This is a genomic window from Thioalkalivibrio sp. ALE9 (assembly GCF_000377445.1).
In the GTDB taxonomy this organism is placed as follows: domain Bacteria; phylum Pseudomonadota; class Gammaproteobacteria; order Ectothiorhodospirales; family Ectothiorhodospiraceae; genus Thioalkalivibrio.
This window is the reverse complement of sequence record NZ_KB898122.1, coordinates 112,411-339,557: the sequence shown is the minus strand read 5'-3', so window position 1 is coordinate 339,557 and position 227,147 is coordinate 112,411. Positions and strand designations below refer to the sequence as shown.

210 protein-coding genes, 4 tRNA genes, 3 pseudogenes and 1 riboswitch (2 of these 218 only partly in view) are annotated in these 227,147 nt (G+C 67.2%); of the genes and pseudogenes, 97 read left to right on the top strand and 120 right to left on the bottom strand.

From position 1 onward, the window contains the following. The 3 genes in view from egtC to D106_RS0101605 are tightly spaced (at most 15 nt apart) and all read left to right on the top strand, a layout consistent with a single transcriptional unit that may run on beyond the window. On the top strand, positions 1-700 hold the 3' portion of the coding sequence (gene egtC, locus D106_RS0101615; protein WP_018867345.1) for an ergothioneine biosynthesis protein EgtC. It extends 83 nt beyond the left edge of the window; 700 of the gene's 783 nt are visible here — the last part of the coding sequence; its start codon lies beyond the left edge, outside the window; the stop codon is at positions 698-700. Between the two features lie 15 nt (positions 701-715). Further along, positions 716-1,900 (top strand): SUMF1/EgtB/PvdO family nonheme iron enzyme, encoded by a 1,185-nt coding sequence (locus tag D106_RS0101610; protein WP_018878988.1) that lies wholly within the window; start codon positions 716-718, stop codon positions 1,898-1,900. A gap of 10 nt (positions 1,901-1,910) precedes the next feature. Further along, entirely contained in the window at positions 1,911-2,663 is a 753-nt protein-coding gene (locus D106_RS0101605; RefSeq protein ID WP_018878987.1) for an SIMPL domain-containing protein, read from the top strand. A gap of 132 nt (positions 2,664-2,795) precedes the next feature. Here the strand turns inward: D106_RS0101605 and D106_RS0101600 are convergent, their stop codons facing one another. From D106_RS0101600 to D106_RS0101535, 14 genes are all read right to left on the bottom strand, one after another. Continuing rightward, positions 2,796-3,485 carry a hypothetical protein gene (locus D106_RS0101600; protein WP_018878986.1) on the bottom strand — a complete coding sequence of 230 codons (690 nt, stop codon included), beginning with the start codon at positions 3,483-3,485 and terminating at the stop codon, positions 2,796-2,798. 76 nt (positions 3,486-3,561) lie between these two features. Beyond that, on the bottom strand, positions 3,562-4,782 hold the full coding sequence (flgL, locus tag D106_RS0101595) for a flagellar hook-associated protein FlgL (RefSeq protein ID WP_018878985.1): 1,221 nt from the start codon (positions 4,780-4,782) through the stop codon (positions 3,562-3,564). 21 nt (positions 4,783-4,803) lie between these two features. Then, positions 4,804-6,690, bottom strand: coding sequence for a flagellar hook-associated protein FlgK (gene flgK, locus D106_RS0101590; protein WP_018878984.1), 1,887 nt, complete (start codon positions 6,688-6,690; stop codon positions 4,804-4,806). 62 nt (positions 6,691-6,752) lie between these two features. Then, the gene (gene flgJ, locus D106_RS0101585; protein ID WP_018878983.1) at positions 6,753-7,787 is read right to left on the bottom strand and encodes a flagellar assembly peptidoglycan hydrolase FlgJ; all 1,035 of its coding nucleotides are present in this window, start codon (positions 7,785-7,787) and stop codon (positions 6,753-6,755) included. Next, entirely contained in the window at positions 7,787-9,004 is a 1,218-nt protein-coding gene (locus D106_RS0101580) for a flagellar basal body P-ring protein FlgI (RefSeq protein ID WP_018867338.1), read from the bottom strand. Before D106_RS0101580 ends, flgJ begins: the two co-directional genes overlap by 1 nt. Before the next feature lie 27 nt (positions 9,005-9,031). After that, on the bottom strand, positions 9,032-9,730 hold the full coding sequence (gene flgH / locus D106_RS0101575) for a flagellar basal body L-ring protein FlgH (RefSeq protein WP_018867337.1): 699 nt from the start codon (positions 9,728-9,730) through the stop codon (positions 9,032-9,034). 4 nt (positions 9,731-9,734) lie between these two features. Next, positions 9,735-10,523, bottom strand: a complete 789-nt coding sequence (gene flgG, locus D106_RS0101570) for a flagellar basal-body rod protein FlgG (RefSeq protein ID WP_018873722.1) — start codon at positions 10,521-10,523, stop codon at positions 9,735-9,737. 45 nt (positions 10,524-10,568) lie between these two features. Then, a complete protein-coding gene (gene flgF / locus D106_RS0101565; RefSeq protein ID WP_018877826.1) occupies positions 10,569-11,309 on the bottom strand; it encodes a flagellar basal-body rod protein FlgF in 741 nt (246 codons plus the stop codon). 32 nt (positions 11,310-11,341) lie between these two features. Next, positions 11,342-12,574: a flagellar hook protein FlgE gene (gene flgE, locus D106_RS0101560; RefSeq protein WP_018878982.1), complete on the bottom strand. Its 1,233-nt coding sequence runs from the start codon at positions 12,572-12,574 to the stop codon at positions 11,342-11,344. 37 nt (positions 12,575-12,611) lie between these two features. Next, on the bottom strand, positions 12,612-13,286 hold the full coding sequence (locus D106_RS0101555; RefSeq protein ID WP_018878981.1) for a flagellar hook assembly protein FlgD: 675 nt from the start codon (positions 13,284-13,286) through the stop codon (positions 12,612-12,614). An 11-nt stretch (positions 13,287-13,297) separates the two neighbouring features. Further along, on the bottom strand, positions 13,298-13,717 hold the full coding sequence (flgC, locus tag D106_RS0101550; RefSeq protein WP_018878980.1) for a flagellar basal body rod protein FlgC: 420 nt from the start codon (positions 13,715-13,717) through the stop codon (positions 13,298-13,300). Positions 13,718-13,744: 27 nt separating this feature from the next. Then, positions 13,745-14,152, bottom strand: a complete 408-nt coding sequence (gene flgB / locus D106_RS0101545) for a flagellar basal body rod protein FlgB (RefSeq protein WP_038028802.1) — start codon at positions 14,150-14,152, stop codon at positions 13,745-13,747. 218 nt (positions 14,153-14,370) lie between these two features. Continuing rightward, positions 14,371-15,186: a protein-glutamate O-methyltransferase CheR gene (locus D106_RS0101540; protein ID WP_026280534.1), complete on the bottom strand. Its 816-nt coding sequence runs from the start codon at positions 15,184-15,186 to the stop codon at positions 14,371-14,373. Between the two features lie 205 nt (positions 15,187-15,391). Continuing rightward, positions 15,392-16,330, bottom strand: a complete 939-nt coding sequence (locus D106_RS0101535; RefSeq protein WP_018878978.1) for a chemotaxis protein CheV — start codon at positions 16,328-16,330, stop codon at positions 15,392-15,394. 295 nt (positions 16,331-16,625) lie between these two features. Here D106_RS0101535 and flgA point away from each other — a divergent pair, with 295 nt between their 5' ends. The 4 genes from flgA (at position 16,626) to D106_RS0101515 (ending at position 19,037) form a co-directional block, all read left to right on the top strand. Next, on the top strand, positions 16,626-17,315 hold the full coding sequence (flgA, locus tag D106_RS0101530; RefSeq protein WP_018878977.1) for a flagellar basal body P-ring formation chaperone FlgA: 690 nt from the start codon (positions 16,626-16,628) through the stop codon (positions 17,313-17,315). 106 nt (positions 17,316-17,421) lie between these two features. Continuing rightward, positions 17,422-17,736, top strand: a complete 315-nt coding sequence (flgM, locus tag D106_RS0101525; RefSeq protein WP_018877831.1) for a flagellar biosynthesis anti-sigma factor FlgM — start codon at positions 17,422-17,424, stop codon at positions 17,734-17,736. 15 nt (positions 17,737-17,751) lie between these two features. Next, entirely contained in the window at positions 17,752-18,237 is a 486-nt protein-coding gene (locus D106_RS0101520) for a flagella synthesis protein FlgN (RefSeq protein WP_018867326.1), read from the top strand. Positions 18,238-18,320: 83 nt separating this feature from the next. After that, entirely contained in the window at positions 18,321-19,037 is a 717-nt protein-coding gene (locus D106_RS0101515; RefSeq protein ID WP_018867325.1) for a flagellar brake protein, read from the top strand. 72 nt (positions 19,038-19,109) lie between these two features. Here D106_RS0101515 and D106_RS0101510 read toward each other — a convergent pair. The 11 genes from D106_RS0101510 to D106_RS0101460 form a co-directional block, all read right to left on the bottom strand. Continuing rightward, positions 19,110-19,186, bottom strand: a tRNA-Pro gene (locus tag D106_RS0101510). Positions 19,187-19,473: 287 nt separating this feature from the next. Then, positions 19,474-19,830, bottom strand: a complete 357-nt coding sequence (locus tag D106_RS0101505) for a MerR family transcriptional regulator (protein WP_018867324.1) — start codon at positions 19,828-19,830, stop codon at positions 19,474-19,476. Next, positions 19,814-20,113: an integration host factor subunit alpha gene (locus D106_RS0101500; protein ID WP_018867323.1), complete on the bottom strand. Its 300-nt coding sequence runs from the start codon at positions 20,111-20,113 to the stop codon at positions 19,814-19,816. Before D106_RS0101500 ends, D106_RS0101505 begins: the two co-directional genes overlap by 17 nt. A 4-nt stretch (positions 20,114-20,117) precedes the next feature. Next, positions 20,118-22,478 (bottom strand): phenylalanine--tRNA ligase subunit beta, encoded by a 2,361-nt coding sequence (gene pheT / locus D106_RS0101495; RefSeq protein ID WP_018878976.1) that lies wholly within the window; start codon positions 22,476-22,478, stop codon positions 20,118-20,120. Next, positions 22,478-23,506 carry a phenylalanine--tRNA ligase subunit alpha gene (gene pheS / locus D106_RS0101490; RefSeq protein ID WP_018878975.1) on the bottom strand — a complete coding sequence of 343 codons (1,029 nt, stop codon included), beginning with the start codon at positions 23,504-23,506 and terminating at the stop codon, positions 22,478-22,480. The genes pheT and pheS overlap by 1 nt, the downstream gene beginning before the upstream one ends. Before the next feature lie 143 nt (positions 23,507-23,649). Then, a complete protein-coding gene (gene rplT / locus D106_RS0101485; RefSeq protein ID WP_017925358.1) occupies positions 23,650-24,009 on the bottom strand; it encodes a 50S ribosomal protein L20 in 360 nt (119 codons plus the stop codon). A 20-nt stretch (positions 24,010-24,029) separates the two neighbouring features. Then, complete coding sequence (gene rpmI / locus D106_RS0101480; protein ID WP_017942014.1) at positions 24,030-24,227, bottom strand: 50S ribosomal protein L35; 198 nt, start codon at positions 24,225-24,227, stop codon at positions 24,030-24,032. A gap of 102 nt (positions 24,228-24,329) precedes the next feature. Next, a complete protein-coding gene (infC, locus tag D106_RS0101475; RefSeq protein ID WP_081618407.1) occupies positions 24,330-24,848 on the bottom strand; it encodes a translation initiation factor IF-3 in 519 nt (172 codons plus the stop codon). Between the two features lie 22 nt (positions 24,849-24,870). Next, positions 24,871-26,787: a threonine--tRNA ligase gene (gene thrS / locus D106_RS0101470; protein WP_018867319.1), complete on the bottom strand. Its 1,917-nt coding sequence runs from the start codon at positions 26,785-26,787 to the stop codon at positions 24,871-24,873. A 150-nt stretch (positions 26,788-26,937) separates the two neighbouring features. Further along, positions 26,938-27,921: an MBL fold metallo-hydrolase gene (locus D106_RS0101465; protein ID WP_018876828.1), complete on the bottom strand. Its 984-nt coding sequence runs from the start codon at positions 27,919-27,921 to the stop codon at positions 26,938-26,940. 152 nt (positions 27,922-28,073) lie between these two features. Then, the gene (locus D106_RS0101460; RefSeq protein WP_018878974.1) at positions 28,074-28,769 is read right to left on the bottom strand and encodes a TVP38/TMEM64 family protein; all 696 of its coding nucleotides are present in this window, start codon (positions 28,767-28,769) and stop codon (positions 28,074-28,076) included. Between the two features lie 60 nt (positions 28,770-28,829). Here D106_RS0101460 and D106_RS0101455 point away from each other — a divergent pair, with 60 nt between their 5' ends. After that, entirely contained in the window at positions 28,830-29,825 is a 996-nt protein-coding gene (locus tag D106_RS0101455; RefSeq protein WP_018878973.1) for a serine/threonine protein kinase, read from the top strand. A 16-nt stretch (positions 29,826-29,841) separates the two neighbouring features. On the opposite strand, the gene D106_RS0101450 is transcribed toward D106_RS0101455, so the two are convergent. From D106_RS0101450 to D106_RS0101430, 5 genes are all read right to left on the bottom strand, one after another. Continuing rightward, positions 29,842-30,264 (bottom strand): hypothetical protein, encoded by a 423-nt coding sequence (locus tag D106_RS0101450; RefSeq protein WP_018867315.1) that lies wholly within the window; start codon positions 30,262-30,264, stop codon positions 29,842-29,844. Positions 30,265-30,536: 272 nt separating this feature from the next. After that, complete coding sequence (locus D106_RS0101445) at positions 30,537-31,307, bottom strand: DUF2063 domain-containing protein (protein ID WP_018878972.1); 771 nt, start codon at positions 31,305-31,307, stop codon at positions 30,537-30,539. Next, entirely contained in the window at positions 31,300-32,184 is an 885-nt protein-coding gene (locus D106_RS0101440; protein ID WP_026279281.1) for a DUF692 domain-containing protein, read from the bottom strand. The genes D106_RS0101445 and D106_RS0101440 overlap by 8 nt, the downstream gene beginning before the upstream one ends. Further along, positions 32,174-32,467 (bottom strand): hypothetical protein, encoded by a 294-nt coding sequence (locus D106_RS0101435; protein ID WP_018878971.1) that lies wholly within the window; start codon positions 32,465-32,467, stop codon positions 32,174-32,176. Before D106_RS0101435 ends, D106_RS0101440 begins: the two co-directional genes overlap by 11 nt. Before the next feature lie 117 nt (positions 32,468-32,584). Continuing rightward, on the bottom strand, positions 32,585-33,220 hold the full coding sequence (locus D106_RS0101430) for a DoxX family protein (RefSeq protein ID WP_018878970.1): 636 nt from the start codon (positions 33,218-33,220) through the stop codon (positions 32,585-32,587). 173 nt (positions 33,221-33,393) lie between these two features. Here D106_RS0101430 and D106_RS0101425 point away from each other — a divergent pair, with 173 nt between their 5' ends. Beyond that, entirely contained in the window at positions 33,394-34,326 is a 933-nt protein-coding gene (locus D106_RS0101425; RefSeq protein ID WP_018867310.1) for an AraC family transcriptional regulator, read from the top strand. Between the two features lie 9 nt (positions 34,327-34,335). On the opposite strand, the gene D106_RS0101420 is transcribed toward D106_RS0101425, so the two are convergent. From D106_RS0101420 to sdhC, 6 genes are all read right to left on the bottom strand, one after another. After that, positions 34,336-35,292 (bottom strand): NifU family protein, encoded by a 957-nt coding sequence (locus D106_RS0101420; protein ID WP_081620042.1) that lies wholly within the window; start codon positions 35,290-35,292, stop codon positions 34,336-34,338. Beyond that, entirely contained in the window at positions 35,246-35,500 is a 255-nt protein-coding gene (locus D106_RS0101415) for a succinate dehydrogenase assembly factor 2 (RefSeq protein WP_019583600.1), read from the bottom strand. The genes D106_RS0101420 and D106_RS0101415 overlap by 47 nt, the downstream gene beginning before the upstream one ends. A gap of 136 nt (positions 35,501-35,636) precedes the next feature. After that, positions 35,637-36,338 carry a succinate dehydrogenase iron-sulfur subunit gene (locus D106_RS0101410; protein WP_018878968.1) on the bottom strand — a complete coding sequence of 234 codons (702 nt, stop codon included), beginning with the start codon at positions 36,336-36,338 and terminating at the stop codon, positions 35,637-35,639. An 80-nt stretch (positions 36,339-36,418) separates the two neighbouring features. Next, positions 36,419-38,194, bottom strand: coding sequence for a succinate dehydrogenase flavoprotein subunit (gene sdhA / locus D106_RS0101405; protein WP_018878967.1), 1,776 nt, complete (start codon positions 38,192-38,194; stop codon positions 36,419-36,421). A 10-nt stretch (positions 38,195-38,204) separates the two neighbouring features. Then, positions 38,205-38,543, bottom strand: coding sequence for a succinate dehydrogenase, hydrophobic membrane anchor protein (gene sdhD / locus D106_RS0101400; protein WP_018878966.1), 339 nt, complete (start codon positions 38,541-38,543; stop codon positions 38,205-38,207). After that, on the bottom strand, positions 38,540-38,920 hold the full coding sequence (gene sdhC / locus D106_RS0101395; RefSeq protein WP_018867304.1) for a succinate dehydrogenase, cytochrome b556 subunit: 381 nt from the start codon (positions 38,918-38,920) through the stop codon (positions 38,540-38,542). The genes sdhD and sdhC overlap by 4 nt, the downstream gene beginning before the upstream one ends. Before the next feature lie 188 nt (positions 38,921-39,108). On the opposite strand from sdhC, the gene D106_RS0101390 reads away from it, so the two are divergent. Together D106_RS0101390 and D106_RS15160 are read left to right on the top strand one after the other, a co-directional pair. Further along, positions 39,109-40,155, top strand: coding sequence for a folate-binding protein YgfZ (locus D106_RS0101390; RefSeq protein WP_018878965.1), 1,047 nt, complete (start codon positions 39,109-39,111; stop codon positions 40,153-40,155). A gap of 3 nt (positions 40,156-40,158) precedes the next feature. Continuing rightward, on the top strand, positions 40,159-40,323 hold the full coding sequence (locus D106_RS15160; protein ID WP_012983248.1) for a hypothetical protein: 165 nt from the start codon (positions 40,159-40,161) through the stop codon (positions 40,321-40,323). Between the two features lie 37 nt (positions 40,324-40,360). Here the strand turns inward: D106_RS15160 and D106_RS0101380 are convergent, their stop codons facing one another. Genes D106_RS0101380 through D106_RS0101365 form a run of 4 tightly spaced genes read right to left on the bottom strand, consistent with a single transcriptional unit; the run spans position 40,361 to position 43,951 of the window. Then, complete coding sequence (locus tag D106_RS0101380) at positions 40,361-41,794, bottom strand: FAD-dependent oxidoreductase (protein WP_018878964.1); 1,434 nt, start codon at positions 41,792-41,794, stop codon at positions 40,361-40,363. Beyond that, positions 41,794-42,174: a DUF302 domain-containing protein gene (locus D106_RS0101375; RefSeq protein ID WP_018876837.1), complete on the bottom strand. Its 381-nt coding sequence runs from the start codon at positions 42,172-42,174 to the stop codon at positions 41,794-41,796. The genes D106_RS0101380 and D106_RS0101375 overlap by 1 nt, the downstream gene beginning before the upstream one ends. Before the next feature lie 54 nt (positions 42,175-42,228). Further along, positions 42,229-43,368, bottom strand: coding sequence for an acyl-CoA dehydrogenase family protein (locus D106_RS0101370; protein ID WP_018878963.1), 1,140 nt, complete (start codon positions 43,366-43,368; stop codon positions 42,229-42,231). A gap of 34 nt (positions 43,369-43,402) precedes the next feature. After that, a complete protein-coding gene (locus D106_RS0101365) occupies positions 43,403-43,951 on the bottom strand; it encodes an OsmC family protein (protein WP_018878962.1) in 549 nt (182 codons plus the stop codon). A 415-nt stretch (positions 43,952-44,366) separates the two neighbouring features. Between D106_RS0101365 and D106_RS0101360 the strand changes: the two genes are divergently transcribed. The 19 genes from D106_RS0101360 (at position 44,367) to D106_RS0101270 (ending at position 63,061) form a co-directional block, all read left to right on the top strand. Then, positions 44,367-45,227 (top strand): ABC transporter ATP-binding protein, encoded by an 861-nt coding sequence (locus tag D106_RS0101360; RefSeq protein WP_018867298.1) that lies wholly within the window; start codon positions 44,367-44,369, stop codon positions 45,225-45,227. A gap of 43 nt (positions 45,228-45,270) precedes the next feature. After that, the gene (locus tag D106_RS0101355) at positions 45,271-46,554 is read left to right on the top strand and encodes an ABC transporter substrate-binding protein (protein ID WP_018878961.1); all 1,284 of its coding nucleotides are present in this window, start codon (positions 45,271-45,273) and stop codon (positions 46,552-46,554) included. Next, a complete protein-coding gene (locus tag D106_RS0101350) occupies positions 46,551-47,390 on the top strand; it encodes an ABC transporter permease (protein WP_018867296.1) in 840 nt (279 codons plus the stop codon). The genes D106_RS0101355 and D106_RS0101350 overlap by 4 nt, the downstream gene beginning before the upstream one ends. Positions 47,391-47,589: 199 nt before the next feature. Beyond that, complete coding sequence (locus D106_RS0101345) at positions 47,590-49,233, top strand: sigma-54-dependent Fis family transcriptional regulator (protein WP_018867295.1); 1,644 nt, start codon at positions 47,590-47,592, stop codon at positions 49,231-49,233. A 186-nt stretch (positions 49,234-49,419) separates the two neighbouring features. After that, positions 49,420-50,874: an ABC transporter substrate-binding protein gene (locus D106_RS0101340; RefSeq protein WP_018878960.1), complete on the top strand. Its 1,455-nt coding sequence runs from the start codon at positions 49,420-49,422 to the stop codon at positions 50,872-50,874. A gap of 3 nt (positions 50,875-50,877) precedes the next feature. Further along, positions 50,878-51,726, top strand: coding sequence for a nitrate ABC transporter permease (gene ntrB, locus D106_RS0101335; RefSeq protein WP_018878959.1), 849 nt, complete (start codon positions 50,878-50,880; stop codon positions 51,724-51,726). Positions 51,727-51,755: 29 nt separating this feature from the next. Then, positions 51,756-52,667 (top strand): ABC transporter ATP-binding protein, encoded by a 912-nt coding sequence (locus D106_RS0101330; RefSeq protein WP_018867292.1) that lies wholly within the window; start codon positions 51,756-51,758, stop codon positions 52,665-52,667. Between the two features lie 33 nt (positions 52,668-52,700). Then, positions 52,701-53,147: a cyanase gene (cynS, locus tag D106_RS0101325; protein ID WP_018867291.1), complete on the top strand. Its 447-nt coding sequence runs from the start codon at positions 52,701-52,703 to the stop codon at positions 53,145-53,147. Between the two features lie 130 nt (positions 53,148-53,277). After that, entirely contained in the window at positions 53,278-55,743 is a 2,466-nt protein-coding gene (locus tag D106_RS0101320; protein ID WP_018878958.1) for an EAL domain-containing protein, read from the top strand. Positions 55,744-55,952: 209 nt separating this feature from the next. Continuing rightward, positions 55,953-57,242, top strand: a complete 1,290-nt coding sequence (locus tag D106_RS0101315; protein WP_018878957.1) for an integrase arm-type DNA-binding domain-containing protein — start codon at positions 55,953-55,955, stop codon at positions 57,240-57,242. Next, complete coding sequence (locus D106_RS0101310; RefSeq protein WP_155986294.1) at positions 57,239-57,751, top strand: hypothetical protein; 513 nt, start codon at positions 57,239-57,241, stop codon at positions 57,749-57,751. Before D106_RS0101315 ends, D106_RS0101310 begins: the two co-directional genes overlap by 4 nt. An 84-nt stretch (positions 57,752-57,835) precedes the next feature. Next, a complete protein-coding gene (locus D106_RS14500; RefSeq protein ID WP_081620041.1) occupies positions 57,836-58,033 on the top strand; it encodes an AlpA family transcriptional regulator in 198 nt (65 codons plus the stop codon). Further along, positions 58,026-58,550, top strand: coding sequence for a hypothetical protein (locus D106_RS15215; RefSeq protein WP_018878955.1), 525 nt, complete (start codon positions 58,026-58,028; stop codon positions 58,548-58,550). The genes D106_RS14500 and D106_RS15215 overlap by 8 nt, the downstream gene beginning before the upstream one ends. After that, a complete protein-coding gene (locus tag D106_RS0101295) occupies positions 58,543-59,511 on the top strand; it encodes an AAA family ATPase (protein ID WP_018878954.1) in 969 nt (322 codons plus the stop codon). Before D106_RS15215 ends, D106_RS0101295 begins: the two co-directional genes overlap by 8 nt. A 182-nt stretch (positions 59,512-59,693) precedes the next feature. Next, positions 59,694-60,173: a hypothetical protein gene (locus tag D106_RS0101290; RefSeq protein ID WP_231372842.1), complete on the top strand. Its 480-nt coding sequence runs from the start codon at positions 59,694-59,696 to the stop codon at positions 60,171-60,173. Beyond that, on the top strand, positions 60,163-60,390 hold the full coding sequence (locus tag D106_RS0101285) for a hypothetical protein (protein ID WP_018878952.1): 228 nt from the start codon (positions 60,163-60,165) through the stop codon (positions 60,388-60,390). Before D106_RS0101290 ends, D106_RS0101285 begins: the two co-directional genes overlap by 11 nt. A gap of 201 nt (positions 60,391-60,591) precedes the next feature. Beyond that, positions 60,592-60,957, top strand: coding sequence for a hypothetical protein (locus D106_RS0101280; RefSeq protein WP_018878951.1), 366 nt, complete (start codon positions 60,592-60,594; stop codon positions 60,955-60,957). After that, positions 60,954-62,354, top strand: coding sequence for a hypothetical protein (locus D106_RS0101275; protein WP_018878950.1), 1,401 nt, complete (start codon positions 60,954-60,956; stop codon positions 62,352-62,354). The genes D106_RS0101280 and D106_RS0101275 overlap by 4 nt, the downstream gene beginning before the upstream one ends. A 17-nt stretch (positions 62,355-62,371) precedes the next feature. Next, positions 62,372-63,061, top strand: a complete 690-nt coding sequence (locus D106_RS0101270; RefSeq protein WP_018878949.1) for a hypothetical protein — start codon at positions 62,372-62,374, stop codon at positions 63,059-63,061. Between the two features lie 121 nt (positions 63,062-63,182). On the opposite strand, the gene D106_RS15155 is transcribed toward D106_RS0101270, so the two are convergent. Further along, positions 63,183-63,530 carry a zinc ribbon domain-containing protein gene (locus tag D106_RS15155; RefSeq protein ID WP_018878948.1) on the bottom strand — a complete coding sequence of 116 codons (348 nt, stop codon included), beginning with the start codon at positions 63,528-63,530 and terminating at the stop codon, positions 63,183-63,185. A 191-nt stretch (positions 63,531-63,721) separates the two neighbouring features. Beyond that, positions 63,722-63,797, bottom strand: a tRNA-Ala gene (locus D106_RS0101255). A gap of 548 nt (positions 63,798-64,345) precedes the next feature. On the opposite strand from D106_RS0101255, the gene D106_RS0101250 reads away from it, so the two are divergent. The 11 genes from D106_RS0101250 (at position 64,346) to D106_RS0101200 (ending at position 77,179) form a co-directional block, all read left to right on the top strand. Further along, complete coding sequence (locus tag D106_RS0101250; protein WP_018878947.1) at positions 64,346-65,125, top strand: 3',5'-cyclic-nucleotide phosphodiesterase; 780 nt, start codon at positions 64,346-64,348, stop codon at positions 65,123-65,125. 132 nt (positions 65,126-65,257) lie between these two features. Then, positions 65,258-65,947 carry a phosphate regulon transcriptional regulator PhoB gene (gene phoB, locus D106_RS0101245; RefSeq protein ID WP_018867288.1) on the top strand — a complete coding sequence of 230 codons (690 nt, stop codon included), beginning with the start codon at positions 65,258-65,260 and terminating at the stop codon, positions 65,945-65,947. 15 nt (positions 65,948-65,962) lie between these two features. Continuing rightward, positions 65,963-67,306, top strand: coding sequence for a phosphate regulon sensor histidine kinase PhoR (gene phoR, locus D106_RS0101240; protein WP_018867287.1), 1,344 nt, complete (start codon positions 65,963-65,965; stop codon positions 67,304-67,306). Between the two features lie 301 nt (positions 67,307-67,607). Next, positions 67,608-68,576, top strand: coding sequence for a PstS family phosphate ABC transporter substrate-binding protein (locus D106_RS0101235; protein WP_018867286.1), 969 nt, complete (start codon positions 67,608-67,610; stop codon positions 68,574-68,576). Between the two features lie 238 nt (positions 68,577-68,814). After that, a complete protein-coding gene (locus D106_RS0101230; protein ID WP_018878946.1) occupies positions 68,815-71,085 on the top strand; it encodes an ABC transporter permease subunit in 2,271 nt (756 codons plus the stop codon). Positions 71,086-71,112: 27 nt separating this feature from the next. Next, on the top strand, positions 71,113-72,780 hold the full coding sequence (gene pstA, locus D106_RS0101225; protein WP_018878945.1) for a phosphate ABC transporter permease PstA: 1,668 nt from the start codon (positions 71,113-71,115) through the stop codon (positions 72,778-72,780). A gap of 420 nt (positions 72,781-73,200) precedes the next feature. Beyond that, the gene (gene pstB / locus D106_RS0101220) at positions 73,201-74,031 is read left to right on the top strand and encodes a phosphate ABC transporter ATP-binding protein PstB (RefSeq protein WP_018878944.1); all 831 of its coding nucleotides are present in this window, start codon (positions 73,201-73,203) and stop codon (positions 74,029-74,031) included. Between the two features lie 26 nt (positions 74,032-74,057). After that, on the top strand, positions 74,058-74,780 hold the full coding sequence (gene phoU / locus D106_RS0101215) for a phosphate signaling complex protein PhoU (RefSeq protein ID WP_018867282.1): 723 nt from the start codon (positions 74,058-74,060) through the stop codon (positions 74,778-74,780). A 67-nt stretch (positions 74,781-74,847) separates the two neighbouring features. Continuing rightward, on the top strand, positions 74,848-75,453 hold the full coding sequence (locus tag D106_RS0101210; protein ID WP_018878943.1) for a DsrE family protein: 606 nt from the start codon (positions 74,848-74,850) through the stop codon (positions 75,451-75,453). Between the two features lie 441 nt (positions 75,454-75,894). Then, a complete protein-coding gene (locus D106_RS0101205) occupies positions 75,895-76,329 on the top strand; it encodes a glutathione S-transferase N-terminal domain-containing protein (RefSeq protein ID WP_018867280.1) in 435 nt (144 codons plus the stop codon). 22 nt (positions 76,330-76,351) lie between these two features. Next, entirely contained in the window at positions 76,352-77,179 is an 828-nt protein-coding gene (locus D106_RS0101200) for an amidohydrolase family protein (RefSeq protein WP_018878942.1), read from the top strand. 418 nt (positions 77,180-77,597) lie between these two features. On the opposite strand, the gene D106_RS0101195 is transcribed toward D106_RS0101200, so the two are convergent. After that, positions 77,598-79,508 carry a methyl-accepting chemotaxis protein gene (locus tag D106_RS0101195; protein WP_018878941.1) on the bottom strand — a complete coding sequence of 637 codons (1,911 nt, stop codon included), beginning with the start codon at positions 79,506-79,508 and terminating at the stop codon, positions 77,598-77,600. Between the two features lie 179 nt (positions 79,509-79,687). Continuing rightward, complete coding sequence (locus tag D106_RS0101190; protein ID WP_018878940.1) at positions 79,688-81,190, bottom strand: DASS family sodium-coupled anion symporter; 1,503 nt, start codon at positions 81,188-81,190, stop codon at positions 79,688-79,690. Positions 81,191-81,362: 172 nt separating this feature from the next. On the opposite strand from D106_RS0101190, the gene D106_RS0101185 reads away from it, so the two are divergent. The 3 genes from D106_RS0101185 to argF all read left to right on the top strand — a co-directional run bounded on the left by D106_RS0101185 (position 81,363) and on the right by argF (position 84,169). Further along, on the top strand, positions 81,363-81,944 hold the full coding sequence (locus D106_RS0101185; RefSeq protein WP_018876850.1) for a superoxide dismutase: 582 nt from the start codon (positions 81,363-81,365) through the stop codon (positions 81,942-81,944). Positions 81,945-82,046: 102 nt separating this feature from the next. Next, entirely contained in the window at positions 82,047-83,243 is a 1,197-nt protein-coding gene (locus tag D106_RS0101180) for an acetylornithine transaminase (RefSeq protein ID WP_018867275.1), read from the top strand. After that, positions 83,240-84,169 carry an ornithine carbamoyltransferase gene (argF, locus tag D106_RS0101175; RefSeq protein ID WP_018878939.1) on the top strand — a complete coding sequence of 310 codons (930 nt, stop codon included), beginning with the start codon at positions 83,240-83,242 and terminating at the stop codon, positions 84,167-84,169. Before D106_RS0101180 ends, argF begins: the two co-directional genes overlap by 4 nt. A gap of 164 nt (positions 84,170-84,333) precedes the next feature. Here the strand turns inward: argF and D106_RS0101170 are convergent, their stop codons facing one another. Further along, entirely contained in the window at positions 84,334-84,981 is a 648-nt protein-coding gene (locus D106_RS0101170) for a sulfite oxidase heme-binding subunit YedZ (protein ID WP_026280529.1), read from the bottom strand. A gap of 12 nt (positions 84,982-84,993) precedes the next feature. Then, on the bottom strand, positions 84,994-85,971 hold the full coding sequence (gene msrP / locus D106_RS0101165; RefSeq protein ID WP_026280528.1) for a protein-methionine-sulfoxide reductase catalytic subunit MsrP: 978 nt from the start codon (positions 85,969-85,971) through the stop codon (positions 84,994-84,996). 214 nt (positions 85,972-86,185) lie between these two features. Here msrP and D106_RS0101160 point away from each other — a divergent pair, with 214 nt between their 5' ends. Further along, positions 86,186-86,386: a PA3496 family putative envelope integrity protein gene (locus D106_RS0101160; protein ID WP_018867271.1), complete on the top strand. Its 201-nt coding sequence runs from the start codon at positions 86,186-86,188 to the stop codon at positions 86,384-86,386. A 285-nt stretch (positions 86,387-86,671) separates the two neighbouring features. Here D106_RS0101160 and D106_RS0101155 read toward each other — a convergent pair whose 3' ends face one another. The 3 genes from D106_RS0101155 to D106_RS0101145 form a co-directional block, all read right to left on the bottom strand. Then, positions 86,672-87,814 carry a lipocalin-like domain-containing protein gene (locus D106_RS0101155; protein ID WP_018878936.1) on the bottom strand — a complete coding sequence of 381 codons (1,143 nt, stop codon included), beginning with the start codon at positions 87,812-87,814 and terminating at the stop codon, positions 86,672-86,674. Between the two features lie 131 nt (positions 87,815-87,945). Beyond that, positions 87,946-90,477 carry an ABC transporter permease gene (locus D106_RS0101150; protein ID WP_018877862.1) on the bottom strand — a complete coding sequence of 844 codons (2,532 nt, stop codon included), beginning with the start codon at positions 90,475-90,477 and terminating at the stop codon, positions 87,946-87,948. Next, on the bottom strand, positions 90,474-91,190 hold the full coding sequence (locus D106_RS0101145; protein ID WP_018877863.1) for an ABC transporter ATP-binding protein: 717 nt from the start codon (positions 91,188-91,190) through the stop codon (positions 90,474-90,476). The genes D106_RS0101150 and D106_RS0101145 overlap by 4 nt, the downstream gene beginning before the upstream one ends. A 451-nt stretch (positions 91,191-91,641) precedes the next feature. Between D106_RS0101145 and mgtE (D106_RS0101140) the strand changes: the two genes are divergently transcribed. The 8 genes and pseudogenes from mgtE (D106_RS0101140) to D106_RS14160 all read left to right on the top strand — a co-directional run. Further along, positions 91,642-93,000 (top strand): magnesium transporter, encoded by a 1,359-nt coding sequence (mgtE, locus tag D106_RS0101140; protein ID WP_018878935.1) that lies wholly within the window; start codon positions 91,642-91,644, stop codon positions 92,998-93,000. A 12-nt stretch (positions 93,001-93,012) separates the two neighbouring features. Continuing rightward, the gene (mgtE, locus tag D106_RS0101135) at positions 93,013-94,371 is read left to right on the top strand and encodes a magnesium transporter (protein ID WP_018876860.1); all 1,359 of its coding nucleotides are present in this window, start codon (positions 93,013-93,015) and stop codon (positions 94,369-94,371) included. A 453-nt stretch (positions 94,372-94,824) separates the two neighbouring features. Next, a complete protein-coding gene (locus tag D106_RS0101130) occupies positions 94,825-95,073 on the top strand; it encodes a type II toxin-antitoxin system Phd/YefM family antitoxin (RefSeq protein WP_017926719.1) in 249 nt (82 codons plus the stop codon). Continuing rightward, on the top strand, positions 95,066-95,488 hold the full coding sequence (locus tag D106_RS0101125) for a putative toxin-antitoxin system toxin component, PIN family (protein ID WP_018878934.1): 423 nt from the start codon (positions 95,066-95,068) through the stop codon (positions 95,486-95,488). Before D106_RS0101130 ends, D106_RS0101125 begins: the two co-directional genes overlap by 8 nt. Before the next feature lie 385 nt (positions 95,489-95,873). After that, the gene (locus D106_RS0101120) at positions 95,874-96,314 is read left to right on the top strand and encodes a pilin (protein WP_018878933.1); all 441 of its coding nucleotides are present in this window, start codon (positions 95,874-95,876) and stop codon (positions 96,312-96,314) included. Positions 96,315-96,682: 368 nt separating this feature from the next. Beyond that, positions 96,683-96,958, top strand: a pseudogene (locus D106_RS14490) (BrnT family toxin); the annotation flags it as partial. A gap of 16 nt (positions 96,959-96,974) precedes the next feature. Beyond that, positions 96,975-97,241, top strand: coding sequence for a BrnA antitoxin family protein (locus D106_RS14485; protein ID WP_231372845.1), 267 nt, complete (start codon positions 96,975-96,977; stop codon positions 97,239-97,241). 245 nt (positions 97,242-97,486) lie between these two features. After that, positions 97,487-98,173, top strand: a pseudogene (locus D106_RS14160) (hypothetical protein); the annotation flags it as partial. Between the two features lie 189 nt (positions 98,174-98,362). Here the strand turns inward: D106_RS14160 and D106_RS0101110 are convergent. From D106_RS0101110 to smc, 5 genes are all read right to left on the bottom strand, one after another. Beyond that, positions 98,363-99,529 (bottom strand): nucleotide sugar dehydrogenase, encoded by a 1,167-nt coding sequence (locus D106_RS0101110; RefSeq protein ID WP_018878931.1) that lies wholly within the window; start codon positions 99,527-99,529, stop codon positions 98,363-98,365. 232 nt (positions 99,530-99,761) lie between these two features. Continuing rightward, a complete protein-coding gene (locus tag D106_RS0101105; protein WP_018878930.1) occupies positions 99,762-101,663 on the bottom strand; it encodes a nucleoside-diphosphate sugar epimerase/dehydratase in 1,902 nt (633 codons plus the stop codon). 352 nt (positions 101,664-102,015) lie between these two features. Then, a complete protein-coding gene (ligA, locus tag D106_RS0101100; RefSeq protein ID WP_018878929.1) occupies positions 102,016-104,100 on the bottom strand; it encodes an NAD-dependent DNA ligase LigA in 2,085 nt (694 codons plus the stop codon). After that, positions 104,097-105,311, bottom strand: coding sequence for a cell division protein ZipA C-terminal FtsZ-binding domain-containing protein (locus D106_RS0101095; RefSeq protein ID WP_018878928.1), 1,215 nt, complete (start codon positions 105,309-105,311; stop codon positions 104,097-104,099). Before D106_RS0101095 ends, ligA begins: the two co-directional genes overlap by 4 nt. Positions 105,312-105,440: 129 nt before the next feature. Continuing rightward, entirely contained in the window at positions 105,441-108,935 is a 3,495-nt protein-coding gene (gene smc, locus D106_RS0101090) for a chromosome segregation protein SMC (protein ID WP_018878927.1), read from the bottom strand. A gap of 223 nt (positions 108,936-109,158) precedes the next feature. Between smc and queF the strand changes: the two genes are divergently transcribed. From queF to cysZ, 4 genes are all read left to right on the top strand, one after another. After that, a complete protein-coding gene (gene queF / locus D106_RS0101085) occupies positions 109,159-109,581 on the top strand; it encodes a preQ(1) synthase (protein ID WP_018878344.1) in 423 nt (140 codons plus the stop codon). Between the two features lie 11 nt (positions 109,582-109,592). After that, positions 109,593-110,888 (top strand): FGGY-family carbohydrate kinase, encoded by a 1,296-nt coding sequence (locus D106_RS0101080; RefSeq protein WP_018878926.1) that lies wholly within the window; start codon positions 109,593-109,595, stop codon positions 110,886-110,888. A gap of 175 nt (positions 110,889-111,063) precedes the next feature. Continuing rightward, positions 111,064-111,273, top strand: coding sequence for a DUF3185 family protein (locus D106_RS0101075; RefSeq protein ID WP_018875710.1), 210 nt, complete (start codon positions 111,064-111,066; stop codon positions 111,271-111,273). Positions 111,274-111,280: 7 nt separating this feature from the next. Further along, positions 111,281-112,021 (top strand): sulfate transporter CysZ, encoded by a 741-nt coding sequence (gene cysZ, locus D106_RS0101070; RefSeq protein WP_018875711.1) that lies wholly within the window; start codon positions 111,281-111,283, stop codon positions 112,019-112,021. Between the two features lie 614 nt (positions 112,022-112,635). On the opposite strand, the gene D106_RS0101065 is transcribed toward cysZ, so the two are convergent. The 4 genes from D106_RS0101065 to D106_RS0101050 all read right to left on the bottom strand — a co-directional run bounded on the left by D106_RS0101065 (position 112,636) and on the right by D106_RS0101050 (position 116,531). Further along, positions 112,636-114,606 (bottom strand): DUF1631 family protein, encoded by a 1,971-nt coding sequence (locus D106_RS0101065; protein ID WP_018878924.1) that lies wholly within the window; start codon positions 114,604-114,606, stop codon positions 112,636-112,638. A 368-nt stretch (positions 114,607-114,974) separates the two neighbouring features. Further along, positions 114,975-115,301 (bottom strand): non-heme iron oxygenase ferredoxin subunit, encoded by a 327-nt coding sequence (locus tag D106_RS0101060; protein ID WP_018875713.1) that lies wholly within the window; start codon positions 115,299-115,301, stop codon positions 114,975-114,977. 44 nt (positions 115,302-115,345) lie between these two features. Then, a complete protein-coding gene (locus tag D106_RS0101055) occupies positions 115,346-115,690 on the bottom strand; it encodes a hypothetical protein (protein WP_018878348.1) in 345 nt (114 codons plus the stop codon). 391 nt (positions 115,691-116,081) lie between these two features. Beyond that, entirely contained in the window at positions 116,082-116,531 is a 450-nt protein-coding gene (locus tag D106_RS0101050) for a YaiI/YqxD family protein (RefSeq protein WP_018866806.1), read from the bottom strand. Positions 116,532-116,729: 198 nt separating this feature from the next. Here D106_RS0101050 and D106_RS14475 point away from each other — a divergent pair, with 198 nt between their 5' ends. After that, on the top strand, positions 116,730-116,906 hold the full coding sequence (locus tag D106_RS14475; RefSeq protein WP_018878923.1) for a PLDc N-terminal domain-containing protein: 177 nt from the start codon (positions 116,730-116,732) through the stop codon (positions 116,904-116,906). 16 nt (positions 116,907-116,922) lie between these two features. Here the strand turns inward: D106_RS14475 and D106_RS0101040 are convergent, their stop codons facing one another. Then, the gene (locus tag D106_RS0101040; RefSeq protein ID WP_018878922.1) at positions 116,923-118,371 is read right to left on the bottom strand and encodes a MinD/ParA family protein; all 1,449 of its coding nucleotides are present in this window, start codon (positions 118,369-118,371) and stop codon (positions 116,923-116,925) included. A 231-nt stretch (positions 118,372-118,602) separates the two neighbouring features. Here D106_RS0101040 and D106_RS0101035 point away from each other — a divergent pair, with 231 nt between their 5' ends. Both D106_RS0101035 and D106_RS0101030 read left to right on the top strand, forming a co-directional pair. Then, positions 118,603-120,735: an HDOD domain-containing protein gene (locus D106_RS0101035; RefSeq protein WP_018878921.1), complete on the top strand. Its 2,133-nt coding sequence runs from the start codon at positions 118,603-118,605 to the stop codon at positions 120,733-120,735. A gap of 15 nt (positions 120,736-120,750) precedes the next feature. After that, positions 120,751-122,892: an EAL domain-containing protein gene (locus tag D106_RS0101030; protein WP_018878920.1), complete on the top strand. Its 2,142-nt coding sequence runs from the start codon at positions 120,751-120,753 to the stop codon at positions 122,890-122,892. Between the two features lie 26 nt (positions 122,893-122,918). Here the strand turns inward: D106_RS0101030 and D106_RS0101025 are convergent, their stop codons facing one another. Beyond that, positions 122,919-123,401 (bottom strand): DUF1249 domain-containing protein, encoded by a 483-nt coding sequence (locus D106_RS0101025; RefSeq protein WP_018878919.1) that lies wholly within the window; start codon positions 123,399-123,401, stop codon positions 122,919-122,921. Positions 123,402-123,515: 114 nt separating this feature from the next. Here D106_RS0101025 and D106_RS0101020 point away from each other — a divergent pair, with 114 nt between their 5' ends. Together D106_RS0101020 and D106_RS0101015 are read left to right on the top strand one after the other, a co-directional pair. Further along, positions 123,516-125,153 (top strand): alpha-D-glucose phosphate-specific phosphoglucomutase, encoded by a 1,638-nt coding sequence (locus tag D106_RS0101020; protein WP_018878918.1) that lies wholly within the window; start codon positions 123,516-123,518, stop codon positions 125,151-125,153. 15 nt (positions 125,154-125,168) lie between these two features. Next, positions 125,169-126,560, top strand: a complete 1,392-nt coding sequence (locus D106_RS0101015; RefSeq protein ID WP_018878917.1) for a sodium-dependent transporter — start codon at positions 125,169-125,171, stop codon at positions 126,558-126,560. Positions 126,561-126,576: 16 nt separating this feature from the next. Here D106_RS0101015 and D106_RS0101010 read toward each other — a convergent pair whose 3' ends face one another. The 19 genes from D106_RS0101010 to D106_RS0100920 form a co-directional block, all read right to left on the bottom strand. Then, positions 126,577-127,767, bottom strand: coding sequence for an aminotransferase class I/II-fold pyridoxal phosphate-dependent enzyme (locus D106_RS0101010; protein ID WP_018878916.1), 1,191 nt, complete (start codon positions 127,765-127,767; stop codon positions 126,577-126,579). A 7-nt stretch (positions 127,768-127,774) separates the two neighbouring features. Beyond that, positions 127,775-129,235 (bottom strand): ribosome biogenesis GTPase Der, encoded by a 1,461-nt coding sequence (der, locus tag D106_RS0101005; protein WP_018878915.1) that lies wholly within the window; start codon positions 129,233-129,235, stop codon positions 127,775-127,777. A 49-nt stretch (positions 129,236-129,284) separates the two neighbouring features. Next, positions 129,285-130,445, bottom strand: a complete 1,161-nt coding sequence (bamB, locus tag D106_RS0101000) for an outer membrane protein assembly factor BamB (RefSeq protein ID WP_018878914.1) — start codon at positions 130,443-130,445, stop codon at positions 129,285-129,287. 289 nt (positions 130,446-130,734) lie between these two features. Then, entirely contained in the window at positions 130,735-131,349 is a 615-nt protein-coding gene (locus D106_RS0100995; protein WP_018866817.1) for a tetratricopeptide repeat protein, read from the bottom strand. Positions 131,350-131,386: 37 nt separating this feature from the next. Continuing rightward, positions 131,387-132,667 carry a histidine--tRNA ligase gene (gene hisS, locus D106_RS0100990; protein WP_018878360.1) on the bottom strand — a complete coding sequence of 427 codons (1,281 nt, stop codon included), beginning with the start codon at positions 132,665-132,667 and terminating at the stop codon, positions 131,387-131,389. A gap of 44 nt (positions 132,668-132,711) precedes the next feature. Beyond that, positions 132,712-133,893: a helix-turn-helix domain-containing protein gene (locus tag D106_RS0100985; RefSeq protein ID WP_018878913.1), complete on the bottom strand. Its 1,182-nt coding sequence runs from the start codon at positions 133,891-133,893 to the stop codon at positions 132,712-132,714. Then, positions 133,890-134,660, bottom strand: coding sequence for a type IV pilus biogenesis/stability protein PilW (gene pilW / locus D106_RS0100980; RefSeq protein ID WP_026280527.1), 771 nt, complete (start codon positions 134,658-134,660; stop codon positions 133,890-133,892). Before pilW ends, D106_RS0100985 begins: the two co-directional genes overlap by 4 nt. Beyond that, positions 134,657-135,790: a bifunctional tRNA (adenosine(37)-C2)-methyltransferase TrmG/ribosomal RNA large subunit methyltransferase RlmN gene (locus D106_RS0100975; RefSeq protein WP_018866821.1), complete on the bottom strand. Its 1,134-nt coding sequence runs from the start codon at positions 135,788-135,790 to the stop codon at positions 134,657-134,659. The genes pilW and D106_RS0100975 overlap by 4 nt, the downstream gene beginning before the upstream one ends. 113 nt (positions 135,791-135,903) lie before the next feature. Further along, a complete protein-coding gene (gene ndk / locus D106_RS0100970; RefSeq protein WP_017942415.1) occupies positions 135,904-136,335 on the bottom strand; it encodes a nucleoside-diphosphate kinase in 432 nt (143 codons plus the stop codon). Positions 136,336-136,769: 434 nt separating this feature from the next. Continuing rightward, positions 136,770-136,973, bottom strand: coding sequence for a Fe-S cluster assembly protein IscX (iscX, locus tag D106_RS0100965; protein WP_018878911.1), 204 nt, complete (start codon positions 136,971-136,973; stop codon positions 136,770-136,772). Positions 136,974-136,987: 14 nt separating this feature from the next. Then, positions 136,988-137,326 (bottom strand): ISC system 2Fe-2S type ferredoxin, encoded by a 339-nt coding sequence (gene fdx / locus D106_RS0100960; RefSeq protein WP_018866823.1) that lies wholly within the window; start codon positions 137,324-137,326, stop codon positions 136,988-136,990. Between the two features lie 4 nt (positions 137,327-137,330). Next, positions 137,331-139,214: a Fe-S protein assembly chaperone HscA gene (gene hscA, locus D106_RS0100955; protein ID WP_018878910.1), complete on the bottom strand. Its 1,884-nt coding sequence runs from the start codon at positions 139,212-139,214 to the stop codon at positions 137,331-137,333. A 36-nt stretch (positions 139,215-139,250) separates the two neighbouring features. Next, the gene (hscB, locus tag D106_RS0100950; protein WP_018878363.1) at positions 139,251-139,778 is read right to left on the bottom strand and encodes a Fe-S protein assembly co-chaperone HscB; all 528 of its coding nucleotides are present in this window, start codon (positions 139,776-139,778) and stop codon (positions 139,251-139,253) included. A gap of 104 nt (positions 139,779-139,882) precedes the next feature. After that, entirely contained in the window at positions 139,883-140,206 is a 324-nt protein-coding gene (gene iscA, locus D106_RS0100945) for an iron-sulfur cluster assembly protein IscA (RefSeq protein ID WP_018875726.1), read from the bottom strand. Positions 140,207-140,213: 7 nt separating this feature from the next. Then, positions 140,214-140,624 (bottom strand): Fe-S cluster assembly scaffold IscU, encoded by a 411-nt coding sequence (iscU, locus tag D106_RS0100940; RefSeq protein ID WP_018866826.1) that lies wholly within the window; start codon positions 140,622-140,624, stop codon positions 140,214-140,216. A gap of 54 nt (positions 140,625-140,678) precedes the next feature. Then, a complete protein-coding gene (locus D106_RS0100935; protein WP_018878909.1) occupies positions 140,679-141,902 on the bottom strand; it encodes an IscS subfamily cysteine desulfurase in 1,224 nt (407 codons plus the stop codon). Positions 141,903-141,908: 6 nt separating this feature from the next. After that, complete coding sequence (locus tag D106_RS0100930) at positions 141,909-142,421, bottom strand: Rrf2 family transcriptional regulator (RefSeq protein WP_018866828.1); 513 nt, start codon at positions 142,419-142,421, stop codon at positions 141,909-141,911. A gap of 58 nt (positions 142,422-142,479) precedes the next feature. Then, the gene (gene cysE / locus D106_RS0100925) at positions 142,480-143,307 is read right to left on the bottom strand and encodes a serine O-acetyltransferase (RefSeq protein WP_196799349.1); all 828 of its coding nucleotides are present in this window, start codon (positions 143,305-143,307) and stop codon (positions 142,480-142,482) included. A gap of 56 nt (positions 143,308-143,363) precedes the next feature. Beyond that, positions 143,364-144,107, bottom strand: a complete 744-nt coding sequence (locus D106_RS0100920) for an RNA methyltransferase (RefSeq protein WP_018878908.1) — start codon at positions 144,105-144,107, stop codon at positions 143,364-143,366. Between the two features lie 147 nt (positions 144,108-144,254). On the opposite strand from D106_RS0100920, the gene D106_RS0100915 reads away from it, so the two are divergent. After that, positions 144,255-145,067 (top strand): inositol monophosphatase family protein, encoded by an 813-nt coding sequence (locus D106_RS0100915; protein ID WP_018875729.1) that lies wholly within the window; start codon positions 144,255-144,257, stop codon positions 145,065-145,067. Positions 145,068-145,359: 292 nt separating this feature from the next. On the opposite strand, the gene D106_RS0100910 is transcribed toward D106_RS0100915, so the two are convergent. Further along, on the bottom strand, positions 145,360-147,270 hold the full coding sequence (locus D106_RS0100910; protein ID WP_026280526.1) for a thioredoxin domain-containing protein: 1,911 nt from the start codon (positions 147,268-147,270) through the stop codon (positions 145,360-145,362). Between the two features lie 113 nt (positions 147,271-147,383). Here D106_RS0100910 and D106_RS0100905 point away from each other — a divergent pair, with 113 nt between their 5' ends. From D106_RS0100905 to D106_RS0100860, 10 genes are all read left to right on the top strand, one after another. Then, complete coding sequence (locus D106_RS0100905) at positions 147,384-148,394, top strand: MerR family transcriptional regulator (RefSeq protein ID WP_018878906.1); 1,011 nt, start codon at positions 147,384-147,386, stop codon at positions 148,392-148,394. Between the two features lie 24 nt (positions 148,395-148,418). Further along, positions 148,419-149,981 carry a cryptochrome/photolyase family protein gene (locus tag D106_RS0100900; protein ID WP_018878905.1) on the top strand — a complete coding sequence of 521 codons (1,563 nt, stop codon included), beginning with the start codon at positions 148,419-148,421 and terminating at the stop codon, positions 149,979-149,981. Beyond that, the gene (locus D106_RS0100895) at positions 149,981-151,387 is read left to right on the top strand and encodes a deoxyribodipyrimidine photo-lyase (protein WP_018878904.1); all 1,407 of its coding nucleotides are present in this window, start codon (positions 149,981-149,983) and stop codon (positions 151,385-151,387) included. The genes D106_RS0100900 and D106_RS0100895 overlap by 1 nt, the downstream gene beginning before the upstream one ends. A gap of 18 nt (positions 151,388-151,405) precedes the next feature. Then, a complete protein-coding gene (locus D106_RS0100890) occupies positions 151,406-151,669 on the top strand; it encodes a hypothetical protein (RefSeq protein WP_018866836.1) in 264 nt (87 codons plus the stop codon). A 130-nt stretch (positions 151,670-151,799) separates the two neighbouring features. Beyond that, positions 151,800-152,291: a hypothetical protein gene (locus D106_RS0100885; RefSeq protein ID WP_018866837.1), complete on the top strand. Its 492-nt coding sequence runs from the start codon at positions 151,800-151,802 to the stop codon at positions 152,289-152,291. Positions 152,292-152,450: 159 nt separating this feature from the next. Continuing rightward, positions 152,451-156,266, top strand: coding sequence for an AAA family ATPase (locus D106_RS0100880; RefSeq protein ID WP_018878903.1), 3,816 nt, complete (start codon positions 152,451-152,453; stop codon positions 156,264-156,266). A 126-nt stretch (positions 156,267-156,392) separates the two neighbouring features. Further along, positions 156,393-157,475, top strand: coding sequence for an ABC transporter ATP-binding protein (locus D106_RS0100875; protein WP_018878367.1), 1,083 nt, complete (start codon positions 156,393-156,395; stop codon positions 157,473-157,475). Continuing rightward, entirely contained in the window at positions 157,475-158,518 is a 1,044-nt protein-coding gene (locus D106_RS0100870) for an extracellular solute-binding protein (RefSeq protein WP_026280525.1), read from the top strand. The genes D106_RS0100875 and D106_RS0100870 overlap by 1 nt, the downstream gene beginning before the upstream one ends. Then, positions 158,515-160,218, top strand: coding sequence for an iron ABC transporter permease (locus D106_RS0100865; RefSeq protein ID WP_018878902.1), 1,704 nt, complete (start codon positions 158,515-158,517; stop codon positions 160,216-160,218). The genes D106_RS0100870 and D106_RS0100865 overlap by 4 nt, the downstream gene beginning before the upstream one ends. A gap of 85 nt (positions 160,219-160,303) precedes the next feature. Further along, positions 160,304-161,770 (top strand): OprO/OprP family phosphate-selective porin, encoded by a 1,467-nt coding sequence (locus D106_RS0100860; protein ID WP_018878901.1) that lies wholly within the window; start codon positions 160,304-160,306, stop codon positions 161,768-161,770. Between the two features lie 107 nt (positions 161,771-161,877). On the opposite strand, the gene D106_RS0100855 is transcribed toward D106_RS0100860, so the two are convergent. The 4 genes from D106_RS0100855 to gltX form a co-directional block, all read right to left on the bottom strand. Next, positions 161,878-161,953, bottom strand: a tRNA-Glu gene (locus D106_RS0100855). 20 nt (positions 161,954-161,973) lie between these two features. Continuing rightward, the gene (locus D106_RS0100850) at positions 161,974-162,198 is read right to left on the bottom strand and encodes a hypothetical protein (protein WP_026279239.1); all 225 of its coding nucleotides are present in this window, start codon (positions 162,196-162,198) and stop codon (positions 161,974-161,976) included. Positions 162,199-162,222: 24 nt separating this feature from the next. Continuing rightward, positions 162,223-162,298 (bottom strand) — tRNA-Ala (locus D106_RS0100845). 42 nt (positions 162,299-162,340) lie between these two features. Continuing rightward, positions 162,341-163,747 carry a glutamate--tRNA ligase gene (gene gltX, locus D106_RS0100840; protein ID WP_018878900.1) on the bottom strand — a complete coding sequence of 469 codons (1,407 nt, stop codon included), beginning with the start codon at positions 163,745-163,747 and terminating at the stop codon, positions 162,341-162,343. 138 nt (positions 163,748-163,885) lie between these two features. On the opposite strand from gltX, the gene D106_RS0100835 reads away from it, so the two are divergent. Then, positions 163,886-164,329: a DUF4399 domain-containing protein gene (locus tag D106_RS0100835; RefSeq protein ID WP_026280243.1), complete on the top strand. Its 444-nt coding sequence runs from the start codon at positions 163,886-163,888 to the stop codon at positions 164,327-164,329. Between the two features lie 75 nt (positions 164,330-164,404). Here D106_RS0100835 and D106_RS0100830 read toward each other — a convergent pair whose 3' ends face one another. From D106_RS0100830 to D106_RS0100780, 11 genes are all read right to left on the bottom strand, one after another. Further along, positions 164,405-165,385 (bottom strand): cytochrome-c peroxidase, encoded by a 981-nt coding sequence (locus tag D106_RS0100830; RefSeq protein ID WP_026280524.1) that lies wholly within the window; start codon positions 165,383-165,385, stop codon positions 164,405-164,407. 190 nt (positions 165,386-165,575) lie between these two features. After that, the gene (locus D106_RS0100825; protein ID WP_018878898.1) at positions 165,576-166,874 is read right to left on the bottom strand and encodes a cobyrinate a,c-diamide synthase; all 1,299 of its coding nucleotides are present in this window, start codon (positions 166,872-166,874) and stop codon (positions 165,576-165,578) included. Between the two features lie 31 nt (positions 166,875-166,905). Then, positions 166,906-167,496, bottom strand: coding sequence for a Uma2 family endonuclease (locus D106_RS0100820; protein WP_026280523.1), 591 nt, complete (start codon positions 167,494-167,496; stop codon positions 166,906-166,908). Positions 167,497-167,574: 78 nt separating this feature from the next. After that, positions 167,575-168,189, bottom strand: a complete 615-nt coding sequence (gene cobO, locus D106_RS0100815; protein WP_018878896.1) for a cob(I)yrinic acid a,c-diamide adenosyltransferase — start codon at positions 168,187-168,189, stop codon at positions 167,575-167,577. A 52-nt stretch (positions 168,190-168,241) separates the two neighbouring features. Then, entirely contained in the window at positions 168,242-168,532 is a 291-nt protein-coding gene (locus D106_RS0100810; protein WP_018878895.1) for a DUF2149 domain-containing protein, read from the bottom strand. Continuing rightward, a complete protein-coding gene (locus tag D106_RS0100805) occupies positions 168,529-168,972 on the bottom strand; it encodes a MotA/TolQ/ExbB proton channel family protein (protein ID WP_018878894.1) in 444 nt (147 codons plus the stop codon). Before D106_RS0100805 ends, D106_RS0100810 begins: the two co-directional genes overlap by 4 nt. Before the next feature lie 137 nt (positions 168,973-169,109). After that, positions 169,110-173,660, bottom strand: a complete 4,551-nt coding sequence (locus D106_RS0100800; RefSeq protein ID WP_026280522.1) for a cobaltochelatase subunit CobN — start codon at positions 173,658-173,660, stop codon at positions 169,110-169,112. Between the two features lie 111 nt (positions 173,661-173,771). Beyond that, a complete protein-coding gene (locus tag D106_RS0100795) occupies positions 173,772-174,326 on the bottom strand; it encodes a cob(I)yrinic acid a,c-diamide adenosyltransferase (protein ID WP_018878892.1) in 555 nt (184 codons plus the stop codon). A 3-nt stretch (positions 174,327-174,329) separates the two neighbouring features. Then, positions 174,330-176,144 (bottom strand): TonB-dependent receptor domain-containing protein, encoded by a 1,815-nt coding sequence (locus D106_RS0100790; protein WP_018878891.1) that lies wholly within the window; start codon positions 176,142-176,144, stop codon positions 174,330-174,332. Between the two features lie 141 nt (positions 176,145-176,285). Continuing rightward, a riboswitch (cobalamin riboswitch) is annotated at positions 176,286-176,533 on the bottom strand. Positions 176,534-176,620: 87 nt separating this feature from the next. Beyond that, entirely contained in the window at positions 176,621-178,519 is a 1,899-nt protein-coding gene (locus D106_RS0100785) for a hypothetical protein (RefSeq protein WP_018878890.1), read from the bottom strand. 131 nt (positions 178,520-178,650) lie between these two features. After that, positions 178,651-179,889, bottom strand: a complete 1,239-nt coding sequence (locus tag D106_RS0100780; protein WP_018878889.1) for a cyclopropane-fatty-acyl-phospholipid synthase family protein — start codon at positions 179,887-179,889, stop codon at positions 178,651-178,653. Between the two features lie 279 nt (positions 179,890-180,168). Between D106_RS0100780 and fnr the strand changes: the two genes are divergently transcribed. The 3 genes from fnr (at position 180,169) to D106_RS0100765 (ending at position 182,054) form a co-directional block, all read left to right on the top strand. Continuing rightward, on the top strand, positions 180,169-180,903 hold the full coding sequence (gene fnr / locus D106_RS0100775; RefSeq protein WP_018866869.1) for a fumarate/nitrate reduction transcriptional regulator Fnr: 735 nt from the start codon (positions 180,169-180,171) through the stop codon (positions 180,901-180,903). Further along, a complete protein-coding gene (locus D106_RS0100770; RefSeq protein WP_018878888.1) occupies positions 180,896-181,387 on the top strand; it encodes a DUF2390 domain-containing protein in 492 nt (163 codons plus the stop codon). The genes fnr and D106_RS0100770 overlap by 8 nt, the downstream gene beginning before the upstream one ends. A gap of 97 nt (positions 181,388-181,484) precedes the next feature. Then, positions 181,485-182,054, top strand: a complete 570-nt coding sequence (locus tag D106_RS0100765) for a DUF2058 domain-containing protein (RefSeq protein WP_018875756.1) — start codon at positions 181,485-181,487, stop codon at positions 182,052-182,054. 40 nt (positions 182,055-182,094) lie between these two features. On the opposite strand, the gene D106_RS0100760 is transcribed toward D106_RS0100765, so the two are convergent. The 4 genes from D106_RS0100760 to apbC form a co-directional block, all read right to left on the bottom strand. After that, positions 182,095-182,316 carry a hypothetical protein gene (locus D106_RS0100760; RefSeq protein ID WP_018866872.1) on the bottom strand — a complete coding sequence of 74 codons (222 nt, stop codon included), beginning with the start codon at positions 182,314-182,316 and terminating at the stop codon, positions 182,095-182,097. Between the two features lie 124 nt (positions 182,317-182,440). Further along, positions 182,441-183,346, bottom strand: a complete 906-nt coding sequence (locus D106_RS0100755) for a carbamate kinase (protein WP_018875757.1) — start codon at positions 183,344-183,346, stop codon at positions 182,441-182,443. A 28-nt stretch (positions 183,347-183,374) separates the two neighbouring features. Then, the gene (dcd, locus tag D106_RS0100750) at positions 183,375-183,941 is read right to left on the bottom strand and encodes a dCTP deaminase (protein WP_018866874.1); all 567 of its coding nucleotides are present in this window, start codon (positions 183,939-183,941) and stop codon (positions 183,375-183,377) included. A gap of 31 nt (positions 183,942-183,972) precedes the next feature. Then, positions 183,973-185,064: an iron-sulfur cluster carrier protein ApbC gene (apbC, locus tag D106_RS0100745; RefSeq protein ID WP_018866875.1), complete on the bottom strand. Its 1,092-nt coding sequence runs from the start codon at positions 185,062-185,064 to the stop codon at positions 183,973-183,975. Positions 185,065-185,523: 459 nt separating this feature from the next. Here apbC and metG point away from each other — a divergent pair, with 459 nt between their 5' ends. From metG to D106_RS0100685, 12 genes are all read left to right on the top strand, one after another. Beyond that, the gene (metG, locus tag D106_RS0100740; protein WP_018878887.1) at positions 185,524-187,572 is read left to right on the top strand and encodes a methionine--tRNA ligase; all 2,049 of its coding nucleotides are present in this window, start codon (positions 185,524-185,526) and stop codon (positions 187,570-187,572) included. 101 nt (positions 187,573-187,673) lie between these two features. Continuing rightward, positions 187,674-188,294 carry a methylthioribulose 1-phosphate dehydratase gene (gene mtnB / locus D106_RS0100735; protein ID WP_018866877.1) on the top strand — a complete coding sequence of 207 codons (621 nt, stop codon included), beginning with the start codon at positions 187,674-187,676 and terminating at the stop codon, positions 188,292-188,294. Then, the gene (locus tag D106_RS0100730) at positions 188,291-188,998 is read left to right on the top strand and encodes a hypothetical protein (RefSeq protein ID WP_018878386.1); all 708 of its coding nucleotides are present in this window, start codon (positions 188,291-188,293) and stop codon (positions 188,996-188,998) included. The genes mtnB and D106_RS0100730 overlap by 4 nt, the downstream gene beginning before the upstream one ends. 426 nt (positions 188,999-189,424) lie before the next feature. Beyond that, positions 189,425-190,003 carry an electron transport complex subunit RsxA gene (gene rsxA, locus D106_RS0100725; protein ID WP_018866879.1) on the top strand — a complete coding sequence of 193 codons (579 nt, stop codon included), beginning with the start codon at positions 189,425-189,427 and terminating at the stop codon, positions 190,001-190,003. Next, positions 190,000-190,596 carry an electron transport complex subunit RsxB gene (gene rsxB / locus D106_RS0100720; protein WP_018878886.1) on the top strand — a complete coding sequence of 199 codons (597 nt, stop codon included), beginning with the start codon at positions 190,000-190,002 and terminating at the stop codon, positions 190,594-190,596. Before rsxA ends, rsxB begins: the two co-directional genes overlap by 4 nt. 32 nt (positions 190,597-190,628) lie before the next feature. Then, positions 190,629-192,278, top strand: a complete 1,650-nt coding sequence (rsxC, locus tag D106_RS0100715; protein ID WP_018878885.1) for an electron transport complex subunit RsxC — start codon at positions 190,629-190,631, stop codon at positions 192,276-192,278. Next, a complete protein-coding gene (rsxD, locus tag D106_RS0100710; protein ID WP_018866882.1) occupies positions 192,278-193,339 on the top strand; it encodes an electron transport complex subunit RsxD in 1,062 nt (353 codons plus the stop codon). Before rsxC ends, rsxD begins: the two co-directional genes overlap by 1 nt. Then, on the top strand, positions 193,332-194,027 hold the full coding sequence (gene rsxG, locus D106_RS0100705) for an electron transport complex subunit RsxG (RefSeq protein ID WP_018878884.1): 696 nt from the start codon (positions 193,332-193,334) through the stop codon (positions 194,025-194,027). The genes rsxD and rsxG overlap by 8 nt, the downstream gene beginning before the upstream one ends. Further along, entirely contained in the window at positions 194,024-194,725 is a 702-nt protein-coding gene (locus D106_RS0100700; RefSeq protein WP_018866884.1) for an electron transport complex subunit E, read from the top strand. The genes rsxG and D106_RS0100700 overlap by 4 nt, the downstream gene beginning before the upstream one ends. A gap of 108 nt (positions 194,726-194,833) precedes the next feature. Then, complete coding sequence (locus D106_RS0100695; RefSeq protein WP_018866885.1) at positions 194,834-195,271, top strand: hypothetical protein; 438 nt, start codon at positions 194,834-194,836, stop codon at positions 195,269-195,271. A gap of 66 nt (positions 195,272-195,337) precedes the next feature. Next, the gene (gene nth, locus D106_RS0100690; RefSeq protein ID WP_018878554.1) at positions 195,338-195,985 is read left to right on the top strand and encodes an endonuclease III; all 648 of its coding nucleotides are present in this window, start codon (positions 195,338-195,340) and stop codon (positions 195,983-195,985) included. A gap of 26 nt (positions 195,986-196,011) precedes the next feature. Then, positions 196,012-196,437 carry a DUF1841 family protein gene (locus D106_RS0100685; protein ID WP_018866887.1) on the top strand — a complete coding sequence of 142 codons (426 nt, stop codon included), beginning with the start codon at positions 196,012-196,014 and terminating at the stop codon, positions 196,435-196,437. Here the strand turns inward: D106_RS0100685 and D106_RS14155 are convergent. From D106_RS14155 to D106_RS0100670, 3 genes and pseudogenes are all read right to left on the bottom strand, one after another. Continuing rightward, a pseudogene (locus D106_RS14155) lies at positions 196,415-199,571 on the bottom strand (efflux RND transporter permease subunit). The gene D106_RS0100685 and the pseudogene D106_RS14155 overlap by 23 nt on opposite strands. Next, the gene (locus D106_RS0100675) at positions 199,568-200,695 is read right to left on the bottom strand and encodes an efflux RND transporter periplasmic adaptor subunit (protein ID WP_018878883.1); all 1,128 of its coding nucleotides are present in this window, start codon (positions 200,693-200,695) and stop codon (positions 199,568-199,570) included. Before D106_RS0100675 ends, D106_RS14155 begins: the two are co-directional and overlap by 4 nt. A gap of 30 nt (positions 200,696-200,725) precedes the next feature. After that, entirely contained in the window at positions 200,726-201,184 is a 459-nt protein-coding gene (locus D106_RS0100670) for a hypothetical protein (RefSeq protein ID WP_026280247.1), read from the bottom strand. 462 nt (positions 201,185-201,646) lie between these two features. Here D106_RS0100670 and D106_RS0100665 point away from each other — a divergent pair, with 462 nt between their 5' ends. Beyond that, positions 201,647-202,078: an SRPBCC family protein gene (locus D106_RS0100665; RefSeq protein WP_018866891.1), complete on the top strand. Its 432-nt coding sequence runs from the start codon at positions 201,647-201,649 to the stop codon at positions 202,076-202,078. A gap of 30 nt (positions 202,079-202,108) precedes the next feature. On the opposite strand, the gene D106_RS0100660 is transcribed toward D106_RS0100665, so the two are convergent. The 5 genes from D106_RS0100660 to D106_RS0100640 all read right to left on the bottom strand — a co-directional run bounded on the left by D106_RS0100660 (position 202,109) and on the right by D106_RS0100640 (position 207,604). Beyond that, positions 202,109-203,473 carry a YihY/virulence factor BrkB family protein gene (locus tag D106_RS0100660; protein ID WP_018878882.1) on the bottom strand — a complete coding sequence of 455 codons (1,365 nt, stop codon included), beginning with the start codon at positions 203,471-203,473 and terminating at the stop codon, positions 202,109-202,111. A gap of 38 nt (positions 203,474-203,511) precedes the next feature. Continuing rightward, on the bottom strand, positions 203,512-204,141 hold the full coding sequence (locus D106_RS0100655) for a YdbL family protein (protein ID WP_018866893.1): 630 nt from the start codon (positions 204,139-204,141) through the stop codon (positions 203,512-203,514). An 89-nt stretch (positions 204,142-204,230) separates the two neighbouring features. Then, on the bottom strand, positions 204,231-206,306 hold the full coding sequence (locus D106_RS0100650; protein WP_018878881.1) for a hypothetical protein: 2,076 nt from the start codon (positions 206,304-206,306) through the stop codon (positions 204,231-204,233). Next, complete coding sequence (locus D106_RS0100645) at positions 206,306-207,097, bottom strand: YdcF family protein (RefSeq protein WP_018878880.1); 792 nt, start codon at positions 207,095-207,097, stop codon at positions 206,306-206,308. Before D106_RS0100645 ends, D106_RS0100650 begins: the two co-directional genes overlap by 1 nt. Before the next feature lie 24 nt (positions 207,098-207,121). Continuing rightward, on the bottom strand, positions 207,122-207,604 hold the full coding sequence (locus D106_RS0100640) for a Crp/Fnr family transcriptional regulator (RefSeq protein ID WP_018866896.1): 483 nt from the start codon (positions 207,602-207,604) through the stop codon (positions 207,122-207,124). Positions 207,605-207,715: 111 nt separating this feature from the next. On the opposite strand from D106_RS0100640, the gene D106_RS0100635 reads away from it, so the two are divergent. Then, positions 207,716-208,174 (top strand): DUF6231 family protein, encoded by a 459-nt coding sequence (locus D106_RS0100635; protein WP_018866897.1) that lies wholly within the window; start codon positions 207,716-207,718, stop codon positions 208,172-208,174. Positions 208,175-208,204: 30 nt separating this feature from the next. On the opposite strand, the gene D106_RS0100630 is transcribed toward D106_RS0100635, so the two are convergent. Both D106_RS0100630 and D106_RS0100625 read right to left on the bottom strand, forming a co-directional pair. Then, positions 208,205-209,524 carry an MFS transporter gene (locus D106_RS0100630; protein WP_018875772.1) on the bottom strand — a complete coding sequence of 440 codons (1,320 nt, stop codon included), beginning with the start codon at positions 209,522-209,524 and terminating at the stop codon, positions 208,205-208,207. Beyond that, positions 209,521-210,219: a metalloregulator ArsR/SmtB family transcription factor gene (locus tag D106_RS0100625; protein ID WP_018878879.1), complete on the bottom strand. Its 699-nt coding sequence runs from the start codon at positions 210,217-210,219 to the stop codon at positions 209,521-209,523. The genes D106_RS0100630 and D106_RS0100625 overlap by 4 nt, the downstream gene beginning before the upstream one ends. A gap of 217 nt (positions 210,220-210,436) precedes the next feature. On the opposite strand from D106_RS0100625, the gene D106_RS0100620 reads away from it, so the two are divergent. Beyond that, entirely contained in the window at positions 210,437-210,886 is a 450-nt protein-coding gene (locus D106_RS0100620) for a hypothetical protein (protein WP_017942339.1), read from the top strand. Between the two features lie 415 nt (positions 210,887-211,301). Here the strand turns inward: D106_RS0100620 and mnhG are convergent, their stop codons facing one another. From mnhG to D106_RS0100575, 9 genes are all read right to left on the bottom strand, one after another. After that, on the bottom strand, positions 211,302-211,697 hold the full coding sequence (gene mnhG, locus D106_RS0100615) for a monovalent cation/H(+) antiporter subunit G (protein WP_018878878.1): 396 nt from the start codon (positions 211,695-211,697) through the stop codon (positions 211,302-211,304). Continuing rightward, entirely contained in the window at positions 211,690-211,965 is a 276-nt protein-coding gene (locus D106_RS0100610) for a monovalent cation/H+ antiporter complex subunit F (RefSeq protein ID WP_026279247.1), read from the bottom strand. The genes mnhG and D106_RS0100610 overlap by 8 nt, the downstream gene beginning before the upstream one ends. A 15-nt stretch (positions 211,966-211,980) precedes the next feature. Then, the gene (locus D106_RS0100605) at positions 211,981-212,454 is read right to left on the bottom strand and encodes a Na+/H+ antiporter subunit E (protein ID WP_018878877.1); all 474 of its coding nucleotides are present in this window, start codon (positions 212,452-212,454) and stop codon (positions 211,981-211,983) included. Further along, on the bottom strand, positions 212,451-213,947 hold the full coding sequence (locus D106_RS0100600) for a Na+/H+ antiporter subunit D (protein ID WP_018866905.1): 1,497 nt from the start codon (positions 213,945-213,947) through the stop codon (positions 212,451-212,453). The genes D106_RS0100605 and D106_RS0100600 overlap by 4 nt, the downstream gene beginning before the upstream one ends. Further along, on the bottom strand, positions 213,944-214,291 hold the full coding sequence (locus D106_RS0100595) for a Na+/H+ antiporter subunit C (RefSeq protein WP_018866906.1): 348 nt from the start codon (positions 214,289-214,291) through the stop codon (positions 213,944-213,946). Before D106_RS0100595 ends, D106_RS0100600 begins: the two co-directional genes overlap by 4 nt. Further along, a complete protein-coding gene (locus D106_RS0100590) occupies positions 214,291-214,716 on the bottom strand; it encodes a Na+/H+ antiporter subunit B (RefSeq protein WP_017942333.1) in 426 nt (141 codons plus the stop codon). Before D106_RS0100590 ends, D106_RS0100595 begins: the two co-directional genes overlap by 1 nt. Beyond that, positions 214,713-217,013, bottom strand: coding sequence for a putative monovalent cation/H+ antiporter subunit A (locus D106_RS0100585; RefSeq protein ID WP_018878876.1), 2,301 nt, complete (start codon positions 217,011-217,013; stop codon positions 214,713-214,715). Before D106_RS0100585 ends, D106_RS0100590 begins: the two co-directional genes overlap by 4 nt. A 203-nt stretch (positions 217,014-217,216) precedes the next feature. Beyond that, complete coding sequence (locus D106_RS0100580; RefSeq protein WP_018875777.1) at positions 217,217-217,885, bottom strand: TIGR04211 family SH3 domain-containing protein; 669 nt, start codon at positions 217,883-217,885, stop codon at positions 217,217-217,219. 142 nt (positions 217,886-218,027) lie between these two features. Continuing rightward, positions 218,028-219,362 (bottom strand): hypothetical protein, encoded by a 1,335-nt coding sequence (locus D106_RS0100575; RefSeq protein ID WP_018878874.1) that lies wholly within the window; start codon positions 219,360-219,362, stop codon positions 218,028-218,030. A gap of 204 nt (positions 219,363-219,566) precedes the next feature. Here D106_RS0100575 and D106_RS0100570 point away from each other — a divergent pair, with 204 nt between their 5' ends. Next, positions 219,567-219,881 (top strand): hypothetical protein, encoded by a 315-nt coding sequence (locus tag D106_RS0100570; RefSeq protein ID WP_018878873.1) that lies wholly within the window; start codon positions 219,567-219,569, stop codon positions 219,879-219,881. Between the two features lie 162 nt (positions 219,882-220,043). Beyond that, positions 220,044-220,556 carry a 3-hydroxyacyl-[acyl-carrier-protein] dehydratase FabA gene (gene fabA, locus D106_RS0100565; protein ID WP_018866911.1) on the top strand — a complete coding sequence of 171 codons (513 nt, stop codon included), beginning with the start codon at positions 220,044-220,046 and terminating at the stop codon, positions 220,554-220,556. 963 nt (positions 220,557-221,519) lie between these two features. On the opposite strand, the gene D106_RS0100560 is transcribed toward fabA, so the two are convergent. Beyond that, positions 221,520-223,118 (bottom strand): hypothetical protein, encoded by a 1,599-nt coding sequence (locus tag D106_RS0100560; RefSeq protein ID WP_018878872.1) that lies wholly within the window; start codon positions 223,116-223,118, stop codon positions 221,520-221,522. 13 nt (positions 223,119-223,131) lie between these two features. Then, entirely contained in the window at positions 223,132-223,716 is a 585-nt protein-coding gene (locus D106_RS0100555; protein WP_018866913.1) for a cytochrome b, read from the bottom strand. Positions 223,717-223,846: 130 nt separating this feature from the next. Here D106_RS0100555 and D106_RS0100550 point away from each other — a divergent pair, with 130 nt between their 5' ends. From D106_RS0100550 to D106_RS0100540, 3 genes are all read left to right on the top strand, one after another. Next, entirely contained in the window at positions 223,847-224,593 is a 747-nt protein-coding gene (locus D106_RS0100550; protein WP_018878871.1) for an HAD family hydrolase, read from the top strand. 192 nt (positions 224,594-224,785) lie between these two features. Continuing rightward, positions 224,786-226,066: a metallophosphoesterase gene (locus D106_RS0100545; RefSeq protein ID WP_018878870.1), complete on the top strand. Its 1,281-nt coding sequence runs from the start codon at positions 224,786-224,788 to the stop codon at positions 226,064-226,066. Further along, positions 226,063-227,147, top strand: partial view of an AAA family ATPase gene (locus D106_RS0100540; RefSeq protein WP_018878869.1) — the start only. The gene runs 2,368 nt beyond the window's last position; only the first 1,085 of its 3,453 coding nucleotides appear in the window; it begins with the start codon at positions 226,063-226,065; the stop codon falls past the right edge of the window. Before D106_RS0100545 ends, D106_RS0100540 begins: the two co-directional genes overlap by 4 nt.

Below are 227,147 nucleotides of genomic sequence, written 5' to 3'. Positions count from 1 at the left end.
GGCCATGGCGCCCCAGGAACTGGTGTACGCGCGGGTCAATGCCGATGGCTTCGGCTTCGGCTGGTTCGGGGCCGGGGGCATGGCGCGCCATTACCGCCGAGCCGACCCGCTCTGGCAGGATCCCAATCTGGAAGATCTGGCCAGCGACATGACCCAGCCCCTCTGGATTGCGGCCATCCGCAGCGCAACCCCCGGCTTCGGGGGCGACTCGGTTAATGCCCAGCCGTTCGCCCGGGACGGCCTGCTGTACAGCCACAACGGCCTGATCAGCCGCTTCCGGCCGGATGTGCGGCGCCAGATCCAGAACATCCTCAGCCACGAGATCGAAGCCAGCATCGAGGGCACAACCGACTCGGAACACCTGTTCGCGCTGGTGCGGCAGTACCTGGCCGATGACGAGAACGCCACGCTGGAAGGCGCCCTCGGCGAGGCGTTCTCGACCATCGAGGCCTGGCTGGGCACGGATACCGCCCTGCTGAACGTGATCCTGTCCGACGGGCGCCGCATCATCGCCAGCCGCCACGCGATCAACGCGCCCTGCCCCAGCCTCTACTACACCACCGATGACGAGACATTCCCCGAGGACAGCGTAGTCGTGGCATCGGAACCGCTGACGGATCGCGAGCGCTGGCGCCCGGTGCCATCCGGCCACCTGCTGATCCTGGATCCCGACGAACCGCCGGAACTCCTGGCCTTGTAACGCGCTCCACCGGATATGAACGCCGTCCATCCGCTGTCGAACGCCTCCGAACCGGGCCTCATGGAGCGCCTGTCCGTCCAGCACGACCGCCTGAACGCGGCGCTTCTCGCCACCCCGGAACACGAGTGGCGCAATCAGTACCACCCGGACCTCAGCCCCATGGGATGGCATTACGCCCATTGCCATTTCATCGAGGCAGTCTGGCTGCACGAACGGATTTTGGGTGAGCCGCCGCCCGCACGGCGGGATTGGCACGACCTGTATTTCCCCGAGCAAAGCCCGAAATGGCGCCGCGGCGGGCGCCTCCCACCCCGCCACTCGCTGCTCGAGTGGGGCCGGGCGTGTCAGCAGCACCACCTGGAGCTTTTGCGCGCCCACCCGGAGGTACGCCGCCATCCCCTGCTTGAAAACGACTACCTGACCGGTTTCCTCGCGCAGCACCACGCGATGCATCTGGAGAGTCTCGAACAGGTGCGCTGGTTTGCCCGCCTGCAACACCCCGAAGCCGGCCCTGTCCAAACCTCCGAAACCGCGCACCGGCCTTGCAACGACTGGATCGAGTGCCCGGGGGGCGAACACATCGCCGGCAGCGATTCCATCACCGCCTTCGACAACGAGCGCGGCCGACACACCGTGCGGCTCGCGCCCCACGCCATCCGTGCACACCCCGTCACCAACGCCGAGGTCGCGGCCTTCATCGAGGCCGACGGGTATCACCCCGGCCCTCACTGGGACGAATCCGGCCGGGCGTGGCTGGAACAGACGGGGGTCACCGCCCCGCTGGGCTGGGGGCGCCGGTCCGACGGCACACGAGTCCAGACCCTGCCGGGCGGCACCCAGCGGCTCGAGCCCCGGGCACCCGCCGTCGGCCTCTCCTGGTTCGAGGCCACGGCCTACGCGCGCTGGGTTGGCGCCCGCCTGCCCCACGAACACGAGTGGGAGCATGCCGCGCAGGCCGGTTGCCTAGCCGGTACAGGGCAGGTCTGGGAATGGTGTGCGAACCCCTTTCAACCCTACCCGGGTTTCCGGCCCTACCCCTATGATGAATACTCCCTGCCCTGGTTCGACGGGAAGCACTACGTCCTGCGCGGCGGCAGTGCCTGGAGCGACCCGCTGCTCACCCGGACGACCCTGCGCAATTTCTTCACTCCCGACAAACGCCACGTATTCGCCGGCATCCGCCTGGCCCGAGACCTCTAAGGAAACACCCATGCGACCGAACCACATCCCGCTTGCCCACCGGACATCCTGGCTCGTCGCCGGCCTCGCCGTACTTGCACTGGCGATCCCCGGGGCCGCTGTTGGCGGCGATGGCGCCACGACGCTTTCCCTGACCGGCAAGACCGAACGCCAGGTCGCGAACGATCACATGACCGTGCACATGCAGACCGAGGCGCGCGCCCCGGAGGCTGCCACAGCCGCGGCTACCGTCAACCGGAACATGGAGGCGGCCCTGGAACGCGCGGGCGAACACGATGCCGTCGAGGCCCGCACCATTGGCTATTCGACCCGCCCCATCTACGACGCCGACGACCGCAGCCGCATCAACGCCTGGCAGGTCCAGCAGAACCTGGAACTGACCAGCGGCGACTTCGACCGCCTGGGCGAACTGGTGGGAACCCTCCAGCGGCACGACCTCACGGTGAGTCAGATCCGTTTTTCCCTGAGCCCCGAGGCCCGCGAGGAACACCGCGAGGCCATGATCGAAGAGGCCATGGACGACCTGAAGGCTCAGGCGCGCGTCATCGCCCGCTCACTGGGCGCCACACACCTGCGTGTTCTGGAAGTGGAACTGCCGGATGATTCCCACGGCGGCCCACAGCCGATGATGGCCATGCGGGCGATGGACGAATCCGCCAGCCAGCCGGCGCTGGAGGCCGGGCACTCCACCCTGACCCTCAGCATACGCGGCCGCCTGCAGGCTCTGGGCGCCGAAACCCTGCGCGTCGGCCCCGCCCGGTAACCCACCGCATCAGGGAAGCCTCCTCCCCCCAGAACATCATCCCGGCCGAAGCGCAGCGCAGAGCCGGGATCTGCAACCGTGGCGGGGCGGTCTCGTGGCACAGGTGCCACAAGTGGCACCAAGCGCCCTGCCTCAGCGGGCGAGTTCCAGGGCCAGCTCGCCGTCGCGCACCTCGATGGACTCGATACCGGCGCGCAATTGCTGGAAGGGCTCCAGCCCCAGCAGATCCTCGTCCTTGAGCCCGCCAAGCCAAGCATCCGGCAGCGGGATCCCGGCAACGCTGACGCCCACCAGGCGCGCGTGCACCTGGCCCTCTTCCGTACCAAAGCGAACGCCCGAGCGCACATTCAGGACGCGTCCGCCCAGAAGGGGGATATCCGGCGGCACATCGATGCGCACCCGCGTGCTCACCTGTCCCGGCGTCAGGCGGATCGCCACCCGCCCGGCCAGGTCCGGGTCCTGCGCGATCAGCGCATTCAGCTCGCGTTCGCTGAATTGCACCACCCGGGCCTCGGCGCGTTCCTCGTAGAGTTCGGGGACCAGCGGCTCGGCTTCGGCGTCCAGATCGATGATCGGATCGCCTGGTGCGCTATCGGGGCGGGGCTCCGCATCGCGCGGACCCAACGCCCGCAGCTTGGCTTCCAGCTCCGCCTGCTCCTCGACATTCAGGGTCACCGGCTCGGGCTCGCCCGACTGCAGGTGGATTACGCCCCAGAACCCCGCCCACAGCGCGGCCAGGATCAGCAGGACGATCAGATAGCGCGGGGGCCGCCCGGTGGAACGGTACTGGATGGGCGCGGAGGGTTCGTTGTTCTTGGCCATGCCGGAGTCTCGCAGATCACAATGGCGTCATGGTCGCACAAAGGCGCGCCCACGATCCGCACGGCCGGGGCATGGATCAGAGGAAGTCGAACAGCGACAGGCGATTAACCTGGGTATAGGTCTGCTGCGCGGCCTGCAGGGCCACCTGCTGCTGGTTGAAGCGGCTGATGGCCTCGGCATAGTCCAGATCGCGGATCTCGGAGACCGCGCTGTTCAGGTCCACCAGGCGGTCCTCGTTCAGGTCCTTTTGCTGATCGAAGCTCTTCAGGCGCGAACCGACCTCGGCCCGGATGTCGCTGAAGTTGCCCAGCACCGCATCCAGGTCGGCCAGTGCGGTGTTGCTGGCCGTCGCCAGGTTGGCCCGGCTGGTGCCGCTGGCACCGCCCTCTTCCAGCGCCGCGATGATCGCGTCCAGCGTCTCGAACACGCTCTTGTTCTGCGCCGGACGCGAGACCACCTCGTCCCCGATCTCGGGCGCTCCGCTCAGCGTAATCGAGCGTCCGTCAAACACGATCGCCTCACCGGACACGTAGGGTCCCGAGGCAACCGCCGCGCCGCCTTCATCCTCGATCACGTAACCGATTTCGCCACCCCCCAGATCCTCGAAAGAGATGGTGTAGGTCTGATCCGTCAGCGCCGCCGAGTCATTGACCCCGGTCTGCTCGACCACGAGACGGCTGCCGGGTTCGCGATTTGTGACCTCGGCCCCGACCCGCCCGTCGTTCTCCGGAATGTCCATGAACACCCGCGCACCGGTATCGCCCACCGGCACCTTGCGGTTGGCCGAGATTGCGACTTCGCGGACGCTGCCCGTACCCTCGGCCCCCTCATAGCGCACCGCGCCCGTGCCATCCTGCTGGAAGGGCTGCTGCAAGGACTTGGTCCCGGCGAAGAGGTATTCGCCGTTGGGATCCTTGGTGTTGGCGATGTCGAACAGGCCCTCACGCAACTGACGCAGTTCGCCGGCCAGATAGCTGCGGGTTTCGTTGGTCTGGGAATCGTTGTTGCCGGCCACCACCAGTTCGCGCGCCCGCTGCAGCAGATCCGTCCCGCTTTGCAGGGCCGATTCCTCCTGCTGCAGGCGTGGTTGGGTGTTGTCGATATTGCGCTGGTACTGTTTGGTGGCCTGGATGATGCGTTCGAACTGGTTGACCTGGGTGGCCCCGCTCGGGTCATCGGAGGGGCTCAGGATGCGCTCGCCGCGACCCATCTGCAGCGAGGTCCGGTTCAGCTCCGTCTGGCCCCGCTGGATCTGGTCGATCCCGGTCTGGAAGATCTGGGTGGTCGAGATGCGCATGTCCGTGTCTCCCGGTGGGCGCTAGCGGCGGAAGGCGCCGAGCAGTGAGTCGAACAGCGAGTTGCTGACCGAGATGACCTGGGCCGCCGCCTGATAGGCCTGCTGGTAGCGGATCAGATCCGCCGCCTCTTCGTCCAGATTGACGCCGGACACTGCCTCACGCTGCGCCCGCGCCTGTGCCAGCTGCGCATCGGCGGACTCCTGCGCGACCTGGGCCTGCCGGGTGCGCGTGCCGACATTCGCCAGCAGGCTGTTGTAGCCGTCCCCGAAGGTCCGGTCACCGCCCACCAGGCGCTCGTCCGACAGCTCGTTCATCGCCAGCATGTTGCGGTTGTCGCCGGGATACCCCTCGTTGCTACTGACCTCGAAGGTATCGCCATCGGCAGGCGTGCCACGGATCTCCATTTCCCAGCCGTTGGCGGTAATCGTTGTTACCCCATCGGGATCCAGTGCGAATGTTTCCCCATTCACCGAGAATTCCTGGTTCGCCTCGTCGTAGGTCACCACCGCATCGGCCAGCAAATCCGGATCAGTGGCGTCCACCGCCTGGACCGAACCGATGCTTGCATCTCCGGCGTTGTCTCCACCCACATCGGCCCGCACCGCAGCGGCGGCTGCGATGCCGCCCGGATCGCTCATCTCGACCGACAGGTCACGGGCACCATTCCGGGTCGGCTGGATCAGCCATTCGTCACCATCCACGGCGCCACCGAGACCGTCGACATCGATCACCAGTCCGTCAACCGGATCCGCCACGTTGTCGCCATCCAGATTCAGCGTGGTCGTTTCACCATCCGAAAGGCGTGTGAGCTGGTAGTCCGACCCGTCGTAACTCAGGCGATAATCCGATGTGGTCAAGTCACGGGTATCACCAAAGGTCACGCCCGGCACCGCGTTCAGACTGTTCCCCGGAAAACTGCGCACCGCCGGATCCCCGATCCCGAAGATATCCGCACCCAGCTCGTCGTTCAGATCCAGCCCCAGGTTGTTCTGCTGGTTGTATTCCGCCCCGATGCTGATCGCGAGCCGGCCCAGGGTGTTCTGGGCCTCGTCGATGATCCCGGTGCGCGTCTCCAGCAACGCACCCAGCTCGCCGCCCTGGATGAAGCGGGAGATGTTCACCGGGTCGCCACTGGTGGCCAGCCCGATGTCCGGGGAGCGCGGGTCGCCTGTGAGCGACTCGGCGACCAGCTCGCGGTTGTTGCCGCCCAGCACCAGGGCCTGGCCGTTGCCGACGAAGACGTTGACCGCTCCGTCATCCTGCTCGGTGATGCGGACGTTGACCTTCTCCGCCAGCTGGTTCAGCACACGGTCGCGCTGGTCCAGCAGGTCGTTCGGGGTGCCCTGCGTGGACTTGGACACGATCTCGCGGTTGAGCCCGGCGATCGCATCGGTCAGGGAGTTGATCTCCTCGACGTTGGTGCGGATCTGGCCATTAATGATGTCGCGCTGCTCCTCGATGCGCCGGTCGATGGAGGCAAAACGCTCAGCCAGGGATTCCGCCTCGGTCAGGAAGACCGTGCGCGCGGCACTGGACGTCGGGTCGTTGGCCAGATCCTGGCCGGCGTCGAAAAAGTCCTGCAGTACCGGCGTCAGACCGGAACTGGAGCTGCCCAGCAGGTCGTCGATGCGCCCGGCCAGCGAGGCCTTCAGCTCGGCATTCGACTGATCGGAGATCGAATTGCGCAGCTGGGTGTTCACGAAGTCGTCGGAGATGCGCCGGATCGTGTCCACCTGCACGCCCTGTCCCTGGAAGCTGCCCCCCAGGAACTGCGGCGTCAGGTTGGACAACTCGGTGCGTTGCCGGCTGTAGCCCTCGGTCGCGGAGTTCGCGATGTTGTTGCTGGTCGTCCCGATCGCGCGCTGGAAGGCCAGCAGGGCCGAGGTGCCGATCCCGGACGCGCTCATGCCCGCGCCTCCCGCGAAACCGCTCGTTCAACCACCGGATTGGGCCATTTCTGCTTCATGCTCTACCCCTCGGTACGGGTAACGGCCGCATCGGCCGCGACTTGAGTCGATCCACTGCCCTGGTGCGCGGCTAACTGATCGCGCAGGCGCAAGACCTTGTCCGCATAGGCCGGATCGGTCGCGTAACCGGCATCCTGCAGTTCGCGGATGTACTGCGCGTCATCTCCAGCCTGCAGAGCCCGGTGGTAACGCGGATTGTTGCGAATGAAGTCGACGTAATCGGAGAACGACTCCGACGGATCGGCGTAGGCACGGAAGCGCGCCTGCTCCCGTTGCGCAACCCCCTCCCGGAATTCGAGGGTGCCCACGGAGACCTGATCCCCGTTCCATCGGCTGTCCGCCTTGATCCCGAACAGGTTGAAGCTCGGCTGGCCGTCGGCACGCGACGGCACGTGCTGCCCCCAGCCGGTCTCCAGGGCACTCTGCGCCAGCAGGATGCCGGGTTCGACCCCGAGCTCCGCGGCCGCATCCCGCGCCAGGGGCTCCAGGCTCTGCACAAAGTCGGCGGCATCCCGTGGTGGCCAGGCGATGGGGGGCGGCGTCGGCGCCTCGCCCGCATGCGGGGTCACGGCCTCGGGCCGCTGCGGCCCCACGGGCTGCAGTTCGGGGCGCGCATCCCCCTGTAGGGCCCGCAGGGTGTCGAGCTCCGACCGACGTCGCGGCAGCTCGAGCGCGGCCTGGCGATCGGGGTCGTTCAGGACCTCGGGATCCGCGGGCTGCTGCGCGGAGAGCTGGCGCATCAGGGCATCGCGCAGACCGATGCCATCACCCTGGCTCATGGCCTTGGCGAATTCCTGGTCCTGCATCTCCAGGTACATCTTGCTCTGGTCGTTGTCGAACAGGCCATCGCCCAACGAGGCCTCGCGCATCTGCTTGAGCATCTGGCCGATCAGCATCGCCTCGAACTCGCGGGCGACGGCCTCCAGGCCCTTCTGATCGCCCGAACGCGCTCCCCGGGCCAGATCCTGCAGGCCGCTGGGGTCCGAGGCCAGGGCCGCGCGGGCCTGCATCTGGGTATCGACGCCCGGGGTAATCATCAGATGACCACCAGCTCCGCGCGTAACGCGCCGGCCTCGCGAAGGGCCTCCAGGATCGCGACCAGATCACCGGGGGCGGCCCCCACGTTATTCACCGCGCGCACGATCTCGTCCAGCGAGGTGCCCGGATCGAACAGGAACATGGTGTTGTCGCCCTCCTCGATCGCGATGTCGGTATCCGGCTGGATCGCCGTTTCGCCCGCGCCGAAGGGCGCCGGCTGGACGACCTGAGGGGCCTCACTGATCGTCACCGTCAGGCTGCCGTGCGAGACGGCGGCCGGGGTCACCTGCACGCTGGAGCCGATCACCACCGTCCCGGTGCGCGAGTTGACGATCACCCGCGCCGGTGGCGCACCACGTTCAATCGGCAGGCGCTCCAGCTCCGCGACAAAGCCGACCCGGTGATCCGGGTTGGACGGCGCGCGCACGCGCACCGACGATCCATCCAGGGCATGGGCGACCCCCTGGCCGAAGGTATCGTTCACCGTCTGTACCAGGCGGTTGGCCGTAGTGAAGTCCGGGCGGTGCAGATTCAGGGTGACATGATCCCCCTGGGCAAACGCGGTCGGGACCTCGCGTTCCACTGTGGCACCATTGGGGATCCGGCCGACACTCGGCACGTTCACGGTGATGCGCGAACCATCGGTCCCCTCGGCCCCGAAGCCCCCGACCACCAGATTGCCCTGGGCGATGCTGTAGGTCTGCCCGTCCGCCCCCTTGAGCGGCGTCATCAGCAGCGTGCCACCGCGCAGGCTGGTCGCGTTGCCCATCGACGAGACGGTCACGTCGATGCGCTGGCCGGACTTGGCGAATGGCGGCAGTTCGGCCGTCACCATCACGGCGGCGACGTTGCGCAGCTGCGGGTTGCCGGCATCCGGCGTCAGCCCGAGCTGGCCGAGCATATTGTTCAGGCTCTGCACGGTGAACGGCGTCTGGGTGGTCTGGTCCCCCGTGCCGTCCAGGCCCACCACCAGGCCGTACCCGACCAGCTGGTTCTCGCGCACGCCGGAGACACTGGCCACGTCCTTGACTCGCTCCATGTAGCTGCGCTCCTGCATCGCCGCCTGCTGCTGGATGGCGGTCTGCGCCGCCACCGAAGCGCTCCCCGGACCGGCCACCAGCAGCGCTACCAGAACCAGCAGGGCCAAGCGCCGCCAGTCGCCGAGCGCCACGATCCGGCGGTCGTTCGCGGGTTGTTTGAGGGATATCGAGTCCATGTCGTACCTCGCCGCGCGCACGCTGCGTCAGAAGGGCCAGATCGGGCTGTTAAAGAAGCGCGTGATCCAGCCGGGGGTGTTGCTGTCCGCCAGCACGCCGGAACCGCCGTAATAGACACGAGCGTTGGCGACCTGCGTGGAGAGCACGGTGTTGTTGGTGGTCACGTCCACCGGGCGCACGATGCCGCGAAAGCGCACGTATTCTTCGCCCTGGTTGATCCCCAGCCACTTCTCGCCCTGCACGACCAGGTTGCCGTTGGGCAGGACCTCGGCCACGGTCACGGTAATCTCGCCGTCGAGCTGGTTGCTCTGCGAGGAATCCCCCGAGCCGTCGAAGTCACGCGAGCTCGAATTGCTCGCGCCAAAAAGGGGGCGCCCGTTGAAGGTGGCATCGCGGCCGAAGGCCGACAGGTTCCCCAGGTCGAGATTGGAATCCTTGCCCGTGGAGGTCGACGCCGACTTCTGCGCGTTGGTGCTCTCCGCCAGGATCACGGTGAGGATGTCGCCCACGTTGCGCGCCTTGTAGTCCTCGAAGAGGCCCTGGGAATGCGCCGCCTGGTAGATCCCGCCATTGTTCTGCGACTGCGGGACCGGCTGGGCAGGCATCACCGGGCGATATTCCGGGTTGTCGTCCGGCTTGGTTGTTTGCGTGGCGGCGCAGGCGGACAGCAGCAGTGCGGCGGTCACGGCCAGGGCCGGGCGGAGAACGGTTCCGAGGCGCGTCATCACATCACCCGATGGTCTGGTTGACGAACTGCAGCGATTGGTCAGCCGCGGAGATCGCCTTGGAGTTCACCTCGTAGGCGCGCTGGGTCTCGATCATGTTCACCAGCTCCTCGGCGATGTTCACGTTCGAGGTCTCCAGCGAGCCCTGCACCACGGTGCCGGTCCCGTTCAGGCCCGGCAGGGACTGCTGTGCCACGCCGGACGCGGCGGTCTCGCGGAACAGGTTCTCGCCCACCGCCTGCAGGCCCGCCGGGTTCACGAAGTCCGCCAGCTGGATGTTGCCCAGCTCCACCGGCGCCGCCTGACCCGGGATCTGCGCGGTCACCGTGCCATCCTTGCCGATGGCCAGGGACTGCGTGTCCTCCGGTACGAACAGACCCGGCTGCAGCGGGTAGCCGTTGGACATCACGACCTGGCCGTCCGAATTCAGCTGGAAGCTGCCGTCGCGGGTATAGCCGACGTTGCCGTCGGGCAGCAGGATCTGGAAGAAGCCGCGCCCCTCGATGGCGATGTCCAGCGAGTTGTCCGTCTGCTGCAGGTTGCCCTGCTGGAACATCTTCTCGGTGGAGACGGCGCGCACGCCGGTGCCGATCTGCAGGCCCGAAGGCAGCTGCTGATCCTGGGTGGCCTGGGCGCCCGGCTGGCGCACCGTCTGGTATATCAGATCCTCGAATACCGCCCGGTCCTTCTTGAAGCCCGTGGTATTCACGTTGGCCAGGTTGTTCGAGACCGTCGACATGCGCGTGTGCTGCGCGTCGAGGCCGGTCTTGGCGATCCACAGTGCCTGGTTCATGGTGTTCTCCTGTTTTCTCTCAAGTGCCGCGCGAGTCCCGGGAAATTACCCGAGGCCCAGCAAGCGGTTACTGCTCTGTTCCAGCGTGTTGGCGCTGTCCATCATCTTCACCTGCATCTCGAAGTGACGGGACAGCTCGATCATTCGGGTCAGGGCCTCCACCGTGTTCACGTTGCTGCCCTCCAGCATCCCGGAGACGACGCGCACCTCGGCATCCGCCGGCGCCTCGCCGCCATCCGCCAGGCGGAACAGACCGTCATCACCCCGCTGGAGCTCGTCCGTATCCGGGTTGACCAGGCGGATGCGTTCCACCGCCGCCAGGGCCTCCGGACCCACGCCCAGCGGGCGCACGCTGATCGTCCCGTCGGTGCCGATCTCGATCTGCTCCGCCGGCGGGATGGCAATCGGCCCGCCATCCCCCAGGACCTGGTGACCCTGCGCGGTGCGCAGCAGGCCGAAGGCATCCACATGCAGCGAACCGGCCCGGGTATAGCCCTCCTCCCCTTCCGGTCCCTGCACCGCGATGAACCCCTCGCCCTCGATGGCGATGTCCAGATCACGGCCGGTGCTCTGCATCTTGCCCTTGCTGAAATCCACCGCCTCGTTACCCACCTGGGTGTAGTCCCGCGAGGCATAGCCCGGGCCGCGTACCGGCACCGTATCCGCGGTGGCCAGGGCCTGGCGGAAGCCGTCGGTATTGGCGTTGGCGAGGTTGTGATTGTTGATGGCCTGTGCGTGCATCGTCTCCTTCGCACCGGACATCGCGATGTACAGAAATCGATCCATGCTCAAGCCCTCTTTACCAACTTATCCGATACTTAGCGGATATTGATGATCGTCTGGGTGACCTGGTCGGCCGTGGAGATCGTCTGCGCATTCGCCTGGAAGTTGCGCTGCGCGGTGATCAGGTTCACCAGCTCCTGGGCGATATCCACGTTCGAGGCCTCCAGCGCCCCGGCCTGAATGGTGCCGAGGTTGCCGGTCCCGGGCGCGGCAAAGACCGGCTCACCCGCGGCAAAGGTCTCCGCCCAGTTGTTGTTCCCGAGCTGCTCCAGCCCCTGCGGGTTGGTGAAGTTGGCCATCGCCACCTGGCCCAACACCGTGGACTGGCCATTGGTAAAGCGCGCGAACACCACCCCGGAGTCATCGATGTCCACCCCGGTCAGACGCCCCGAGGCAAATCCGTCCTGATTGAGGTCATTGACCGCGAAGTCCCCGCCATACTGCGTGGTGCCGCCAAAATCCATCTCGAACACCAGATCCTCGGCACCGTTGCCAAGATCGGCGCTCGGGACCGTCACCTGCGCGGGGTCCGGCTGAACATCGGCCAACGCTCCACTGCCATCAAACGTCAGGTCGAAAGACTCGTATTCCTGGCCGTCCACGCCGACATGGGCGGTCCATTCAAGGTCATTGGCCCCCTTGACGAAGTAAATGCTCGCGTCGCGCGAGGTTCCGAGCGAGTCATACAGCGTCAGGGATGTGGAGAAGTTGTACGTTTCCGGGTCCGTGAGATCGAACGGGGCCACTGGTGGTTCTTCGGCATCGGACCGCAGATTAAGCAGGGCTTCCACCGAGGTGGTGGCCCTGGGCGGCGCAGCACCCGTCTGCAGACGGATGTCTTCCAGCTGCCCGGTGTTGAAGTTCGGGTCGGCGGTATTGGGATCCTGCGGCGGATATCCCTGCAGCTGCTGGCCCTGATTGTTCACCAGGAAGCCGTCACGGTTGACCTGGAACTCGCCCGCCCGGGTGTAGACCGTGCTGCCCTGGTCATTAAGGACGAAGAAACCCTCTCCGTTGATCGCCAGGTCCAGGCCGTTCTCGGTGAACTCGGTCCGTCCCTGCGAGAACTGCTGGGTGACCGCCTGCAGTCGTGTGCCGGAGCCGATGGCTGTCTGGCTGATCCCGCCGAAGCTCTGGGCGAACACATCGCCGAACTCGGCACGGGAACGTTTAAACCCCGTGGTCCCCGAGTTGGACACATTGTTACCGGTGGTCTGCAGATCGGCCTGGGCCGCGTTGAGTCCGCTCAATCCGATATTGAAGGGCATGGGGTGTTTCCTCCGTCAGGGTTCTTGTTGCGGGGCGTCAGCCGCCAATCCGCCGTACATCCGAAAAGCTGATCTCGCCCAGGCCCTGCACGGTCAGTGCCAGCCCGGAGTCACTGCCCACCGCGACGCTTTCCACGCGGGCATCCAGAAAGGTATCCACGGCCTCCGACTGGGTCCCGGAGCGGGCCGTGGCCTTGAATTCGTAGACGCCCGGTGGCGCGAAGGTGCCGTCGTCGCGCATGCCGTCCCAGGTGAACTCCTGCAGGCCGCTGCCGGCAGCGCCCATATTCATGCGGCGAATGCGCTCGCCATTAGGGCTGTACACGTCGATCTGCAGCTCTTCGGTGGCGCGCTCCAGATCGACCGCGCCGTTCACCCCCCCGTCGGGCCCCAGCTCGCCAAACTCGACGGGCACCAGTACATCCTTGCCAACCAGCGAAGCCGCCTGCAGCGTCTGGTTCTGCCCCAGGGACTGCGCCAGCTTCTCGAAGGACTTGGACAGCTGCTCGATGCCGGTCACGGTGGAGAACTGCGCCATCTGGCCGAGGAAATCACCGTTATCCATCGGCTCCATCGGGTCCTGGTTCTCCAGCTGGGTGGTCATCAGCTTGAGGAAGTCGGACTGCCCGAGGCGGTCCATCTCGCCTTCCGGCTTCTTCTCCGGGCGCGACAGGCCGAGGCGATCCAGCAATTCGGGGGAAATCTGTGTCATGGCGGGCTCCTCTAGCCTTGGCCGATCTGCAATGTGCGCTGGAGCAGCTGACGCGAGGTCTCCATCACCTCGACGTTCGCTTCGTAGTTGCGCGAGGCGGACATCATGTTGGCCATCTCCTCGACCACGCTGATCGCCGGGCGGAAGATGTAGCCCTCCTCGTTCGCCTGCGGATGGTGCGGCTCGTAGTGGGCATTCGGCGCCGCCTGCGATTCGGTGACACCGGCGACCCGCACGGCCGTCGCCGAGCCGTTGGGACTGGCCTGGTCCATCACGCTCTGGAACAGCACCTGCTTGGCGCGGTAGGCCTCGTCCGGGTTGGTCGCCGCCGTGTTCGCGTTGGCCAGATTCGAGGCGACGGTATTCAGGCGCACCGACTGCGCCGACAGCGCCGAAGCCGAGGTATTGAACAGACTGAACATGTTGCTCACGACATCGATCTCCCGATCAGGCCCGCGTTAACGGTCGCCCCTCAGGGCTTCGCGGATGCCGGAGACCCGGCGGTTAAGGAATTCCAGACTGCTCTGGTACTGGATCGCGTTCTCGGCAAAGGCGGCACGTTCCATCTGCGGATCCACCGTGTTGCCATCCAGGGACGCCTGCGACGGGACGCGATAAAGCGCCTCGGCCTGCCCGTTCATCGCCCCGGCATTGGGGTCGATATGCGCCGCCTGGCTACGCGCCATGGGCAAGTGATTGCCGCTCCCCGCCGCGGACTCGAGCACCGCGCGAAAGTCGATATCGCGCGCCTTGTAGTTCGGGGTGTCCGCATTGGCGATGTTGGAGGCCAGCAGCTCCATGCGCTGGGCGCGCACGTTGACCGCCTGCGGCAGGATGCCCATCGCCTTGTCGAGAGAGAGACTCATCGTTTCCGTCCTGTCCGCCCGTGGCGGACCCTCGCTACCAGAACCGGGACGCAGCCATTGCGGCCCTTTGCGAGGAGACCGATGCAATCGCTATGCCAGCGAGGGGAATCCGTCTCGGCTGGGGACGCCCTTAGCGGGGAACGTGGGAAGGGAGCAATTCGAGTCGCGGCCGCATTGCGCGGGCGTTTCGGACCTGGCGCCCCTGCGACGGAGAGGCGTCAGGATTTGAGCCGGAGGACCGAGCCGTAGTCGGTGCGAACCGTCTCGAAGGCCTTGGTGTACGGGCCGGCCGTCTCCGAAGCGCCAAGAAACAGATAGCCGCCCGGATTCATCTGCCGCGCAATACCGTCAAGAACCTGTCGCTTGGTCTCGCCGGAGAAATAGATCAGCACGTTGCGGCAGAACACCAGGTCGAACTTGCCCAGTGCCGCGTAGCTGTCGATCAGGTTGAGCTTCTGAAAACGACAGCGCCGCTGTACCTCGGGAACGACCTTGTGGCCGTCCGTCACGGTCTCGAAGAAGCGCGCGCGGCGGCTCTCGCTCAACCCGCGCACAATGCTCAGGCCGTCGTAGACCGCCCGCCGGGCGTCATCCAGAATCTTCTCCGACAGGTCCGTCCCCAGGATGGATACCGGCACCTTGCGCGAGGGGCGGGATTCCTCCCACTCGGAGACGACCATGGAGATGCTGTAGGCCTCCTGGCCACTGGAACAGCCGGAAGACCAGACCTTGATGCTGCTTCCCTTCGCAGCCAGCTCCGGCAACAACACATGCCGGAGGATCTCGAACGGAAAGCCATCGCGAAACCACGAGGTTTCGTTGGTCGTCATCGCGTCGATCACACGGGTGCGCAGCCGCGGATTCGGGGCTTGCCGCATCGCGTGCAGGAGCTCCGGCACGCTCTTGAAGTCGAACTCGTCGAGCAGCCGGGACAGTCGGCTCGACACCAGATACTGACGGCTGTCACCCAGCACCAGGCCGCAGCAGTCCTGCAGGAAGCGGGAAAACTCCTCGTAATCGCGGGAATCGATCACCGGTTCATCCCCGAGCACAGTCCATGGTGATTAGCATCCTGATGACGAGTCCTTGACAGCGGCGCTCGCGCCACGAAACGCAGGGGGAATCCCCGGTAGCGGGTTTCAGTATACGGTGTCGCAGGCGGGACACGACACTGGGCCCTTGTCGGCCATGTGACGCCGCCCCGACCTTGCCGGGCGGCAACCCCGTTCCCCTCGGCCGTCATTCGACCTGCTGGCCCTCGCGCCCGGTCTGGTCGAGCACCGCGTTGGCCAGTTCGTCGGGGTTGAACTTCGAGAGAAAGGCATCGGCCCCGGCACGCTTGACCATGTCGGTATTGAACTCGCCGCTCAACGAGGAATGCAGTAGTACCTTCAGATCTTTCAGGGCGGGATTGTCCCGGATCCGCGCCGTCAGGGTATAGCCGTCCATGCGTGGCATCTCGATGTCCGAGATCACCAGCTCGATCTGGTCGCGAACCGGGCCCTCCCCGGCCTTCTGCTCCAGGAAGTCGAGCGCCTCCTGACCATCCTTGAAGACCTCGTATTCGAACCCGAGACCGCGGATCGCGCCTTCGATCTGCTTGCGCGCCACGACCGAGTCGTCAACGATCACGACCTTGCGCCCCCCCGCTGGCGTGGCGTCCGCACGAATCGATTCGGACACCTCCGACGGCAGCGGATTGACGATCGAAAGCACCCGTTCCACGTCGATGATCTCGACCAGCTTGTTGTCGATCTCCGTGACCGCAACCAGGAAGGACTCGCGCCCCGTACCACGCGGAGGGGACTTCACGTCCTGCCAGTTCACATTCACGATCCGGTCCACGGCCGATACCCAGAAGCCCTGCACCGACCGGTTGAACTCGGTGACCACCACCTTCTGTTCACCACTGTCACCCGTACCGGCCGCGCTGCGCAGGCCCATGGCCCGCGCCAGATCGATAATCGGCACCGTGCCGCCCCGCAGGGTAGCCACACCGCGCACCACACTCATCGACCCCGGGATCTGGCGCAGCGGCGGCGACGGGATAACCTCGCGCACCTTGAACACGTTGATTCCGAAGGTCTGTGATCCACCCAGGTGGAACAGCAGCAGTTCCATCCGGTTCTGACCCACCAGCTGCGTTCGCTGGTTCACATCGTCAATGAATTGACTCATGGTGCTGCTCTCCTTGTCCCGCGCCCATCTGCCGCGAGCCGCTCCCGGGAGGTCAGTGTGCACCGCGCACCCCCGGGCTGTCATTTGCAATCGCCTGTATGCGCCTTCTGGCGCCGCTTCCCAGGGATAACGGCATTGAACGCCGGGCCTTGAGTCGGGCACCGCCCGGACAACTGGCATCAAACCTGCATAGCTTCGGGTCCGCGAACGGACGCGGCAGACCCGGGGTATTCCCTCGGGCGGCGAGGACCGGCATATGCATCCACATACAACCTGTACATCACGCTGCATCCCCATGGGGCTCATGGCTCTCGTGGCGTGGTTCGCGCTCTCCGTGCCGGCCCACGCCGAGATCCACCCAGTTGCGGAGATCCGCGCGGCCGCGGAACAGTTTCTGTTGCAGGAGCTGGACGCCGAACATAGCGACGACATCAATATCGAGATCGGCCAGCTCGACAACCGGCTCCGGCTGGCCTACTGCCATGACGGACTCAACGCCCGTTTCCCGCCCGGCGGCCGCCGCGACGGCAATACCGCGATCCACCTTCAGTGTGCGGGCCCGGTCACCTGGCAGCTGTATGTCCCGGCCACGGTGGAACGTTACGCTCAGGTGCTGGTGGCCAGTCGCAACCTCCCTCGCCAGCACACGCTGACCAGCGGCGATCTGCGCTTCCAGCGCATCGAGACGTCACGCCACGCGGGCAGTTATCATGAAGACAAGTCGGCCCTCATCGGTCAGCAGACCCGGCGCAGCATTCGTCCGGGCCAGATCATCGGCACACAGCACGTCACCCAGCGCGAGATCGTCAGCCGCGGCCAGCGGGTCACGATCCTTGCCGAAAACGGCTCGATCGCCATCCGCATGCAGGGCGAGGCCCTGGAAAACGGCACCCTCGGGGACCGCATCCGGGTCAAGAACACCTCGTCCGGGCGCGTGGTCGAGGGCGAAATCCAGCCCTCCGGGCACGTCCGGGTGACACTTTGATGCCGACTCTGTGATCGGTGTTACAAAAACCACCGCCACAGGGCTACAGTTTCAGCACACGCGGCCGTAAACACTTGCAGCACAGTTACAACGACAGGACGGCACAATGGATATCAAGGGCCTCAATACGAACAGTCTGCGCCCCGACGGCCAGAGCTCCACGGTCAAGGGCCGCGAGGACTCCAGCGGCGCGCCCAACCGGGCGCAAGGGTCGGATAGCGCCGCGACCACCGGTAACGATTCGCTTACCCTGACCGGCGCCGCCCAGGCGATGAGTTCGGCCGCCAGCGCCGGCGAGAACGCCCCGTTCGACGCGGCGCGTGTGGCCGAGCTGCGCGAGGCGATCGCCAGCGGCAACTACCCGGTGGACAACGAACAGCTGGCCGACCGCATGATCGACCTCGAGCGCCTGCTGCGCTAATCACGGACCTCACCGATGAACACCGACACGCGCCATCGCCTGCTGCGCTCCCTGGAAACCTCGATCCGGCTGGCCCACCAACTGGAAGAGGCCCTGATCCAGGAGACCCGCGCGGTCGAGGCGCGCACCCCGGAGACCCTGCAGGAGGTCGTGGCGACCAAGCAGGGGCTGCTGCAGGAACTCGAGACCGAGACCCGCCAGCAGCGCGCTATCGCCGAGGCCGCGAGCGAGTCATTCACACCCGAGGGCATGGCCCGCCTGCTCTCGCGCATGGACGACGGTGCCGTCCTCAACGATCACTGGCAGGCCCTGCGCCAGTCCATCGAGCGCTGCAACACCCTCAACCAGGGCAACGCACGCCTGATCGATCGCGATCGCCAGCGCGTGGAGCTCTCCATGCAGATCCTGCGCGGCGAAGAGGCCGGCCCGGCGGCGACCTACGACCCCTACGGGCGCACCCGCCCCAACACCCGTGGCGGACGCCGTATCACACAAGCCTGATGCAGCTTATTCGCACCGATGCTGGCATTTCGGATGCTCGACCAGTACCTTGCGTCCTCACACCCAGCTAACGTCACGGACGCATGGACGAAACCGACTACACGGTCGACAAGCCGGACCGGATCGCCGGCATTCTCAAGGACCTGGACCACAAGCTCACCCTGGTCAGCGTCCGGCTCGACGCCGACGGCCCGCTGTACACTTCGGCCCTGGTCCGGCTGGACCCCGCCGCGAAGGAACTCTTTCTCGACGAACTGAATCCGCCGCGCGCGCACCAGCATGTCACCTCCGGTATGCCCCTGCGGGTATTCGCCGCGCTGCGCGGCGTGGCCGTACGCTTCTCCACCACCGTGGCCCGGATCGAACATGAAGAAGGCGGCGCCCTGTACGCCTGCCCCTACCCCGAAACACTGGAGCATCTCCAGCGCCGCGAAACCTTCCGCGTTCACATCCCCATGGCCCAGCGCCCGCAGATCGAACTGCGCGCGCCCGGCTGGAAGGACCCGGTCATCGGCGAGCTCGTCGATCTCTCGGGCCAGGGCATGTGCATCGAGCTGGCCACGGCCACGCTCGACACGCTGGAGACCGGCACCACCCTCGCGTTCACCAATCTGCTGCTCCCCGACGTCAGTGAGCGGCTCTCGGGCGACCTGCGCCTGGCCAACCGGCGGCGCAGTACGCGGGAGGGCTACGAATACGCCGGCTTCGAGATTGTCGGGATGACCCAGTGGCTGGAGCGCCAGACCAACCTCGCCTTGCTGCATTACCAGCGCGAGGCGCGTCGCCGCTCGATGGAATAGACCCGCCCGGACAAACTCGGACGTCAGACACAAAAAAGGCCGCTACAAGCGGCCTTTTTGATGCTTCCCGTTTGGTCGGGACGGCAGGATTTGAACCTGCGACCCTCTGCACCCCATGCAGATGCGCTACCAGACTGCGCCACGCCCCGAAGCCGCGAACTATATCCGATTCCCCGCCGTCACGAAAGCACCCAACACCGTCAAAGCGAACCGAGCGCCCATCACGGCACACGGCTGTTTAGTTCACCACAGAGTGCACGGAGGACACAGAGAACCGCGAGGGAACGGAAGGCATCGATGGCTCGCGGATTCGGAGACGGGATGCGCCCCAATGGATGCGGCCCTTTAACCCGCGACCAGACCCGAAAGACCTTCTCCGTGAACTCTGTGCCCTCGGTGGTTCAAAAGGCCTTTCTGAACACGGGTGCCGGGAAGATCAGGCGCGGAGCGTGCGCAGTACGGACTCGAGCTCGGAGATGGTGTCCTGGATGATCTGCTGGGCCTGCTGGCGATCGCCCTTCGCCTCGTCACCGGAGAGCTTCTGGCGGGCCCCATTGATCGTGTAGCCCTCCTCGTACAGCAGAGCCCGGATCTGGCGGATCAGGATCACGTCCTGGCGCTGATAGTAGCGGCGGTTCCCGCGGCGCTTCACCGGCGCCAGCATCGGGAATTCCTGCTCCCAGTAGCGCAGCACGTGCGGCTTGACCTGGCACAGCTCCGCCACCTCGCCGATCGTGAAGTAGCGCTTGCCCGGGATCGCGGGCAGTTCCTGGTGGTTACTCGCCTCCAGCATAGCTCTCTACCCGCTCGCGCAGTTTTTGCCCCGGGCGGAAGGTAACCACACGTCGCGCGGATACCGGGATCTCCTCGCCCGTCTTCGGATTGCGTCCCGGACGCTGGTTCTTGTCGCGCAGGATGAAGTTGCCGAAGCCCGAGAGTTTTACGCCCTCGCCTGCTTCCAGCGACTGGCGCATTTCCTCGAAGAACATCTCGACGAATTCCTTGGCCTCCCGCTTGTTGAGACCCAGTTCCTCGTTTAGCACGGCGGCAAGATCCGCCTTGGTAACAGCTGCCATCGCCTTATTGTCTCAGGGTTGCGTTGAACCGGGCCTGGAGATGCTGCATCACCGCGTCGGTGACGCCAGCCACATCCTGTTCGCCTAGGGTGCGATCAAAAGCCCGTAAAATCAAGCCCAAAGCCAGGCTCTTCTCGTCCGGATTCAAGCCCTTGCCCTGGTACAGATCAAACAGGCGGACATCCTGCACCAGCTCCAGGTCCAGCTCCCGGATGGCCGCCAGCACGTCGCCGGCGGCGACCGATTCGCCGACGACCACCGCCAGATCGCGCCGGATCGACGGATAGGGCGACAGCGGCCTGAACTGGGCCACCGGCGCACGGGCCACGGCGACCGCGTCCAGGTCGAACAAGTAGACGGGCTCCACGTCGAATCGCTCGCACAGGGAGGGGTGCAACCGCCCGACCCAGCCAATCGCCTGGCCATCCACCAGGACGCGCGCCGACTGACCATCATGCAGCGCCGGGTGCCGTTCCATACGGAAGCCCAGCTCCCCGGAGAGCCGCTCGCAGAGGGTCTCCACCACCCCCTTCGCGTCAAAGAAATCGATCTTCCTCGGGGCCCCTTCCCAGTGCTCCGGTGCCGCCCGGCCGCCGAGCAGACCGGCCAGGCGTGCCTCCTGGCGCAAGCCCGAGGCATCCGGGACAAACCGCAGACCATGCTCGAACAGCCGCAGATCCGGTTGCTGGCGGGCCTGGTTGTACGCCGCGGTGGTTACCAGTCCCGGCCACAGCCCGGGGCGCATCACCGCCAGGTCGGACGAGATGGGATTGGCCAGGGCCAGGGGTTCGACGTCCGGATAGAACGCCCGGGCCGTGTCCGCCGCAACAAAGCTGAAGCTGATGATCTCGTGAAACCCGCGGCGCGCGAGACCGTCGCGCAGTGACCGCAGGGCATTGTCCGGGGTCACCGGCGCCACGGGCGTCGGCAGGGTCTGCGGCAGGGCATCGTAGCCGTGCACCCGCGCCAGCTCCTCGATCAGGTCCTCTTCGCGTTCCAGATCGAACCGCGCGCGCGGCGCCCGCACCGACCAGCCATTACCGACCGTCTCGACCTCGCAGTCCAGCGCCCGCAGGATGCGTTCGATCTCGGCGCCATCGAGTGTGATCCCCAGCAGCCGCTGGACCCGCTCCGGGCGCAGGGTGATCGCGCTCTCCCGGTGCGGAGCCGGCGTCTCGCCGGTCTGCTCGATCGGGCCGCACTGCCCTCCGCAGATCGCAAGAAGAAGCTCTGTGGCGCGCTCCATGGCCCGGGGGACCAGGGTGGGATCGACCCCGCGCTCGAAGCGGTGCGAGGCATCGGTGTGCAACCCGTGGGCCCGGGCGCGGCCGGCCAGGGCACGCGGGGTAAAATGAGCGCACTCGAGGATTACCCGCGTGGTGGCGTCGTCGACCGCACTGGCGGCCCCGCCCATCACGCCGGCGAGCGCCAGCGGCCCATCCTCTCCAGCAATCACCACGTCCCTGGGCGACAGCTTCACCGTCTGCTCCCCACCCAGCAGGGTCAGGGATTCACCCCCTTCCCCGCGGCGCACGATGATCCGTTCACCGGCGCGCCCGGCATCAAAGGCATGCAGGGGCTGGCCCAGCTCCAGCATGACGTAGTTGGTCACATCCACGATGGCGCTTAGCGGACGCACCCCGGCACGCCGCAGGCGTTCCGTCATCCAGACCGGTGTGGCAGCCTTCGCGTCCAGCCCCTCCAGCACCCGCGCCGCATACAGCGGGCAGGCCTCCGCATCGCGGACCTCAATGGCCACACGGGCTTCGCTGGGCACCTGCACGCCCGGCATGTCCGGGGCGTGCAGCGGGCGATCGAGCAAGGCCGAACATTCGCGGGCAATACCCCGCATCCCCAGGCAATCCGCCCGATTCGGGGTCAGGTCCACCTCGAGGATGGTGTCGTCCAGCCCGAGGGCCTCGCGCAGGTCCAGGCCGGCCTCCAGGTCCGATGGCAGCGCCATCAGTCCCGCCGCATCCTCGGACAGGCCCAGCTCGCGGGCCGAGCAGAGCATTCCCTCGGAGGCCACCCCGCGCAGCTTCGAGCGCTTGATCCGGAAATCGCCGGGCAAAACCGCCCCCACCACGGCCACAGGCGCACGCATGCCCTCGTGCACATTGGGCGCCCCGCACACGATGGTCAGCGGCTCCGCCGCGCCAGCCGCGACGCGGCACACGCGCAGGCGATCGGCATCCGGATGCGGCTCCACCGAAAGGACATGCCCCACCCGCACGCCGCTGAAATCCGGGGCCGCGGGTTCCAGGGCGTCCAGCTCCAGCCCTGCCATGGTCAGGCGATGCCCCAGCGCCTCCGGGGTTTCGTCGATCTGCAGCCATTCCTGCAGCCACTGCACACTGATACGCATTAGCCTGTCTGCCCGAATTGCCCGATAAAGCGGATATCGTTGTCGAAAAACAGCCGGAGATCATTCACGCCGTGGCGCAACATCGCCATGCGCTCCACCCCCAGCCCGAAGGCAAAGCCCGTGTACTGCTCGGCGTCGATCCCGACGTGCCCCAGCACGTTCGGATGCACCATCCCGCAGCCCATCACCTCCAGCCAGCCGGTATGGCTGCACACCCGACACCCCTCACCGCCGCAGTGCACGCACTGGATGTCGACCTCCGCCGAGGGTTCGGTGAACGGGAAGTAGGAGGGCCGAAACCGGGTGGCCAGATCATCACGGTCGAAAAAGGCCTGCAGGAAGGCGCTCAGCACACCGCGCAGATCCGCGAAGGTGATATCCGTATCCACGCACAGCCCTTCCACCTGATGGAACATCGGGCTGTGGGTCAGATCGGAATCACAGCGATACACCCTCCCGGGCGCGATGACCCGCAGCGGCGGCTTCTGCTGCTCCATGGTCCGGATCTGCACCGGCGAGGTATGCGTACGCAGCACCCGGTGGGCGTCGAAGTAGAACGTGTCGTGCATCGCCCGCGCGGGGTGATGCTCGGGGATATTCAGGGCCTCGAAGTTGTGGAAGTCGTCCTCCACCTCCGGTCCCTCGGCCACGCGGAACCCGAGACCGGCAAAGAAGGTCTCGATTCGTTGAAGCGTCTGCGTGATCGGGTGCAGGGCACCCGGCCCCGGCCGGCGCCCCGGCAGCGTCACGTCCACCCGCTCGCTGGCCAGCTGATCCGCCAGGGCCGCCTGCGCCAGCGCTTCCTTGCGCGCCTCGATCAGACCGGCGACCTCGGCCTTGGCTTCGTTCACCTTCTGGCCCGCGGCGGGGCGTTCCTCCGCCGTCAGCTTGCCGAGTTCCTTCAACTGGGCGGTAATCGACCCCTTCTTGCCCAGGTACTGCACCCGGACCTCATCCAGCGCCTTCAGGTCGGTGGCCGCCTCGATGCGGTCGCGCGCCTCGGCGACGAGCTGTTGCAGTTGCTCCACGTGCGTTCCCCGAAAATGATGGGCGACGGCTTACCCGCCGTCCCGGTGTTCCCTGTTCCCGAAACAAAAAAGGGAGGGCGTCGACCCTCCCCTTTCCGGGACCCGCCAGGCAGTGCCCGGCGGGTAATCCTGCAGGATCCTGCTCAGGCCGGCAGTGCGGCCTTGGCCTTTTCGGCGATCTTGCCGAAGGCGGTCAGGTCGTGCACGGCCAGATCGGCCAGGCTCTTGCGGTCGATCTCGATCTCGGCCTTCTTCAGACCCGCCATCAGGCGGCTGTAGGAGAGATCGAACTGACGGGCCGCCGCATTGATGCGGACGATCCACAGCGACCGGAACTGGCGCTTCTTCTGGCGACGGTCACGGTAGGCGTACTGGCCGGCCTTGATGACGGCCTGGTTGGCAACGCGGAAGACGTTCTTCCGGGCGCCGTAGTAGCCCTTGGCCTGCTTCAGGACCTTCTTGTGACGGGCGTGAGCGGTTACACCGCGCTTGACTCGTGGCATGTCTCGATTCCTCGGTCAGTTCAACGGTACGGCAGCAGCTTGCGCACGGCCGGGGCATCCGACTCGTGCACCATCGCCGGACTGCGCAGGTGACGCTTACGCTTGGTAGGCTTCTTGGTCAGGATGTGGCTGCGGTGCGACTGGAACCGCTTGAACTTCCCCGACCCGGTACGGGTGAAGCGCTTGGCCGCACCCCGATTGGTCTTGATCTTCGGCATTACTCTCTCCGGCATTTGGGGCCGTACCCGATTCGGGCCGGCCGTTTGTGAAAAGGCGATACGGGTATGCGGAGACCCGACCGCCCTTGTTGTCTGACCGGCCTACTTCTTCTTGCCGGTCAGCACCATGATCATCTGGCGCCCTTCCATCTTCGGGCGCTGTTCCACGACCGCAATATCGGCCATGTCCTGCTCGATCTTGTCGAGCAGCTCGCCACCGAGTTCCTGGTGGCGCATCTCGCGCCCGCGAAAGCGGATGGTGACCTTACCCTTGTCGCCGGCCTCGATGAAGCGGCGCAGGTTGCGAAGCTTGACGTTGTAGTCGCCCTCGTCCGTACCCGGACGAAACTTCACTTCCTTGATCTGGATCTGCTTCTGCTTCTTCTTGGCTTCCTGCGCCTTCTTCGCCTGCTCGAACTTGTACTTGCCGTAGTCCATGATCCGGGCCACGGGCGGCTCGGCATTCGGCGAGATTTCGACCAGGTCCAGACCGCTTTCCGCGGCCATTTCCAGGGCCTCTGCAGTACTGCAGACGCCGCGATTCTCGCCCTCGGCGTCGATCAGTCGGATTTGCGGGCTGGTGATCTGATCGTTCAGGCGGACCGTTTTCGCTGCGCTAATAGCCTTCTCTCCAGTTCAAGGTTCAGTGTTGGCGACTCGCGACCTCCTCCCGGAGGCGCTCGCCGAAGGCCTCGAGACTCATCACGCCGAGGTCTTCTCCGCTTCGCGTGCGTACCGCGACCTGCCCGTTTTCCATTTCCTTGTCTCCAAGGACCAGCAGATACGGCACGCGCTTGAGCGTGTGCTCGCGAATCTTAAAGCCGATCTTCTCGTTTCTCAAGTCGGACTCGACCCGGAAACCCTTGTCCCGCAGCGTCTTGGTGACCTCGCGGGCGTAGTCGTCCTGGCGCTCGGTAATGGTCAGCACCTCGGCCTGCACCGGCGCCAGCCAGGTCGGGAAGTGCCCGGCGTAGTGCTCGATCAGCACGCCGAAGAAGCGCTCCACCGACCCCAGCAGCGCGCGGTGGATCATGATCGGGCGACGGCGCTCGTTGTCCTCGGCCACGTACTCCATGTCGAAGCGCTCGGGCAGGTTGAAGTCCAGCTGTACCGTGGAGCACTGCCATTCGCGGCCGATCGCGTCGTGGATCTTGATGTCGATCTTCGGTCCGTAGAACGCACCGCCGCCCTCGTCCACCGAATACTTCAGCCCCTTCTTCTCGATCGCCGAGCGCAGCGAAGCGGTCGCGTGCTCCCAGATCGCGTCGGAGCCGACCGCGTCCTCGGGCTTGGTCGAGAGGTTCACGTCGAACTTCTCGAAGCCGAAGGTCTGCAGGACCTCCAGCGTCAGGTCGATCACCGCCATCACCTCGGCCTCGATCTGGTCCTCGCGGCAGAAGATATGGGCGTCGTCCTGGGTGAAACCGCGCACACGCATCAGCCCATGCAGCGCACCGGACATCTCGCGGCGGTACACCGTGCCCATCTCCGCCCAGCGCAGCGGCAGGTCGCGGTAGGAGTGCAGCCGGTCCTTGTACATCAGCACATGGAACGGGCAGTTCATCGGCTTGAGCTGGAAGGCCTGATGCTCGTCCTCCATCGGCTCGTACATGGACTCAGCGTAGAAGTCCGCGTGGCCGGAGGTCTTCCACAGCTCCAGGTTCGCGATGTGCGGCGACACGACGAAGTCGTAACCCGCCTTCTCGTGCATGTCGTACCAGTACTTCTCGATCTCGCGACGAATGCGCGCGCCCTTCGGGTGCCAGAACACCAGGCCGCCGCCGGCCTCGTCCTGGATCGAGAACAGATCCAGCTCCTGGCCGATCTTGCGGTGGTCGCGGCGCTCGGCCTCTTTCAGGCGTTCCAGGTATTCCTTCAGCTGGTCCTTGTTCGGCCAGGCGGTGCCGTAGATGCGCTGCAGCATCTCGTTGTCAGAGTCGCCGCGCCAGTAGGCGCCGGCCACCTTGGTCAGCTTGAAGGCCTTCAGCTTGCCGGTGGACGGGATATGCGGGCCGCGGCAGAGGTCGACGAAGTCGCCCTGCTTGTACAGCGAGATGTTCTCGCCCTGCGGGATGCTGGCAATGATTTCGGCCTTGTACTCCTCGCCCATGTCGCGGAAGTACTTCACCGCCTCGTCGCGATCCATCAGCGAGCGCTCCACCGGCAGGTCCTGCTTGGCCAGCTCCTTCATCCGCTTCTCGATCTTCTCCAGATCCTCCGGCGTGAAGCCGCGGTCATAGGCAAAGTCGTAGTAGAAGCCGTTCTCGATGGTCGGGCCGATGGTGACCTGGGCCTCGGGAAAGAGCTGCTTGACCGCCTGCGCCATTAGGTGCGCGGTCGAATGCCGGATGATCTCCACCCCCTCGGGGTCGCGGTCGGTCACGATCGCGAGTTCGGCGTCATCGTCGATCTCGTGGCGGGCATCGACCAGCTGGCCATTCACCTTGCCGGCCAGGGTCGCCTTGGCGAGGCCCGGACCGATGTCCTTGGCCACATCCAGCACGGTGACCGGATGATCGAACTCGCGGCGGCTGCCGTCGGGGAGGGTTACTGCGGGCATTGCGAGGCTCCTTCGCCGACCCATACGCGGGGTCGAACGTCGCGTGTAAAAGATTGGAATTGCCGGAAACGACAACGGCGCGAAGCGTATCACACGCCCCGCGCCGTCGGCAGGTTTCCCGGCCGGCTGCCGGGATTCCCGAAGGCCGACTTACATGTTGCCTTCGATAAACAGGTAGGTCCGGTTCACGTTCGGGCGGTGCCAGTCATCGTAATGACGCAGATGCTTGAACTCTTCCAGATCCGCGAGTCGGTCCACCACCTCGCTCAGGGATTCCCAGTCTTCGATCCCCGCGCGCACTTCGCGCACCAGCAACTCAAGGTAATCACCGGTATCCTGGCGCGCCTCGGCCATATCCGTCGCGCGGCCATGACCCGGCACCACAATCTCCGGGTCAATGGACTCCAGGTGCCGGAAGGCCTCCAGCTTTTCCACCGGGTTGCTGAACGGATGAATCCCCAGCATGCGCTCGGTATAGACGATATCGCCGGTAAAGACGACGTCCTCGCCCGGCAGATGGACCATGATGTCACCCGGGAAATGGGCATCCCCGGCATAGATCAGCTCGAAGTCCACGCCGCCCACGCTCAGGGTGTACTCATCGGCATCCACGGGGTTCGGTGCCGGAACGGGCTCGGTGCCCTCCATCGCCTCCTCACCCACGGAGTTGGCCAGCGAGGCGATTTGCCCCTCGCCCCGTTCGGCCTGGGTACTCGCGGTCCGCTGGAGTGCCACCAGTTCCGCGCCCTGCTCGTGGAAGTACCCGTTCCCCAGCCAGCGATGGTCCTGCGAGCCTACGGAGATCACGTGCGTGATCGGCTTGTCGGTCACGCCGGCAATCGCCTTTTCCATGCGCTGGGCTACCTTGTAGCTCGGGCCCGAATCGATCAGCACCACGCCCTCGTCCGTGACCACAAAACCGGTGTTGTTGGTGAACCCCAGATTGACCGGCGTGCGGTTCTCGAGCGAGCCATAGAAGTAGTAGACCCGGTCGGTCAGCTGGATCGGCTCCAGCACCTTTTCGATCGGTCGATCCAGCGGCTCGTCTTCCGCCTGCACCGCCATGGCGAGCCCCAGCAGACCCAGCGCGAGAAGTGCCGCCTGACCCTGGCGCAGAAGAATATTCAATGTCATGTAATTAACTCTCCTTGGGCCTGGCAGTGCACTCGGCGGACAGGCAAATCGATCCCGAAAGCCTTGAGACTGCAATCCCGCGCCTCTCGTTCCAAAGTCACAGCTTACCGCGCATCCGCATTACATGCGCACATGCAGATACGGTACCCGAATCAGCCCCTGCCGGCGTGCCGGCGCCGGGAGCGAACCGCGGTCACGCCCCAGCGCGCCAGGAGCGGAAACACACCCGTCGCAACCAGGGACAGCAGCAGCACCGGCGACAGCAGCCCGTCCAGCCCCTGCAACTGCCCCAACTGCGTACCGGCATTGGCGAAAACGACCGTGGCCGGCAGCATCCCCACCAGCGACACCCAGAAATAGGTCCAGGTCCGGATCGGCAGGAGCCCCATCCCGGCATTCACCAGCAGGAACGGAAACACCGGAATCATCCGTAACGCGAAAAGATAGAACGCGCCCTCGCGGACGAAGCCTTCATTGATCCGCCCCAGCTGCCGGCCGTAACGCCGCTGCACCGCATCGCGCGCCAGCGCGCGGGCTGCCAGGAAGGTCAGCGTTGCGCCCAGCGTGGAGGCCAGTGACGACAGCAACGTCCCCCAGACCACCCCGAACAGGGCACCGCCCGCCAGGGTCATCACCACGATGCCCGGCACGGAAAACGCGGCGACCACCGCATACACCACAAAGAACAACACGGCCGTGGACAGGGGCCGTGCATCCCGCCACACCTCGATCTCCCCGCGTGCGGCCTTCAGGCTCTCGACGTCCAGCCCCGTCCCTACTCCAGCCAGCAGCCAGACGCCGACCAGAGCTGTCAGTGCGGCCAGCAGCCCCCAGTAGTAACGGTTCAAGCGCGGTTCCTCGCGTGCATCTCGGCGAAACCATGCGCGGCAAACCCGTACACTGCAAGGATGAGCACATCGCAACCGCATCCGTACGATGCACTGAAGCCCGGGGTCATCCTCGACGCGGTCGAGACCACCGGTCTGCGCTGCGACGGGCGCCTGCTGGCGCTGAACAGCTACGAGAACCGGGTCTACCAGGTCGGCATCGAGGACGCCACGCCGGTAATCGCCAAGTTCTACCGGCCCGGGCGCTGGTCGCCGGATGCCATCCGCGAGGAACATGCCTTCAGCCAGGAACTCGCCGCGCGCGAGGTCCCGGTGGTTGCCCCGCTGGCGGACGACCGGGGCGAAACGCTGCACGAACACGCGGGCTTCCTGTTCGCCGTCTACCCGCGCTGCGGTGGCCGCGCGCCGGATCTGGAGCAGCGCGAGACGCTGGTGCGCATTGGCCGCTTCATCGCGCGTATCCACGAGGTCGGGCGCGCCGACCGTTTTCGCGAGCGTCCGGTACTGGATCCCGTGCCACGTGGCGAGGAAGCGCGCCGGGCCGTGCTCGCCTCCGGCTATCTGCCACTGGAACTGGAATCGGTCTACCGCGACCTCAGCGCCGACCTGCTGCAGCGCATCCAGCGCACACTCGACAGCATTGGCCCGGTCCAGCAGCTGCGCCTGCATGGCGACACCCATCCCGGCAACATCCTGTGGACCGACGACGGGCCGCACTTCGTGGATCTGGACGATGCCTGCACCGGTCCGGCGATGCAGGATCTGTGGATGTTCCTGTCCGGCGAGCCCCCGGAGATGGCGTGGCAGATGCAGGCCCTGCTGGAGGGCTACGAGACCTTCGTGCCGCTGGATCGGCGCGAGCTTGGGCTGATCGCCCCGCTGCGCACGCTGCGCATCCTGCGGCATGCCGCCTGGCTGGCCCGCCGCGCCGACGACCCGGCCTTCATCGATGGCTTCCCGGTCTTCTACACCCCGCGCTACTGGGAAGACCACATCCTCACCCTGCGCGAGCAGGCCGCCGCCCTCGACGAGTCCGCGCTCGAGCTGGGTTACTGAACCACCGGCCCCGGCCTCACCGCAGATTCCGGATGAGCTCCAGAACCGAGTCGCGGGTGTCGTCCAGAGCCGTCAGCAGCGCCTCCTCCGCCTCGCGGGCCAATTCGTCGTCCCCGTGCAGGTGCCGCGCATGCTGCGCCCAGGTAGTGTGCAGATGGAGCCCATGCGCCGGCAGTGGATCCGGTAGGACGGAGGTCAGATCCCGTACGCTGGCCGCGCGGCCCCAGCCCCGTATCCAGGTTTCCGCATCGCCAATCCCGGCTGGCACATCGCTCTCGACCGGATGGAAATAACGCCGGTAAAGAACTACCTGCTGGAGTTCGTTGATCTCGCGCGTCAGTTCGAAGGACGCCTGGCGCCAGTTGCGGTGCAGTTCCGATGTCTCGTTGCGCCAGGTGTTGTAGCCGAGGGAGGAGATCGCGATCATCAGCGAGATCATGGCGACGCTGTGCCGGCGCAGTTGGGCCCGTATCCGGTGCCGCCGAGGAACCCGGAGGACATCAGCCCTCGGCACTCGACGCCCGACTCCGTCTACCAGATACCTGAACCAGCCCCTCAGCTTGCCGCCCATTGACGCTCGCCTCACTGAAACCGGGGAAACGCTGATCAATGTTTCCCCAAGGCTTTCTGTTTCAGTATCTAGCGTCTTTCACCGGCCTTTCCCATGCCCGGGCGTCCGGGTCTGCGGTGCCGGCGTCCAGTCCCTCTCCCTCAGCCGGAAACGCCTTCCGGCCGCGTCCCCACAATGGCGCCCAGGCCACGGTAGTGCTCCAGGAGCTGGCGGCCACTGGCGACCAGGTCATCGGTGACCTCCAGTTCGAAATCGCCAGCCACCCGACGGATCTGTTCGGCGCCCGTCGCCGGCGCCTCGAGCACACGCCACAGCAGGCGGGCACCGAGCGGATTCAGCTCGGCGAAGCGCACCCGCTCCTCGCCCGAGCGATAGGCCAGCAGATAGGTCGGGACCTCACCCGGCTGTTCCGGCTGGAACTCCGCCCCGATGCGATGCACCGGATACTCGTAGGCGAGCAGACGCGCGGTGGCGGAGAACACCGGGACCCCGGTCATCAGGTCGCCCGTGCGGTCGAGGTCCGCAGGGCGCGTATCCTCGGCGTAGACCAGTTCCGTCTCGACCCGCTCGTAATGGGCCAGCTCCGCCAGAAACGGCGGATCACCGGGCTGCCCCGAACGCTCGTCCGCCAGGTAGCGCACAAACTCCGCCGCCAGTTGCGGGAAGTACGGCGTCTCGCTGCCATGATCACGGTAGAAATCGCGTACCAGCTGTTCCCATGCGGCGGCTTCCAGCAACCCGCGCAAGACCGGAAACCCCCTGGCCAGCAGGTTCGCCACGTTGTTGAAGAACAGCCGCCGGTAGATCGCCAGGCGCCGGCTCTCGATGCCTTCCGGCGCCGGGTAGCGTTCGGGGTCGCGCAGATGCCGCGCGAATGACGCCTGGATCTGCTGGAAGTCGGTCTCAGGCATGCAGGATACGCTCTTCCTGCCCTGCCCGCGCCTGGAGCTGCATATCGCGGATGCGGTTGGTCTCCGCCAGGAGCTCCTCCAGCGGCGGGAAATTGAAATCACGCTCGAGCAGCGTCGGCACCGGGCCGATGCGCGCGTAGGTCTCGCCCAGCAGATCCCAGACATCGCTGCAGATCGGCTGGCCATGGGTATCGACGCGCAGATCCGGCGCCTCGGCCTCGTGCCCCGCGATATGCAGATAGCGCACCCGCTCCAGGGGCATCGCGTCGAGAAACTCGGTCGGCGCGTAGCCGTGGTTGATGCTGTTGACGACCACGTTGTTCACGTCCAGCAGCAGGTCGCAGTCGGCCTCCTCCAGCACCGCGCGAACAAACGTGATCTCGTCGAGTTCGGCCCCCACCGGGGTGTAATACGAGACGTTCTCCAGGGCCATCCGGCGCCCGAGGATGTCCTGTACCTGACGTACGCGGTCGGCCACGTAGTGCACCGCCGCCTCGGTAAACGGGATCGGCATCAGATCATACAGATGCCCCTGGCCATCGCCACAGGCCGAGAGATGCTCGCTGTAATCCTCGATCCCGTGAGTATCCAGGAAGGTCCGCAGGTCCTGCAGGAAGGTTCGGTCCAGCGGGCGCGGCCCGCCGATGTCGAGGGACAGCCCGTGGCAGACAAAGGGCTGGGCCTCGGTATATTCGCGAAAGATGCGCCCCAGGCGTCCGCCCAGGTGCATCCAGTTCTCCGGCGCCGCCTCGAAGAAGCCCAGGCGTTCCGTCGCCTCCGGGGCCTCGGCCAGCGGGCCCAGAAGGGCCCGCCGCAAACCGAGCCCGGCACCGCTGACGCGGGCCGGGTTGACGGGCCTGACGCTCCTAGCCGCCACAGGTCCCCTCGCCACAGGCCCCTTCGGAATCCTTGTCGTCGCCGGATCCGCCGCAGGTGCCTTCGCCACAGCTACCTTCGCTGTCCTTGGGTTCTCCGGCACCGCCGCAGGTACCTTCTCCGCAGGCCCCTTCGGCCAGCATCAGCGGCGACTGGCCACCCTGCTGATAGCCGTGGTTCAGGTCGGCCGATGCGAACACCGGGCTGGTGGCCATGGCCATACCGATCGCCGCGCTGCCGACGGCCCCGGCGAGGGTCTTGGTGGAAAACAGATCGGTCTTCATGATGTCACTCCTCGTCTTGCGATTATGGACCCTTGGCTTATAGATCCTTGGGTTATAGACCCTTGAGCTATAGAACCCGGCCCCGTTCAGTAATGGCTGCTCGCACAGCTCTTGGTGTTATCCCCTGCCCATCATCCTCCGACGGATGTAGTAGTCGATGCTGACATAGCGCCCCGCCCCCCAGAAGAACAGGACCAGCAGCATCACGAAAAAGGTCGCGGCCATCTCGATCCCGTTGTTGACGATGGCAAAGTTCCCGGTCTCGGTCAGCCAGTTATAGTTGCCGTGTTCCTGCAGGATGGACTTGGCCCGGTCCAGGCGCATCTGCGCCTGCTCGATCCCGGAACAGTTGAACAGACACATCATCGGGTCGGAGATGCGCTGCCAGCCGTGTTCGAGATGCACGGTGACCGCCGCCACGACCATCGTGATCATCAGCGGGATGGAGAACCAGCGCGTGGCCAGCCCAAGCAGCAGCGCGATCGCGCCCAGCACCTCGGCATAGGCCGACAACAACACCATCAGATACGGGAACGGCATGCCCAGGCCCCAGTCCGCGTTGCCGAACCACATCACCACGCTTTCCTTCGGCAGCAGCCCGTCCAGCTTGTTGGTCCCCGCCATCCAGAAGATGGGGGCGAGGTAAAGCCGCAACAGCAAGGGCGCCAGGAAATCCGCGCCGCGCGTCCAGTCAAGCCAGCCCTGTATCCGTACCATCAAGTTTCCCGTCGCGCCCATGATGCCCTTCTCCATTTCGTCTGCTACTGGATGAAAGCCTAGACCGACCGCGTCGCCAGTACGCGGGGTCAGACGCCGGCGTTTATGTTCGAGCGTCCAGATCCCCCCCCCTTATGACCACAAAACGGCGGAAACCCGGGGCGCAACGGTCTAAGGTGAGTCCCAACCACAAGGGAAAAGGACGTTCAATGGATATCAGCCCGCACGAAGATGTGCTGTCGACGGTACTGGCGGCCTACAACCTGCGCGCGCGCATCGACACCAACCCGCGGCTGTGCGGGGAATGGCAGCTCAGCACCGCGGGTTCGGGGAATGCCAGCTTTCACCTGGTCGGCGAAGGCGGCTGCTATCTGCACATGGAGGATATGGCCCCGGTCTGGATGGAGGCCGGCGATCTGCTGTTGCTGCCCCACGACGACTGGCACCTGATGGCCAGCCGCGACACCGTGCCCGATCGGGACAACCACCTGACGCTGGTGGAGGGTGCGGATCCGCCGGACACCCCGGTCACGCAGCTCCTGTGCGGGCACTTCGAGTTCGATTCCGGCCGGCGCAACCCGATCCTGGCCGCTCTCCCCGACCACATCATCATCCGCCGTCGCGAATCGGGCGAACGCCTGGCGCATCTGGCGGATCTCATGAACATCGAACTCGCGGAGCGTTCCTCGGGCTACCGGCCGGTGCTGGATCGTCTGGCGGATACGCTGTTCGTGATGGCCGTGCGCCATCACATCTGCACCCAGCGCGAGCACTCGGAGGGATCCCTGATCGCGGCCCTGGCGGATGACCGCATCCGTCGCGCGCTGGATGCCCTGCACGCCCGGCCCGAGGCGAGCTGGACCCTGGAAGGCCTCGCCAGCGAGGCGGCCATGTCGCGCAGCAGCTTCGCCGAGCGCTTCCACACCCTGGTCGGGCAGACCCCCATCGACTACCTGACGCAGTGGCGCATGGTCCTGGCCGAGCGGCTGCTGCGCGATGGCCGCGAGTCGGTCGCCAGCGTGATGGACGCGGTGGGCTATACCTCGGAGGCTGCCTTTCGCAAGGCCTTCAAGCGGGTACACGGGTTCGGGCCGGGACGCCTCCGGCAACTGCTGCGCCGTCTGGGCTCCGGCCCGGCCTGAAGGCAGCCGTCAGAAGGTATTCGCGACGCTGGCCACGCCCGGTGCCCGCGAGCGGACCAGGCGTTCGACGACATTCTTGAGATCCAGCGTGGAACGCGGGCAGCCGACACAGGCTCCCTTCAACCGAACCCGCACGGTGCGCCCATCGAGTTCGACGAACTCGATATCGCCCCCGTCCTGCATCAGGATTCGCCGCGCCTCCTCGATCGCGGCGCGCACGGCGTCCTCGTCGATCGGACCGTCGGCGGGCACGTCCGCCGCCTCGCGCTGCGCATGGGTCTGGGCACGGTCCAGACGCAGCGCGAGTTCCGGGTCCAGCTCCTCGATCGCGTCGAGTTCTTCTTCACTGTAGACGTGATCGGGCTCGTCGCTCAGCAGATGCGAGACGTCCACCATCACCTGCGCATTGTCGGGTCCAGCCATGCTCGGGCCTCCGGGTACTCGGCTTTTGGCCAGTATAGCAACGCCCCGCTCCAGCCCAGCGCGAAGCCGCACCCGCCAGCCGGGATCCGCTTCATCGCGCCCCGGAGGCCAGCGCAGGCGCATGCGCAAGCGGCGCAGGTCCTCCGGGTGCAACCGGCCCGCGTGCAGCCAGAGACGCCGGACCCGACCGGTCTCCGGGAGCCGGACCACCAGGATCACCATCCCGCGCAGCACCCGGGTATCGGGCAGGATCTCCACCCAGTCCACCCGCTCCTGGCGCAGTCCTTCGGCCGTGGCCAGCCACGTCGCGCCATCGGGCGTCTGGCCCAGCCAGTCCCAGGGCGGCGGCCGTGTCCGTCCTTGCCATACCCACCCGGCAACCGCCAGCCCGAACACGGGCATCAATGTCCACAACGGACTGTATGCGAGCACGTACCCCACGACCGCCAGCAGCAGAAGGATCTGGCCCGCGAGCGCGAGCCGGGGAAGAACCAGGTCAGGCCGAAGGTGCAGCCGCAGCGGCGGCGCGGATCGCCGGGACAAGCCGGGCTATCCCGTCGTCCACCGTGGTCTGGCGACCCATGACCACGTCCAGCAGCACATTGTCGGGGTAGTCGAGCAGGCGCTCGAAGGCATCGCGACCCTCCTGGTCCAGTTGCGCATATCCCTGCGCGAGAAACTGCCCGAGCAGCCAGTCGTTCTCCAGCATCCCGCGGCGGCAGCGCCAGCGAGTACGGCTGTCGGGTTCCATCACCAAAACGCCCGTCCAGCCCCCCCGTAGGAGCCTGCTTGCAGGCGAAGCCCCTGCCCGCGTCTGGCTTTGGCAGGGGCATTCGCCTGCAAGCAGGCTCCCACGGGGGCTAAACCACCTTTGGGCATCCATCCACTCACAGCGACTTTTTCAGCATGGTGCGGCGGATGTCGCTGATGGCCCGGCTCGGGTTCAGGCCCTTCGGGCAGACCTGGGTGCAGTTCATGATGGTGTGGCAGCGGTAGAGTTTCCAGGCATCGTCCAGCTCGGCCAGGCGGTGATCGGTGGCCTCGTCGCGGCTGTCCTGGATAAAACGCGCGGCCTGCAGCAATGCGGCCGGGCCGAGGAACTTGTCCGGATTCCACCAGTACGACGGACAGGCGGCGGAACAGCAGCCGCACAGGATGCATTCGTACAGACCATCCAGCTGGTCACGATCCTCCGGGCTCTGCTCGCGCTCGACCTCGGGCTCCGGGCTGTCGTTGACCAGCCAGGGCTCGGCCTTGCGGTACTGGTCCCAGAAGTTGCCCATGTCCACGATCAGGTCGCGGATCACCGGCATCCCCGGGAACGGGCGCAGCGTGACCGGCGCCTCCAGATCCGCCAGCGGCGTGATGCAAGCCAGACCGTTCATTCCGTTGATGTTCATGCCGTCGGAGCCGCAGACCCCGTGCTGACAGGAGCGGCGAAAGCCCAGGGAATCGTCCTGCTCCTTCAGCAACAGCAGCGCATCCAGCAGCATCATCCCCGGCTCGACCTGGTCGTCGGGCAGGGTGAAGCGCTGCATCTTCGGCAGCGTATCCGTCTCAGGATTGAAGCGGTAGATCGAGAATTCCATCCGTACCTTCCTTCAGCGCCTGCTGATGCGGTTCGCGGCGCGAACCGCATCCCGCAGAGCGTTGCATTCCCGACAGGCCATCAGTACACGCGCTCCTTCGGCGGGAACGAGGCCACGGTGTTCGGCTGGGTGCGCACCGGCTTGTAGTCGAGGCTGTCGTCCGCCAGCGAGTACAGGCTGTGCTTGAGCCAGTGCTGGTCGTCGCGCTCGGGGAAGTCGATGCGCGAATGCGCACCGCGGCTCTCCTCGCGCCCCAGCGCGGAGCGGATGGTCGCGATCGCGCAGTCCATCAGGTTCTCCAGCTCCATCGCCTCCACCCGTGCGGTGTTGAAGGTGGCGGAGTGGTCCGCGATCACTGCATGGTTCAGGCGCTCGCGCAGCGCGCGGACCTTCTCCACCCCCTCGCGCATCACCTGGTCGCTGCGGAATACCGAGCAGTGGTCCTCCATCACCTTGCGCAGTTCGCGCTTGAGCGGTTCGACCTGCTCGGAGGAGCCGTCGCCCGGGTCCTTGCGGTCCCAGCGCGTCAGTCGTGCCATCGCCTGCTCCACCGCCGTTTCGTCCAGCGGCCGGTGGTAGTGGTTCTCGCGCAGGTATTCGAGGATATGGTTGGCCGCCGCACGTCCGAATACCAGGATGTCCAGCAGCGAGTTGCCGCCCAGGCGGTTGGCCCCGTGTACGGAGACACAGGCGGCCTCCCCGGCCGCGTACAGCCCCGGCACCGGGTCCTCCGGGGTGTCCTTGACCGGCGCCACCACCTGGCCGAAGCGATTGGTCGGGATCCCGCCCATGCTGTAGTGGCAGGTCGGGAACACCGGGATCGGGGCCTCGATCGGGTCCACGCCGAGGAAGGTCATGCTCGCCTCGCGAATACCCGGCAACCGATGGCGAATCGCATCCGCGCCAAGGTGGCGCAGGTCCAGCAACACGTGATCGCGGTTACGCCCGCAGCCACGACCTTCGCGCACCTCGGTGGCAATGGAGCGGCTGACCACGTCGCGCGAGGCCAGGTCCTTTGCCCTTGGGGCATAGCGCTCCATGAAACGCTCGCCGTCGGCGTTGACCAGGAAGCCGCCCTCGCCGCGCGCGCCCTCGGTAATCAGCATCCCGCGTCCGGCGATGCCGGTCGGGTGGAACTGCACGAACTCCATGTCCTCCAGCGGCACCCCGGCGCGCAGGGCCATCGCCATGCCGTCGCCGGTATTGATCAGGGCGTTGGTGGTGGTGCGGAACAACTGCCCCGCCCCGCCGGTGGCGATCAGCGTGGTCTTCGCCTCGATCACGATCGGCTCGCCGGTCAGGATCTCGAAGGCCAGCACGCCCAGCACGAAGCCCTGCTCGTCGCGCAGCAGGTCCACCGCGAAGTACTCGTCGAAAAAGTGCGTACGCGCGCGCAGGTTCTGCTGGTACAGCGAGTGCAGAATGGCGTGCCCGGTGCGGTCAGCTGCCGCACAGGTGCGCGCCGCCTGGTCCTGGCCGAAGTTCTGGCTCTGCCCGCCGAATGCGCGCTGGTAGATATTGCCGTTGTCCAGGCGCGAGAACGGCACGCCGAAGTGGTCCAGCTCGTAGACCACCTTGGGCGCGGCGCGGCACATGTATTCGATTGCGTCCTGATCGCCCAGATAGTCCGATCCCTTCACGGTGTCGAACATGTGCCAGTGCCAGGAGTCCGGCAGCACGTTGGCCAGCGCGGCGTTCACCCCGCCCTGCGCGGCCACCGTGTGCGAGCGCGTGGGAAACACCTTGGAGACCACCGCGACCTGGGCATCGCCGTTGGACAGCTGCAGCGCGGCGCGCAGGCCCGCGCCGCCGGCGCCGATGATCAGCGCGTCGAATTTGCGCCGTGCCACGTTCATGCCAGTCCCTTCATGCAAGCCCCGCTCGAATCAGTATGAATAACGCCCACAGGCCCGTCAGGAGCAACCCGCCGCCACCGAGCACGAACACCACAAGCCGTGAACCGGGGGCGTGCACGTAGTCCATCACCACATCGCGCAGGCCGATCCACGCATGCAGCCAGAGCAGCAACACGAACACGGCTGTCAGCAGCCCCACCACCGGGTGTCCCATCACCGCCAGCCAGGCCGCATGGTCCGCCGGCGCGGCCAGCACGAAGAACCCCAGGGCGAGGATCACGTACACGCCCACATAGACCGCCGTGATGCGTTGCAGCAGCCAGGCGCGCTGTCCGCTCAACAACTTCACAGCACCAGCCCCAGCCAAACCAGCGCGGTGGCCAGAAGGCCGGCGTACAGCGCATCACGCGCCGTGCGCAGCGAGCCCTCGCGATCCTCCCCGATACCGAATTCCATCAGCAGGTAGCGAATGCCGGCGAACAGGTGATGCAGCAGCCACCACAGCCCGAGCGCCAGCGCCGCCAGGCCGAGCGGATGGTGGATGATCGCGATCACCTGTGCGAAGCCCGCGGGGCTGGCCAGGGAGCGGTCCAGCAGCCAAAGCAGCACGGGAATCGACAGAATCAGGAAGACGCCGGTAATCCGGTGCAGAATGGAGACCACGGCATTCAGCGGCAGTCGGATCTTGCGCAAATCCAGAAAGACGGGACGTCCCTGCCGAGTCATGCCACCCCCTTGAACAAAGATAAAGAATCCAGGGCTGACACCCTGTGAAAGGTTCGTCTACTATCGAGCCGCTTGGTTCAGCTTACCACCTCAATCCAGTGCAGCGCTGCCTTTCCGGGCGTCCCGGCCACCGATGGCGAATCGGTCCGGCGGCGCGCGGCGACGAGCACTGCCACAGGAGAATCCCGATGCGCGAAGACTGGAAACACCACTTGATCGACGCCGGCGCCGAGTTCGAGGAGGACGACCTCCTGCACTACGGCAACCCGGAGCGCGAGCGCCGCATGGCCGTCAACGGCGAGGTGATCTGCGACCTCTCCCACCGCGGTCTGCTGGAGGTGCGCGGCGACGACGCCACCGACTTCCTGCAGGGGCAGTTCGGCAACGACATCCACGCGGTGGACGCGCAGCACAGCCAGCTCTCCAGCTACTCCAGCCCCAAGGGGCGGGCCTATGCCGTGTTCCGCGTGCTGCGCACGGCGGACGGCTACCTGCTCGAGATGCCGGCGGACCGGATCGAGCCGGTCGCCAAGCGCCTGCAGATGTTCGTGCTGCGCGCGAACGTGATCATCGAGCACGCCGGGGACTCCCGCATCCACTTCGGCTTTTCCGGACCGGATGCCGAGAAGGAGCTGACCAACGCTCTGGGCGTGTGTCCCGGCGCGCCGGAAGAGGTGGTCGAGAAGAATGGCGTGACCGTCGTCCGGGTACCCGGAATGCACCCGCGCTTCGAACTGTTCGGCGAGATCGACGCCATGCGCCGCGCCTGGGACAGCCTGAACGTCCACGCGGCCCCGGTGGGCCCGCGTGACTGGGCACTGCTGGACATCCTTGCCGGCGTCCCGACGGTGGTGGAGGAAACCACCGAGATGTTCGTCCCGCAGATGCTGAACCTGCACGCCCTCGGCGCGATCAGTTTCGAGAAGGGCTGCTACCCGGGGCAGGAGGTGGTGGCGCGCATGCACTACCTCGGCAAGCTCAAGCGGCGCATGTTCCGCCTGGCCATCCATACCCAGACCCCGCCGCAACCCGGCTCGCCGGTCTTTCGCGCGGACGGCAAGCCGGAGCAGTCGGATGGCGAGATCGTCGCGGCCGAACTCCACCCGGACGGGCTCTACTCCGCCCTTGCGGTCGTGCAGGTGGCCGCCGCGGAAGGCGAGCTGCGCTGGGGTGCCCCGGATGGCGCAACGGCCGAGGTGGTCGATCTCCCCTACGCCGTCCCGGAAGGAGCCTGACGCATGCGCTTCCTGTTCTTCTTTTTCGTCCTCATCCTGCTGGCGCTGTGGGCGGCCTTCTTCAGCCGCCCCAACAACCCCACGCTGTCCAACTGGCTCTACGTGCTGGCCGGTGTGCTGGCCGTGCTGTTCCTGATCGGCTACCTGCGGCTCGACGGGGTCATATGAGTCCGCTCCGGGCCGGCCACGCCGGCCCGGTAGCGCATCACGACGCCAGGCGCGCCCGGGGATCCGCCACTGATTTGCCCAGGCAGGTCCCCAGTTCGCGCGCCCGCCGCGCGTGCCGCCCCGACAGGGCGAAGCCGGCGAGCCGTCCGTCGGCGTGATATTCCAGGTGGCGCCCGGCCCCATCGGCGCTGATCTCCACCCATTCCCCGGTATCCACCGGCGGCGGGCAGACATTCAACGGCAGGCTCCCCGTCTTGACCTGTACGACACCGGCATCCGGTCGGTAGACCGTCGCTTCGCCCGACAGGGTCCGCGCCAGCGCCGCCGCCTGGCCACGCAGGGACTCCACGTACGGGCGCAGCCGCCCCTCGAACTCGCAGCCATCGCCCAGGGCGAAGATCGCCGGATCGGTCGTGCGCAACAGCGCATCCACCTCGATCCCGCGGTCGCAGGACAGGCCCACGCGCTCCGCCAGCTCGCGCTGGGGCTCCAGGCCCAGGGCGCTGATCACGACCTCGGCCTCGAGGGTCTCGCCGCCCGCCAGCACCAGGCGCTGCGTCGCCTCCGTTACCGGTTCAATGCGCTCGACGGTGGCCTCGGTGTGCCACTGCACGCCATGATTCGCGAGTGCCTGCTGCAGGTCATCGCCCAGCGACCGGGGCAACAGCCCGGCCAGCGGCTGCGACGCACATTCGACGAGGTGCACGGGGTGGCCACCGGCCGCCAGGTCGTCCGCCAGTTCGCAGCCCACCAGACCTGCCCCGATGATGGCCACCCGGGTATGGGCAGGCGCGCCGCCACCGGCCTCCAGCGCCCCGCGCAGGGCCCGATAGTCCTCCAGCGTGTTCACGGCCAGGGGGGGCGTGGCGCCGCCGGGGAACGCCATCCTGCGCGGCCGGGCGCCAGTGGCCAGCACCAGCTGGCCGTACGGCACACCCCCGCGCGCTGTGATAAGGCGCTGCTGCGCACGGTGAATATCCAGCACCCGCACGAAGGGCATCAGGTCGATCCCGAGCCGCGCCGCCCGCGCCGATCCGGTCTCTTCGACCAGGTCCTCGACCGTGGTACCGTGCGCGAAGGCGTTGGAGATCCGCGGCTTGGTGTAGTAATCGCCCGAGTCGGCCGTCAGCAGGCGGATGGTCCGCCGCGGATCCCGCTCGCGCAGGGCCTCGGCCAGGGCCCAGCCGGCCATGCCGCCACCGACGATCACCACCGCATCCGGGTCGGCCATACCGCTCCCGGCACTCCAGGCCATCGCGGCGGCGCCCGCGTCCGCCGTTTCGGCGCGCGGTTCCAGCGCGGTGAAGTCGGCCTTGGTCACGTTGCAGTCGGGGCAGTACCAGTCGTCGGGGATATCCTCGAAGCGGGTCCCCGGCGCCAGGCCGGAATCCGGATCGCCCTTGGCCTCGTCGTAGATATAGCCGCAGACCTTGCAGATATAGCGCTTGAATGCGTCGGTTTCGGTACTCATCACGCGGCCTCCACGGCGTCGAGAATGGCCTGCAGTTTCGGGTCCAGTTCGGATCCGATGGCCTCCAGGTCGGGGTTGGCCCACGGCGCGAACACCTCCCGCGCGGAACGCGTGCTGATACGCAGGATGTCGCCATCACCGGACACATGGATACGCAACGGGATGTCGATGCCCGCAGGCTTGCAGGCCTCCCAGACACGCACCGCGTAGCTCGGGTGAAAGACCTCGAGGATCTGATCCGTCGGCACCTCGACCCCGATCTTCGCGGCGTTGGCCTGACCATTGATATGCGAGACCAGCTTCAGGCCCTGGGCATCGATCGCCGCCTTCAGGGTGTCGACGGCCGCCTCGGGATCCATTCGGGTAGTGATTTCCAGCATGGCGATTCCTTGATTCGGCCCGGGGCCCGGGGGCCCCGACCGTGGGTGGTGGTTTCAGTGCGCGTGGATGCGCGCAAGCTCCTTGCGCAGGTGCTTGATGGCCGGTGTCACGATGGCCACAAAGTACGACTCGCGCAGCTTGCGCTGGGCCGACGCATCCGCCTTGTAGCCGCGCGCCCCGCAGTGCAGCAGGGCCGACTGCGACGCGCGCAGGGACAGCTCGGACCCGGTCAGGCGCATCTGCAGCACGTCCGCGAAGAACCGCTCGGATTCGTCGAACGGCGTCTCGGCCAGCGCATAACAGGCCGCGCGCCCGTCCTCCAGGGCCTCTTCCAGTTCGCCGACCTGGTCGTCGAGATAGCCGTTTACGTGCGCCAGGGTCTCGTTGGCCTCGCGCATCGTGCGCAGGCAGCCGTCGATGAGCCCCAGCCCCATGCCCATCTGCAGCAGCACGAAGCCCGGACGGATCCGGCGGATGTACTCGGGGAGCGAGTCGGCCAGCACGTGGGCATCGGGCACGAATACGCGGTCGAAGTGGCAACCGAAGGTGCGCGACCCCTCCAGGGCCGTGAACTCGGGGCAGGCCGTCAGGCTGAAGCCGGGGTCGGCGCAGTTGATCAGCGCCATCACCGGGCGCGGGTTCGCGTCGGTGGTCCGGAAGATCGCGCCGAAGTAGTGATCCTCGCCCAGGTTGGACACCCAGGGCAGCGACCCGGAGACCACATAGCCCCCGTCCACGCGTTCGGCGGAGAGTTTCAGGTCCTCGATGTTGGCGAACCATTTCATCGGGTTGGACAGCGCGGTGGCGCCCAGCGCCTCGGCATTGGCCAGCTTCGGCAGCGCCTCGCGCTTGAGTGTGTCCGAGCTGCTGTTCTCCACGTACCAGGCGCAGGCGTTCTGGCACCAGGCCACGAACCCGGTGGTCATGCATTCGGCCGAGATCACCTCGGTGGCGCGGATCGCGCTGGCAATGTCGGTGGTGCCACTGGCGTTCTGGCTGGCAAGATGGCGATTGAAGGCGCCGAGGCGGCCAGCCTCGCGCAGAAAATCCTCGGGGTATAGGCCTTCGCGGTCGATACGGGCGGTCAGTGGCGCGAGGTCGCGTTCCACCAGCGCCTGCAGCGCGGCGTCGGCATCCGCCGGCCCTGCGGCCGGCGACACCCCCGTCACGTCTTGAGTGCGGGTTTCGAGCATTGGGTTTTACTCCCGTAAAGATCCAGTAACCGGTTCAGGCCAGCTCGACGCTGACGTTGACCGGGTTGCGCATGGTGTTGGCGACCGGCGACCAGAAGTCGGCATGCGCCACCAGGTCCTTGAGCTGCTCCTCGCTGGCATCGCCTTCCAGGTGCGCCTTCACGCGGATGTCGGAGAAACCGAGGTGCTTGTTGACGTCGGTGTCGCCCACGCCCCATACGGCGGTCACGTTGATATCCCCTTCCAGAGTGAGTTCGAGCTTGGTCAGCGTGATGCCGCGGTCGATCGCGTTGGCGTGCATGCCCACCGACAGGCAGGCGCCCAGGCTGGCGAGAACGGCCTCGGAGGGATTCGGCGCGGTGTCGTCACCGAGCAGGTGCGGCGGCTCGTCGATCACGTGGGCATCCAGATCGCGCACGTAGGTCAGGTTGCGGAACTTGCCCTCGCAGACCGTGGTGGCCTTCAGGGTCACGATGCTTTCGGGATTGGCCTTGCCCTTGGCGGCCAGGCCGTTCAGGCCGTCCTGATCGATCGGCTCCAGGCCGTTGACGGACAGGGAGGTGGTGGCTTCGGCTACGGACATGGTGGTACTCCTCGCGGTTGAGATTCGTGGATCCCCGGCGTTCGACCGGGTCGACCACCCCGGTGCAGAAGCCGTGCCAACACCGTGCATGCCGCAGCACAAAGCCATCTCCGGGCATTCAACCCGGAATCGTCGCTTCCCACGGCGGCCAATCCGTCCACTTTGTCCACCCGGAATCGGCCGCTTTGTCCGGATTGTCCACTCTCCATTCCCGGCGCCGAATCGGTCCGTCTTGCATGCGCACCCTGCGTGCCGCCCGGTATTTCGCATCAGCGCGCCGTTTCCAACCCCCGGTGGATGAAAGCCCCGGGGATCGGGACGGGTTTGGCACGCCCCTTGTAAGGAACCTTCCTGAACGCGCCGCCGAAGCGATCCGCCCGGCGGCTCATGAACGAAGGATCAAGAGGGACACGCCATGGGCGCCGCCATCTCCATCGACTACATCACCCATCACTATCCCGGGCAGGAAGCCCCCACGCTGAAGGACATCCAGGTCAACATCGCGCCGGGCGAGACCGTGGCCCTGATCGGCCAGAGTGGCTGCGGCAAGTCCACCCTGCTGCACATGCTCGCGGGGTTGCTGATGCCCAGCGATGGCTGCGTGCGCATCAACGGCCACCAGGTGATCAAGCCGAGTCCGCGCTGGAACATGATGTTTCAGAAGCCCTCGCTCTACCCCTGGATGACCGTGCGCAAGAACGCCTCGCTGGGCCTGATCTTCCAGGGCCGCAAGCGCGACATGCGCGAGCGCATCGACCAACTGCTGGAGACCGTCGGCCTGACCGACAAGGCCGAGGTCAACGTGCAGTCGCTCTCCGGCGGCCAGCAACAGCGTGTCGCCCTGGCGCGCAGCCTGGCCACCGACCCCGAGCTGCTGCTGCTCGATGAACCGTTCTCGGCTCTGGATGCCTTCACCCGGGTCGCCCTGCAGGACGAGGTCACCCGCCTGGCCCGCGAGCGCGGCATCTCCGTGGTGTTCGTCACCCACGACATCGAGGAGGCCGTGGCCATGGCCGACCGCGTGCTGGTCATGGGCTCCAACCCCGGCACGATCACCGCCGAGCTGAGCATCGAAATCGACCACCCCCGCGACCGCAACAGCCAGGCCTTCGTCGACCGCAAGGCCGAACTGATGGGCTACTTCGGAGCCACTCGAAGCCCCAGCACCGCTCCGGAAGCCGCCGAGTCCGAGACCGCTTCGCCTGACACGGAAGACGAAAGCCAGGCGACCGAACCGACCACATCCGAATCCCGGGCACGCGTACGCGCTGCCTGATCCACCGCCGCCACTGCCCGACCCTGACCGAGGAACCACCACCATGTGCAACTGCGACAATCACCATGACATCGACCGCGAGCTGGACAGCCTGCTGGACCGCAGCTTTTCCCGTCGCAACTTCCTGCGCACCGCCGCCGTCGGCGGCCTGGCCGGCACCGGGCTGGCCCTGCCCGGCTCGCTGTTCGGTGCCGAACCGGGCAGCCTGGAGGAACCCGAGGGCGTCGTCAGTGACTTCGACGGCGTCGTGCGTATCGGTTACATCCCGATCACCGATGCCGCCGCGCTGCTGGTCGCCCACTCCGAGGGCTATTTCGAGGACGAAGGCCTGGAGGTCGCCGACCCGACCCTGATCCGCGGCTGGTCGCCGCTGATCGAGTCCTTCGCCGCCAACCGTTTCAACCTGGTGCATCTGCTCAAGCCGATCCCGCTGTGGATGCGCTACCAGAACGACTTTCCGGTCAAGATCATGTCCTGGGCCCACACCAACGGCTCTGCCGTGGTCACCGGGCGCCACGTCGACGTGCAGTCGTTCTCCGACCTGGGCGGCAAGAGCGTGGCCGTCCCCTACTGGTATTCGATGCACAACGTGGTCATGCAGATGGCCTTGCGCGACGCCGGCCTGACGCCGGTGATCCGCGACCAGGGCTCGGCGCTGGAGGCGCACGAGGTCAACCTGATGATCATGCCGCCGCCGGACATGCCGCCGGCCCTCGCCGCGCGCTCCATCGATGCCTACATCGTCGCCGAGCCGTTCAACGCGGCCGGCGAGCTGCTGGCCCGCGGCAACGTGCTGCGCTTTACCGGCGATATCTGGAAGAACCATCCCTGCTGCGTGGTCTGCATGAACGAGCGCCTGACCGACCGCGAGCCGGAGTGGACGCAGAAGGTGATGAACGCCGTGGTCCGCGCCCAGGGCACCATCCAGGAGGACAAGAAGAGCATCGCCACAATGCTCTCGCGTGACGGCAAGGGCTACCTGCCTATGCCCGCCAACGTGGTGGAACGCGCGATGACGAACTACCACGACGACAGCACCTACGCCGACAGCGGCGCGATCCGTCACCCCGAATGGGAGAACGGCCGCATCGACTTCTCGCCCTGGCCCTACCCGTCCGCGACGAAAATGCTGGTGGGCGCGATGAACGAGACCCTGGTCGGTGGCGACACCACCTTCCTTGAAGGCCTGGACCCGGACTTCGTGAAGGATGATCTGGTGAACTACGACTTCGTGCGCAAGGCGATGGAGACCCACACCGCGTGGCAGGGTGCCCCGGGTGTGGACATGGATTCGCCGTTCGCCCGCGAGGAGGTGGTGGTCCTATGAACCGCGAAGCCACGCTCTCCGTCGACCCCACAACCGTGGAGCGGCTGATGCCGCTTCTGCGGTTCGCCGACCGCGCCCGCCGGGCGCTGCAATACCCGGCACTGGGGATCGCCGGCCTGTTCGCCCTGTGGTACTGGGGCGGCTGGGCCATCGCCAACAACGAGGACACGATGGCCTTTGCCAGCTTCGCCCCCGGGCCGACGCTGGCCGCATTCTGGGACCTGGTCGTCTCCGGCAACGTCTGGAAGCCGATCGAGTCCAGCCTGTACCGCGTGGGCTGGGGTCTGGCCTATGCGATCGCCATCGGCGTCCCGCTGGGGGTGATGATCGGCTACTTCCTGACCCTGAAGCAGGTCACCCATGTGCCGTTCCAGTTCCTGCGCATGATCTCGCCGCTGGCCTGGATGCCGATCGCGGTGCTGGCCTTCGCCACCTGGGACGCGGCCATCATCTTCCTGATCGCCATTGCCGCCGTCTGGCCCATCACCTATGCCACCGCGCACGGGGTACAGCGCATCGACCCGATGTGGCTGAAGGTGGGCAACAACCTGGGGGCCAACCCGTACCACACCCTGCGCTACATCGTGATGCCCGCGATCGCGCAGGATGTGTTTGCCGGGATCCGCCTGGCCGTGGGGGTCGCCTGGATCGTGCTGGTCCCGGCGGAATACCTCGGCGTCACCTCGGGGCTGGGCTACGCGATCAACGATGCCCGCGATACCCTGGAGTACGACAAACTGGCCGCCTTCGTGCTGGTGATCGGCATCATCGGCTACATGCTGGACGCCATCTGCGTGCGCCTGATCAAGCGCAGCAGCTACCACGCCGAGGGATAATCCCCACAAGCGGGACCCCATGGGCCCGGCCACCCCGGCCGGGCCTCTTTCCCTCACCCGGCAAGGCGCGTGCAAGCCAACGGTGCGCCGCCCCGCCCCATCACGAGGCACCAGCACCAAAACGGACCGCGCCGCTGCTGCGCCAGACCTGTACAAACCGCCTTGGGCGCACTGGCAGGGTTTCTGCATATCCCCACCCATGGCCTCGCAACACGCATCCGATTCGACCCCGCCCGACCTCGCCACGCGGGAGCAGGAGATCACCCTGCTGCTGGAGGTCGCCAAGCTCATGGGCCGCTCCGGCGACCCGGACGCCGCCATCTATCGCATCCTCGGGATGATGTCGCAGCTGCTGGGCCTCAACCGCGGCCGCGTCCTGCTGCCGGACCCGAACAGCGGACAGCTACGCATCCGCCACGCCTACGGCCTGACCGACGCCGAGCGCGACCGCGGCAGCTACAGCCTGGGCGAAGGCGTCACCGGGCGCGTGATGAAGACCGGCCAGATCGCCCTGATCCAGGACATCGACAACGAGCCCGAATATCTCGCGCGCGCCATCGACCGCTCCACCCTGCCGCAGGAGACCGTCGCCTATATCGCCGTCCCCATCGTGCAGGACGAACACGCCATCGGCGTCCTCGGAGTGCATCGCCTGCGCCGCCGCTCGCGCCAGTTCCAGGACGACCTGAACCTGTTGCGGGTGGTCGCCAGCATGATCGGCCAGGTCTTGCGCATTCACCAGCTGATCGCCGAACGCACCGCCGAACTGGTCTCGGAGAATCGCTATCTGAAGAGCGCCCTGGACACCCAGGGCGGGCAATACGGCATCCTCGGCGAGAGCCCGGCCCTGCGCCATGTCCTGAAGCAGGTCCACCGCATCGCGGACACCCAGGCCACCGTCCTCGTCACCGGGGCCTCCGGCACCGGGAAGGAAAAGATCGCGCGCATGATCCACCGGATCAGCCAGCGCAGCGCCAAGCCGTTCATCTCCATCAACTGCGCCGCGATCCCGGCCGATCTGCTGGAATCCGAACTGTTCGGCCACGAAAAGGGCGCCTTCACCGGTGCCTCCAGCGCCAAGACCGGCAAGATCGCCCTGGCCGACGGCGGCACGCTGTTCCTGGACGAGATCGGCGACATGCCGGAGGCGTTGCAATCGAAGATCCTGCGCGTGCTGCAGGAGCGCGTGGTCCAGCCGATCGGCGGTTCGCGCGATATTCCGGTGGACGTGCGCATCATCGCCGCGACCCACCAGAACCTGCAGGCCGCGGTGAATGCCGGGGAGTTCCGGCTCGACCTGTTCTACCGCCTGAACGTGATCCCGCTGCACATGCCGGCGTTGCGCGACCGCGCCAGCGACATCCGCCTGCTCACCCGTCATTTCCTCGACCGCTACACCCACCTGCACGGCTGGAACGTGGTCGTGGATGACGGCGTCCTGGAGCGCCTGGAGGCCTTCGACTGGCCGGGCAATATCCGGCAACTGGAAAACGTACTCGAGCGGGCCGTGCTGCTGTCCACCGACGGCCGCATCGGCACACCGCTGATTGACGAGATCCTACACGAGGAGTCCCGCATCAGTCCGTTCGAGCGTGAGCCCCTGGGCTCGCACACCGAGCCCTCGTCGGCAGCGCCCCGCGAAGCCGCGCCGGCGCCCCCTTACGGCGCAGACTGCACCAGCGCGGTGCGCCCCTACCAGCGTGTGCACGCCTCCGAGGCAGAGCGCCTGGCGCGGGCGATCGAGCGGGCGCGCGGGAACAAGACCCGCGCCGCCCTGGAACTCGGGCTGACCCCGCGCCAGCTGCGCTACCGCCTGAAAAAGCTCGGCATCGAAACGACTTAGCGCCGCCCCCGGCGCGAAGGGACGATTCGTCCGCATTGCCCGAAATGACGTCAAAGTGTCGGCCGGCCGTGGCCCTGTGGGGGCCCCGGTGCAACCGTTTCCACCCGTTGGCATGGCACCTGCAAAGACTCTCGACATGCGCGGCAAAGATGCCCGCATCGATTCGAGCCACGAGGAGAGCCGACCATGCCGACCAAGAGTCTTCACGATCCCTTTGACGCCAATGCCGACCTGCGCCATGGCTCCAGCTGCCGCCACGGCCATACCGGCCCCGGGAGCTGCAGTTGCTTCGACACCGCGTCCCCGGACCTGGAAGAAAAACTGGAGCACCGCGCCACCCATGACCCCGTGCAGGCCGACGCCCACCAGACCGGCGAGGACCTGAGCGACGAGGGCATGATCGACCGCGCCGTGGAAAGCGCCATCGTCCGCGGCATGTTCGGCCACAACGAGATCAACCGTCGCCGCTTCCTGCAGATGCTGGGCGGCGGCACCTTGGCCGCGGCTCTGGGTTCCATACTGCCGCTCGACAAGGTGAAGGCCGCGATCAAGGACGGCGGGCCGCTGGAGAAGACCAAGCTGCGCGTCGGCTTCGTGCCGATCACCTGCGCCACCCCCATCATCATGGCCCACCCGATGGGCTTCTACGAGCGCCACGGCCTCGACGTGGACGTGATCAAGACCGCCGGCTGGGCCGTCGCCCGCGACATGTCGCTGTCGGGTGAATACGACGCCTCGCACATGCTCTCGCCGATGCCGCTGTCCATGACCCTGGGCTCGGGCTCCTCGCGCGAGCACTACATCATGCCGGCGGTCGAGAACATCAACGGCCAGGCCATCACCCTGCACAACAAGCACCAGGACAAGCGTGACCCGAAGGACTGGAAGGGCTTCACCTTCGCCGTGCCCTTCGAGTACTCCATGCACAACTTCCTGCTGCGCTACCTGGTCGCCGAACACGGGCTGGACCCGGATCGCGATATCAGCATCCGCGTCGTCCCGCCGCCGGAGATGGTGGCCAACCTGCGCGCCGAGAACGTCGACGGCTACCTGGCCCCCGACCCGTTCAACCAGCGCGCGGTCTGGGACGGCATCGGCTTCATTCACATGCTGACCAAGGATATCTGGGACGGGCACCCGTGCTGCGCCTTCGCCTGCTCCGCGGCCTGGGCCGACGAGCATCCCAACACGTTCGGGGCCCTGTTCCGCTCGCTGATCGAGGCCACGCAGTACAGCTCGGACATCAACAACCGCGCCGAGATCGCCGAGGCCATCTCCCCGCGCGCCTACCTCAACCAGCCGCAGTCGGTGGTGGAGCAGGTGCTCACCGGTCGCTACGCCGACGGCCTGGGCAACGTGCAGAACGACCCGCACCGGATCGACTTCGACCCCTTCCCCTGGCACTCGATGGCAACCTGGATCCTCACGCAGATGAAGCGCTGGGGGTACGTGGATCGAGACTTCGACTACAACCGCCTGGCCGAAGACGTCTTCCTGGCCAGCGAATGTGCCGAGGTGATGACCGAGCTGGGCTACGAGGCCCCCAGCGACACGTACAAGAACTTCGAGATCATGGGCAAGGTGTTCGACTACACCGACCCGGAAGGCTATCTCGACAGCTTCGAAATCCGCAGGAGCTAAGCCATGTTGAGCAATCTCAACTTCCGGGCGACCGTCCTCTCGCTGGTAATGCTCGTGGTCTTCCTGGGTGTGTGGCAACTCGCCACCGCCCCGGAGGTCCTCGCGCCCCAGCAGGGCGAGCTGAGCGAATACGAACAACTGATGGGAGCTGGCACGGACCGCAGTTCCAGCAGCGGCATCCCCGCCCCGACACAGGTGTTCAGCCATGCATTCAGCGAACTGAGCAACCCGTTCTACGACGCGGGGCCGAACGACAAGGGCATCGGCATCCAGCTGGCCTACTCGATCTACCGCGTCCTGCTGGGCTTTGCGCTGGCCGCGCTGATCGCCATCCCGCTCGGCTTCGTGATCGGCATGTCGCCGCTGCTGAACAAGGCGTTCGATCCCTACATCCAGATCCTCAAGCCAATCTCGCCGCTGGCCTGGATGCCGCTCGCCCTGTTCGTGATCCGCGATTCGAACATCTCGGCGATCTTCGTGATCTTCATCTGTTCGATCTGGCCGATGCTGGTGAACACGGCCTACGGCGTCGCCTCGGTGCGCAATGACTGGCTGAACGTGGCCAAGACCCATGAGCTGTCCAAAGTGCGCACGGCATTCACCGTGATCCTGCCCGCCGCGGCCCCGACCATCCTGACCGGCATGCGCATCTCCATCGGCATTGCCTGGCTGGTCATCGTCGCCGCCGAGATGCTCGTGGGCGGTACCGGCATCGGCTACTACATCTGGAACGAGTGGAACAACCTCGATCTCGCCAGCGTGATCTTCGCGATCATCATGATCGGCATTGTCGGCTTCCTGCTGGATGCCTCCCTCGCCCAGGCCACCAAACTCGTGCGCTACGCCGACTGAGTCGGCGCAGCCCAACCAGGAGTACAACCATGAGCAAGGGATTCCTCGAAATCGAGAACCTGAGCCAGCGTTTCCCGCAACCCGATTCGAACGACCTCATGACGGTGTTCGAGGGGGTCGACCTGGACATCGAAAAGGGCGAATTCGTCTGCCTGATCGGTCACTCCGGCTGCGGCAAGTCCACCATCCTCAACGTGCTCGCCGGCCTGGCCACGCCCACCGACGGCAACGTGATCATGGACAACAAGGAGATCAAGGGCCCGAGCCTCGACCAGGGCGTGATCTTCCAGAACCACAGCCTGCTGCCCTGGCTGTCGGCCCGCGACAACGTGATGTTCGCGGTACGCGCCCGCTGGCCGCACTGGAGCAAGGCCAAGCGCCGCGAACACGCGGAGAAGTATCTGCACATGGTGGGCCTGGATCATGCGATGGACCGCAAGCCCGCTCAGCTCTCCGGGGGCATGCGCCAGCGCGTGGGGATTGCCCGCGCCTTTGCCATCGAACCCAAACTGCTGCTGATGGACGAGCCGTTCGGGGCCCTGGACGCCCTGACCCGCGGCGTCATCCAGGAAGAACTCCTGAAGATCTGGTCGGAGACCCACCAGACCGTGTTCATGATCACCCACGACGTGGACGAGGCGATCCTGCTGGCCGACCGCGTGCTGCTGATGACCAACGGTCCGCATGCCCAGGTCGCCGAGTCGGTCAAGATCGACATCCCGCGCCCGCGGAAACGGGCCACCCTGCATCAGGAGGAGGCCTACTACCCGATCCGCAACCACCTGGTGGACTTCCTGGTTGACGGCGCCAAGGCGATGTCCGCGAAGGCTCAGGAGGCGGCCGCCCGCGGCGAAAATCCGCGCCACCGTCCGCGCATCGTCAACCCGGCCCGGCCCGAGGCCGATCCCGAACCCGGCCCGCGCATGGTCCGCGCGGTCTGAACCCTTCCCTCTATCCCTTTCAAGGAGCACACGATGAGTCTCAGCAAGAGCGCCATGACCACCACCATCCTCGAGGCGAAAGAGAACCGCGGCACCACCTGGGCCGCGATCGCCGAGGCCACCGGGTTGCACGAGGTCTATGTGACCTCCGCCTGCTACGGCATGAATCACCTGGAGAGCGACCAGGCCGACAAACTGGCCACTTTCCTGGGGCTTGGCCCGGAGGTCGCCCAGGCCCTGCAGGTCTTCCCGCACAAGGACTGGGACAAGACCATCCCGACCGACCCGGTGCTCTACCGCTTCTACGAGGCCATCAACGTCTACGGCGACACCATGAAGGCCCTGATCCACGAGAAGTTCGGCGACGGCATCATGAGCGCGATCGACTTCACCATGGACATCGACAAGGTCGAGGACCCCAAGGGCGACCGTGTGAAGATCACCTGGAACGGCAAGTTCCTGCCCTACAAGAGCTGGTAGTCCACCCCTCCGGTCACGCGGCGGCGACCTTGCTTGCCGCGTGATCGCCCCTCATCCACAGGCCGGTCAAGTACGGCCCTCCAGCCGGGAGCGTGTACGGCAAGTCCCTTCTCATAGTAGGCTCTTGCCGATGCGCCTCCGGTCCCCCCTCTCCCGTCTGCTGACCCTGCTCTCCGCGCTGTACGGCGCCGCGCCGGCGATGGCCGGAGATCATGACGGTGCCGAGGTGTACACCATTGGTGTGCTGGCCTTCCTCGACGCCGGCCAGACCGCTGCCCAGTGGCAGCCCACCGCCGACTACCTGAGCGCGCAGATCGACTCGGCCGAATTCCGTATCCAGGCCCTGAACTACCCGGAGCTGAATCGGGCCGTCGCCGCGCGCGACATCGATTTCGTCCTGACCAACACCGGACATTACGTACGCCTGGAGGCCGGACAGGGCATTACCCGCCTGGCCACCCTGATCGCCGAGGAACAGGGCCAGCCTATCCGCCAGTTCGGCGGGACCATCCTGGTGCGTGACGACCGCGCGGATCTTCAGTCCCTGGACGACCTGAGAGGCCAGCGACTGCTCGCCGTGGACGCGGACTCGCTGGGCGGCTGGCTGGCGGGCCACGAGGCGCTGCGTAACGCGGGCGTGGAGCCACAGGACGATCTCGCCGCCCTTGAATTCACCGGCATGCCACACCACCGCGTGATCGAGGGGCTGCTCGCCGGAGACGCCGATGCCGGCATCGTGCGCACCGGCGTACTGGAGGGCCAGCTCCGGGCCGACACCCTCGCCCCGGGGGCACTGCGCGTCCTGGAACCCCGGGAGACCGCGGAGTTCCCGTTCGCCCACTCCACCCGCCTGTATCCGGAATGGCCCTTCTCGCGCCTGGAACACACGCCGGATCCGCTAGCGGAGGCGGTGAGCATCGCCCTGCTGAGCCTGCCGTCCGACCATCCCGCGGTGCGCGCCGGCGGCTACCACGGCTGGTCGGCGCCGTTGTCCTATGCCTCGGTTCACACCCTGCTGGAAGAACTCGGCCGTCCGCCCTACGACCGTCCGGTGGTGGTCGACCTGCGCGCCTACTGGGAGGCCCGACCCGAGGTCCTGCTGGGGTTCCTGGCGGGCCTGTTGCTGCTGAGCGGCCTCGCCGCGCTTTATTACCGGCGTCTCACCACCCGGCTGTCGCTGGAGGTCGAGCAGCGCCGGGCGGCCGAGGCCCGCCTGCGCACACACGAGGCCGAACTGGCCTACCAGGCCGGCCACGACCCGCTTACCGGCCTGCCCAACCGCACGCTGCTGCAGGAGTGCCTGCACGATGCCATGCAGCAGGCCCGTGACGCGAACGGATGCCTGGCCATCCTGTTCGTCGATCTCGACCGCTTCAAGACCGTCAACGACAGCCTGGGTCACCGGGTCGGCGATGACCTGCTGCAAATCCTCGGCGAGCGCCTGAAGACGCGTTTCGAGGCGCGCACCATCGCGCGCATCGGCGGCGACGAGTTCGTTGTGATCATCGAAGACGCGGCCGATCACCGGAAACTCGAGGCGCGCGCCCGCCAGTTGCTGGCGCTGATCGCGGAACCCTTCGCCGTCGGGGGCTGGAGCGACCTCCAGGTGGGCGCCAGCATCGGCATTGCCCTGTTTCCGGACAATGCCACCGAGGCCGGCGACCTGATCACCCAGGCCGATGCCGCGATGTACGAGGCCAAGGACGCCGGGCGCAACACCTTCTGCTTTTACCGCACCGCACTGACCGCTGCGGCCAGCCAGCGCCTGGAGATCGAGAACCGCCTGCGCCGCGCGCTGGTACAGGGCGAACTGGAGGTGTTCTACCAGCCCCAGCTGAAGACCGCCTCGGGCGCGATCACAGGTGTCGAGGCCCTGGTACGCTGGCGCGATCCGGAACGAGGTCTGATCGCACCGGATACCTTCATCCCGCTAGCCGAGGAGACCGGGCTGATCGTGGATGTCGGCGCGTTCGTCCTGCGCGAGGCCTGTCGTCAGGTCGTTGACTGGGACCGGGCCGGACTGCCGCCGCTGGAGATCTCGGTCAACCTGTCGGCCCGCCAGGTCGCCGCACCGGGCCTGCTTCACCAGGTCCGACAGGTCCTGCAGGAAACCGGTCTCCCGGCCCGACGCCTGACCCTCGAGCTGACCGAAAGCACGCTGATGGAACAGGCCGAGACGACCCGCGGCACCCTGCAACAGCTCAAGCAACTGGGCGTGGCACTGGCCATCGACGATTTCGGCACGGGCTATTCGTCGCTGGCCTACCTGAAGGAATTCGCCATCGACATCCTGAAGATCGACCAGACCTTTGTGCGCGACCTGCCCGAGGATCGCAGCGACGCCGAGCTGGCCGTCACCATCATCGGCATGGCGCACAACCTCGGGCTGGATGTTCTCGCCGAGGGGGTGGAAAACGCCGCGCAACTCGGCTTTCTCGCCACCCAGGGCTGCGATGCCTGGCAGGGCTACCTGTGCAGCCACCCCCTGCCGGCCGATGCCCTCGCCGCACTCGTGCGCCAGCACGAGCCCGAGCCCTTCGCCCGCCGGACCGCACCGCGCAGACGAACATTGCCCCGGCGCCACGCGGGCCCATAACCCGCCCAAAAAGAAAAAGGCCTGCACGAGGCAGGCCTTTTTCAGGTGTTTGGTGGAGCGGAGGACACCCGCCGCCCGGAAACGATTAGTAGCAATTCGGCGCTAAACGACTGCCCTGCCTGTTTTTTCCCCGTTACCCTTGTTTCATGGGGTCGCGGCTAGTAGCATCCAATTACACCCTTTTTGTTGGGTCGGTTGTGAGGTGCTGCATGCCAAAGAAAGCGAAGGAACTGACGGCCACCGAGGTGCGCCGCCTGGAGAACAAGCCGGGGCTTCACCCGGTGGGCGGAGTGTCGGGCCTGCTGCTACAGGTGACGAAGACCGGGGCCACGTCCTGGGTGCTGCGCTACTCCACGGGCGAGCGGCGCGTTTCGTCCACGGGCAAGGAATACGCGGTGCGGCACGATATGGGGCTTGGACCGTTCCCCGAGGTGACGCTTGCACAAGCACGTGACGCGGCGCGTGAGGCCAAGCAACAAATCCGAGAGGGCATCGACCCCGTGGCCGAACGGAAGGCCGCGAGAGACGCCGCACGGGCCGCGCAGGCCAAGCGCAAGACATTTGCGGACGTGGCCCGGGAATGCCACCAGGTGAAAGCGCAGGAGTTCCGAAACGAGAAACACCGGGCCGACTGGATACGGTCGCTGGAACACTACGCTTTCCCGTCCATCGGTTCCCTGCCGGTGGAGTCCATCGAAGTGCCCCACGTTAAGGCCGTGCTTGATCCGATCTGGACCGAGAAGAACGAAACGGCCAGCCGCCTGCGCCAGCGGATCGAGTCGGTGCTCAAGTACGCCAAGGTGTCCGGCTATCGCGACGGGGAGAACCCGGCCCGGTGGTCCGAGAACCTGGAGGAGATCATGCCCCGGATCTCCAAGAAACGGCGCATCCAGCATTACCCCGCCCTGCCGTGGGAGCAGGCCAGCGAGTTCATGCAGGTCCTGCGGGGGCGCAGCGGCGTGAGCGCGCGGGCGCTCGAGTTCCTGATTCTGACCGCGACCCGCTCCGGCGAGGTGCGCAAGGCGACATGGGATGAAATCGACCTGACCGCCGGGGTCTGGACGATCCCCGCCGAACGGATGAAAGCGGGCAAGGCCCACCGCGTGCCCCTGTCGGATGATGCCGTGGCCCTGCTGGAGTCCCTGCCCCGCAGCGCCAGCGGCCACGTGTTCACGGCCCCGCGCGGCGGCGAGCTTTCCGACATGAGTATCAGCGCCCTATGCAAGCGCATGGGCTACACCGAGCCCAGCACCGGGCGTGTGGTGGTGCCCCACGGGTTCCGGTCCACCTTCAAAGACTGGGCCCGGAACCGCACCGCGTACCCGGACGAAGTGTCCGAGCTGGCCCTTGCCCACGTGAACAGCGACGCCACCCGAGCGGCCTACGCCCGCGACGAACTGTTGCCGCAGCGCACGCGGATGATGGCGGACTGGGCGCGGTTCCTGAACGAACCCACCACCACGGGCGACGTGGTGCCGATGCGGGAGGCGCAGGCGTGACCCGGGACGAATGGCAACAAATGGTCGAAGGCTTTGAGTTTGCGGCAGCCCAGCGGAAGCACAAGAAAAACGTAGCCGCCCGCTCACCCTTGCCGGAAGCCCCGGAGCAATGGATCGCGGACCACAGAGATTATGCCGAGAAGCTACCGGAGCATCTGCCGCAGAGGCCCGTAATGCTTCGCCATGCCGAGATCGCGGCGGCGCGCCTGGCCGAGGGCGATATTGATGAAGCGAAGTTCTACATGCTTCAGCTAGCCGAGAACTGGAACAACGCGGAGCATGACCGCTGGGTTGACGGCGTCGAAAGGCAATATGCCCATGCCGCAGAGAAGCGCAACCAGGAGCTGAAGCCGATTCGTGAAGCGCAGTGGGAACGCTGGCGGCAGGAGGCCAAACGGATCGCTCAAGAAATCCCTAAGTTTGCAGGCAACAGGTCCGAGCTGGCGCGCCGGGTCAAGCGGAACCTGAACCTGGCCGAATCGGAGGACACGATCCGCAAACGCTTGTAGAAAGTTGGCAAGCATCCAAGGCTTGCCAGGTTCCGCCTTGGAATCCTGCACCCGTCGCTACTGCAAACGACGGAGTGCAGACAAATGAACCAAACAAAACCGACCCACCTTTCCGATAAGCAACTCGCTGCCCGGCTCGGCGTTCACCCTAAAACGCCGTGGCGCTGGGCGCGTGAAGGCACTTTCCCGAAACCGATAAAGCTGACCCCCGGCGTGACGCGCTGGCGCGTGGCCGACATTGAGAAATGGGAAGCAGAGCGCGGAGGGGGTGCCGATGCTTAATACACATGGAAACGCCCCGGCCGCTGGGACGGCGCGGGGCGCGGGGGAAGGGCGCGGCGAAGCACCCGACAGGGAGTATAGCACCGAGCCGCCGGCCGAACGTCTGCTGGCACGCCTGGAGAAGGTGAAGCGCACCGGCGCCGGCCGGTGGCTGGCCTGTTGCCCGGCACATGGAGACCGCAGCCCGAGCCTGTCCATTCGCGAGACCGATGACGGCACTGTCCTGGTCCATTGCTTCGCCGGCTGCGGCGCTGCCGAGGTCATGCAGGCGGTAGGGCTCGAGCTGCGCGACCTGTTCCCGCCGAAAGCCCCCGACGCGCGCAGTCCGCTGCGGCCAGGGCAACGCTGGGTGCCACGCGATGCGCTCGAGGCCGTGGCGCATGAAGCCCTGCTGGTCGTGGTCGTGGCGGACGATGTACACCAGGGGCGCACCCCCACCGAACAGGATATGCATCGTCTCGCACAGGCCGCAGGCCGGATTCGGGCGGCGGCCCGGGAGGTGGGCGCCAATGTCTGATCGTGGACTGGCCTACCTGGACGAACGCGCGGCCGAACTCGAATCGGGTCCCAAACTGCACCCGGTGGCATTGGGCGACTTCCTGGCAATGCCATTCCCTCCGCGCGAGAACCTGCTGTCTCCCTGGCTGCCCCGGCAAGGGCTGGCGATGCTGTTTGCGCCGCGTGGAGTCGGCAAGACCTTTGTCGCGCTGCACGTCGCCTACGCCGTCGCCAGCGGTGGAAGTCTGTTCGGTCGCTGGCATGCGACGGCACCGGCCACTGTGGTGTACCTGGACGGCGAAATGCCAGCCGCAGCAATGCAGGAGCGCCTTGCCGGGATCGTGGCCGCCAGCGATGCGGAGGCAACCGCTGATGCATTCCACCTGCTGACACCCGACCTGCACCGAGACGGCATGCCGAATCTGGCAAGCCAGGAAGGCCAGGCTGCGGTGGACGCCGCCCTGCCCGATGACACCAGCCTGATCGTAGTGGACAACCTCAGCACCCTTGCCCATGGCGGCAAGGAGAACGAGGCGGAATCCTGGCTGCCGGTTCAGACCTGGGCACTACGACACCGCGCCGCCGGCCGGTCTGTGCTGTTCATCCACCATGCGGGCAAAGGCGGTGCGCAGAGAGGCACCAGCCGCCGCGAGGACGTGCTGGATACGGTAATCAATCTGCGCCGGCCTGCCGAGTACTCGCCCGACCAGGGGGCCGCGTTCGAGGTTCACTTCGAGAAAGCGCGCGGCATCCATGGCGAGGACGTGGAGCCGTTCGAGGCCCGCCTGGAACAGCGAGGCGACCGCCTGGAATGGAGCTGCCGCACGGTCGAAGACTCCACCCGCGAGCGCATCCAGGATCTGCACGAGACCGGGCTCAGGCCGGTGGACATCGCCAGCGAGCTGGATATCAACCGCTCCACCGTCTCCCGACACCTGAAAGCCCTGGGGCTGACCCCGAACAAAGGGGGTGCGAAATGAGCCGGGGCAGCGTTCGTTGCACGGTTGCACACCCCGGGGGCGCAACAATGCAACGAGAGACCCCCGAAGACGCAACAAGCCATGCAACGAGTCCGCAACGGGGTTGCCTGAAAGGCGCAGCACAGCGCGTTTTGAGCCGCAACAACGAGCGCAACGAGTCCGCAACGAAGGGGGCGCAACGCGTGCAACGAGAGGGGGTTTCTGGAGGCCGCTTCGTTGCACGGGTCGGAGCGCTGAACCAGGCCGCCGAAGCTGCCGACCTGGCCCCCGACACCCTGGCGAACCTGCTGAGTGACGAGGACCGCGAAGCGCTGGATTCCGGAGCGATGATCCCGGACGAGCTCACAGCGTTCGCGCGGTCCGTCGCCAGGCGCTGGCGGGAGGGCCGCATCATGGAAGACGAAGCCGAGCTTGCGGCTGCTGAGCGCATCCGTCGCGACCCGCTGAACGGTCTCCCCCTGCTGCGCGAAGACCGGATGTTCATCGAACGGTGCGTGGTCGGGCGGGCGGATCGCCACGACCTGCTGGCGGGGTATCGTCGCGAGTGGCTGGCGGCTGCTGATGCGGAGCCGTCCGAGATCCGGCGGGACAACGCGGCGCGACGGGCGGCGAATGCCTGGCTTCGGAAGGGCACCGGGAAAGGAGGGCGCCATGGGCGTTGAGGCGAAGCTGGAACGCGTCTGCGCGGATCTGCGGGTTCTACGCCCGGATCTGCTGGAGGCCTTGCTGTCGCCAGATGACCGCCAGGACCTGGAAGCCGGCCTGATGACCCTGGAAGAGCTGCGCGCCTATGCGTGGTCGGTGGATCGGCGCTGGCTGAAGGGGGCGATCCTGCACGACGAGATCGAGGCGATGGCAAAAGCAGGCGTGGATGTCTGAGGCTGTTCCCCTGGAGATTGTCCGCACTTAAATCAGGGCCTTTCCGACCCCCGGGAGGGCCTTGAATCCCTCGCACCGCCGCCAATGGTCGAAAAAATCGAGTTCGATTCCCAATTGCTCCGCCCCGCTCCATTGCTGTGATGCGCCTGAGCCATAGAATGGAAGCCGTACCCAACAAACTAGCCCACCAAAAGGCGCGCGATGAACACAAAACAGGCAGAGATACCCGCGCGGTATTCATCCGACTGGATCGAATCGCTGGACGGGCGCACCCGGCTGGCACAGGCCGCCCGCGCTCGCCTGGACGCATTGCAGGCCGATCTAGGCGGTTCGGATGCCCTGAGCTATCAGCGCCGCAGCCTTGCCAAGCGGATCGTTTGGCTTGAGGTGCAAATCGAGCAACGGGAGGCGGCGCTTGCCCGTGGCGAGGAAATCGACGAAGCGCGGCACACGAACAACGTGAACACGCTGGTGGGCCTGCTGAAATCGGTGGGGCTGGACCGCAAGGCAAAGGACGTGCCCGACCTGGCGACGTACCTGCAACAGCGCAGCGAGGCCGCGCAGTGACCGTCACTATCCGCGAGGCCATGACCGATCCCGCCCTGTTCGGCGACCAGTTCGGCGGAGATAGCTGGGAAGCCTGGAGGGCGCTGCTGGCGGCCTTCTACGGGCTGCCCCTGACCGATGCCGAGGCCGAACACTGGAACGCCCTGACAGGCCGCGAGAGCGCGCCACAGACGCCCCATGACGAACTCTGGCTAGTGGTGGGCCGCCGTGGCGGAAAATCGCAGGCAGCGGCGCTGCTGGCGGTGTTCGAGGCGGCGTTCCGGGACTATCGCGACCGGCTGGCACCGGGCGAAGTCGCGACCATCATGGTCCTGGCTGCCGACCGGAAACAGGCGCGCAGCGTGTTTCGCTACATAAGCGGCCTGTTCGAGTCCAATCCGATGCTTGCCCGCATGGTGGTGCGTGAAGATCGCGAGGCCATCGAACTGAACAACCGGACGGCTATCGAGGTGCATACGGCGAGCTTCCGGGCGGTGCGTGGCTACTCGGTGGCGTGTTGCATCTCGGACGAAATCGCCTTTTGGCGCAGCGAGGACAGCGCGAACCCCGATCACGAGATCATCGCCGCCATCCGGCCCGCAATGGCGACGCTGGACGGCAAGCTGGTTGCCCTGTCGAGCCCTTACGCCCGCCGGGGCGCGTTGTGGGATGCCTACCGCCGCAACTACGGCGCTGACTCGCCGGTGCTGGTGGCACAGGCCGCCAGCCGGACGATGAACCCGACCTTGCCTGAGCGGGTGGTGTCCGACGCCATGGAGCGCGATCCGGAAGCCGCCCGCGCGGAATACGGCGCGGAGTTCCGCAGTGACCTGGAAGCGTTCCTGACCCGCGAGACCGTGGAGGCCGTGACCCGCAGCGAGCCGCTGGTGCTGCCGCCGATGCGCAACACCCGTTACTTCGCGTTCGTGGACCCCGCTGGTGGTGGGCAGGATGAATATTGCCTCGCCATCGGCCACATGGACGGGGAACGCACGGTGATGGACGCGATCCACGCCCGCCGTGGTGTTCCGGCCGAGATCACCAAGGAGTACGCGGGCATTCTGCGCGACTACGGAATCAAACACGCCCTGTCAGACCGCTATGCCGGTTCCTGGCCATCCGATGAATTCGCCAAGCACGGCATCACCCTGGAGCCATCACCGCGCAACAAGTCCGAGCTCTATGTGGACGCCCTGCCGAGCCTGCACAGCGGCGCGGTGGAGCTGCCGCCCGATGACCGCCTGGCCAGCCAACTGACCGCCCTGGTGCGGCGTACAAGCCGCGCAGGACGCGACACGGTGGACCACCCGCCCGGTGGCCACGATGACCGCGCCAACGCCGCCGCTGGCGTTCTGGCATCCATCCGCTTTGAGCCGGCTGAATTCGTGATCGCGACCGGCATTCCCTCCGCCATGTAAACCGAGAGAGGTATACGATGAAGTACAGCGAACCCCTGCAAGCAATGACCGACCGCCTGGCCGAAGTGCCGGACGACACGCACCACGATTCGCACCGCTGGATCGCCGGGCGGCTGAAAGTACTGTCCGCCGCCACCGAGCAACTGGAAGTCATGTCCCAGCGCAACGACCCCACCGAGACCGAAGCCCGGCACGCGGAGCGGCTGGCCGAGGCCGGGCGCAAACTGGCGAGCCGCGTGGAGAGCGTGACCGCCGACATCGAGCGCGAGGTACGGGAGGCGACCCGCCGCCTGTCCGCGCAGGCCGAGGAAACCGCCGGGCTCCGGGAATCCCCGTATGCCAGCGAGATCCGCCAGGCGGTGCGGGAGATGCCCGCGAAGTCGCGACACGGGGTGCTGAACAAGGCCCTGGAGGACGGAGACGGCGCGACCGTGGCCGCCCTGACCGCCGCACCGACCGTGGTCACGGGTCTGGATGCCGAGGCGCGGGACCGCTTCCGGCACCAGTTCCTCGCGAAGCACGCCCCGCAGGAGACGCAGGCCCTGGAAACGCTGATGGGGCACTACAGCACCGCCGCCATTGCCGCCAACCAGGCCAAGGGCGCCGCCAACGCAGCGCAGAACCCGGCTTTCGTTTCCGAGATCGAGAAGGCCAAGGCGCAAGCCGACGAAGCCCGCCAGGCGTTCGAGACTGTCGTTCAGAGCTAGGCCCGCGCCTCTCGGGCCGGTTGCGGCGCCGGTGGCCACAAGCCCGCACCCCGCTTCGGCGGGGTTTTTTGTGCGTGGGCATGAGAGGTCCGACCGCAGGGGCCGGACTCTAAGGGTTCCTTTAGTCTTCTTTCAGCTTGTAACCGCAGTGCTTACACACCTTAGCTTCAGCCTTGATGTCCTCTGCGCACGCAGGACAGCGGATCTCTTCGCGTTTCGCCTTAGACTCCGAGGGTGGAGCCGCTGCGGTTCTAGATTTGCGCGTGGTTCCCAAGACGCCCTGCAAACTGCCGCATTTGGAGCACTGAGCCTGCGAAGCGTTGTTCATGCCTATAAGCACCCACACGATCAGCCAGACACCGAAGGTGACGATGCTCAGGAGCAAGTGGAGGACGTGAGACGTCGAGGGTTGAAAATGAACGGTATCCTGCCGGCAAACCTTGCAGTATTTGACGAACTGATTGCTCATGATGCCCTCCCGTGCTTAGCCGTAGTTCCAGTCATAGCAGATTCCACAGCCATAGACGTTAGCGGCAATTCGCCACAAGCATAGTTTGCCGAAGACCGCCCCGCAGCCGTTCTACCCTGTTTTTCCGTTGTTGGGTAGGTGATGGGGCACAAGAAAAAGGCACCCGCAGGTGCCTGCTTCTAAAGGGATATTGGTGGAGCGGAGGAGGATCGAACTCCCGACCTTCGCATTGCGAACGCGACGCTCTCCCAGCTGAGCTACCGCCCCAAACAGGACGCGCATTCTAGCAACTCCACCGGGTGGCGGGAAGACCCGTCGGTGCAACTTTCGTTTGCGCATATCGCCCGCGAAATCGCCTTTTCGAGCGACACGTCACGGAAGCCGGGGCTGGACTGGGTCTAGCATTGAGGCATGTCCGTCAGCCACCTCCAGCACCCAGGGAAACACGGATCCATGTACACGCTCGCGTCGGCACCCCAGGTTTTCCGAGACAAGGCGCGGTGCGCAGCCGGTAGAGGTTCTACCGGCCCGTTTTTGATGGATGCGGGCCGCAACGCAGGATCGGGGAACCTGGGGTGCCACCCCCGAAGGGGCTCGGCCGCCCGTAGTGACCAAAAACGGGCGCGCGCACGGCGTTGCGGCTCCCTTGTGCAGAATGACTGCACCGCAGTCACCGCGCCTTGTTCGCACGCAAAAGCGACTCGAGCGCGAGCGTGTACATGGATCCGTGTTTCCCTAGGGGCGTCCGGCCTCGGCTCGCGCTCCCCCAATCCAGCCGCGGGACGGCCCGCCGCCGGCTGGATATACTACCCCGCATGAGCTTGACCGTTCGCATCCTGGGCGCCAGTGGCGGGATCGGCCCGGGCCGGCGCACCACGTCGATCCTTATCGATGACGATGTCCTGATCGATGCCGGCAGCGGCGTCGGGGACCTGAGCCTGGACGAACTCCGCCGCATTCGCCACGTTTTCCTGACCCACTCGCATCTGGACCACATCGCCTTCCTCCCGATGCTGGCCGACATGGTCTACGGCCCGGATGCCGCACCCATTCATGTGCATGGACTGCCCGCCACGCTGAAGGCCCTGTGCGACCACGTGTTCAACTGGGTGATCTGGCCGGACTTCACCCGACTGCCCCGGCCCGACCAGCCCCTGATCCGGCTGGAGACCGTGCAGCCGGGGCAAACCGTCGCGGTGGAACAGCGCGAGATTTGCGTGCTGCCGGCGCGTCACACCGTTCCCGCGGTTGGCTACAGCGTCACCAATCACGACGGCGCGGCCTTCGCCTTCAGCGGCGACACCACCTCCTCGCATCAGCTATGGCCGGCGCTCAACGCCCTGCCCAACCTCGACCTGCTGATGATCGAGACCGGTCTCCCGGACGAGATGGAGGGCATGGCCGACCTGGCCAAGCACTACACCCCGCAGCATCTGGGCGAGGATCTGGCCATGCTGGAACACCGCCCGCGTATCGCCATCACCCACCTCAAGCCCGGCCATGAGCAGGCGATCCGCCAGCAACTGGCCCGCTCCCCTCACCACGACGGCATGATCTTCCTGCACGGCGACGAGCGCTTCGTACTCGGCACCTGAAAGCGTGGCCGCCAGCGCGCAGGCCAACGGGCCTCCAAACCTGCACCTTCGGGACCATTCACGATCCGCAGGTTCACATGTCTGTAACATGGCTGTTATCTAATGCCGACCAGGCAATCACGAGACGGGGCCATGGCCACTCGAATCCTGCTGGTGGAGGATGACACCGCCATTCGCGAAATGCTGCAGCTGCCGTTCCAGAAGGCGGGCTACGAGGTACGCGAGGCCGGCGACGTGCGCAGCGCCAAGTCCCTGCTGCTGGAGGACCCGCCGGACCTGATCCTGCTGGACTGGATGCTGCCCGACATCAGCGGCATCGACTGGGCACGCACCCTGAAGGCAAGCCCGGTCACCAAGGACATCCCGCTGATCATGCTGACCGCGCGCGGCGAAGAGGAAGACCGCGTGCGCGGCCTGGATGTCGGCGCCGACGACTACGTGACCAAGCCGTTCTCGCCGCGCGAGCTGGTCGCGCGCATGAAGGCGGTGCTGCGACGCACCTCGCCCACTACCAGCGAGGAACCGGTCGAGATCGAGGGCCTGCGCCTGGATCCGGTCTCGCACCGCATCACCGGCAATGGCGAACCCATCAGCATGGGCCCCACGGAATACAACCTTCTGCACTTCTTCATGACCCACCAGGACCGCGTGTTCAGCCGCGAACAGCTTCTGGACAAGGTCTGGGGCACCAACGTGTACGTCGAGGAACGCACGGTAGACGTACACATCCGCCGCCTGCGCAAGGCGCTGGCCGACACCGGCCATGATCACCTGGTGCAGACCGTGCGCGGTTCGGGGTACCGTTTCTCGCAACACCCCTGACCTTCGGCGGTCCCCGTGCAGCCCCGCAAGACCTGGCCCGACATCCTCATTACCAGCCTGCTGATCGCGCTGCCGATCCTGGCGCTTGGCTGGGCAACCGGCCAGTTCTGGCCCACGGTGGCCTTCCTGCTGGGCGCGGCCCTGGCCTGGAATATCGCCAACCTGCTGTGGCTGGAGACCTGGCTGCGCCGTGGCGGGCGCGCCGAGCCCCCCGATGTGCGTGGGCTCTGGGGCGTGATCTTCGATCAGCTCTACCGCCGCCGCAAACGCCACGAGAATCGGGTGCATCGGCTGCGCCAGCTCCTGGAACGCTACCGCGACTCGGCCCGCGCGATGCCCGACGCGGTCGTGGTGCTCAACGACGACCTGCGCATCGAGTGGATCAACGACATGGCCTGCCAGCTGCTCGGGCTCGAGTGGCCGCGTGACGAGGGCCAGCGCATCACCCACCTGCTGCGCCACCCGGAATTCCTCACCTTTATGGAACGCGCCCGCGAGTCGCTGGCGCGGGTCACCGTACCGTCGCCGCTGGATGACGAGCGCCAGCTGGAGATGCGCATGCTCCCCTACGGCGATGCGCAGTACCTCCTGCTGGCGCGCGACACCACTCACCTGCACCGGCTGGAGGTAATGCGCCGCGACTTCATCGCGAATGTCTCGCACGAGCTGCGCACGCCGCTGACCGTGCTCTACGGCGTTACCGAGACACTGGAAGACGCGCTGGAGGACCAGCCCGAACTGACCCGCTCGGTGCAGATGCTGCGCGAACAGTCGGAACGCATGAAGCTGCTGGTGGACGACCTGCTACTGCTCTCGCGCCTGGAAACCGGCGAAACCACCGGCCCGCAGGACTGGTTCAACCCGCTACCGATGCTGCAGAAACTGACCGAGGAGGCGCGGCTGCTGTCGGGCACGGAGGCCCATCGGATCGTCCTTGACGCCGACCCCACGCTGGAATTTCGGGGGAATTCGGACGAGCTGCGTTCCGCCTGCGCGAACCTGATGTTCAATGCGGTCAAGTACACCCCCGGCGGGACCACAATCACCCTGAAATGGCGAGCCGATCCTGACGGTGCGCGCCTGATCGTCGACGACACCGGCCCCGGCATTGCCAGCCATCACCTCGGTCGGCTGACCGAACGCTTCTACCGGGTCGACGCCGGACGCACTCAGTCCCGCGGCGGCACCGGACTGGGGCTTGCCATCGTCAAGCACGTCCTTGCCCGCCACGACGGCCACCTCGCGATCGAGAGCCAGGTCGGCCAGGGCAGCCGCTTCACCTGCCTGTTCCCCCTGAGCCGCATTCGCCACGCCGAAGCCGCCGACCGATCCAGCCAGGAAGACCCGGCGGGGGCCTGAAGAGCATCCACAAGGTTCCCGGTCCCGGGCCATCCGGACCGATTGCCGCGTCGCTGCGCTCCTCGCAATGACCGATACAGCGACCCGTCATTGCGTGCGCAGCGAAGCAATCTGCCGGGCATAGCCCGGGTCTGGCCGAACCCCTGTCCCGGATCGCTGCGCAGCCGCGCCGTCCGCCACATGTCACACCGCTGTCATGTGGCCGTCACGCAACTGCAAGCAAGCCTCCCGATAATCCCGCATCAAGGACCGACCGATCGGCTCCGAACAAACCTCAAAGCAAGCACCAGGGAGTACACCCATGCTGTTCAAGCGCACGATTCTCGCCGCCGCCGCGGCCGCCGCCCTCGCCATCACCCCGGCGATGGCCGATGTCGACCCCAACCTGCCGGCCTATCAGGCTGTCAGCGGGATCTCCGGCAACCTGTCCAGCGAAGGCTCGGACACCCTGAACAACCTGATGGCGCTGTGGGCCGAGGAGTTCCAGGACTTCTACCCGAACGTCAACATCCAGATCCAGGGCGCCGGCACCTCCACCGCCCCGCCCGCCCTGACCGAAGGCACCGCAGACTTCGGCCCGATGTCCCGCCAGCCGCGCGACAGCGAGCAGGCCGCGTTCGAAGAGCGTCACGGCTACGAGATGACCCTGGTGCCGGTCGCCATCGACTCCATCGCGGTCTACGTCAACCGTGACAACCCGATCGAGGGCATGTCCATCGCCGACGTGGATGCGGTGTTCTCCTCGACTCGCCGCTGCGGCGGTGCCGAGGACATCACCCGCTGGGGCCAGCTGGGTCTGGAAGGCTCCTGGGCCAACCGCGACATCACCATCTACGGTCGTAACGCGGTCTCCGGTACCTACGGCTACTTCCGTCAGCACGCCCTGTGTGACGGCGACTTCAAGAACGCCGTGAACGAGCAGCCCGGTTCCGCCTCCGTGGTCCAGGGGGTCGCCGAGTCCCTGAACGGCATCGGCTACTCCGGCATCGGCTACCTGACCTCCGGCGTGCGCACCGTTGCCCTGGGCGAGAACGAAGGCGAATACTTCGAGCCGACCGCCGAGAACGCCGCGTCTGGCGACTACCCGCTGTCCCGCTTCCTGTACGTCGCGGTCAACAAGCACCCGGAAGACGGTCTCGCCCCGCGCCAGGCCGAGTTCCTGAAGATGGTGCTGTCCAAGGAAGGCCAGGAAGTGGTCGTGCGTGACGGCTTCGTGCCGCTGCCCGAGACCGTCGCCCAGCGCCAGCGCGAAGCACTCGGCCTCGAGTAAACACTGCCACAGGAGTCTGCCGGCGGGGCTTCACCCCCATGGCCGCTCCAACGCGATCATCGGCCGCGGCCGAGACCGCACAAGGCCCGGACACCGTCCGGGCCTTTTTTTGTGCTGCCAAGCTTTCCCATTGGCGTTCAAACGGCTGTCACGCAGCTGTCACCGTTCTGTCACGAAGCGCCCGTAGCATGCACGCCATCTCAAGCCTTCCGCCTGCCGACCCTCAGGGGAATCCCGAATGTCCGGACCTCATGCGATCTCCACCCTTGGCCGCTTCCAGCGCTGGCGCCGCGCCAAGGACACCTCGGCGCGCTACCTGATCGGCTTTTTCGGCGTCGCGGTGGTCGGTGCGCTGACCCTGATGTTCGTCTACCTGCTGAGCGAGACGCTGCCCATGTTCCTGGGCGCGGAGCTCGAGGAACAGACCCAGTACAGCGCCCCCGGCGGCGCCGACACGGGGACCGTCCACCTGGCCGTCAACCGCCACCGGGAGATGGCCGTGCGCCTGACCGACGACCGGCGGGCCATCTTCTTCCGCCCGGAAAGCGGCGAGATCGTGCAGGAGCAGTCACTGCCGATCCCCGACGATGCCCGGGTCACCAGCTTCACCGCCGCCGAACCGCGCACCCGTCTGGTCGCGATCGGACTGGACAACGGTCAGGTCCTCGCCATCGAGTACGAATACAACGAACGCTTCACGCCCGAAGGCCGCGCCTATGATCCCGGCCTGGTCTACCCGCTGGGGGACGAGAGTTCCTCCCTGCTCGATGTCGATGGCGAAGGCCAGGCCATCGAGGTCGTCGGCATTCAGCGCGGCTCCAGCGGCGTCCGCGTCGCCGCGGCCACAGCCGATGGCCTCCTGCGCCTGGTGAACTTCGAGGAACGCACCTCGATGATGACCGGCGAGGTCGAAGTTCGCCGCTCCGCCCACGACCTGCCGTCCCTGCCGGATGGCGCCACCCCGTCGCGCATCCTGCTGGACATCACCGGGCGCAACATGCTGGTGGGTGACAATCAGGGCCGACTCCACTACTACGACATCTCCAACCCCCGCAATGCCCAGCGTATCGATACCCGTCGCGTGGTCGAGGGCGAGGACGCCGAGGTCACCTCGCTGGAGTATCTGCTGGGTACGGTCTCGGTGATGGTTGGCGGGTCGGACGGCTCCGTGACGCAGTACATGCTGGTGCGCGACGACGACAACGTGAACCGGATTACCCGGGTACGCGAGTTTCCCCGTCACGCGGCTGCCGTGACCAACACCCAGCCGGAATATATCCGCAAGGGCTTTGCCACCGCGGACGCCAGTGGCGCCCTGGCCGTGCACTACCCCACCTCGCAGCGCACGCTGGTCCAGTATCAGGTCGGCAACACGCCCCTGCACCGGGTGTACATGGACCCGCGCAACCGGCTCCTGATCGCGATCGACACCGACGAGACCTGGACCCTGCACCGCCTGTCGAACCCGCACCCGGAGGTCTCGCTCCACGTGCTGTGGCAGAAGGTCTGGTACGAGGGCCGCTCCAGCGGTGACTACGTCTGGCAGTCGTCCTCCGCAACCGACGAGTTCGAACCGAAGTTCTCGCTGGTGCCGCTGACCCTGGGCACGGTCAAGGCCGCCTTCTACGCGATGCTGTTCGCCACCCCGCTGGCGATCATGGGGGCGATCTACAGCGCCTACTTCATGTCCAGCCGCATGCGCAGCCTGACCAAGCCCAGCATCGAGCTGATGGAGGCCCTGCCGACCGTCATCCTCGGCTTCCTCGCCGGGCTCTGGCTGGCCCCGTACATCGAATCCAACCTGCCGGCGGTCGCCAGCATCCTGATCCTGATGCCCCTGATGATGCTGGTGGTCGCCTTCGTCTGGACGCAGCTGCTGCCGGAGGGCGTGCGCCGCGTGATCCCGGCCGGCTGGGAGGCCGCCGTGCTGATCCCGGTGGTGATCCTGGTGGGCTGGTTCTCCGCGTCGATGAGCCCCCTGATCGAGGTCTGGCTGTTCAACGGCGACGCCCGCCAGTGGCTGACCGATGCTGGCTACACCTACGACCAGCGCAACGCCCTGGTCATCGGTATCGCCATGGGCTTCGCAGTGATCCCGACCATCTACTCGATCTCCGAGGACGCGGTCTTCAACGTGCCCAAGCACCTGACCCAGGGCTCGCTGGCGCTGGGGGCGACCCCGTGGCAGACGGTGGTACGCGTGGTGCTGCTGACCGCCAGCCCGGGGATCTTCTCGGCGGTGATGATCGGCTTCGGCCGCGCCGTGGGCGAGACCATGATCGTGCTGATGGCCACCGGCAACTCGCCGGTCGTGAACTTCAACATCTTCGAGGGCATGCGCACGCTCTCCGCCAACATCGCGGTAGAGATGCCCGAGACCGCGGTGGGCGGCACGCACTACCGCATCCTGTTCCTCGCCGCCCTGGTGCTGTTCGCGCTGACCTTCTTCGTGAACACGGTCGCCGAGATCGTGCGCCAGCGCCTGCGCAACAAGTACAGCTCCCTCTAAACCGCACCGACGACAGGCTCCGATCCGATGAATAAATGGTTCAAAACGGGCACCCCCTGGATCTGGCTCAACGCGGGCGCCGTGGCGGTGTCGCTGACGATGGTCTTCGGGCTGATCATGATGATCGCGGTCAACGGCCTGTCGTTCTTCTGGCCCTCGAATATCATCGAGTTCGAGTACCAGACCACCGAACAGAGCGAGTCCGTCCGGGTGATGGGCGAGCTTTCACGCTCCGAGACCATGACCGCCCAGGCCATGCGCGAGACCGGCTTCGATGTCCCGGAAGGCCAGGAGATCGTGGTCCGCCACCTGATCAAGCGCGGCAACCGCGACCTCGATTCGCGCGACTTCCGCTGGTACATCGAAGACTTCATGTCCGAATGGGAACGCCCGCGCGATGCCGTGGCCCTGGAACGCCTGCAATGGGGCAACTTCTACGGCTACATCCGCGAGTTCCGAGTGGACGACGAGGTGGTGGCCGAGGGCAGCGCGGCCCGCGAGGCCTTCGAGGCGCGCATCCCGGAAACCCGCTCCCTGGTGCAGCAGATCGAGCGCATCGAGCGCATCGAGATCGGCCGTATCAACCACGCGCTGGAACAGGTCCGCCTGGCCGAACGCGGCCTGGAGCGCGACACCGCGCTTTCCGACGCGGAACGTTCCGAACGCCATGAGGCACTCAAGGCCGAGCGCGAGGCACTGGATGCGGAGTACAGCGAACTTGAGGCCGAGCGCAACCGCCTACGCCAGGAGGTCGCCCGCTACGCGCTCACCCTGCAGACCGCCGATGGCCAGCGTTCCAGCATCAGCCTGTCCCAGATCGTGAACGCCTGGTGGCCGAACGACATGGGCACCGTGCAGAAGCTCGGCCACTACGTGGTCAACTTCTGGGACTTCATGACCGGCTTCCCGCGCGAGGCCAACACCGAGGGCGGCATCCTGCCGGCGATCTTCGGCACCGTGCTGATGGTGCTGCTGATGTCCATCGTGGTGACCCCGTTCGGCGTGCTGGCCGCCATCTACCTGCGCGAATACGCCAAGCAGGGGCCGCTGGTGCGCACCATCCGCATCTCGGTGAACAACCTCGCCGGGGTCCCCTCCATCGTGTTCGGCGTGTTTGGCCTGGGCTTCTTCGTCTACCTGATCGGCGGCAACATCGACCAGGTCTTCTTCCAGGACGCCCTGCCCTCGCCGACCTTCGGCTCGCCGGCGATCATCTGGGCCTCGCTGACCCTCGCCCTGCTGACCTTGCCCGTGGTGATCGTGTCCACCGAGGAAGGCCTGACCCGCATCGGCAGCAGCATTCGCCATGGCTCGCTGGCCCTCGGGGCCACCAAGGCCGAGACGCTATGGCGGTTGATCGTGCCGCTGTCCGCCCCGGCCATGATGACCGGCCTGATCCTGGCGGTGGCGCGCGCAGCCGGCGAGGTGGCCCCCCTGATGCTGGTTGGCGTGGTCAAGCTGGCGCCCAACCTCCCGGTGGACGGCAACTTCCCGTATCTCCACCTGGACCGCGCCTTCATGCACCTCGGCTACCACATCTACGACGTCGGCTTCAAAAGTCCGAATGTCGAGGCCGGCCGGCCGCTGGTCTACGCGACCGCGCTGGTCCTGGTGCTGCTGATCATCGTTCTCAACCTCACGGCGATCTCCATCCGCAACCACCTGCGCGAAAAGTACCGCGCCGACAGCGACTGAGACGCGCCATGCACAACGTCTCTCTCAGGCACGGTCATTGCGAGGCCCCGCAGGGGCCGCGGCAACCTCGCGACGCAACCCCGACGTTCGCTCCAGTCGCCTGCGGCGTCCGTCACAGAGATCGCCACGGCGCTGCGCGCCTCCCCATGACGCCTGGCTTCTCCCGTCATTGCGAGGGTCCGCAGGACCCGTGGCACAAAAGCGCGAAGCGCGTTGAACGGCCGCAGGCCGGCCCGAAGGGCGAGCGCAGCGAGTTATCTCCCGACGTAACCCCGATGCCTGCCCCGGGCCGCGTCGGCGCCGACCACGCCGATCGCCACGCGCCTGCGGCGCTCGCGACGACGGTGCTTTTCCGGACCGGCGCCACACGCTTCGCGCCGACGCGATGTGTCGAACCCTATTCCCCACGGAGTACCCGAAATGAGTGACGCCCAGACCCACGCCGTCAACGTGGCCCAGAACAACCAGGCCCCGCGCGGCCTGAACCTCGACCGCGAGGACATCTGCCTGACCGCGGAGGACCTCAGTCTCTATTACGGCGAGGACCAGGCACTCAAGGGCCTCGACATCCGCATCCCGAAGAACCACATCACCGCGTTCATCGGGCCGTCCGGCTGCGGCAAGTCCACGTTCCTGCGCTGCTTCAACCGCATGAACGACCTGATCGATTCCGTGCGCATCGAGGGCACCATCCGGCTCGACGGCGCGGACATCTACGACAAGACCGTGGACATCCCCGAGCTGCGCCGGCGCGTTGGCATGGTGTTCCAGAAGCCGAACCCGTTCCCCAAGTCGATCTACGAGAACGTGGCCTACGGCCTGCGCCTGCAGGGGGTCAAGAACCGGCGCCGGCTGGACGAGGTAGTCGAGAAATCGCTCAAGCGCGCGGCGCTGTGGGACGAGGTCAAGGATCGCCTGCACGAGAACGCCTTCGGCCTGTCCGGCGGCCAGCAGCAGCGCCTGGTGATCGCCCGCGCGATCGCGATCGACCCCGAGGTTCTGCTGCTGGACGAGCCCTGCTCCGCGCTGGACCCGCTGGCCACGCTGAAGATCGAGGAGCTGATGATCGAGCTGAAGAAGGACTACACGCTGGTCATCGTCACCCACAACATGCAGCAGGCCGCGCGCGTATCCGACTACACCGCCTTCATGTATATGGGCGAGCTGATCGAATACGCTGACACCGACACCCTGTTCACCTCGCCCGCGAAAAAGCAGACCGAGGACTACATCACCGGCCGCTTCGGCTGACGTCGCGACCGCAAGGGGATACCACAATGGACAAGAGCTTCTTCAAACAGCACATCTCGCAGCAGTTCAACGCCGAGCTGGAGGACATCATCAAGCAGGTGATGGCCATGGGCGGCCTGGTCGAACAGCAGCTCGCCGATGCTGTCCACGCGATGGTCGAGGGGGATGTCGAACTCGCCGAAAAGGTGATGACCTCGGACTACCAGATCAACGCCAAGGAGGTCGAGATCGACGAGGAATGCACCCACATCCTCGCGCGGCGCCAGCCGACCGCCTCGGACCTGCGCCTGGTGATCGCGGTGATCAAGACCATCACCGACCTGGAACGCATGGGCGACGAGGCCGAGCGCGTCGGCCGCATGGGCCTGCACCTGCTGGACGCGGACCGCAACAGCGCCCCGATGGCGGACATCGCCAGCATGGGCGAACACGCCCGCGAGATGACGCGCGGCGCTCTCGATGCCTTCGCCCGTATGGATGTTGAACAGGCCGTGCGTGTGGCGCAGCAGGACATCCAGATCGACAGCCTGTACGAGATCATCACCCAGAAGCTGATGAAACAGATGACCGCCTCGCCGGACTCGGTCCCGCGCCTGATGGACATCATCTGGGCCACCCGCTCGCTGGAACGCATCGGCGACCGCGCCCGCAACATCTGCGAATACGTCGTCTATTTCGTGAAGGGCAAGGACGTGCGCCACACCAGCTACGACCAGATGGCCGAAGAGGCCACCGGCGACCGCCACTGAGCCAGGTCCCCTCGCACCCGGGACACGGTCGTTTGCGTCCCGGTCCGGTGCCCGCTTCAATGGGGGCATGCGCAGCTACAGCCTCCTCAAGTCGTTCGCGCCCCGCTCCGGGGGGCTTGTCGCCCTGTGCCTGTGCATCCTGAGCGCGATGCCGGCGCTGGCCGCGAACCCGCCCGGCGCACCCGAAGTGGCGCCCGCGGGAGAACCCTCGGCCGCCGTACTCGAGCTGCTGGAGCGCGACGAACGCCCCGCCGGCGTGGTCTTCGAGATCATCGAGAATGACCGCGCAGCACTCGCCGCGCTGCTTCCCGAGATCCGCGCGAACATCGCCCGGCTGCGCGAAGACGACCCGGATTTCCCGGTGGCCATCGTCGCCCACGGCGCGGAGCAGTTCACCCTCACCCGCCGCGAGGCCGGCCAGCACCCCGGCCTGCACGCCGAGGTCGAGGCACTGGTGCGCGACGAAGACGTAAGCGTCGCCGTCTGTGGCACCTTCGCAGACTGGCGCGGCATCGAGGCCGACGCCTTCGCCGACTTCGTGGAGGTCGCCGATCTGGCCCCGGATCGCCTCGACGACTACCGCGCGCTCGGCTTCGAAGTCATCCGCCTGCGCCCCTCCCTGCTCGACGCCCCCGAACAGGACCCCTGGCAGTTCGACTTCGGCAATCCCTGACCTACTGATTGAAAGACCTTTTTCACCACGAAGCGCACGAAGGCACGAAGAAGGGCCAGGTCAAAGTCAAAGGCAGTTCACAGGAAGGCTGGAAGATGCGAAGGATGGATCGGCCAGAACCGGCCGGAACCCGGCAAACGCACCGGGCAACCCCCTGTGGCAGCGGGCTTGCCCGCGAAGCCCCCGCCCGCGCCCACTCAGCCACCGGCCTTCAAAACACCCCTCCCCGCCGGGCCCTGCCAGACCCATTACCCGATCCATATCTCTTCCAATCTTCCCCTCTTCCTGTAAATCGATTCTCCGCCCTTGACCCGCCCCTTCTTCGTGCCTTCGTGCGCTTCGTGGTGAATCCGCCCTTAAACCGCCCTTGCAGCAGCATGACTAACACTCTGGCCGTCGGGATGCTGTAACGCCGTCGGGCTCCTGTGGCATGCTTTCCGCATGCGATTCCTGATCCGAACCTTCTTCCGTGGCGTGCGCCTGATCCTGACCCCGTTCATGCTGATCGGGGAGCGCGTCTCGCGCCCGCGCGGCATCGAGCGCGACCCGGCCGAACAGGCCCGGGTCGACGAGCAAACCCGCCATCTGGCCCTCTATCACTTCCCGGCCTGCCCGTTCTGCATCAAGGCCCGACGCGCCATGCAGCGGCTTTCGCTGGACATCGAACTGCGCAACGCCCAGGCCGCCGGGCCCTGGCGCGAGGAGCTGCAGAACGAGGGCGGGCGCCTTCAGGTACCCTGCCTGCGCATCGAGGAAGACGACCACTCGGTGCGCTGGCTGTACGAATCCGACGCGATCATCCGTTACCTGCGCGAGCGCTTCGATCCGCAACAGGCCGCGCCGGCCGCCGCCACCGACGCCCCGCCGCGTTCCTGACCCGGAGCGACAGCCGAAGACCATGTATCACTCCATCCGTCGTTCCCTGCTCGCGCTCCTGCTGACCCTGCCATTCGCGGCGGCCAGCGCCGCTTCGCCGATCTTTGACGCCCACCTGCACTACCGGCCGGCCGAGGCCGCACACTTCGGCATTAGCGACGTCGCGCGCACCCTGGCCGCCAACGAGGTGCGCAGCGCCATCGTCATGGCCCCCGAAGACGATCTGATCCGCCGCCTCAAGGCCGGGTCCGATACGCGCATCGTGCCGTTCCTGGAGGTTTCGCAGCGGCTGGGCAAGAAGATGGACTGGATGCATGTCAAGGATCTCGGCGACCGCGTCGCCCGCATGCTCGATGAATCCGACGTGAAATGGCGCGGCCTGGGCGAGTTCCATATCCTGGCGGATGACCGCTTCGCCCCCGGTTTCGAGCAGCTGCTGGACCTGGCCGTGGCGCGCGACCTCACCATCATGATCCACGGCGACCCCGCCGTAATCGACCACGCCTACGCGACCCATCCCGAGGTCCGCATCCTCTGGGCCCATGCCGGCAGCTACGCGTACCCGCCGCTGGTGCAGGACTACCTCGAACGCCACCCGCGCATGAACATGGACCTGTCCATGCGCAACCCGCGCATCAATCCCGGCGGCCAGATCGACGACGCCTGGTTCGAGCTCTTCCTGGCCCACCCCGACCGCTTCATGATCGGCGTGGACACCTTCACGCGCACCCGCTGGGAACAGTACACGCGCCTAAAGGACGAGACCCGCGCCTGGCTGGAACAACTCCCCGAGGACGTCGCCCGCGCGATCGCCTTCGAAAACGGCGAACGGCTCTTCCCCGCTCCGTAAAGCCCTGGATTCACCACGAAGCGCACGAAGGCACGAAGAAAGGCCAGGACAAGGGCGGTTCACAGGAAGGCCGAAAGATTCGAAGGATGAATCGGCTAAAACCGCCCGGGGCCTGGCCGACGCCGTGACCCGTCCAGCCCGCCGGCCGAGCCCCCTGTGGGAGCGGGCTCGCCCGCGAAGCCCCCGCCCGCGTCCGCTCGAGCACCAGCCCTCCCCGTCAGACCGTGCCCGATCCACTACCCCATCAACCTCTCTTCCAATCTTCCCCGCTTCCTGTAGACCGGTTTTCGCCATCGAACCAGCCCTTCTTCGTGCCTTCGTGCACTTCGTGGTGAATCAAGCCGTTCAACCACACACGCATGAAAAAGCCCGCCACCCCAAAAGGATGGCGGGCTCGGCTCCCGGCACCTGATCGTGATCAGACCTTGAACTGACCCACGCGTTGCTGCTGCTCGGAGGCCAGCTTGGACAGCTCCTCGGACGCATTGCGGATCTGCTCCGAACCCGACGCGGTCTGATCCAGCACCTCGGTGATGTTGGCCACGTTGCGGTTGATCTCCTCGGCCACCGTGGACTGCTCCTCGGCGGCGCTGGCGATCTGCGTGTTCATGTCGCTGATGCGGGTGACGGATTGCGTGATCGCGACCAGCGACTCGCCGGCCAGGTTCACCTGCTCCACGCTCTCGTGGGCCTTGGCACGACCGTCTTCCATCGCCTGCACCGCCTCGCGCGTGCCGGTCTGGACCCGCTCGATCATCTGCTGGATCTCGTGGGTCGAGTCCTGAGTGCGGCTGGCCAGCGTGCGCACCTCGTCCGCGACCACCGCGAAGCCGCGGCCCTGCTCGCCGGCGCGGGCGGCCTCGATCGCCGCGTTCAGCGCCAGCAGGTTGGTCTGATCGGCAATGTCGCCGATCACCTCTAGGACCTTGTTGATCTCCTCGGCGTCCTGCGACAGACGACTGACCACCTCGGCGGCGCTGTCCACCTGAGTGGACAGGCCATTGATCGCGGTGACCGTCTTCTGCACCACCTGCTGGCCGGCGTTCGCATCCTGATCGGTGGTCTGCGCGGCGGCGGCGGCGTCCGCCGCATTCCGGGCCACTTCCTGCACGGTGGCCGTCATCTCGTTCATCGCGGTGGCGACCTGGTCGGTCTCCGCCTTCTGGCGGCGGACCTGCTCGTTGGTCTCCTCGCTGGTCGCGGACAGCTCGTTGGCCGCGGCCGCTACCTGGTCGGAACCGGCCGCCACCTGCTGGATCAGCACCCGGATCTTCTCCACGAAGTTATTGAAAGCGATGGAGAGATCCCCCAGCTCGTTCTTGCCGGATACCTTCAGCTGACGCGTCAGGTCCCCTTCGCCACTAGCGATGTCGTTCAGACGGTCCACGGTCTGGCACAACGGCCGCACGATGCTGCGCGTCAGGAACCAGGCCAGCAGCGCGCCCAGGACCACAGCAATCACGCCGACCATCACCACGGTACCTGTGGCATTGCGCGCCATGTCGACATAGGCACTGCGATCGACCATCAGCTCGAGGACGCCCACCGCGTCCCCGGAGAAGTCCATCACCGGCCGCGCGATCACCGCCATCGGCTTGCCCTGGTAGGTCACGTTGCGCACGTGTCGCTCGCCACCGAGCACCTCGCGCATCTCGGCGGCGCTGAAGGTGGCCTCGCCATCGATGGTGCCGCCAAAGCGGCTGAAACGTCCGTCGTCCCGCAGGTACAGCGCGACCGGCGCCCCCAGCTCCTCGGTAAACTGCTCGAAGAAGGGATCACCGAAGGACAGGCCAAACTCCACCGAGCCCACGTGCTCACCGTTACGGGCGATCGGCACGACACCTCGAATCCCGAGGCCCGCCACACCCTCTTCCAGACCGGAGATCGGCGCCTGGTTATTGTTGGTATCGACCACGGTCTGGCGGAATCCGGACAGGTCGTCATCGAAGCGGTCCGGACGATGCACGCGCAGGAAGGACGTCGCCGGCGGCGTATGGAACTGGTACTGGCGCACCCCGTAGTCCGTGCTCAGCGACTCGAAGGTCGGCACCGTCATCGCGGCCAGCCGCTCGCGATCGCCCGTGGCCATTGCCTCCTGGATATCCGGGATGCGGGCGACCGTCTCGGCCATCGCCGTGGCTCGCGCCGCCTCCTGGTCGAGCCGATCCAGCAACTGTCCGGCCAGGTCGTTCAGCTCGCGCTGTTCGGCGCGATCCGCCATCGTGCCCAGGGCGTTCATCACCACCACCAGCGTCAGCACCACGGCAAGTACGACCACGCCGATGATGCCCACCATGAGCCGCACGCCAATCCGGATATTGTCAAACATGTCTGCGCGTCCTTTCCTGCACCGGTCACGGCCGGCTTCAGAATCAAGATTCAGGTCAGTCGTCCTACCTAGCGGCGGCGAATCCTAAAACTTGAATACGAAGGTACTTTCTTCCCCACAGGTTCTCAGGGGACAAGATTGCTTCGGTGGGCCGCTTCCGAGCTCCGCGCTCAGACGGGCTACAACAACAGAATCTCGGCAAACGCGTAGACCACCAGGCTGATCAGCACCAGCGCCAGCACCGAGAGCAATGCCCCGCCACGCACCATGTCCAGCACCCGCAGCCGGTTGCTGGCGAACACGATGGCGTTGGGTGGCGTCGCCACCGGCAGCATGAAGGCCACCGATGCCGCAAACGCCACCGGCAGGGCCAACAGCAGTACGGGCACCTCCATGCTCAGCGCGAACGCGGTCACCAGCGGCAACAGCGTGGCCGCCGTGGCGGTATTGCTCGTCACATGACTCAGGGTCATGGTCAGGAGCGCCACCCCGGCCATGATCAGGATCAGCGGCCAGGCCTGGGCGATCACCAGGGCATCCGCCGCCAGCTCCGCCAGCCCGCTGGACTCTATCGCCGCACCCAGGCTCAAGCCCCCGCCTACCAGCAACAGCACGCCCCAGGGGAGCTCGCGCGTATTGTCCCAGCTCAGCAGCCGGCGCTGTTCGCGCGACCCCGACGGCACCAGGAACAGCAACCCGGCCCCGAGGATCGCGATGCCGGCATCGGTCAGCGAGATCGGTAGCCAGCCCTCGAGCAGCGGCCGTGTCAGCCAGGCCAGCGCAACCAGCAGAAACACCCCGGCCACCCGCTTTTCCGCGACCGACCAGGGGCCCACGGTCGCGCGCTGTTCGTCCAGCAGCGCGCGCAGACCGTTCAGCTCCACCCGGTGCACCGGAAACACCCAGCGAGTCAGCGACCACCACGCAAGGGCCAGCAGCACCGCCGCCAGCGGCAGCCCCAGGGTCATCCATTCCAGGAACCCGATCTCCATCCCGTGGCGATCCCCGAGGTACGCGGCCGTCAGGGCATTCGGCGGCGAACCGATGATGGTCGCCATGCCCCCGATGTTCGCGGCGAACGCGATGCCCAGCAGGAGCGCCAGGGCCGGGCGTCGCGATTCCATGTCCGGCCCCTGTGGAGACGCGCCGCGCTCGATCAGTCCAAGCACCGAGAGCGCGATCGGCAGCATCAGGGCCGCCGTCGCGGTATTGCTGACCCACATGGACAACCCCGCCGTGGCCAGCATGAAGGCCCCCACGAGCACATGCAGGCGATTGCCGGCGCGCGCCACGATCGCCAGCGCCATGCGCCGGTGGAGATCCCAGCGCTGCACGGCCAGGGCAATGGCGAAGCCGCCCATGAACAGGAAAATGATCGGATTCGCGTACGGCGCGGTGGCCTCGTCCATGGGCACGATGTCGAGCACCGGCAGGACCGCGATCGGCAGCAGCGCCGTCACCGGCAGCGGCAGGGCCTCGCTGATCCACCAGGTCGCCATGAACAACGTCAGGCCCAGCACCCGCCAGGCCGCCGGATCGAACCCCGCCGGGGCCGGTACCAGCAGGAAGATGGCGAAGATCGCCGGCCCCAGCAACAGACCGATGCGCCCGCGCCAGTTCACCGGAGGGGTCTTTTCCGGTTGGGTGTCGCGTTGCCCTGCCGTGTCCTCGGTCGCTGCCATGGGCCTCTTTCGTCGGTCAAACATCAGGGTATACGGCCCGGGCCAAAACCAACCCGTACCATCGGAAATTGCATCGTCCGGGCAACGTGACTATCGTTGTCCCGTTATGCGGCGTGCCCGTTTCGGGACGCTGCCACAGCAGTTTCTCACGACACTGTCCAAGGAGTCTTTCATGGCCTACGAACTGCCCGATCTGCCCTACGCCAAGAACGCGCTGGAGCCGCACATCTCCGCCGAGACGCTGGAATACCATCACGACAAGCACCACGCGACCTACGTGACCAAGCTGAACGGCCTGCTGCCGGGCTCCGAGTTCGAAAACGCCACGCTGGAAGACATCATCAAGAAGGCCCCGGCCGGCGGCATCTTCAACAACGGCGCCCAGGTCTGGAACCACACCTTCTACTTCAACTGCATGGCCCCGAACGCCGGCGGCGAGCCCTCGGGCAAGCTGGCCGATGCCATCAACAGCGCCTTCGGCTCCTTCGACGCCTTCAAGGAGAAGTTCAACGAGTCCGCCGTTGGCAACTTCGGCTCCGGCTGGACCTGGCTGGTGCAGAACAGTGATGGCTCGGTGGAGATCGTCAACACCTCCAACGCCGCGAACCCGCTGCGCGACGGCAAGACCCCGCTGCTGACCTGCGACGTCTGGGAACACGCCTACTACATCGACTACCGCAACGCCCGCCCGAAGTACCTCGAGAACTTCTGGGCCGTGGTGAACTGGGACTTTGTGGCCCAGCAGATGAAGTAAAGTCCCAAGCGGACTAAACTAGGCGCCTTTGGCCGCATGACGCGGCCGCGCCTTTCATCGAGCCGGCGGCCCTCCGCCGGCTCTTTGGTTTCGGAGAACCCCATGAGCGACGCCCTGCAGAACACCTACAAGCGCCTGCCCGTTGCCTTCGAGCGCGGCGAAGGCGCCTGGCTGTGGGATACCGACGGCAAGCGCTATCTCGACGCCCTGTCGGGGATCGCGGTGTGTGGCCTTGGCCACGCCCATCCCAAGGTCGCCCAGGCCGTCTGCGACCAGGCCAGCACCCTGGTGCACACCTCCAACCTCTACCGCATCCCGCTGCAGGAACAGCTGGCGCGGCGCCTGTGCGCGCTGTCCGGCATGGATCGCGCCTTCTTCTGCAACTCGGGGGCCGAGGCCAACGAGGCGGCGATCAAGCTCGCCCGCCTGCATGGCCGTGCCCGCGGGATCGCCGAGCCGAAGATCGTGGTGATGGAGGGCAGCTTCCATGGCCGCACCATGGCCACCCTGTCCGCCACCGGCAACGCGAAGGTCCGGGCCGGATTCGAGCCGCTGGTATCGGGCTTTGTGCATGTGCCCCACGGCGACGCCGAGGCCGTCGAAGCCCTGGCGGCCGACCCGGACGTCGTCGCGATCCTGGTGGAGCCGGTCACCGGCGAGGGCGGCATCCATGTCCCGCCGCCCGGCTACCTGCGCCGCCTGCGCGAACTGGCCGACCAGCACGGCTGGCTGCTGATGCTGGACGAGATCCAGGCCGGCATCGGCCGTACCGGGCACTGGTTCGCCTTCCAGCACGAGGGCATCACCCCGGATGTGGTCAGCCTGGCCAAGGGTCTCGGCAACGGCATCCCCATTGGCGCCAATCTGGTGGCCGGTGCCGCCCGCGAGCTCTTCAGCCCGGGCATGCACGGCACCACGTTTGGCGGCAACCCGCTGGTGTGCCGGGCGGCGCTGGCCGTACTCGATGTGATGCAGGACGAGGCCCTGTGCGAACAGGCGTCCCGTCAGGGCGAGCTCCTGCTGAACCGACTGCGCGACCGCCTCGCGGACCATGCGGGCGTCGTCGCCGTGCGTGGCCGCGGTCTGATGATCGGGGTCGAACTGGACCGCCCGGCCGGCGAGCTGGTCATGGCGGCGCTGGAGCGGGGGCTGATCCTGAACGTGACCGCGGATCGGGTCATTCGCCTGTTGCCGCCGCTGATCATCGACGACGACCAGGTGGAACAGATCGCCGTAACCGTAGCCGACCTGGTGGACGCGTTCCTGGCGTCGCCCCAAGCCAACGAGGTCTCCGCATGAACCCACGCCACTACCTCTCGTTCCTGGATCTCTCCGGCGACGAAACCCGGGCCCTGCTGCAGCGCGCCATCGAGCTCAAGCAGCAACTGAAGGCCGGCGAGCACCACGATGACCTGCTGCGCGGCAAGACGCTCGGCATGATCTTCGAGAAGTCCTCCACCCGCACCCGCGTGTCGTTCGAAGTGGGCATGCAGCAGCTGGGCGGCAACGCCCTGTTCCTGTCCCCGCGCGACACCCAGCTGGGGCGCGGCGAGCCGATCGAGGACACCGCCCGCGTGCTCTCGCGCATGGTCGACTGCGTGATGATCCGCACCTACGAACACGAAAAGATCGAGCTGTTCGCCAAGCACGCCACGGTGCCGGTGATCAACGGCCTGACCGATCTCGAGCATCCGGCCCAGCTGCTGGCCGACCTGCAGACCTACTTCGAGCATCGCGGCGACATCCGCGGCAAGCGCGTCGCCTGGATCGGCGACGGCAACAACATGTGCCACAGCTACATGTACGCCGCGCGCCTGCTGGGCTTCCAGCTGGTGGCCGCCTGCCCCGAGGGCTACGACCCGGAGCCCAGTGTGGTCGATACCACGCGCGAACACTTCGAGCTGACCCGCGATGCCCGCGCCGCCGCCGAGGGTGCGGATCTGGTCGTCACCGACGTCTGGGCCAGCATGGGGCAGGAACAGGAAAAGAGCGCCCGCCGCCGGGCCTTCTCCGGATTCTTCGTCGATGCCGACCTGATGCGGCTCGCCAACGACGACGCCCTGTTCATGCACTGTCTCCCCGCCCACCGCGAGGAAGAGGTCTCCACCGAGGTCCTGGAAGGCCCGCAGAGCGTCGTCTGGGACGAGGCCGAAAACCGCCTCCACGCCCAGAAGGCCCTGCTCGAATTCCTCATCACCCTCAACGCCGACCAGCGCACGTCGTAAGGGCGAAAAGCGTTAACAGGAAGATGGGAAGTTAGGAAGGGTTATTGGTGAGGTGGCATCCCCGGCGCGGCGGCTAGCATCGCGCGGTGGGCGAAATCTCGGCCCCCACAATCAAAACCTTCCTGTCTTCCCATCTTCCTGTGAAACGCCCTTGACCTGAACCTTCAGGCGGGCGCGCGGCGGCGGGCATGGAGACGCCGGCGGGTCTGCCAGCGGTAGACGGCGCGCCAGCCGAGCAGGAAGGCCAGGATGGCCGCGTACAGGGCCACCTCGGCGTAGTCAGCCCGCGCGAGCCACAGGAAATGCAGGATAGCCAGTACGCCGGCCACGTACACCCCGCGGTGCAGCCAGACCCACCCTTTCTTGAGCCAGCGCTGGGCACCATCGGTGGAGGTGACCGCCAGCGCCAGCAGGATCACCCAGGCGGCGAAGCCGACCATCACGAACGGGCGCTCGGTCAGGTCGTAGAGCACCAGTTCCCAGTCGAAGAACAGATCCACCCCAAGCCAGATCAGGGCGTGCGCGGTCACGTAACCGAACGCGACCAGCCCCAGCATCCGCCGCAACCGGGCGAGCCACGCCAGCCCGGTCATCTGCCGCAGCGGGGTCACCGCCAGCGCCACCAGCAGCGCGATCATCGCGTGCGTGCCGGATAGCTCCAGCAGCTTCTCGATCGGGTTCACACCCAACCCGCCGAACCAGCCAAGCGTACGCAAGCCGATCCACATCGCCGGCAGAAGCGCCACCAGCAGGACGGCCCACCACACCCCGGTGGGCGGACGGGACCGGGCTCGACGGGTTGTGGCGGTCATGCCCCCATCCCGTCAGAAGTGCTCGCGCAGGTCCATGCCCTCGTACAGCGACGCCACCTCGTCCCCGTAACCGTTGAACATCTCCGTGCGCCGGCGCCGGAACTCGCCGATGCGGCGCTCGGTGCGCTGCGACCAGCGCGGATGATCCACGTCCGGATTCACGTTGCTGTAAAAGCCGTACTCGTCAGGCTGCGCCTGGTTCCACAGGGTCGGTGGCTGGTCCTCGACGAAGCGGATGTGCTGAATGGACTTGATGCTCTTGAAGCCGTACTTCCACGGTACCACCAGCCGGATCGGCGCCCCGTTCTGGTTGGGCAGCACCTCGTCGTACAGACCCACAGCGAGGATGGTCAGCGGGTGCATCGCCTCGTCCAGGCGCAGGCCCTCGGTATAGGGCCACTGCAGCCCACCGGAACTGGCCCGGCGCCGGGGCCGCTGCCCCCGCAGGTTTTCGGGGTCGTGAATACTCTCGAACGCCACGTAGCGCGCACCCCCGCGCGGCTGCGCCTGCTCGATGATGCGGTTCAACTCGAAGCCGATCCAGGGGATCACCATCGACCAGCCTTCCACACAGCGCATGCGATAGATGCGCTCCTCCAGCGACCAGGGGCTGATGAAGTCCTCCACCGCGTACTCACCCGGGTTGTCGCACAGCCCGTCCACCGTGATCGTCCAGGGATCGGTCTTCAGCTGATCGGCGTAGGTCTTCGGATCCCCCTTCCCCGGGCCCATCTCGAAGAAGTTGTTGTAACTGGTGATCTCGTCGTACGAGGTCTTCGACTCGTCGGTGGAGAAATCGCTGGATTCGAATTCCAGCGGATACCCCCGCAGAGCGGCGGATGCCGGCAGCGCCGCGCCCAACCCACCGAGCGCCAGACCGGCGCCCAGCCCGATTCCCTTTCGCAGGAAATCGCGCCGCCGCGCGTAGATCTCCGGCGGCGTAATTTCGCTACGGGAACACTCGGAACGACGTCGGGTGCGGATCAGCATGGCCTGCCCTCGCAACTGTTCGGCGGCGACGGGAAACGCCGCCACTCGTGCACCATGGACCAGCAGCGCCCGCTCGAGTTCGGATCGCGTACTCCATAAGGGAAAACGAGGAACAATAAGAATTTTCTGCTTGCGGGCCGGCCGAAACGATATATAAGGCTTTTCTGATACCGCAGTCCGGGGTGGCCCGGCCGGCTTGTCAGGAGACCCGACAATGGACCCGACGATCGATGATGCGGCCGATGGCGCCGACGAGATCGCCAGCCTGTTCGACACTCAGCTCGTGAACGACCGCGGCCCGGCGCGTCACGCCGCCCGCCGCACCCTGGAACGCCTGATGGAGGAACGCGCCCTGCGCGCCCATCTTCAGGACGACTTCGACCTCGACATCCCGCACGAGGCGATGGACTGGTAACCCCCCGGGGTGGCTCGCGCCACCCCTCTCCTGCAGGCAGCCCTGTTGCACCACAGAGGGCACAGAGAACACGGAGAACAGCCAGGTCAAAAGCGATTTAACAGGAAGATTGGAAGGTAGGAAGGGTTGTTGTGGGGCGCCCGGGCGCCCCCAGCGCGCGAGGGCTGATCCTGCCTCCGACGCAGCACTGCCGGACCCAAAAAACCTTCCGATCTTCCAATCTTCCTGTGAAAGCTTTTCGCTTTTGACCTGGCTGTTCTCCGTGCCCTCTGTGGTGAAAACGCCTTAATCGTCCTCGTACCCCGTCAGCTCCACAAAGCCTCGCCCGATCGCCTCTCCGTCCGGATCGAGGATATCCACGGCGCCCTCCCAGTAGCGGATCACGGTATCCATCTCCTGTTCGTCGCGGATGGCGCGCACGGTGAATTCGCGTGACGCCGCGCCATCCTGCGGCGCGATGCGCATAGCCCACTCCACCGGATAGCGGTTACCGGAGGGCTGCGTGGCCCAGCGCCGGGGCTTCAGTTCGACCTGGTCGGGCTCCAGCAGCCGGTCGTCGCCATCCGCCGGCATCCAGCTGCCCTTGGACAGCGGATGCGGCTCCCCGTCCTCCTTGCGCAGCTGGTAGTACATGACGTCCAGCCCGTCGTCGAACTGCAGCGCGAACCAGTCCCAGCCCACCTGATCCTCGGACAGCGCACTGGTGCTCCACTCGCGGTCCATCCACGCCTGACCGGTCACCGCCAGGGGCCCGCGCTCCGCGCGCTCGACCTCCCCGCGCACCGCGATGCGTGGCATGGAGTAGTAGTAGGAGGCATTGCCCGGCTCCGGGCCCTTCTGGCTGAGCCCCGCCTCGCCCTGGAGCACCGGGCCACGCCGGGGCTCCAGTTCCAGCGCCAGCCGGTAGTCGTCCACGCTGAAGTCGAGCGTCCAGCGGTCCTGGTCCAGATCCGCGAGCTGCCAGTCCTCGGCCCAAACCCGTCCGACCGGATCGGACGCCCCCGCCAGCCCCGCCCCGTCGCGCACGAAGCGCTCCTCGGAGGCATGGTGCCCGGCCTCGCGGTCGATCACCGCCGTATGCGCCATCCAGATATCCGGGCTGGCCCAGGCCGAGTCGTGCCAGCGCGCATCCCCCGCCAGCTCCGGCGCCAGCCCGACGCGGAAGAAGGTGATGTGAAAGCCCAGCCGCTCGCCCTCCGGCCCGTCGAGATTGCCGGTCACATACCACCACTCGTTGCGAAACCCCGGGTGTGGCCCGTGATCACGCGGAAACTCGAACACCCGCGGCGCATCCGCACGCCGGAACCCGTCCGTCTCCTCCCCGCCCAGGGCCTCGCCCACCCGCAATCCGGTCACCCCCGGAGCATCGGCCTCGGGCGGATCCACACCCCCGCAGGCGCCCAACACCCCCACCATCATCAGCACCATAACCACCCGCAGGCGCAGCCCCAGTGGGAGCCTGCTTGCAGGCGAAGCCCCTGCCCGCGCTGGACCCTGCCAAACCCCATTCGCGGGCAAGCCCGCTCCCACATGTCCCAACCAACGCCTCATCCAGTCCATCACGGCACCTCTCTAAGGGCCGGCACCAGCCGCATGCGCGCCATCCGCCACGCCGGGATGGCCGAGGCCAGCAATGCCGCTCCGATCCCCAGCAGCACGGTCTCGACCACCTCGTCCCAGGGCAGACGCAGGTCCATCCCCCAGCCGAAGGCCTCGCGGTTGATCACCTCGATCAGCAGCCAGCCCATGCCCAGCCCCAGCGGGATCGCCGCCAGCGCGGCAAACGTGCCGAGTACCCCGCCCTGCAGCACGACAAGACTACGCACGCCCCCGGGCAACAGCCCGAGGCTGCGCAGCGTGGCGAACTCGCGCGCCCGCTCCATCTGCAATGCCATGAGCGCGCCCAGGATCGCGATGAAGGCCACCACCAGCGTGATCACCCGCAGCAAATGGGTAATGGCAAACGTCCGGTCGAAGATCGCCATCGACTCCTGCTCGATATCGCCCGGGCGCGTCACCAGGGCTGGGCGGTCCTGCTCTGCCAGCCAGGCCTCCAGCCGTTCCACGACCGCTTCCACATCCACTCCCGCCGGCAGCCGCAGCCCGAACGACCCCACTCCGTCGGGTGGCATGCCCGCCCGGACAAAGGCCGCCTGGGTCATCAGCACAGTACCGCTCGGATTGCCGTAATCACGGTAGATCCCGAGGACTTCGAAGGGGCGCTGGCCGCCGGGCACCGCCAGCGACAGCCGATCCCCCGGCCGAACGTCGTGGTGCGCCGCAAACGGCTCGGTCACCAGCACCGCATCCTCCGTCGCGAGCCGCTCCCCCAGCGCTTCGCGCGCCACCGTGCTCTCCAAAAGCGGCAGATAATCCAGCCAGTCGGCATGCGGTCGCACCACAAAGAGATCCACCAGGCCGCGCTCGCTGACGACCTCCTGACTGGACCCGGTACTGACCGACACGGCCCCCGAGCGCGCCACCAGGTCGGCCATCCAGTCCTCGGGCAGACGCGCACCACCGCGCGCCGAAGCCGGCGCCGCGGGCACCACGTAAAGATCCGACGTCAGCGCCTGGCCCAGCCACTGCTCCACGCTGCCGCGAAAGCTGCCGACCATCACCGCCACGCCGATCGCTGCCGCCAGCGCCAGGGTCAGCGCCGACGTAGCAGGCGCGCTGCGCGACAGGCTGCGCTCCAGGCTGCGCACCGCAATGCGCGGCAGGGTCACCCCGCGAACCAGCGCCGCCAGCCCGCGCAGCGTCCACACCAGTACCCAGGGCAGCAGCAACACCACTCCGGCAATCAACAGGAACAACGCCACGAAGCCGCCCACCAGCGCTCCCGCGCCAGTGACGATCAACCCCCCCCCCGCGAGCAGCAGCGCGATGGACAGCACAGCCAGCCATGCCGCCCAGCGACGGGCGAGGCCCTCCAGACCCCCGCGCCCCGTGCCGCCCGCACGCGCTGCCTCCCAGGCAGGGGCCAGCGCCGCCAACAGCGAGAGCCCCACTCCCAGCAGGAATACCGCCCCCAGGGCCAACGGGCGTGGCGTCACCCCGGTAACCGCCACCGCGAAGAAGTGATCCGTGACGGTCTGCGCCACCTGCGCGACCAGCACCTGCGCCAGCGCAATGCCCAGTAGCGCGCCCAGCAGCGTCCCGATCACGCCGACCAGCAACGCCTCCAGCAACACCACGCCGAAGATCGCCCGCCGGCCCACACCGACCAGGCGCAGACTCGCGATCACCTCGCGGCGCCGGAGCACGGCAAAGGTCTGCGTGTTGTAGATCAAGAACGCCGCGATCAGCAGTGCCAGCAGGCTCATCGCCGTCAGGTTGGTGCGAAATGCCTGGGCCAGCTCGCGCGCGGCCTGCCCACGGCTCTCTACCGGCACCAGCTCCAGTTCGGCGGGCAGAGCCTCGGCCAGCACATCGACCTCGGCATCCGTCAGCCGCACATCGATCCGGTCCAGACGCCCCAGCCGGTCGAGCAGCCCCTGCGCCGTGGCGATATCCGTCACCCACAGCGAGCCACCACCCTCATCGGTCGCGGCGTCCGCCTGGTCGCGCTCGGCCGCGCGATCAATGACCGTCACCTCGCGCGCACCCCCCGCCGCCTCCAGCGTCACACGCGACTCGTGAGCCCGGCCCGAATCGCGGAACCAGCCCACCGGCGGCAGAATCGTCCCCGGCTCGGTCACCAGCCGCTGCACCGGGGCATCCCCGATGTCGGAAGCCGCGCCGCGAAACGGCCCCTCGGCCAGAGGATCGACACCCAGCACATAGATCGTGCTGCCGTCCGGCAGACGGGCCGGCCCCTCCACGATCGGAGCGGTATCACGCCATCCGGCCACACGAAGCTCGCGGTAGAAGGCCTCGTCGAACCCGCTGGCCGGCCCGAGTACCTGGTGCGTCGCAGCGCCTGCAACCTCGTCCATCGAGCGGTCAAACGCCCGCTGGGCCGACTGGTTCGCCAGGTCCACCGCGAGCACCACGGCCACGCCAATGATCACCCCCACCAGCGTCAGCAACCGCTGTAGCGGCCGCCGGCGCCAGTCGCGCAGCCAGGCTCGCAGGACCAGAAGGCTCATGCGGGAGCGGCTTCCGTGGAACCGGCCGACTGCAGGAGCCCGTCGCGCATGGTCAGGATCCGGTCCAGCCGACCCGCCAGCTCATGACTGTGGGTCACCAGCAGCAACGAACAACCGGTGGCCCGAACCTGCTCCAGCAACAGGGCAAACACCGTCTCGCCAGTGCGCGAGTCGAGGTTGCCGGTGGGCTCGTCCGCCAGGATCAGCGCGGGTTCGTGCACCAGCGCCCGCGCGATCGCGACGCGTTGTTGCTCGCCCCCGGACAGGGTCTCCGGATACCGCCCGCTCTTGTCACCCAGCCCCACCGCCTCCAGCTGCACCGCGGCGCGCTCGCGGCGTTCGCCGGCAGACAAGTCTGTCGCCAGCTCCAGTGGCAGCATCACATTCTCCAGCACGGTCAGCGTCGGAATCAGGTGAAACGACTGGAACACGATCCCCACGCGGCCCCGCCGCAGGCGCGTGCGCGCCGCCTCGTCCAGCCCCGCCAGCGCCTGCCCCGTCAGGTACACCTGGCCGCGCGCCGCCGCCTCCAGCCCGGCCGCGAGATGCAGCAGGGTGGACTTGCCGCTGCCGCTTTCGCCGACGATCGCCACCCGCTCCCCGGCGCGAAGCGCGAAATCCACCCCATGCAGCACCTCCCCCTCGCCGGGGTAGGCAAACGCCACATCGGTCAGCGACAGCACCGCGCCTTCTACCGAGCCTTGTTGCTCCATCGCACACCTTCTCAATCACACGAATCTTCGCCTGCGAGCAGGCTCCTACCCGGCAGGGGAAGCCCCCCGTAGGAGCCTGCTCGCAGGCGAACAATCCTCATTGAACACCCCACACCCTCTGCCCCCCTGCAGACCATGAAGAGTAGATGAATGTTTCAAAACCCCGCACAAGCGGTTGATTGAGGCCCGTCATCCGTTAGAATAAGCAGCATCTCCACACGCGGGAACACGCCTTGAAACGTCGATCACGAAGTCGATCTATCCGCGCCTAGCGGCAAGCGCCCGTTCCCCGACCGGTCGCTTCCGTCAGGCCTCTTTGATCAAAGAGCCGGGAGCGGCCGGGCCCAGCCCGACCCGAACCTGGACCATCCACCGCATCCGTGCGGCGCCTCGCCGGTCTGTGCCCGAGCACAGTCCAGTCCGAGCGCCCCGATGCCGCCGGGAGAAGGGCATGGAGCTTCACCTCGAACAGTCCATCATCGAGCTGAAGGAGTTGTTGCGTCTGGACGACCGCGACGGGCTCCACGAGTTGCTCGACTACATGCGCGTGCAGGATATCGCCCACGCGCTGATGGAGCTGGGCGATGACGACCTCTGCGCCGTGTTCAACCTGCTCCCGCCCGGGCGCAAGGCGGATGTCTTCGCCTACCTCGACACCGCGCACCAGATCCGCCTGCTGGAGGCCTCCCCGCGCGAGGATGCCCGCTTCATCCTCTCCGAGATGGAGGCGGACGACCTCACCGCCCTGCTGCAGACCCTGGACCCGGACACCCTGCGCGGCTACCTGCGCCTGCTGCCGTTCCGCGCCATCCGCCGGGCGCTCAAGCAGCTCAACTACCCGGAAGACTCGGTCGGCCGCGTGATGTCGCCGGACGTGGTCGCGGTGGACCCCGACTGGACCCTCAAGCGCGCCCTGGCGTTCATCCGCCGCAACGCCGACGAGCACTCCAACAACGTGATCTTCGTGGTCGACCAGGACCGCGTCCTCCTGGCCGCCGTGCCCATCCGCCACTTCCTGCGCGCCGGTGCCGACAGCCCGGTGCGCGACCTGCTGGGCGAGGGCGAGCCGATCACCATCGCCGTGTCCGAGGACGCGGTGGAGGCCGCCCGCCGCATCCAGCACTACGACCTGGAGACCCTTCCCGTCGTCGGCGAGACCGGCGAGCTGCTGGGCGTGGTCACGGTGGACGACGTAATGGACCTGATCGAGGCCGAATCCACCGAGGACTTCCACAAGCTGGGCTCGGTGGGCACCCTGCCCCTGTCGCCGCAGGAGGCGAGCCCGTTCCTGCTCTATCGCAAGCGGATCGGCTGGCTGCTGGGCCTGGTGGCCTTCAATACCATCGGCGCCATGATGATCTCCCAGTACGAAGAGATCATCGAAGCGGTGGTGGTACTCGTGTTCTTCCTCCCGCTGCTGATCGCCTCCGGTGGTAACGCAGGCGCGCAAAGCTCCACGCTGATGGTGCGTGCCATGGCCACTGGCGAGGTCACCGCCCGCGACTGGCTCAAGCTGTGGGCCAAGGAGATGGGCGTCTCCGTGACCCTGGGCGTCAGCATGGGCGTGGCGGTCTCGCTGGTCGGCCTGTGGCGCGGCGGTCCGGAGATCGCACTGCTGGTCGCCCTGGCCATGACCGTCATCGTCACCGTGGCCAGCATCCTCGGCATGCTCCTGCCGGTGGTCCTGAACAAGCTCCGCCTCGATCCGGCCACGGCCAGCGTCCCGCTGGTCACCTCGCTCGCCGACATCGGCGGTATCCTGATCTACTTCTCGCTGGCCGTAGCCCTGCTCGGCCTGGCGACTCCGTAAGAGACCTCGCGCATGAGCGCCACCGAACCCGATCTCGAGACCCTGCCGCAGGTGATCGCCGACGCCCTGGACGAACCGGAGGCGGACGTCCTGCAGGCGATCTGCGGCTCCTACGCCGCGCCGGACCTCTCCGACGCGCTTGAGGCCCTGCCGGCCGAGCAGATGGAGACCTTCTTCCAGCGCCTGGACGTCGAGTGCACGGCGGATATCTACGCCCACCTGGAACCGGACCACCAGTCCCGGGTGTTCCAGGCACTGGACGACGAGCACGCCAGCCGCCTGGTCGCCGCGCTGTCCTACGACGACGCGGTCTCCGTCATCGACGGCCTGGAGGACGACCAGGCCGAATCCCTGCTCGAGACCCTCCCGGACGACGACCAGGAGGCCCTGGAGACCCTGCTCGGCTACCCGGAGGAGAGCGCCGGGCGCCTGATGACGCCCGAGTTCGCCACCGTCCAGCCGGACTGGTCCGTGGCCGAGGCCATGGATCACCTGCGGGAACACAGCGATCTGGCCGAGACCGTCAACACCATCTTCGTGATCACACCCAACGGCGAACTGCTCGGTTGGGTGCGCCTGAAGGAACTGCTGCTTTCGCGCCCCTCCACCAGCGTGCGCGAACGCATGCACACGGATGTCGTCAGCATCGCGGCGGAGGAAGACCGCGAAGAGGCCGCCCACCGCATCTCCCACTACGACCTGGACGTGCTCCCGGTCGTGGACGACGACGGACACCTGCTCGGCATCATCACCGTCGACGACGTAATGGACGTGCTGCGCGCGGAGACCACCGAGGACTTCCACCGCATGGCCGCGGTCGGCGACGTCGTGCTCTCTCTGCGCGACGCCAGCATGCAGCTCCTCTACCGCAAGCGCATCGGCTGGCTGGTGATCCTCGTTGCCGTGAACATCCTCTCCGGCATGGCCATCGCCCACTTCGAGGCCGCCATCGAAACCGTCGTCGCGCTGATCTTCTTCCTGCCCATGGTAATCGCCACCGGGGGCAACGCCGGCGCCCAGGCCTCCACGCTCGTGGTGCGCTCACTCGCCACCAACGACATCAAGCTCCAGGACTGGTGGCGCCTGGGCGGCAAGGAAATCCTCGTCTCCTCCGCCCTGGGTGCCACCCTCGCCGGCGCCATCTGGCTCTCCGGCAACTGGCTCGGCAGCCTCGAGGTCGCCAACGCCATCGCGCTGGGCATGTTCCTGGTCGTCCTGTTCGGCTCCATGTTCGGCCTGCTACTCCCCTTCACCCTCACCCGCTTCGGCGTCGACCCGGCCGTCGCCAGCGCCCCGCTGATCACCTCCGTCGTCGACGTCGTCGGCATCACCATCTACTTCGCCACCGCCGTCGCCATCCTCGGCCTCTAGCTCCGCAGCCCCCGTCCTCCCTGTAGGAGCGTGCTCGCACGCGAAGCCCCTGCCAACGCCAGGCCGGCACCGAAACACCACCCTCCCCGCGGGCGCCCCCCTTCTGGCAGCGTCCTTCGTGGGAGCGGGCTTGCCCGCGAAACCCCTGCCAAAAGAAACCCGTCATTGCGAGGAGCAGAGCGACGAAGCAATCGGCCTGAGATCCCGGAGCGCTTCTCGTAGACCCGCGCCCAGTAACCCGAAGAGCCGGGATCTCCACCGATGAGCGAAACCCACCACATCCCGGACGACCACCGAGGACCACCCGGAACAACGACGAAATCGGCAACAGCCCCCTTGGCAAACATCACCGGTCCAATCCACGAGCCGACCGCCTGAACCCGATACGCCGGCGATAGCGCCACCCCTAGCTATTTTGTACAATCTGTACCTAATAGACAGAAGGGAACCGACATGCGTACCGTCAGCGCAAGCGAAGCCAAGCAGGGCCTGGCAGCCGTCATCGAATCCGCGCGCAAGGAGCCCGTCATCATCCAGCGCCAGAAACGCGATGTGGCCGTGGTCCTTTCGCCCGAAGAATACGAGCGCCTGGTCCACCTGAACGTGAATGAGTTCCGCCGGTTCTGCGACCAGATCGGCGGCAAGGCCGAAGCAGCCGGCCTGACCCAGGAAAAGCTCGACCAACTGCTCGCGGATGACTGAGTCCAAGCGGCAGGGCCGATGGGTACTGGACACCAACCTGCTCGTCAGTCGCCTCCTGGTTCCATCCGGCCCCGCGGCCCGGGCCGTTGACCACGCACTCGACCGGGGCATCCTCCTGGTCTCGGAGGCCACCCTCGACGAGCTCGTCCAGGTTCTCTCGCGCCCCAAATTCGATCCCTACATCAGCCAGGCGGAGCGACAGCAGTTCATCCGCCTGCTGGGTGGCATTGCACGGTTCGTTACGATCACCACCCCGATCACGGCCTGTCGTGACCCGAAAGACGACAAGTTCCTCGAAGTCGCCGTCCACGGCGAGGCCCATGCCATCGTTACCGGAGACGGCGACCTGCTCGAGCTCGATCCCTTCCACGGCATCCGCATCCTCCGCCCCGCCGATCTCCTCACCCAGCGCTGAACCGCACCCGCACCAAATCCTCTTGTCGGGCAGAGCGTTGCCCACGCTGTAGGAGCCGCCTTGGCGGCGAAGCCCCCGCCAGCGCGTAATCCACCCCGTCGCACCCCCGGCCCACCGGCCACCGCGCTGCGAAGAGCCGGGGTCGCCTCCAGTGACAAAACCCCCAAAGAAACTGACCACCCGCGTCACTTGGGGTGACCATTTTTGTCACGTGACACATCTGGACCGCCGTATGTCATGACCCAAACCCAAAACCGAATGGCCACACAGCGCCGTTTATCCGGGTTCTGATGTTCCTGGCACACCCATTGCTTCTACTCAGACAGCTGCCCACGGGGTGGCCGGGCCTCCGGCCCAGCTTTCATCACATCAAGGGAGTACGAACATGCAGAAGAAAACCGCCCAGCAGGGCTTTACGCTTATCGAACTGATGATCGTTGTGGCGATCATCGGGATTCTGGCGGCGATTGCGTTGCCTGCTTATCAGGATTACACCGCGCGGGCGCAGGCTTCTGAGGGCTTGAGCGCAACGGCAGGCATCCGCTCTGAAGTCGCTGTTTACGTGTCTGAAGAGGCTGCACTTCCAGACGATGCCGACATCGATAATGCTGCGGCTGCGCTGGCGGGCAACTACTTCGCTGCCGGCGACGTTGATCTCGCCGCTGGCGTCATCTCCGTTGACTTCACCTCTGGTGTCCACAGCGGTGAAACCATGACGCTTACCCCAGACGTGGAAAACAACGCTGCTGGCAACCCGGCTCAAATTTCAGGTTGGACTTGCGCTGGCCTCGAAGACAAGTACTTGCCATCGGCATGCCGTCCGTAACGTGTCGCGGGTGTAGGGTAAGCCCCCCACGTAACAACGGGTAAGGAAGTACCAACGGGTAAGGACGCCCACCTAGTACTGGAGCCCCGGCCATCGTGCCGGGGCTTTTTCGTTAAAGCAATTCTCTAGGACACCCAATTCTCTAGGACACCCACTTTGTCATAAGCCGCATTCGCCGAAGCCGCCTGGCTCAGACTCCGCTGCTACATCCCGCACTCCCTCACCCCCCCCAAATCGACCAGGATTCACCTGGGTCGCCGCCGTGGCGTGTCCAGGACCGACCGCCAGGAGACACGAATTCCGTTCCCTTCCGAGTGGATCCGGCTCTCCCGATTGCGCGCACCGATTCTTGTGCATACAATAAATCAGTGGAGATCGAGTTTGACGCAGACAAGGACGCTGCGAACCTCGCGAAACACAGGGTCTCACTTGGCGATGCCCTGAGCCTCGAATGGGATACGCTCCTGGCCATGGAAGACCGTCGGAGGAGCTACGGCGAGTGCCGAATGCTCGGATATGCATTGATGGGCAACCGCTTGTATTGCGTCGTATTCACCGGTCGATCGTCCGTGCGGAGAATCATCAGCCTGCGCAAAGCCAACAACCGGGAGATTGCGCGTTATGTCGAAATCACTAACGCTACGCAGCGGTCGTCGGGTCATCTTGAACGACTCCGACGAGGAATCGTCCATTCAGGCCGGAATCGATGCCGATTCAGAGACCCGGGAGCCTTCCGAAGACGAGACGAAAGCCCTGCGACGCGTCGGTCGCCCACCTCTGCCTGTGACTAAAGAGCGCATCACGATCCGTCTGTCGCCAGATGTCGTGGAAGCATTCCGCGCCACCGGAAAGGGTTGGCAGACGCGAATGGACTCGGCTTTGAAAGACTGGCTCAAGGACCATAGCCCGACTTCTAATAATCGTTAGTGCTCGGCTCTGCGGCAGGGGCCGGGCCTTCTGGAGCCGGGCCTTCTGGAACGGGCCTTCTGGGACACCCACTTTCCTCGGCCGCCCAACTTCCTCGGCCGGTCCCTGCGAGGGCATACCGGAACCGCAGGCACACCCAGATTGCTTGCCGTGCTCCTGAAAACCTTCAGGACAATGGCTATGCTATCGGCAGGAGCGCAACGGACATGCGTTCAGGCAGGCCTACTCCACGGAAGGAGTCCATCATGACCCAACCCCGCTCGACCCTCGTCTCTCTGGACGATACGCCCTGGTACCACGTGGTCTCGCGCTGCGTGCGGCGCGCCTTTCTGTGCGGCCACGATGCGCACACCGGCCGCTCCTTCGAACACCGGCGAGGCTGGATCGCCGACCGCATCAAGCAACTCGCTTCGGTATTCGCCATCGACATCGCGGCCTACGCGGTGATGAGCAACCACTTTCACATCGTCGTCCGGGTGGACGACACGCGGGCCCAGGGCCTGGGGCGGGACGAAGTCCTGAGTCGATGGACTCAACTCTTTGCCGGACCGACCCTGGTGCAGCGGTATCTGGCGGATGCGGAACGGCTCGGTCAAGCGGAACTCGAGCTCGTGGACGCCTGGGCGGAGACATATCGCTCGCGTCTGGCTGATCTTTCGTGGTTCATGCGCGTACTGAACGAGTCGATCGCACGGCAAGCCAACGCCGAGGACGGGGTGACAGGACGTTTTTCGGAAGACCGCTTCAAGAGCCAAGCCCTGTTCGATCAACAAGCCGTCTTGACCGCCATGACATATGTCGACCTCAAACCGATTCGGTCCGGCATCGCGGAAACGTCCGAGGGTTCCAAGTACACCTCGGACGCGGAAAGGATGGCACTTCTCCGCGAGTCGGTCGTGAACTACACACCGCAGCCCTTGGGGTCACCACGAGCCGGCAGGTGGGATCCCTCCAATGCAGGCCCACGACACCCACCTTGTTCTGCTCCGCAGGCATTTGACCCTGAACTTGCTGCCGCCCGACACCCACGAGCAGAATGGACTGCCGAAACGCCTGTCAATATGTCCGAGATCACTTGACCACCACGAAATCGCTCCGCTATTTCGAAACGCACCTTTCGTTCAATCGCTGTTGAAAAGGTCGCGCGTGTAGATCTTGTCGGTGTGGTCGCGGATGTCATCGGTGATGCGGTTGGCGACGATGACGTCGCTGATGCGTTTGAACTCGTCGAGGTCGCGGATGACGCGGGAGCGGTAGAAGTCGTCGTCCGGGAGTTCCGGCTCGTAGACGACGACCTCGATACCCTTGGCCTTGATGCGCTTCATCACGCCCTGGACGGCCGAGGCACGGAAGTTGTCGGAGCCGCTCTTCATCACCAGACGGTAGACCCCGACCACCCGGGGCTGGCGCTTGATGATCGCATCCGCGATGAAGTCCTTGCGCGTCCGGTTGGCGTCCACAATGGCCTTGATGATGTTGTTGGGCACCTCGTCGTAGTTGGCCAGAAGCTGCTTTGTATCCTTCGGCAGGCAGTAGCCGCCAAACCCGAACGACGGGTTGTTGTAGTGGCTTCCTATGCGCGGGTCCAGACAAACGCCATCGATGATCTGGCGGGTGTCCAGACCGTTGGCCTCGGCGTAGCTATCCAGCTCGTTGAAATACGCGACACGCATGGCCAGATAGGTGTTGGCGAACAGCTTGATCGCCTCGGCCTCGGTGGAGTCGGTGAAGACCATGGGGATAGCGTCGTCGACCGCGCCTTCCGCCAGGAGGTTGGCGAATGCCTGGGCCCGGTCGGACCGCTCGCCGACGATGATGCGGGAAGGGTGCAGGTTGTCGTACAGTGCCCGGCCCTCGCGCAGGAACTCCGGCGAGAACAAAATGTTGTCGTTCTCCATCTGCGCGCGGATCTCGCGCGTGTAGCCCACCGGCACGGTAGACTTGATGACCATCGTGGCGTGCGGGTTGATCGCCAGCACGTCTCGGATGACGGATTCGACGGTGCTGGTATTGAAGTAGTTGGTCTGCGGGTCGTAGTCCGTAGGCGTGGCGATGATGATGAAGTCCGCGCCTGCGTAGGCCTCCTGCTTGTCCAGCGTCGCCTTGAGGTTCAGCGCGCGGTTCTCGAGGAAGTCCTGGATCTCGGCGTCGATGATTGGCGACTGCCGGCGGTTGATCTGTTCGACCTTCTCCGGCACCACGTCCAGCGCGACCACCTCGTGGTGCTGCGCGAGCAGGACGGCGTTGGAAAGTCCGACGTACCCGGTTCCGGCGACTGCGATTTTCATCCCTTGCTTCCTTTCTGTCTTGATCTGTGTGTCCGCGTTTGCGGTCGCCCCGAACCCGTAGGAGCCGCCTTGGCGGCGAAGCCCCTGCCAGGTTCCGGGTTTGGCAGGGGCTTCGCCTGCGAGCGGGCTCCTACGGGGGGCTGGCCCACCGACCGCGATTATTCAGAGACCGAGGATACTGGGGCGCCATGAACAATGATGCGATCGGAGGCACGAAAGGCTAACGCTGCCCTTACCCCGCGAACCGTTCTTGCGGCGGGTGGTCGGCTGGGGCGTATTCGTGCACCACTGCGCGGATCGTGTGGCAGGCGCGCTCGGTATCCATCTCGCGGTCGGCCTGGTCCAGCTGGCTCAGGGCCGCCTGCAGATCCTGTGGCGCGACGCAGTCCTCGCGTGCGCGCATGATCCGGGCATGCGCGGTGGGCTCGACGTTGTCGCCAATCAGCAGTTCCTCGTAGAGCTTCTCGCCCGGGCGCAGGCCGGTGAAGACGACCTCGACCCCGTCCTCGAGCATGCCGTCTTCCTTCACCTGGCGCCCGTGCAGGCGGATCATGCGCCGCGCGAGGTCGATGATCCTGATCGGCTCGCCCATATCCAGCACGTAGACCTCGCCACCTTCCGCCATGGCACCGGCCTGGATGACCAGCTCGGCCGCCTCGGGGATCGACATGAAATAGCGCGTGATCTCCGGGTGGGTCACCGTGACCGGCCCGCCATCGCGGATCTGCTGGTGGAACAACGGCACCACGGAACCGGACGATCCCAGCACATTGCCAAAGCGCACCATGCTGAAGATCGTACCGCGCCGCTCGCGGGCGCGATCCTGCAGGACCATCTCGGCCAGGCGCTTGGTGGCCCCCATCACGTTGGTGGGACGCACGGCCTTGTCGGTGGAGATCAGGATGAAGCGTTCCACACCCGCGTTCAGCGCGGCTTCCGCCAGAACGGCGGTGCCAAAGACGTTGTTGCGCACGCCCTCGATCAGGTTGGACTCGACGATCGGCACGTGCTTGTAGGCCGCCGCGTGATAGAGCGTCTGCACGCCGTGTTCTTCCAGCACCGCGGCCACGCGCCGCGCATTGGCCACGGAGCCCAGGACGGCGTGGATCGCCGGGTACTGTTCCAGCTGTGCCGCAACCTCCTGCATCTCGCGCTCGATGCTGTAGAGCGCGAACTCGTTGCGCTCGAACAGGATCAGCGCGGCCGGCTCCAGGCGGATAATGCGCCGGCAAAGCTCCGACCCGATGGAGCCGCCCGCCCCCGTCACCATCACCACCCGGCCGCGCACGCTGCGAGTGAGCAGCTCCGGATCCGGCGGAACCGGATCGCGGCCCAGCAGATCGGCGATGTCGACGTCCTCCAGCTGCTCGAGGCTCGCGTGTCCGGAGACCACCGCCTCCATCGACGGCACGGTCTGCACGTACACCGGCAGCGGTTCCAGCTGCTCGAGGATGCGGCGGCGCTCATGGCGCGTGGCAGACGGGATGGCCAGCAGCACGCGTCCGACCCGAAAGCGATCGATCAGGCGCGCGAGCTGGGCCGGCTTATGAACCGGAATCCCGTCGATCGAGCTGCCCTGCAGGCTGCGGTCCTCGTCCACGAACGCGACCACACGGAAGCGCCCCCCGGCCTTGAGCCCGGACAGCAACTGCACACCGGCCTCGCCGGCCCCGAACACGATCACCGGCTCGGCACCCGCGGCCGCCTCGATGATGGAGCGATACCAGGTGCGCACCAGGAACCGGCTGCCACCGACGTATAGGAAGGCCACGATCGCGAAGTTGATCGGGACCGAACGCGGAAAGCTGTCTACGCGACCGATTGCCACTGCAGCCCAGAGCACGAGCGCGAGCACGGCTACGCCGGATCCTACCGCCCAGATCGTCCGCGATCCCATGAATCGGATAACAGCCCGGTAAAGACCCAATCGTGCGAATACCGGGATGCCCACCAGCACCACCAGCGGGAACAGCCACCAGGTCTCCAGCATGATCGGCGGGAACGGCTCCGCCAGGCGGATGGCGAAGCCGGACCACAGCGCCAGCGGCAGCATCACGACATCCGCCAGCACCATCAGCCAGCGCTTCCGCGAGCGCGGCAGATTGAGCAGCCTTTCCAGGCTCCGGCTCAGCATGAGCTGCAACACCCTTTACGCATTGGCCGCCCGAGTTCGATGTCCACCAAAACCACCCGGATACAGTACATCAAGCGCACAACCCGAGGGCCACCGCGATCCGTCACGGCCCGCGAAGCATAAGCAACCCCTGATAAAAATACACCCCGACTGCGTGATACACACTGTGGGAGCCTGCTCGCAGGCGAAGCCCCCGCCCACGCTGGAACTTACCTCCGGGCAAAAGCTTCGCCGCCAAGGCGGCTCCTACAGAAGCTGCCCAAGCGCGCGATAACCCTCGCTGGCAGGGGCTTCGCGGGCAAGCCCGCTCCCACAAAACCGCGCGTCAAACCCAACCCCACACGAGATCTCATCAAGCGAGGAGCTGGGCGAGGTCGTCGGGGCCGAGGATGGGGATGTCGAGGGATTCGGCCTTGGTGACCTTGGAGCCGGGGTCGGCGCCGGCGATGACGGCGGTGGTCTTTTTGGAGACGGAGCCGGTGACCTTGGCGCCGCGGGCCTCGAGGGCGGCCTTGGCTTCGTCGCGGGTCATGGTGTCGAAGCTGCCGGTGAGGACGTAGGTGTTGCCGGCCAGCGGGGCCGCGTCGCCCGACTCTGCCGCTTGTGGCCGGGGCGGATCGGGCCAGTGGACGCCGGCGTCGCGCAGGGCCTGGATCACGTCGCGGTTGTGCGGCTCGGCGAAGAAGTTGGCGATGTGCTCGGCGACGATGGGGCCGACGTCCGGGACCTCCTGCAGGGCCTCGGCATCGGCCTGCTTGAGGGCGTCGAGATTGCCGTAGTACGTGGCCAGGTTGCGGGCGGTGACCTCGCCCACCTCGCGGATGCCGAGGGCGAAGATGAAGCGCGCAAGCGTCGTCTCGCGCGCCTGTTCCAGGGCGTTGACGAGGTTGGCCGCGAGCTTGGGCCCTACCCGCTCCAGCGCCTCCAAGCGCTCGGCATCCAGCGCGAACAGATCCGCCGGGCTTTGCACGATGCCGCCGTCGGCAAGTTGCTCGATGATCTTTTCGCCGAAGCCTTCGATGTCCATCGCGCGGCGCGAGACGAAGTGCTTCAGCGCCTCGCGCCGCTGTGCGGGGCAGACCAGCCCGCCGGTGCAGCGGGCCACGGCCTCGCCCTCCGGGCGTTCGATGTGCGAGTCGCACTCCGGGCAGGTTGCCGGCATCTCGATCGCGCGTGTGTCCGCCGGCCGTTCGCCGCCGGCGCGGCCGACCACCTCGGGGATCACGTCGCCGGCGCGGCGCACGATCACGCGGTCGCCGATACGCACATCCTTGCGCGCGATCTCGTCCATGTTGTGCAGGGTGGCGTTACTGACCATCACGCCGCCCACCAGCACCGGCTCCAGGCGCGCCACCGGCGTCAGCGCGCCGGTGCGACCCACGCGGAACTCGACATTGCGCAGCGTGGTGGTGCGTTCCTCCGCCGGGAACTTGTGGGCGATGGCCCAGCGCGGCGCGCGCGAGACGAAGCCCAGCGCCTGCTGGTCGGCCAGGGCATCCACCTTGTACACGATGCCGTCAATCTCGTAGTCCAGCCCCGCGCGCCGGGCGGCGAGCCGTTCGTAGTAGTCGAGACAGGCCTCCACACCCTCCAGCACCTCCCGCTCCGGGCAGGCCGGGAAGCCGAGCTCCCGCAGCCAGTCCAGCGTGCCGGACTGGGTGTCCGGCAGGGTCCCGCCCTCGACGAATCCCACGGAGTAGGCGAAAAAGCTGAGCGGCCGGCGCGCGGTCACCTGCGGGTCCAGCTGGCGCAGGCTGCCGGCGGCGGCGTTACGCGGGTTCATGAATCCGCGCTGGCCGTCGGCCTCCAGGCCGGCGTTCAGGCGTTCGAAGTCGGCGCGGCGCATGAACACCTCGCCGCGCACCTCCAGCACCTGCGGGGCGTCGTCGGTGAAGCGGTCGCCCAGGTGCAGCGGGATCGGACGAACGGTGCGCACGTTGGCGGTCACGTCCTCGCCGGTCTCGCCGTCTCCGCGGGTGGCGGCCTGGACCAGACGCCCATTCTCGTAGATCAGGCTGATGGCGAGCCCGTCCAGTTTGGGCTCGGCCATATAGGTGACGGCGGCCTCAAGGCGTGCCGGGTCGCCGGTCTGCTTTGCCAGGCGTTCGCGCACGCGGCGGTCGAAGTCGCGGATCTCTTCCGCCTCGAAGCCATTGGCCAGCGACAGCATCGGCAGACGGTGCCGCACCGTGGCGAAGCCCTCGGCCGGCGCGGCCCCGACGCGCTGGGTAGGCGAGTCGGGGGTCACGAGCTCGGGGTGCTCCGCCTCGAGCTGCTCGAGTTCGCGCATCAGCGTGTCGAACTCGGCGTCCGAGACTTCGGGATCGTCGAGTACGTAGTAGCGGTAGTTGTGGTGCTCGATCTGCCGGCGCAGCGCGTCCACGCGCGCCGCGGCAGCCGCCGAATTCTGCCCGGCCGGCGTACCCGACGGGCTCATCGCGTGCTGCGCCGGCGCAGCACGTCCGGGCGATGGCGGCGCAACCAGTCGTTCAGGTCCTCGCGCATGTAGGCCAGGGTCTGGTTGGTCGCGGTGGACTGCTGCGCGTCCAGGATGCTGCCGCCCAGGTCGCGCGCCAGCACGTGGGCATGCTCCAGCAGCGCCTCGAAGGCCCGCTGCGGCTCGGCACTGCGATGCACCTGGGTGAACAGCGTGACGCCGGGTGTCATCATGTCCGCCAGGTCCTCCTCGCGCAGGGTGCCCGGCGGCACCATATTGGCGGCGGAGAACAGCGGCACACGGTTGTCCGTCTCCGGTTCCTGGAAGTGGTAGATGTCCATCTCGCCGGGGGTCATGCCGGCGCGCTGCATGGCCGCGCCCAGGGCCACGCCGGTGAACGGCTTGTTGCGCGGGGCCACCACGTGCAGCAGCAGGATCTTCTCGTCGGTCGCGCGGCGCTCGGCCTTCGGATTGCGCCCGACCACGCGCGGCTCGGAGACATACTCGCCCAGGGTCTCCATATCCGGTGCCGGCTTCTCGATCAGGTCCGGGTCCACCTCGTGGTCCGGGTGCAGGTGCTCGCCCAGGGTGTCGTCGGCGCGTGCGGGCTTGAGCCGTTCCGGCCGCACACGCTCCATGCCGGCGCGCAGGCGGGCGCCCATGCCGCCGAGCGCCGCCCGCACACGCTCCACCGGCGCGCTCGCGCGGCCCTTGCGCCGGGTGTGCAACGGGCGGTCCTCCGGCGACGGCTCGAAGGCACCGTGCGGCGGGGGCGGCGTGGGCTCCTCGTCGCTGTCCAGCACGCCGTAGATATCCTGGGCGCGGTCGCCCCGGCGTCCGTAATCGGGCTCCAGGTCGGGTTCGTCGTCGCTGGCGGTCACGCCCAGGTGGGGCTCGTGGCGATCCTCGCGGGACGCGCCGGGGATGCGCGGTTCCTCGAATGCGGGCTCGCGCGCCCCGCCGGTGCGAACGCTGCCGGTATCCAACGGATCCCCCCAGCCCGCCTCCGGCTCGGAAACGCCGCCGGGCTCAGCCGGCTCGAACCAGCGCTTCTGCCCCGGCTGCTCACTGGCGCGGATATGCACGGCCTCGTCGCCCCAGTCTGCGGCATCGTCCTCCTCGTCGCGCGCTGCCGCGCGCGTGCGCAGGCGATGGCCAAGCCAGATCCCCGCGATCAGGACAATCCCCAGTATGACCAGACTGATGCGCATCCAATCCACGCAGTACCTCGTTGTGTTGCTGTTTTGTGCCGTGGGCTACCGGGGCCCAAAGCCCGCTAGAACACGCTGCGAAGCCCCCGGAGATTGCTTCGCTTCGCTCGCAATGACGGGGCGGTTCGTTCAGGCCTCCGCCAGCTCCACGGCCTCGTCGATATCGACGCTGACCAGGCGCGACACGCCCGGCTCGTGCATGGTAACGCCAATCAGCTGCTCGGCCATGGCCATGGTCGCCTTGTTGTGCGTGATGAAGATGAACTGGATCTGCTCCGACATCTCGCGCAGCAGATCACAGAACCGACCGACGTTGGCCTCGTCCAGCGGGGCGTCCACCTCGTCCAGCATGCAGAAGGGCGCCGGATTCAGCTCGAAAATCGCGAACACCAATGCCGAAGCCGTGAGCGCCTTCTCACCTCCGGACATCAGATGGATAGTGGACAGCCGCTTGCCAGGCGGGCGCGCCATGATGGTCACGCCGGTATCCAGCAGGTCGTCCCCGGTCATCTCCAGGCGCGCCTCGCCGCCGCCGAACAGGCGCTGGAACTTGTGCCCCAACCCGGCATTCACCTGGTCGAAGGTCTGCTTGAACAGCGCGCGCGTCTCGCGGTCGATGCGGTGCATCGCCGCCTCCAGGGTCTCCAGTGCCTCGATCAGGTCGGCGTGCTGTTCTTCCAGGTAGCGCGAGCGTTCCTCCAGGCTGCGTGCCTCGTCGATGGCTGCCAGGTTGATCGGCCCCAGCTTTTCGATCTTGCGGTCCAGTTCGCCAATCGCCTGCTCCCAGGCCGGGACGGTGGCGTCCTCCGGTAGCTCGGGCGCAAGGGCCTCGGCGGCAAAGCCGGATTCCTGGAACTGGGTCTTCAGTTGCTCGATCTGCACCGAGCGCTCGCGCAGGTCCAGGCGCAGTTCCTCGCAGGTCGAGCGCTGCGCCTCCACGCGATTGCCGAGCTCGGTGCTGGCACCGGCCAGTTCGCGCAGCCGCGCGTCGCAGGCCTCCAGGTCGGCGCGCGCCCGGGTCAGGCGTGCCTCGGCCTCCTGGCGCTGCTCCGCGGCGGTCTGCAGGTCCGCGCGCCACTGCTCCAGCGGGCCCTGGCGCTCGTGCAGCCCCTGTGCGAGGCGCTCGCGGCGCTGGGCATCGTCCTCGCGCTGGCGCTCCAGGCGGTCGCGCTCGTTGTGTTCGCGCTCCAGGCGGTGGCGCGCCTCCTGTTCGGACATGCGCGCCTGGTTGGCCGCGTCGCGCGCCGCGCGCAGCGCATCCCGGGCCTCGGACTGTGCGCCGCGGGCGGCCTCGACGCGTGCCTCCAGCGCGGCGCGGTCGGCCTCCAGGGTCTCGATGCGCGCCAGCGCCTCGTTGCGCTCGGCCTCCGCGGCCGTGAACTGCTCGCGGGCACGCGCGGCCTCCTCGTCCAGCTCGCCCGCCTCGCGGTCGATGCGTTCCTGCTGCTGCTCGAGCTGCCGGGCCTGGTCGCGCAGGCGCTGCACGCGGCGCTCGCGGTCGTCGATCTGGGCCTGCTGCTCGCGGATCTGCCCGTCCAGCGCCTCGCGCCGGGCGCGGGTGGTTGTGATGGTCTCGTTGCGCTCTTCCAGCGCAGCCTGCAGGCGGTTCACATCGGTCGCGAGCTCCTCCTGACGCTCCTGCAGCTCGCGCGCCAGACGCACCCGCGCGACCGCGCCGCTGGCCCCGCCCTCCAGCGTGCGATGCGCGACCCAGCCCGGCCCCAGCCAGGTTCCATCCGGGGTGATCACGCTCTCGCCCGGACCCAGCGTCGCCACCCGGGCGCGGGCGGTTGCGAGATCGTCCGCGCAGTGCACCGCGGCCAGCCAGGCGGTGACCACCGGCGAGCCCTGCACGCGGGCGGCCAGGCTGCCGGCCGGCGCCTGCGCGCCCTGCGGCACGTCGGTACCGACCAGGCGCAGCATGGCGTCGGGCAGGTCCGGCGCGGCTTCCGGAGTGGCGGTCACGGCGGCCTCCAGCCAGGCCCCCAGGACCATCTCCACGGCTGTATCCCAGCCCTCGGCCACCTCCAGCTGCCGCACCAGCGGGCGCGACAGATCCAGCCCGTGTTCGCGCGCCCAGGCGTCGCGCCGGGCGCGGGTCTCCTGCGGGTCGTCCTCGCCGGCAAAGTGCTCCAGCCCCGCCAGACGCCCGGCGACCTCGCGCGCCTCGCGTTCGGTGGCGTGCAGGCGGTCCTGCTCCTCGCGCTGGGCCTGTTCCAGTTCGGTCAGCGCACTCTGCTGCTGTTCGCGATCGCCCTGCAGGGCCTGCAGCCGCTCGCGCAGGCCGCCCAGTTCCGTATCCAGGCGATCGGCCTCGGTACCCGGGTGGGTTTGTGGCAGGGCCGAACGCTCTGCCTCAAGGCGTTCCCGCCGCTGGGCGACGCGCTTGAGCAGGTGCTCGGCGTTGTCCATGCGCGAACGCGCGAGCTGCGCGTTCTGGCGCGGCTCCGCCAGCGAGCGTTCCCATTCGGTGAGGGCCTCGCGCGCGGCCTGGTATTCGGTCTCGGCCTGTTCCGCGGCCGCCTCCAGACGCTCGCGCTCGGCCTCGGCGCTGGCGGTAGCCGCCTGGCGTTGCGCGCTCTCCTGCTCGGCCTGCGCGATGCGCGCCTGCACCGCCTGATGCTCGCCGGCGGCGGCCTCGATGCGGCTGTCCAGCTGGCGCAGCTCGGCCTGTTCGCGCGCTAGTTCGTCCTCGGCATGGCGAATGGACTGCTCCAGCCGCGAGACCTCGGCGGCGCGATCGTAGTAGGCACTCTGCGCCTGGGTGGTGGCGGCCTCCAGCTCGAGGCGCTCCTGGCGCGCCTGTTCGGTGCCGGTCTGCGCCTTCTGAGCCTCGGCCTGGGCCTGGGCCAGTGCGGTCTCGGCATCGTTGAGCCGGGTGCGGCTGGCCTCCATCTCGCGTTCCTGCGCCTGCAGGCGCAGGAGGATGGCCTCGGCGCGCTTTTGCCGGCGTTCGGCCGCCAGGGCCTGGTAGCGCTCGGCGGTGGCGGCCTGGCGATTCAGGCGCTCGGCCTGCTTGGCCACCTCGTCGCGCACGTCGTCCAGGCGCTCGAGGTTCTCGCGGGTGTGGCGTACGCGGTTCTCGGTCTCGCGCCGGCGCTCCTTGTATTTGGAGATGCCGGCCGCCTCCTCCAGGTACACGCGCAGCTCCTCCGGCCGCGCCTCGATCAGGCGCGCGATCATGCCCTGCTCGATGATGGCGTAGCTGCGCGGCCCCAGGCCCGTGCCTAGGAACAGGTCTACCACGTCGCGCTTGCGCGCACGCTGGCCGTTGAGGAAGTACTTGGACTGGCCGTCGCGGGTCAGCGCGCGTTTGACGGCGATCTCGCCATAGCCGCTGTACTCGCCGCCCAGGCGGCCGTCGGAGTTGTCGAAGACGAGCTCGATGGAGGCCTGCCCCACCGGCTTGCGGCTGGAGGAGCCGTTGAAGATCACGTCCTCGCTGGAGTCCCCGCGCAGGTGCTTGGCCGAGGATTCTCCCATCACCCAGCGCACCGCGTCGATGGTGTTGGACTTGCCACAGCCGTTCGGCCCGACCACGCCCACCCGATTGCCGGGCAGGACGAGGGTGGTCGGGTCCACGAACGACTTGAAGCCGGCCAGCTTGATTCGGGCGAGTCGCACGTTCGGCGCTATCCGCGGTCAGGGAACTCGGGGTTAGAATGGTACACGCTTACACCCTCAGAGTGACCCGCCCCCGAGCACCTGGCACCTGTCCCGCTGTAGGAGCCTGCTTGCAGGCGAAGCCCTGCACGTGCCCGGCTTTGGCAGGGGCTTCGCCTGCGAGCAGGCTCCCACAGGGGGCTGTCACACGCAGGGGCCATCCATTCAACGACGAGAGACGTAGATGCCCAGCCAGCCGAGCAAGACCCTGGAGACCTTCGACAATCCGGCGCCGGAGAACGACTTTGCGATCTATATCCGCGTACCGGAATTCACCTGCCTGTGCCCCGCGACCGGACAACCGGACTTCGCCGAGCTGCACATCCAGTATGTGGCGGACCAGAAATGCGTGGAGCTGAAGTCGCTGAAGAACTACATGTGGTCCTACCGGGATGAGGGGGCCTTCCACGAGGCCGTGACCAACCGCATCCTGGCCGATCTGGTGGCGGCGACCGACCCGCGCTACATGCGCCTGACCTCGTACTTCAACGTGCGCGGTGGCGTCTATACCACCGTGGTGGCGGAACACCGCAAGCCCGGCTGGACCCCGCCGGAGCCGGTGCAACTGCCCTCGCCCACGCGCAGCCCGCTCGACATGAACGGCTGAGCTCGCGCGCGATGCACGCCATCGGCATCGACCTCGGCACCTCCGGGATCCGGCTCGTGCTGCTGGACCCGGCGGGCGAGCGGATCCATGCCGCGCAGCGGGCGCTGCCGGCCTCGGTCGGTGGCGAGGAGCAGCGGGCGGAGCAGAACCCGGCCCTTTGGTGGTCCCATGTGCGCGAGCTGCTGCGCGAGGCCGCTACGCATCTGAACGGCCAGCCGGCGGCGATCGCGGTGGACGGGACCTCGGCGACCCTGCTGCGCCTGGACGCCGATGGACGCCCGACCCACCCGGCTCTTATGTACAACGATGCCCGGGCCACCGACATGCTGCCCGTGCTGGCCGGGGTGGCCCCGGCCGCTTCCGCCGTGCACAGCCCCAGTTCCTCGGCCGCGAAGCTGCTGTGGTTGCGTCGCCACGAGGGGCTCTCGGGCGTGCGCCGCGTCCTGCATCAGGCCGACTGGATCGCCGGGCGCCTGCGCGGGCGCTTCGACCACATGGACGAAAACAACGCCCTGAAACTGGGCTACGACGCCCTGTGGGGGGGATGGCCGAACTGGCTGCAGGAGACCCTCGGGACCGACGCCACCCTGCTGCCGGAGGTGGTCCCCGCCGGCACCGTGCTGGGCCCAGTGGACCCGCAGGTGGCGGAGGCACTGCACCTGAACCCGGCCTGCCGGGTGGTGGCCGGCACCACCGACAGCATCGCCGGATTTCTCGCCTCCGGTGTCGCCGATGACACCACCGGGGTCACCAGCCTGGGCTCTACGCTGGTGCTCAAGCAGTTGGCGCCGGAGCCGATCTACGCCCCGGAACTGGGCATCTACAGCCACCGCTTGCTGGGACGCTGGCTGGTCGGCGGCGCCTCCAACAGCGGCGGCGCCGTACTGCGCCAGTACTTCGACGACGCGGCGCTGGGCCGACTGAGCGATACCATCGACCCGGAGAGCGACAGCGGGCTGGACTACCGGCCCCTGCCCCGAACCGGCGAGCGCTTCCCGGTCAACGATCCCGAACTGGAGCCGCGTCTCGCCCCCCGCCCCGATGACGACGCGCGCTTCTTGCAAGGGCTGTTCGAGGGGATCGCCCGCATCGAGCGCGACGGCTACCGCCGCCTGACCGAACTGGGCGCCCCGCGCGTGGAGCACGTGGTCTCGCTCGGCGGCGGCGCCCGAAACCCCGTATGGACCCGCATCCGCAACCGCATCCTCGAATGCCCGGTCACCCCGGCCGCGGATGACGACGCGGCGCGCGGAGCCGCCCGCCTCGCGCGCATCGGCGTGGGTCTGGAGCCCGGCTTCACGGACTGACCGTCTCCTGTGCCGACAAGACCCATGTAGGAGGCCAGCCCTCTGGCCGATGGGGGGCATCACCAGCATCCCATCGGCCAGAGGGCTGGCCTCCTACAGGAAATCCAGGGGCAGGGCCTAATGGTGGTGATCGATGCTACATTCCGAAGGGAACACCACAACAAAGGGATACGACATGCACTGGACGCGAGTTCTCGGGATTGCCTTGCTGGTGGGCGGGATCATTCTGCTGGTGATGGGCTATAACGCGACCGAAAGCCTGGGCGAGGAGCTGCACCAGGAATTCATGGGTCGCTACACGGACGAGACGCGCTGGTACCTGATCGCGGGCGGCGTGATGTCCGTCGTTGGGCTGGTGCTGGCGATCTTCGGGGTGCGCCGCTGAGCCCACCGTGCCGGCCCGTTCGCTCCGCCTGACCCCGCTGTTCGCGTTCCTGGCACCCTTTCGCGGGCTTTCGCGCGTATTCGAGCCGGGCCTGCGGGGCCTGGTGATCGGGCCCCTGATCATCAACATCGTGGTGGTGATCGGGCTTGCGGCGGCGGCCGCACTTGGCTTCGAGGCGCTGCTGGCCGCGTGGCTCCCGAGTGGCTGGGACTGGCTGGCCTGGCTGCTATGGCCGTTGTTCGCCCTGGCGCTGCTGGTGGCCTTTGCGGTATCGGCAGTAGCCCTGGCCGCGATCATCGCCAGCCCGTTCTCCGGCCCGCTGGCCTACCGTACCGCCCGCGGCCTGGGCCACGAACCGCGCCAGCCGGCGCGCTCGTTTCTCGGCGAGATGGGTCACGCGAGCATCACCGCGCTGCGCAAAACCGGGTACTACGCCCTGCTGTTCATCCCGGTCCTGGTGATCACGGTGATCCCCGGGCTGAACCTGCTGGCCGGACTGGCGTGGTTCCTGTTCGGCAGCTGGGTCCTGGCCGTCGAATTCATGGAAGCCCCGCTGGCGAACGACGGCCTGGAGTTTGCGGCGGTCCGCCAGACCCTGCGCGCCCACCGGCTGGAGACGCTCAGCTTCGGGGCCGGCACCACGCTGCTGGCGATGGTGCCGGTGGTGAACCTGCTGCTGGTCCCGGCCGCCGTAATCGGCGCAACCCACCTGCGCGTGCGCCTGCCCGACCCCCGGGGCAACGCCTAAGGAGACGCTGATTGAATCGCACGTCCGCGCTCGAGTCGCTTTTGCGTGCGAACAAGGCGCGGTGACTGCCGTGCAGTCATTCTGCACAAGGGAACCGCAACGCTGTGCGCGCGCCCGTTTTTGATAACAACGGGCGGCCGAGCCCCTGCTTTCAATGGCTTGTGGGGTTGGTGCCCCCTGTTCCCCGATCCTGCGTTGCGCCGCTTGCGGGTAGAACCACTACCCGCTGCACGACGCGCCTTGTCTCGGAACGTTTGTCTCGAACAACTGGGGGGCACCAACGCGGACGTGCGATTCAATCAGTGTCTCCTAAGGCATTTTTCACCACAGAGAGCGCGGAGGGCACAGAGAACTGCAAAAGCCGGGTTACAGGAAGTAGGGAAGGACGCTGGAAGGAATAACAACGGCCGGATCGATTCTTCCGGCATCACTCATCTCGGAGGCAAGCCTTCCGGGGCAAGGCGACTCGCCGAAACCCTGCGAGCCCCAGGCCCTCCAGCCCATCATCCCTTCCAACCTTCAAACCTTCCTGTAAACCGCCCTTGCCCTTCTTCGTGCCTTCGTGCGCTTCGTGGTGCCAAACGCCCTTGACCTCGTGAGAGGCGGGATCCGAATCAGCCCAGTAGCGCATCCAGCGGGTTGTCGGTCGGCAGCGGGCGCATGCGGCCCTCGCGCAGCTCCTGCGCGACGCCCTGCAGGGAATGGCGGCGGCTGGCGCCCTGGTCGAGCGACAGGAAGAGATAGCCGCGCGTGGCCTCGCCGCGCCACACGAGGCCCATGCGGTGCAGCTGCCCGCTGGCCTTGTCGACCAGTTCGAACCACTCGCCGGTGCGCATCCGGCTGGCATCGAAGACCCAGGGGTCGTCGAGATCGGTCAGCAGATCCGGGTCGTCGTCCTCCAGGCGCGTGGCGCGACGCGCCTGGATGCGTGCCTGCGGGTCGAAGCGCGGCTCGTCGGCCGCGGCACGGATACGCTGCAGGTGCGCCTGCCCGAGGTGCTGCACCACCGCCTTGATGCGCGCCTCGTCGGCGCCATGCTCGCGGGCGGTGGCGACGATCTTCTGCACCAGCGGATTGACTTCCTGCGGGGTGACCCCGTTGCAGATCGCCCGCACCACCTCCTGAACCTCGGCGTCCAGGACCTGCACGGCCGCCTCGTCCACGGCCAGGAGGTCTTCCCAGGCCTCGGCGATCTGCTCGGCGGCGCGCTCCGGCAGCTCGGCACCGGTTTCCAGCACGCATACAGTCAGGGTGCGTCGGGCGCGGGCGGCGCGTTCCTTCTCGCACATCGGCTCGGCAAGTGCGTCCGCCTGCGCCTGCCAGTGCGCGTCCTGCTCCGCCCGGGCCGTATCCCATTCCTCGCGCAGGGCCTGTGCGCCGGCGCGATCGAGGACATCGACCTCCTTTTCCAGGCGTTCGACGCTCTGGCGCATCGCGTCGAGATAGCCTTTGACCAGCGCGGCATCCTCCGCGCCGTTGTCGGGGCTGATGCGCACACCGGTGTTGATCAGGCTGCCCACCCATTCACGCAGCGGGTGGGCGGAGTCGTGGAAGAATTCGAGATCGCGGCTGACCACGCGCGCGAGCAGCGGTTGCAGCTTCAGCATGATCGCGCGGAACTCGGGATGGCACTCGAGCTGGCGCGACACCTCGGCGAACACGCCCGCCAGCACACCCGTGATGACGTCCTCCAGGGGGGCCTCGACCGCCGAGCCACCGGCGCCCGCCGCCGGGCCCATACCCGCCCCGCCGGCGGCCAGCAGCCAGCCGGAGGACGCCGCCCATTGCTGCCAGGCCTCCGGGGCCGCATCCGCCGCGGGCATCGGCGCGCGGGCCGCCACGCCCACGCCAGCGCCGGCTTCCGAAGTGGCCGCCTCGTCCGCCTCGGTCGCGGGCGCCGCCGCGCCGTCGGGGGCCGGTTCGGCGCTGGCGGCGCCCCAGCTCGCGCGAGCCGCCGGCCGGTCCAGATCGCCATCCGGTTCCTCGGAAACCGGCTCGCGGACCAGCCCACAGGACTCCACCGTCTCGACCACGAAGGCCAGGGTCGGCGCGGCGGTGCTGCCCAGGCAGCGCACATACCCGCGCATCAGATCGAGGGTCATGTCGGTACGGCCGAACTGGGCCTCGGCGGTCTCGATCAGGCGCTCGTACCAGTTCAGCGGCGACCACGGCGCCCAGCCGGGGTGCTCGAAGCGATCCTCCTCGCGCGCCGCCTGCAGGAAGACGAACCAGGAATAGCGATTGTGCTCGCGGACAAGCCCTTCCAGCTTGTGCCGCAGGGAGCGGCGGGTGGACTGGTAATCGTCCAGGATCTGCAACCCGGAGTTGTCGCCCGCGTAGCTGGAACCGGAGAATTCGTACTTCGGGGGATAGGTCGTGGCCAGGAAGTCCCGTTCCAGGGCCTCCTCGAACTGGCGGCGCAGCACGAACTGATAGCCCTGAAGCTGGTTGGCCCACTCGCTGCTTTCGGAATCCTTGCCGCCGGCGGTCCAGTCCCGGGCGATCGCCTCCAGGAAGCGGTCGAGGTGGTCCGCCACTCGTGGAACGATGCCACGCGCCAGTTGCTGGCGCTGCGCATCCGACAATCCAGCCAGTCCCGACCAAAGCTTCGCTGGATCGGCCCCCGGGCCTTCCCGGCCTTTCTGCTCCGTGCCTGCCATTGCTTGGGTGCCCTCGTCTAGCCGCGCGATTGCCCCCGTAAGTTCAACGTGAGGCACCCAATAGTGTACAGGCGCGGCAAAAGCAGAGCATCCGGGGCAGCTTCCGACTCAACCCGAGGGGAAACACTGATCAATGTGCACGCTCGCGCTCGAGTCGCTTTTGCCTGCGTTTAAAGCGCGGTGACTGCCGTGCAGTCACTCTGCACAAGGGAACCGCAACGCCGCGCCTTGTCTCGGAAAACCTGGGGTACCAACGCGAGTGTGTACATTGATCAGTGTTCCCCTAGCCCGATTCAGTCGTCCAGTGGCTGCGCGCCCACCTGGACCATGTCGCCTTCGATGCGCACGGGGAACCGGGTCAGCGGCTCTTCCGCCGGCGGCTCCATGACCTCGCCGGTGCGCAGACAGAACTGGGCATCGTGCATCGGACAGGTAATGCAGTCGTCGGGGTCGATCTCGCCGTCGGCGATGGGTACATCCTCGTGGGTACAGAGATTCTCCACCGCGAAATACTCGCCGCCGAGGTTGAAGATGGCGACCTCGGTATCCGCCGTCTCCACCAGGCGATGGTCTCCATCCTCGATCGTCCCGACCGGGGCTACATCAATCCAATGTGTCATTGCGTCTCCCTTGGCAAAACCCGGGGTTCAGGCAGCAGATTCGTTCAACGGGCGGATGCACGCAGGGCCGCAGTGGCGGCCGGGTCAATCTCGATCCGCCGCCCTTCTTCCGGGTGATAGGAAAAGCGCCCGACTACGCGCAGGTTCTCGCCCAGGTGGTCGCGGACCGCCGAACCGGGGGTGACCGCCACCCGGTTGATGGCGTCGTCCTCGAGCCAGTAATGCTCGGGATCGTCGAAGCGGTTCACCACTCCCTCGGTTTCCACCAGCTCGCCGTCGAACGCCGGAGCCGACGCCGCCAGCTGCTCCAGCGTTACCGGCGCCACGCGCTCGCCACCGCAGGCTACCAACAAGGCTGACGCTACCAACCCCAGAATCAGGGCCTTCATCCCCTTCCACACGATCGTTTCTCCCGGCTCCACTCGCAGCGCGTATTGCGTCCCGACCCGCACAGCCTAACCAAAGGGGCATCCTCCGTGCCGATTCACCCGCGAATAACAGGCTCAAGCGAGACGGTTGGCTGCCGTTACCAACGAATGACGACCCACACACGCACCCGACAGGGACGCTCAAACGCATGAATCCGGCATATCAGAACCGCTCCCGCTCGCCCTCGCGAATGGCCCGGTCCCGGCCGAGCGCCGGCCCTGAGACCACAGGGTCACTGGACTCGCGCGAACGGCGACACCTCGCTCCACCGGAAGACTGGGTGGAGCTGGCGGAGGAGACCCTCAGACTGATCCGGCAACTGCGGGTTTAGGCCCTGCGGCGCGCCGGGCGTTAGCGGGCGTGCTGGGCGAGCCAGCGGTCCAGGGCGTTGCCGAAGGCCTGGCGGTCGCGCGGGCCCAGGGCCGCGGGACCGCCGGTATCCACGCCGCTCCCGCGCAGGGTGTCCATGAAATCGCGCATGCTGAGGCGCTCGCGGATGTTGTCGCGGGTATAGAGCTCGCCGCGTGGATTGAGCGCCTGGCCGCCCTTCTCGATCACCTCCGCGGCCAGCGGGATGTCGGCGGTGATCACCAGGTCGCCCGCCGCGAGGCGCCGGACAATCTCGTTGTCGGCCACGTCGAACCCGGCACCCACCTGGATGGAGTCGATCAGCTTGGACGGCGGCGTACGCATCGGCTGGTTGGCCACCAGGGTCATCGGTGTCCCGGTCCGCTTCGCCGCGCGAAACAGGATTTCCTTGATCACAGCGGGACAGGCGTCCGCATCCACCCAGATCTTCATGGGCCTCCTTCCGGGGCGTTCAATGACGGTTGCGGCACAGGGTATCGGTTCGCGGCGCCCGGCACATTTTTCGCCGCCCGAGTTGGCACCCGCACAAGCCCGTGTTATCAGGGACCCGAACAGGAGAGACCTGCTCCTGCCTTCAAACAGGGCGTGCGTTCCGGTCGGGCCACGCATCCAACCCGCAAGGAGCATCCCATGGGCATCGAAGTTACCGGCATTCTGGGCCTCGTCTGGCTGCTGATCGTCATCTGGGCGATCGTGCGCACCGCGCAAAGCCCCGCCGGCCCGGTCGTCAAGTTGCTGTGGATCCTGATCCTGCTGTTCCTGCCGCTTCTGGGGCTGATCGCCTGGCTGCTGCTGGGCCCCCGATAGGCGCCCGTCGCGCCCTTCACAGGCGGCGCAGAAACGCCGCCAGGTCTACGTCCCGGCCCTCCAGTTCGCGTAGCCGCGCAAGCAGCGCTTCCTGGGATCCGAACCGCTCGTGATCAAAGCCCGGGGCACGGGATGTCCGCTGCCGCCCCGGGATACCCGGGTCCGGGTCCGCAGCACGCCAGCCGAAGTCCGGTGGCGGGTCGGACGTCCGCGTATCGGCAGCCGGAACGGCATCCCGCTCCGCAGGGGCCGCCGGCCTCGGCGGATCGGCGGGGCCCAGCGCCTCACCCAGCGCGACATCCTCCGCAACCTCGGGGCTGGCCGCCTCTTCCGACGGCGCATCGACCGAAGGCGCACCCCCCTTGATGGCCGGTCGCCCCGTGCGCGCCCGGTACTGCTCGTGCAGGGTGTTCAGGACCTCGGCCAGGGCTTCCGGGTCCGCCACCTCCAGCGCGTTCTCGAAGGCCCGGCGTAACGGGGCCAGGCCCTGGTCGGCATCCACCTCCGGCGGGGGCGTCTCGCCGGCCGGGGAATCCACAGGTTCCTGGACCGCCGTTGCCGGCGGGGCCGTGGCTTCGAATCCGTGATCCCCGGCGGAACCGGCAGTGGATCGGGGAGCGGGTGGAGACCCCTCGAGCCGCCCGCGCCAGAAGCGGCTGAAGGCCGCGTCGGGCCCCTGCGGCGGGTCGTCGTCCAGCGCGTTGGCCAAGCGCTGAAACGGGCGGAACGACGGATCGCCCTCGGCAAACAGCGCGACCGGGTGCTGCAGGGTGACCGCCGTACGCAGACTCTCGTCGCGCTGGACGAAACCCAGGAAATCGACCCGCGTATGCAGGTATTTTTCCACCGCGTTGCCGAAGCGCTGGAACACGCTGCGCGCCTCGGCAACGTCCGCGACCATGTTGACGACCACCCGTACATCCAGCGCCTGCCGGCGCAAGGCGAGTTTCAGCAGGGAGAAGGCGTCCGTCAGGGAGGTCGGCTCCGGGGTGAGCACCAGCAGGACCTGATGGCTGGCCGCGAGGAAGTCCAGCGTGGTGTCGCCGATGCCGGCGGCGGTGTCCAGCAACAGGTCGTCGAAATCCGATTCGATGCGCGCCAGCTCCGTGACCAGGCGCTGCTGGTGGGCCTCGGAGAGCTCGGCGTACTCGCGGATGCCACTGGCGCCCGGGATGATCCGCAGGCCATGGGGCCCTTCCAGGAGGATCTCCTCGATGCCGCATTCCCCGGCCAGCACCTCGGGCAGCCCCCGTTGCGGACGCAGCCCCAGCAGGATGTTGACGTTGGCCAGCCCGGTGTCGCCGTCGAGGATGCACACCCGCCGCCCCCGGCGCGCCAGGGTAATCCCGAGGTTCACCGCGAGGCTGGACTTGCCCACGCCACCCTTGCCACTGGCCACGGCCAGGACCCGTGGCCGCGCCACCGCTGCGGATCGGGAATCCGCCGAGGCACTGCGATCGGACATTGCGGCTCCCTGCATGGCACTCATCGGCATGGATTGAGGAAACCCTGATCGGTAAAGGATGACGGCGAACTCACGGCCGGTCTACCCCGTCCGGTAGCGTGTCCGAATACCGCACAGTATAGTCGGTTATCAAGAGCGGCCCGGCGCGCAGGCGCCACACGGTGCCAACACCGGGTTCGCGGTTCGGGCAACTGAGACGGCGGGTCGGCTACAGCGTCTCCGGGGAACAGCATGGCGAGGGTCAACACGGCAACGGACGCATTACCCAGCCTGCCCCAGGCGCTGATCCCCGTTCTCGATGCCACCCAGGCAGATGAAGCCGATTTCCAGTCCCTCGCCCGCGCCATCCTGCAGGACGCCGGGATGTCCGGCCGCCTGCTGCAGGCCGCCAACTCCCCCTTCTACTACCGCGGCTCGCCCTGCCGCACCATCGACCGCGCCCTGTTCAGCCTGGGCCTGGACACGGTGCGCAGCCTGGCCCTCACCGCGGCGATCCAGCAGCTGTTCGGCGAATTCGCACCCCGGCATCGCGGCTACCTGCGCGTAGTCTGGCGCCGCGCCCTGACCACCGCCAGCCTCGCCCAGGTCCTCGCGACCCTGACCCGCTACCCCCGCCCGGAAGAGGCCTACCTGGCCGGGTTGCTGATCGACATCGGCCGCCTGATCCGGCTGGCCGGAGACGAGGGCCACTACTGGCCCCTGCTGCAGGCGGCGGAGGATGACCCGCACCTGGTGGCCCTCGAACGCGACAGCTTCGGGTGCCACTACGGCGAGCTGGGCGGCGACTGCCTGGAGACCTGGGGCCTCGGCCGTTTCGTGGCCGATGCCGTGCGCTACCACCTGGAGCCGGCCGAACGCGTGCGTGATGCCCACCACCTGGTGAAGCTGGTGAACCTGGCACATGCCATGGCCTGCCTTCCGGCCACCCTCGCGGCCAGCACCGAGGCCACCTGCAACGAAACGGCGCTGGCCGCCGCCGACACGCTGTTCGGCCTGAACGAGGGTCTGGCACGGGCGCTGCGCGAACGGGTGGCCGAAGATGTCCGGCGCATCGCCGGCTCGCTGGAGATTGATCTTGACGCCCCCGTGCCGGGTCCCGAGGCAGCAGACGCGGCGGAATCGGCCGACCGGGCGGCCGAACGCGCCCTCGGCTCACGGGTCCGGGACCTCACCGAACTGGAACGGATCAACGCAGAGATGGCCCGCGCGACCCGGTTGCAGGACCGCTGCCTGGCCGCACGGCGCACCCTGTTTCTGACCCTGGGCGTGAGCCAGAGCCTGCTGTTCCTGGTCGACGAAGACCAGCAGTCGGTCTCCGCCTGGGTGGAGGATGACGAGACACCCGATTTCACCCTGCCGCTGCTGCCCGGGCGCAGCCTGGTCACCGACACCCTGCTGGACCGCGAGATCCTGCGTCACGAGGAGGAAAACGCCGCCGGCCTCCCGGTGATCGACCAGCAGCTGTTCCGCCTGTGCGAGGCGGAACGCCTGTGGAGCTTTCCGCTGCTGGCCGAGGGTCAGCAGCCCGCCGGCGTGCTGATCCTCGGGCTGACGCACGGCCAGGCGGAGGGCCTGGAACCCCGCAGCGACTTCATCCGCTCCCTGACCCGCGAGATCGCGCGCGCCCTGACGCAGCCCCGCCCCGAGCCCCGAGACACCGACGATACCGAACAGCGCATCCGCGAGACCGTGCACGAGGCCGGCAACCCGCTCAGCATCATCCAGAACTACCTGGGCGTGCTGCACCACAAGCTGGGCGCGGAGCACGAGGCCCGCCACGAGCTGGGCCTCATCAAGGACGAGATCGACCGGGTCGGGCGCATCCTGCTGCGCCTGCGCGATCCGGAGGCCGCCGCGACCGGAGAGACCGGACCGGGCTCGCTGAACGCACTGGTGCGCCAGGTCGCGGACATCGTCGACGGATCCCTGTGCCGGACCCGGGGCATCCAGCTCCATCTGGACCTCAGCCCCTCGGACCCGCCGCTGTCCGTGTCGGCGGATCACCTGCGCCAGATCCTGACGAACCTGCTGAAGAACGCCGCGGAGGCGCAGGAGAACGGTGGCGAGATCAGTATCGCCACCCGCGCCCCGACCACGGTCAACGGCCGCCGCGTAGTGCCCTTGTCGGTCACCGACAAGGGACCCGGCCTGCCACCGGCGGTCCAGGCCGCCGCGTTTGCGCCGGTGGCGTCCAGCAAGGGGCCGGGGCATGCCGGCCTGGGGCTCAGCATCGTCAAGCGCCTGACCGAGGAGATCGGTGCGGGCTTCACCTTTACCAGCACAAGCGCCGGGACGCGCTTCGAAATCACCCTGCCCCTGGTCACACAGGGGACAGCGGACGCATCAGGGATGACGCAACCATGACGCCCTGAGGCCTTGATGAGCGACCGCGACACGCCGATCGACCCGCAGTCCGTCCGCATCCTGATCGCCGATGACGATCCCGGCCTGCTCGAAAGCCTGCGGGGCCTGCTGAGTCTGGAAGGCTATCCCGTACGCACCGCCCCGGGTGGCGGCGCCGCCATCGAGGCCCTGCGCGAAAAGCACTATGACCTGCTGCTGCTCGATCTCGCCATGCCGGAACTCGACGGTCTCGATGTTCTGCGCTTCATGCAGGCCGCCGGCCTGGAAACCCTGACCGTGGTGGTAAGTGGCAACAGCACCGTGGAGGACGTCGCCGGGGCCCTGCGCGAGGGCGCGCACGACTATCTGAAAAAACCCTACGAACCGGCCGAACTGCTGGCGACCGTACGCAACGCGCTGCAGCACAAGGCGCTGGAAGACGCCAACCGCGCCATGCGCGCGCGTCTGGAGAAATCCGAGCGCCTGCACCGCATGATCGTGAACAATTCACCCGACATCGTGTTCGTGCTGGATGCGGAACACCGCTTCCGTTTCGTGAACTCGCGCGTCCACGAACTGCTGGGCTATGCCCGTCAGGACCTGCTCGAGTCCTCCATCCTGGACCTGGTCGAACCCGAGGACCGCGACAAGGCCGCGTATTTCTTCGAACAGGCCACCCGCCGCCAGGCCCATATCCGCTCCGTCGAACTCGCCCTGAAACCGGCGCGCCCGTCCCACACCCGGCACTTCTTCGAGGTCGCGGTGTGGCCCAACGGGGCCGGGGACGAAAACGCCGATGGCCGGCATGAGGCGCTGACCTACGGCACCGCCCGCGACATCACCGAGCGCAAGGAATCCGAGGCCTTCATCAACTTCCAGGCCTACCACGACCTGCTCACCCGCCTGCCCAACCGCGCACTGTTCCGCGACCGCGTGGATGTGGCTATTTCCCACGCCCATCGCTCCGGCACGCAACTGGCCGTGCTGTTTATCGACCTGAACCGCTTCAAGGTGATCAACGACTCGCTCGGGCACACGGTCGGCGACCGCCTGCTGCAGGGCGTGGCGCAGCGCCTGCAGGGCTGCATCCGCAAGGGGGACACGCTGTCGCGCTTCGGCGGCGACGAGTTCACCCTGCTGATCCCGGGCCTGGCCAGCAGCGAGGCCGCGATCCAGGTGGCCGAGAAGATCCTGGAGAGCCTGCAGGCCCCGTTCCAGATCGGCGACCACGAACTGTTCGTCGGCGCCAGCATCGGCATCGCAATCTACCCGGATGCCGGCGACAACCTCGAGGCCCTGATCAAGAACGCGGACATCGCGATGTACCGCGAAAAGAGTACCGGCAAGACCGGGGTGCGCGTGTACAGCCCGGACATGGGCGGCCACCCCCCGCGCCGGCTGCAGCTGGAACAGGACATGCGCCGCGCCCTGGAGCGCGACGAGTTCCATATCCTCTATCAGCCTCAGGTCGACACGGAAACCGGGCAAATGGTCGGCGTCGAGGCGCTGATCCGCTGGGACCACCCGCAACTGGGGCTGCTGGGCCCGGCCGAGTTCATCCCGGTCGCCGAGGACACCCGCCTGATCGTGGATCTCGACCGCCTGACCCTGCGCACCGCCATTCGCGAGGTGCAGCAGCACATGCAGGCGGGCTATCCGGAACTGCATTTGGCCGTGAACCTCTCCCCCGTACTGGTGGAGCGCGACGATTTCGTCGAGGACTTCCTGGGCATCCTGGGCGAGGCCGGCTTCCCGCCCGATCTGCTGGAGGTGGAGATCACCGAGAACCTGCTGATGAGCGACACCCCGGACACGGTGCACAAACTGAACCGGCTGGGGGCCGCCGGCGTGCAGATCGCGGTGGACGACTTCGGCACCGGCTACTCGTCCCTCAGCTACCTGCAGAAGCTGCCGATCCATACCCTCAAGATCGATCGCAGCTTCACGCAGACCATCTGCCGCGAGGACGAGGCCTGCATCGTCAACGCGATCATCTCCATGGCGCGCGGACTGAACATGAATATCGTGGCCGAGGGGGTGGAGACCGACGCCCACCGCGATTACCTGCGCAAGCTGGAGTGCCCGATGATGCAGGGCTTCCTGTTCGGTCAGCCCGCCCCGCTGCACCGCCTGCTGGAAAACGACGCGATCGCGCCCCGGCCCGTGGCCTGTCAGTAGGCCGCAACCACAACCGCCTCCCCGACCTACTCGACCGCGGCCACCTGCGACTCGGTATCCGCCAGGAAGCGGTGCCCCTGGCGCAGGCAGTAGCGCAGCCACTTGTACAGGAACCGGTTGTGCCGCCAGCGGCAGACCAGGCCCGGGTGGCCGCTCAGCATCTCCGGGACGGCACCGTCCCCGATGGTCCGGCAGTACAGCTCCAGGACCTCGGCCTGGCGCGCGTCATGGAACAGGCGCACGCGCATGTCTGGCTGCTCGCGGCGTTCGCCCTGATGATCGAACCGGTAGGTGAGGTGCAGCGTGGTGGTATAGCGGGTGCGCTCCAGCACCTCCAGGTACAGGTCCAGTGCGCCCGCCACCCGCGAGACCGAACGCACCGGCTGCCGCTCGAGTTCGGGACACAGACGGCGCAGCGCGAGGTAGTTCTCCTCGTACATCTCCATCAGTGCCGCGAAGCTCTCGGGCCTGGGTTCCAGGTGGGACGGGGTCTGACGCTCCAGCAACATGTCGCGCAGTCTAACAGGCCAGGGCGGCTTCGCCGCGAGCGCCAGTAGTGCCAGGCGGGACACCCCCCGGGGTTTTTGGTACCTTCGAATCGACCAACAAGGATCCGCGACCCCATGGACATAAGCGTCGTCACCACCCGGCCCTTTTCCGACCAGAAGCCCGGCACCTCCGGCCTGCGCAAGCGCGTCCGCCAGTTCCGCCAGCCGCACTACCTCGAGAACTACATCCAGAGCATCTTCGACGCCTGTCCCGACCTGAAGGACGGCGAACTGCTCCTGGGTGGCGACGGGCGCTTCCACAACCGCGAGGCGATCCAGGTGATCCTGCGCATGGCCCTGGCCAACGGTGTGAAGAAGGTCGCCGTGGGGCACGCCGGACTGCTGTCGACCCCGGCCGCATCGCACCTCATCCGCTCGCGCGGGGCCACGGGCGCCCTGATCCTGTCCGCCTCGCACAACCCGGGAGGCCCGGAGGGCGATTTCGGGGTCAAGCTCAACACCGCCAATGGCGGCCCCGCCCCGCCCTCAGTGACCGACGCCATCTTCGAGCAGAGCACTCGCATCCAGCACTACCGCATCGCCAATGGCACCGAGCACGTGGACATCGATCACCTGCATGCGGGACAGCTGGGCGACATGGCCGTCGAGGTGGTCGACCCGGTCGGGACCTATGCCGATTACATGGCCACCCTGTTCGACTTCGAGCGCATCGGCGAACTCCTGCGCTCCGATCACTTCCGCATGCGCTTCGATGCCATGCATGCCGTGACCGGCCCGTATGCCGAGGAGATCCTGGTCAACCGCCTGGGGTCCCCGGCCGAGACCATCCTGCGCGCCGAGCCGCTGGCCGACTTTGGCGGCCGCCACCCGGACCCGAACCTGTCGCACGCGCGCGAGCTGCGCGAGGCCCTGTACGGCCGCGATGCCCCGGATTTTGGCGCCGCCTCGGACGGTGACGGCGACCGCAATATGATCCTCGGCCGGCATTTCTTCGTCACGCCCTCGGACAGCCTCGCGATCATGGCGGCCAACGCCCACCACATCCCGGCATTTGCCGACGGCCTGAAGGGCGTGGCGCGCAGCATGCCTACCAGTCAGGCCGTAGACGTGGTCGCCAAAAAGCTGGACCTCCCCTGCTTCGAGACCCCGACCGGCTGGAAATTCTTCGGCAACCTGCTGGACGACGGACGCATCCGGCTGTGCGGCGAGGAAAGTTTCGGCACCAGTTCCGACCACGTGCGGGAAAAGGACGGCCTGTGGGCCGTGCTGTTCTGGCTCAACCTGCTGGCGGCCCGGCGCCAGTCGGTGGAGGAGATCGTGCGCGATCACTGGCGCCAGTACGGACGCCATTACTACACCCGGCACGACTACGAGGCCGTGGAGAGCGACCGCGCCGAACAGGTGATGGCACGCATCCGCGAACAGCTCTCGGTGCTGCCGGGGCAATCCCTGGCCGGCATGCGCGTGGCGCGCGCGGACGACTTCGCCTACCGCGACCCGGTGGACAACAGCCTGACCGAGCACCAGGGCCTGCGCGTGCTGTTCGAGAGCGGTGCCCGCATCGTCTTCCGGCTGTCCGGCACCGGCACCGAGGGCGCCACGCTGCGCCTGTACATCGAGCAGCACGAGACCCATCCGGAACACCTCGATGCCGACCCGCAGGAACTGCTGCGTCCGCTGATCGAGGCCGCCTCCCGGCTCGGCGACATCCCCGGCCTGACCCGCCGCGAGAAACCCGACGTCATCACCTGACCGGGCCCGCGCGGCATGGATATCACCGCCACCCGCATCCGCTGGCGGCACGGCTATGCCTTCGTGCTGGCCGCCACTGCCTCGGCCGTCGGGCTGGGCAACATCTGGAAGTTCCCCTATATCCTGGGCGAGAACGGCGGGGGTGCGTTCCTGCTGGTCTACCTCGCGGCGATTGCCGTAATCGGTATCCCGGTCATGATGGCCGAGGTCATGATCGGCCGGCGCGGGCGCCGGTCACCGGGCTATGCAGCGCTGGCCATAGCCCGCGAGAGCCGGGCGCACGATGGCTGGCAGATGGTGGGCTGGATCGGGATCCTAGCGTCATTCGTGATCATGGGCTTTTATGTGGTGGTGGCGGGGTGGGTGTTTTCCTACATCCCGCAGGCGGCGGCCGGGGCCTTTTCCCAGGCCGATGGCGAACAGGTACGGGCGGTCTTCATGGCCACCACCACCTCGGCCAGCGGAATGCTGTCGTGGACTGCCTTCGGGATCGGTGCCACCTTTCTGATCCTCGGCCTGGGGCTGCGCGGCGGCCTGGAACGCAGCGTCAGCGTCCTGATGCCCCTTCTGTTCGCGCTGTTGTTGCTGGCAATGGCCAGCGGCCTGTGGATCGGCGACGTCCGCAGCGCGGCCGCCTTCATGTTTTGGCCCGATTTCGCGGCACTGGAGCCGCGCAGCCTGCTGATCGCCGTCGGCCATGCCTTCTTTACCATGACCCTCGCGGCCGGCGTGCTGATGATGTTCGGGGCCTACCTGCCACAGGAGATCTCGATCGGCGGCACCGCCACCGGCATCGCAATCGCGGACACACTGATTGCCCTGACCGCGGGGCTCGCGATCTTTCCCGTTGTATTCGCCTTCGATCTCGATCCCACGGCCGGCCCCGCCCTGATGTTCGAAGCCCTGCCCCTGGCGCTCAGCGCGATCCCGGCCGGCGCGCTCCTGACCGTGCTGTTCTTCGTCATGCTGGGCCTTGCCGCCTTCGGCACGATGATCACCGGCGTTCAGGTCTTCGTGCACCTGCTCCACGAACGTTTCGGGCTTGGGCACTGGTGGGCGTCCCTTACGGCCACGCTGAGCATCGGGGCCTGCAGCCTGATCACCATTTTTTCCTTCAGCGGGGCGGAATGGGCACAAATCGATATCACGCTACTTGGGCGCGAACTGCCAACGCTTTACCACCTGCTGGAACACACCTCGATCAATATCCTGCTGCCCCTTTCCGGACTGATGATCGCGGTGTTCGCAGGCTGGGTGGTTCCGGCCCACATCGCGGCGCAGGAGTTGCCGCACCGGCCGATCGTCCTGGCGACCTGGCGCTGGACCCTGCGTTTCGTGGCCCCCGCCGCACTCCTGCTGCTGTTCTGGCAGCTCTCGTCCTTCGGCAGCCACCTGCCCCGCCTTTAGGGAAATACTGGGGTAACTAACCCAACAGGGTCTCCAAACGCACCACGGCCTCGCGCAGTCGGGTCTCGGACTGGGTATAGGCGATCCGCAGATAGTCCCGCCCGCGGGTCGGGCTAAAATCCGTACCCGGCGTCAGGGCCACGCCGGCCCGGTCGAGAATGCGTGCGCAAAGCGCCTCGGAGTCCGGGCCGTGGGCGGTACAGTCGGCGTAGATGTAGAACGCCCCCTGCGGACGCGCCTGGACCTTGAGCCCGAGGCCCGGCAGCGCCTCCAGGAGAACGTCGCGGCGTCGCTGCAGTTCGCGCACCTGCGTCTGCAGCAAGGCCTCGGTCTCCGGCGTGAACGCCTCCAGGGCCGCCGTCTGGGCCATCGTGGCCGGGGCCACGAACAGGTTCTGCGCCAGGCGACGCACCGGGTCCACCCAGGTCTCCGGCACCACCATCCAGCCCAGGCGCCAGCCGGTCATCGCGAAGTACTTGGAGAAGGAGTTGATCACCACCACGTCCGGGAAACCGGCCGCGGCACTGGGCTCGGCGTGGTCAAAGACGATCTGGGCGTAGATCTCGTCCATGATCACCAGCCCGCCGCGTTCGCGCACGACCTCGACGATCGCGGTCAGGCGTTCGCGCGACAGGCAGGTCCCGGTCGGGTTCGCCGGGGAGCCCAGCAGCACCGCCCGGGTATTCCCGCCCCATGCCCCGGCGATGGCCTCGGGCGTCGGCTGGAAGGCATCCTCGGCGTGCACTGGCAGGCCCACGGGCAGCGCGCCACGCGCGGCGACGAACTGCCGGTTGCAGGCGTAGCCCGGGTCCGGAAGCAGGACCTCCTCGCCCGGATTCACCCCGGCCGCCAGGGCCAGCAGGATCGCCGCCGATGCGCCCGCCGTGATCACGATCCGCTCGGGATCCACATCGGCACCGTGGCGCCGACGGTAGTCGGCGGCCAGTGCCTCGCGCAGCGCGCGGGTCCCGTGGGCGGGGGTGTAGCGCGTATCCCCGGCGGCCAGCGCCGCACGACCGGCGGCAATCACCGGCGGCGGCGTCGGGAAATCCGGCTCCCCGACCTCCAGATGGATGATATCGCGCCCGTTGCGCTCGGCCTCCTGGGCCCGGGCGAGGATGTCCATCACGCGGAACGGCTCGACCACCCTGGCGAATGCCGACAGGTCCGGGTCATGGGCCGGGCTGGCGAGAGGCGCCGAGGTCATCCTCGACTCAGCGGCGCACGTGCCGCATCAGGCGCTTGCGCTTTTGCTGTTGCCGCGGAGTCAGCTTGTTGCGCCGGCCGGCATACGGATTGCGGCCGGAACGGAACTCCAGGCGCAGGGGCGTCCCGACCAGCTTGAGGTGCTTGCGGAAGAAGTTTTCCAGGTAGCGCTTGTAGCTGCCCGGCAGGGAATCGGTCTGGTTGCCGTGGACCACGATCACCGGCGGATTCTGCCCGCCCTGGTGGGCGTAGCGCAGCTTGATGCGGCGGCCGCCGACCATGGGCGGCGCATGCTCCGCCACCGCGGCCTCCAGCAGGCGCGTGAGCTCCGGCGTGGAGACCTTGCGAAAGGCGCTGGCATGCGCCTCGCGCACATCATCCAGCAGGTGCCCGACATTGGTGCCGTGCAACGCCGAGATCAGGCGCATGCGGGCGAAGTCGACAAACCCCAGGCGGCGGTCCAGCTCGTCCCGGATGCGCTCGCGCGCATGGTCCTCCATGCCGTCCCACTTGTTGACCGCCAGCACCAGCGCGCGCCCGGCCTCGATCACCATGCCCAGCAGGTGCGAATCCTGATCCGACAGCCCGGACTGGGCATCGACCACCAGGATCACCACGTGGGCGGCCTCGATCGCCTGCAGCGTCTTGATCACGCTGAATTTCTCGATCACTTCGTGCACCCGCGCCCGGCGCCGCACTCCGGCGGTATCGATCAGGGTGTAGTCGGTGCCGTCACGTTCGAACGGGACAAAGATGCTGTCGCGGGTGGTCCCGGCGACATCGGTGGCCACCACGCGCTCGTCCCCGAGGATGCGATTGACCAGGGTCGACTTGCCGACGTTGGGGCGGCCGACAATCGCCACGCGGATGCCCGGCCAGTCATCCAGGGCCGCCTGCTGTGAGGCCTCGTCGAGCCCGTCGCTGGACGCCGCTTCACTGGCCTCAACGCCGCCGGCCTCCAGCGCCGCGCGGCGCGCCGCCGCCACGTCCTTGCGCACGCCCTGCATCAGGCCCTGCACGCCCCGCCCGTGGGCGGCCGCGATGGCCGTGATCGAGCCCAGGCCCAGCGCGTAGAATTCGGCACTGACCGAGTCGGCATCCAGGCCGTCGGTCTTGTTCACCACCACGCGGGCCTTCACGCCCGCCTCGCGCAGCTGATCGGCGATCGCCTGGTCCTGCGGCGTCAGACCATCGCGGGCGTCCACCAGGAACAGCACGTGATCGGCCTCGGCCACCGCGCGCCGGGTCTGCTCGGCCATCGCACGATCCATCTCCGCGCCCTCGCCCGACAGGCCGCCGGTGTCCACCACCAGGTAGGGGAAGTCGCCCACCTTGCCGATGCCGTACTGGCGATCCCGCGTGAGCCCCGCGACATCGGCCACCAGGGCATCACGCGAGCGCGTGAGCTGATTGAACAGGGTGGACTTGCCGACATTCGGCCGCCCGACCAGCGCGATCACCGGGATCATCGGTGTTCCCGACCCCCGCGGTACCCAGAGCCGGCTGGCCTAAGCGGGCTCACTCGGCGCCCCGGATCGCGGGGTTCACCGCGGTCAGTTGCCCGTTGTCGGTCACCACGTACAGCGTCCCGTTGACCAGCGTCGGGCGAGTCACCACGGAACCCGAGCTCGCGCGCAGCCGCGCGACGATGCGCCCATCCTCGAGATCGATCCAGTGCAGGTAGCCCTCGTAATCGCCGACGATCGCATGCGGTCCCACCACGACCGGCGCCGTTACCCCGCGCAGGCGCAGCCCGTCCATCTGCCACAGGTCGCCGCCACTGCGCGGCTGAAGGCCCCACACGTGGCTCTCGGCATCGGTCACCACCAGCACGTCGGAGTCGGTGTCCACGTCCGCGCCCTGGTAGGACGAGAAATCGCGGGTCCAGAAGAGCTCGCCGGAATTCAGATCCAGCGCGGCCAGCCGGCCCTGATAGCTCGCGGCAATGGCCGCACCGCGATACAGCGGGATATGGCCGTCCACGTCTACCATGCGCTCGACCTCGGTGCGACCACTGGGGATGCCCAGCGTGGTCTCCCACAGGACATTGCCGCGATTAAGCCCCAGCATCAGCAGGCGCCCGTTGTCGAAACCGGCCAGCACACGCCCGGAGGTGATCTGCGGGCGCTGGGCGCCGCGCAGGCTCAGCGAGGGCGTGGTCCGCAGGGCGGTCCACTGGGTCGCGCCCGAGGCGGCGTCCAGCGCATGCAGACGTCCGTCATTGGTGCGCACGACCACCAGCCCGCCAGCGACGTCCGAGACGGCCAGCACCTCGCTGGACAGCGCGGCGCGCCAGCGTTCCCCGCCCCCTTCCAGGTCCACGCCGATCGCATAGCCGTCCAGGGTCCCGACCACCGCGAGGTCTGCGCCAACCCCGACACCGGCCGAGACTCGGGCGTCGTCCAGGCGCACCTGCCAGCGCTGGCTGCCACTCTCCGGATTCAGCCCGGAGACACGTCCACTGGCGTCGGTCATCACCACAAGGTCGTCGGTGATCCCCGGGTAGACCTGCCACAGGAAACGCTCGCCGCCGCTGCCCACCGAGCGCGACCACAGCCGTTCCGGCTGTCCCTCCGCCTCGAACTCCGGCAGTTCGGCCGGGGGCTCGGTGGTATCACGCTGCCACAGCCCGCAGGCGCTGAGGGACAGGATCAGGGCGCCGGCAATCAGCAGACTCATGGCCGGACTTGCAAGGTAAGGCACTGACATCGGGCGACAGATCCTCTAAGGAAACAAAGGTTTATGTACGCACTCGCGTTCGTGTCGCGGGTGCGCGCGAACGACGGGCGGCCCAGGAGTCTGTCGGATTCGGGCGATCGTCGCGAGCGTGGCGGGAGAGCGAGTCCATTTTTTCGGTCTCTCGAGGCGCATAGTGGGCACTATGTAACGAGAGAGAGCGGAAAAAGGGGCCGTTCTCCCACGCGCGCAGCCGATCCGTTCCAAGTCCGACAGACTCCGCCCCCCTCATTCAAACGGAAAGCTCTTCGTATTTCAGGCGCAGATATTCGGGGCTGTGGCCCGCGTCCAGGGCCGCCTCGTAATGTTCCCGGGCGCCCTCGCGATCGCCGCGAGCACGGGCGAGATCGCCCTGCAGCTCGCGCTTCAGGCCGTTGAAGGCCTCACTGCGCACATCCGCGAGGGTGGTCTCGGCGTCGTCCAGACGCTCGGCCAGGATCATCTGGCGCGCGAGACGCAGGGTCAGCACCTCGCGGTAGCCCCGATCGGGGGCCGCGTCGCGCGCGGCCTGCAGGGCGCTGATCGCCGTGTCGTGATCGTCCTGGGCAATGGCGACATCCGCGCGGTAGACCCAGGCCAGCGCGCGGTATGGCGTGCCCCGGCCCTGCTCGATGATCGCATCGGCCAGTTCCTGGGCGCGATCGGTCTGCCCGGTCTGGCCGGCCACCTGCAGGGCCTGATACATCTCGGAGGCCGCCTGGGCGCGGGTTTCTTCCCGATCGCTCCACCAGTTCCAGCCGAACAGGCCGGCGACCCCGAGGACCAGGCCAGCCACGATCGCAAGGCCGTTGTCCGCCCACCACTGTTTGATGCGTTCGGCTTTTTCTTCGTCGGTGAGATCGCTCATGCTGTTCCTTGTTCTTGCTGGATCCGCGCTGGCGCGGTTACGACCGCTGCGCCAGCGCTGTACGGAGATGATCGGCCAGTGCGGTACGCTCCACGGCTACCTGCTCGCCTCCCTGCGATCTTAACGGCTTCACCGTCACGGTGCCCGCGGCGTGCTCGTCACTCCCGAGGACCAGGGCGTAGTGGGCGCCGAGGCGATCGGCCCGCTTCATCTGCGACTTGAAGCTGCCGCCGCCACAGTGCTGGACCAGGCGCAAGCCGGGCAGCTCGCCACGCAGCGCCTCGGCCAGTTGCAGCGCCGGCCCCACCAGTTCGTCGCCCCCGACGATCAGGTAGGCATCCGGCCCGGGTGCCGCGGGGGCCTCTTCGCGGGCCTCCAGCAACGCCACCAGGCGTTCCAGGCCCATGGCCATGCCGATGGCCGGGGTCCCGCGCCCGCCCAGCTGTTCGACCAGGCCATCGTACCGGCCCCCGGCGCAGACCGTGCCCTGGGCACCGAGATCGTCGGTGATCCACTCGAACACGGTGTGCGTATAGTAATCGAGCCCGCGCACCAGTCGCGGATTGTGCTCGTAGGGGATGCCCAGCGCATCGAGGTGCGCGCACAGGGCATCGAAATGGGCACGGGAGGCCTCGTCGAGGTCGTCCATCAGGCTGGGGGCGTTGACGACGATCGCACGGGTTTCCGGGTGCTTGCTGTCGAGGATGCGCATCGGGTTGTCGTAGAGCCGACGCTGCGCCTCCTCGTCCAGGGCCTCCCGGTGCTGTTCGAAATAGGCGATCAGATGGTCGCGGTACCGGCGGCGGCTTTCCGGCGTCCCCAGGGTGTTCAGCTCCAGGCGCACGTTGGCCAGCCCCAGCATGCGCCACAGGCGCGCGGTCATCGCCAGCATCTCGGCGTCCACATCCGGCCCCGGCAGACCGAAGACCTCGACCCCGACCTGGTGGAACTGGCGGTACCGCCCCTTCTGCGGCCGCTCGTGGCGGAACATCGGCCCCAGGTACCACAGCCGCTGCACCTGATTGTGCAGCAGCCCGTGCTGGATCCCGGCGCGCACGCAACTGGCCGTGCCCTCGGGACGCAGGCTCAGGCTGTCGCCGTTGCGGTCATCGAAGGTGTACATCTCCTTCTCGACGATGTCCGTGACATCCCCGATGGAACGCTTGAACAGCTCGGTCGCCTCGACGATCGGCATGCGGATTTCATGGTAGCCGTAGCCCTCCAGGACCTCGCGCAGCGTGTCTTCCAGGTGCTGCCAGACGTGAATGGACTCGGGCAGGATGTCGTGCATCCCGCGGATCGACTTGATCGCTTTCATGATGTCTTTTCTTGTACGTGATGGCCGCGCGGGCAGATCCCGCGTCAGCCTTCCAGATCGAAGCGCGCGGTGCGGTCGCTCCGGATATGCGGCTCGAGATCGACGGGCGTGCCATCCAGTGTCAGCGAGACCCCCTCGGCGTTGCCGAGGATCACACGGCCTGGCAATTCCAGGCGCAGCGTCTCGCGATCCCCCGAACTGAGAACGCCGGTCAGGACGACCTCGTCAGCGGCGTCGCGGATCTCCACCCAGGAGGTTTCGGAGAACTCCAGCACCAGCTCGGCGCCCCCTGCGGTGTCCGCCGGGGCCGGCGACGTCTCGGCCGGGGCTTCGGCCTCCGGCAGCGAGGCCATCTCGGACGCGACCTCGGGCGTGACCGGTTCCTCCGGCACGGCCACACGCTCGGTCAGGGACTCGGGCGTGATCGCGAGGGTCTGGCCATCCTCAATGCCAGTGTCAGGGGTACCCTCGCCCGACTCGATGGGCTCGGCTTCGGCGGCCTCGGCCGCCGCGCTACCCTCCGCTCCGCCCTCGGTCGGGAGCGCTTCCGGGGGCGCGGCTTCACCATCCGGCACCCCGGCCGGTTCTTCGTCCGTCAACGCCGGATCCGCAAGCCCCTGTACAGCTTCCCGGGCGTCCCCAAGGTTGATGGACGGCAGGCCGAGCGCGTCCGTGCGCTCGTTCCAGGCATAGACCCCGAGCCCCAGCAGGGCCACAAGCAGCAACAGTGCCAGCCAGTAGATCCCGCGGCTGCGGCGGCGCCGGCGTGCCCGCGCCGAGGGGGTCGCAACCGCCTGCAGCTCGGGATCCACCAGCCCGTGCTGTTCGAACGACTGGATCCAGGGTCCCGCGTCCACCCCCAGCTCGCGGGCACAGGAGCGCAGGTACCCGCGTACATAGGCCGGCGGCATGTGATGAAAGCGATTGGCCTCAAGATCTTCCAGTGTGCCGCGCCCGAGGTGGATCCGACTGGCCAGGGTCGCGGTATCGAGCCCCGCGGCCTCGCGGGCTCGGCGCAGACTCGCACCGGGCTCGTTCTCGCCCCCGGGCGTCTCTGCCTCGGCCTCGGCGGGCCGGTCGCGCGTGGTCAGGCCGTGCGCGGCCGAGAACGACGGCTCGGGGTCCGGGTCGCTCCCCTCGGTACGCAGGGGGGCGACGTTGGTGGTCGAATCGTCAACGTCCTCGACCCGCCCCAGGTCCGGTTCCTTGTCGCGCGGATCACTCATCCTTCACGCTCCAGACGCCGCAACTCGGTCATCTCGTCGCTGTCCGGATGCTGACGGCTCAGGCGCTCGGCGCAGGCATTGGCCGCGCGGCTGTTGCCCAGCGCGGTTTCGGCCTGATAGCACAGCAGAAGGGTCTCGGCGCTCTCGATACCCTGGCTGTCCAGCCGCTGCAGGAAGGCGCGGGTCTGCATCGGCCGGCCGTCCTGGTAGGTCAGCCGGGCCATCTCCAGCAGCGCGCGGGGATAGCCGGGATTGATCTCCAGCGCCTGACGGAGCTGGCGCTCCGCCTGCTCGGTATCGCCCGCATCGGCGTGGCAGACGCCGGAGTTCATGTAGGCGATGTCGCGGCGGTCATAATCCGGATTGTCGATGGCGCGCGCGAACAGGGCCTGCGCCTCGTCGAATTCCTCGCGGCTGCACAACAACGCCCCCAGGTTGGTCTGGGCGAAGGGGTTGCCCTCGTCACGGCGCAGGGCCCGGCGGTAATGTTCCTCGGCGCGATCCAGCTGGCCCTTGCGCTCGAGGACCGCGGCCATGCCGATATTCGCCAGGGCATCGCCGGGGTCATAGTCCAGCGCCCGACGCAGGTTGCGTTCGGCCTGTTCGAACTCGCCCTCGCGCAGATACCCGATCCCGAGCTCGGCGTGCACCTCGGCGGCCTCCTCGCGCTCGCCGGACACCGGCCGGTCGGCCGTGGCGGCACAGCCCCCCAGCACCAGCGCCAGCGTCAACGCTGTGGCGAGGCGCCAACCCGCGCGTCCCGTCATGAAGCCCTCCGATCCGTCTGTGGCAATTCGGCGTGCAGGCGGAACATACGCATCCCGCGATTGGTACGGTCCTCGACCTGGCCCACCAGCTGGCCGCAGGCGGCATCGATGTCATCCCCGCGGGTACGCCGCACGGTGGTGACGTAGCCGGCCTTTTGCAGCCGTCGTTCAAAGGCCAGCACATCGGCCTCCCGCGGGCGGTCGAACGGGGCCCCCGGGAACGGATTGAACGGGATCAGGTTGATCTTGCCGGGAATACCGCGCAACAGTCCGGCGAGCTCGTTGGCATGTTCCGGCTGGTCGTTGACCCCGGCCAGCAGCACGTATTCGAAGGTCACGCCGCTGTGGGCATCGGTCGCCTCCACATAGCGGCGACAGCTGTCCAGCAGCTCGGCGATCGGGTACTTGCGGTTGATCGGCACTAGACGGTCGCGCAGCGCATCATTCGGCGCGTGCAGACTGACGGCCAGCGCGACATCCGTGTGTTCGCTCAGACGATCCAGCGCCGGCACCAGACCGGAAGTGGACAGGGTCACGCGCCGCCGGCTCAGGCCGTAGGCGTTGTCGTCGGTCATGAGCTGGCAGGCCGGCACGACCGCGTCGAAGTTGGCCAGCGGCTCGCCCATCCCCATCAGCACCACGTTGCTCACCGCCCGCTTGCGCCCTTCCGGCGCCGGCAGGCGCTGCATGGCCAGCCACACCTGGCCGATGATCTCGGCGCTGGTGAGGTTGCGGTTGAAACCCTGCTGAGCGGTGGAACAGAAGGTGCAGTCGAGCGCGCAGCCGACCTGGGAGGAGATGCACAGCGTGCCGCGCCCGCCCTCGGGGATGAAGACGGTCTCGATGGCATTGCCGTCGGGGAGCCGCAGCACCCACTTGACGGTGCCGTCGGCGGAGGCCTTTTCCAGCCCGATCTCGGGGACGCGGATCTCGGTCTCGCGCGCCAGGCGCTCGCGCAGCTTGCGCGAGACGTCGGTCATCTGCTCGAAGTCGGTGACCCCGCGCTGATGGATCCACTTGACGAGCTGGGTGGCACGAAAACGCGGTTCACCCCACTGCGCCAGCAGCTCGACAAGCTGTTGGTGGCTGTAGCCCAGCAGATTCAGGGGGGTGGAGGATGCGCTTGCCATATCAGGGACCGGTTGGCTCAAGTCCCCTAGTGTACTGTGCCGAAGGGATGCCTGCCTACGGGGCCCGGCGCGCGGTGCAACCGGGCCCCGCAGCACATGCGGTGCGGACCGTCTTAGCGGGTGCGCGGGCAGACGCCGTCGTCACCGAAGAAGAAGGCGATCTCGCGCTCGGCGGTCTCCGGGGCATCGGAGCCGTGCACGGCGTTCTCGTCGATGGATACGGCGAAATCGGCGCGGATGGTGCCCGGGGCCGCTTCCTTCGGGTTGGTCGCGCCCATGATGTCGCGGTTCTTGGCGATGGCGTCCTCGCCTTCGAGGACCTGAACCAGCACCGGGCCGGAGATCATGAACTCAACCAGATCGTTGAAGAACGGGCGCTCCTTGTGCACGTCGTAGAAGCCCTCGGCCTGTTCGCGGCTCAGGTGCATCATGCGCGCGCCAACGACCTTCAGGCCGGCCTTCTCGAAGCGGCCGATGATGTCGCCGATCGCGTTCTTGGCAACGGCGTCGGGCTTGATGATGGAAAGGGTGCGTTCAACGGCCATGGGGCGGCTCTCCTGCTACTTGGATGGATGTCATTCGCCGGGCCCGTCTGTAAACGCGAGAACCCGCCGTACGGCGGGTTCCCAACGCAAAACGACGCGGACACAACGTGCGGCGCGTAGTCTAGCGACCTCCCACGCCCACGGCAATCCACCGCCGCAAACCCCGATTTCACCACGAAGCACACGAAGGCACGAAGAAGGTCAAGGTCGGTTGAACCACGGAGTTCTCGGAGGACACGGAGCCAATGGATGAAAAACACCAAAGTACTGGGCTGGGGCGTCAACCAAACCCGAAAGCGGATGGTGCTTCAACGCACTTCCCTTCTCTGTGTCCTCTGTGTTCTCAGTGGTGGAAAAGGGTTTCGCCCTTGAATTTCTTCGTGCCTTCGTGAGCTTCGTGGTGAATAAACGCCCTTGAACGCCAAAGCGCCCGGTCAGTCGTCGAGGTCGGCCTCGTCCATCCAGGCGGCCTGGATCGCCTCGAGGATGCGCTCGCCGGAGCGGTTGGGGTCATCGTCGAAGTCCGGCAGGTTCATCACCCACTGGCGCAGGTCCACGAAGTTGATGTTGCGCGGGTCGACGTCCGGGTGTTCGTCGGCCAGCTGCATCGCGATTTCCTGGGTATCGGTCCACTTCATCGCCTTTCCCTCGCTCAGTGGTTCTCGGAGACCTGATTGATGGTGTACTTCGGCAGTTCCACCACGAGGTCCGTGTCCGCGACGATCGCCTGGCAGGACAGCCGCGAGTCCGGCTCCAGGCCCCAGGCCTTGTCGAGCATGTCCTCTTCGTCCTCGGTGGCCTCCTCCAGACTGTCCAGCCCCTCGCGCACGTAGACGTGGCAGGTCGTGCAGGCACAGGACTTCTCGCAGGCGTGTTCGATCTCGATCCCGTTTTTCAGGGCGAGATCGCAGATGCTGATGCCCGGCTCGGCCTCGATGGAGGCCCCCTCCGGGCAGATTTCCTCGTGGGGCAGAAAGATTACCTGGGGCATGGTGTCAGTTCCCTGCGTCGTATTCGCTAACGTTGTGTCCGGCGAGCGCGCGCCGGATGCTGTCATTCATGCGCCGCGCGACAAAGGCCTCGGAAGCCTGCTCCACGCGCTTGCGCGCCGCCTCGATGGCGTCGGGGTCGACCCCCTTCTCGCGTTCGGCGCGCAGGGCGTCGCGCGCCTGCTCGATGGTCTGGCGTTCCGCGGCCTCGAGGTAGCGGTCACCGTCCGTCTCCAGCGCGGCGTCCAGCGCCTCGAGCACGCGGTCGGCCTCGACCTGTTCCTCGCGCAGGCGCCGCGCCTCCATGTCCTCGCGCGCGGAGGAGGCGGAATCGCGCAACATCTGCTCGATCTCGGAATCGGTCAGGCCGTAGCTCGGCTTGACCTCGATATGCGCCTCCACACCTTGGGTCTGCTCGCGTGCCGTTACGTTCAGCAGGCCGTCGGCGTCCACCTGGAAGGTCACGCGAATGCGCGCCGCGCCCGCGACCATCGGCGGGATGCCCGACAATGTGAACCGGGCGAGCGAGCGGTTGGCATCGACCACATCGCGTTCGCCCTGCACCACGTGCAGCGACATCGCGGTCTGGCCGTCCTTGAAGGTGGTGAACTCCTGCGCCCGCGTGACCGGGATGGTGGTGTTGCGCGGGACGATGAACTCGACCAGACCGCCCATCGTCTCCAGCCCCAGCGACAGCGGGATCACGTCCAGCAGCACCAGTTCGGTATCCGGCTTGTTGCCGGCGAGGATGTCCGCCTGTTGCGCGGCCCCGATCGCGACCACGCGGTCCGGGTCGATGCCGGCGTGCGGGGTGCGGCCGAAGAATCCCTCCACCGCCTCGCGCACCGCCGGCATGCGGGTGGAACCACCCACCAGCACCACCTCGTCGATGGCGCCGGGCTCCAGCCCGGCATCCTCCAGCACCTGCCGGCAGGCGGCCATGGTGCGCTCCAGCAACGGCCGCGCCAGCTCCACCAGGGTGTCGCGATCCAGCTCGCCGGACCAGGTGGCGCCATCGGCGCGCCCGACCTCGACCGGGGTACGCGCGGCATCGGTCAGGGCCTCCTTGGCCTGGCGGGCGGCCAGCAGCACGCGGCGCAGGCGCTGCGGATCGGTCTCTCCGGCCATGCCGGCCTGGTTCAGCAGCCAGTCGGCGATGGCGCGGTCGATGTCGTCGCCGCCTAGGGCGGAATCACCGCCGGTCGCCAGCACCTCGAACACCCCGCGGCGCAGCTGCAGGATAGAGATATCGAACGTACCGCCGCCCAGGTCATAGACGGCAATGGTGTTCTCTTCGCCCTGGTCCAGTCCGTAGGCGACCGCCGCCGCGGTCGGCTCGCTGATCAGGCGGAAGACATTCAGGCCGGCCAGCTGTGCGGCGTCCCGCGTGGCCTGGCGCTGGGCATCGTCGAAGTACGCGGGCACGGTGATCACCACGCCTTCGAGTTCGTCGCCCAGGGTCTCCTCGGCCCGCTGGCGCAGGGTATGCAGGATCTCCGCGGACACCTCCACCGCCGTCTTGTCGCCCGCGGCGGTCTCGATGCGCGGCACGCTGGACTCGCCGGTCTTCAGCCGGAACGGCAGCTCGCCGGACAGCGTGGCGACGTCCGCCGCGCCGCGCCCGATGAGCCTTTTGACCGAGGCGATGGTGTTGTGCGGGTCATCCGCGGCGTGCTCGGCAGCCGCATGCCCCACGCTCACCGCATCCGCGGCATAGTGCACCACCGACGGCAGGATATGCCGACCCTGTTCGTCGGGCAGCGTGTCCGCCTCGCCGCTGCGCACGGTCGCGACCAGCGAGTGGGTCGTGCCGAGGTCGATCCCGGCCGCGAGATGGCGCTGGTGCGGCGCGGACTCGGCTCCGGGTTCGGTGATCTGCAATAACGCCATCGGGTATTCGGCTCCTTCACACGGGCGCGGCGGGTGCTACTTGCCGCGCGCCAGGTTCTGTCGGGTTCGTTTCGTTTCTTCCAGCAGGCGATCGAAGAAGCGCAGCTCCAGCACCCGGTCCTTGGCATCCGGCGCCGGGGTCCCCGGCTCCTTCAGGGCATCCGCCACCTTCGCCCGTGCCTCGGCGCGGGCCTGCGCCAGCTCGGTCGCGACCGCTTCCAGTCCGGCCGCATCCCCGCTCGCCGCGGTCTCCTCCAGGCGTTCACGCCATTCGATCTGCGCCTCGATGAACTCGATGTCCTGACTGGTATCGCGTTCGGGGTCAAAGGCCACCCCGGTCCGTTCCAGCAGGTGCACCGCCCGGCGGTAGTCGTCACCCAGGATCGCGTAGGCCTCGTTCACGTCGGCCGCCACCGCCGCCGCCATGCGGCGCGCCTGGTCACCCTGGCGCACGAAGCGGTCCGGGTGCAGTTCCGCCTGCAGGCGACGAAAGCGCTCGTCCAGCTGTTGCCGGTCGACCTCGAAGGCCACCGGCAGGTCAAACTGCTCGAATGGGTCGTTCATTGCGTCCCTTGCGACGGGCTTGCAAAAGAAAAGGGGTGGTACGACAGCCACCGGGGACGTATCCCCGGGCAACCGCCATGCACCACCCCGCGTGCGAGGCTCAGTCAGATGCTGAAGCTTTCACCGCAGCCGCACCGGGCCTTCTCGTTCGGGTTGTTGAACTTGAACCCCTCGTTCAGGCCTTCCTTGCCGAAGTCCAGCTCGGTGCCATCCAGGTACACAAGGGACTTCGGGTTCACGACCAGCTTCACGCCGCGATCCTCGAACACCGTATCGGTGTCCTCGATATCGTCGGCGAACTCCACCACGTAGGCCATGCCGGAGCAGCCGGTCGTCCTGACGCCCAGCCGAACGCCCACACCCTTGCCCCGCTTCTCGAGGAAGTTGTGGATGCGTTCGGCCGCGGGTTCGGTCACTGTAATCGCCATAGAGCCCTCAGGCAGATTTCTTCTCGGCTTCCGCGGCCTGGCCGTGGCGCTCCTGGTAGTTCGACACCGCCGCCTTGATGGCGTCCTCGGCCAGCACGGAGCAGTGGATCTTCACCGGCGGCAGGGCCAGCTCTTCGGCGATCTGGGTGTTCTTGATCTGGCTCGCCTCTTCCAGGGTCTTGCCACGCACCCATTCGGTGAGCAGCGAGCTGGAGGCGATCGCCGAGCCGCAGCCGTAGGTCTTGAACTTGGCGTCCTCGATGATGCCCTCGTCGTTGACCTTGATCTGCAGCTTCATCACGTCGCCGCAGGCCGGGGCGCCGACCATGCCGGTGCCGACCGTGTCGTCGTTCTTGTCGAAGCTGCCGACGTTGCGCGGATTTTCATAGTGGTCCAGAACCTTGTCACTGTACGCCATGACCGTTCTCCTGTTGCGTGTGTACGCGTTGCGTTAGTGGTGTCGAGCGGGCCCCTAGTGGGCCGCCCACTCGACGGTGCTCAGATCGATGCCGTCCTGGTACATCTCCCACAGCGGGGAGAGCTCGCGCAGCTTGGCGACCGCGGCGCGCACAATCTCGACCGTATGGTCGATCTCCTCCACGGTGGTGTAGCGACCGATGGAGAAGCGGATCGAGCTGTGTGCCAGCTCGTCGTCGCGGCCCAGTGCGCGCAGCACGTAGGACGGCTCCAGGCTGGCCGAGGTGCAGGCCGAGCCGGAGGACACCGCGATGTCGCGCAGCGCCATGATCAGGCTCTCGCCCTCGACGAAGTTGAACGACACGTTCAGGTTGTGCGCGACACGCTGTTCCTGGTCACCGTTCAGGTAGACCTCTTCCATGCCGTCGAGACCGGCCCAGAGGCGGTCGCGCAGCATGCGCACGCGCTCCAGCTCGGGACCCATCTCGGCACCGGCGATCGCGAATGCCTCGCCCATGCCGACGATCTGGTGCGGCGCCAGCGTGCCGGAGCGCATGCCGCGCTCGTGGCCACCGCCGTGCATCTGGGCCTCGATACGCACCCGCGGCTTGCGCCGCACGAACAGCGCGCCGATGCCCTTCGGACCGTAGGTCTTGTGCGCGGAGAAGCTCATCAGGTCTACCGGCAGCTTCGACAGATCGATCGCGACCTTGCCGGTGGACTGCGCGGCGTCCACATGGAACACGATCCCGCGCTCGCGGCACAGGTTGCCGATCGCCTCGATGTCCTGGATGACTCCGATCTCGTTGTTCACGTGCATCACCGAGACCACGATGGTGTCGTCACGGATCGCGTCTTCCAGCTCCTGCATGTCGACCAGGCCGTTTTCCTTCACACCCAGGTAGGTGACCTCGAAGCCTTCGCGCTCAAGCTGGCGCGTGGTGTCCAGCACGGCCTTGTGCTCGGTCTTCACCGTGATGATGTGCTTGCCCTTGCGCTGGTAGAAGTGCGCCGCGCCCTTGATCGCCAGGTTGTCGGCCTCGGTCGCGCCGGAGGTCCAGATGATCTCCTTCGGATCGGCGCCCACCAGCTGGGCCACCTGGCCCCGGGCGTTCTCGACCGCCTTCTCCGCGTTCCAGCCAAAACTGTGGCTGCGCGAGGCCGGGTTCCCGAACAGGCCGTCCTTGGTCAGGCAGCCCGCCATCTTTTCCGCCACGCGCTCGTCGACCGGCGTGGTGGAGGAATAGTCGAGATAGATCGGCAGTTTCAGGTCACTCATGGGGCGTTAGCTCCTCTCCGCGGCCGCCTCGGCGGCCGCATGGCTTTTGTCGGTCGAGGCCTGCAGGGAAGCGCCGTGCATCACGACCTCCTGCACACCGTCTTTTTCCATTTGTTCGCGGTGGCGCTGCAGCACATCCGCCAGCGAGCGGGTACTGAGAAAGTCGTAGACCTGCTGGCTCAGATCGGTCCACAGGTCGTGCGTCAGGCAGCGCGAATCGGAATTGCAGTTGGCCTTGCCACCGCAGCGGGTCACGTCCACCGGCTCGTCCACCGCCACCACGATATCGGCGACGCTGATGCCCTCCGGATCCCGGCTCAGGGCATAGCCTCCGCCCGGCCCGCGGCTGCTGTTCACCAGCCCCTTGCGGCGCAGCCTGGAAAAGAGCTGCTCCAGATAGGACAATGAGAGCTTCTGCCGGCGCGCCACCTCGGCCAGGGATACCGGCCCGTTGCGGGTGTGCATCGCCACATCCAGCATGGCGGTCACGGCGTAGCGGCCTTTGGTCGTCAATTTCATGGTTGAGTGCACTTGTCGGTCATTTGCCGGCAAGCTTAGCAATACCTGACAAAAACGATCAAGTATTCCCCTGCTGTTTACGTTCTTGTTCGCTCGTGGCAGCTCCCGGGACCTCGCATTCGTCCGGCTCCAGGCCCTCCAGATCGCAGGCCTCCAGCGGGCCGGAATCGTCTTCGCCCAGGGCCTCGCCCGGGTCGATCCCGGCGCGCTTGAGCGCCTGGCAGGCCCGCTCCATGCGTTCGTCCAGGTCGTGCACCCGCTGCACGATACGGTGGATCGCGTTGGCCACCGGGTCGGGCATGTCGCGCGACAGGCCGTAGGCATCGAAGCCCATGCGGTCGGCCATCTGCTGGAATCGTGGATCGGGCTCGGGCCGTGGCCCGATGACCCGGGCCGGGATGCCGACCGCGGTCGCATCGGCCGGCACGTCCTTCAGGACCACCGCGTTGGAGCCGATGCGCGCATGGTCGCCAACGTGGATCGGGCCCAACAGCTTGGCACCCGCCCCGATGACCACCTCGTTGCCGAGCGTCGGGTGGCGCTTGCCCCCCTCCCAGGTCGTGCCGCCCAGGGTGACCTGGTGATAGATCGTGCAGTCGTCGCCCACCTCGGCGGTCTCGCCGATCACCACGCCCATGCCGTGGTCGATGAAGAAGCGCCGGCCAATGGTCGCACCGGGATGGATCTCGATGCCGGTGAGCCAGCGGCTGAAGTTGCCGACCACCCGGCCCAGCCAGCGCAGGCGATGCGTCCACAGCCAGTGCGCGAGGCGGTGATACCACAGGGCATGCAGCCCTGGGTACGCGGTCAGCACCTCGAAGGCGTTGCGTGCCGCCGGGTCGCGGTCAAACACGCAGCGAATGTCCTCGCGCATCCTGTCAAACATCGGCCGGCCTCATTCCTGAGTATCGCACTAAGGTATCACGTGCCCCGCACGCGCCCTCAGCGGCCCCTTTCCGTGTGCGTCAATATACCGCGCAGCATGCGCACCTCGCTGGCGCTCAGGCCGGCCCGCAGATACAGGTGGCGCAGGCGCCGCATCAGGTGGCGCGGGTTGTCCGGATCGAGCACGTCGATGGTGGTCAGGGCCTGCTCGAAATGCCGGAACAGCCCCTCCATCTCCGCCTGGGTCGCGGGCGGGTCCCGCTCCACCCCGGTCGGCTCGGCTCCGGACAACGCGGGTGCTTCGCCATTCAGCGCCGCCATGCGCAGCGCGTAGGTCATCACCTGAACGCTGCCGGCCAGATTCAGGGAGCTGAAATCGGGGACGGTGGGTATCTGCACAAAGGCATTGCAATGATCGAGTTCGGCGTTGGTCAGACCGCTGTGTTCGCGGCCAAAGACCAGGGCCACCGGCCCCTCGGCGGCGTTTCCCAGCGCCTGCCCGGCCGCGTCAGCGGGCCCCAGAACCGGTACCGAGTGGGTCCGCAGACGGGCGCTGGTCCCCACCACCCAGACACAGTCGCGGATCGCGGCGGCGAGATCCTCGACCACGCGCGCACCCGCCAGCAGATCGTCCGCGCCCGAGGCCAGCGCCGTCGCGTCGGCATGCGGGAATCGCTCCGGCGCCACCAGCACCAGATCGGTCACCCCCATGGCCTTCATCGCGCGCGCCGCGGAACCGATGTTGCCGGGGTGCGTCGTGCCCACCAGCACGACCCGCACCCGCCCCAGGCGTTCTTCCATTCGTGGAGCCCCTCGTCAAAGGCCGGGGATTGTACACAGGGAACCCCGCGACTTCCCAAGAAAGAGCGGCTTGTGTATTGTTCGCGGCCTTCCCGCGGCGCGCCACAGGCGCCCGCCGGACACCCCGCAGAAGACCAGGAGACCCCCATGCACCCCATGCTGAACACGGCGGTATCGGCGGCCCGCGAGGCCGGACGCATCACCACCCGCGCCTGGGGCCGGCCGGATCGCATGAATACCCGCGAGAAGGCCCGCAACGACTGGGTTTCGGACGTCGACCTCTCGGCGGAACAGGCGATCGTGCAGACCCTGCGCCGCGCCTACCCCGATCACGCGATCATGGCCGAGGAAGGCGGCGAGCAAAGCGGTGCCGATGCCGATTTCGTCTGGATCATCGACCCGCTGGACGGCACCACCAACTACCTGCGTGAGATCCCGCAGTACGGCATCTCCATCGCGCTGAAGCACAAGGGACGGCTGGAACAGGCGGTGGTCTACGATCCGCTGAAGGAAGAGCTCTTTACCGCCACCCGAGGTGCCGGCGCCTTCCTCAACAGCCGCCGCATCCGGGTCTCCGAGCGCAAGGACCTCAACGGCGCGCTTCTGGGTACCGGCATCCCGTTTCGCGAGGGCCAGGACCTGGAGCGCTACCTCAGCAGCCTGCGCCACCTGATCCCGGGCACGGCCGGCGTGCGCCGCCCGGGCTCGGCCGCGCTGGATCTGGCCTGGGTCGCCTGCGGGCGCTTCGACGGCTTCTGGGAGATGGGCCTCCAGCCCTGGGACATGGCCGCGGGCCTGCTGCTGGTGCAGGAAGCCGGCGGCGTGGTCAGCGACTGGCAGGGCAACCCGGACGTGATGCGCCGCGGCGACGTCGTCGCCGGCAACCCCAAGGTCCTCAAGGCAATGCTCCAGCGCCTGCACAAGGCCGAAAAGGAAGCCTCCGCCCGCTCCGACACCTGAAGGGCCTGTTGGGTCACCACGAAGCACACGAAGGCACGAAGAAGGTCAAGGGCGGTTGCACCACAGAGAGCACAGAGGACACGGAGAAAGGCCCAATTCGGGTCAAGAATGTCCGACGCATCGGGGTAAAACCCTCGCGGTCCGCCGAAGCCGCTAAAGGCAGCCAAAGCCATCCGCCGACCTGAAAGCCTTCCAGGTTTTCTCCGTGAACTCCGTGTCCTCTGTGGTTATCCGCCTTTGACCTTGACCTGCTTCGTGCCTTCGTGCGCTTCGTGGTGACCCAACAAGCCCTTCAGCGATCGCGCTGCTGCAGCCAGAGGATCAGGCGGGCGTGGTGGTGCGGGTCGGACTCGATGGCGCGCCCCGGGCGCAGGTCGTATTCCGCGAACGCCGCATCCACCGCCTCGCTGGCATCACGCCACTCCGCGCTGAGACGGAAGATCAGGGTCGTCGGCGACGGCCGGTGCACCGCCGGATGGAAGCGCTGCGAGATCATCCCCGGCAGCGGCGGCTCCGGCTCCGAGCGGAAGCCGTCGTCATCGCGGAAGCGTTCCCAGGCCGCCTCCAGCAATGCCAGCGCCGGCCCCTGCTCGCCCTCGCCCGTGGCGGCCTTCCAGTCCCGCAGGCCGCGCGCGACAAAGGCGTAATCATTCAGCGTGGCCGTCCCGGCCTGATCCGCGGGCAGCCCCATCAGCGTGGGCAATTGGTCCGGATCGGAAGCGACCTCCAGCAGCCAGCCGTGCACCGCCGCACCCGCCTCGCGGAAGCGCTCGTCATGCTGCGCCCCCTCCGCAAGGGCGGAGAGCAGCAGGCCATGCGCCCCGGTCAGGACCTTCTCGTCCCGCGGCAGGCCGCGCGCCTCGCGCGCCCGGATCAGCATCTCGCGCCCGGCGTTCACCTGCTCGCGAACCTCCGCCTCGTCCAGGTCAAAGCGCTCCACCAGGGCCTCGACCCCCGCGCCGCGCCGGGGCAGGTAGCCGAGATCGAACACGGAACTGCCCTCCATGCCGAACCACGCGCGCACCAGGTCCGGGTAGTCATGGTCCGCCAGCGCGGACTCCAGATCCGCCTCGGGCCACAGGTAGGCACCCCCCTCATGCCCTTCCTCGTCGACCGCCGACAGGCTGGAGGCGAACCCGCGGAAACCACCCTCGGCGGTATCCGCCTGCTCGCCGGTCTCGTCCTCGCGCAGGGCCATGTCGCGCTTGACGAAGTCGAGGTTCTCCAGCCCCAGCTCGATCCAGTCTTCGCGACCGAAATGCTCACCGGCCCGTAGATACAAAAGCGCGAGCTGGACCTGATCCTCCAGCATCACCTCGAAATGGGGCTCGTTCCAGTCCGGCGACTCGGAATAGCGGAAGAACCCGCCCCCCAGCACGTCACGCAGACCGGAGTGCGCCATCTCGTCGAGCGTGATTTCCAGGAACTCGCCGACCCAGGGAGGCGCGGTGCCCGCCTGTTCGGCCTCCAGCATCGCGTGCAGATACGGCGAATGCGGGAACTTGGTGGAGCTGCCGAACCCGCCCTGCAGGTCGTCGGACTCGCGCTCCAGGCGACTCCACAACACCTGCGGCAGGCGGCCGGCGCGGCTTTCCGACAAGGGCTCCTCGCCCGCACGCAGTTGCTGGGTCAGCTCGTCACTGCCGCGCCGCGCCAGATCGACCAGCCGGTCGTAGTCCGCCTCCAGGCGTTCGGTAATGCCGTCGAGGAACTCGGCGAACTGATCGCGCGGGGCATAGACCACGCCGGTCAGGGCATGCCCCTGGGGCGTAACCACCACGTTGAGCGGCCAGCCCGCGCTCCCGGCAGTGGCGCGCTGAAACTCCAGCAGGTAGCTGTCCAGCGCCCCGTCGACCTCGCGATCGACCTTCACCGGGATGAAATTCTCGTTCAGCCGCTCGGCAATGCCCTCGTCCTGGAAGCTCTCTTCCTGCATGACGTGGCAGTAGAAGCAGGAGTAGTAACCGCTGGAGATCAGCAGCGGCCGCCGCTCCTCCCTGGCCTGTTCCAGCAGGGCCGGATCCCAGGCCCGCCACTGGACGGGGTCGTCCGTGTGCAGCCGGAGGTAGGGCGAGATGCTGTCGGCCATCTCGGGGTTGGCCTGCGCCGCACCGGGCATCGCGAGGGCTGCGACCAGCAGCGAAATGACCAGACCGACCCGGCGATTTTCCGGAGTTGCAAACATGTGACCCTCCAGCAGCATCTAGAAAAGGTTGCTACCCTTTGGGACGCGAAGACCGGAAAGGTTCATCCCTGCAGCCCAATGGTCTCCGCGGATCGCATCCGGGATCCGGCACTTGTACATGCGCTGTATAAATGTCGTACAATTTCTCCATGGCGAGCGCAACGCACATCGAACTTCAAGACGAAGAAGGCCTGTACCCGATCCGCCACGTGTGTGCGGAAACGGGCATCAACGACGTGACGCTGCGCGCCTGGGAGCGTCGCTACGGGCTCATTCGTCCCATGCGCACGCCCAAGGGCCACCGGCTCTACAGCCCCGGCGATATCGCCCGCATCAAGCGAATCATGGAACTGCTGGACCAGGGCATCCCGGTCTCCCAGGTCCACCGGGTTCTGGACGACGAACCCGCAGCCGCCACTCCCCGCCCGGATTCGGACGCGACCGAAGAGGCCCCGGACACCACCACGACGCCCCGGCATCGCGACAGCCCCGGCCCCGGGATCGCACCCCACACCATGGATCCGGTCGCCGAGGCACTGTACGACTCGGTCACGGATCTGGATGCAGGGGAGCTGGATCGCGTCTACGCCCGGCTGGTCATGCGCCACGGCTGGAATGGCGTGCACGAAAGCGCCTTCCTCGAGGTGTACCGCCGCCTGCGCGAGGAATCCCGTCACAATGCCGAGGGTGAGGTCCGCCTGGCGGTGTTCGCCGCCTGGGCCACGGCCGCATTCGCGGACCAGCTGCGCTCGGCCACGCGCGCCTGCGACGACCCGTCCTACCCCTGTCTGGTCCTGGGCGGCGGGCACCAGCAGGTCGGCGGACTGCTGCTGCAGCTTGCCTGCGCCCGCCACGGCCTGAAGACCCTGCCCCTGTTCGACGCCACCAGCCCCGAGGGTCTGGAGACGCTGATGCGCCGTCTGCGTGCCCCGGCGCTGATCATCCATGGCTCCTCGCAGCTGATGCGCAGCCCCGAACTGCCCCGGGTGGAGGCCATCCTCAAGCAGGTCGGGCCGCCCTGCTACCTCGCCGGCTCGGCCGCGCTGGAGCTTTCAAAGGTCAAGCACGGCCGCACGGTGGAGGTCCTGCCCGGGCCGCCGCTGGAGGCCGCCGCACGACTCTCCCGGCACCTGCCCCAGTAGTCGCCGCGCGCGCCTCCCGGCTCAGTGACCACCTCCGCCGCGTCCGTGCGCACCCTCCTGGTTGTGCTCGGCGACCAGCTCGCCCCCGACCACCCGGTTCTGCAGGAGCTGGACCCCGACCGGGATGCCGTGTGGATGGCCGAGGTGGCCCACGAATCCCGCCACGTCCTCTCGCATGCGGCACGCACCACCCTGTTTCTGTCGGCGATGCGCCACTTCGCCCGGCAGCTCCGCAAGGCAGGCCTGAGCGTTCACTATCGCCATCTCGGGGAGCACCCCGAGCCAACCCTGGGCGAGGCCCTGGACACCGACCTTGCACGGCTCCAGCCGACCCGGGTGATCGTCCTCCAGCCGGGGGAACATCGTGTATGCCGTCAGCTTGAGGCCACCTGCCGCACCCGGGGCGTGCCACTGGAGGTCCGCGAGGATCCACACTTCCTGGTGACGCCGGCGGCCTTCGCGCAATGGGCCGAGGGGCGCAGGCAGCTGCGCATGGAGTACTTCTACCGCCAGCAGCGAGCCGCCCTGGGCATCCTGATGCATGGCGACGAACCCGCCGGCGGACAGTGGAACTTTGACGCCGACAACCGCGGGCATTTCGGCCGGGACGGGCCGGGCCTGCTGCCGCCCCCCGTCGCCTTCGAACCCGACACGATCACGCGCGAATGCCGGGATGCCGTCGCCCGGTATCTGCCGGAACTGGCGGGCCAGACGGATGCGTTCGACTGGCCGGTCACCCCGGAACAGGCACAACAGGCCCTGGCCGACTTCATCCAGCACCGCCTGCCCATGTTCGGCACCTATCAGGACGCGATGTGGACCGACCAGCCGTGGCTCTATCACGCCCGCCTGTCCGCCGCGCTCAACCTGCACCTGATCCATCCGCGCTCGGTGATCGACGCGGCGGAACAGGCCTGGCGCGACGGCCACGCGCCGCTCCCCGCGGTCGAGGGGTTCATCCGGCAGATCCTAGGCTGGCGCGAATACGTGCGCGGGCTGTACTTCCACTTTGGCGAGGCCTGGCACGCATGGAACGCCCTGGAGGCGGAGCAGCCGTTGCCGGCCCTCTACTGGGATGCCGACACCTCCATGCAGTGCCTGCACCAGGCCGTGGGCCAGACCCTGAAACGCGGCTACGCGCACCATATCCAGCGACTGATGGTCACCGGGCTGTTCGCCCAGCTCCTGGGCGTGCGCCCGGCCGAGATCCACGCCTGGTATCTGGGTATCTACGTCGATGCCGTGGAGTGGGTGGAGCTCCCCAACGTGGTCGGCATGTCGCAGTATGCCGACGGCGGCCGCATGGCCTCCAAGCCGTACGTCGCCACCGGCCGCTACATTCAGCGCATGAGCAACTACTGCCGGCACTGCCCGTTCGACCCGGCCGAGGCCCTCGGCGCGAAGGCCTGTCCGTTCACCACGCTCTACTGGGACTTCCTCGACCGTCACCGCGAGCGCTTCGCCCGCCACCCGCGCACCGCGCTGCAGTGGAAGCACCTCGAGAAGATGGACCCCGAACGCCTCGAGGCCATCCGCGCCCAGGCCCGCCACATCCGCAACACACTCGCGCAGGGAGACCGTATCTGATGCCGCGCCCCGGCCCCACCCTCGTCTGGCTGCGCCGCGACCTCCGCCTGACCGACCAGCCTGCCCTGCACGCCGCCAGCGAGCGCGGCGGGCCGGTCATCCCGGTGTTCATCCATGCCCCGGAGGACGAGGCGCCCTGGCAACCGGGGGCCGCATCCCGCTGGTGGCTGCACCACAGCCTGCAGGCCCTGGACCAGGACCTTTGCAAGAACGGTTCGCGCCTGATCCTGCGCGCCGGCCCCGCCCTCGACACGCTGCGGGCCCTGGTACGCGAGACCGGCGCCACCGCCGTCTACTGGAACCGCCTGTACGACCCCGCCCGGGTCCTGCGCGACCCGGAGATCAAGGCCGGCCTGCGCGCCGATGACCTCGAAGTCCACAGCTTCAATGCCCACCTGCTGGTCGAACCCTGGGAGGTCGAGACCGGCCAGGGCCGGCCCTACAAGGTCTTCACCCCATTCTGGAAGGCCTGCCTGCACCGCGGCATTGATCGCGACCCGCTGCCCGCGCCCAACGACCTGCCGCCCCCCGATGCCTGGCCCGCCAGCCTGCACCCGGAAGACCTCGGACTCCTGCCCGAGATCGACTGGGCCGGGGGCCTGCGCGCCGCCTGGGCGCCCGGGGAGGACGCGGCCCACCAGCGGCTGACGCAATTCCTCGACGGCGCGCTGCACGCCTACGCCAGCGAACGCGACCGCCCGGACCACGACGGTACCTCGCGCCTGTCACCGCATCTGCACTTCGGCGAGATCTCCCCGCGCCAGATCCTGCGCGCCCTGCGCCAGACCGGCCTGCACCCGGACCACGGAGGACCCAAGGCCTTCGTGCGCGAGCTCGGCTGGCGCGACTTCGCCCATCACGTGCTCTATCACTTCCCGCACACCCCGGAACGACCGCTGAACCCGCGCTTCGAGGCCTTCCCCTGGCGCGAGGACGCGGCGGCCCTGCGCGCCTGGCAGCAGGGCCGCACTGGGCTCCCGATCGTCGATGCCGCCATGCACCAGTTGTGGGAGACCGGCTGGATGCACAACCGCCTGCGCATGGTGGTCGGCTCCTTCCTGACCAAGAACCTGCGCCTGCACTGGCAGCATGGCGCGCACTGGTTCTGGGACACCCTGGTGGATGCCGACCTCGCCGCCAACACCCTGGGCTGGCAGTGGGCCGGAGGCTGCGGCGCCGATGCCGCGCCCTACTTTCGCGTGTTCAACCCGCAAACCCAGGGCGAACGCCACGACCCCGACGGCGCCTTCGTGCGCCGCTTCGTCCCCGTACTCAAGGACGTCGAAACGCGGTATATTCACGCGCCCGGCGCCGGCGGCGCACGCGGCTATCCGGCCCCCATCGTGGACCTGAAAGCCAGCCGCCAGGCCGCACTCGAGGCCTTCCAGGCCATCAAAGACCACTGATCGAAACAGGCCCCTACCATGAGCTTCTCCGAACAGAACCTGCAGTACCCCAAGGACGTGAGCTACAACTTCAGCCGCTACGACGACACCACCCCGGTACGCGTCACCCACGAGGGCAAGCGCTTCATCGGCCAGCTGCTGAACCACGAGGCTCCCTACCGTATCCGCGTCACCGAGGAGGTCGTCAGCCCGGGCGCCTCGCGCTTCATCCCGGTGCGCGAGATCCAGGTCCAGACCCTCGAAGCCGTGGAATATCTGCACAACGGCCACCACGGGCACTGAGCCGCTGCCGACGGCCGCGCCCGACTCCGGGCGCGGCCGTTCCCCCGGCGTCGACCCGACATCGCTGCACGCAGCGCGCGCGGGACTGCTACTCTCGTAACAGGACCTCCGCCGAAAAGGGACGACTGCCATGCACCGCTTACTTGCATCTTTCCTGCTTGGTGCCCTGCTGCTCCCCGGCCTGGCACTCGCCGACAAACCCGGCGATCAGCGTGCCATTGCCGGCATGGACACCGGGCGCATCCTCTGGGACATCACCATCGGCGAACCCGACCGGCTGATCGCCCGCCTGAGCGTGATCCGCGAGACCTACGACGACATGCAGCGCCAGGGCCTGGAGCCGGAGATGGTGTTTGCCTTCCGGGGCGGCGCGGCGGGGCTGATCGCCCGCTCTACCGACCACCTCGATATCGAGGACGTCTCCGCCGTGCGCCATATCCACGAACGGCTGGAGGGCCTGCTGGAACTGGACGGCATCCACATGGAGGCCTGCAGCATTGCCACGCGGCGCTTCGACCTCGAACAGGACGACCTGCTGCCCGGGATTCACCTGGTCGGCAACACGTTCCTCTCGATCATGGGCTACGAAAACCAGGGCTATGCAACCATCCGCATTGACTGACCCCGGCCGCGGAATGCCGGTACAATCAACCCGGACGGAGATGGGGCCCGCCCCTGCACCGCAAATGCGGCGGCGGCCCGGTACACGAACGCCCTGACCGGATCGCGGAAGGCCACAAACGGCCGCTGACGAAGAAGACGGGAGACCTGCTTGGCGCATATGGAAATCACGACCTTCGGCACCGTCGGCGTGCGCGTGGAGGACCGTGACATACCCGCTCTCTCCGGGACGAAACTCGGCCTGCTCCTCACCTATGTGGCGGCCGAGAGCCCGCGGCGTATCCCGCGCGAGGAACTGGCGCGCCTGTTCTGGCCCGACTTGGACGCCGACAGCGCCCGGGTCAACCTGCGCCAGGGCCTGTTCCAGCTGCGTCGCCAGCTACCCGCCGGCGACCCGCCCCTGCTCGACACGACGCCCCGCTATGTGCGCTTCCAGCCGCAACCGGACTCGCGCATCGACTTCCTCACCCTGCAGCGTGCGCGCTCCGAGCGCCGCACGACCGAGGGGCGGGAGACCACGGCACCCCCGCCGGACCTGGCCATTGTGTGCGAGTACCGCGGACACTTCCTCGAGGGCCTGCGCGCCCTGCAGGACCTGCCGGAACTATCCGCCTGGGCCCAGTCCCAGCGCGACCATCACTGGCAGAATCTTCTGGTCTTCATCGGCCACAATCTCCCCGAACTCGCCAAGCCCAACGAGGGCGAACCCCTGCTGGCCGAGCTCCACCGCCTGCTGGCCATGGAGCCCCACGACGAGACCCTGCACCACCTCCTGATGAAGGCCCTGGCGGCCAGCGGCCACCCCAAGCGCGCGCTCGAGCACTATGCCCACCTGGAGGCCGAGGCCGGCAAGCCCCCGGGCGAACTGCTGGCGCGCACGCGTGAGGAAATCCTGGGCGCCGAACGCGCCGAGGCCAGCCATCAGCACGCCAGCCCCGAGGATGCCGAGCCCGCCACCCTGCGCCCCGAGCGCCGTCGGGTCACGGTCGTGGCCTGCCATGTACAGCCCGATGCCGACGCCGACATCGAGATCCAGCAGCAACAGGTCAACCGCACGCTGGAGCATGTCGACTTCGTCCTGTTGAGCCACCACGGCCATGTCGTGCCCTCGCCCGGCCATGGCCTGCTCGCCTATTTCGGCTATCCCGCCGGACGCGAAGAGGCGACGGTCGACGCCGTGCATGCCGCCTGGCAGGCGCTGGAGAGCGCCCCCGGTGACTGCCAGCTGCGCCTCGCCGTGGATACCGACCTGATCGTCACCGGCGCCGACCCGGATCTGCCCGACCCCGCCGGCCAGCTCACCGCCCGCGTACACGAGTGCGCCCAGCGCGCCGACCCCGGCACCCTGCGCGTCAGCGCACCCACCCATGCCCGCGTGTCCGGCTACTTCAGCTTCCGCGAGGCGGAGGACGGCACGGGCGCCTACCGCGTCACCGGCGATCCCGGTCCGCTGGACCGCGTGGATGCCCAGACCCTGCGTGGCCTGACGCCGCTGACCGGCCGCAGCCCGGAACTGCAGGCACTGCGTAGCCACTGGGATCAGGTGCTCGACCGCGACGAGGTCCGCTTCGTGCTGGTTCAGGGCGAGGCCGGTCTGGGCAAGAGCCGCCTGGCCCGCGGGCTCGATCTCCAGGTCCGCGGCCAGGCCCGCTCACGCTACCTGCTCAAGTGCCGCGAGGACCGCGCCCGCCAGCTCCTGGCCCCGGTACGCCAGGCCTTCGCCACCTGGATGGGACACGACACCCTGCGCGATGCCCGAAAGCGCCGACTCGCCGGCGCCCTCAAGCATGCCGGGGTCGCCCCGGAGCTTGCGCCACGCCTGGCCCACTGGCTCACCCATCCGGACGCCGACGGCCCCGAAAGCCTCGCCCACGAAGGGCTGGACCGCGACCGCATCATCGACACCCTGGTCGAACTGGTGCAGCGGCGCGCCGCCCACGGTCCGACCCTCCTGATCTGCGACGATCTCCACTGGATGGACTCGGGCACGGCGGAGTTCCTGCGCCGGCTGTACCAGCGCCTGCAGCACCAGCCCCTGATGGCCATCCTGACCGCGCGCATGAGCTTCCGCTCCTCCTGGCGCGATCTCTCGCTGCAGCACATCCGACTGCACGGCCTGGACGATGCCGCCGCCCGCGACCTGGTCGATCGCCTGGACCCCCACGGCCGCCTGGCCAGCGGCGTGCGCGACCAGCTGGTCGAACGCGGCGAAGGCGTGCCGCTGTTCCTCGAGGAACTTACGCGGTATACTCTGGAGGCTGCCCGCAGCGGTCAGCTCCCGGACACCCTGCCACCCGGTCTCTCCAACCTGCTGGTCGCACGCCTGGAACAGCTGGGCAGCGCGCGAGAACTGGCCCATTCGGCCGCGGTCATCGGCCGCGACTTCGATACCCGCATCCTCAGCCGACTGCGCGGTCAGCCCGCCGACACCATCCGGCGGCAGCTGACCCGGCTGACCGGAAAGGGGTTCATCGAACCCGCCGGCATGGTGGACGGCGTGCGCTATCGCTTCCGCCACGCCCTGTTCCGCCAGGCAGCCTACGAATCGATGCTGCTGAGTGAACGCACGCGCCTGCACGGCCAGCTGGCCGACCTGATGCAGGAAGACGGCGAGAACGGCATGCAGACCGCGGACTGGGGCCGCATCGCCAGCCACCTCTACCATGCCGCTCGCTACCCCGAGGCGGTCAGCGCCTGGCTGCATGCCGGCGAGGCGGCGTTCGCGCGCGGCCTCCTGCCCGAGGCCTCGCACTACTTCGAGGATGCCCTGGCCTGCCTGGAGCGCCATCCGGCAGCTCACAAGGAACATGACCCGACGGATTTGGAACACAACACGCTGCGGGCCCTCGGCGGGCTCGGCGCGTCCAATCTGGCCCTGCTGGGCTACGGTTCGCGCACGGTCAATGACATCTTCGAACGGGCCATGCACCTGACCGCGCCGGAGCAGGATCCGGTGCAGTACTTCCGCGTGCTGTGGGGTTTGTGGCACGGCGCCGGCTCCTGGCATGGCTTCACCGAGGCCCACCGTCTCGCCGGGGAGATGGAACAGCTCGCCGAGCGATCCGGCGACCGCCTGCTGCGGATCGCCGCCCATTACGTACAGGGCAACACCCACTTCTGGACCGGTCGCTTCGCCGAGGCCCTGGAACATCAGACCCGGGCGGTGGAGCTCTATCGCGAGGAAGACCACGCCGCCCTGGTAGCCCGGCACACCGAGAACCCGGCCATCAGCGCGCGCGGCTTCATGGCCTGGACGCTGCTCCACCTGGGGAACCACGCGCGCGCCTGGGCCGAGATGGACACCGCCTGCGAGCAGGCGGACGCACTCGGCCATCGGCCCACCGAGGCCTTCGTGCAGGCCTTCCGCGCCGTGCTCGGCTTCTACAGCGGGGATCCGGACTCCACCCTGCCGGCGGCACGCCGAACGCTCGCCATCGCGCGCGATTACGACTACCCGCTGTGGCGCGCCGCCGGCATCACCCTCGAGAGCTGGGCCCTCGCCCGCCAGGGACAAGCCGACGCCTGTCAGGCCATCGAGCAGCAGGTGGAGGCGATGCGTCACATCATGGACGGGGTCAACACCATCTTCCAGTACATCCTGCTGGACGCCCTGCAGGCCAGCGGCACCGCGGCGGACCAGCGCCTGAGCGTCGCCGACGTCGCCCTGGCCGGCTGCCGCAAGCGGGGCGACCTCGCGTTCGAAGCGCCGATCCGGCGCCTGCGCGCCGTGGCCCTGCTCGACCAGAGCCAGGGACGCGACGAAGAAGGCTGGCACGAACTCGAGCGCGCCCGCCGTATCGCCCACGAACAGGGCAACCCCAATATCGAGCGCCAGACCCTGCTGGATCATGCACGGTATGCGACGGATCCCCAGATAGAGTCCTGGGCCGAGCGCGAACTCCTGCGCATCAACCACTGCATCATTCCCCGCCCGCACCCGGACGAACCCCGCCAGCGCGACCCCCGCCTCGCCTGAACCGGTTCCGGTTCCACACTCGCGGGCAATGCAACGAAAGCTTCATTCGCGCGCAACAAAACCTCGATACCGCTGTAACGATACTGCCCTAGTCTGAGCGCTCGCTCTTTCCCCAAGGCATGTGTCATGCAAACGCCCAACAGCGACCCGCTGCTTGAGTGTCGGCAACTTCGCAAGACCTTCGGGTCGCATACCGCCCTTGATTCCATCGACCTTCAGGTTCATCCCGGCGAATGCCAGGTCCTGCTCGGGCCCTCCGGCTGCGGCAAGACCACACTCCTGAATCTGGTCGCGGGGTCGCTGGCGGCCGATGGCGGGACCCTCTCGATCGCGGGGACGGTCATGGATGACCCAGCGCGCTCTATTCACCAGCCGATGCAGACGCGCGGGCTGGCGATGGTCTTTCAGAATCACAGTCTGTGGCCGCACATGAATGTGGAACAGAACGTGGGCTTCGGACTGAAACTGCGGGGGACCACATCCTCGCAGCGGCGCCGACAGGTCATGGAGATTCTCGAACGCCTCCAGATTGCCGAGTTTGCGGACCGGGCCATATCCACATTATCAGGCGGCCAGCAGCAGCGGGTGGCGATCGCCCGCGCGCTGGTCGTCCGTCCGCGCCTGCTGTTGATGGACGAACCTCTTTCGGCACTCGATGCCCGTCTGAAAGAAGAACTCAAGTCCGAGATCGCACTGCTCATCCGCGACACCGGACAGACCGTCGTGTATGTCACCCACGATCAGGGTGAGGCGTTCGCACTCGGCGACCGCATCGCCCTGATGGCGGATGGCCGCATCGCACAGAACAGTACCCCCGAGGCCATCTACCAGAGCCCCAGCAATCGCTTCGTCGCCGAGTTCATCGGCAGCGCGAACATCCTGGCATTCGAGCGTCGGGGTGACGAGATCGTCCTCGACAATGCCTTGCGCCTGGCGGCCACCAACGGGCTGCCCGCCAATGGGCACCTTGTGGTGCGCCGGGAGGATATTGACCTGTCACCTGGCAAGGCACCGCCTCCGGATGCGCGCCCCAATGGGGTGCTGCCGGGTTCCGTACGCCACTCGCGCTTTCTCGGGGACCGCCACGAGATCCTCCTGGATCTGGACCAGGGCATGCGTCTGCGGGCCTTTCACCGTTCGGCACTCGCCTGCGGCGAAACCGTCGGCATCAGCCTGGACCTCCAGCGCGCCCACGTCGTTCGCAACTGATGGGCATCCGCAGCCTTCTATTGCTCGCCGGTCTTGCGGTCGCGCTTCCGAGTCTGAGCGGGTGCACGGGATCATCCTCGAATGACGACACGCTGGTGGTCTATTCCGCGGGGCCCCGGCCTCTGATCGAACACATCGTTGAGGCGTTCGAAGCCCGGCACGACGTCCGCGTCGACCTCTTCGCCGCCACCACCGGGCAGGTCATGGCGAAGCTGGAGGCGGAACGCTATCGCAACCGCGCGGATGTGGTGATTTTCGCCTCGGAACTCGCGGCCGAGGCCCTGAAGCGAGACGGACGCCTGAGACCGTACCGACCCTCTGGGGTCGAGCAAACCGACGCCGACTGGCACGACCCGGACGGCTATTTCCATGCGACGGCCGCCGCGCTCGTGGGCGTCGCCGTACGCAAGGATCGCCCGCTGGGCGATGCGGCATCGATCGACTGGCCCGATCTGATGCGGGCACCTCATGCCGCGCGGACAGTCATGCCGTCGCCGTCACGATCGGGAGCCACCGGCGACTTCCTGGTGAATTTCGCCCAGGTCCAGGGAGACGAGCTGTGGCCCGCGTTCATCGACGCCCGGACGGATGGACTCGACTTCGCGGCGGCCAACAGCCAGGCCATCGGCGGGCTCGTGACCGGCGCATACGACGCGATCCTGGGCGTGGTGGACTACCTTGTCCTGCGCCAACAGGTCCGCAATCCCGAAGTCGAGATGCGCTACCCGACCAGTGGCGCGGCCATGGTTCGGCGGCCGATCGTGATCCTCGACGAGGCGCACGCGCCCGGACTGGCCGAGGCATTTGTCGACTTTTACTTCTCCGAATTCGCCCAGGAGGCGGTGGCCGAACAGCACCTGATCCCGGCCCGGGAGGGTATCGCGAACAGTCCGGAACGGCAGGCAGCCTACGAAGGCATGCCTCCGATCCTGGCGCTGGACCGGAGCCAGGCACTCGCGGCTCAGAACCGGCTGCTGCGCCAGTTTCAGCTCCGGGTTGAACGCGCGGAGATCCCGCGGGCGGTGCGGAGCCCGGCCCCATGATCACCGTGGCATCCGCGGCCACGCGCCCTTTCGTCCTGTCGTGGGCCAGCACCCGGCTCCCGGTGCTGCTGGTCGCGGCCCTCTTGCTGCTGGGTGCGGGCTATCCCCTGGCGCTGTTGTTCCTGACCAGCATCTTCCCCGAAATCATGGGAGGGCGCTTCGAGGGCTTTCTCGATGCCTATCGCCGGATCGGCGAAACCGACGGCATCAGCTCCATGTTGTGGAACTCGTTTGCCTGGGCGGGCGCAACCACTGTTGTCAGCTGGATCCTCGGGGTGCCCTGCGGCTACCTGCTCGCACGGACCAATCTGCCCGGGAAACTGTGGGCGCGGCTTTCGCTGTTGGTTCCGATCATGACCCCGCCCTACATCGCGGCGCTGTCCTACATCCTGGTGATGCAGGACGGCGGGTTCTTCGACCAGCTACTGGGACCGATGCCCGAGGCGCTGCGCGCCTGGTTCTTTTCGTTCTGGGGAGTGACGCTCGTCATGGCGCTGGCCTCCTTTGGCTACGTCGCGCTGGCCACCGAGGCCGCACTGGCCTCCATACCGCGTCGCCTCGAAACCGCAGCGGCACAGTTGGGTGCCAGCTGGAGCCAGACCCTGCGCGCCATCATCATCCCGCTGATGTTGCCGGCGCTATTCAACTCCGGCCTGCTTGTGTTTCTCGAGGCGCTGTCGAATTTTGGTGTTCCCGCGGTCCTGGGCACACGCGCCAACCTGCCGCTGTTACCCGCCGAAATCTTCTACCTGGTGACCAGCTGGCCGCTCGACCTCGCGCTGGCCACGGCCCTGTCTTCCCTTCTGTGCCTGATCGCCCTGATCGCGCTGTACGGATCGCGCCTGCTGGCCAGCTTCATGGGCGGCGGCCGTTACGAACCCGAAACCCCGCATCAATTCCAGCTGGGGCCCGGGGCGCGCATCATCGGAGTGGCCTGGTTTGCGGGGCTGTTCGCTCTGTCCACGCTGCTGCCCTACTTCGCCATGCTGGTCACCAGCATCGCGGACCAGTGGCAAGGCGCACTCCCCAGCCTGACCCTCGACCATTACCGCGCCATCCTGATACCGGGTTCGCGGGGGTCGGAGGCGTTGTTCACCAGCCTGTGGCTGGCCTTCGCCGCCGCGACCATCAGCATCTTTCTCGGCGCGTGGATCGCCTATGTAATCTCGCGAACGCATGGCTGGCTGCGCCATGCGCTGGAGGGCCTGGCAACCCTGCCACGCGTCATCCCCAAGATTGTTCTGGCAGTCGGCCTGATCCTCGCCTGGAACGCATTCTGGGTGCCCGTCTCCCCCTACAACACGGTGTGGATGCTGCTGCTGGCCTATGTGGTGATCTACATCACCGACGCCCTGAACTACGCCAACAGCCGCCTGCAGTCGATGGATCCGGCGCTTGAACATGCGGCTTCGATCCTCGGCGCCAGCCGCTGGCGCGTGTTCTTCCAGGTCGTTCTGCCTCAGCTCAAGCCTGTGCTGCTGGCCGCCTGGCTGACCACATTCATCGTCACCATGCGCGAGCTCGTGGCCTCCATCTTGCTGCTTCCTCCGGGCGTAGACACCTCCGCCACCTTCATCTTCAACCAGTTCGAGCAGGGCGACCTCGCCGTCGCGATGGCCATGGCCAGCATCACCATCGCCTTGAGCTCGATCGTCCTGGTCGTGTTCCAGATTCGGAGCCGCCCCCGCGCTCCCACCTGATCACGCCTCAAGGCGTGTACCCATCACACCCGGTTCGCGGGACTCATGCCGGGTGTGCATACGCATACATTCACAGGAAAAGACTATGAGACCATTCAAGACTCCCATACTCCTGGCCGCCCTGATCAGTGGTGGCATTCTGGCTGCACCGGCCCATGCCGAGAGCTCCACATCGGCCCTGATCGACAAATTGATCGAGCGCGGCGTGCTCACCGAAGAGGACCTCCGCGACCTCCGCGAGGCGGAAGCCCGGGAATCCGAAGCCGTGGCCGACCAGATTAAGGCCGAGGATCGCTATCAGGGACTGGAGTACGAGCCGACCCTTCCATTGCAAACCGTCGATGACCGCATCCAGGCACGCAAATTCCGTGTCGAAAGCCAGGATGGATCCAACCGGTTCGGCCTTCGCGGGCGCCTTATGGTGGATACCGCCGTCGCCAACTGGGACGACAACCTGAACGAGGCGTCCTCGCAGACCGATCGCCAGGACTTCGATGGTGCGCTTCCCGAGCGCGGGACCATTCTGCGGCGCGCGCGCCTGGGCGCACTTGGTGTCTATGACAACACCTGGGAATACCAGCTGGAAGTCGATTTTCGCGACAGCGACGTACGCTTTGCCAACGCGTACCTGGCCTACCTCTCGGATCACGGTCGCCTGGCCGTGGGCAACTTCAAGGAACCCTTCTCGCTGGAAAGCTCGACCAGCTCCCGGCGCCTGACCTTCATGGAGCGCGCCACGCCGGTCGACGCCTATCGTCCCAGCCGGAACATCGGCCTGATGTACGAGACCCTGGTGCCCAACTACTATCTAGCCGCGGGTGTATTCGGCGGCGAAGGTACGGACCGAGATCGCGATGTCGAAGAGGGCTATGCAGTGGCCCTGCGCGGATCCTTTGCTCCGTACATGGACGACAACACCTTCTCGCACCTGGGTGCGTCCTATAACTACCGTCGAAATTCCAAAGACTTCGACGACGAAGACGGGGAAGAGTGCGAGAGCGTGCGCCTGCGTTCCCGTGAAGGCGCACGCGCCATGGATATCCGCCTGATCGGCCGTAACGATATCGAGGGCGTGGAAGACTTCAGCCGATATGCGCTGGAAGCGGCCTGGGGCAAGGGACCGTTCTCCCTGCAAGGGGAGTACCTGCGGGTGGACCTCAACCTCGACCCGGAAAAGGGTGATGTACGCACCGACCAAAGCAGCATCACCCTGGACGGCTACTACCTTCAGGCCAGCTACTTCCTGACCGGCGAGCACCGCAACTACCGGGCCTTCAGCGGCGACTTCGGCGCAGTCCGCCCGAATTCCGTGTTTGGCCGCGGCGGGACCGGGGCCTGGGAAGTGGCCGCGCGTTACGCCCATGCCGACTCCATGGAGCACTCGCGTCCGGGACGCGGGAACAAGATGGACCACTACACGCTCGGTCTGAACTGGTACCCGAACCAGGACATGGTGTTCAAGCTGAACTACATGTACTTCGACTACGAGGGTCGTGGTGGCGTATCCAATGGCAACCACGTGCTGGCCGCCCGCGCCCAGTTCGAGTTCTAGGACGAGCGGATCGGCGAGCACAGGGAAGTGCTCGTCGCTCTACTGGCTTTATGCCCAAGGCACAAATGAAAAGGCCCGAACCTTTCGGTTCGGGCCTTCTCGGGATATGGCGTCCCCACGGGGATTCGAACCCCGGTCGCCGCCGTGAAAGGGCGGTGTCCTAGGCCTCTAGACGATGGGGACGTAGAGGCAACGTCTTGTTGCTATTCCGGTGGGCCTTTGGGCCGATCTTCTTCGCTACCCGGTGGCCGATGCAGAAGCGTCGTCACCAGACCGTTGAATACCAGCAAAAACCCGATCGGTACCAGCGCGATGAGGGGCTTGGACCAGGTCTGTTCCCCGGTGAGCATCAGCCCGAATCCGCCGATCAATCCGACTACTGCCAGCACCAATCCAACGTAGAGTGATATGACCCCGAAACGATGCATTGATGAACTCGCAAATCACCTGAGTGGTGGAGCCAGGCGGGATCGAACCGCCGACCTCCTGCATGCCATGCAGGCGCTCTCCCAGCTGAGCTATGGCCCCGTGTCAGGCGAGCGCGTACTGTAGCCAGCACCCCGAAATGTGTCAACCCGCTTCGGCGGATATTTTCGCCAGCGCGCGGTCGATGCGGGCCAGGGCGCGCTCGCGCCCGATGAGCACCAGCGTATCATCGATGGGCGGGGAGACCGTACCCCCGGTGAGGGCCACGCGCAGCGGCTGCGCGACCTTGCCGAGCTTCAGCTCCAGGCGCTCGCCGGTATGCACCACCACCTCGTGCAGCGGCTCCTTCTCCCAGGCGCCCAGGGCACTAAACCCGTCGTGCAGGGTCTGCAGCACGGGCTTTGCTTCGGCGGTCAGCTGCTTGCGCGCGGCCTTCTCGTCGTAGTCCTCGAACTCGCGATAGAAGTACACGCTGTTCTCGGCCATCTCGCGCAGCGTGCGCGCGCGTTCGCGCTGGGCGATCACCACATCGCGCATCGCCGGACCATTGGCCGGATCGATGCCCAGCTGACCCAGGTGCCAGCCGAACTCCAGCGCCACATGATCCGGGTCCAGCGACTTGATGTAGTGCTGGTTGAGCCAAAGGAGCTTGTCGGGGTTGATCGCCGAGGCGGACTGGTTGACGTCCTCGATATCGAACAGCCGCACCAGTTCGTCCACCGAGAAGATCTCCTGGTCGCCGTGGGCCCAGCCCAGGCGCACCAGGTAGTTCAGCAGCGCCTCCGGCAGATAGCCCTCGTCACGGTACTGCATCACCGAGACCGCCCCGTGGCGCTTGGACAGCTTGGCACCGTCCGGGCCCATGATCATCGGCAGGTGGCCGTAGCGCGGCGGTTCCACGCCCAGCGCTTTCAGGATGTTGATCTGGCGCGGGGTATTGTTCAGGTGGTCATCGCCACGGACCACATGGGTGATCCCCATGTCCATGTCGTCGACCACCACCGTCAGGTTGTAGGTCGGCGAGCCGTCGGAGCGGGCGATGATCAGGTCGTCGAGCTCGCTGTTCTGGAACGCGACCTTGCCGCGCACCATGTCATCGACGACGGTCACGCCCTCGTCCGGCGTGCGAAAGCGGATGACCGGCTCCACGCCCTCGCGCGGCTCGGTGCGCGCACGGCAGCGACCGTCGTAGCGCGGCTTTTCCTTGCGCGCCTTCTGCTCCTCGCGCATCGCATCCAGCTCTTCCTTCGTGCAGTAGCAGCGATAGGCGTGGCCTGCGGCCATCAGCTGGTCGATCACTTCCTTGTACCGGTCGAAGCGTTCCGTCTGGTAGAACGGCCCGTGATCGTAGGTCAGCCCCAGCCAGTTCATGCCCTCGAGGATCGCGTTGACCGACTCCGCGGTGCTGCGCTCCAGATCGGTGTCCTCGATCCGCAGTACGAACTCGCCACCGTGGTGGCGGGCGTACAGCCAGGAGAACAGCGCGGTGCGGGCACCGCCGATATGCAGATAGCCGGTCGGACTGGGGGCAAAACGGGTGCGAAAACTCATGCGGGCTACTCGTCTCGATCGGGAGGTGGAAAACGAAGGCGCATAGGGTAGCAGAACGCCACTGCACTGCCGCGCGGACCGCCGACTATACTCGAAATGAGTACACAGACCGGCCGAACCCGGGCCCAAGGAGTACCCATGAATACCGCTCTTACTCGGCTCTCCACGCTGCTCGTGCTGACGGGAGGCCTCGCGCTAGCCGGAAGTGCCATGGGCAGCGACCGCATCGCGCCGCCGGATGGCGCGAAGGTCTATTTCATCAGCCCGCAGGATGGCGAAACGCTCGAAAGCCCGGTGCGGGTCCAGATGGGCCTACGCGGCATGGGTGTCGCCCCGGCCGGTGTGGAGATGGACAACACCGGCCACCACCACCTGCTGGTGAACAAGCCGCTCGACGAGGTGGACCTGGACGCCTCGCTGCCCTTCTCCGACCACAAGCGCCATTTCGGCGGCGGGCAGACCGAGGGCGAGCTGGAACTGGAACCCGGCGAATACACCCTGCAACTGCTGTTCATGGACTACCGTCACATCAGCTTCGACCCGCCCGTTGTCTCCGAGAAGATCACGATTACCGTGGAATAGATCTGTACCACCCCATCAAAAAGCCCCCCTCCGTTTCCGGAGGGGGGCTGGCACATTCGATTCCGATGCGGCCGGTTACGGCAGCGCAGGAATCTCGAACTGCGGCATTTCGCCGGTCAGCGCGTGCATGAAGGCCTCGATATCCGCGACCTCGTCATCACTGAAGTCCTGCCCCAGCATTTCCTCGCCCATGATGCGGATCGCCTCTTCCAGCGTGGCGGTCTCCCCGTTGTTCATGTAGGGATAGGTCAGGGCTACGTTGCGCAGGGTCGGGGTCTTGAACGCAAACCGGTCGCTCTCCTCACCCGTGACCAGGTAGCGGCCCTCGTCCTCCGAACCCGGCACCTGGATGCGGTGGAAGTTGCTGTCGGTCAGCGCCGGCCCACGGTGACAGGCCACGCAGCCGTTGTCGGCGAACAGCTTCATCCCGCGCATCTGCTGCTCGCTCATCGCGCCCTCATCCCCGGCCAGCCAGCGATCCAGCGGCGAGTTCGGGGTGTTCAGCGTACGCTGGAACGTCGCTAGCGCCTTGGCCACGTGGTCGGTATTGATCACGTTGTCGCCGTCATAGTCGGGATAGGCGGCCTCGAATTTCTCCTGGTACTCATTGAACTCCTCCAGGCGGGCGATCGCATCCTCCAGCGGCATCGCCATCTCGATCGCGTCCTGGATCGGGCCCAGGGCCTGCCCCTCCAGGTCGTCCTCTCGGCCATCCCAGAACTGCGCGGTGAAGAAGCCGGAATTCAGCACGGTCGGGGTATTGCGCTCGCCGACCTGGCCATCGTGGCCCACCGCGCGCGGGATGCGGTCCGCCCAGCCCAGCGCCGGGTTGTGGCAGGTCGCGCAGGAGATCACGCCGGAGCTGGAGATGCGCGGCTCGAAGAACAGCATCTTGCCCAGCTCGATCTTCTCCTTGGTCATCGAGTTGTCCGCCGGGATCGGCGGCAGCGCCGGCAGCGGCTCGAACACGTCGCGGTACTGGGAATAGTCGGTATCGGCCACGGCCGGGGCCGCCGCCCCGAATGCGACGGCCGCACAGGCCGCCAGTGCTGTCATGCGGAATCCGGAAAGCGTCTTCATCGCAGGTCTCCCTTGGTTCATGGACATCGGAGGAATGGATATCGGCACGGACCGATATAGACTCGGTCCAAATCACCTGAATCCCACCCTACAGACGCGGGAACCGGGTCGCGATCAAAAACGAAAGTTCTTTTGATCCAGATCAATCAGACCGGACGCGAGACGCTCAGCTACGAAACAGTGCGGCGGCTGCGGCGGGATTGGACGGGAAGTAGGCGTGCAAATATCCGGCCGTCAGGCGCCCTTCACGGTAGATACCCTCGGCCGCGGTTCCGCCGTCGCGTGCTCGGCGACAGTGTGCCATCGGCTCCCAGTCCACCTCGGCATGGGTGTGGTGGAAAGTGTGGCCGCGTAGCTCGCCTTCGGGCAGCGGTGCACTCTGGAGGCCCAGACCCTGGAGTTTGGGCTCCAGACGGGCATGGCCTGAAATCAGGCCAGCCATGGATGCCTGATGCCCATCGCGATTGATCAATTTATCCAGCAGATAGAGGAACCCGCCACATTCAGCGAGCAACGGCCGCCCCGCCGCATGATGCTCGGCAAGATCCCGCTTGAGCCCGACATTGGCCGCCAGGGCGTCCAGATGCAGCTCCGGATACCCGCCGGGCAACCACACGGCATCGACTTCCGGCAACCGGTCCCCGGCTACCGGAGAGAAGAACTCCAGTTCGGCACCCATCGTACGCAGCAGATCCAGGTTGCCCGGATAGGTAAACGCAAATGCGGCATCCCGCGCGATACCGATGCGAATGCCTTGCAGGTCACGCGTGATCTCCGGCATTGGCTCGGGCTCGAAGGTAACCGGTGCCGGGAGTTCCGTGACTCCGGCCTCGGCAATCGCCTCGGCGGCCGCTTGCAGACGTGCGTCGAGATCCTCGATCTCGCCGGCCTGCACGAGACCGAGGTGACGATCCGGCACGCTCAGTCCCTCGTTGCGGGGCACGGCACCGTAGAAATGCACGCCCTCCGGCATGCTCTCGGCCAGCATCTGCCCGTGGCGAGCACTACCCGTTCGATTGGCAATCACGCCCGTGAGCGAGACGTCAGAGCGGTAGGTCGCCAGTCCGTGAACGACCGCCCCGAACGTCTGAGCCATCCCTCCGGCATCGATCAGCGCCAATACTGGAAGTCCAAAACGCACGGCCAGATCCGCGCCGGAAGGGTCGCCATCGAACAGACCCATCGACCCCTCAACCAGGATCAGGTCGGCCTCCTGTGCGGCTTCGTAGAGCTTCGCCTTGCACGCGGCCTCCCCCACCATCCAAAGGTGCAACGGGTCCACCGGATGCCCGGAGGCCTGCTCCAGGATCATCGGGTCGAGGAAGTCGGGGCCGGTCTTGAACACGCGCACGCGCAGACCCTGGTTGCGGTGGTAGCGGGCGATGGCGGCGGTGATCGTGGTCTTGCCCTGCCCCGAGGCCGGGGCCGCCACGAACGCCGCGGGGCAGCTTGCGGCCCCGGTCATTGCCGGCCACCCGCGCAGTTCGTCAGCGAGGTCAGGCCTCCGCCGGCGTCTCGTGCTCCGGGCCGGGGGCCGCGTCCTCGAAGATGCTTGCTCCCTCCAGCGTCAGGCTGACGCTGCGCAGGTCGACGGCATCCGGCGGGGCGTGGGTGTACAGCACCCAGTGGTTCTCCGGATCGCGCCGGTAGAGTTCCACCGCACCGCTTGCCGGGTCGATCAGCAGATACTCCTGCAGCGAGTCCAGGGCACGATACGCGGCAAACTTCGCGCCCCGATCGAAGGCCTCGGTCGACGGCGACAGCACCTCCACCACCAGCACCGGCGCCTCCTTGTACTGCTCGCGCCCGCGGTCGGCGGAATCGCAGGTCACCATCACGTCGGGATAGAAGAAGGCATCGGCCCCCTCCACCCGCAGCTTCATGTCGGCGATAAAGGTGCGACAGGGGCCCCCGCGCAGGTGTTCGCGCAGCGCTGAAAACACATTCCCGGCGATGGTCACATGCCGGTCCGAGGCACCGCCCATCGCGAAGACCTCGCCGGCCACAAACTGGTGCTTCTCCGGCTGCTCGGTCTCCCACGCCAGAAAGGCCTCGGCATCCATGTGCGCAGATTGGGGATTGGCCATGCGGGTGCCCTCGGTTCGCGGTCGCATCACTTTCCCGATCATAGCGCAGCCCGAAGGCCAACCGCAGCGCCCGGGCGCTCACAGCTCGATCCCCTTCTGGGCCTTGATGCCGGCCTGGAAGGCGTGCTTGACCACACCGATATCACTTACCGTGTCGGCGGCCTCGATCAGTGCCTTCGGCGCGGCGCGGCCGGTGCTAATCACGTGCTGCATCGGCGGGCGGTTCGCCAGGTCTTCCAGCACCTCGTCCACATCCAGGTACTGGTACTTCAGGGCGATATGCAGCTCGTCGAGCAGCACGAGATCGACGTTCGGGTCGTGCAGCATGTCGCGGGCATGTGCCCAGGCCTCGCGGGCCGCGGCCACATCCTTGTCGCGGTCCTGGGTCTCCCAGGTGTAGCCCTCGCCCATCACGTGGTACTGCACCTTGTCCTGGCCACGGAAGAAGGCCTCCTCGCCGGTGGCGAACTGGCCCTTGATGAACTGCACGATGCCGACCTGCATGCCGTGCCCCAGGGACCGGGCGACCATGCCGAAGCCGGAGGAGCTCTTGCCCTTGCCGTTTCCGGTCAGGATCAGGAACACGCCTTTCTCGTCTTGGGCCTCGGCGATCTTGCGGTCCACCACTTCCTTCTTGCGCGCCATACGCTGCGCGTGGCGTTCGGCCTTGGCCGCGTCGGTATCGTTGGTCATGTTGATGTACTCCTTGAGTTCATTGCTTGTTCGGGGTGCGCAGGGGGCGGGCCTACTCGCCGATCAGGATCATTCGTCCGGTCTCCGGGTCACGGTAGACCTGGCCCATCGACTCGAAGCCGGAGCCGACCTCGCCGGCGCCCTCGGGCGGGTCCGGGATCTCGCGCCCGGGTTCGATCTCGGCACCGCCGCTGGCCGGTTCCAGTCCGCTGCCCGAGGCGGCCATCACCACCATCAGGCCGACAGCGAACACGAGCATGATGTCGGCCAGATTGGCCAGTGGGCCCATCGGCTCTTCGTCAGGGGCATCGAAGCGGCTGGCGCGGTAGTGCGGGACTCTCATGCCGCCGCCTCCAGGCGCTCCATCGCGGCGTCATACCAGCGCCGCCGGAGGCGTCCAAGCAGGAAGCCGAGGATGCCGACCAGCAGCCCCAGCACCGTGGTGTTGAACGCCACCGTAACGGCCTGGGCCAGGATTTCCAGTTCGCCCCGGCCCATCGCGGCCAGCCCGGGACCCAGCGGAATCAACGTCCCCATCAGCCCGAGCATCGGGCCGATGCGTGCCAGCAGATCCGCGCGGTCGATGCGGCGTCGTGCGCGGTAGGCCAGTCGCTCGGCGTCACCGGTGGCCTCCAGCCGGCACACTCCGCCGGAACGTTCACCCAGTGCCAGCCCAAGCTCCCACACGGCGACCGCGACCAGCACCAGCAGACCGACGATCACCGGCTCCAGCAGCCAGCGCACCACGGTGTCCATCAGTTCCATCGTGATCGAGAACGGCATTCGCGTTTACCTCATTAACCTTTGTTCAGCGCTTCCCACGTTCTTATGTAGGAGGCCAGCCCTCCGGCCGATGAGCCGCCGGACATACCCCATCGGCCAGAGGGCTGGCCTCCTACAGGAGACATTTCCAGCGGCGGTTATCGCCGTCGGCCGGCGGCGATACCACCGATCAGAAGCAGGAACAGCACACCGGCGACCAGCCACGGGAGCCAGGGCATGCCCCCCGCCTCGTCGCCAGCCTCCTGCCCGCCGTCGGCCTCGGCCGATTCGGGGATCTCCTGCATTTCTTGCGCCGCCGGGTCTTCCAGCGGCTGGATCTCGGTGACACGGCTGGGGTCGGCCTCCGCCTGTGCGCGATCGATCTGCGCGGACGCGCGCACGGCCTCGAAGGCCTCGCGCAGTTCGGGGTCCTCCAGGCGCTCGGCCACCTCGTCCAGCATCGGGTGATCCGGGCGCGTGTGGCCACTGCCCGGCAGGCCGTGCTCGGCGACCAGTTCCGCGAAGCGCTCGGACAAGGCATCCAGCACCTCGGGGTCGGCCTCCCAGAACCCATGGCTGGCCGCGACCAGGTGCACGGCCTGCAGGTGGGTCTTCACATGCACGTTGTGGCCGTCGGCGAGGAATTCGTCCACGCCCAGGCCGTGGCGGTCCTGCAGATACACGTCATGCACCTCGTCCCAGACCCAGGAGCGGATGATCTCTGGGTTGGTGGCCTGCCAGCCCCACAGGTTGTCGACGAAGTCGCGGGCCATGGTGCGGGCCCCGGCATAGCCGTGATCCATCAGCGGCTCGATCCACTGCGGGTTCAGGTTCTGCCCCTGCAGCTCGCGCATCAGCGCGCGGCCCAGCGTCTCCACCCGCGGGTCGTCCGGATCGGCGTGCTGCAGCACGCGGTTGTCCGGCACAGCGCCGCGAATACTTTCGACCGCGGTCGAAAGCCCGCCCTGAAAGTCAAAACCGTCGTCGTTGTCCAGCAGGCCGTAGAGGTGCGAGGCGCGCCCGAGATAGGTGCGCCCGACCTGGCCCAGCCGGGCCTCGAAGGCCTCGTGCGCGGAGCCACCGGATTCGTCCGCCCCGTAGGCGTGGCCCATCCGGCGCATATAGGCCGCCCCCAGTTCGGCACGGTCCTCCCAGGCGCCGGAACGGTCCGCGAGACGATTGACCCCGGCCCCATAGGCCCCGGGGGCGGTACCGAACACCCGCAGCGCGGCCTGCTGACCCGCCTCGAGGCCATTGAGGCCTGCGGCGCGCAGGGCCTGGGTGTCCTCCACCCATTGGGCGGCCACATCGTTGCGCGCCAGGGGCTCGGTGCCCGGATCGCGCAGGTCTTGCCCCAGCGGGGCCAGGGCCGCTTCCAGTGCCTCTTCCAGCTCGGGGTACTCGGCAAGAATGGTCTCGGACGATCCGTCCAGCGCGAGGCGCGCGGCCCGGTCCAGCCACACCAGCTGGTCCTCGTAGAGGTCGCGGAACAGACCGGAGGTGGTAAACAGGGCATCGCGACGTCGATCGCGCCCAGCTTCATCAAGGTCCATGCGCTCCAGCCCCTGGACGATCCCGCGACTGTTCCAGGCCGGACGAATGCCCAGCATGTCCATGCCAAAGGCGATCATCACGCCCTCGTCGCGCACAGTGTCTGACGCCCAGAGGATGATCGCCTCGCTGCCATCCGCCTCGGGATCGCCGTGCTCGCGGGCATCCGCAGCCAGCTCCTGACCGATACCCCAGGCGATACGCGTGGGGACCAGGTCCGCCGCCAGCGCGTGGAAGTTGCGCCCGGTCGGCAATACCTCCGGCGTACGGATCGGGTCATTGCCCTGCCCTGGCGGCACGAAACGGCCTTCGAGCGCCGCCAGCAGATGCGCGCGCTCGCTGGCCGGGGATCCACGCAGCTTCGCATCCCAGTCGTCGTCGACCGCGTCGTCACCCGCCATCGACTCGAGCATCGTGTCCACAGCCTCGTCGCTCCAGTCGCGTCCGAACACGTGCAGCCCCAGCGGCATCTGGTCTTCCTGCATGTCGGTCAGGTAATGCCCGATCTCGTGGACCAGCAACTCCTCGTCCATCTCCGCCAGCACGGTCGTTGCGTGTTCATCATGGCCCTCATCCGCATGCTCGTCCGCGTGGTCATGCTCATGGGCGTGTTCGTGCTCTTCATCCCCGTGTTCCCGGTGATGGTCCGCGTCGCGATGTTCATCGCCGTGTTCGTCTCCGTGGCCTTCGCCATGGCCAGTGTCATCCTCGTCGTGATGCCCCTCGTGATGATCACCGTGACCATCATGGTGATGCCCGTGATCGTGATGGTGACCCCGCGCCAGTTCACGCTCGATGGTCTCGGTCAGGCCAAGGTCCTCGATACGTTCGCGCAGGGTCTGGGCGGCCCGCGAGCGCGTCGCGGCATCCGGCTGTGCGGCGGCCTCGTAGGTCTCCACCAGCTGGCGCAGTTCCAGCAGGCTGTCGTAGAGCTCGGTGGCCGCCAGCGGCGGGGTCAGGTGGCTGATCATCACGCCCATGGCGCGGCGCTTGGCCTGGATGCCCTCACCCACGCCATCGACAATGTAGGGATAGATGATCGGCAGGGCCCCGCCAAGGATCTCGGGGTAATCATCCGGTGCCAGCCCCGCGCGCCGGCGCGGCAGGAATTCGCGGGTCGAATGACGCCCGACGTAGACCAGCGCGTCCGCCTCGAAGTGATCGCGGATCCAGTGGTAGAAGCCGACATACTGGTGGGTCGGCGGGAACGTGGTATTCGCGTGCAGCAGGCGCTCGCTGACCTCCCAGCCGCGCGGCGGCTGCGGGCCGATGAACACATTGCCGAACTCGATCCCCGGGAACAGCATCTCGCCATCGCGGGTCATCGCCTCGCCCGGCGGGTCGCCCCAGCCGGTCAGGCCGGGGATGCCCGTGCGCACCAGCGCCTTGCGCAACTGCTCGGTGGTCGCGTGGGCATCTTCTCCCGCCAGCGTGGCCTCCCAGGCCTCCTCGTACTGGGCCAGCAGGTCCAGTGCCCGCTCCTGCGCCGCGTGCGGATAACTCTCGAGCATGTGGCGCAGATCACCGACACCGCTTTCCAGCGCAGCTTGCGCGATCTCGACCTTATCGGCGGCCCTGGCGGCCTCCAGGCGTGCCTGCAGATAGCCGATCGGGCCGTCGACCAGTTCGGCCCGAACGGGCTCCGGTAGGCTATCGAAATACGCCTGATACTGGTCGCGATCCAGCGAGGCGACCCGGCCGGCGATCGCGTCCAGCGCATCCGCCTGTTCCGGCAGGTTCACGGCTCGATCCTGGATCATCTCCAGCAGGGTCTCGGCGTCCTCCGGCACCGCGTCGCCCAGGTCGTACCCGGCGGCTTCGAGTCGCTGCAGGATCTCCAGCAGCGACTCGGGGACATCCAGCTTGTCCGCACCAATGTTCTGGCGACCCGGCGGATGGTTGTAGTAAACCACCGCCACCCGTTTGTCCGCGTTATCCAGGCGGCGCAGCCGCTGCCAGGTCGCCACCCGATCGGCCAGGGCCTCGACCCGCTCGTCGACCGGCTCGGTCAGGGTCAGGCGCACGCCGGTGCGTTCGTCCTGTTCCGGCGCGCCCGCGGTCGCGAGCACCATCGGCTGGCTCATGCCCTGCAACTCCGGCATGGCCACGTGATAGTGGACCTTGTCCCAGGGGATACCCTCGTGCGAGAGCCGCCACTGGGTTGCGCTCACATCCGCCAGGCGGATCCCCTTGATCACCGGGACATCCAGCGCGCCGAAGGCCTCGGCCACCGCCTGGCGGTTGCCGCCCCCACCGACCACGAAGTCCTGCAGGCTGACGATACCCGCCAGATCCGCCGGCCCGGCCGCCTCGGCCAGCGTCTCGACCGCCTCGCGGCTGGCCCCGCCCCAGCGCGCCAGCACCGCAAAGCACTGGATGTCTCGCGCCTCCAGGGCTTCGCAGGCTGCGTCCAGAAGCGCGCGGTCTCCCGGTCGGTCACCGGTGTCCAGGTCCAGCAACGCCACGGCGGGCCCGTCGTCCAGCTCGAGATCGTCCGGGTCGGGAGTGGAGTTCCCATGCCGGTAATAGCGGATGGTCTCGCGCGGGTCCGGCTCCGGAACTTCGATCTCGTGCCCGCCGCGCGCGGCCAGCCAGCGCATCAGGCCTTCCATGTTCTCCGGCGTACGCCCCTGATAGAACGCGCGCCCGGTCAGCCAGTCTGCCTGTTCGGGGAAACGCTCCCGCTGTTGGGCCAGGTGCACGCGCGGGTCTTCGCCCGGGTCGGGGTTGGCCGCCAGTTCGGTGCGCTTCTCGTCATCGAGACCCACGAGTACGGCCTCGCCGCCGATCCGGGACAGGGCCGTCAGGTGACGCACGCTGTTAATGGCCAGAATCGGGGCCCCCTCGGGCGGCGGGGTCTCCCGCAACAGACGGTCGAGGCGCGCGGCCTGGTCCCCGAAAACAGCCGCGACGAGTATGGCGTCGGCCTCCCGCCACAGCGCCGATACCGCCTCGTCCGACTTGTCCGCGAGCTGCTCCGGTGTCCGCAGGATCACCTCCGCCTGCGGATAGGCCTCCAGGAAACGATGCGCGCCTGCGGCCACCTCCGCCGCCGAGCGATCGGAGACCACACCCACCACGAGCGGACCCGCATGGGCCGGGACCATTCCGAAAAGGAAAAGCGCGAAAACGCTCAGGATCGTGCAACGAAAACGCATGGAAACTTCCCGATAAACAGGTGCAACAGGGTGCGAGGCGTGTACTCGACACGCCTCGACCGTTGCAATGGGAATGGGACGCCGCCAGCGCGGCGCCCCCAAGAAGACCCGTCAGCCGCGCTGGTTGGCCGGCTGCCAGAGGACCTCCGCACCGTTTTCGTGACGAGCCAGCACACGGCAGAGCACGAACAGGAGATCCGACAACCGGTTGACATAGGCCAGCGACGCCGGACGCAATGCCTCGTGGTGATTGAGCGCCACCAGACGCCGTTCCGCACGCCGGCAGACGGTACGCGCAATGTGACAGTCGGCCGTAGCGGGACCCCCGCCCGGAAGGATGAACTCCTTCAGGGCGGGCAAATCGGCGTTGAAGGACTCCAGCTCCACATCCAGACGCTCCACGGAAGCCTCCGGGAGGGCCTGATGCCCCGGCACGGCCAGTTCCGCTCCGAGATCAAACAACTCGTGCTGCACCAGAGCCAGCGAACGACGGACCTCTTCGGGCAGGTCGTGGACCAGCACCCGGCCCACGACACTGTTCAGCTCGTCCACGTCGCCAAAGGCCTCGACGCGGTGGCTGTCCTTGTCTACCCGCGAGCCATCACCGAGGCCGGTCCGGCCTTCGTCACCCGTACGGGTCGCAATCTTTGACAGTCGATTACCCATGAATCACCTCTGCTGGTAGCGCAGCTTCAAGAACGCGGCCCGGCCCGGCTGGTTGTAGCCAAGGGCGGTCTCGTAGTCCTTGTCGAACACATTATTGACCGTCGCCTGAAGCTGCCATTCCGGCGCAATCTGATAGCTCGCGCGCAGGTTCATCAGGCCGTATCCGGACAGTCGAACATCGTTATCCTGATCGTCGAACGACCGGCTCTTGGCAATCACTGAGCCCCCAACCGAAAAACGGTTGAGATTCCGATCGAGATCGAACCGGGCCGTCACGGGCGAGCGCCGGCGAAGTTCCTTGCCAGTCTCACGATCTTCGGCGTCCATCAGCGTAAGGGAAGCGCGAGAAGCCCAGCGCGGGCTTTCGTAACCCGCTTCCAGCTCGATTCCCTGAATACGTGCTTCATCGATGTTCTCAGCCCGAAATGCAACGGGATCAAAACTGATCATCTGATCCAGTTCCGTGCGGAAGACGGCAGCATCGGCATAGTAGGCCTCGCGTGTGTAGCGCGCCCCGATTTCGAGGCTCCGCGAATCCTCCGGCTCGAGGTCGGTATTACCAAACCCGGGGAAGTACAGGTCGTTGAAAGTCGGCGCCTTGAACGCAGTGCCGTAGGACGCCCGCAGACGCAGCGGGTCGGTCATCTGAAAGCCCCAGGCCACTTGTCCCGTGACCTTGTCACCAAACTGTTCGTTGTCGTCGTAGCGCAGGCTGCCTTCCAGGTCGTGGCGACCCATGTCGACCTGAACAACGGAATACGCTCCTAGGTTGTAGCGCGAATCCTCGTCGTAAACGGTATCGCTCGCCACACGATCCTCGTAGGCGTCGATACCGGTGATGACGAGGATATTGTCCGCAACCACAATGTCGTTGCGCCAATTGACCATATCGCGACGGGTATCGAACTGGGAAAAGAATTCCCCCTCAAGAAAGTTGTCCGATTCGTCGCGACTGTGCCCTGCAGAGAGCTCGGTGTCCCAACGCTGAGTGACGGGAATTCTCACGCCGGCGCGAAGCGCGGCATGGACGAAGTCGGATTCATCCGGCGAGAAGATCGAGCCACTGTCGAATTCGGTCGTGCCCTCCGAATAAAGAATATTCCCGAAGAACTCGACGCCATTATCCAGACGGTGCGAGACCTTGGTTGCCAACGAGGTGTTGTCGTAGCCATCCCGCTCGTCGTCACCGACATCGTCCTGCACATTGATGCCGTCGGTCGCGAAGTGGCTGAGCGAGAAACTGTAGTTCGTGCTCTCGGTACCACCCGCGACACCAACCCCGGCCTCGCGGGTATTGAAACTGCCACCGCCGACAAACGCGTTGACTTTCGGAGGCCCTTTGCGGCCTTCGCGAGTGAAAGTCTGCACCACGCCACCAATCGCATCGGAACCGTAGATGCTGGTGCGCGGACCGCGCACGATCTCCACCCGCTCGATCTCCTCCGGTGGCAGGAACTGCCAGCTTGCGCCACCACTGGTGGCCGACCCCATGCGCACGCCGTCGATCAGAAGCAGGGTGTGGTCGGAGCTTGTCCCGCGGGTGTAGACGGAAGTTGTCTTGCCGAAGGCGCTGTTCTGGGAAGTTTCGATCCCGGCGCGGCCCTCCAGCAGATCGGTGAACTGCTGGGGCTGCAGGCGCTCGATCTCTTCGCGGTCGATGATGGTCACCGAAGCGAGCGTCTCGTCGACGGTCTGCGCGATGCGAGAGGCGGTGACCTGGACGGTTTCCAGGGTCTGCGCGTCGTTGGTATCCGGCGTATCCGCCAGAGCGGGACTGGTGGCCAGCAGGATGGCCGTGGAAAGTGCTGTGCGTTTCATGTCGTCCGTGTCTCCCGGCGAGCCGCCCGCACGCCGTTGATTCGTCGGGATCGCGCGAACAGGGGGAGACAGACACGAGGGGGATCGGCCTCAACCGGCTAACGGCCAGGCCCGATCATCCGCCTCGCATGCCCGCCGCATGCCGCGCGATCATTCCCTGGCCGGTCTCCGGGCTGACGAGCGTTCCGGTGCGGCGCCTTCCCGAACCTTATGTTCAGTGGCACTGGCCGCGACCATCAGGGACCGTCGGACGGTCCCTCGCTCGATCACCGTTGCGGGGGCAGCGTCGGTTTCGCCCGCGGCTCCCGAGGACCCGTCTGGACTCACCGAACTTCCCGTTTAACCCGCCAGGTCGAGCCTGGCCGGGCACCGGGGAACGCGGCGAACACTACACAATTGGGCGCAAAATTACCAGCCGGGGGAGACTCGATCTCGCACAACCGGAACCGTCGAACCAGGCCCGTCGCGACGGATCATCAGCGGCGGCGCCGCTCCTCGGCGTGGAGATAGCGGGTCCCGCGCTTCAGCAGCAGGCCCCAGGTCTTGTCCTGCAGCATGGCGTCAAACTCGGGCGACCGCTCGGCGCGCAGTGCCACGGGATGCGACTCGTCCCCGGCATGCGTTGCCAGCATGTCCAGGCGCTCGCGGTTGGCGCCGTACTGCTCGACCAGGAAATCGCGCATGGAATCGCTCAAAGGCAGGTGATAGATACGCGTGAGGCGCATCGCCAGCCATTCGGCCATGCGCCCGAGATCCTGGCGGACCTTGCGCACCATGGCCGAGCCCAGACCCGCCTTGGCATCCGCGCTCATGCCCACATACAGCCCCCCAAGATACGCGGCCGGGTTGGCGTAGATGGCGCGCTGGATGCTCGGGTTGGTGAGGTCCACCAGCGGCTCCAGGATCAGGGCCAGTTGGATGCCGATGCGCTTGGCCGTCTCGGCGTCCAGCGCCGCCCCCCCGAAGTAGAACAGGTCGCCTTCGCGCTGGATCTTCAACTCCTTAAGGAAGTTGCAGAAGTCGTTGGCCAGCTTCAGCTTCTGGTCATCGGTCAGCTCGATCAGCTCCTCGCTGACCCGGATACCGCGCACACTGCGCTTGAACCAGCGCTTCTCGCCCCGCTTCTCCACCTGGGCGCGGCGCAGGGCCTCCCAGCGCTCCACCGCATTGGCGTAACGGCTCTGCGCCTGCATCAGCTGGTCGCGCGCCTCGCGCAGGTCCTCGACCCGACGCAGTGCCAGCCCCAGGAGCTGGCCTTCCGGCGAATGCTCGTCGGGTTCCCGATCCTCCAGGGTACGCAGTGCCTCCAGGACCTGGCGCCCCAGGTCGGTTACGGGCTCGCGCAGGACCTGCGGGTCCAGCCCCGAGGCATCGCTCTGGGACAGCAGAATACCGAGCGAGCGCAGGCGGCTGACCACCCCGGCCTGCGCCACGCGAAAGCGGTTGCCCTGGGACTCCAGTCGATCCAGGGCGGCCCCGAGCTGCCAGCCACCGGACCATTCGAAGCTCAGGCGCTTGATCTGGCGCCCGTTCACGAGCTCGAACGCGAGCACGAAGATCGCCTGCACATCGTCGAGGGTGCACCGGGCCAGGTCGTCGGCATCGGCGGCGGAAAACAGGCGGTCCAGGAACTGGTCCACCCGGCGCACGCCATCGTCCTGGGTCGGCGCCACGCCGCGCAGCCGATCGCGCAGCAGGTCGGCGACCTCCGGGGCCTCGTGGTGCAGCTTCTCCAGGGCCGCGAGCCGGGAATCCTCGGTCGCGCCCACCAGATCGCCCACGCGCGAGCGCAGGCCCAGGCGGCGATAGACCTCGATCTGCTCCGCGGCAGCCGCCAGGCTGGTATCGCCGGTCATCTCGCGTACCGCGACGGCCACCCCCTCGGGCGAGATATCCACCTCGTGAAGCAGCACCTCGGCCGCCTTGCGCCGGCGCATATCCGGTGCGAGCTCGCTCATGGCCAGATCACGGGTCACGAACAGCAGGTCCGGCAGCAGGTCGATCGTGTTGCGCAGCTGCTCGCGCGACTGTTCCTGGCGTTTTCCGCGGGTGGCATCGGCAACAAAGCGCGCCACCAGGCCGATCACCCCGAACAGCAGGGTGTAGACGGCAAAGAAGATGAAGTTCTGTGCCGGGGCGGCATGCCCGAAACCGAGAAAGTACCCGCCCTGCATGGCCAGGAACGTGACCGGTCCCGCCGCCCACAGCAGCTGGAGGAAATTGAGCGACCAGGGGACGCGCCGCGCGGTGGCCGCCACCTCGGTGATGCGGCTGCGGCCGGCCGCCTCGATCAGGACGTTCTCCTGCGACGGCCCGACGGCCTGCGGGTCTTCCTGACCCGGTGCCTCCCTGCGTTTACGAAAGCGACCGAACACGCGCCCCTGCTCCGGAATGGATGGTCACCGCCGGCATGGCCGCAACGTCCCCATTAGTGTAGGGAAAGTACGTTCGGTTCGCGCGCTCCGGGCCCCGTTTTCGCGCCGTTCCCGGCGCATTCGGCCACCCCTCAGGCCGCGTTGCTGCGCCGTGCCTGGGCCTCGCCGGGCGGGATCGAGACCACCTCGGAGGCATCGTCGCGATAGAGGTAGTCGCGCGTAAGCGGCACCGCGTCCTGCTGCTTGGCCATCTGCACGTGGAAGACCACCTGTCCCCACCAGCGGAAGGTCCCCTCGCAACTGGCCAGATAGAACTCCCACATGCGGCAGAAGCGCTCGTCGAAGCGCGTCACGGCCTCGGCCCGGACCTTCTGGAATCGGCGGTACCACTCGGCCAGTGTCTCGGCATAGTGCAGCCGCCAGAACTCGATATCCGTGGTGTACAGCGGGGTGGGTTCCAGCGCACTCATCACCTCGGACAGCGCCGGGGTGTACCCGCCCGGAAAGATGTACTTGCTGAGCCACGGGTTGGAGGTGCCCGGCGGCTCCTGCCGCCCGATGGTATGCAGCACGGCGATGCCGTCGGGCGTCAGGAGGTCGTGTACCCGCTGGAAGAACGTACCGTAGTTGGGTGTGCCGACATGCTCGAACATGCCGACGCTGACAATCCGGTCGTACTGGTCCTCGTGCTCGCGGTAGTCCTGGTAGAGAAACCGCACCCGGTCCTCCAGCCCGCGTCGCCCGGCCTCCTCCCGGGCCACCCGCAGCTGCTCCCGGGACAGTGTCACGCCGTCGACCTGCACGTCCGCGTGCTCGGCCAGATGGAAGGCCAGGCCGCCCCAGCCGCAACCGATATCAAGGACCCGCATGCCGGGTTCCAGGCGCAGCTTCCTGCGCAGCATCGCGCACTTGGCCTGCTGCGCTTCCTCCAGCGTCATATCGGGCCGCTCGAAGTAGGCACAACTGTAGAACATGCCCTCGTCCAGGAACTGGCGATAAAGCCACTCGTCGACATCATAATGATGGGCGATGTTCTGATAGCAGCGCGCCACCTTGTTGCCCTGCTCGATCAGCGCCCGGAGCATACGCACCGCCGGATTGACACGCTGCTGGAACATCGGCGCGAAGTTGCGCATAGCCACATCCAGGAACACCTGCAGGCCCTCGGGGCCAGGCGACCACATGCCGTTCATGTAGGTCTCGCCCAGCTGGAACCCCGGATCGCGACCGATCTTGCGCAGCGCCGCCCGGTCATGCAGCTGCATCGCGATCTCCGGCGTACCGCTACCGAAACGCTGCTCGCGGCCATCCGGGTGCCGCAGCACAAAGGTCCCGTAGCGCATGTATTGCTCGAGTAACCGCTCGATCATCTTGACCCCTGTCCTTGTCTCGGCGGCCCGTGCGCAACGCGTGGGTTCCAGGCCGTTGCCGCGCCACCCAATGTAAACTGAGTCTAAATATTGTTATCTCGCGTTGTCCATGCCTGATGCCGCGCGCGGTGAAGTGGGCGGCCGGCGCCGCTTCGAGACCCGTAATAACCCCGACCCGAATCACCTGCATTCCACAGGGACAGTAGCGCATTCCCGAGCGTGATGGCAGACCCCGAAAATCCCTTTCCCCAATTCCGAAAAAACGGCTACCCTGCACTCATGACGCTACGACCCACCCAAGCCTGTCAGCACTGCACCCTGCGCCAGCTCTGCCTGCCGGTCGGCCTGCCGCAGGACGAGCTCTGGCAGCTCGACGAGATCGTCCAGCAGCGCCGGCCGATCGCCAAGGGCGCGGCCCTGTTCACCATGGGGGCCAAGTTCGACGCGCTGTATGCGGTCCGCACGGGGGCGCTGAAGACGGTGCTGATCTCCGATGACGGCACTGAACAGATCACGGGCTTTGCCCTGGCCGGCGACCTCCTGGGACTGGACGCGATCCATTCGGGCAAGCACCCGGTGAGTGCCGTGGCCCTGGAATCCACCAGCGTCTGTGCCGTGCCCTACGGGCATGTCGACGACCTCGCCGGGCGCCTGCCCACGTTCCGCCAGCACATGATGAGCGTGATGAGCCAGGAGCTCGCGCAGGACGAAAGCCTGCATGCGCTGCTTGCCCAGCGCACGGCCGAGCAGCGCCTGGCGACATTCCTCGTGGGGCTGTCGGAACGCCAGCGCACTCGCGGCCTGTCCCCCGAGCGGTTCTACCTGCCGATGTCGCGCGCCGACATCGCCAACCACCTGGGCCTGACCCAGGAGACCATCAGCCGACTGTTCACCCAGCTGCGCAACCAGGGCGTAATCAGCCTGCACACCCGCGACCTCGAGATCCTGGAGCCCGAGAGTCTGCGGAACACCGCCGGGGTGACGTTCACCTCCTCCGCCGCGAGCAGTGCCTGAATCCGGAGGCACCCCGGAGGAGCCGTCGACGGACTTCGAGGCCTTCTGGCGCTTCGCCGGAACCCTCTGGGCCAACCCCGATGCACGCGCGCGCCTGCTGCGCTGGCAGGAGGACTTCGGGGTGGATGTGATGCTGGCGCTGTTCGCCCTGTGGTACCCCCGACCGCTGACGACCTCTCAGTGGCAACGGCTCGCGCAAACCGCCCGCCGCTGGCAGACCTCAGCCACCGGACGCATCCGCGCCCTGCGCCGCCAGTTGCACACCCCCGAGCGCGACACGCTCTACCGCGCGGTACTCGCGCTCGAACTCCAGAGCGAGCGCCTGGCGGGCCTGCAACTGCTCGCGCAGGCCCGCCAGCTCTCGACGCCGGATAGCCGGTCCCACGCCGTGAACCACCGGCGCCGACTGCACACGCTGTTCCCCGCATTGCCGGAGGCCGAGATCCGCGACGCGCCACACACTCCGGATGGGTGTTCTCAATAGCGTGTCCACGCAGGGACGTACGTAGCGGCATGCCGGCTGCATGCGCTGGCGGTTCCGGCTATCCTCCCCGGCATACAGACCCTACACGGCAGGATTCATGTCCGACGATCTGCGCACCCAGCTCCTGAAGACGGGGCTGGTGGACGAAAAACAGGTTCGCAAGGCCAAGGCGCAAAAGCATCAGGCGCAAAAGGGCAACGCGAAAAAGAAGAAGGACCGCAAGACCGGCCCCGAGCCCGGCGTGGCCGAGGCGCGCAAGGCCGAGCAGGCCGAACGCTCGCGGCAGAAGAACCGCGAACAGCAGGAGCGTGCCGAACGCCGCGCCCGCCACGCGCAGATCCGCGAGCTGGTCAGCACCCACCTGGCGCCGATCCCCACGGGCGATGCCGCGCTGGACTATCACTTTCAGCAGGGGGGGCAGATCCGTCACCTACCGGTGACAGCGGATCTGCAAAAGCGCCTCGCCGACGGGCGCGCCGCGATTGCGGGGCTGGATATCCGACCGGAGAAGGGCTTCCGGGTCATCCCGCGGGAGACAGCGAACCGCATCCGCGAGCGCGATCCGGAATGGCCGCTGGTGATTCCGGCCGAGGATGATGCGTCGTCCGAGCCCGACCCGGACGACCCCTACAAGGATTACGTCGTCCCCGATGACCTGATGTGGTGAGGGCAAGGGGCACGCATGGGCAGGCGCCCCCGCGGGTCCGTCAGTCCGTGGTGCGCTTCACGTCCGCGGCCGGCATGCCGGACTGCTGCGGACGCCGGGCCTCGTCACTGGACATATCCTGAGGGGTTAGTCCCCCCTCCCCCAGACTCTGGGGTGCACCCACCGACTCCTCCTCCGGCGCGCCGTTGCCACAGCCCAGGGCCAGCAGGCCCACGGCGGTCAGTCCGATCACCAGGGGGGTCGCTCGCTGAATCTCTCGCATCGCTATCGCTCTCGGGTGTTTTCAGGTCAAAGCGTGCAAGCCCGCGGCCCGGCGCGCAAGCGCCGGCGTGAAGATCACGGGCTTGGCACACGCCCTTGAGACCCGCCTGGCTGCGGATTCGCTGTCAGACGGTCCCGACCGGCAGGATGCGGGTCCCGGCCTGGCCGTCCAGGATATCAGCGGCATGCCCCAGCGCACCGATCCCGACCCGGATGCCGCCTTGCGCCGCGCGCCGCGCCGCCTCCATCTTCGGGCCCATGGAACCCGCGGGGTAGGCCGCCGGCTCCACGGCCGTGACCAGCAGGGCCTTCAAGCGCCTAGCGTCCGGCGTGCCCCAGTCCATATAGACGCCGTCGACATCGGTCAGCATCAGCAGCCAGTCGGCCTCGACATGCGCGGCCAGACGGGCGGCCGTCAGGTCCTTGTCGACCACAGCCTCGATGCCCTGCAGGCGCCCGGCCGCGTCGCGCACGACTGGCACACCCCCGCCACCGGCGCAGATCGCGACAGCGCCACTATCCACCAGGGAGCGTACTGCCTCCATGCCCAACAGGCGCTGCGGCTCGGGCGAGGCTACCACGCGCCGCCAACCCTCGCCGTCGGGCGCGATATCCCAACCGCGCTCGTCGGCCAGCGCACGAGCACGGGCCTCATCCCAGGTGGGGCCGATGAATTTCTCCGGATGGCCAAAGGCCGGATCGTTGGGGTCGACCTCGGTCTGCGTCAGCAGGCTCGCCACCCGGTCATGCCCCAGTGCGTTGTGCAGCTCGCGCGCCAGGATGTAGCCGATCATGCCGTGGCTCTCGGCGCCGACAACGTCCAGCGGCCAGGCGATGCGATCGCACTCCGCCTGATTGGCCAGCAAGCCAACCTGCGGCCCGTTCCCGTGGGTGACGACCACCTCGTGCTCGCGCGCCACGGCGGCGATCGCCTCGGCGGCCTGTTGCGCGTTGCGCTGCTGGGCCTCGGCCGAGGGGGTCTCGCCACGTTGCAACAGGGCGTTGCCGCCCAGCGCGATCACGATGCGCATGGCGGTCCTCCGGGGGATTTGGTGGGTGTCAGGTCCGCGGCAGGGTGACGCCGCGCTGCCCCTGGTACTTGCCGCCGCGATCCTTGTAGGACGTCTCGCAGACCTCGTCGGACTGCAGAAACAGCATCTGCGCCACACCCTCGTTGGCGTAGATCTTGGCCGGCAACGGCGTGGTGTTGGAGAACTCCAGCGTCACGTGGCCCTCCCACTCGGGCTCCAGCGGGGTCACGTTCACGATGATGCCGCAGCGGGCATAGGTGGACTTGCCCAGGCAGATGGTCAGTACATCGCGCGGGATACGGAAGTACTCCACCGTGTGCGCCAGGGCAAAGGAGTTGGGCGGGATGATGCAGACATCCGACTGCACATCCACGAAGCTGCCCTCGTCGAAGCCCTTGGGATCGACGATGCTGGAATTGATGTTCGTGAAGATCTTGAAATGATCCGAACAGCGAACGTCGTAGCCGTAGCTGGAGGTGCCGTAGGACACGATCCGCTCCTCGTCGCGGTAGCGGATCTGGCCGGGCTCGAAGGGCTCGATCATGCCCTGCGTCTCGGCCATCTCCCGGATCCAGCGGTCCGACTTGATGCTCATTGGCCCTGTCCCTGGTCGGCGGTTCGCCGGATCAGTTGTTCTGAATCACGATATTGGGGAACTTGCTGCTGTAGTCCTTGGACTGCTCCGCCAGCTTGGCGCCGGTGCGCCGCGCGATCTCGCGATAGATCTCGGTAATGCGCCCATCCGGGTCGGCGATCACGGTGGGCTCGCCGCCATCGGCCTGTTCGCGGATGCGGATGTCCAGCGGCAGGGCGCCCAGCATATCCACGCCGTACTCCTCGGCCATGTTCTCCGCCCCGCCCTGGCCGAAGATGTACTCTTCGTTGCCGCACTTCGAGCAGATGTGGATGCTCATATTCTCGATGATGCCCAGCACCGGCACCTCGACCTTCTCGAACATGCGCAGGCCCTTGCGGGCGTCCAGCAGCGCGATGTCCTGCGGCGTGGTCACGATCACCGCGCCGGACACCGGAATCTTCTGCGACAGCGTCAGCTGGATGTCGCCGGTGCCCGGCGGCAGGTCGATGATCAGGTAGTCCAGATCCTTCCAGTTAGTCTCGTTCAGGAGCTGCTCCAGCGCCTGGGTCACCATCGGGCCACGCCAGATCATCGGCGTGTCCTCCTCGATCAGGAAGCCGATGGACATCGCCTGTACGCCGTGGCGCTCCAGCGGCTCCATGCTCTTGCCATCCTTGGACTCCGGGTTGCCCTTGATGCCCAGCATGCGCGGCTGGCTGGGGCCGTAGATGTCCGCATCCAGGATGCCGACCTGCGCGCCCTCGGCCGCCAGGCCCAGCGCCAGATTCACCGCGGTGGTGGACTTGCCCACCCCGCCCTTGCCGGAGGCCACGGCGATGATGTTCTTGATCCCCGCCATCGGCTTGAGGCTCTTTTGCACCGCGTGCGTCGTGACCTTGGTGTTGATGGTCACTTCCGAGGATTCCAGCCCGGCGACACCGGCCAGCGCCCCCTGGATGGCTGCGCGGAGCTCGTCGTGATAGCCGTTCGAGGAGTAGCCCATCTCGATGGCAATGGAGGCGCGCGCGCCCTCCACCTGAATGTCCTTGACCGCGCCGGCGGCCACCAAATCCTGCTCCAGGTACTTGTCCTGAACAGTCTTCAGGGCGTTTTCGATCTGCTCGCGCGAGAGTTCGGCCATGGTGTTCGTTCCATCCAGCAATTGAAGGGTGACCGCGCGATTCTACTGGCACCGGTACGGCACGCCAATGGCAACACGCAGTGCCAGTCCTTTCCCGGGGCCCAAACATGCTCATCCGGCCGGGTGTCAAGCCTTTCGCAACGGTTTTATGCACAAACATGGCGCATACGGGGAAGACAGGCCTAGATAGCCGCACAAACGTCCAAAACGCTGCACAATAGTTGTTTAAATTCATGTTTTATTGGCTTTCTTTTGGGTTGGTCGATTTTTAACCAATTTGTCATGCGCCCTTGTGTGGCAAGGGGTAGCGACCGATTCCACCGGGTTTCCCACAGACTTATCCACAGCTTCTGTGGACAAGCGGGCCCAGCCCGCGCTGCGCCTCGACAAGCCGCCGGACACACCCGACAATAGCGCCCCTGCACCCGCGGCCCGGCGCCGCCCATCACGAGCCAAGCAATGACCGACACCCCGCGCAAGATCCTCGTCACCAGCGCCCTGCCCTACGCCAACGGCCCGATCCATCTCGGACACCTGGTGGAATACATCCAGACCGACATCTGGGTGCGGTTCCAGCGTGCGCGGGGCCACGAGGTGATCTATGTCTGCGCGGACGACGCCCACGGCACGCCGATCATGCTCAAGGCCCGTGCCGAGGGCATCGAACCCGAGGAACTGATCGCGCGGGTGCGCCAGGAACACGAGGCCGACTTCAGCGAATTCCTGATCGGCTTTGATCACTACCACTCGACGCACTCCGACGAGAACCGCGAGCTGGCCGGCCAGATCTACAAGGCCCTGCGCGACGCCGGGCACATCGAGATCCGCACCATCGACCAGGCCTATGACCCCGAGGCCGGGATGTTCCTGCCGGATCGCTTCATCAAGGGCACCTGCCCCAAATGCGGCGCGCAGGAGCAGTACGGCGACTCCTGCGAGGCCTGCGGCGCGACCTATAGCCCGATGGACCTGAAAGACGCGGTATCGGCCATCAGCGGCGCGCGCCCGGAGTCACGCGCCTCGGAGCACTACTTCTTCAAGCTGGGCGACTTCGAGGCCTTCCTGCGCGACTGGACCCGCTCCGGCCGTCTGCAGGACGCGATCCGCAACAAGCTGGACGAATGGTTCGAGACCGGCCTGAGCGACTGGGACATCTCCCGTGACAAGCCCTACTTCGGCTTCGAGATCCCCGACGCCCCGGGCAAGTACTTCTACGTGTGGCTGGACGCCCCGATCGGCTACATGGCGAGCTTTCGCGCCTTCGCCGAGCAGCAGGGCCTGGACTTCAACGCCTGGTGGGGCGCGGACTCCGACGCCGAGCTGTACCACTTCATCGGCAAGGACATCGCCTACTTCCACACCCTGTTCTGGCCGGCCATGCTGCATGGCGCGGGCTTTCGCACCCCGTCGGCGGTCTTCTGCCACGGCTTTCTGACGGTCAACGGCCAGAAGATGTCCAAGTCGCGCGGGACCTTCATCCGCGCCCGCGACTACCTGGACCACCTGAACCCCGAATCGCTGCGCTACTACCTGGCCGCCAAACTGGGGGACGGGGTCGACGACCTGGATCTGAACCTGGACGACTTCGTGCAGCGCGTGAACTCGGACCTGGTCGGCAAGGTGGTCAACATCGCCAGCCGCTGCGCCGGCTTCATCCACAAGCGCTTCGACGGCCAGCTGGCCGCGGAACTCCCGCGCCCGGACCTGCACGACGCCTTCGTCGCCGAGGGCGAGGCGATCGCGGCGGCATTCGAGCGGCGCGAGTTCGCCCAGGCGATGCGCCGCATCATGGCGCTGGCGGATCAGGCCAACCAGTACATCGACGAGGCCCAGCCCTGGGTGCTGGCCAAGCAGGAAGGTCGCGAGGCCGAGGTGCAGGCCATCAACACCCAGGGGCTGGACCTGTTCCGCATCCTGATTGTCTATCTCGCCCCGGTGCTGCCGAAGCTGGCGGCCGACGCCGCCGCGTTCCTGAACCTGGACGACACCCGCTGGGCGAACCGCGAACCCCTGATCGGACGTTCCATCCAGAAGTTCAAGCCGCTGATGACGCGCATCGAGCCGGAGACCATCGAAAAGCTGCTGGAGGCCTCGAAGGCCACTCTGGCCGCCCGCGAGACCGCCAGCCCCGACAACGCGGCCCCTGAACAGGCCACGGAGGCGAACGTGGACCCGATTGCCGAGACCATCGACTTCGATACCTTTGCCCGGGTCGATCTGCGTATCGCCCGCATCGCCAATGCCGAGCACGTGGACGGCGCCGACAAACTCCTGAAACTCACCCTGGATATCGGTTCCGAGACGCGCCAGGTATTCGCCGGCATCAAGTCCGCCTACGCCCCGGAGGACCTGATCGGCCGGTATACCGTGATGGTCGCCAACCTGGCCCCGCGCAAGATGCGCTTCGGCGTCTCCGAGGGCATGGTGCTGGCCGCCGGCCCGGGTGGGTCGGAGCTCTACATCCTGAACCCGGATGACGGGGCCCGCCCCGGCATGCGCGTCAAGTGATGCCCACCGCAACCGACGAGAACGGCATGGAACGCGCGCGGCCCATGGATTTGCACCCGAGCCTCGCGTAAGCTGCCGCTCTTTTGTCGACACCCGGACGCATGGAACAAAGCCCCGAATTCAAAGCGCAGGTTCGCCTGCTGGCCGAAGCCGGACGCGAACTCGCGGACCGCGGCTGGCTCCCCGCGCGCACCGGGCACTTCTCCGCGCGTCTGGACGACCGGCATATCGTGATTACCGCCCCGGGGCGCAGCAAGGACCTGCTGGACGCCCACGACTTCATGGTGGTGGATCTCGAAGGGCATCGGGTCACCGGCAGCGGCGAACCCGGCCCCGAGACCTTCCTGCACATCATCATGTACCGCCGCGACGCGCAGCTCGGCGCCGTCCTGCATACGCACAGCGTGCAGGGTACCGTGCTGTCGCGGCAGGTCACGGGCTCACTGCTGCTGCGCGACTACGAGGCCCTGCGCGAACTCCCCGGCTGCGAACACCCCGCGCGCGGCATCCGCATCCCGGTGTTCGCCAACGAGCCGGACATGCAGCAGCTGGCCGCCCGGGTCGACGCCGCCATGGACCGCGACCCGGCACTTGCCGGTTACCTGATCGGTGGTCACGGGCTCTACACCTGGGGCGAGACGGTGGAACGGGCCATGCAGCGCACCGAGGCCTTCGAGTTCATGTTCGAATGCGAAACGCTGGCCCGCCAGCTACCCCTATGACCCCGACCTCCGCTCACCCCGCCCCCCAGGCCGTCATCCTGGCCTTCGAGGGGGTCCTCGCCCCGTCCGGCGTGCTGCGCGATACGCTGGAACCGCACGCCCTCGAGGCGCTGCCGGACTTCCTCGAGCGTCACGCCGAGTCCACCGCGGTCCAGCGGACGCTGACGGACATCCTCGCCTACTCCGGGCGCGAGCTGGACGTGGACGGGCTGCTGTCCCAGATCCGCGCGTGGATCCGGGGCGGGCAGGACATCACGCCGGTGCGCCAGCTCCAGGGGATGGTCTGGGCCGATGCGCTGGAGGCCGGGGCCCTGCAGCCACAACTCTCCCGGGAAACCGCCGCGACGCTGGACCGGCTGCACCGCAGCGGAGTGGCCCTGTACAGCTTCGGCGCGACCCCGGCACCGGTACAGCGCGACTGGCTGCGCCACGGCCCGCACCCGGAGGTCGAACAACACCTGACCGGACTGTTCGACACCCGCATCGGTGGCCGCCGCGATGCCGGCAGCTACCGTCGTCTCGCGGAGGAGATCGGCCTGACGCCGGAGACCGTGCTGGTGCTGTCCACCCGCCGTGACGAGCTGGACGCCGCCCACCAGGCCTGGCTGCTGACCGCTCGCCCGGCCGCGGACCCCCAGGCCGAGGACGACCATCCGGTGCGGCCCTTGACCTCGCTCATCTCCGACACCGCCGACGGGCGCTAATCTGACTCGACATTCCCGGCCTCGGCCACGCGCCGGACTAGGGAGATGCTGATTGAATCGCACGTCCGCGTTGGTGCCCCCTGTTTTCCGAGACAAGGCGCGTCGTGTAGCGGGTAGTGGTTCTACCCGCAAGCGGCGCAACGCAGGATCGGGGAACAGGGGGCACCAACCCCACAAGCCATAGAAAGCAGGGGCTCGGCCGCTTTTGCGTGCGCACGGCGTTGCGGCTCCCTTGTGCAGAATGACTGCACGGCAGTCACCGCGCCTTGTTCGCACGCAAAAGCGACTCGAGCGCGGACGTGCGATTCAATCAGCGTCTCCCTAGGTTTCGCGCCCGGAAAGGGCAATCGCCCCGCCGCGGGAAGGGTTGAGCGGGAACCGCCCGTCGCCGATACTGTGTTGTTGACCTGACGACTCGGATTTTTCGTGGAATACGTCCTGATCCTCATCAGTACGATCCTCGTGAACAACTTCGTACTGGTGAAGTTTCTGGGCCTGTGCCCGTTCATGGGGGTCTCGCGCAAGGTCGAGACGGCCACCGGCATGGGCCTGGCCACGACCTTCGTCCTGACGTTGTCCGCCGTCAGTTCCTACGTGATCAATGAATACCTGCTGACCCCGCTCGGGCTGGAATACCTGCGCACCATCGCCTTCATCCTGGTAATCGCGGCGGTGGTGCAGTTCACCGAGCTGGTGGTGCGCAAGACCTCGCCCCTGCTCTACAACGTGCTGGGGATCTTCCTGCCGCTGATCACCACCAACTGCGCGGTGCTGGGCGTGGCCCTGCTCAACGTCCAGGAGGCACACAATTTTGTCGAGTCGGCCCTGTACGGTTTCGGCGCCGCAGTCGGGTTTTCGCTGGTGCTGATCCTGTTCTCCGCGATCCGCGAGCGCATCGCCGTGGCCGATGTGCCGGTGATGTTCCGCGGCAGCGCCATCGCCATGGTCACCGCCGGGCTGATGTCGCTGGCGTTCATGGGCTTTTCCGGGCTGGTGCGGCTGTGAGCGTGCTTTACGCCATCCTCGCGATCGGCGGCCTGGCCGCTGCATTCGGGCTGATCCTGGGGTTCGCCGCGCAGCGCTTCCGGGTCGAGGCCGACCCGGTGGTGGACCAGATCGACGCCCTGCTGCCGCAGACCCAGTGCGGCCAGTGCTCCTACCCCGGCTGCCGGCCGTATGCCGAGGCCATCGCCGCCGGCGAGGCGGACATCAACCGCTGCCCGCCCGGCGGTCAGGCCACGGTCCAGGCCCTGGCTGACCTGCTCGACCGCGAGCCCACCCCGCTGGAGGAAGAAGAGCAGGAGAAGGCCGTCGCGATCATCGACGAGAACATCTGCATCGGCTGCACCCTGTGCATTCAGGCCTGCCCGGTCGATGCCATCCTCGGGGCCGCCAAGCAGATGCACACCGTGATCGAGGAGGAATGCACCGGATGCGAGCTGTGCATCGAGCCCTGTCCGGTCGACTGCATCACCATGGTTCCGGTCGGCACCGACATCACCGAATGGCGCTGGTCGGAACCGGAACGCTCGCCCATCGAGCAGCCCATCAAGCGGCCCATCCACGCCATCGCGGACGGTTCGGGGGCTTCCGACTGAGTCGGATGTCCGCAAACCGTTAGAATACGCTTATGCAGCTGCATCGCTTCCACGGGGGCCTGAAACTGGCCGACGAGACCGAAGCCAGCACCCGCGATCCGGTGCTGGTGATGGGCGTGCCTCCGCAGCTGATCGTCCCGCTGGGCCAGCACATTGGCGAGGCCGCGGAGCCCTGCGTGGCGGTCGGCGACTACGTGACCAAGGGTCAGCGCATCGGCCAGTCCAAGGGATATATCGCCGCCCACGTGCACGCCCCCAGTTCCGGGGAGGTGATCGAGATCGCCCCGCACGCGGTGCCCCATCCCTCCGGTCTGGACGCCCCCTGCGTGGTCATCCAGACCGACGGGCGCGACGACTGGGGCGACACCCGCATGGAACCCTGGCTGGACTGGGATACCCGCGAGCCGCGCAAGCTGCGCCAGCGCATCCGCGACGCCGGCATCGTCGGGCTGGGCGGGGCCGCCTTTCCCACCGCGGTCAAGCTCAACCCGCGCGCCGGTCAGCGCATCCATACATTGATCGTGAACGGGGCCGAGTGCGAGCCCTACATCAGCGCCGATGACATGCTGCTGCGCACCGCCCCGGAGGCGGTGTTCGAGGGCATTCGCATCGTCGCCCACCTGCTGGACGTCGAACGGGTGCTGTTCGCGGTGGAAGACAACATGCCCGAGGCGATGCGGGCCCTCACCGAAAACCTGCCGGGCGAACTGCGCGAGCTGATCCAGCTGGTCTCGGTCCCCTCCCTCTACCCCACCGGCGGCGAACGCCAGCTGATCAAGGTGCTGACCGGCCAGGAGGTTCCCAGCGGCGGTCTTCCGGCCGATGTCGGGATGGTCTGCAACAATCCCGGCACCTTCAAGGCGGTCTGCGACGCGATCATCCAGGGGCGCCCCCTGCTGTCGCGCATCGTCACCGTTACCGGGCCGGGCGTGCGGCACCCGCGCAATGTCGAGGCCCTGCTGGGGACCCCGTTCGCCGACGTCATCGCCGCGACCGGCGGTTACGCCGATGGGGTGGATCGCCTGGTGATGGGCGGCCCGATGATGGGTTTCGCGGTCCACGACGACGCCATCCCCGTGATCAAGGGCACCAACTGCCTGCTCGCCACCCGCCCCCAGGACACCCCGCCCCCGGGGCCGGTGATGCCCTGCATCCGCTGCGGCGAGTGTGCGGCCGCCTGCCCCGCCCAGTTGCTGCCGCAGCAGCTCTACTGGCAGGCCAAGGCCAAGGACTTCGACGCGATCCAGGACTACGGCCTGTTCGACTGCATCGAGTGCGGCTGCTGCGCGCATGTCTGCCCCAGCAACATCCCGCTGGTGCAGTACTATCGCTACGCCAAGAACGAAATCTGGGCGCGCGAGAAGGAACGGCAGAAGTCCGACATCGCCCGCGAACGCTATGAGTTCCGCCAGGAGCGCATCGAGCGCGAGGAGCGCGAGAAGGCCGAGCGCATGGCCAGGAAGAAGGCAGCGGTGAAGAAGAAGGAGGGCGAGGAAGGCGCCGACGACGACAAGCAGGCCGCCATCCAGGCCGCGCTGGAACGCGCACGCGCGCGCAAGGCCGCCAAGGCCGGACAAACTGCCGAGACCACCGGGGACGGACAGGACAACGCGGGCACCGGGGAGGCCGGCGCATCCAGCGAATCCGGCCCACGCGATTCCACGGACTCGGGCGGCCGCTGATGCGCTTTCGCACCGAATCCTCGCCGCACATGATCCCGGCCCACTCGGTGGGCGGGGTTATGCAGCAGGTCCAGATGGCCCTGGTACCCGGCACCCTGGCCATGGCCTGGTTCTTCGGCTGGGGCGTCCTGGTCAACGTGGTCCTGGCGGTGCTGTTCGCCGTGGCCTTCGAGGCTGCGATCGTGGCGGCCCGCAAGCGCCCGGTCATGGCCACCCTGAGCGACAACTCGGCCATCGTGACCGGCTGGCTGTTCGCCCTTGCCGTACCGCCGCTGACGCCGATCTGGGTCACCCTGATCGGTATCGCCTTCGCGATCGTGGTGGCCAAGCACCTGTATGGCGGGCTCGGCTACAACCCGTTCAACCCCGCGATGGTCGGCTACGTGGTCGTGCTGGTCTCGTTCCCGCGGGAGATGGCCCTGTGGCCCGCGCCGGACACCCTCTCCGACCTGTCGCTGGGCCTGGGCCAGACGCTGCAGACCGTGCTCACCGGCAGCCTACCGGCCGCACTCGAGTGGGACACGATCACGCGCGCCACGCCCCTGGACGCAATGCGCGAGGGCCTGGGGGCCGGGCGGACCGTCAGCGAGGTCACCGCGAGCCCGCTGTTCGGCAGCTTCAGCGAGACCAGCTGGGAGTGGATCGGCAACTTCTTCCTGCTCGGCGGCCTGTACCTGCTGTTCCGGCGCATCATCCACTGGCATATCCCGCTGGCGGTGATCCTGGGCGTGGCCATCCCGGCCGGCTTCTTCTGGATGCTGGACCCGGACTCCTTTGCCTCGCCGGCGTTCCACGTCTTCAGTGGCGCGGTCATCATCGGCGCCTTCTTCATCGCCACCGATCCGGTCTCCGCCTCCACCACGCCGCTGGGTCGCATCCTCTACGGCGCCGGCATCGGCGTGCTGATCTTCATTATCCGCACCTGGGGCGGCTACCCGGATGCGGTCGCCTTCGCCGTGCTGCTGATGAATATGGTCGCCCCGACCCTGGACCACCTGACGCGGCCGCGCATCTTCGGGCGCTCGCGCCGCGGACCGCCGCCGGGGGACGGGCATGCTTGACCTGAAGCCCCGCGACATCCTGCTGGCCACCGCCCTGCTCGCCGGCTTTGCGGCCGCCGGGGCGGGGATCGTCGCCCTCGTCCAGGGCACGACCGAGGCCCGCATCGAGGAGAACCGCATGGCGGTCAACCGCAACCGCATCGCGGAGCTGACCGGCGACCTGGATTACCGGAACGACCCCGTGCACGACACCATCGATCTCGGCCATGACCTCCTGGGCGGTGACCACCTGCCGGCCTGGTTCGCCCGCGATGCCGATGACGAAGTGGTCGGCATCGTGTTTTCCGCGATCGCGCGCGATGGCTACAGTGGCGACATCCACCTGCTGATCGGCGTAGATCGCGACGGCGAGCTCCAGGGGGTGCGCGTCTCCGCGCATCGCGAGACCCCGGGTCTGGGAGACGCCATCGAGGCCGAGCGCTCCGACTGGATCCACGACTTCGACGGCCGCTCGCTGGGGAACCCCCCGGCCGAGGACTGGCACGTGCGCAAGGACGGCGGCGTCTTCGACCAGTTCACCGGCGCCACCATCACCCCGCGTGCGGTGGTTCGCGCCGTTTATCGCACGCTGCAATACTTCGACGAACACCGCGAGGAGCTGCTGGCGACCCGGCCCGACGAAGCCCGCTCCATGGCGGAACCGCTCCCGCGGCCCGAGGACCACGGGGACGACGAGGCAAGCCGATGAACCCGACCCTGACCGACATCATTCGCGACGGCCTGTGGCACAACAACCCCGGGCTGGTGCAGCTGCTGGGGCTGTGCCCCCTGCTGGCGATCTCCGGCACCATGGTCAACGCGATCGGCCTCGGCATCGCGACCACCCTGACCCTGCTGCTGTCCAATGTGCTGGTCTCGCTGATCCGCAACCACGCGCGCCCGGAGATCCGCATCCCGGTGTACGTGCTGATCATTGCCTCCATCGTCACCGCGATCGAGCTGGCGATGAATGCCTGGTTCCACGGGCTGTACCTGATCCTCGGGATCTTTATCCCGCTGATCGTCACCAACTGCGCCATCATCGGTCGCGCCGAGGCCTTCGCCTCGCGCAACTCGGTGCCGCGCGCCGCCCTGGACGGCCTGATGATGGGACTGGGCTTCACCGGCGTGCTGATCGCCCTGGGTGCGCTGCGCGAGGTCCTTGGCCAGGGCACGCTGATGGCCAATGCCCACCTGCTGTTCGGCGAGTGGGGGCACGGGATGACCCTGCAGCTCTATCCCTCCGAGCACGGCTTCCTGCTGGCCCTGCTGCCCCCGGGCGCCTTCATGGCCATGGGCCTGCTGATCGCCGCGAAGAACTGGATCGACAGCCAGTTCGAGCCGGAGCCGACCGCCAGCCGCGACGAGAGCGCCACCGAATCCGAAGCCGCACCCGACAACGCCTGAACCGAACCGGCCTTGATTCCTGGCCGTCAGCCGGTAAACTTCCGGCGCCACGAATCCGTTCTACCGGGGCCGCGCGCCCCGGACACTCAAACGTCCCAGGAGATTGGCATGGCTGGACATTTCCCGTTTGCTGGCAAGCGCGGCACGCGCTACGGCCTCGCCCCGCGCGGCACGATCGCCGCCTTTTTCGAGAACCACGGGTTCAACGACGACCTGCAGGAGAAGTACTACAAGTGGTGGTACGACTGGGCCAAGGACTTCGTCGAGAAGGACAGCGACCTGTCCTACACCATGATCCGCAAGTTCGACAGCTACCCGATGGGCACCCACGCCCACCACTCGTTCCACCTGAACGACAAGTACTGGCCGAGCTGCCTGGACGAACTGGGTTCGTTCATCCGCGACGTCATCTTCCCGAAGCTGGACGAGAAGGCGATGCATGATCTGGAAGAGAAGCACGCCAAGCTGATCAAGGATCTGGAGAAGGAAGCCGAATCCAACCCGCGCGACGCCGCGCCGGATGTCGGCATGTTCCGCCACGTCTGAGCAACGCCACTACGCGAGTTGCCGGCCCCGCGAAGCGGGGCCGGTTTGTTTGGAGCCTCCGCATCCATGAACGCCGCAAAGCGAGAAGCCATCTTCGAGCGCCTGAAGGCGGCGAATCCCGAGCCGACCACCGAGCTCGAGTACGACACACCGTTCGAACTGCTGATCGCGGTCATCCTGTCGGCCCAGGCCACGGATGTCGGCGTCAACAAGGCCACCCGCCGCCTCTACCCCGTCGCCAACACCCCCGAGGGCATCCTCGAACTGGGCCTGGACGGGCTGAAGGAACACATCAAGACCATCGGCCTGTACAACGCCAAGGCCGAGAACGTGATCAAGACCTGCCGCATCCTGGTCGACCAGCACGGCGGCGAGGTTCCACGCGACCGCAAGTCGCTGGAGGCCCTGCCGGGTGTGGGCCGCAAGACCGCCAACGTCATCCTCAACACCGCCTTCGGCGTCCCCACCATCGCGGTGGATACCCATATCTTCCGGGTCGCCAACCGTACCGGGCTGGCCAGGGGCAAGACCGTGCTCGAGGTGGAGAAGCGCCTGATGCGCCTGACCCCGAAGGCCTACTTGCAGGACGCCCATCACTGGCTGATCCTGCACGGCCGCTACGTCTGCAAGGCGCGCAAGCCGGAGTGCTGGCGCTGCCCGATCGCCGACCTGTGCGAATACAAGGCCAAGACCCCGCCGCCCGCGGGCGCCTGACACCCCCAACTCCGAGGACAACCCGCATGTACGGCAACCGCGACCAGATCCGTACCCAGTTCGTCGACGCCTGGCAGAAGGCGCAGGCCGGCGAGCCAGTCACCGACCTGGAGCAGCAACTGGTGGACGTGATCTCGGAACACCCCGAGTACCACGAATACCTGAAGGACCGCGAGACCGCGCTGACCGGCGAGTTCCCGCCCGAGCTGGGCACCTCCAATCCGTTCCTGCACATGGCGATGCACCTGAGCCTGCGCGACCAGGCGCGGACCGACCGGCCCGCGGGCATCCGCGAACTGCACCAGGGCCTGTGCGCCCGGTTTGGCGTGATGGACGCCGAGCACCGCATGATGGAATGCCTCGGCCAGACCCTGTGGGAGGCCCAGCGCAGCAACAGCGCACCGGACGAGAACGCCTACCTCGAGTGCCTCAAGCGCCTGGCGAGCCGGTAGCCGACTGTTCAGCCGGCGCCGGCTGCCGGTCCAGTCCCAGCCGATCCAGCAGCACCAGCATCGCGGGGGTGAACAGCAACGTCAGCGGCGTGGCAATGAACAGCCCCCCGGCGATCGCGGTCGCGAGCTGCACCCAGAAGCCGGTCACCGGCGCCCCGACGTAGAAATCCCTTCCGGCGAAGTCCACGGTCCAGGCCAGCACCATCGGCATCAGGCCGAGGATGGTGGTGATCGCGGTCAGCAGCACCGGCCGCATGCGCTGGGCCGCCGCGCGCAGGGCCGCCTCCAGGGCATCCAGCCCGCGCCCGCGCTGCTCGTTGTAGGTGTCGATCAGCACGATGTTGTTGTTCACCACGATCCCGGCCAGCGCCAGCACCCCGATCCCGCTCATCACGATGCCGAATGGCTCCCCGCGCAGCAGCAGGGCCAGTAGCACCCCGGCGGTGGAGAACACGATCGCCGACATCACCAGCAGCGCCTGCGAGAACCGGTTGAACTGGGTAACCATCATCGCGAGCATCAGGAACAGCGACAGCGCAAAGGCCGCGAGCAGGAAGCGCGCCGCCTCGGCCTGCTCCTCGGCCTGGCCGCGAAACCGCAGCTGCACCTCCGGGTCCAGGTCCATGCCGGCGATGCGCGCCTCCAGCGCGCGCTGGCGCTCGTCCACCAGGTAGCCACTGGCCGCATCCGCCTCGAGGCTGTAGGCGCGATCGCCGTCGCGGCGCTTGATCAGACCGGTGGCCGGTACCGGCACCAGTTCCGCGAAATGCGCCAGCGGCACCAGCCCGGTCGCGCCGGGCAGGTTCAGGGTGGCCAGTTGCTGCAGGTGGCGCTGCTCCGCCGGCAGGCGCAGGCGGATATCCACCTCCTCGTCGCTGTAGTCCGGGCGGTAGCTGCCGAGCTGGATGCCGCGGGTCAGCAGCTGCACCCCCTCGCCCAACAGCGGCACGTCCACGCCGAAGCGCGCCGCCTGCTCACGATCGAAGCGCACCTCCAGCTCCACCCCGGGCAGTGGCAGGTCGTCGGTCACGTCCTCGAAGCCGCCCAGCTCGTCCATCGCACTGCGGATCTCGCGGATCACCGGCGCGATGCGGTCAGCCTGGCGGCTGGAGGCCTCGACCACGATCGGCCGGCCCTCGCGCGGCCCGCGTTCCTGGGCGCGAAACTGCAGGCGGATGCCCGGCAGGTCGGCGGTACGCTCGCGCAGGTCCTCGATGATCGCGGCCGCCGGCGGGCGCTCGCGCCAGGAGATCAGTTCCAGCTGGATCAGGCCGACCAGGTCTTCCGGGTAGTCGCCCTGCAGCCGCCCGAGCTGGGTACCGATGGTCCGCGCATAGACATGCTGGATCTGCGGCACCCCCTGCAGGCGCCCCTCCACCTGTCTCACCAGGGCGTCCGCCTCCCACACCGACAGGTCGCCGCGCGCCTGTACCTGCACCTGCACGAAGTCGGGCTCCACCTGCGGGAAGAACTCCACCCCGCGCCCCTGCTGGGCATACAGCGCATAGGCGGCGGCGACCAGCGCCAGCGTGCCCGCGAGCGTCCAGCCGGGGCGACGCACCAGCGGCTGCAGCAGGCGGATGTAGGCGCGGGTCAGGCCCTGCAGTTCGTCATAGCGACCATCCTCGGCCGCGCGCACGTAGCGCGTCTGGGCCGCGTTGATCGGGTGGCTCTGGCCGATCACCGACCCCAGCGCCGGAATAAATACCAACGCCATCGCCAGCGAGGCGATCAGGGTCACAATCACCGTGGCCGGCAGGTAGACGATGAACTCACCGACCATGCCGGGCCACAGCAGCATCGGCGCGAACACCGCCAGCGTGGTCCCGATCGCGGTGGTGATCGGCCAGGACATGCGCTGCGCCGCGGCGCGGAAGGCCTCCCGCCGCGGCATGCCCTCGGCCACATAGCGGTCAGCCAGCTCCACCACCACGACCGCGCCATCCACCAGCATGCCGACCACCAGAATCAGCCCGAACAGCACCACCACATTGAGCGTGAAGCCCATCAGATAGATCGCCAGGATGCCGCCGAGGAAGGCCCCGGGGATGGCCACCCCCACCAGCAGGGCCGCGCGCGCCCATCATTGCCAGAATCACCAGCGCCACGATCAGCACCGCAGCGATCACGCTGTTCTCGAGATCGCCCAGCAGGTCGTCGACATCGCGCGCCATGTCCTGCAGGTAGGTGACCTCGACCGTCTCCGGCCAGTCGGCCCGCGCCACCTCGATGGTCGCGCGCGCGGCCGCCACCACCTCCAGGATGTTGGCCTCCGAGGCCTTGCGGATCTCCAGCGACACCGAGGGCTGGCCGTCGATGCGGGTGAAGCCTTCCGGGTCCAGATAGCTCTGGCGGACCTCGGCGACATCGCGCACTCGCACCACCGCGTCGCCCTCCACCCGGATCGCGGTATCCAGCACGTCGTCGACGTCATCGATGGTGCCCGGCACCCGCAACGGGATGCGCCCGGCGCCGGTATCCAGCGCCCCGGCCGCAACCAGACGGTTGTTGCGTTCGATCGCCCGGGTCAGCTCGTCGAACGACAGCTCGAAGGTCTCCAGCACCAACGGATCGACCAGCACCTCCATCTGCTCCTCGCGATCGCCGCCGACATCCGCCTCCAGCACCCCGGGGATCGCCTCCACGCGGTCGCGCAGGTCGCGCGCCAGACGCACCAGCGTGCGCTCGTCCAGCGGCCCGGACAGGTTCAGCGTGAGCACCGGGAACAGCGACAGGTCGACCTCGGAGACGCTCGGGTCCTCGGCCCCGGCGGGCAGTTCCGGGCGCACCTGGTCGACCTCCTCGCGCAGGTCCGACAGGGCCCGGCGGTTGTCCCAGCCGGGCTCGAAGTCCAGCCGCACCAGGGCAAAGCCCTCGCCGGCCCAGGACTGCATCTCGTCCACCCCGGGCAGGGTCTGCAATTCGCGCTCCAGCGGGCGCAGCATCAGGCGCTCGGCATCCTCCGGACTGACCCCCGGATAGGGCACGGACACGAAGAAGATGGGGATGTCGATCTCGGGGGCCGCCTCCTTGGGCACCACCTGGTAGGCGGTCGCGCCCAGTACCAGGATCAGCAGCAGGAACAGCAGCACCGTCCGGGCGTGCTCCACCGCCCAGGCGATCAGGGCCTTCACCGCAGGGCCTCGCCCACCGGTTCCGGCGCGGCCGCGCCCGTCGATGCCTCCATGGGCCGGGGCCGCACGGTCTCGCCCGGGGTCACGAAGCCGTGGCCGATGGTGATCACCCGCGCGCGCTCCGGCAGCCCGGTGACCCAGACGCCGTCGGTGGCGGCACGGATCACCTCGACCGCGTGGAAGACCACCCGGTCGTCGTCATCCACCGTCTTCACCCCGACCCGGCCGCTGTCGTCCAGCCCCATCCAGGCCGGCGACAGCTTGTGCGCCGCGACCGTCTCGGTCGGAATCTCGACCCCGGCGCTGATCCCGGAAGGCAGCGCCTCGTCGGCATTCGGTACCTCCACCTCCACGCGGAAGGTCTGGGTGCCAGCCTCGGCCACCCGCGAGACGAACCGCACCTCGCCCTCCGCACGACGCCCGTCGAGGAAGCGGATGCGCGCCGCCTGGCCCGACTCCACCCGCCCGATCTGATGCTGTGGTACATGCACCACCGCCAGCAGCGGGTCGTTGTCCACGATCTCCGCCACCGGGTCGCCACGGGCCACGAAGTCGCCCCGTTCCGCCAGACGCTGATTCACCACCCCGGCCACCGGCGCGATGATGCGCGTGTTGCGGATATCCAGCTCGATCGCCTCCAGCTCCGCGCGGGCGGCCTCGCGCTCGGCCTCGCGGGCCTCCAGCTGGGTGCGCGACACATGGCCCTGATCGTGCAGCCGCTGGGCGGCCTCGAATTCGCTCTCGGCGCCGCGCAGCCGCGCGATCGCCTGGCGCCGGCGCGCCTCGCGGTCGTCCATGCGCAGTCGCGCCAGGGGTACGTCGGCGGCCACGCGTGCCCCGCGGGCCACCTCCCACTCGGCCACCTGACCGGCGGTCTCGGCACGCACCAACACGCGCAGATCCGGCTCCACCCGCCCCTGCAGCACCAGCAGGCGCTCCACCGGCTCCGCCTCCAGCGTGGTCACGGCCACGGCCATCGGCTGCGGCTCGGCCGCCCGCGGCGCCTCGTCGGCCTCGCGCCCGAACATCCCCGAGGCGATCCAGAGGATCACCAGCAGCAGGATGCCCAGCGCGAGCAGCACGCGCGCCTGTCCGCGCAGGCGCTGCCACCAGGAATCAGCCATCGCCGCGCCTCCGCTGGGTACCGGCGGTACTCATTTCGCCCCGCCGAACAGACGCTGCCACCAGCGCCGGCGGCTCCCGGTCGGCGGCATCGCCGCCTCCAGGTCCACCGGCGGCACGCGCGACAGCACCCAGCCCGGCAGCACCCGCAGCCCCGAGGAGCCGCAGCTGGAGCCGAGGTTGTTGGGGTCGAAGATCTTCACGAATTCCGGCGCCTCGCGGTCATCGACGTAGACGATCCCGCAGTAGTCCTCGTCGTGATCCTGCCGCAACAGGGTGTCGACCTCGTCGATGAAACGCCGGAAATCCTCTGCGGAGACCGGTTCCACGGGCACGGTATCCCCTACCGCGTAGACGTACCAGCCGCCATCGGCGCGGTCGCGCAGCAGCGTCCACAGCCGCTCCAGCTGCTCCCAGTACAGGATGCCGGTGGAACCGGCCTCGAAACGTTGCAGGAAGTCGGGCACGGGCCCTTGGGACGCTGGATTCATACGGAGATCCGTTTATCCGGAAAAGACCCTTATCCTAGGGAAACACTGATCAATGTACACACTCGCGTTGGCACCCCAGGTTCTTCGAGACCAGGCGCGTCGTGCGGCGGGTAGTGGTTCTACCCGCCCGTTTTTGATGGATTCGGGGCGCAACGCAGGATCGGGGAACCCGGGGTGCCAACCCCACAACCTATTGAACGAAGGGGCTCGGCCGCCCGTTGTTGACAAAAACGGGCGCGGGAACGGCGTTGCGGCTCCCTTGTGCAGAATGACTGCACGGCAGTCACCGCGCCTTGTTCGCACGCAAAAGCGACTCGAGCGCGAGCGTGCACATTAATCAGTGTTTCCCTCGGGAAACAGCGGTGAATGTACACGCTCGTGTAGTTCCCGCATGGCTTGCAGGGAACCCCCGACCGGGGCCAGGCTCTTAAACGGAAAGCCTTTAGCCAAGAAGACTGCGCCATGCGAACCATCTCCCACGCCACTTCCCTGCGCGCCGAGCCGGAACGGGTCTTCGAGTTGCTGAGTCACGTGCCCAACTTTGTCGACCTGTGCGACCACGTCGAGCATATCGAGTGCCTGGGTGACGACTGCTATCGCTGGACCATTCGGGCCGCCGGGATGCGCATGGATTTCGATGTCGAGGTCTGCACCGCGATCGCGCCGGAGCACTTTGCCTGGCGCTCCATCCGCGGGGTGCAGAACCGGGGCAGCTACCGCCTGAGCCCCGAGGGCGAGGACCGCACGCGCGTGGAGTTCGAACTGGAGTACAAGCTGAACCCGCTGCTCGACGCGGCCGTGCGGCGCGCGGCCCAGTCGCTGGTCGACCGGGTGTCGGGCCAGCTGATGGCACGGGCCCAGCAGCGGCTGGACGCCGAGGCGGCCCGTTCCTGACCCCAAACCTGAACCCAGCGTGGCCGGGTGTCAGGCGGTCTCCGCCGCGGCACTGGCATCGGGGCGCGCCAGCAGGTCGCGCAGGGTGCGCCCGTTCAGGCGCTCCTCGCGCGCCTGATCCACCTCTTTCAGCGTCGTCTCCACACTCAGGCTGCCGCGCAGACGACGAATGGCGTGGTCATCACTGTCCTCGCGCAGCGCCTCCAGGATTTCGTCCACGCGGATCGCGTCCAGGTCGCGGGCCGGTACCAGATGCTGGCCCTCGCTTCCCGCCTTCAACAGCAGACCGGCCTCTTCCAACCGGCGCGCCGCATCACCCAGGGCATTGCCCGGCACCGCCAGGGTCGCGGCCACCTCGTCCAGGGTGGGTGCCGGGCGCCCGTCGTGAAAGCGCTGGCCGACCTGCTGCATCAGGTGCAGCCCCATGCGTTCGCGTGCCGCCCCGGACAGGCGCAGGCGGATGCCGCGCACGTTCATGTACTCCGGGTGCTGGACGAAGAAGGCGACATTGGCCCCGATCAGCAGGATCAGCCAGGCGAGGTAGATCCAGATCAGCAGCATGATCATGATGGCGAAGCTGGAATAGATCGCCGCATAGCGCGTTGAACCCGCCACCATGTTGGCGAATACCCAGCCCACGCTCTGCCACAGGAAACCGGCCACCACCGCGCCGATCAGCGCCGGGAGGATCTTGACCCGGGTGTTCGGCACGAACACGTAGATGAACGCGAACGCGGAGATGATCAGGATGTACGGCACCAGCCGCGAGATCTCGGTAATCAGCATGCCGAAGGGTTCGACCCCGGCAATCGCCTGCATCGCGGCCGATGACATCACCGTGGCGGTCAGCCCCAGCGCCGAGACCACCAGCACCGGACCAATCAGGATCACCGACAGGTAGTTGGAAAAGCGCTGGGCCAGGCTGCGGCTGTTCTCCACCCGCCAGATGGTGTTGAAGGCCAGCTCGATCTTCTGCACCAGTGCGATCACGGTGTACACGAGGAACAGCAGGCCCACGAAGCCGAGCACGCCCACGCGCATATTGTCGACAAAGTCGAGCACGTTGTGGGCGATCTCCACCCCCTGCTCGCCCAGCGGCTCGAGCACGCCCAGCAGGAACGGCTCCACCGCATTGTGGGCACCAAAGGCCTTGAGCACCGAGAACGACAGCGCCAGCAGCGGCACCATCGACAGCAGGGTGGTGTAGACCAGGCTCATCGCCCGCAGCGTCAGCTGGCCCTCGGAGACCTCGCGGGCCAGGCCGAACAGGCCCCGCACGACACCCAGCGGGACCGCCTTCCACCAGGGCAGCGCCGAGAGGTCCGTGTCCTGGACCAGCTCGACCAGCTGGCGCCGGCGGGCATCCAGGCGTGCGGCCCAGGCTACGCCCGCCACGCATTACTCCCGTGGGTATGTGGCCCCGTCACCAGGCCCTACTTCTGCCGCCACTGGCCGTTACGGTCCTGGTACCAGTAGCCCGCCGGGGCCTCTTCCACCCAGACGCGGGCAAAGGTCTCGCGGATCTGGCGTTCCCAGTCCGGGCGGTCATTGGCGCGCGCGATCTCGCGGTAGAGCGAATCGCGGTCGGAGTTCTCCTCGCTGACCTGGCGCTGTACGGTGCTGCGGTCCCGCAGCGGCACCTCGGAGAGGTCACGGATCACCACGTCGCCGTTGTTGCCGAACCCGATCGCCCCGCTGCGGAAATGCGGCGCCAGCTGCGGCGCCCGCTCACGCATCGAGGCCCGGATGCGATTGATCGCCGGGGTCTCGATCTGCAGGTCCGGGCTCTGCGCCGCGGCCGGGCTGACCAGACGCTCCAGCACCCAGGCCAGCACCGGCGTGCTGCCCGTCGCGGCGCCGGCATGACGCGGCTGGGCCGGAAGCTGCGCGCCGGACTCGGACTGCGGCGCGGCCTCGCTGTCCGGCACCTGCAGCGCGTCGCGCACGATGGCGCGCGCCGCCTCCTCCGCCGCGGCGGTGGGGAAGTAGATATTGATGGTCACGCAGCCGGCCAGCAGGGCAAACACCAGCGCCAGTCCCGGAACACTCCACAAAGCCTTCATGCCTGTCATCCCTTGTTCGAGCGGGTCCGTCCCGCATGTGCCCAATCTACACCATCATCCTGAATGGCAACCAAACGCTGAATGCGTGGTTACTGCACCACCGGGCCCTCGCCCGCCTGGATCGTGGCCAGGCGGTTGATCAGCTCCGGCCAGTCGACCCGCCGGTTGTACCCGATCACCTGGATCTGCGGCAGCCCGCCACCCTGGACCAGTACGAACCCGTCATCGGGGCGATCGGCGACGCCAGAGGCGGTGCATACGTCCCCGCGCAGCTCGCAACGGAAACCCAGGCGGCGATAGCTGAAGTTCTCGAAGAAGCGCAGAAAGATCGACGACGCCGCCGCCTGGATCCCGCCGCCCAGCTCGGTGATGTTTTCCACCGCGCGCTGGCTGATGCGCCGCCGCCCCGGCGCGTCCATCGGCGTCATCAGCTCCAGATCCATATGCACCGGCGACCAGTCCACCATCACCAGGTCGTTCACGTGGCCCGACAGACGGCCCTGGATACGCCCGAAATCGAAGGCACGGGTGACCAGTTCCAGATCCAGGCGCTGAATCTGCGTCGACAGCCCCAGCTCCGGGGCGTAGCCGAACAGATCGTGGATGTAGACATCGCGCAACACCACCTCGCCGTCAAACACCTGCACCAGCAACCGCCCGTCCACGTTCAGGTCGCCATCCTCCAGGCGGACGCGCGGGATCATTCCCGCCACCTGCCCGGAGAACCGGGGCCATCCCAGCACCTCGGTCAACGGCTCCAGGCTGATGGCCCGGATGCCGCCCTGAAACTGCACATCCGGCCCGGTCTCCGTCTGCTGCAGACTGAAGGCCCCGACCCGCAGCCCACCATCGAGGATCGGGATCTCGGTCGCCTCCAGTAACTCCAGTCCCTGTGGCCGCGCCCGCACCTGCGCGCTGAAGGCATCGAACGGGAGCCCGTAGAGATGGGCGGCATCCACTTCGATGCGCCCCGGACCGCCCGGCACCGTGTCCGACCAGTCGAGACCACCCCGCGCCCCACTGAGACCGAAGCGTCCCCGGCGATCCTGCGCCTCCACCCCGGACCACTCCGCACGCATGTAACGCGGCATGGAATCCTGCAGTTCGATCTCGCCCGCCAGGTGACCCGCGACATCCAGCTCGCCCAGCGGGGTCCCCACCAGCCAGGGCGACAGCAGGGTGTCGTAGATCACCCCCAGCGCCGCGATCTCCGCCTGGACCCGGCCCTCCAGCCCGCGCCCGGGCGCGAACGCCAGGTCCTGCCCCTGCAGGGCCGCCGCCGCCCCATAGTCCAGCGAGAGCAAATCCGTGCGCGCCGAGCCGTTGTCGGCGTCCGCCACCAGGCCACGGGCCTCCAGCACGACCGGCCCCTCGGCGTCGAGATCCACGAACCAGGGATCCACGAACACCACGCCTGCCGTCACGGCCGCCTCCACATCCCAGCCGTTCGCGTCCCCCGCGACCCACAGTCGCGCATCCAGCTCCTCGCCCGCCTGGAGCCCGAGGTCATCGCTGAAGGCGAGGTCATGGACCCGCAGGGTGCCTTCCGAACGGCCGCGTTCACGCCAGCGCAGCGCGACATCCGCCCGGCCCTGGCCAAGGTGCACGGGCAGCTCCATCGGCAGGCGCGGGGAGGCGGCCAGCGCCGCCAGATCAATGCCGTCGAGATCGGCCCGCACATCCCAGCCGCGCGCCGGGTCGCGGTGCACACGAACATCCCCGCTGGCCCCGAACCAGCCCGGCCAGGCGCCCGCCAGGGTCAGCTGACCGCTCTCGCGGCCCCAGACCAGGCGCACCCGCGCGCCGCGCAGGTCCAGATCCCCGGCATCCCCCCAGAGTCGGGCGGCCTCGCAGCGGACCTCGGTACGGCCGAGCCGCAGGTCGCCACATTCCACCCGCAGTCGTCGCAGGGTCCCGATCGGGGCGGGAAGCTCGACACGTTCCGCGCGGATTTCCAGCGACAGGCCTTCGCGCGTCCATTGCACCCGCGTACTCAGGCCGCGGGCATCGAGATCCTCGCGCAGCAGGGATTCGATCTGCAGGTCGAGCTGGACACCGCCGGCAGCCGATGGGGATTCGGCGGCCGTCACCGACCCCGCCAGCAGGAAAAGCACCAGCCCGGCCGCCGCGGCCACTGCGCCCGGTGCACCGCGCCGCGCGTGCATCAGGCCGGGTCGCCCCGCTCCGGCAGGCGATCGCGCAGCGGGCGCGCCAGACGCGCCACCCACTCGCGCAGGGCGAAGCGGGAGGTCTCCAGGGCGTCCAGTCGCGGCAGGAAGTCCTCGACCCGCATCGGGTCGCCGGTCGGGCCGCGAAAGCCGGCCGGGGCCGGGTCGGCGGCCAGTCCCGCGCGCTCGAAGCAGGCCAGTGCACGCGGCAGATGCAGCGCCTGGGTCACCACCAGTACCCGCTGCACATCACTGTTCTGGAGTCGCTGGCGGGTGTGGGAGGCGTTCTCGCAGGTGTTGCGCGAGGTGTTCTCCAGCCAGCGCACCGGCACCCCCAGATCGCCCTGCAGGCTCGCCGCCATCAGCTCGGCCTCGGAGCGCCGGCCCGGCAAGGCACCCGGACGCCCGCCGGAGACCAGGATCGGCAACCCGGTATCGCGGTGCAGCCGCGCCGCATGTCGCAGGCGCTCGTGGGTCCGCGGGTTCAGGGCGTCACGCCCGCCGTCCTCGGCGCGCCCGGGCCAGCGGCCACCCCCCAGCACCACGATGACATCGGCCCGGCCCACCGCGATCACGCCGTCGCGCAGGTCACGCTCGATGCTGTGGGCCAGCGGCTGGGCCACGATGTTCAGGCTCGGCAGCACCAGCGCCAGCAGGCCCAGGGCGAGCAACGCCCGCCCGCCCCGCCAGTCGGCCCACCACAAGGCCACGCCCACAAGGGTCAGCGTGATGCCCAGACCGGGCGGCAGCAGCAGGTGCTCGGCGATCGTCTGCAGGGTGGCGAGCACGAGAGTCTCCGCCCGCGACCGGGGTTACTTCTTGCCCGGGGAGTAGAGATAGTGGGCGTAGGTGGCCACGTCCTCGGAGACCCGGCGGATCAGGTGATCCAGGCTGATGATGGCGAACTCGAGCAGGTTCACCGCGATGTACGGCTGTTCGACACGCAGGCGGTCGTACATGGAGCGCGACAGGCGCAACAGGCGGGTATTGTCGCTCAAGGCACGCATGCGCACGCCGCGCGGCACGCGGTCGAAGAACGACATGGACCCGGCCAGCTCGCCGGTCTGCATGCGACCGACCTCGATCTCCTGGCTGCCGTCATCGTGGTACAGCGCGGCGGTCCCGCTGACCACGAAGAACAGCGACTCCCCGACCTCGCCGATATCCGCGATCACCTGCTTGTGATGGGTCTCCACCACTTCCAGGTACTCGAGCAGGACTTCGACCTCGGCCGGCGTCAGGGACGCCGAGATCGGGTGCTTGGAGAGGAATTCGGTCAGCAGTTCCTTGGACATGGAGAGGGTTCCTTCTGACGGGTCCGCGGTAGAAGTGAGAGTGCTTTAGAGTATAACGAACACGGCCCCGGGACGGGGCCGACACGCCACGGAACGCCGGGGAGGTAGCCCTTGATCGACATCGACGTCCTGCGCCGCAACCTGCCGCGACGCCTGCGCGAGGGGCGCACCCTCCTGCTGGTCGCCGCCCCGGAGACCACGGACAGTCCACCGGATGTGGAGCAGGAAACGGTGGCAGCGTTTCTCGAGCATCCGCCCGAGCCACGAGTGCCGCTGGTCCTGCTCCCGGACACCCTCAGCGCGCTGGATGTGACCACCGGACAACAACTGCTGGGCGGCCTGCGCGACCGCTGGGCCGACGAGGTGCTGATTCTGCATCGGCTGGACGACCAACGCTGGGACCTGAACGACTTCCTGGCGCTCGGATTCCGGCGCGACCCCGAAGCCGAGACCGCCGCGCCGGATCACGCGGTCTATCGCACCAGCCTGTACGACTACAAGCTCACTCCCGACTGGCTGAACGCCCGGTTCTGGGCGAACCCCGAGATGTGGGACAAGGCCCGCTGGTAACGCTGTGCCGGGCGAATCGCGACGCGGGGACTACTCGTCGCGGGGGTTCAGGCGCGGATGCGTCTCGTCACCCCACCACCAGACCAGCGCACCGGATGCAAACATCGCGATCACCACGAACCAGAAGCCCCAGATCACCGAGCCGCCCAGGTGGGCCACGATGCCCAGGCCCAGGGCCCCAACGCCGTACCCGAGATCGCGCCAGAACCGGTAGGTACCGATGGCCGAGCCGCGCCAGTTCGGGTGCGCAATGTCCGCCACCGCCGCACTGAGGTTCGGGTACAGCAGCGCCATGCCGAACCCGGTCACCGCCGCCGCGAAGGACCACCACAGTACGCCCTCGCCGAGCAGGGTCAGGGCGACCCCGCCGCCACAGATCCACATTCCCCAGATGATCGGCTGGCGTCGCCCCACGTGATCGGACAGACGCCCGGTAAGGAACTGCGAACCGCCCCAGACGAAGCCGTAGATCCCGACGACCCAGCCGATCGCCGCCAGACTGAGCCCCTGCTGATACAGGAACACCGGGTAGAACACCCAGACCAGCGCATCCACGAACTTCTCCACCAGCCCGGCCTGGCTGAACGCCGCCATGCGCCGGTCACGCCAGGACATCAGGGTGAACACCTGCCAGGTCGTCGGCGTGTCGGGGATATTCGTCGGGTAACGCGGCACCGGGCCGGTGGACTGACCGGCCGCATGCCGGGCACCCTCGGCCTTTGCCCAGTCGAGGGTCTCGCGCACGAACACGGCGGTCATCACGATCGCCAGGGCGATCACCACCAGGCCGAAGATCAGCAGGCCCCAGCGTGGCCCGAACGCGGCCGCCATATAGCCGGTCACGATCCCCGCCACGGCAACCCCGACATACCCGGAGAACTCGTTCATGCCCATGGTGAAGCCGCGCTCGTCGGCGCGGGTGATATCCATCTTGGCGGTCTGCGTCATCGACCACGCCAGCCCCTGGTTCACGCCCAGCAGGACGGTCGCCGCGACGATCCAGCTCCAGGACGGTGCGTAAAGGATCATGAACGGGATCGGGATGGCCGCCACCCAGCCCAGCATCAGGACCGTCTTGCGCCCCAGCCGCTCGGACAGGCGCCCGGCAACGAAGTTGAGCGCCCCCTTCACGACCCCAAAGGCGACCACGAACGCGGTCAGCAGCATGAACGAGCCCTCGGCCACACCGAACTCGCTCTCCGCCAGCGCCGGCACGACCGTGCGCATCATCCCGATGGTCAGGCCAACGAAGAAGACCTGGATCAGTTGCTGCCCGAACTGCCCGAGGTTCTCCCGAATCCCGTGCGTCAGATGGGCGTAGGCTTCCGCGGCCTTGTGATGGTCCGTCACGTCGTCTGCTCCGATGCGTCTTGATCTTTTTTTGTCAGCGGAAGGCCCTGGTAGCGCCACTCCGCGATGCCGTCCTCGAGCCGGCTGGCCCGGATGCCGTGCCGACCCAGAATCTGGACGGCCTCGCTCGCCATCAGGCAGTACGGTCCTCGGCAGTACGCCACCACGGGGCGGTCAGTCGGCAATTCGCCCAGCCGGTCGCGCAACTCGCTGACGGGGATGGATCGGGCATAGGGGAGATGGGCGCTGGCGTATTCCATGCCCGGACGTACGTCGAGCACGATCACCTCGCCGCGCCGCGCCCGCTCGAGTAGCTGTTCGCCCGCCATGGGGGCCAGATCGCCCGCACCCTCGGCGATCTCTCGAGTGGCGGCCTGCAGCTCCAGCAGCCGTTCTTCGGCAAGTGTTCGCAGCATCACCCAGAAATCGGCGACATGCCGATCGACCAGGCGGTAGAACATGTACCGGCCTTCGCGCCGGGCCTCCACCAGCCGCGCAAGGCGCAGCTCCTTCAGGTGGGCACTGGCCAGCTTCACACTGATCTCCGCGTCCGACGCCAGTTGTTCGACGCTCTTCTCCCCCTGCACGAGGATCTCGATCAGCTCCAACCGCTTGGGACTGGCGGCCGCGCGGGCAATGCGGGCCACCTGTTCGTACAGGAGGTCTTTGAGTTCGCGTCCGGACACCGCACACATTCCAATATTCGTTGGAATATAAGCTAACCAACGCGCGCCGCCAACGCAAGCCCTGCTTGCGCACCCGCGCGGGACCGGACCCTCCGGTTTTTGGGGCATTCTGGCGAACGCAGTAATTCCTGAGTACGGTACTCGGGAACTTCAATTAGAAGTTGCTTACTAACTGAATGACTATCCCGTGCCCACGGGCACCCTTCCCCTGCAAAAGGAGGACGTCATGAGCCAGCTGATCAACAACTTCCCGGCCGACGGCGTGGTCACCATCAACCGCGTGATCCTGAAGCCGGAGTACACCATCGACGACCTGCAGGAGCGTGTCGCGGTCCTCTGCGAGAACGTGAAGACCTACCACTCGGATACCGGCTTTGTCGGCGGCTTTGTCGCCCTGAACTCCGGCGCGGTCTCGAACGAGGGCTCGACGATCGGCCAGGCGGTCGAGAGCCCGATGAAGGACAAGGAAGCGCTGATCATTACCTTCTGGAACAGCTTCGAGGAACACGAGGCGTCGCATCAGAGCGAGACCTTCCAGCCCCTGTTCCAGCAGGTCCTGGAACTGTGCGAGAACGGGAACGAGGAGATCGCCTACGAGATGCTCTGGTCCGGCGCGGCCTACGACCCGGAACAGGCCAAGGCCGCCCGCGAGGCCAAGGAAACCCACGCGGCCTGACGGCCGCATGCCGGGAGCGATCCCGGACCAAGGAACTGTCGTCTCTCCAACGACTGTACCCATTGCCGGGGCCTAACGCCCCGGCTTTTTTGTCGGCCGCCCTGGTCGCGCCTCCATAGCCCCCTGCAGGAGCCTGCTTGCAGGCGAATTCCCCTGACCACGTCTGACTTTGGCAGGGGCTTCGCCTGCGAGCAGGCTCCTGCGATTTTCGGGGTGTGCTGAACCGGGGGTCATCTCAAGCATCCGGGCTCTTGCTGACGCCGGAGATCCCGGCTCTGCGCTTCACCCCGGCCGGGTGACCGCATGGCCTCCGAACGCAGACGGGTGTCCTCTCGCCCCGGCCGCGCCGGCCCCAAACGAACGAACCCCGCGGCATGGCCACGGGGCTCGCTGGGTATGCCGAAAAGCATCGGTCTCAGCGCGATGCGTCGTCCCGATCCTCGGGCTCGTGCATCTCCGGCGGCGAAGACAGGGTGTGAGTCTTCTCGTCGTAGCGTCCCTTCAGCTCGTCGGTCTTGCTGTTTTCCCACAGCGGGACACCGACGAAATAACCCGCGCGCCCGATCGCATGGGCGGCCACCGGCGCGGTCAGCAGCAGGAAGCCGATCACCGCCACCGCGCGCGTGGTCACGCCGCCGTCACCGAAGTACACCGCGACCCCGACCATCATCAGGCCAGCCCCCAGCACGCCCGCCTTGGTGGTCGCGTGCAGGCGCATCGGCAGGTCGGGCATGCGCACCAGGCCCAGCGCCGCCACGACCATGAACGCCGCACCCACCACCAGAAACAGCCCCGTGAAGAACTCAGTCATCGTCGCGATGCCCCCCTTTCTCCAGGTAACGGGCAAAGCCGACCGCCGCGAGGAACGCGGTCAGCGCCAGCACCATAGCCACGTCGATGAACGGGGTGCGGCCGCTGGAGATTACATACACCGCGATAAAGCCGATCGTCAGCGATGCGATCAGTTCCAGCGCGACCACGCGATCGGGCAGGGTCGGCCCCAGATACAGCCGCCAGAACCCCAGCAGCAGGGCGATACTCAGCAGCACATTGGAAGCGATGATGGCGATATCGAACATCTGCATCCCCTGCGCCTAGCGCAGGACCTCCAGCGCGCGGTGTTCCAGGTACTTGATGGAGCGGATCACCTCGTCCCGATCCTCGATGTACATCACGTGGATGTACAGCACCTTCTTGTCGGTGGACACGTCGAGGCTCAGTGTTCCCGGGGTCAGCGAGATCAGGTTGGCGACGATGGTGATCTCGCCATCGGTCCTGGCATCCAGGGGGAAGGCGATCACGCCCGGCACCATGTGGTGGGTCGGCGTCATCACGTCATACGCCACCTTCAGATTGGACAGGAACAGCTCCCAGACGAAGTAGCCAATGAACGCGATGAACTTGGGCACCCGCCGCGCGTAGCTCGAGAAACCCGGCTTGTCGCGCAGCGCGAAGGCCAGCAGCACATAGCCGAGGAAGAACCCCACGAGCAGGTTGCCGGTGCTGAACGTGCCGGTCAGGAAGACCCAGATCAGGGCCAGCGCGATATTCCAGGTCAGCGCGATCATGGCTGTGCCCCCAGTACCGCCTCGATGTACTGCGACGGATCCAGCAGCTGTTCGGCCGACATCAGGGCCATCTGGTAGATCGGCTCGCCGTACAGGCCAATGGCCACGGTCATCAGCGCCAGCATGATCACCGGGAGCCACATCCAGATCATCGGACCGGAGGTCACGTCATCGGTCTCCACGCCTTCCGGCTGCGCCTTCCAGAATACCTCGGCCCAGATCTTGATCATCGAGTAGAGCGTCAGCAGCCCCACCACCAGCGCGACCGCCACCACCCAGTAGGCCTCGGCCTCGATGCCCGCGCGGATGATGATGAACTTCGCGAAGAACCCGGACAGCGGCGGCAGCCCTGCCAGCGACAACGCCGGGATCAGGAACAGCACACCCAGCATCGGATTCGTGCGGTAGATCCCGCCCATCTGCTTCAGCTCGTGGGTGCCCTTCATCACGAAGGTGATCCCGCTGATCAGGAACAGATTCGCCTTCACGATGATGTGGTGCATGATGTAGAACACCCCGCCGACCAGCGCCAGCGGCGTAAACAGCGCCAGCCCCATGATCATGTAGCCGATCTGGCTGATGATGTGGAACGAGAGGATGCGCCGGAACTCGTAATGCGCCGCCGCCCCGAGCACGCCGGTCAGCATGGTCGCGGCCGCGACCCACAGCAGGATCTCGTGGGTGTAGTCCACGTCCTGATTGAAGATCAGCGTGAACACGCGGAACAGCGCATATACCCCGACCTTGGTCAGCAGACCCGCGAACAGCGCGGAGACCGCGACCTTGGGCGTGTGATAGGAGGCCGGCAGCCAGAAGAAGAACGGGAACGCCGCCGCCTTCACCCCGAACGCGACCAGGTACAGCATCGCGATCACGGTGATCAGCCCGGTGTCCTCCACCGTGGCCAGCTTGTCCGCGATGTCGGCCATGTTCAGCGTGCCGGTCAGACCATAGGTCAGGCCGATCGCGGTCAGGAAGATCATCGACGACAGCAGGTTCAGGGTGACGTACTTGATCGCCCCCTCCATCTGCGCGCGTTCCCCGCCCAGGATCAGCAGGGCGAAGGACGCGACCAGCATCACCTCGAACCACACGTAGAGGTTGAAGATGTCGCCGGTCAGGAAGGCGCCGTTTACCCCCGCCAGCAGCAGGTGCAGCAGCGGGTAGTAGCCGAACTTCTCCGACATCTTGCCGATGCCGGAGAGCGAATACAGCGCGGTGGCGAAGCCGATGATCCCGGTCAGCACCACCATGATCGCGGCCAGCATGTCGGACACCAGCACGATCCCGAACGGAGCGGGCCAGGAGCCCATCTCCATCACCACATGGCCGTGCTCCCAGGTATCCGCCAGCAGCCAGACGGAGACCGCCAGCATTGCGCCGGTGCCGAGCACGCCAAGCGAGCGCTGCGCGAAGTGCGAGCGCCAGAACATTACGGACAGTGCGCCGAACAGCAGCGGCAGCACGACCGGAAGGGCTACCGACATCATCATCGATCGGTGTCCTTCATCTGATCCATGTCATCGGCCTGCACCACCTCGTAGGCGCGGTGAATCAGCACCACGGCGAACGCCAGCACCCCGAACCCGATCACGATCGCGGTCAGCACCACGGCCTGGGCCAGCGGATCGGCGGATACGCCCTCGGGCACCGTGTCGCCCGGCGCGATCAGCGGCGGCGCACCGGAGGTCATGCCGGCCACGGTGAAGATCAGCAGGTTGGCGGCATTCGACAGCAGTACCAGCCCGATCACCAGCTTCACGATCGAGCGGCGCAGCATCATGTAGATGGCCGCGGCATACAGGCCGCCCACCACAAAGGCCATGACGACTTCCATCAGTCTTCCGCCTCCGCGAGGTTCAGCATGATGGTCAGCACGGACCCGATTACCACCAGGTACACCCCGATATCGAAGATCAGCACGGTGGAGAGCTTCATCTCGCCGAACAGCGGCGCGGTGAACTCCCACCACTGGGCGGTGAAGAAGGCCTCCCCGCGGAACACCCCGGGGATCGCGCTGATCACGGCCAGCACCATGCCAACGCCCAGCACGTCGCGCGGGTCCACGCGCAGCACCTTGCGCGCCGACTGGATATCCATCGAGAACAGGTAAAGCACGATCGCCGCGGCCGCGACCAGGCCGCCGATGAAGCCGCCGCCCGGTTCGTCATGACCGCGCAGCAGCAGGAACACGGAGAACAGCAGCAGCAGCGGCAGCAGGAAATGCCCCGCAGTGCGCAGGATCAGGGAATGCATGTTCATCGGCGGTCCTCCGCGCGGAAACGCAGCATCGCGTACACCCCGATCGCCGCCAGCGCCAGCACGAAGATCTCGCCCAGCGTATCCAGCGCACGGAAGTCCACCAGGACCACGTTGACGATATTGCGGCCATAGCCGGAGGGCACCGACTCGTCAATGAAGTACTGCGAGATCGACGGGAACAGGCGCGCATCCAGGGTGCTCAGGATCAGCAGCGTGATCATGCCGCCCATCACCAGCGCGATCCCGGCATCGCGCACCCGCAGCGCGGTGGACGACAGGTTCAAGAAACCCGGCAGGCGGAACAGCACCAGCACCAGCAGGATCACGGTCAGGGTCTCGACGAGCACCTGGGTAATACCGACATCCGCCGCGCTGTAAAGCACGTAGACCAGGGCCACGGTAAAGCCCAGCGACCCCAGCGCCGCCACCGCCCCCAGACGCGAGCGCGTCAGCACCGCGAACAGCATCGAGGCCACCAGGATCGCCAGGATCGCGACCTCGTGGATCTTCAGCGCGGCCCAGTCGAGGCCGCCCACGCCGACGTCGAACAGCTGCGCCGTCACCCCGACCAGGCCCGCGGTCATCGCGACGATCACGATCACGTAATAGCGCAGATAGCCGTTCTGCAGCACGCGGGTCTGCCACTCCGACAGTGCCACCAGGCCGTCCATCATCTTGAAGTAGCCCTTCTCCGGGCCGTATTCGGCCGCGCGATCCACCCACGCCAGCGCGCGGCGCGCCTGCTCCCAGCGCCAGTACAGCACCCCACCGGCCACCAGGCTGAACGCGGAGATCGCCAGCGGCCAGTTGATCCCGTGCCACAGCGCCAGGTAGCCATCCACCGGCGCGCCCTGCACGCTGGCCGCCGCGGCATTGATCAGGCCTTCGTCCGCCAGTCCCGGGCCGAGACCGAAGATCAGCCCCAGACTCGCAAGCACCGCCGGGCCGGCGAGCATGGCCACCGGGGCATCATGGTGCGGCGTCTTCGGCGTATCCACCTTGGGTCCAAACCACGGGCGAATACCGACGATCGCGGCCACCGCAACCCCCAGGATCGCGGTCAGTACCGCCAGCAGGGCGAGGATGCCGCCCAGGCTCGGGGCATCGAGTACGGCCTCCAGCATCAGCTCCTTGGCGACGAACCCGAACAGCGGGATCACACCCCCCAACGACAGCGCCGCGAGAATCGCGAACGCGGCCGTGACCGGCAGCGCGCTGCGCAGCCCCCCGGTCTGCAGGAAATCCTTGGCACCGGCCTCGTGATCCAGGATACCGGCGACCATGAACAGCGCGCCCTTGTACAGCGAGTGCGCCAGCAGGAAGGCCATCGCCGCCATCAATGCGGTTTCGGTGCCGATCCCGATCAGCATGGTCAGCGTACCCAGGGCCATCACCGTGGAGTACGCCAGCACCTTCTTCACCCCGGTCGAGCGGAAGGCCAGGAACACACCGGTGAACATGGTCACCGCACCGAACAACGCCAGCGTGGTGAACCAGATGTCGGTGCCACCCAGCGACGGGTTCAGGCGCGCCAGCAGGTATACGCCGGCCTTCACCATGGTCGCGGAGTGCAGGTAGGCGGAGACCGGGGTCGGCGCAGCCATCGCGCGCGGCAGCCAGAAATGGAACGGGACCTGCGCCGATTTGGTGAAGGCCCCGATCAGGATCAGCAGCAACAACGGCAGGTACAGCGCATGCTCGCGCACCACGTCGCCGTTGTTGAGGATCTCGGACAGCTCCCAGGAACCGCCGGCCATCGCCAGCATGATGATCCCGGCCAGCAGCGCCAGGCCGCCGCCCACGGTGACGAACAGGCCCTGCAGGGCGTACTTCCGGGCGTCCGCGTTCTCGTGGTTGTAACCGATCAGCAGATAGGACGTGATGCTGGTCAGCTCCCAGAACACGAACATCGCGACCAGGTTGTCCGCCAGCACCAGCCCCAGCATGGAGCCCATGAAGGCCAGGATGATCACGTAGAAGCGCCCGAGGTCACGGTCCCCCTCGAGGTAGCGCCCGGCGTAGGTGACGATGAAGAAGCCGATGCCCGAGATCAGCAGCGCGAACAGCAGCGACAGCCCGTCCACCAGGAACGAGAGCTGGATATCCAGCCCCGGCAGCCAGGGCCAGGCCAGCACGATGGACTCGCCACTGGAGACCGCCGGCAGAAAGCTCAGGAAATAGACGAACAACGCGGCCGGCAACAGACCCAGCACCCAGCCGCTGGCACGGCCGGTCAGGCGGTGCACCGCGGGGGCGGCTGCCGCCAGCAGGAACGTTGAGATAATTGCGTAGAGCATCCGGCCAGCTCAGTCCTTTTGGTTCCGGGCCAAGGACGCGGCCCGCGGCCACGCGTACAAATCGTTCCGTCGCAACCGAGACAGGCCGGCACCGACCGGCGCATGCCCGTCTCGAACGGTCGCGGAAGCCTACTGACTTGGGTGGGACCGCGCAAGAAACGTGATGTTCCTCGCGCGGACCGTTCCGGGAAACGCGCTGCCGGTCAGACCCAGTCGCTGCGCCGCCTGCGCGTGGGGATGCGCGTCAGGATAATGCCCAGGATCACCGAACCCACGGTGACCAGGGCCCCGGTCATGAACCACTTGCGCTGGCTGTCGGCCTGCATCACCTCGACCTGACGCCGATACTCGTCGGCCGAATCGCGGGACTCGATCAGTTCCTGCTCCAGCCGGCGGTTCTCGCGTTGAATCTCCTGCGGCCGCTCCGCGATATCCCGCAGCTCTTCCAGTTCCGACTCCATATCCGCGATCCGGGCCTGGAGTTCATCTCGCTCGGTCGTCAGTTCGTTGCGCCGGTCCAGCAACTCCGCGATCCGGCCCTCCTGATCATCCGCACCGGAACGGATCTCGGCCAGCTCGGCCTCGACCTCGGCCAGGCGCTCGCGGGAGTGCGGCTCGTCCTGCAAATAGCGGGTCAGGATCCACGCCTCGTTGCCACTGGGCAGCCGCACTCGGCTCCAGCCGTCACCGGACTGTTCCATCACCGTGACCGGCTGCCCGGCGCGCACCGCACTGACAATGCGGTTCTGGTTCGAGGGGCCGCCGCGCACGCCGACCTCGAGTTCCTCACTGACATAGCGCGTCTGCTGCGCGGCCGCCCCGCTCCAGGCCACCAGCATCACGCTCCCCAGAACCAGCGCCATCACGCGCATCGACCACCGTTTCATCGTCATTTCCGCTGCCATCTCTTGATTCGCCCGGGATCTCCGGCGCCGCATTCTACAGGGGGCAGAAAGCCGCGCACGCAAAGCCGTACCGGGGGTTGATCGAGTTCACATTCCGGCTTCCTGACACTTACACGAACCGCTCGCGCACGGCCCGCGAGGGGAACGTGATCAGATCAAATGCCACCGGAAGCAGACGCCGCACTTGCGCCGCCGCGACCGCCAGCAGGTACAGGATACCCGCCAGCACCGCCAGCACGAGCGTCAGCAGGCCGCCCAGAATAACCCGGGTCGCCTGTAGCACCCCCACCAGCCAGATCGGCGCCAGCGCAACGATCAGGGGTACCAGAAGGCCCAGAACCGCGCCCACCGACTGCTCGAACAGGTTCAGGGTCGGCGGCAACGCGTCGCCCCCGGCCAGCAGGGTATCCATCAACTCCTGACGATACGCCACCCACTCCAGATGAAAGCCGCCCAGCGCGGAGATCAGCGCGAGCACGGCCAGCGCAAGGCCTGCCACCACCACCAGTGCCCGGCGCACGCCCTCACTGCCGTCCATCATCGCCTGCGGCAGCAGACGGGACACGCCGCGGGCCTCGGCCAGCAGCCAGCCGGAGACTGCCGCGGCCCCCAGCAGGGTCGCCACCACCAGATTCGGGAAGGCCACCCCGCCGGCCTCCAGCGAGGCCGGAAACTGCGTCCCCAGGGCCGGATCGAACAGCCGCTGGTACACCACCACGGCCACCGCGGTCAGTACCAGTCCGGCCGCGCCCAGCAGCCACTGACTGCCGGCCTGGGCATACGCGGGCAGGTGCCGCTGCGCCGGATGGTCCCGGTTCTCGCAGTTCGCCAGACCGTTATCCAGGCGCTCGCCCTGGCGTTGCAGGTCGGCCAGGCGCCGGTGTACCTGCTCCAGACGCCCGGTCAATTCGTGCAACGGGGCTTCCAGGCGTCGCCGCGCCGACAGCAGGCCACGCGCCATCTGTCGGTGCTCCTCCATGCCGAGCCGTGCAATCCGCAACACCGTTTCCTGCATGTCCTGCGCCAGGCGCTGACTCTGCGCGCTGTCGCCCACCGGCGTGCTCGCCAGGGCCTCCAGGCGGCTGACCCAGCCGGGCTCGGCGGAAAGACGCCCCTCGTCGCGGGCATAGGCATCCTCCAGCTGGCGCAGGGTCTCGTGAACCTGCTGGCGCAGATCGGGGATCTCGGCCAGATCGTGGCCCACCAGGCGAGCGTAACGCCGCTCCAGGGCATGGACCGCCACATGAACGCGTTCGGCCTCCAGCCGGGCAAGGTGGGCGTGGTGCCAGCGCTGGGCGGCGTCGCGCAGATGCAGCACCTGCCGCCGGAGGGCACACGTCAGGCGTGTCACGCCGCCGGTCAGCCCCACCAGCAGGCGGCGCAAGGGCCGCCGTGCCAGGTCCAGCACCACGATTGCGACCACGATCCCCAGCACCCACAGCATTACAGTGACGGCCACGACTCCCCCTCGCTTGTTGTTCTTTCAGGCATGGTCCGCGCCCGCCACCTCGGGCGCAACTCCGGGCCCCACCAACCGGTTGCCTGATTATGTCGAATCGTTCCGGTTCCCGTCTCCACGCCGGGCCAATCACGCTCAAGTTTGCCGCGCCCGCGCCGATACCCGGATTAAATCCCCGGAGACCTCGCGATGCTCAGCCTCGACCTCATGCCGGCACCCGAACCGGCCCGCACCGAGAACCCCGCCTGGCTCGACGCCGGCTTCACCGCCGGCTGGCTCCCGGCCTTCCGCAACCGACGCACCGGCGAGGTTCGCGCCAGCCACCTGGAAGACGGGCGCCTGGCCTGTACCCACATCCTGGATACGGTCCCGACCGCGTGGGTGGCCGAGCTCGACGATCAGGGCCGCCCCGGCGCCCTGATCGCCGAAATCCAGGCCGGCTACCTGCGCGGCGACCGCTTCTTCACCCTCGCGGAACTGCTACGGTATCCCTCCGACGCCTGATCCGGGGCACGCAGAGCTCTCGACAGGTTGTCCCAGGACGTTCCGAGGACAACCTAATCAGCCCCACCCCCGGGACCATCGGCGCACCGCCGAATCCCGCCGTAATTGCTTTTGGGCGCGGGTTTCGGTCCAATACCGGCCTTTTCCCCGAGCGGCGCTCCCATGCAGAAGAATCAGTACGATCGCGACGAACTCCTGGCCTGTGGCTACGGCAACATGTTCGGTCCGGGCAACGCCCAGTTGCCGGTCCCCAACATGCTGATGATGGACAGGGTCCTGGAGATCAACAGCGACGGCGGCCAGTACGGCAAGGGCGAGATGATCGCCGAGCTGGATATCAATCCCGACCTCTGGTTCTTCGCCTGCCACTTCCCCGGCGACCCGGTGATGCCCGGCTGCCTCGGCCTCGACGCCATGTGGCAGCTGGTCGGCTTCTACCTCGCATGGCTCGGCAATCCGGGACGCGGGCGCGCCCTGGGGGTGGGCGAGGTCAAGTTCACCGGGCAGGTCCTGCCGACGGCCAAGAAGGTCACCTACCACATCGACATGAAGCGGGTGATCTCGCGCAAGCTGGTCCTCGGCATCGGCGACGGCATCGTCAAGGTCGACGGCCGCCCGATCTACGAGGCCCACGACCTCCGCGTCGGCCTGTTCACCTCCACCGAAAACTTCTAGGCCCACCGGCTTCCGCCATCGCTAGCGCGGGAGCCGGTTTTCTTCGGGTTCCTACCTTTCCTTGCTTTCTACCCGCCGCCTGCCTCGTGGTGGCTGGTCCTGGTTCGTCCTCCGGTGTTTACGGTGCCTCCGGTCCGCATACTGCCAGGCGCCGACTCGCCAGCGCGCCCCGAGGTCCTTTCTTGCTTGCCCAAGAAAGGACCCAAAGAAGGGCACCCGGATTACGCCCGGGAACCTCGCTCCGGACGCGCTGGGCCGGCGGCGCTGAACTCGCTACGCCTTCGGCTCCGCTCAGACATCCAGCGCCTCGAATTTATGGAAAACGGGCCGGCCCATCACGCCCTCCACGAGGGGCTCCATACGGGAGGCGAAGGTCAAAACAGCAGGTATTCAAACGCCACGACACCACAACGGGCATTGCCGTCCGAAAGATCCCCGGCGCCCGCTACGCGGGCGCGGCACGCTATGGCCGTAGGCCGAGCGTGCCCATATGCCGGAAAACCTAGCCTTCATCCATCACCACGAACCTGTGGATCGCCGTTGTCTTGACCTTGACTCCCCGTTGTCGTCGCGCCGAGTGGAGAGGGTTTTCGCGGGACGATTCAAAATAGAAACGGGGGCGCTGGATGTCTGAGCGGAGCCGAAGGCGCAGCGAGTTCAGCGCCGCCCGCGAAAAGCCTCGGAGCGAGGGAAACCCCGGCCCGCGCAGCGGGCCGGGGTCGCGGCAGTCGGGCGTGTTTCTTGGTGACTTCTTTGCACGAGCAAAGAAGTCACTCGGGGCGCGCTGGCGAGTCAGCGCCTGGCAGTATGCGGACCGAAGGCACCGTAAACACCGGATGCCGAACCAGGGCCAGCCGCCACGAGGCAGGCAGCAGACCAAAGGCACCGTAAACACCCGATAAGAACCAGGGTCCTGATGGGGCGAGGCAACAAGAGCGCTCCACCTGCGACAGGGAGGCCAGATCATCGGTCCACTTTGGATGACGCACCGAACGCGTCGCGCAGCCAGCCTCGCAGGGCATCAAACCCTTCTTCGGCAGACTCGGACGGCGGCTGCATCCCCGACACAAACCCGCGCGCGCGGAACGGCTCCAGCAACTCTGGATCGCCCGAGATCACATGCACCGGCACCGCCCAACTGGCGTCCTGCCCGGTGATCAACGCCGCCGGCTGATGATCCCCCAGCAGGAAAAACAGCGTCTCCTCGTCCGCATAGCGTGCCGCATAGTCCCCAGTCACCTCCAGCGAATAGCGCACCGACTCCGCGTAGAAATCGCGCACCCGGTCGAAGTCGCGCCAGAGCACCTCCGGCTCCGGCCCCTTCCCCGCCCACTCGTGGAACCGTTCACCATCCCCGATGCCCTCCCAGTCCTCCAGGACCGGCAGGATGGGGGTCCACGGCGCATGCGAACTGACCAGCGCGAGCATCGCGAACACCGGCGCATCGGAAGGCGACCGAACCTGCTGCTCGAAAAACGACCAGGTGTACTGGTCCGGCATGGTCACCCAGAAGAACGGCGGGCCGGCGTAGTCAAAGCCATGCTTGTCCACGATCCGATCCCAGCCGAACCAGCGTCCCTCGGGCCAGTCGAGCTGGATGGCCGGGGACAACATCGCCGTGTGATGGCCAGTCGCCACGAAGTCCTGCACCAGGGTGTCCCGCGGCGCGTCCTGCAGCGCCTCGTAATGCCCGGCGTAGCGCACCTGCAGGCCGGAGAGCAGGGAGGCATGGGCCAGCCAGGACTGGCCGCCGGCGATCGGCGCCTCCAGTACGCCGCTCACCACGTGCAGGTCCGCGGCCTCCAGGTCCTCTTCCAGCCGGTCGAGCGCGGGCACGATGACCGGCGCGTAGCGCGCGTCGAAAACGGCGGAGACGCCATAGGACTCCACCAGCCCGAGGATCACGTCGACCCCCGCGAGCCCCGGAAGGGCTGCCGCAGCGGCCTCTTCGCGGGTCGCCTCCAGACGGGCACGAAAGCGCTGGTTCTCGGCAAGGGCCGACCGCCCCGCCGCGACCTGCTGCTGGATCATCGCCATACCCGGCGCAGCCGTTCCCGGGGGTGCTGCTCCGCGCTCGGCTGCCAGCACGCCCCCCAGACCGACGCCAAACGCCCCGATGGCGATGGCCAGCGGAACACGACGACCGCCCCCCGCAGGCGCCGCGAGGGCACCGAGCCCCCGCCCGGCTCCCCAGATGACCGCCACCAGCAGGGTCACCAGTAAAATCCCCAGCAGCCCGGTCGCCAGCGCGCCCAAGTTGCCGGTCACCAGGCGGTAGGCGGCGTCCAGCAGCACCCAGTCCTGCACCACGTTCAACGGTCGGGACAGGCTCGCGCGGGTCAGGGCATCGAACAACGCCAGCACCACCAGGATCAGGAGCACCGAAGCAACGAGCCAGGCCAGCCCCCGCGCAAGCCGGCCCGCCGGCAACAGTGCGAACAGGCCGACCAGCACGAAGGCCTCCCAGGCCAGCCCGTACGGCGCGAGCCCCGCATGACGCGGAATCTCCAGCCCCAGAAGGACCGCGTTCAGCGCCACCAGCGTCAGCAGCCACCGCGTCATCGGTATGCCGGGATCAGGATCGGCCTCGCCCGAAGGTCATGCGCTGCATCACCCCGTCGCGGCGAATGCGCCAGTGGTAGAACGCGGCAACCACATGTCCCGCCACCAGGATCAGGGTCACCCGGCCCAGGGCCTGATGCCAGGCGAACAGCGTCTCCGACAACGCCTCGTTCTCCGGGAACAGGCCCGGCAGGATCAGCGGCCCCAGTTGCACTGGGTAGCCACCGGCCGCGGTCGCCCACCACCCGATCACCGGCATCAGGATCAGCAAGACGTACAACAGCCCGTGCACGGCCTCGGAACCCATCCGCTGCCAGCGAGCCAGCGCGACCGCATACTCCGGCTTGCCGCGCCGCAGGCGCAGTCCGATCCGCACCAGCATCAAGACCAGAATCAGCACCCCGAAACTCTTGTGCCAGGTATAGAGCGTGTTGGTCGCCGCCTCGCCAAAGCGCGCCTGCAGACCCTCGAAGCCGAACCAGCCAATGGTCCCGCCCAGCCCCAGCGCCCCCAGCACCAGCACGGCCACCAGCCAGTGCAACACCCGCTGCGCGAGGCTGTAGCGCGGCCAGACGGCCGCATCCCCTTGCTGTCGCATCCCGAACCACCTCCTCGAGTCGGCTTTGCTGTCCGAAGGAAACACCCTATCAGTCCGCCACGCCCGAAGTATCCCCAACGACATCGGCCATATAACCGCTGCGTGCGGTGCCCGCGCTACCCTTGCGTGGATGAACCGTTCCCCCATCAGCGGACCGTCCCGGTCACATCCACTCGACCCGACCCGCATCCGCTGCCTGACGTTCGACCTCGACGACACCCTGTGGCCGGTGATGCCGGTCATCCACCACGCCGAGGCGCGCTTCTACGCCTGGCTGCGGGAACAGGCCCCCGCGGTCTGCGAACGCTTTGATCCAGACGCCCTGATCCAGTCCCGCACGGCCTTCATGCGCGCGGCCCCCGACCACGAGCGCCACGACCTGACCCGCCTGCGCAAGCGCTGGCTGCGCGAACTGGCCGAGACCTGTGGCTGCTGCCCGGAGCGTCTGTCGGGTGAAGGCTTCCAGGTGTTCTGGGAGGCGCGCAACGAGGTCACGCCCTACCCCGAGGCCGCGGGCATGCTGACTACCCTGGCCCGCCACTTCCGTCTGGGCGCAATCAGCAACGGCAATGCCGACGTATTCCGCACCCCCCTCGGGCGGCACTTCGACTTCGCCATCGCCGCAGGCGAAGCGGGTGCGGCGAAGCCCGACCCGCGCATCTTCCACCAGGCCCGCGAGCAGGCCGGAGTCGAACCCGACGCCATCCTACACGTTGGCGACGACAGCACCGCGGATGTCCTCGGTGCCCTGCAGGCCGGCTTTCGCGCCGCCTGGTTCAACCCGGCGTCCCTGCCCTGGGAGCACGGCCAGCCGCGCCCCTGCCTGACCCTCGGGCGTCTCGGCCAGCTGCCCCGCCAACTCGGCATCCCCACCTGACCCTGCACCGCCTTCCGTAGGAGGCCAGCCCCCTGGCCGATTCGGTGTTCATCAGCTCCCCATCGGCCAGGGGGCTGGCCTCCTACAGGGGGGGAGACCCATGGGATGCGGGCCCATCCAGCGATCCGGGATTGGCTTTGCCCCGCGATTCTTCCAAACTGCCGCCATGATCCCGACTGCCTCCCTGCGCCCATGAAGCTCCTGTGCGTGGGCGATATCCACCTGGGCCGCCAGCCCTCGCGCATCCCGCCCGCGGTCGATGACGCGGTCGGCATTGCGGCGCTCGGCCCCGCGGCGGCCTGGCGGCGCAGCGTCGACTACGCCTTGGAACAGCCGGTCGACGCCGTCCTGCTGGCCGGCGACGTGGTGGAACAGGAGGACGACTTCTTCGAGGCCTACCGCGACCTGCGCGAAGGCGTTCAGCGCCTGACCGCTGCCGGCATCCGCGTCCTCGGGGTCGCCGGCAACCATGATGTCCAGGTCCTCCCGCGCCTCGCAAAGGCCCTGCCGGCGTTCGAGCTGCTGGGCGCCGGTGGTCAGTGGGAGACCCGCGAGCTTCAGGGCCGCGAGGGCGGCCGCGCGCGCATCGCGGGCTGGTCATTCCCGCAGGCGCGTGTCAGCGAAAGCCCACTGGAGGCCGGCTTTCCCGAGCCCGTCGACTGCCCCACCCTCGGTCTGCTGCACTGCGATCGTGACCAGATGCGCAGCCCGCATGCACCGGTGCGCAGCAGCGCGCTGGAGGCGGCCCCGGCGGAGGCCTGGCTGCTCGGCCATATTCACCGCCCCGACGCCCTCGCCGCGCCACGCCCGATGGGCTACCTCGGCTCCCTGACCGGCATGGACCCGGGCGAGCCCGGGCGCCACGGCCCCTGGCAGCTGGAACTGGCCGCGAACGGCACGCTCTCCATCCAGCAGGTCCCGCTGGCACCGCTGTACTGGGACACCCTGGAGATCCCGGTCGACGGCCTGGACGTCGCCGCGGACATCCATCACCGCGTAACCGAGGCCCTGGAACGCCTGCACACCGAAATCGAGCAATGGCCGCAGCGGCCACGGGCGGTCGGCTGCCGGCTGCGATTCACCGGCCGCAGCGACCAGCGCGCGGCACTGGAGCGTGTCTTGCATGCGGACGATCCGCGCGTCACGGTGCAGACCCTGGGCGATCGCCTGTACTTCGTCCACGACTGGCGCCTGGAGGCCCAGCCGGCCGTGGATCTCGAGGCGCTGGCCGCGGGGAATGACCCGGCCGCCCTGCTCGCGCGCAAGCTTCTGCTGCTGCAGGGGGCGGACAGCGAGGCGCGCCGCGCCCTGCTGGACGCCGCGCGCGAGCCCCTCGCCGAGGTAACCCGCGCCCCGCACTACCGCGCGCTGGGGCGCGAGGCCCCGGATGACACCGCGCTCGCGGCGACCCTGGAGGCCGCGGCCCTGCACGCACTGGACCGCCTGCTGCTGCAGCGCGAGGGCGACCAGTGAAGCTGGAATCCCTGGACATCCACCGCCTCCCCGGCATCCATCCGGGCTTCCGGCTGGAGGCCCTGGGACCGGGCGTGAACGTCGTGGTCGGCCCCAACGCCTCGGGCAAGTCCAGCCTGCTGCGCGGCCTGCGCGCCGCCCTCTATCCACAGGAACAGCGCAACAGGGGCGTGCAGGTCGCGGCCCGTTTCAACGACGCACAGGGCCGGCTCGAGGCGCAGCGCGTCGGCACCGACCTGTACTGGCTGCGTGACGGGCAGCGCAACGACCCGCCGCCGCTGCCGGATCATCGTTTCATCGACTGCTACACCCTGCACATCGAGGACCTGCTGGCCGCGGACCACGCGACCGAACGGGCGATCGGCGACTGGCTGGCGCGCGAACTGGCCGGCGGCTACGACCTCCCCGCCCTGCGCGCGGACCCCGCCCTGGCCCTGAAGACCACTCATGCCCGCAACGAAGCACAGGCCCTGGCCACCGCCGAGCAGGAGCTGCGCCAGCGCACGCGCGAACAGCGCGCCCTGCAGGAGGACGAACAACGTCTCGCCGAACTGGAGGCGCAGCGCCAGGACGCACAGCGGGCCAGCGACGCGGCCGCCCAGTACGAACGCGCCCTGGAGCTGCTGGAGGCCCGCCGCGAACGCCAGTCCCTGGAGACCCGGCTGGCGGCCTTCCCGGAGGGCCTGGCCCGGCTGCGCGGCGACGAACTGGACAGCCTGGAACAGCTGCGCAAGACGCTGCGCCGCCTCGACCACGAGCGCCAGCAGGCCCAGGCCCGGCTCGATGCGGCCCGCGACCAGCTGGATACCAGTGGACTGTCCGAAAGCCCCCTGGAAGCCGCCGCGTTCGACGACCCGCGCGCCCGCGTACGCGAACTGCAGGGACTGGAGAGCCGCGCCGACCAGGCCGCACGCGAGCTGCAGTCCGCCCGTTCGGCCGTCGCCTCGGCAGCTGACGCTCTGGGCGCCGACCCGGCTGCCGTCCCGACGCTGGACCCGACCGCGGTCCACACGACGGAACAGGCCCTCGAAACCCAGCGCCAGCTGCAGGCCGCGATCCGCCGCCGCGAGGACGAACTGGC

Bases quoted from the DNA above. Each gene is read 5' to 3' on its own strand.
- D106_RS0100545 (WP_018878870.1), top strand. From the start codon at position 224,786: ATGAAGCTCCTGTGCGTGGGCGATATCCACCTGGGCCGCCAGCCCTCG.
- queF (WP_018878344.1), top strand. From the start codon at position 109,159: ATGCCCAGCCAGCCGAGCAAGACCCTGGAGACCTTCGACAATCCGGCG.
- D106_RS0101410 (WP_018878968.1), bottom strand. From the start codon at position 36,338: ATGGAATTCTCGATCTACCGCTTCAATCCTGAGACGGATACGCTGCCG.
- D106_RS0100760 (WP_018866872.1), bottom strand. From the start codon at position 182,316: ATGCGAGAGATTCAGCGAGCGACCCCCCTGGTGATCGGACTGACCGCC.
- D106_RS0100825 (WP_018878898.1), bottom strand. From the start codon at position 166,874: ATGACCGGGGCCGCAAGCTGCCCCGCGGCGTTCGTGGCGGCCCCGGCC.
- D106_RS0100935 (WP_018878909.1), bottom strand. From the start codon at position 141,902: ATGAGTGACCTGAAACTGCCGATCTATCTCGACTATTCCTCCACCACG.
- D106_RS0101380 (WP_018878964.1), bottom strand. From the start codon at position 41,794: ATGAGTACCGAAACCGACGCATTCAAGCGCTATATCTGCAAGGTCTGC.
- D106_RS0100700 (WP_018866884.1), top strand. From the start codon at position 194,024: ATGAACCCGACCCTGACCGACATCATTCGCGACGGCCTGTGGCACAAC.
- D106_RS0100870 (WP_026280525.1), top strand. From the start codon at position 157,475: ATGGGCATCCGCAGCCTTCTATTGCTCGCCGGTCTTGCGGTCGCGCTT.
- D106_RS0100795 (WP_018878892.1), bottom strand. From the start codon at position 174,326: ATGGGTAATCGACTGTCAAAGATTGCGACCCGTACGGGTGACGAAGGC.
- D106_RS0101455 (WP_018878973.1), top strand. From the start codon at position 28,830: ATGAGCACATCGCAACCGCATCCGTACGATGCACTGAAGCCCGGGGTC.
- D106_RS0100585 (WP_018878876.1), bottom strand. From the start codon at position 217,013: ATGCTCTACGCAATTATCTCAACGTTCCTGCTGGCGGCAGCCGCCCCC.
- D106_RS0101160 (WP_018867271.1), top strand. From the start codon at position 86,186: ATGGACCCGACGATCGATGATGCGGCCGATGGCGCCGACGAGATCGCC.
- D106_RS0100555 (WP_018866913.1), bottom strand. From the start codon at position 223,716: ATGCGACAGCAAGGGGATGCGGCCGTCTGGCCGCGCTACAGCCTCGCG.
- D106_RS0100905 (WP_018878906.1), top strand. From the start codon at position 147,384: ATGTCGTACAATTTCTCCATGGCGAGCGCAACGCACATCGAACTTCAA.
- D106_RS14500 (WP_081620041.1), top strand. From the start codon at position 57,836: ATGAACCAAACAAAACCGACCCACCTTTCCGATAAGCAACTCGCTGCC.
- ntrB (WP_018878959.1), top strand. From the start codon at position 50,878: ATGTTGAGCAATCTCAACTTCCGGGCGACCGTCCTCTCGCTGGTAATG.
- D106_RS0101110 (WP_018878931.1), bottom strand. From the start codon at position 99,529: ATGAAAATCGCAGTCGCCGGAACCGGGTACGTCGGACTTTCCAACGCC.
- D106_RS14475 (WP_018878923.1), top strand. From the start codon at position 116,730: ATGGGCATCGAAGTTACCGGCATTCTGGGCCTCGTCTGGCTGCTGATC.
- D106_RS0101425 (WP_018867310.1), top strand. From the start codon at position 33,394: ATGGATATCAGCCCGCACGAAGATGTGCTGTCGACGGTACTGGCGGCC.
- sdhA (WP_018878967.1), bottom strand. From the start codon at position 38,194: ATGAACGTGGCACGGCGCAAATTCGACGCGCTGATCATCGGCGCCGGC.
- D106_RS0100640 (WP_018866896.1), bottom strand. From the start codon at position 207,604: ATGTCCAAGGAACTGCTGACCGAATTCCTCTCCAAGCACCCGATCTCG.
- D106_RS0100895 (WP_018878904.1), top strand. From the start codon at position 149,981: ATGCCGCGCCCCGGCCCCACCCTCGTCTGGCTGCGCCGCGACCTCCGC.
- cysE (WP_196799349.1), bottom strand. From the start codon at position 143,307: ATGTTTGACAGGATGCGCGAGGACATTCGCTGCGTGTTTGACCGCGAC.
- D106_RS0101210 (WP_018878943.1), top strand. From the start codon at position 74,848: ATGCGCAGCTACAGCCTCCTCAAGTCGTTCGCGCCCCGCTCCGGGGGG.
- D106_RS0100835 (WP_026280243.1), top strand. From the start codon at position 163,886: ATGAATACCGCTCTTACTCGGCTCTCCACGCTGCTCGTGCTGACGGGA.
- D106_RS0100620 (WP_017942339.1), top strand. From the start codon at position 210,437: ATGAGCCAGCTGATCAACAACTTCCCGGCCGACGGCGTGGTCACCATC.
- D106_RS0101465 (WP_018876828.1), bottom strand. From the start codon at position 27,921: ATGACATTGAATATTCTTCTGCGCCAGGGTCAGGCGGCACTTCTCGCG.
- D106_RS0101200 (WP_018878942.1), top strand. From the start codon at position 76,352: ATGTATCACTCCATCCGTCGTTCCCTGCTCGCGCTCCTGCTGACCCTG.
- D106_RS0100805 (WP_018878894.1), bottom strand. From the start codon at position 168,972: ATGCCGTTCTCGATCACGATGGAACTGATGGACACCGTGGTGCGCTGG.
- D106_RS0101060 (WP_018875713.1), bottom strand. From the start codon at position 115,301: ATGACACATTGGATTGATGTAGCCCCGGTCGGGACGATCGAGGATGGA.
- D106_RS0101390 (WP_018878965.1), top strand. From the start codon at position 39,109: ATGCGCGAAGACTGGAAACACCACTTGATCGACGCCGGCGCCGAGTTC.
- D106_RS0101600 (WP_018878986.1), bottom strand. From the start codon at position 3,485: ATGGCCAAGAACAACGAACCCTCCGCGCCCATCCAGTACCGTTCCACC.
- mnhG (WP_018878878.1), bottom strand. From the start codon at position 211,697: ATGACTGAGTTCTTCACGGGGCTGTTTCTGGTGGTGGGTGCGGCGTTC.
- D106_RS0100675 (WP_018878883.1), bottom strand. From the start codon at position 200,695: ATGGCTGATTCCTGGTGGCAGCGCCTGCGCGGACAGGCGCGCGTGCTG.
- D106_RS0101535 (WP_018878978.1), bottom strand. From the start codon at position 16,330: ATGAGTCAATTCATTGACGATGTGAACCAGCGAACGCAGCTGGTGGGT.
- D106_RS0101130 (WP_017926719.1), top strand. From the start codon at position 94,825: ATGCGTACCGTCAGCGCAAGCGAAGCCAAGCAGGGCCTGGCAGCCGTC.
- D106_RS15155 (WP_018878948.1), bottom strand. From the start codon at position 63,530: ATGAGCAATCAGTTCGTCAAATACTGCAAGGTTTGCCGGCAGGATACC.
- flgL (WP_018878985.1), bottom strand. From the start codon at position 4,782: ATGCGCATCTCGACCACCCAGATCTTCCAGACCGGGATCGACCAGATC.
- D106_RS0100730 (WP_018878386.1), top strand. From the start codon at position 188,291: ATGACCCCGACCTCCGCTCACCCCGCCCCCCAGGCCGTCATCCTGGCC.
- D106_RS0100610 (WP_026279247.1), bottom strand. From the start codon at position 211,965: ATGTTCGATATCGCCATCATCGCTTCCAATGTGCTGCTGAGTATCGCC.
- D106_RS0100975 (WP_018866821.1), bottom strand. From the start codon at position 135,790: ATGGCAAGCGCATCCTCCACCCCCCTGAATCTGCTGGGCTACAGCCAC.
- phoB (WP_018867288.1), top strand. From the start codon at position 65,258: ATGGCCACTCGAATCCTGCTGGTGGAGGATGACACCGCCATTCGCGAA.
- D106_RS0101190 (WP_018878940.1), bottom strand. From the start codon at position 81,190: ATGGCAGCGACCGAGGACACGGCAGGGCAACGCGACACCCAACCGGAA.
- argF (WP_018878939.1), top strand. From the start codon at position 83,240: ATGAACCCACGCCACTACCTCTCGTTCCTGGATCTCTCCGGCGACGAA.
- D106_RS0100695 (WP_018866885.1), top strand. From the start codon at position 194,834: ATGGCTGGACATTTCCCGTTTGCTGGCAAGCGCGGCACGCGCTACGGC.
- cynS (WP_018867291.1), top strand. From the start codon at position 52,701: ATGAGTCTCAGCAAGAGCGCCATGACCACCACCATCCTCGAGGCGAAA.
- D106_RS0100790 (WP_018878891.1), bottom strand. From the start codon at position 176,144: ATGAAACGCACAGCACTTTCCACGGCCATCCTGCTGGCCACCAGTCCC.
- D106_RS0100820 (WP_026280523.1), bottom strand. From the start codon at position 167,496: ATGGCCAATCCCCAATCTGCGCACATGGATGCCGAGGCCTTTCTGGCG.
- fdx (WP_018866823.1), bottom strand. From the start codon at position 137,326: ATGCCCCAGGTAATCTTTCTGCCCCACGAGGAAATCTGCCCGGAGGGG.
- D106_RS0101030 (WP_018878920.1), top strand. From the start codon at position 120,751: ATGAGCGACCGCGACACGCCGATCGACCCGCAGTCCGTCCGCATCCTG.
- D106_RS0100595 (WP_018866906.1), bottom strand. From the start codon at position 214,291: ATGGAAGTCGTCATGGCCTTTGTGGTGGGCGGCCTGTATGCCGCGGCC.
- D106_RS0101365 (WP_018878962.1), bottom strand. From the start codon at position 43,951: ATGTCCGTAGCCGAAGCCACCACCTCCCTGTCCGTCAACGGCCTGGAG.
- cobO (WP_018878896.1), bottom strand. From the start codon at position 168,189: ATGACCAACGATACCGACGCGGCCAAGGCCGAACGCCACGCGCAGCGT.
- rpmI (WP_017942014.1), bottom strand. From the start codon at position 24,227: ATGCCGAAGATCAAGACCAATCGGGGTGCGGCCAAGCGCTTCACCCGT.
- D106_RS0101370 (WP_018878963.1), bottom strand. From the start codon at position 43,368: ATGCTCGAAACCCGCACTCAAGACGTGACGGGGGTGTCGCCGGCCGCA.
- sdhC (WP_018867304.1), bottom strand. From the start codon at position 38,920: ATGACTCGGCAGGGACGTCCCGTCTTTCTGGATTTGCGCAAGATCCGA.
- D106_RS0101125 (WP_018878934.1), top strand. From the start codon at position 95,066: ATGACTGAGTCCAAGCGGCAGGGCCGATGGGTACTGGACACCAACCTG.
- D106_RS0101430 (WP_018878970.1), bottom strand. From the start codon at position 33,220: ATGGAGAAGGGCATCATGGGCGCGACGGGAAACTTGATGGTACGGATA.
- D106_RS0100605 (WP_018878877.1), bottom strand. From the start codon at position 212,454: ATGATCGCGCTGACCTGGAATATCGCGCTGGCCCTGATCTGGGTCTTC.
- D106_RS0100550 (WP_018878871.1), top strand. From the start codon at position 223,847: ATGAACCGTTCCCCCATCAGCGGACCGTCCCGGTCACATCCACTCGAC.
- D106_RS0101355 (WP_018878961.1), top strand. From the start codon at position 45,271: ATGTGCAACTGCGACAATCACCATGACATCGACCGCGAGCTGGACAGC.
- D106_RS0100780 (WP_018878889.1), bottom strand. From the start codon at position 179,889: ATGATCGAGCGGTTACTCGAGCAATACATGCGCTACGGGACCTTTGTG.
- D106_RS0100995 (WP_018866817.1), bottom strand. From the start codon at position 131,349: ATGAGCGATCTCACCGACGAAGAAAAAGCCGAACGCATCAAACAGTGG.
- D106_RS0100625 (WP_018878879.1), bottom strand. From the start codon at position 210,219: ATGTGTGCGGTGTCCGGACGCGAACTCAAAGACCTCCTGTACGAACAG.
- rsxG (WP_018878884.1), top strand. From the start codon at position 193,332: ATGCTTGACCTGAAGCCCCGCGACATCCTGCTGGCCACCGCCCTGCTC.
- D106_RS0100885 (WP_018866837.1), top strand. From the start codon at position 151,800: ATGCACCGCTTACTTGCATCTTTCCTGCTTGGTGCCCTGCTGCTCCCC.
- pheT (WP_018878976.1), bottom strand. From the start codon at position 22,478: ATGCGTATCAGTGTGCAGTGGCTGCAGGAATGGCTGCAGATCGACGAA.
- D106_RS0101280 (WP_018878951.1), top strand. From the start codon at position 60,592: ATGAACACAAAACAGGCAGAGATACCCGCGCGGTATTCATCCGACTGG.
- D106_RS0100575 (WP_018878874.1), bottom strand. From the start codon at position 219,362: ATGCTGTGGGTGCTGGGGATCGTGGTCGCAATCGTGGTGCTGGACCTG.
- D106_RS0101340 (WP_018878960.1), top strand. From the start codon at position 49,420: ATGCCGACCAAGAGTCTTCACGATCCCTTTGACGCCAATGCCGACCTG.
- D106_RS0101055 (WP_018878348.1), bottom strand. From the start codon at position 115,690: ATGAAGGCCCTGATTCTGGGGTTGGTAGCGTCAGCCTTGTTGGTAGCC.
- D106_RS0101555 (WP_018878981.1), bottom strand. From the start codon at position 13,286: ATGACACAGATTTCCCCCGAATTGCTGGATCGCCTCGGCCTGTCGCGC.
- D106_RS0100875 (WP_018878367.1), top strand. From the start codon at position 156,393: ATGCAAACGCCCAACAGCGACCCGCTGCTTGAGTGTCGGCAACTTCGC.
- ndk (WP_017942415.1), bottom strand. From the start codon at position 136,335: ATGGCCGTTGAACGCACCCTTTCCATCATCAAGCCCGACGCCGTTGCC.
- D106_RS0101345 (WP_018867295.1), top strand. From the start codon at position 47,590: ATGGCCTCGCAACACGCATCCGATTCGACCCCGCCCGACCTCGCCACG.
- pstB (WP_018878944.1), top strand. From the start codon at position 73,201: ATGAGTGACGCCCAGACCCACGCCGTCAACGTGGCCCAGAACAACCAG.
- D106_RS0101505 (WP_018867324.1), bottom strand. From the start codon at position 19,830: ATGCTGGAGGCGAGTAACCACCAGGAACTGCCCGCGATCCCGGGCAAG.
- D106_RS0100985 (WP_018878913.1), bottom strand. From the start codon at position 133,893: ATGAGTGATCCGCGCGACAAGGAACCGGACCTGGGGCGGGTCGAGGAC.
- D106_RS0100850 (WP_026279239.1), bottom strand. From the start codon at position 162,198: ATGCATCGTTTCGGGGTCATATCACTCTACGTTGGATTGGTGCTGGCA.
- D106_RS0101095 (WP_018878928.1), bottom strand. From the start codon at position 105,311: ATGCGCATCAGTCTGGTCATACTGGGGATTGTCCTGATCGCGGGGATC.
- pstA (WP_018878945.1), top strand. From the start codon at position 71,113: ATGAATAAATGGTTCAAAACGGGCACCCCCTGGATCTGGCTCAACGCG.
- metG (WP_018878887.1), top strand. From the start codon at position 185,524: ATGACCGACACCCCGCGCAAGATCCTCGTCACCAGCGCCCTGCCCTAC.
- hscB (WP_018878363.1), bottom strand. From the start codon at position 139,778: ATGAACGACCCATTCGAGCAGTTTGACCTGCCGGTGGCCTTCGAGGTC.
- D106_RS0101520 (WP_018867326.1), top strand. From the start codon at position 17,752: ATGAACACCGACACGCGCCATCGCCTGCTGCGCTCCCTGGAAACCTCG.
- D106_RS0101360 (WP_018867298.1), top strand. From the start codon at position 44,367: ATGGGCGCCGCCATCTCCATCGACTACATCACCCATCACTATCCCGGG.
- nth (WP_018878554.1), top strand. From the start codon at position 195,338: ATGAACGCCGCAAAGCGAGAAGCCATCTTCGAGCGCCTGAAGGCGGCG.
- flgA (WP_018878977.1), top strand. From the start codon at position 16,626: ATGGGGCTCATGGCTCTCGTGGCGTGGTTCGCGCTCTCCGTGCCGGCC.
- flgK (WP_018878984.1), bottom strand. From the start codon at position 6,690: ATGAGCGCGTCCGGGATCGGCACCTCGGCCCTGCTGGCCTTCCAGCGC.
- bamB (WP_018878914.1), bottom strand. From the start codon at position 130,445: ATGAGTCTGCTGATTGCCGGCGCCCTGATCCTGTCCCTCAGCGCCTGC.
- D106_RS0101120 (WP_018878933.1), top strand. From the start codon at position 95,874: ATGCAGAAGAAAACCGCCCAGCAGGGCTTTACGCTTATCGAACTGATG.
- D106_RS0100830 (WP_026280524.1), bottom strand. From the start codon at position 165,385: ATGACAGCACTGGCGGCCTGTGCGGCCGTCGCATTCGGGGCGGCGGCC.
- D106_RS15160 (WP_012983248.1), top strand. From the start codon at position 40,159: ATGCGCTTCCTGTTCTTCTTTTTCGTCCTCATCCTGCTGGCGCTGTGG.
- D106_RS0101035 (WP_018878921.1), top strand. From the start codon at position 118,603: ATGGCGAGGGTCAACACGGCAACGGACGCATTACCCAGCCTGCCCCAG.
- D106_RS0100915 (WP_018875729.1), top strand. From the start codon at position 144,255: ATGCACCCCATGCTGAACACGGCGGTATCGGCGGCCCGCGAGGCCGGA.
- D106_RS0100920 (WP_018878908.1), bottom strand. From the start codon at position 144,107: ATGGAAGAACGCCTGGGGCGGGTGCGGGTCGTGCTGGTGGGCACGACG.
- der (WP_018878915.1), bottom strand. From the start codon at position 129,235: ATGATCCCGGTGATCGCGCTGGTCGGGCGGCCGAATGTCGGCAAGTCC.
- D106_RS0101185 (WP_018876850.1), top strand. From the start codon at position 81,363: ATGGCCTACGAACTGCCCGATCTGCCCTACGCCAAGAACGCGCTGGAG.
- flgF (WP_018877826.1), bottom strand. From the start codon at position 11,309: ATGGATCGATTTCTGTACATCGCGATGTCCGGTGCGAAGGAGACGATG.
- D106_RS0100560 (WP_018878872.1), bottom strand. From the start codon at position 223,118: ATGACGCGGTGGCTGCTGACGCTGGTGGCGCTGAACGCGGTCCTTCTG.
- D106_RS0100810 (WP_018878895.1), bottom strand. From the start codon at position 168,532: ATGAGAGTCCCGCACTACCGCGCCAGCCGCTTCGATGCCCCTGACGAA.
- D106_RS0100600 (WP_018866905.1), bottom strand. From the start codon at position 213,947: ATGATGATGTCGGTAGCCCTTCCGGTCGTGCTGCCGCTGCTGTTCGGC.
- fabA (WP_018866911.1), top strand. From the start codon at position 220,044: ATGCAGAAGAATCAGTACGATCGCGACGAACTCCTGGCCTGTGGCTAC.
- D106_RS0100880 (WP_018878903.1), top strand. From the start codon at position 152,451: ATGGAAATCACGACCTTCGGCACCGTCGGCGTGCGCGTGGAGGACCGT.
- thrS (WP_018867319.1), bottom strand. From the start codon at position 26,787: ATGCCCGCAGTAACCCTCCCCGACGGCAGCCGCCGCGAGTTCGATCAT.
- D106_RS0100655 (WP_018866893.1), bottom strand. From the start codon at position 204,141: ATGAAGGCTTTGTGGAGTGTTCCGGGACTGGCGCTGGTGTTTGCCCTG.
- mgtE (WP_018878935.1), top strand. From the start codon at position 91,642: ATGGAGCTTCACCTCGAACAGTCCATCATCGAGCTGAAGGAGTTGTTG.
- mgtE (WP_018876860.1), top strand. From the start codon at position 93,013: ATGAGCGCCACCGAACCCGATCTCGAGACCCTGCCGCAGGTGATCGCC.
- D106_RS0101320 (WP_018878958.1), top strand. From the start codon at position 53,278: ATGCGCCTCCGGTCCCCCCTCTCCCGTCTGCTGACCCTGCTCTCCGCG.
- fnr (WP_018866869.1), top strand. From the start codon at position 180,169: ATGACGCTACGACCCACCCAAGCCTGTCAGCACTGCACCCTGCGCCAG.
- D106_RS0101450 (WP_018867315.1), bottom strand. From the start codon at position 30,264: ATGATCTCGCTGATGATCGCGATCTCCTCCCTCGGCTACAACACCTGG.
- D106_RS0101050 (WP_018866806.1), bottom strand. From the start codon at position 116,531: ATGAAGATCTGGGTGGATGCGGACGCCTGTCCCGCTGTGATCAAGGAA.
- D106_RS0101105 (WP_018878930.1), bottom strand. From the start codon at position 101,663: ATGCTGAGCCGGAGCCTGGAAAGGCTGCTCAATCTGCCGCGCTCGCGG.
- D106_RS0100765 (WP_018875756.1), top strand. From the start codon at position 181,485: ATGTCCGACGATCTGCGCACCCAGCTCCTGAAGACGGGGCTGGTGGAC.
- pilW (WP_026280527.1), bottom strand. From the start codon at position 134,660: ATGACGGGACGCGCGGGTTGGCGCCTCGCCACAGCGTTGACGCTGGCG.
- iscA (WP_018875726.1), bottom strand. From the start codon at position 140,206: ATGGCGATTACAGTGACCGAACCCGCGGCCGAACGCATCCACAACTTC.
- rplT (WP_017925358.1), bottom strand. From the start codon at position 24,009: ATGCCACGAGTCAAGCGCGGTGTAACCGCTCACGCCCGTCACAAGAAG.
- phoU (WP_018867282.1), top strand. From the start codon at position 74,058: ATGGACAAGAGCTTCTTCAAACAGCACATCTCGCAGCAGTTCAACGCC.
- iscU (WP_018866826.1), bottom strand. From the start codon at position 140,624: ATGGCGTACAGTGACAAGGTTCTGGACCACTATGAAAATCCGCGCAAC.
- D106_RS0101180 (WP_018867275.1), top strand. From the start codon at position 82,047: ATGAGCGACGCCCTGCAGAACACCTACAAGCGCCTGCCCGTTGCCTTC.
- D106_RS0101350 (WP_018867296.1), top strand. From the start codon at position 46,551: ATGAACCGCGAAGCCACGCTCTCCGTCGACCCCACAACCGTGGAGCGG.
- D106_RS0101500 (WP_018867323.1), bottom strand. From the start codon at position 20,113: ATGGCAGCTGTTACCAAGGCGGATCTTGCCGCCGTGCTAAACGAGGAA.
- D106_RS0101580 (WP_018867338.1), bottom strand. From the start codon at position 9,004: ATGGACTCGATATCCCTCAAACAACCCGCGAACGACCGCCGGATCGTG.
- D106_RS0101435 (WP_018878971.1), bottom strand. From the start codon at position 32,467: ATGAAGACCGATCTGTTTTCCACCAAGACCCTCGCCGGGGCCGTCGGC.
- mtnB (WP_018866877.1), top strand. From the start codon at position 187,674: ATGGAACAAAGCCCCGAATTCAAAGCGCAGGTTCGCCTGCTGGCCGAA.
- D106_RS0101330 (WP_018867292.1), top strand. From the start codon at position 51,756: ATGAGCAAGGGATTCCTCGAAATCGAGAACCTGAGCCAGCGTTTCCCG.
- hisS (WP_018878360.1), bottom strand. From the start codon at position 132,667: ATGAAAGCGATCAAGTCGATCCGCGGGATGCACGACATCCTGCCCGAG.
- D106_RS0100670 (WP_026280247.1), bottom strand. From the start codon at position 201,184: ATGAATCCAGCGTCCCAAGGGCCCGTGCCCGACTTCCTGCAACGTTTC.
- D106_RS0100570 (WP_018878873.1), top strand. From the start codon at position 219,567: ATGCTCAGCCTCGACCTCATGCCGGCACCCGAACCGGCCCGCACCGAG.
- gltX (WP_018878900.1), bottom strand. From the start codon at position 163,747: ATGAGTTTTCGCACCCGTTTTGCCCCCAGTCCGACCGGCTATCTGCAT.
- D106_RS0101250 (WP_018878947.1), top strand. From the start codon at position 64,346: ATGAGCTTGACCGTTCGCATCCTGGGCGCCAGTGGCGGGATCGGCCCG.
- D106_RS0101285 (WP_018878952.1), top strand. From the start codon at position 60,163: ATGGGCGTTGAGGCGAAGCTGGAACGCGTCTGCGCGGATCTGCGGGTT.
- D106_RS0101145 (WP_018877863.1), bottom strand. From the start codon at position 91,190: ATGGAGCAACAAGGCTCGGTAGAAGGCGCGGTGCTGTCGCTGACCGAT.
- D106_RS0101155 (WP_018878936.1), bottom strand. From the start codon at position 87,814: ATGGTGCTGATGATGGTGGGGGTGTTGGGCGCCTGCGGGGGTGTGGAT.
- D106_RS0101075 (WP_018875710.1), top strand. From the start codon at position 111,064: ATGCACTGGACGCGAGTTCTCGGGATTGCCTTGCTGGTGGGCGGGATC.
- D106_RS0100665 (WP_018866891.1), top strand. From the start codon at position 201,647: ATGCGAACCATCTCCCACGCCACTTCCCTGCGCGCCGAGCCGGAACGG.
- iscX (WP_018878911.1), bottom strand. From the start codon at position 136,973: ATGAAGTGGACCGATACCCAGGAAATCGCGATGCAGCTGGCCGACGAA.
- D106_RS0101170 (WP_026280529.1), bottom strand. From the start codon at position 84,981: ATGACCGCCACAACCCGTCGAGCCCGGTCCCGTCCGCCCACCGGGGTG.
- flgB (WP_038028802.1), bottom strand. From the start codon at position 14,152: ATGAGTCTCTCTCTCGACAAGGCGATGGGCATCCTGCCGCAGGCGGTC.
- D106_RS0101150 (WP_018877862.1), bottom strand. From the start codon at position 90,477: ATGAGCCTTCTGGTCCTGCGAGCCTGGCTGCGCGACTGGCGCCGGCGG.
- D106_RS0101295 (WP_018878954.1), top strand. From the start codon at position 58,543: ATGTCTGATCGTGGACTGGCCTACCTGGACGAACGCGCGGCCGAACTC.
- D106_RS0101515 (WP_018867325.1), top strand. From the start codon at position 18,321: ATGGACGAAACCGACTACACGGTCGACAAGCCGGACCGGATCGCCGGC.
- D106_RS0100930 (WP_018866828.1), bottom strand. From the start codon at position 142,421: ATGAAATTGACGACCAAAGGCCGCTACGCCGTGACCGCCATGCTGGAT.
- D106_RS0101015 (WP_018878917.1), top strand. From the start codon at position 125,169: ATGGATATCACCGCCACCCGCATCCGCTGGCGGCACGGCTATGCCTTC.
- D106_RS0101020 (WP_018878918.1), top strand. From the start codon at position 123,516: ATGGACATAAGCGTCGTCACCACCCGGCCCTTTTCCGACCAGAAGCCC.
- D106_RS0100910 (WP_026280526.1), bottom strand. From the start codon at position 147,270: ATGCTGCTGGAGGGTCACATGTTTGCAACTCCGGAAAATCGCCGGGTC.
- rsxD (WP_018866882.1), top strand. From the start codon at position 192,278: ATGCGCTTTCGCACCGAATCCTCGCCGCACATGATCCCGGCCCACTCG.
- D106_RS15215 (WP_018878955.1), top strand. From the start codon at position 58,026: ATGCTTAATACACATGGAAACGCCCCGGCCGCTGGGACGGCGCGGGGC.
- msrP (WP_026280528.1), bottom strand. From the start codon at position 85,971: ATGCTGATCCGCACCCGACGTCGTTCCGAGTGTTCCCGTAGCGAAATT.
- D106_RS0101605 (WP_018878987.1), top strand. From the start codon at position 1,911: ATGCGACCGAACCACATCCCGCTTGCCCACCGGACATCCTGGCTCGTC.
- D106_RS0101315 (WP_018878957.1), top strand. From the start codon at position 55,953: ATGCCAAAGAAAGCGAAGGAACTGACGGCCACCGAGGTGCGCCGCCTG.
- D106_RS0101375 (WP_018876837.1), bottom strand. From the start codon at position 42,174: ATGCTGGAAATCACTACCCGAATGGATCCCGAGGCGGCCGTCGACACC.
- D106_RS0100580 (WP_018875777.1), bottom strand. From the start codon at position 217,885: ATGCGCGTGATGGCGCTGGTTCTGGGGAGCGTGATGCTGGTGGCCTGG.
- D106_RS0101040 (WP_018878922.1), bottom strand. From the start codon at position 118,371: ATGTCCGATCGCAGTGCCTCGGCGGATTCCCGATCCGCAGCGGTGGCG.
- flgM (WP_018877831.1), top strand. From the start codon at position 17,422: ATGGATATCAAGGGCCTCAATACGAACAGTCTGCGCCCCGACGGCCAG.
- apbC (WP_018866875.1), bottom strand. From the start codon at position 185,064: ATGGCCGAACTCTCGCGCGAGCAGATCGAAAACGCCCTGAAGACTGTT.
- D106_RS0101195 (WP_018878941.1), bottom strand. From the start codon at position 79,508: ATGTTTGACAATATCCGGATTGGCGTGCGGCTCATGGTGGGCATCATC.
- dcd (WP_018866874.1), bottom strand. From the start codon at position 183,941: ATGAGCATCAAGTCGGACCGCTGGATCCGGGAGATGGCCGAGACGCAG.
- D106_RS0101205 (WP_018867280.1), top strand. From the start codon at position 75,895: ATGCGATTCCTGATCCGAACCTTCTTCCGTGGCGTGCGCCTGATCCTG.
- flgG (WP_018873722.1), bottom strand. From the start codon at position 10,523: ATGAACCAGGCACTGTGGATCGCCAAGACCGGCCTCGACGCGCAGCAC.
- flgH (WP_018867337.1), bottom strand. From the start codon at position 9,730: ATGACGCGCCTCGGAACCGTTCTCCGCCCGGCCCTGGCCGTGACCGCC.
- D106_RS0100755 (WP_018875757.1), bottom strand. From the start codon at position 183,346: ATGCGCATCGTGATCGCGCTGGGCGGCAACGCCCTGTTGCAACGTGGC.
- D106_RS0101235 (WP_018867286.1), top strand. From the start codon at position 67,608: ATGCTGTTCAAGCGCACGATTCTCGCCGCCGCCGCGGCCGCCGCCCTC.
- D106_RS0101445 (WP_018878972.1), bottom strand. From the start codon at position 31,307: ATGCCTGAGACCGACTTCCAGCAGATCCAGGCGTCATTCGCGCGGCAT.
- D106_RS0101025 (WP_018878919.1), bottom strand. From the start codon at position 123,401: ATGTTGCTGGAGCGTCAGACCCCGTCCCACCTGGAACCCAGGCCCGAG.
- D106_RS0101415 (WP_019583600.1), bottom strand. From the start codon at position 35,500: ATGGAACCCGACAGCCGTACTCGCTGGCGCTGCCGCCGCGGGATGCTG.
- flgE (WP_018878982.1), bottom strand. From the start codon at position 12,574: ATGCCCTTCAATATCGGATTGAGCGGACTCAACGCGGCCCAGGCCGAT.
- D106_RS0101610 (WP_018878988.1), top strand. From the start codon at position 716: ATGAACGCCGTCCATCCGCTGTCGAACGCCTCCGAACCGGGCCTCATG.
- D106_RS0100590 (WP_017942333.1), bottom strand. From the start codon at position 214,716: ATGAACATGCATTCCCTGATCCTGCGCACTGCGGGGCATTTCCTGCTG.
- D106_RS0100890 (WP_018866836.1), top strand. From the start codon at position 151,406: ATGAGCTTCTCCGAACAGAACCTGCAGTACCCCAAGGACGTGAGCTAC.
- D106_RS0100860 (WP_018878901.1), top strand. From the start codon at position 160,304: ATGAGACCATTCAAGACTCCCATACTCCTGGCCGCCCTGATCAGTGGT.
- flgJ (WP_018878983.1), bottom strand. From the start codon at position 7,787: ATGATTACCCCGGGCGTCGATACCCAGATGCAGGCCCGCGCGGCCCTG.
- rsxC (WP_018878885.1), top strand. From the start codon at position 190,629: ATGCAGCTGCATCGCTTCCACGGGGGCCTGAAACTGGCCGACGAGACC.
- ligA (WP_018878929.1), bottom strand. From the start codon at position 104,100: ATGAGCCCGTCGGGTACGCCGGCCGGGCAGAATTCGGCGGCTGCCGCG.
- D106_RS0101270 (WP_018878949.1), top strand. From the start codon at position 62,372: ATGAAGTACAGCGAACCCCTGCAAGCAATGACCGACCGCCTGGCCGAA.
- D106_RS0101080 (WP_018878926.1), top strand. From the start codon at position 109,593: ATGCACGCCATCGGCATCGACCTCGGCACCTCCGGGATCCGGCTCGTG.
- hscA (WP_018878910.1), bottom strand. From the start codon at position 139,214: ATGGCGTTATTGCAGATCACCGAACCCGGAGCCGAGTCCGCGCCGCAC.
- D106_RS0100800 (WP_026280522.1), bottom strand. From the start codon at position 173,660: ATGCGTTTTCGTTGCACGATCCTGAGCGTTTTCGCGCTTTTCCTTTTC.
- D106_RS0101230 (WP_018878946.1), top strand. From the start codon at position 68,815: ATGTCCGGACCTCATGCGATCTCCACCCTTGGCCGCTTCCAGCGCTGG.
- D106_RS0101010 (WP_018878916.1), bottom strand. From the start codon at position 127,767: ATGACCTCGGCGCCTCTCGCCAGCCCGGCCCATGACCCGGACCTGTCG.
- D106_RS0100650 (WP_018878881.1), bottom strand. From the start codon at position 206,306: ATGCACGCGCGGCGCGGTGCACCGGGCGCAGTGGCCGCGGCGGCCGGG.
- D106_RS0100865 (WP_018878902.1), top strand. From the start codon at position 158,515: ATGATCACCGTGGCATCCGCGGCCACGCGCCCTTTCGTCCTGTCGTGG.
- D106_RS0100685 (WP_018866887.1), top strand. From the start codon at position 196,012: ATGTACGGCAACCGCGACCAGATCCGTACCCAGTTCGTCGACGCCTGG.